Source organism: Caulobacter sp. GW821-FHT11E11, from assembly GCF_058808315.1.
In genome coordinates this window covers 1-220012 of the sequence record NZ_JBXARO010000002.1, presented here as the reverse complement: position 1 = coordinate 220012, position 220012 = coordinate 1, and the positions used below count along the sequence as shown (strand labels likewise).

Below are 220012 nucleotides of genomic sequence, written 5' to 3'. Positions count from 1 at the left end.
ACCATCAAGATCCTCAAGGGCCTGAAGACCTACTACGAGGACTTCCACAAGTTGAAGTACACGGCCGACGCCCTGAAGGTCGCGGTCGAGCTGTCGGCCAAGTACATCACCGACCGCAAGCTGCCCGACAAGGCGATCGACGTGATCGACGAAGCGGGCGCTGGCCAGATGCTGCTGCCGGAAGGCCGTCGCAAGAAGGTCCTGGGCGTCAAGGAGATCGAGGCCGTCGTGGCCAAGATCGCCCGCATCCCGCCGAAGTCGGTTTCGAAGTCGGACACCGAGGCGCTGAAGGAGCTGGAAACGGACCTGAAGCGCGCCGTGTTCGGTCAGGACGACGCGATCATGCAGCTGTCCTCGGCCATGAAGCTGGCCCGCGCCGGTCTTCGCGACGCGGACAAGCCGATCGGCTCGTTCCTGTTCAGCGGCCCCACCGGCGTCGGCAAGACCGAAGCCGCCAAGCAGCTGGCCTCGACGCTGGGCATCGAGATGATCCGCTTCGACATGTCGGAGTACATGGAGCGCCATACCGTGAGCCGCCTGATCGGCGCTCCTCCCGGCTATGTCGGCTTCGACCAGGGCGGCCAGCTGACCGACGCCGTCGACCAGCACCCGCACGCCGTGGTCCTGCTCGACGAAATCGAGAAGGCCCACCAGGACGTCTACAACATCCTGCTGCAGGTCATGGATCACGGGGTCCTCACCGACTCCAACGGCAAGAAGGTCGATTTCCGCAACGTGGTCCTGATCATGACCACCAATGCGGGCGCCTCTGACGCCCAACGCCAGTCCATCGGCTTTGGTCGCGACAAGGTGGTCGGCGAGGAAGAGGCCGCCCTCAAGCGTCTGTTCACGCCGGAATTCCGCAACCGCCTCGACGCGGTCGTGGCCTTCAAGCCGCTGACGCCGGAGATCATCCGCCAGGTCGTGCAGAAGTTCGTCATGCAGATGGAGGCCCAGCTGGCCGACCGGAACGTGACGATCTCGCTGAGCGACGACGCGGCCGACTGGCTGGCCAAGAACGGGTTCGACGAACTGTACGGCGCCCGCCCGCTGGGTCGCGTCATCCAGGAGCACATCAAGAAGCCCCTGGCCGACGACATCCTGTTCGGACGCCTGGTTCGCGGCGGCCACGTCAAGGTGGTGCTCGAGAACGGCAAGATCGCCTTCGAGATCGAGAGCACCCCCGATCCGAAAGCCAGCAAGACGACCGACGAGGCCGAACCGGCGATGGCCGAGTAGGCTTGAAGTCACAGACCTAGCGAAGGGCCCGGAGCGATCCGGGCCCTTTTCGTTTCAGCTGTCGTGAAGATTGTGGACATCACAAGAACAACGATTGGCGCGTGGTTCTGGCCGCTATTGCCTTCGACACGCTCGGCGCTGATGGAAAGCCTTCGCGCCGATCTCAGCGAGAAGATCCGCCTTCAAGGTTGGGCGATCCTGAGCGGTGTGGCGGTGCTGATGACCATCTCCACCGCCCTGATCAAACTGACGCCCTAACCGCCTCGCAGGTGTCGCTCGCCGGCGCGTAGCAGCAGGCGTTCGGCGCGTTCCGCGTCCAGGCCGGTGGGATTGAAGACTTCCAGCCCGACCTCCGACAGCAAAGCCTGATCTGCCACGCCCAGGCGGTGCTGACCCATGTTCCAGTCGCGGAACTTGCGGCGCTCGGCGGAACCATCGGCGATCGTGATGAGGTCGGCGTGGCGCTTGTCCTGCGCGATCCGCGCGTAGGTCTCCTCGACTGCCGTCGCCGGCCCCTCCAGCCACTGCAGGAAGAGGCGCTCGCCCGCCAGCAGGAAGCCGGTCACGTCGACCAGGCGATTGTTCTGGATCGAGGCGTTGACGATCGTCCGCACCAGCTCGCCGAAGTCCCCGTCGCCGGTGAAGCGGCTGGCGTAGATCAGGCGGCGCAGGCCTTTGCGGCCTTCCTCGAATTCAAGCATGGGGTCCCGGTCCGGCGCGATCGTCGGTTACCGCTAACGCGCTAGCCCGAAACGGGCTCCGCACCCTAGCCCAGGCGGTCCCGATCCGGGTTTCAGCGCTCGCGCGCCTTTCGCAGCAGCACGACTTCGCGCCAGATGCGCGCCAGGAACTCGACCATGGCGGCCGTGCCGAAGAAGGTCAGGGAATAGCCGAAAGCGCCCAGCCAGGCTGCCACCGTGTCCAGCGGGATGCTCGTCCAGTAGCCGGCCGGAGCGACCTTCGCGATCGCCGTGACGACATTGATGACGTCGCCCAGCAGATGGATGACCCCGGCCAGGACGATCAGCCTGGTGATCGGATGCCAGCCGCCCGACGCGGCCAGCAGCCGACCGGAGCTATCGGCGAGGCGATCGGAGGGCGAAGGGTCTGACATCGTCTATCGTTCCGTCGGCGCGAGGTTGCGGCGTTTCAGGTCGGCCAGGATCCGTGAGAGGATTTCGATGACAAAGGCCATCCCCAACGCCTCGAGGGCGTAGGCGATCATCTGCAGGGGCGGCGCGACCATCCAGCCCCAGAGACCGATCTGCGTGGTCATGGACACATCGAACGGCCGGGCGTCGCTCCCCTGGAGCGTCTTGACCAGGGCGATCAGCCACGCCGCGTCGCTGCCCACGATCAGCAAGGCGGACAGTAACATCAGTTGGGTGATCGGATGCAGACGCAAGACAGCCCCTCGACGCGCTCAACCTAACGTCGCTCGCCGAGGGACAGCAATGGAAACTTCGCCTAGAGCGCCGCCGAAATCCGCGTCGCCAGGGCCTTCAGTTCCTCGACATCGGCCATGCCGCCTTCGCCGTGACGACCCAGGGCCGCGCCCTCGTAGCGGGGGATGACGTGGAAATGCAGGTGGAAGATCGTCTGGCCGGCCGGGGCGCCGTTGAACTGGGTGACGACCACGCCATCGGGCTTCAGGGCGGCGACCACCGCGCGGGTCAGCTTCTGGGTCGCGGCGGCCAGGTCCGCCAGCACGTCGGCCTCGACCTCCAGCAGGTTACGCGCCTGGCTGACCTTGGAGATCACCAGGGCGTGGCCGCGCGACTGCGGGAAGACGTCCATGAAGGCCAGGACCTTGTCGTCCTCGAACACCTTCACGCAGGGGATCTCGCCCCGGATGATCTTGGCGAAGATGTTGCCGGTGTCGTAGCGTCCGTCGAGGCTCATGACCGTCTCCCTTTGACGGGACGGTGGTAGCAAACGGGAGGCGCAGCGCAAATGTCGACGAGACCGGATTGGTCCCGCCGCGCCGTCTTGGCGGCCGCCCCGGCGCTGCTGGCGACCGCCGCCCGCGCCGACGGCGTGACCCGCGCCGAACTGTTCACCATCACCGACGACGGCGTTCGCATCCATGTGCGAGAGGTCGCTCCGCGCGCCCCGCGTGGCGCGCCGCTGATCCTGGTCCACGGGGCCCGCGCGCCCGGGATCGCCTCGTTCGATCTGGCCGTCCCCGGCGGATCGCTGGCGGCGGATCTGGCGATGAAGCTGAACCGCCGCGTCTACCTGCCCGACGCGCGCGGCTATGGCGGCTCGCAGCGTCCGCCGGCCATGGACCTGCCACCCGAAAAGAGCCGTCCCCTCGCCCGCGCCCACGAGGTCGTCCGCGACCTCGACGCCGTCGTGAAGCTGGCCGCCAAGCGCAACGGTGGGCGGCGCCCCGCCATGCTCGGCTGGGCCACCGGCGGCCTGTGGGCTAGCTGGCATGCCGCGCTGAAGCCCGAGACCGTGTCGGGCCTCGTCACCCTGAACGCCCTCTATGGCGGCTCGGATGTCCACCCGATGCTGGGTCCCGGCTCGAACTTCGCCCAGCCCGGCCAGCCCCGTCGTTTCGATCCGGCGACCGGCGGTTACGCCCTCTATGCCGGGACCTCGCTGCTGGACCGCTGGAACAGCAACATCCCCGTAGCCGACAAGGACGCCTGGCGCGATCCCGCCGTCGCCACCGCGCTGGCCCAGGCCGCCCTGGCCAGCGATCCCCGATCGGCCGTCGGCAACCCATCCCGCTTCCGCGCGCCGCTGGGGGCGCTGGAGGACAGCTTCCACCAGGCCTGTGGGCGACGGCTCTATGACGCCGGCTCGATCACCGCGCCGGTGCTGCTGATCCGCTCGGGCAGCGACTTCTGGAGTCGCTCGGCCGATGTCGCCGCATTCGCCGCCGACGCCGAGCGCAGCGCCCGGGTCACTACGGTCGAGATCCCGGACGCCACCCACTTCGTCCACCTGGACCGGCCCGAGCGCGGCCGCGAGCGCCTGCTGGCCGAGCTGACCGCCTTCTTCCAAGGACTACCCGCATGAGCAGCCAAGGCCTCACCGAGCAGCAGCAGAAGTGGTTCGCCTCCGTCCGCGCCAACCTGGAGCGCGAGACCGGCAAGACGCTGGAGCAATGGGTCGAGATCGTGCGCGCCGAGTGCAAGGAGACCAAGCCCAAGGCCCGCAACGACTGGCTAAAGGCCACCTACGGCATCGGCCAGAACCGCGCCGCCACGATCTTTGGCGTCGCCTTTCCGTCGGAAATGGGCTGGGACGACGCCGACGGCCTGCGCGCGGCACTGTGGACCGACCCGGCCTCCACCGCGATCCTGGAGGCGGTCGAGGCGGCCGTCGCCGCTTTCCCGGGACTGGTGACCGGCCAGCGCAAGGCGGTGACCGCCTGGTCCCACAAGGCGCAGTTCGCGGCCCTGAAGCCGGTCAAGGGCGGCAAGGCGATGCTGGGGCTAGCCGTGACGCCCGACGCGTCCTCCCGCCTGCTGGAGCCCAAGAACGAGGCCTGGTCCGAACGCCTGAAGGCCAAGCTGCCCCTCGCCTCGCCTGCCGAGGTCGACGACGAGGTCAAGGCGCTGCTGAAGGCGGCTTGGGAGCGGTCCTAAAAGTCAGCCCGCCGTGTCGGTTTCGGGCGAGCGCGATCGTCTTCATGGAAAAGGGAGACCCTTGGCATGAGCGTACGCGAACAGATCGACCGATATATCGACGATCAATCTCCGACCAAGCGTCAGGAATTGCGGGATTTGCACCAGCGTTTCCTGGCGATTTCGCCTGACGCCCAGCTCTGGTTCCTGGATGGCAGGAACGAAGAGGGCAAGATCGTCACCAATCCGAACATCGGCTACGGAGCCGAAACGCTCAGCTATGCCGCCGGCGACTCCAGGGCATTCTACAAGGTCGGCCTGAGCGCCAACATGTCCGGGCTTTCGGTCTATGTCATGGGCCTCACGGACAAGACATTCCTGGCCCAGACCTATGGTGGACGGCTCGGGAAAGCCAACATCACGGGCTATTGCATCCGGTTAAGGTCCTTGAAGGACGTGGATCTCGGCGTGCTCGAAGAGGTCGTCGCGGACGCCCTGAAACCGGCCTAAGCTGCGCCCTAGGAACGCCCCTCCCCGGCCCCCCGTTGGTCTCCGCGAAACAAGGAGACCACGATGTCCAACGAAGCCGATCTGGCCGAGAAGTTCTGGAAAGCCCTCAAGTCGGACCGCACCGTGATGCTGGGCCTGCCTGACGTCGAACGTGGCCGCGCCCAGCCGATGACCGCCCAGATCGAGGACGACTCCGGTCCGATCTGGATCTTCACGTCGTCGGAGACCGACCTCGTCCAGTCGCTGAGCAGCCAGGGCCGCGAGGCCTTCATCCACTTCGCCGACAAGGGCCACCACCTGTTCGCGGCGGTCGACGGGTCCCTGCGGATCGACACCGACCGCGAGACGATCGATCGCCTTTGGAATCCCTTCGTCGCCGCCTGGTTCGAAGGCAAGGACGATCCCAAGATCCGCCTGCTGTGCTTCGAGCCCGGCAACGCCCAGATCTGGCTGAACGAACACAGCCTGTTCGCCGGCGTGAAGATGATGCTCGGGGTCGATCCGAAGACCGACTACAAGGACAAGGTCGCCGAGGTGCGGCTGGGCTAGCCGCCGCCGCGGCGCGGATCCGGGGTATGGCGGAAGGGTGAATACTCTTCCGTCAGCATCTCGATGTCGGCGTCGACCGCCTCGCGTTCGCGTTCGAGGTAGCGCGCCACCGGTTCGCGCAGGGCTGTGTCAGCGATCCAGTGGGCCGAATAGACGGCGCTGGGCAGATAGCCGCGGGCGATCTTGTGCTGGCCCTGCGCCCCGGCCTCGACACGCGGCAGGCCCAGCCGGATCGCGTGCGCGATGGCCTGATAGTAGCAGAGCTCGAAGTGCAGGAACGGCACGTCCTCGCTGCAGCCCCAGTGGCGGCCATAGAGGCAGTCCCGGCCTAGCAGGTTCAGCGCCCCGGCGATCCAATCCCCACCAGGACGACGCGCCAGGATCAGCAGCACCTTGTCGGCCATCCGCTCCTGCAGCAGCGAGAAGAAACGCCGGTTCAGATACGGCCGGCCCCACTTACGGCTGCCGGTGTCCATGTAGAAGCCGAAGAATGCGTCCCAGTGCTCTTCGGCCAGCTCGTCGCCGGTCAAGGCGACGATCTCGAGACCGTCCTGGGCGTCGCGGCGTTCGCGGCGGATGGTCTTGCGGCGGTTGGCCGACAAGGCCGCCAGGAAGTCGTCGAAGGTCGCGTAGTCGCGGTTTTCCCAGTGGAACTGCTGGTCCTGGCGCAGCAGCATGCCGCGCTCGCCCATCCAGGCCCACTCTTCCTCGACCGGGAAGGTCACGTGCAGCGACGAGGCTCCCATGCGTTCGCACAGGGTCAGGGCTCCGCCGAGCAAGGCGTTGCGGCCCTCGTCGGGATCGACATCCGGCCGCACGATCAGCCGCGAACCCGTGACCGGCGAGAACGGCGAGGAGCACTGGAGCTTGGGATAATACCGCCCGCCGGCCCGCTCATAGGCGTCGGCCCAGGCGTGGTCGAAGACGTATTCGCCCTGGCTGTGGGACTTCAGATAGAGCGGCATGACGCCGGCGACGACGTCATTGTCGTCCAGGACCGACAGGTGCTGCGGCGCCCAGCCGGTGCGGGGACCGACACAGCCGCTCTCCTCCAGGATCGACAGGAAGTCGTAGCTGACGAAGGGATCGCCCGTCGGCGCGGCGCAGGCGTCCCAGGCGTCCTTGCCGATCTCGGCGATGTCGCGATGGACGCGAACCGCCGACTGGACAGAACTCACGCCGTGAAGCCCTCGAAGATCAGATTGTCGCAATGGTCGCGCACGCCTTCCCACTGGTCGGGCGACCGGACCGTCCAGGCGATCACGGGCATGCCCCTGCCGCGATATAGGTCGGCGCGCGGGCTGGGCAACATGTCCAGGCCCAGGGCCAGGAAATCAGGGCGGGCGATCTCGACCTGCTCCAGCGCCGCCAGCGACTTGCGCATTTCAGGGGCAAGCTTGCGGGCGCCCTCGTCGTTCCAGCTGTAGCTGTCCAGGCCGCGCAGGATCTGCGGGTGATGGTCGGCGAACCAGGCGTGCGAATAGGGGTTGAAGCCGATCACGGCGGTCGGGCCGTTGTGGTCGACCAGCACCTCGGTGACCCGCTTCTCCAGTGGCCCTACGTCCCCGAACGGCGTCTTCAGCTCGATGAAGACCATGGCGCGATGGCCGATCATGGTCAGCGTATCGGCCAAGGTTGGGATGGTCTCGTCCGTGCCCTTCAGGGCCATGGCCCCGAGCTCGGCGGCGGTGTGATCGCGCAAGCGGCCTTCCTGGCCGGTCATGCGCTCCAGGCGGTCGTCATGGAAGACCACGGCCTCGCCGTCGGCGGTCAGTTGAACGTCCAGCTCGATGCCGTAGCCGCCGGCGCAAGCAGCTTGAAAGGCGGCCAGGCTGTTCTCCGGCGCGCCGTCGGGGGTCCAGAGGCCGCGATGGGCCACCGGCGGATCGAACAGGCGCTCCCACGCCTCGCCGAAGACATCGGTCGAGGGGCGTTCGCGCGAGCGCATCAGGCGATCTCCACCACCGCATCGACCTCGACCGCGAAGCCGAGGGGCAGCTTGTAGACGCCCACGGCCGAGCGGGCGTGGCGGCCGGCGTCGCCCAGGGCCTCGACCATCAGGTCCGAGCAACCGTTGATGACCTTGGGGATGTCGATGAAGTCGGGACCGGCCTGGACGAAGCCGCCCAGCTTCACGACGCGGACCACGCGGTCCAGGTCGCCGTCGCAGGCGGCCTTCATCTGGGCCAGCAGGTTGATCCCGCAGATGCGGGCGGCCTTCTGGGCCGTCTCCAGGTCGACGTCGACGCCGACCGTGCCCTTGATGCCGCCATCGGCCGCGATCGAGATCTGGCCGGAGATGGTCACGAGGTTGCCGGAGCGGACGTAGGGCACGTAGTTGGCCACCGGCGCCACCGGCTGGGGCAGCGCGATCCCGATCGCCTTCAGACGTTCCTCGACCTTCGACATGCACGCGCTCCACTCGGAAATTCAGTGGGGCCATGCTTAACGCGGCAGCTCAAGGCGCAAAAGAAAAAAGCCCGGACCGTGAGGCCCGGGCTTTCCGATCTTGTATCGAAGCGGCGCTTAGCGAGCGGCTTGGAACTTCTCAACGGCGGCGGTGGTGCGCTCGTTCAGCGGCTTCACCGAGTCCTTGATCGAGGCCGAGACGATCTCCGAAGCGCGGCTGACGTGCGCGATGTAGGCTTCCAGAGCCGACTTGGCCCAGGCGGTCTGCAGCTCGACGGCTTCCTGGACGCTCTTGGCCGAGGCCAGCGACTTGGCGGCGGCGACTTGGTCTTCGGCGGCCTTCTTGCCGTAGGCGAAGGTCTGGGCGCCCAGGGCTTCAGCGCCCTTGGTGGCGGCGGTCACCGAAGCGACGACGGCTTCCAGGTTCTTCTTCGAGTGGGTGTTGGCTTCGGCCAGAGCGGCCAGCGACTTCTCGACGCCGTCCTTGAACGCTTGGTTCGAGGCGGTGGCGTATTGTTCGACGGTGTTCTTGACGGTTTCGGCGGCGGCCATGGGAGTCTCCTGGGGAGGAAAAATCGAGCGGGGCGAATGGGACGAGCTGCAACTCGCCCATCTGCGCTTGGAACACCGCGGTTCTCTCATGTTGCAGTGCAGCAGTCAATGATTTTGTGCAGCGCACCATGACGCAGGGTCAACCGCCTCGAAGCTGCAGCATTGGAAGCACGCGCCTGATTTATTCACGCCTGCGGCAAGATCGCTCACCAGTTGTTTACTTTAGCGAAAGGCCGCTTCCATCATGTTACTGGTCACGCGTGTAGCGGTGCGGAACCGCTTCCCAGTTCAAATGACGGACGCTGCTCGATGTTCGCCAAGCTTACCTCCGCCCGTTCCCTGCTAGCCGCTGCCGGCCTGGCTCTGTCGTGCCTGTTCGGCGCCGCCGCGCCGACCACCGCTTCGGCCGCCATACCCTATCTGCAGCTGAACGCTCAGGAGCCGAAATACGCGGCGATCGTGATCGACGCCAATTCGGGTGAAGTCCTTTACGACAAACGGGCTGACAGCCCCCGCTACCCCGCCTCGGTCACCAAGGTGATGACCCTGTACCTGACCTTCGAGGCGCTGAGCGAAGGCCGCCTGAAGCTGACGGACCGAGTCGTCATGTCGCCCCGCGCGGCCGCCCAGGCCCCGACCAAGATCGGCATCGCCCCCGGCGACAGCATGAGCGTCGACGAGGCCATCAAGGCCATGACCGTGAAGTCGGCCAATGACGTCGCCGTGGCCATGGCCGAGCGACTCGCCGGCAGTGAGTCGCGCTTTTCGGCCCTGATGACCCTGCGCGGCCAGGAGCTGGGCATGCGCAATACCCGTTTTGTGAACGCCTCGGGCCTGCCCGACAGCCGCCAGATCTCGACCGCTCGCGACCTGGCCGTGCTGTCGCGCGCCACGATGCGCGACTTCCCGCAGTACTACAGCTACTTCGCCGTGAAGGGCTTCTACTTCCGGGGCAACTACGTCAAAGGCCACAACCGCCTGCTGGACAGCATGGAAGGGTTCGACGGCCTGAAGACCGGCTACACCAACGCTTCGGGCTTCAACCTCGCCGGCTCGGCCGTGCGTGATGGTCGCCGCCTCATCGCCGTGGTCCTGGGCGGCCCCTCGACCGCCTGGCGCGACAACAACATGGAAGACCTGCTGCTGACCGGCTTCGACGTGATGAAGCGTCGCTCGCGCGGCGAGCGCACCACTATCGCCGCCAACATCTTCGAAGAAGAGCCCTCGGGCCCCATCGAGCGTCCCTCGACCGAACAGGGCGACGGCGACCAGGCCGGCCTGCGGATCGTGCTGACCGAGAACCCGCGCAATCCGGGCCCGGTGAAGGTCTCCCCCACCCTGCGCGGCGCCCAGGAAGCCGCCAAGCCGAAGACCGCCGCTCCCAAGGCGATCAAAAAGCCGAAGGGCGAATGGGGCGTGCAGGTCGGCGCGTTCAAGTCCAAGTCGCTGGCCAACGACCAGCTGAAGCTGGTGCGCGGCCGCTTCGCCAAGATGGTCGCCGAAGCCGAGGGCGCCGTCGAAGGCGCTGGCGGCACCTTCCGCGCCCAGTTCCAGGGCATGACCTCGGACGCCGCCCGCAGCGCCTGCTCGGCCCTGAAGGCCAAGCGCGTGCCCTGCATGGTGCTGCAGCCGTAAGGCCCTGGGGCAATCCAGAGACAAGAAACCCCGGAAGGCCTGGCCTTCCGGGGTTTTGCTTTTCTAGCCCCCGGCGACGACCTTGCGGATCAGCCTGGCGATCCGCTCGACGCCCTCTTCGATCTGGGCGTCGGTCGGCAGGGAGTAGCTGAGGCGGATGGCGTTGGCCTTCTGGACCTCGGCATAGAACGGCGCGCCCGGCACGAAGGCCACGCGCTCTTCCTCGATGGCCCGGGCCAGCAGCGCCGCGCCGTCGATGCCTTCCGGCAAGTCGATCCAGACGAACATGCCGCCCTCGGGACGCGACCAGGTCACGCCTTCGGGCATTGTCCGTTCCAGGGCCGCCAGCATCGCCCGCCCCTTGGCGCCGTACGCGCCGCGCAGGCGGTGCAGGTGCTGGTCGTAGCCTTCCGAGACGGCGCGGTGGGCGACCATCTGGTTGATCGTTGAGACGTGCAGGTCGGCGCCTTGCTTGAGCAAGACCAGCTTCTCGATCACCGCCTTGGGGCCGCAGACCCAGCCGATGCGCAGGGCCGGCGACAGGGTCTTGGACAGGGTGCCCAGGAACATGGTGCGGGCGTTGTCGATGCTGCCCGCGCGGGCGATGTCGAGGGCCAGCAGGGTCGGGGTCGACTCGCCGATGAAGCGCAGCTCGCGATAGGCCGCGTCCTCGACCAGGGTCATGTCCAGGGCGTCGGCCAGGGCCAGCACGCCTTCGCGCTCTTCCAGGGTCAGGCTGACGCCGGTCGGGTTGGCGAAGTCGGGCACGAAATAGCCGAGCGCGCCGTGCGGCAGGTCGGTGCTCGTCGGATCCTGCAACGCGCCTTCCGGCAGGTCGCGATAGGCCGGCTGGTAGCCATTGAAGGCCTGCAGCGCGCCCAGATAGGTCGGGCGGGCCACCACGACGGTGTCGCCCGGGCTGACGAACAGCTTGCCGATCAGGTCCAGCGCCTGCTGCGAGCCGGCGGTCAGCATGATGTTGTGCGGCTCGCACGGCATGCCGTCACGGGTCATGCGCTCGGCGATCCACTGGCGCAGCGGCAGATAGCCCTCGCTGACCGAATATTGCAGCGCCTGCCGCGACAGGGCCGGATCGGCCAGGATGGCGTCATAGCCGGCCTGGATCTGCTCGGCCGGGAACAGGCCGGGATCGGGTATGCCGCCGGCGAACGACAGGATGTCGGGCTGATCCAACAGCTTGAGAAGCTCGCGGATCTCGCTCGCGCGGACACGGGCCATGCGCTCGCTGAAGCGCTCGGCCCAATCGATAGTTTGGGTGGTCATGGGGTGATCAAAAGTCCGAACTGAAATGACGTCTTGAGCCGCATACGGCGGCTCGCTCTGCACGAAGTCAGAGCGTCATACCGAGCAGGTCTGGCCGGAGGACCGGCGGCGCCAGAAGCGTTCGCGATTGATCATGTCCCTGTCCTAGCTCAGCTGCGGCGCTTGATCAAACGATCCCGCGCGGCATTCAGCTGGGCGGCCAGCCCCTCGGTGCCGCCCTTGTCGGGATGGGCCATCTGGATCAGGCGGGTATAGGCCGCCTTGACCTCGGCCAGGCTGGCGTCGGCGCTCACGCCCAGGATGGCGCGGGCTTCGGTGAGGCTGAGTTCGGCCTTGGGCGGCTGGACCATCTCGCGGCGGATGATGGGCCTGCGGCGGGCTTCGGTGACGCTCCACAGGCCGATGACGCCCAGCACGATCCCCGTACCCCACGAGCCCCGGATCGTGGCGTAGGCGGCCGCGGCGAAGGCGGCGATCGAGGCCGCGCCCGCGCCGACCCGCCAGCCGTCGCCGTTCAGGAACGCGCGACCCTTCGGCCACAGCAGGAAGACGAGGATGGCCGCGCCCAGCAGCAGGTACAGCATCGCAACTCCAAATACGAAAACGGGCGGCCAGTCGCCCCGGCCGCCCGCTCCTAGTCATGTAGCTGTTGGACTACTGCGCCGCCAGCAGGGTCTCGCCCGAATAGGCCGACAGACCCAGGCTGTGCATCAGGGCGCGCAGTTCCTGGCGGGCGGCCAGATGCTGCAGCGACACCGGCACCGGACGCACCTGCGGCGACAGGTCGGCGATGGTCAGGCCGAATGGGAACAGCTCGCGATAGATGACGCGGTCGCGCAGGCCGGGGCCGATGCGGAAGCCGACGCGCTTGGCCAGGGCCGTAAGACGGTCCTCCAGGCGCTTGCGGTTACGGGCTTCGGTCGTGGCCAGGCGGTTGCGCAGCACCACCCAGTCCATGGCCTGGCGCTGGCCCGACAGGGCGCGCTGCTTTCGGCCTTCCCAGACGGTCAGCGAATAGAGGCTGGGCTTGGTCAGCTCCAGCGTGACCGGATCGACGGTGCCCAGCATGTCGAAGTCGACGAAGCTGTCGTTCATCGGCGTGACGACCAGGTCCGCGCGGCCGTGGGCCAGGCGCGTGATGGCGCTGTCGCCGCCTGGGGTGTCGATCAGGATGAAGTCGCACGCTTCCGCCGCCTTGGCGAAGGCGGCCTCGAAACCGGCGACCTGCTCGTCTTCCGACTTCTCGGCCAGGGCGATGTCGTTGTCGCTGAGGGTCAGCGACAGCGGCATGGGCAGGTCCAGCTTCTTGCTGGCCGTCCAGGCGACGCGGTTCTCGAAGAACCGGCCCGAGGTGCGTTGACGAAGGTCCAGGTCGAGGACGGCGACCTTGGCGCCGCCGTACAGCAGCGCGGTGGCAAGGTGGACGGCGATGGTGGACTTGCCCGCACCACCTTTTTCGTTGCCGACGACGATGACGCGCGTTTCGGCCATGGCTCGATCCTCGATGCGTCGCGACTCGGCGCGACCTTGGACTGAAGGTTAACACGATGTTACCAGCGCCCTATCGGGTCAACCGGTTCAATCCACAGGCATAATTGTCGCACCCCCGACATTGAGTTCCCGCAAGGGATAGTGGACCTCTCAAGGCCGCGAGGTCATAAGCCGGGCCTGTCCGCGTGGAGCCCTTTCGCAATGAGCAGCCCGACCATCGTCCGCACCGTCGCCGAGATGCGCGAGCACGTGCGCGCCTGGAAGGCCGCCGGCCAGCGCGTGGCCCTGGTCCCGACCATGGGCGCCCTGCACGAAGGCCACCTCAGCCTGATCCGCCTGGCCCGCCAGAGCGCCGACCGGGTGATCGCCACCATCTTCGTCAATCCCAAGCAGTTTGCGCCGCACGAGGACTTCGACGCCTATCCGCGTGGCGAAGCCGCCGATGTCGCGCAGTTGGCCTCGGTCGGCTGTGACCTGCTGTTCGCCCCGAACGGCGCGGAGATGTACGCCCCCGGCTTCGCCACGGCGATCAGTGTCTCGGGCGTCTCCGAGCCGCTGGAAGGCGCGGCCCGGCCGCAGTTCTTCGGCGGCGTGGCGACGGTGGTGGCCAAGCTGTTCATCCAGAGCCAAGCCGATGTCGCGGTTTTCGGCCAGAAGGACTACCAGCAGCTGCAGGTGGTCAAGCGCATGACCCGCGACCTGGACATCCCCATCGAGATCATCGGCGCCCCGACGGCGCGGGCCAACGATGGCCTCGCCCTCTCCTCGCGCAACGCCTACCTGTCGGCGGACGAGCGCGCCGCCGCCGTGGCCCTGCCCGACGCCATGAAGGCCGCCGCCGCTGAAGTGGCCGCCGGTGGTCGCATCGACGCGGCCGAGCAAAAGGCGACGGCCGCCCTGAAGGCGGCCGGCTTTGGTCAGGTCGATTATGTGGAAGTGCGCGAGGCCGGCGACCTGTCGCGCCTGGGTCCCGGTCCGATCGGCAGCGCCGAAGGCCGGATCCTGGTCGCCGCGTGGCTGGGCAAGACGCGGCTCATCGACAACATGGCTGTCGGCTGATTAGATCGGCTTGAGAGCGATCAACAGGCCGGCGACCAGGCCTATGAACAGCATCCCGACGCCCAAGGCAGCGAAACCGGCTCTCATCGTCATCCCTCCGCAATCCCCTGCGGCAAGATGACACTCTCCACGGTTGCCAGAAAGCTAACAACTCGCGCGAAAGTTACAGCGCAGCTACCAGGCGCCCAGTTCGCGCAGTTGCCGGGCCAGGTCCGGCGGCAGGTCGGCGGCTTCACGTTCGCTCAGGTCCGGCGGGACATCCTCAGGCTTGAGATAGCGCCAGCCCTGAAAGGCCCGGCGCGGCTGCGGCGCGACCCGGATGATGGTCGGATCGATCGTCACCTCGCAGCGCGCCGCCGCCCCCTCGCCCACCGTGTCGATGGCCAGGATCGTCTGGCGGCACAGGATCTGGCCCTTGAACACCCGGTACAGCGAGCCGCCGTCCAGCACCTCGTCGATCCGCTTGGGCGTCATGCGGGTGTGCATGACCCACGGGCGGTCGCTCTCCTTGTGCCAGGCCAGGAGATCCTCGACGGTGTCGCAACCGACGACCAGCTTGATGATGTGCAGCGCCATAGGTCGCTAGATAGCGTGTAGGCGGAGCAACACAACCGCTCCCTTCGCCGCTTGTTCGCGCATGGGGGGAAAGCGATCGACGATCCGCATGACAGCGTTATCCCTTAGTCAATCGCGTTCTGTGGGGGCGCGGGGGGCGACAGCCCGACACCGCCGTTACGGATGCCTTGTGGGGGGCCGTCCGCAGCGGCGGTTCTGTTTTGGGGCCAAATGTTGGATCGCGGACGATCCAGCCCCATTATCCTTGAATGTCCCCAACCCGCGTCCGCGTCATCGATCTCGAGACCGCAGGCTCCGGCCCCAACGACGTCTGCGAGATCGGCTGGCAGGACGTCGTCCAGGATCCCGACGGCCGCTGGCGTCTCGATGAAGAGCGCGGCGCGCACCTGGTCAATCCGGGCCATCCGATCTCGCCGGAAACCATGGCGGTGCACCACATCCTCGACGCCGAGGTCGCCGGCGCGCCGTTCTGGCGCGAGATCGCGGCGGGCGTCCTGCGCCCCGAAGGCGGCGTCGAGGCCCTGGCCGCCCATCGCGCCGCCTTCGAGCAGCGCTACTGCACGCCCCGGTTCACGGGCGAGACGCCGTGGATCTGTACCTGGAAATGCGCCCTGCGGCTGTGGCCCCACCTGCAGAGCTTTTCCAACCAGATGCTGCGCTACCAGCGCATGCCCGAGGGCCTGGTCCATGAGCTGGGCCTGCCGGCCCACCGCGCCCTGCCCGACGCCTATGTCACGGCCCACCACCTGCGCGACATGCTGAACGAGGCCTCGCTGGAACAGCTATTGGCCTGGAGCCGCGAGCCGGGCCTGCTGCCCCGTGTGCCGACCGGTCCCGACCGGGGCAAGCCCTGGCAGCGCCTGGACGCCGAGACCCTGCGAGCCTTCGCCAGGGACCGCGACGCGGCCCTGCGCTTCAGCGCCGAGACCGAGCTGCGCCGTCGCGGCGAGACGCTGGATCCGCCCCCGCCCGAACCGGCCCAGCGCACCCTGCTCTAGGCCCGGAATGCAAAAAGCCCCCGCTGGCGAACCAGCGGGGGCGATTTCAGCGCAGACGCTAAGTCTAAGACTTACGCGCCGCCCGGGAAGCGGAAGGGAACCTTCACCGAACCGGTCTTGGCGCCCATCGGCAGCTTCTCGGCGATGCACATGGCGGCCTTGTCGAAGCCCTTGCCGGCGGCGCTGTTGTCGACGACCTTGCAGTCCGACAGCTTGCCGTCAGCGGCGCTGCATTCCAGCATCACCTGCGCGGCGTCGCGCGTGTTGGCGAACTGCTGCAGGCAGCGGCCCATCTGGTCTTCAAAACCACCGGCGGCCGAAGCGGCCTGAGCGACGAAGAAGCTGCCAGCGAGACCCGCGGCGAAAGCGATCGAGAGTTTCATACCCACCTAATTCCTTCTGGAACCGAACCAAACTTGTGAGGATGGTTATCGCGCCTAAGCCCTAAGGAACGGCCAAGGTTCGCGGTTAATCATTTCCAAAAATGGTGAACGCCGCCGTAGGCCTAACGTGCGTTATCCTGGTTGTGTCACGAAAGAAGGGAGATGCGATAATGAAGATGATCGTCCCGGCGCTCGCCGCCACGCTGGTCACGGGCTGCGCCACCGCCACGCCTGCCACGCCGCCTCAGGACGAGCACCGCGTCACCTATGGCTGTGATCGTGGGCCGGACCTGACGGTGGTCTATAGCGAAGGCCAGGCCAGCATCATCGGCTCGGATGGCACCGCCGCGATCGTGCTGCCGCAGAAGCCGGCGGCGTCCGGCGTCTGGTACGAAACGCCCACCCACTCGATCCGCGGCAAGGGCGACGAGGTCACCTACACCGTGGGGCGGATGGTCCCGATGACCTGCAAGGTGCGCTAGGCTTTCGCTTCCAGCCGCGCCAGCACCACGCCCTCGCTGACCTGGCCGCCGGCGACGACGGTCAGTTCGGCCACCACGCCATCGAACGGCGCGGCCAAGGCGTGTTCCATCTTCATGGCTTCCAGGGTCAGCAGGGTCTGACCCTTGGTGACCACTTGGCCGGCTTCGACGGCGACCGAGACGATCTTGCCCGGCATCGGCGACAGGATCGCGCCGTCCAAGGCCGCGCCCTCGCCCGCGCCGCCGACCTGGGCCTCGAAGTCGAAGGTCTGGACGTCGCCGCCCTCGAACACCTGGATCGGGCCCTTGCCGTGGGTGGTCGGAAGGCGGGTGACCTCGTCGAAGGTCGCGCCGTCCTGGTGGCGGATGTCCCACGACCAGTCCTCGCTGCCGCCGCCGATCAGGGCTACCTGCAGCGGCATGGCCTCGCCGTCGGCCGACATCGGCAGATGCATCGGCGCGCGCGGAGCGTTCATGCGGAAGCCCAGCAGCTTGGACGGCGCGCTTTCCCACGGGTCGCGGCGGGCCTCGGCCTCCAGGAAGCTGTCCAGCCGCCAGCCGATCGCGGCCATGGCCGGCTCGTCGCTGAAGCTGCGCTCGACCAGCTCGTCGAGGCGCGCTTCGATGAAGCCGGTGTCGACCGCGCCGTCGATGAAGTCCGGATGGCTGGCGCACTTGGCCAGGAAGGCGGCATTGGTCTTGACCGGCCAGACCTCGACCAGGGCGCAGGCCTCGGCGAGGCGCTGGGCAGCGTCTTCGCGGTCGGCGCCGTGGGCGATCAGCTTGGCGATCATCGGATCGTAGAAGGGCGTGACCTCGCCGCCCTCCTCCACCGCGCTGTCAACGCGGACATCGCCTTCCGGCAGGCGGAAGTGCTTCAGCTTGCCGGTCGAGGGCAGGAAGCCGGTGGCGGGGTTCTCGGCATAGAGGCGGGCCTCCATAGCCCAGCCGTCCAGGGTGATCTCGTCCTGCTCCAGCGGCAGCGGTTCGCCCGAAGCGACCAGCAGTTGCCACTCGACAAGGTCCTGGCCAGTGACCATCTCGGTGACCGGGTGCTCGACCTGCAGGCGGGTGTTCATTTCCATGAACCAGATGCGGTCGGCGCGCAGACCTTCGGAGGCGTCGGCGATGAACTCGACCGTGCCGGCCCCGACATAACCCACCGCCTGGGCGGCCTTCACGGCGGCGGCGCAGACGGCGGCGCGGGTGGCCTCGTCCATGCCAGGGGCCGGAGCCTCCTCGATGACCTTCTGGTGGCGGCGCTGCAGCGAGCAGTCGCGCTCGAACAGGTGGACGACATTGCCGTGGGTGTCGCCGAACACCTGCACCTCGATGTGGCGCGGGCGGGTGACGTACTTCTCCAGCAGCACGCGGTCGTCGCCGAAGCTGGCGGCGGCCTCGCGGCGGCACGAGCCCAAAGCGGCCTCGAAGTCCTCCGCGCGGTCGACTTTGCGCATGCCCTTGCCGCCGCCGCCGGCCACGGCCTTGATCAGCACCGGGAAGCCGATTTTGCCGGCTTCGGCCGTCAGGCGCTCGACCGACTGGTCCTCGCCCAGATAGCCCGGCGTGGTCGGCACGCCGGCCTCGATCATCACCTTCTTGGCCGCATCCTTCAGGCCCATGGCGCGGATCGCCGAGGGCGGCGGGCCGATCCAGACCAGGCCCGCGTCGGTGACGCTCTGGGCGAAGTCGGCATTCTCGGACAGGAAGCCGTAGCCGGGGTGGATGGCTTCCGCTCCCATCTGTTTCGCAGCCGCCAGGATCTTCTTGGGATCCAGGTAGCTCTCCTTGGCCGGCGCCGGACCGATGAGGATCGCTGCGTCGGCCTCCAGCACGAACGGGGCGTTCGCGTCGGCTTCCGAATAGACGGCGATCGTCCGCACGCCCAGCTCGCGGGCGGTGCGGATGATGCGTCGGGCGATCTCGCCGCGGTTGGCGATCAGGACGGAGGAGAGCAAGGCGGAACCTACATCTGGGAAAGGGTGAAGACCATCAGAGCGAGGAGCAGGGACGCGAACGCGACGACGGTCATGGACCAGACGACGAACGTCTTCAGCAGGGCGCCGACGATGCTGGAGCCGTAGCCCCCGCGCAGGGTCTGGAAGAGGTTGATCGGCGTCCACAGCAACACGATCGTCAGGGCCGGAGCCACCAGCGCGCCTGGCAGCACGAACACCAGCGCCCAGGTCAGGAACGAGAACGACAACAGGTTCGTGGCCACCAGCAGGTGGTCGTAGATGAAGTACTGGCGCTTGTTCAGATAGACGAAGGCCAGGCTGAGGCCGATGATCGGCAGCAGCAGCACCGCCAGGCGGTGGGCCCAGCCGAACAGCACCAGAAGGTAGTAGTCAGGGTTGGCCACGGCCTTGGCCAGGCCATCCTTGGGGAAGTACTTGGACGCTTCCTTGGCTTCGTGGCCGCCGGTGGCATGTTCCGGCGCGGTGTGGCCAGCGTTGGCCGGCACGACCACGTTGAACTGCTGGCCGCCGATCTGGGCCTCGGCGAGCTTGTTCGCGCCAGCCTCGAGCTTCTCGGGGCTCTGGAAATCCAGCCCGCGGATCTGCTCGGCGGCATTGGCGTTGCGGTTGTGCAGCCGGTCCAGCGCCTCCTTGCCGGCGTTGGGATTGTTCTGGATAGCCTCGGCCTTGGCGACCGCCTTGGCGTAGCGGTCCTCGGCCTTCTTGACGTCGTCGGCATATTCTTCGGCGATCGCGGCCTTGTCGGCGCCCGCTTCCTTGAGGTCGGCGTCGCGCTCCTCGACGGCGTCCTTCAGGCGCTCGGCGCGGTCGGTGGTCGCGTCCTTGCGGATCTCGTCGGCCTTGGCCTTGCGGCCCTGATGCGTCATCAGCGCCTGGGCTTCCTTCTCTTCCTTCAGCTCCTGCTCGTGGCGGATGCCGTGGATGGCGTGCTCGGCCGCGAAGATGAACAGCAGCAGGGCCACCAGGAAGGTGCGGAACGGCGGCACGTGCCGCACGATCCGGCCTTCCATGTAGTCCTTGGCCAGCTTGCCCGGCTTGAAGAACAGCAGCGGCAGGGTGTTGGCCAGGCGACCGTCGAGGTGGAACATCCCCTCGATGGCCTCCCAGATCAGATGCAGGATCGAGCGGTGATGGGTGTCGGCGTTCTGGCCGCAGTCGTGGCAGAACCAGCCCTCGAGCGAGGCCCCGCAGTTCTTGCAAGGCTCGCCCTGATGGGTGAACGGCTTCTTGCGACGCCCGACGAGCCCGGCGGCCGAGTCCGCCGCCGCCGCTTCCAGTTCAACACCTGTCACCACGCCCTACGCCCCCTGATTGAGTCTATTCAGCCCAGGACGGTTTACGACGAGCCAGGAACGCGCGCACGCCTTCTTGTCCCTCTTCCGACACGCGGCGGCGGGCGATGCGTTTGGCGCTCTCCTCGATCAGGCCCTTGTCGATTTTCTGGCCAGCGAAGTCGTTGACCAGGGCCTTGGCGTCGCCGATCGCGCCGGGGGCGCAGGGCAGCATCTCCTCGATCAGGGCGTCGCGGGCGACTTCCAGGCTGGCGACGTCGTCGAACACCTCGTCGACCAGGCCGTAGCCCCAGGCGTCGTCGGCGTCGAACACCCGGCCAGTGGCGAACAGCAGCTTGGCCGTTCGCGGGCCCAAGGCCTGGATCACATAGGGGCTGATGGTCGCCGGGGTCAGGCCCAGCTTCACTTCCGAGAACGAGAACTTGGCGTCGATCAGGGCGATGGCGTGGTCGCAGGCGGCCACCAGGCCGGCGCCGCCGCCGAAGGCCGGGCCTTCGACCAGGGCCACGGTCAGGGCCGGGATGTCGTGCAGGGCTTTCAGCATGTGCGCCAGGCCCAAGGCGTCGTCGCGGTTGTCGTCCTCGTCCCACTCGACGGCCGCGCCCATCCATTCCAGGTCGGCGCCGGCGCTGAACGCACCGCCCACGCCGCGCAGGAACACGATCCGCACGCCCTCGGCCCCGTGCAGGGTCTCGAAGGCCTCGCGCAGGCCGGCGATGGTCTCGGCGTCGAAGGCGTTCTTCTTGTCGGGCCGGTTGATCCACACGGTGACCGCGCCGTCGGGCGTGCTGTCGATGTGGACCAGCGGGGTCATCGCGTCGGTGTCGGTCACTTCGACGATGGGGTCGGCGATCGGGTTGGTCATGGCGTGCCCTCTTCTTCCTTGTCTGGAGCGTGATGGCCGCCGAAACCGGCTTCCACTTTCGGCTATCACGCTCTCGAAGCTACATTCGGAAAACGCCGAAGGTCGTCTCCGGGATCGGCGCATTCAGCGACGCCGAGATGGCCAGACCCAGGACGTCACGGGTTTGAGCCGGATCAATGATGCCGTCATCCCAGAGCCTTGCTGTGGCATGGTACGGATTGCCCTCATCCTCGTAGCGCTGGCGGATCGGCGTCTTGAAGGCTTCCGCCTCCTCCGGCGTCCACTTGGCAGCGTCGCGGTGGACGGTAGCCAGCACACTGGCGGCCTGCTCGCCGCCCATCACCGAGATCCGGCTGTTGGGCCAGGTGAACAGGAAGCGCGGGCTGTAGGCGCGGCCGCACATGCCGTAGTTGCCGGCGCCGAAGCTGCCGCCGATCAGGACGGTGAACTTGGGGACCTCCGCCGAGGCGACGGCCGTGACCAGCTTGGCGCCGTCCTTGGCGATGCCGCCGGCCTCGTACTTGCCGCCGACCATGAAGCCCGAGATGTTCTGCAGGAAGATCAGCGGGATCTTGCGCTTGCAGGCCAGCTCGATGAAGTGCGCGCCCTTCACGGCGCTCTCACTGAACAGCACGCCATTGTTGGCCAGGATCGCCACCGGCTGGCCCCAGATGCGGGCGAAGCCGCAGACCAGGGTCGTGCCGTACAGCGCCTTGAACTCGTCGAACTGGCTGCCGTCGACGATGCGGGCGATGACCTCGCGTACGTCGTAGGGAGCGCGGACGTCGGTCGGGACGATGCCGTAAATCTCTTCGGGATCGTAAAGCGGCGGCTCGGACTCGGTGATGACCAGCTGGTCGGGCTTGGTGGTGTTGAGATTGGCGACGATCGAGCGGACGATCTCCAGCGCGTGCTCGTCGTTCTCGGCCACGTGGTCGACGACGCCGGAGCGACGGCCGTGGGTCTCGGCCCCGCCCAGTTCCTCGGCGCTGATCACCTCGCCCGTGGCGGCCTTCACCAGTGGCGGGCCGGCCAGGAAGATGGTGCCCTGGTTGCGGACGATGACGGTCTCGTCGCTCATCGCGGGGACATAGGCCCCGCCGGCGGTGCACGAGCCCATGACGCAGGCGATCTGCGGGATGCCCACGGCGCTCATGCGAGCTTGATTGAAGAAGATGCGGCCGAAGTGGTCGCGGTCGGGGAAAACTTCGGCCTGATGCGGCAGGTTCGCGCCGCCGCTGTCGACCAGATAGACGCACGGCAGGCGGTTCTGGGCGGCGATCTCCTGGGCGCGCAGGTGCTTCTTCACCGTCATCGGGAAGTAGGCGCCGCCCTTCACCGTGGCGTCGTTGGCCACGATCATCACCTCGCGGCCGGACACCCGGCCGACGCCGCAGATCATGCCCGCGCCGGGGGCCTCGCCACCATAGAGGTCGCAGGCGGCCAGCTGGCCGATCTCCAGGAAGGGTGAGCCCGGATCCAGCAGGCGCTCGACGCGCTGGCGGGGCAGCAGCTTGCCGCGCGAGGCGTGGCGCTCGCGCGAGCTCTCGGGACCGCCCAGGGCCGCTTCCGCGACCTTTGCGCGCAGCTCGTCGGCCAGCGCGCGGTTATGGGCCGCATTACGGGCGAAAGCGTCACCGGACGCGTCGATAACGGAGTTCAACTTCGGCATGACCGACGCTTAGCCTCTTCCACCCTATCCCGGAAGTCGTAGTTTTTTGGACCCTGAAGAGAAAGATTCTGGGCCAAATCCGTTCTCGGACATTTCGGCTTCGTAGGCAACAGTTGCGCCCGAACGCGCCCCCGTGGTCAAGCCTTGCGCTCTGCGTTAGCGTCCGCGCCGTGGAAACGCCCTTGCCCGACGACTCGGCCCTGGCGCGTCTGTTCGCCCGCGAGCGGCGCACCGGCGTGGCCAGCTGGTTCTCCCTGCCTGGCGGGGCGACGCTGTTCGAGCCCGGCGAGGACGCCGACAACCTCTATTTCCTCAAGACCGGCCGCCTGGGCGCCTTCCGCCGGGAAGAAGGCCAGGAGCCGCAGTTCCTGGGCGTGATCCGTCCGGGCGAGCCGGCCGGCGAGATGGCCATGATCGGCGGCACGCCTCATTCGGCCAACATGGTGGCCCTGCGCGACAGCGAGGTCCTGGCCCTGCCCCGCGAGGACTTCTTCGAGGCCGCCGAGGAAGACCCCACCGTGATGCTGGAGCTGTCGCGGCTGATGATCCGTCGCGCCCGCCAGGCCCAGACCCATGCGGCGATCGGCGATCCGTCGGTGTTCGGCTTCATCGCCGTCGAGGCCGGAGCGGCGATCCGGCCGATCGTCGAGCGCCTCGCCCGCTGCATCGAGACACTGGGCTATTCGGTCACCGTCGAGGGCGGCGAGTCCCTGCTGGCCCCCACCGAGTGGTTCAGCAATGTCGAGCGCGAGCACGACTTCGTCCTCTATGTCGCCGAGGCCGACGAGACGGCGTGGAAGCACGTCGTCGGGCGTCAGGTGGACCGATTGTTCCGCATCGGACGCGGCGACCGCGCCCCGCCGGCCAGCATCCCCAGCTATGCCTCCGGTCCCCTGCAGGCCCAGCGGCTGGTCGACCTGATCCTGCTGCAGTCGGCTACGGTCGCGCGCCCGGTCGGTTCGGCCGCCTGGGTCGAGGCCACCCAGGCCGCGCGGCTGTTCCATCTGCGCGAGAACGGCGTGGCCGACATGCAGCGGCTGGCGCGGGTGCTGACCGGCCAGTCGGTGGGCCTCGTGCTCTCGGGCGGCGGCGCGCGGGCCTATGCCCATGTCGGCGCGATCCAGGCCATGCGCGAGCGCGGCATTCCAATCGACTTCGTCGGCGGCGCCTCGATGGGCGCGATCGTCGCGGCCGGCATCGCCATGGGCTGGGACGACGGCGAGATGGAGACCCGCATCCGCAAGGCCTTCGTCGACACCAGCCCTTTGGACGACATCGCCTTCCCCCTGATCGCCATGACCCGGGGCGAGAAGGTCAAGGCGCGGCTGGACGAGCATTTCGGCACGGTCGACATCAGCGACCTGTGGCTGCCGTTCTTCTGCGTCTCGTCGAACCTGACCTCGGGCGCCTATCACCTGCATCGCACGGGTGACCTGCAGACGGCGCTGAGGGCGACGATCTCGCTGCCGGGCGTGTTGCCGCCGGCCACCGAGAACGGCGCGGTGCTGGTCGACGGGGCGGTGATGAAGAACTTCCCGGCCGACGTCATGCGCTCGTTCCAGCTGGGGCCGATCGTCGGTGTCGACGTCACGCGTGGCCGCAGCATCACCGCTGAGGACGTCTATCGTCCGCCGTCGATCTGGAGCTGGATCCTCTCGGGCGAATGGCGCAAGGGCCCGCCGATCGTGGCCCTGCTGATGCGGGCCGCTACAGTGACGACCGGCCGGGATCTTGCCGCCGCCCGCGAGGCCACCGACGTCTTGATAACGCCCAAGCTGGAGGGCATCGACATCCGCGACTGGCGCGCCTTCGAACCCGCTGTCCGCGCCGGCTACGTCGCCGCCAGCTTCGCCCTGGAAGCCTTGCACCTGCCGGTCACCGAACTGCGCCGCCGGCCCAGCCTGGCCGAGAAGCGCGCGGGGCTCATCCCTTCCGCGCGACGATAAACAGCCGCTTGAACGGAAACAGCGTCACGCCGTCCTCGCGGCGCGGATAGTCCTGCGCTAACCGGGCCCGCCAGGCGTCCAGGAACGGCGCCTTGGCCTCGTCCGGCAGGGCGTCGAGATAGGGCCGCAAGGTGGTGCCCATGGTCCAGTCGACGATCGGATCCTGGCCATACAGGGCGTGCAGATAGGTCGTGGTCCAGATATCGACGTCCGGGCACAGCGGCGCCAGCCAGGCGTAATAGTCCTCCGCCGCATTGGCGTGGCGCACGCCCTCGACGCCGGTCAGGTGCTTTGCCCACGGCCCTTCGGCGGCGATCTCGCTCAGGGTCCCGCGCCAGCCCAGGCCGTCGGCTACCGGCATCTGGATGGCCAGCACGCCTCCGGGCGACAGGCTCTCGGCCAGGCGCGGGATCAGGATCTCATGGTCGTCGACCCACTGCAGGGCGGCGTTGCTGAAGATCAGGTCCGTCGGCGCGTCCGGAGCGAAGCTCTTGATATCGCTCATAATCCACTCGACCCGCGTTGGCAGCGCCTTGGCCCGCTCCAGCATCTCGGGACTGGAATCCAGCCCCCTCACCCGCGCCTGCGGATGCCGGGCGGCCAGCAGCGCCGCCTGCTCGCCCAGGCCACAGCCCAGGTCCCAGATGTCGCGAGGATCCAGGTCGCGCGGGATGGATGTCAGCAGGTCAAACGCCGGCCGCTCCCGGTATCGGCGATAAAGGGCGTAGGTATCCGGGTCCCAGCTGGCCATGCGAATCCCTTCCCGCCCGATCGTCCGGACCCATGCAACCTGCGCCTTTGTGAAGAATTCTTCCTATAGGCGAAGATTCATCATACGGTTCGAGTCAGGTCTCCGACAGAGGGACTACTAGGGAAGGATTCACGCGGTATGCCCACGCGCATTCACTTGGCGCCGAACGGTCCCTCGGACCCTTCGCCCAGCATTCGTCGTTTCAATTTCAACCGTCCCATCGCGGTCGGCGCGGCCCTCATTCTGTGGGCGGCCATCCTGGTGGGCCTCAAGCTGCTGTCGGTCTGATCATTCGACGCTGCGACCTCGCGTCGCGCGCGATACCCTCTTTTCAAGCGCGCGATCAGCCCCATATGCTGACTGTAGTGTTCAACCAACTGAAAGGAGGTGACCAGTGTCTCATTGTCTCCAACCGCGGTCGCAAGTCGTGACCTGGAGCCTTAAGAGTGAGGTCTCCGCCTAGGCGTTGAGCGCCCAAGGTTTCTAAGTCACGCGCTGCGAAAGCGGCCACGACGATGGAGGGCCGTCCCGAGCAATCGGGGCGGCCCTTTTTCATGCCCGCTATGCGCCGATCAGCTCTCGGCCGATCAGGAAGCGGCGGATCTCGTTGGTGCCGGCGCCGATGTCATAGAGCTTGGCGTCGCGCAGCAGGCGCTCGACCGGCCACTCCTTGGTGTAGCCGGCGCCGCCCAGGGCCTGGATAGCCTCCAGCGACACCTTCACCGCATTCTCGGACGCCATCAGGATCGCGCCGGCCGCGTCGAAGCGCGTGGTCTTGCCGGCGTCGCAGGCGCGGGCCACGGCATAGACGTAAGCCCGGGCCGAGTTCAGGGCCACGTACATGTCGGCGATCTTACCCTGCATCAACTGGAACGAGCCGATGGCCTGGCCGAACTGCTTGCGGTCGCGAACATAGGGCAGGACGATATCGAGGCAGGCCTGCATGATGCCCAGCGGACCGGCGCTGAGCACCGCGCGCTCATAGTCCAGGCCGCTCATCAGCACCCCGACGCCGCCGCCGACCGGGCCCATGATGTTCTCTTCCGGGATCTCGCAGTCCTCGAACACCAGCTCGGCGGTGTCGCTGCCGCGCATGCCCATCTTGTCCAGCTTCTTGGAGACGCTGAAGCCCTTCATGCCCTTCTCGACGATGAAGGCGGTGATGCCGCGGCTGCCTTCGCCCGTCTTGGCGTAGACCACCAGGGTGTCGGCGTGCGGGGCGTTGGTGATCCAGAACTTGGTGCCGTTCAGGACGTAGCGATCGCCGCGCCGCTCGGCGCGCAGCTTCATCGACACCACGTCCGAGCCCGAGCCGGCCTCGCTCATGGCCAGCGAGCCGACATGCTCGCCGCTGATCAGCTTGGGCAGGTAGCGTTGCTTCTGGTCGGGCGTGGCCCAGCGGCGGATCTGGTTGACGCACAGGTTCGAGTGCGCGCCGTACGACAGGCCCACCGAGGCCGAGGCGCGGGAGATCTCCTCCATGGCGATCACGTGCTCGAGATAGCCGAGGCCCAGGCCGCCGAACTCCTCCTCCACCGTGATGCCGTGCAGGCCCAGGTCGCCCATCGGGACCCACAGGTCGCGCGGAAATTCGTTGGTCTCATCGATCTTGGACGCGATCGGCGCGATCTTGTCGGCGGCGAAGCGGGCCGTGGTGTCGCGGATCGCGTCAGCCGTCTCGCCCAGCGCGAAATCCATCGAGGGTGCGAAATTCATCGTCATTAGTTTCCTCCCATAGCACGAACGCCCACGGATCACCGGGACCCGTGGGCGTTCTTGCTCAGTTTCCGCGAGGGAAGCAAAGAAAACTATTCTTCATCTTCACCCGTTTCCGGACCGGCAAGGCGGCGAAGCAGAAGATAGGCCGAAACCACGAAGCAGATCGCGCCAATCATGCTGGCGCCGTAGCCGAACATCTTCACGCCGCTGTCCGAGCCCGAGGCCACGGTCAGGATCCACAGCACGCCGCCGCCGAACAGGGCCAGGCCCAGGATGCCCAGGCTGATCAGCAGGCTGGTATTGCCGAAGCGCGGTTGCTCCGACTCGACCATCGGCACGTCCATCGGGTGCAGGTCGACCTCTTCGCTGGTCGAGAAGCCGCCCAGATTGAACACCGACGACGCCGAGGCCGGACCGCCGAACAGGCTCGGCTCGCTGGGCGCCGGCTTGGCGGCCGGGGCGAAGGCCTCGACCGGCGTCGGCTTGGCGACTTCTTCCACTTCGGCCGGTTGCGGCGTCAGGCGGAACGGCGTGAACTCGACCGGGGCCGGCGCCGCGATGGGCTCGATCGGGGTCGTGGTCGGCTCATTCTGGAACAGGACGGGCGCCGGCTCGGTGACGATCGGCTGAGCCGGAGCCGGCGGCTCGGGCAGGCCCAGGTCGTCCTGGCGGGCGACCGGCTTGGTCGTCGTGGTCGTCGCGCTTGGCGGGGAGTCCGAGAGGATGGCCTCCAGGCGCGCGCTGACGGCGGCGGCCGACTGCTCGGTCTGGGTCGGACCGTCCTCTTCCGGGACAACCACGTTCAGCGGCAGGCCTTCTTCCCGCTCAGCGACGACGCGGTCGCCTTCCGTGCGGGTGTTGACGGCCATCGGCGTCTGTTTCGGAATGGCGCAGCTGGCGTCGTAGTCGACCTTGGGACGCAGCACCGGGCTGGGCGCGGGCACCCATTCGCCGTTGGCCGGCGTCAGGAACAGGGTCTTCTCGGCCGAGCGGCGACGAACCAGGGCGTCGATGACGATCCGCTCGCCCTCGAAGTCGGCCTTGCGCCACATCTCCATCGCGCACGCGGCTTGCAGCAGCGAGCCCTCGTTGATCCGGCGCAGCACGCCCGAGCGGAGGAAGTTGTCGAGGCCGATATTGAAGGCGAAGCAGACCAGCGCGTCGAACTGGTTTTGATTCAGCGGCGCGTAGGTGTGTTCGTTGACCGAGTGCGCGACCGAGATCAGGTCGTACAGCAGCAGGGCCTCGGCGTCCTTTTCAGAGACGGAGGCGCCGGCGCGAGCGGTCAGGGTGTGGCCATAGCCGACCGTCCAGCGCCCGTCGGGGAGCTGCGCGGCCTTCTGACGGTAGCCTTCGAATCTCTTGATGAGATCGACGGCCGTCCGGGTGACCTGATGGCGCGGTTTCATCGCGGAGTTTGACCCAGTTTGAGACAGACGCGGATGCGTTCGTCTGTCCCGGCGCAAGGTCGGCGCCAGTTTTCCCTACTGGCGCGAGAAAAGCGTCAATGCAGCAGCAGCGCCGCGATCAGCAGCACCGCGAAGAAGCCGGTGAAGTCGGTCAGGAAGGTCACGAAGATCGACGACGACACCGCTGGGTCGCGGCCCATCTTCTCCAGCGCCAGGGGCATCAGAATGCCACCCAGGGCGGCGGTGAAGATGTTGGCGATCAAGGCCGAGCCGACGATGATCGCCAGCTTGCCATGATGGTCGGCGGGTCCGAAGAACAGATAGGTCGCCGCCCCCATGACCAGGGCCAGGCACACGCCGTTGACCAGCCCGACCAAAAGCTCGCGCAGAACGATCCGGCGGGCGTTGGCTGTGGTCAGTTCCTTGCTGGCCAGGGCGCGCACGGCCACGGCCAGGGTCTGGGTGCCGGCATTGCCGCCCAGGGACGAGACGATCGGCATCAGGATGGCCAGGGCCACCAGCTGGGCGATCTCGGCCTGGAAGATGGCGACGCCGCTGACCGCCAAGGTGGCGGTGGCCAGGTTCAGCATCAGCCACGGCAGGCGCGACTTGACGATTTCGACCACCGAGGCGTCGCGGCCGGCGTCGGACACACCGGCCAGGGCCAGGATGTCTTCCTCGGCTTCGTCGCGGATGACCTCGACGATGTCGTCGACGGTGATCTGGCCCACCAGACGCCCGCCCGCATCGATCACCGGGGCGCTGATCAGGTGGTATTTGTCGAAGATGTAGGCGACCTCTTCCTGGTCCATGCCGACATCGATTTCGGTCGCCGCCTCCATCAGCTCGGCCAGCGGCGTGTCGCGGCGGCTGCGCAGCAGGATGCTGATCGGGATCGCGCCCACCGGCTTGTAGGTGGGATCGACCACATAGACGTCGAAGAACAGCTCGGGCAGCTGGTCGCCCGCCTCGCGGACGTGATCGATCGTCTGGCCGACGGTCCAGAACTCCGGCGCGGCCAGGAACTCGCGCTGCATCAGACGGCCGGCGGTCTCGTCCTCGTACGACAGGGTCGTCTCGATGGCGGCGCGGTCCAGCTCGCCCATGGCGGCCAGCACCTGGAAGCGCTTGGTGTCGTCCAGGTCGTCGATGACGTCGGCGGCGTCGTCGGTGTCCAGTTCCTCCAGCGCCCGGGCCAGGGTCACCGACGGCGTGGCTTCCAGGATCTCCTCACGGAGATTCTCGTCCATCTCCGAGATGATCTCGCCCAGCGCCTCGGGGTCGAGCAGCGGGATCACGTCTTCGCGGTAGTCGGCGGTCAGGAAGCCCATCAGGTCGGCGACGTCGGCCGGCTCCAGCGCCGTCACCAGCTCGCGCAGACGCTTGAGGTCGCCGCTGTCGACGGCGTCGATCACCATCTCGACATATTCGGGATTGAGGGCGTAGTCGTCGCCTAGGGCGAGATCTTCCAGCTCCTCGGGGGTCTCGGATTTGGCCAGCGGGATGTCGTCCAACACGTCATCAGTCAGTTCGGCGATTTCCCGGGTCATGGGGGCCTCCTGAGCTCTTAGAGCGCGTGGGTTCGTTGGGCTGGGTCCGATGAAGCGCGCTTGGGGCGAAACCAAGGCTAGAAACGATTAGAGCGCCCCTAGCGAGTCGGAAACCGATTTCGCCGGGAGCGCTCTATTCTGTGTTCAACACTGGTGCGGTCGAGAAGACTCGAACTTCCACATCTTGCGATACAGCGACCTCAACGCTGCGCGTCTACCAATTCCGCCACGACCGCTCGTGGTGAGGGGCGGCAGGTAGCAAACTGAATCGGATTTGGGAAGCCGGAAGTTTCGCTATGAGCGAAACGAAGCCTGCGACGAATTAAGCGCCGCCGGCCATGTAGTCATAGACGTCGGCCGCGCGGGTCACCTGGATGGCGATGCGGTCGTCGCTGATCTGGATCTCACCGCGCGCGATCGGGTGGTTGTTGGCCAGGATCCACACTTCGTCATTGGTCTTGGCGTCCAGCGGGATCACCGCGCCGCGGCCCATGCGCAGCAATTGCTGCATGGGAAGGATCGACCGGCCCAGCAGGACGGAGATCTCGACATTGACGGCGTTGACCTGGCTCACGAAGTAAGACCCTTGAACTGACACACGCGACCGACCGGGTCGCCACCGTCTCGATCGCAAGATTAGGGCCACATGCTTGCTCTCCCGTTAAACGCTGAAAACACTGGGCTTCCGATGATGGCGCGCGAGGACGCGGCGCCCGTGGGGTGGGCAGTTTCGACCGACTACGTGCCCTACCCGGCAGCCGTGGCCGCCATGGAGGCGCGCGCGGCCGCCATTGCCGATGGCACGGCGGGCGAGCTAATCTGGCTGCTGGAGCATCCGCCGCTCTATACGGCTGGCGTTTCGGCCAAGCCGGGCGACCTGATCGAGCCGGACCGCTTCCCGGTGTTCGAGAGCGGCCGCGGCGGGCAGTTCACCTATCACGGCCCCGGCCAGCGGGTGGCCTATGTCATGCTGGACCTGACCAAGCGCGGCCGCGACGTGCGCGCCTTCGTCGCGGCGCTGGAGGCCTGGATCATCGATGCCCTGGCCGCCTTCAACGTCACCGGCGAGCTGCGCGACGGCCGCGTCGGCGTCTGGGTCGAGCGCAAGGGCGCCGGCTGGAGCCGCGAGGACAAGATCGCCGCCATCGGGGTCAAGCTGCGCAAGTGGGTTAGCTTCCACGGCATCAGCCTGAACGTGGAGCCGGACCTTGGCCACTTCTCCGGCATCGTGCCCTGCGGTCAGGTCGAACACGGGGTAACCAGCTTGGTGGACCTCGGCTTGCCCGTGACGCTGGACGAGGCCGACGCAGCGCTGAAGGCCAGCTTCCAGAAGATCTTCGGACCGGTCGAGGACGCCGGCGCGCCCGTCTAGACCTGGACGGCTTTCAGCGGATTGACGCCATAGCGGTTGGCGCCCTGCTCGCCGCCCATAACGCCCAGCTCGACGACCGACCAGACCAGGACCAGCGAGAACAGGAAGTCCAGGAAGTGCTCGGGCTGCGGCCAGACCGCGATCACAGCGATCAGGATCAGCAGCGACCACCAGCCCGACCGGCCGCGATCATGCAGGCGCTTGGACAGCAGGCAGGCCCCGGAAAACAGCAGGATCGGGTACACGAACCAGCCCGTCAGCCAGTGCAGGGTGTAGTTGGCCAGCGCCTCGTAGAAGGCCGCCAGGCCGATCACCACCGCCGCCGCGATCAGGAACGGCGTCCGCGCCAGCCTGCCGTTCGACGACAGGAACAGCTCCGCCCATTCGTTACGATCGCTCATTTCGCCTCAGCTCCGACTCGTGTCGGCAATCTAGGCCTTCGGCGGCTCGCTCGAAAGAGTGGGTTCTGATGGCGCTTCAGCCCCCAGCACCAGTGGGTTCTTGTGCGCGCCGTATCCCGACGGCGAGGGACCGTAGCGGTTCTCGCGCTTCTGTCCCGGCAGGATCGCGTAGTCGACCAGCACATACAGGACCAGCGCCACGACGATCAGGGACGCCCACCCGGGGCGGCCTGGCCCGATCGCGAAGAACCATAAGACGGACCGAACGATCAGGATCGCCAGCGAGAAGGCCGCCGGCCGCCCCCGGTCATGGCCCCGCTTCACCATCAGGCCTGCCGAGCCGAACAGAAACAGCCCGTACCAGATCACCAGCAGGCCTATCCTGATCGGGTCAGGCGTCCAGGCAAAGCCGAGACTCCCGAAGAACCAGATCATATTCAAGGCGACGCCGAACGCCCAGAACTCGGCGCGGCCGATCCGGCCTTTCCAGGAGAAGTAGACGTCGAGGACGCCGTTGAGCGTGAGCCGGTTCATGCCTTGGCATGACTCAACCGAAGATATCGCGCAAGAACTCTTACGCGAACTCCACCAGCACCTCGTCGGCCGCGACCGGATCGCCGCCCTTGGCGTTGACGGCCTTGACCACGCCGTCGCGCTCGGCGCGGATGATGTTCTGCATCTTCATCGCCTCGAGCACGCAGACGACCTCGCCCTCGCGGACCTGCTGGCCGGTGGTGACGTCCATCGAGACCACCAGGCCCGGCATCGGCGACAGCACCAGCTTGGAGGTGTCGGCGGCCTGCTTCTCGGGCAGCTTGTCGTGCAGTTCGGCGTTGCGCGGGGTCAGCACCAGCACCCGGGCCTTGGTCGCGCGGTGGCGGATGTCGAAGCCCTCGGCGGCCGGGGCGGCTTGGACCGTGAAGGCCTTGCCATCCAGGGTCGCCTTGAACACCGGCTTGCCCGGACGCCAGTCGATGTCGGTCAGGACCAGGGTGCGGCCCTTGTCCAGCATCTCGACGGCGATGTCGCCCTCCCCGCTGACCTTCACGGCGCGCTTGGTATGGCCGACGGCCACGATCCAGTCCGCGCGCGGCGGACCGGCCAGGCCCGAGGCGTATGAGCGAGCGCGGGCCGCATAGACCCGCTGCATGGCCGCGCCAACGGCGGTCAGGATGTCGAGCTGCTCAGGCGTCGGCTCGGTCCCGTGGAAGCCCTCCGGGAACTCGTCCTTGATGTAGTTGGTCGAGATCTTGCCCGACCGGTAGCGCTCCTGGTCCATCACCGCGGCCAGGAACGGGATGTTCTGACCCAGGCCCTCGATGTGGAAGTCCTCCAGCGCCCGGCCCATGCCGTCGATCGCCGCCAGACGGGTCGGGGCCCAGGTGCACAGCTTCGAGATCATCGGGTCGTAGTACATCGAGATCTCGTCGCCCTCACGGACGCCAGCGTCGTTGCGGACCTTGTAGCCGTCCTTCTCGCCTTCCGCCGGCGGGTCGTAGCGGACCAGGCGACCGATCGACGGCAGGAACTTGCGATAGGGATCCTCGGCGTAGATGCGGCTTTCGATGGCCCAGCCGTTGATCTTTAGGTCCGACTGGCCGAACGCCATCTTCTCCCCGTAGGCCGAGCGGATCATCTGCTCGACCAGGTCCAGGCCCGTGATCAGCTCGGTGACCGGGTGCTCGACCTGCAGGCGGGTGTTCATCTCCAGGAAGAAGAAGCTCTTGTCCTGGCCGGCGACGAACTCGACCGTGCCGGCGCTGTCGTAGTTGACGGCCTTGGCCAGGGCGACGGCCTGGGCGCCCATGGCGGCGCGGGTGGCCTCGTCCAGCAGCGGTGACGGAGCCTCCTCGATGACCTTCTGGTTGCGGCGCTGGATCGAGCACTCGCGCTCGAACAGGTGGACGACATTGCCGTGCTTGTCGCCCAGCACCTGGATCTCGATGTGGCGCGGGCTCTCGATGAACTTCTCGATGAAGATCCGATCGTCGCCGAAGCTGGCCTTGGCCTCGGCGCGCACGGCCGGGAAGCCCTCCTCGACGTCCTTGCGGTTCCAGGCGACGCGGATGCCCTTGCCGCCGCCGCCGGCCGACGCCTTGATCATCACCGGATAGCCGATCTGCTCGGAGATCGTCACGGCCTCAGCGGTGTCGGCAATCTCGCCGATGTGGCCGGGCACGCAGGATACGCCGGCGGCCTGCGCGAACTTCTTGCTCTCGATCTTGTCGCCCATGGCGCTGATGGCGCCGGGGTTGGGGCCGATGAACACGACACCCTCGTCGGCGCAGCGTTGGGCGAAGCCCGCGTTCTCGGACAGGAAACCAAAGCCCGGATGCACCGCTTCCGCGCCCGTCTGCTTGCAGGCGGCGATGATCTTGTCGGCGACGAGGTAGCTCTGGGCGGCCGGCGAAGCGCCGATATGCACCGTCTCGTCGGCCATCTCGACGGCCAGGCTGCCGGCGTCGGCGTCCGAATAAACCACCACTGTTTTGATGCCCAGACGGCGGCACGTCTTGATCACGCGGACAGCGATCTCGCCCCGGTTGGCGATCAGGATCTTCGAGAACATGGCAACTTCCGCCCGTATCTTTTGTGCTTTGCAGCACGGCCTATCAGGCCCTCCCGGGTTTGCAAGCATGCCCTTACGGCGCTACACCTTGGCCCAGGCATGACACCGGTTACCGAGAGTATGGTTCCGCGATGTCCGCCATCGGGAGGAGACGGTCCACATGAAGGCGATTTTCCTGGGCTCGGCGTGCGCGCTGATCCTGGCCAACGCGGCCATGGCTCATGCATCTGAGCCCGCTTTGCTGTTCAAGGTGTCGGGCGACAGGGGCCTGGTCGCCGATGTCGCCACCGGCGACCCCATCCCCAATTTCGCCGACAAGGTCACGCCGATCGACGGCAAGGCCGGCCAGGGCTTCCATGCCGAGGACGACGGCGTCGTCTCGTGGAACGCGCCCGGCAACATCCAGGCCCAGCGAGGGACCCTCTCCTTCTTCTGGCGCTCGGGCTATCCGGTCGGCGTCGCGCCGTTCGTAATCTTCCGCGTCGGCTATGCGGACCACTCGAGCTGGGACATGGCGTTCCTGCGCATCGACTGGAATGGCCACGGCTTCGACGCCTTCGTCACCGACAACGGCCTGGCCCGCACCCGCGTGTCGTTCAAGGTCGACAAGAACCCCGCCGCCGACGCCTGGACCCACCTGGCCTTCACTTGGGACGAGACCACCGGCGTCCAGCTCTATGTCGACGGCAAGCTGGCGGCCAAGAAGGAGACCAAAGCGGTCTATGACGCCGGTCTCGACCAGTTCGGCGTCGCCGGCCGCGTGATCGCCCCGCACCAGGTGCAGAGCCGCTACAACTTCACCCGCGGCGGCGACCTGGACGAGCTGCGCGTCTACGACCGCCCGCTGGCCGCCGACGCCATCGCCGCCCTGGCCCGCAACGAGGCTCCGGCGGCGCAGGCGCCCGTTCCCACCCTGGCCGATCCGGCCGTCCACGCCGCCTGGAAGCAGCGCTACGGCTGGAACGCGAACCTGCCGCCGCTCCTCACCGACGCCAAGACGACGATCCGCAAGGTCGAGTTCGCCGACGCCAAGGACATCAAGCAATGGATGTGGCGCGCCAACGACGGCATCCAGGAGACCACTTGGCCCGGCGTCTACAACCGCTCGCGCCTGCCCGGTCGTGACGACTACTTCCAGCTCCCGGACTGGAACGTCTATGTCGACGGCGGCAAGGCCCTGACCCTGGCGCTGCCCGACGAGCCGATCAACCGCATCGAGATCCAGGGCCCGGCCTATGGCGACCTCTCTTGGGCGGCCAAGACCGGTGACAAGGGCGCCAGTGTCGGCGTCCGCGCCAAGGACCAAGCCCGCACGGTAAACACCCTGGCCCAGCCGCTGACGGGCGGCGTCCTGACCTTCACCAACCTGGCGCAGGAGACCCCGATCCAGGAGATCTGGGCCTACAACGTCTCGGCAGGGGCCGAGCCGAAAGACGCCTTCAAGATGACCTACACGGTCCGCGCCGACGTGGCGCCGGACTATCTGAACCTGGCCGATCTCAACGCCTACATCGCCGGCCGTCACCCGGCAGGCGAGCGCGCCACGGTCGTGGCCGTTCCGGACGCCGCCCCGACCCGCCCGCGTCCGGCCGGCGACCTGACCGCGCCCGGCCTGCCGATCGTGCACGTGCTGATCCCGTCCGGCTTCGGCGACGCCCCGGCCGCCAAGCCGCTGGCCCGCAACTGGGCCTATGGCTGGGAGAATGCTCGCGACGGCCTGGACGGCGTGGCGATCGACATTCCTTCTCTGCCTGGCGCCGCTGGCGCCACAATTCCCCTGAACATCCAGGTGAAGGACCCGATCTGGCCGGGCCGCAACATGATCGACGTCAGCGTCTCGGTGAAGGCCGGCGAGGCCCGCACCGTCTGGCTCGACATGCGCGACCGCATCCTGACCGCCGACAGCCTGTACCTGACCATCGCCGCCGACAGCGCCGACTTCGGCCCCAAGGCCCTGGATGGCGCCAAGATCCGCCTCGTCCTCAAAGACCGCGACAAGGCCAAGGCCGAGCACATCCAGGACCGCCTGAACCAGGTGAAGGACAACTGGGCCTTCCTGGTCGAGGAGCACACCACCTCCAAGCGCCAGGGCCTGTATCGTCGCCTGTACGCCGACATCACCGACCTGCTGAAGGTCGATCCCGACAACCAGATCGGCCGCGAGTACTGGGGCGACATCACCTATGGCAGCCAGGGCTGGCCGGCCTTCGATCAGCCCAAGCCGACCGATGGCACGCCGCTGTGGGCCTTCCGCCAGACCGAAGACCTCAAGCAGGTCAGCAAGTTCATCGACTGGTGGATCGACGAGCGTCAGGCCGACTTCGGCGACTTCGGCGGCGGCCTGTCGGACGACAGCGACCTTCTGCAGCAGTGGCCGGGCGTGGCGCTGATGGGCGTCCAGCCCGACAAGATCACCCACTCGCTGAACCGCATGACCGACGCGGTCTACAAGAACGGCATGTTCACAGACGGTCTCTCGACCATCGTGACCGACGAGCTGCACGCCTATGAAGAGGGCATCAACTCCAACTCCGAGGCGATGTACGTCAACTACGGCGACCCGCTGGCCGTCGAGCGCCTGTTCACGACCGTGAAGGCCCTGCCCCGGGTGATCGACAAGAACCCGGCCGGCCACGTCCACTTCAACACCAACTGGTACAGCGGCAAGATCTCGTACCGCGAAGGCCCGTGGGAGTGGCAGAAGCCGTATTCGTTCGGCGTGGTCCACCCGTCGATCCTGATCAGCGACTACAACGGCGACCAGACCGCCCGCGACACCGTCATCGGCCTGGCCGACGGCTACCTGGCCCACGTCAGTCAGAAGGACGGCTCGTATCCCAACGAGATCAACTGGCGCACCGACGCCGAGCGCGGCGGCACGGTGCTGCAGGGCTCGGGCGCGGACGGTCCGTTCCAGGTGTTCTGGGCCGCCTATCGCCTGACCGGCGACGCCAAGTACCTGGCGCCGATCAAGTGGCGCATCGGCAAGGCCAGCATCCGCTCGCTGGGCAGCATCAACGACAACGCCCTGACCGAGCTGAAGCTGGGCGAGGCCAACAAGGATCTGATCGTCGCCTCGGCCAAGAAGGGCGGCGCGTTGGAGCGCTACAGCGCCTGGACCCTGACCGGCGACAAGAGCTTCCTTGAGGATCTCTACGCCGACGAGATCCAGTTCAACGCCCAGCACATGTACATGCACACCGAGGGCCACTGGTGGTCCGACCGTGTGGAGCTGCCGTCCGACATCCTGCAACGCACGCGTCTGGGCGGTATCGCCAACAAGCGTAGCCAGATGATCCCGGGCCACGTGGTGTCGTGGCGCTTCGACAATGCCGACGGCACGGACGTGGCGCTGCTGGTCAAGGACGCGTCCAAGAACAGCTTCAAGGTCATCGCCTACAACACCACCGACAAGGCGGTGACGGCGACCATGACCGGCTGGAACGTCGCGCCCGGCCAGTGGAGCTTGGCCGAAGGCCTCGACGCCAACGGTGACGACGCCATCGACGGCGCCGCCCAGACCCGCTCGGTCGCCTTCGAGCGCAGCCTGGGGACCAAGGTCACCTTGGCCCCGCGCCAGACCACGGTGATCGACATGAAGCTGGTCACGGCCGGCGACGATCCGGCCAAGCGCGCCGACCTCGGCATCGGCCGCGGCGACGTGGTGGTGAAGGGCTCGAGCATCACCGCCAAGGTCCACAGCCTGGGCGCCCAGGACGCGGCGGCCGCAAAGCTCGAACTGGTTGATCAAGCCGGCAAGGTGCTGGCCACCGTGCCGACCCCGGCCCTGAAGGCCCCGCGCGATCTGTTGCCGAAGGTCGCTACGGTGAAGCTGAAGATCCCCGCCGGCGTAAAGGCGCAAGGCCTGCGGGTCCGCATCGTCTCTGCCCAACCGCAAAACACCGCTCTGAACGACGAGGTCGTGCTGCCATGAAGAAGACGTTCGCCCTGATCGCCGCCGGCCTGACCCTGGCCGGCGGTTCGGCTCTCGCCCAGACCGCCCCCGCGCCCGCGCCGACTCCCGTGCCGGCGCCGGCCTATTCGGCCCGCGTGATCTCTCTGGCCGAGGCCAAGACCGTCGTCGCGGCCGCCGAGGCCGAGGCGCGCAAGAACGGCTGGAGCATGGTCATCGTGATCCTTGAGTCGAACGGCGCCCAGGTCCTGGCCGAGAAGATGGACGGCGCGCAGTACGGCTCGAACGGCGTGGCGCTGAAGAAGGCCCAGACCTCGGCCAACTTCCGCCGCCCGTCCTCCTACTTCCAGGAGCAGGTGAAGTCGGGGACGCTGAACCCGATCTTCAGCGGCGCGACGGCGGTCGAGGGCGGCGAGCTGATCCTGTCCGAAGGCAAGATCGTCGGCTCGATCGGCGTCTCGGGCGGCTCGGCCGTCCAGGACGGCGTGGTCGCCCGGGCCGGCGCGGCCGCGCTCAAATAGCTCTACGCCTCAGTGTGCTCGCGGGCGAACATCGCCAGATAACCCGCGATCATCTCTTCCTGCTCGGGCGCGATCAGGCGGGCGACGGCGGCGGCGAAGGTCACGGGCGCCAGGCCCGAGGCGCTGACCAGCTTGCCGTCGCTCACCGCCTTGGCGCTGTCGACGTAGCCATCGGCGCCGGCATAGCCAGGGACCTGCTCGGCCAGCCATTCGGCGCCGTTCGAGGTGTGCTTGCGGCCGTCGAACAGGCCCGCATGGGCCAGGGCCGTGGTGCCGGCGCAGATGCCCGCCACCGGCTTGCCGTCGGCGAAGGCCTGGCGGATCAGCGCCGAGATCGCCGGGTTCTCACCCTTGGCCCATTCGTCGCTGCCGATCAGGATGTAGACGTCCGCGTCGCTCAGCACCGGGTCGTCGAAGCGATAGTCCGCCGCCGCCAGCACGCCGCCGATCGAGGTCTCCGGATCGCCGGTCGGGGTGGCGACCTCGATCTGCACCTTCAGATATTCGCGCAGCAGGGCCAGCACGGCGCCGGCCTCCCAATCGGCCCAACCCGGCTGCAGGAATGCGACGGCGATGGTCATGGGAAGCTCCTAGGTCCTACCGGTTCAGCGTTCGAACGCTTACATTGTCGTTCATGACAGACGCAGCCACCCTTTCAACCGCCGGTTTCGACCTAACGCCGCCCACGGAGCCGGAACGCGAACGCCTGGAGGCCGACCTGACGGCCGAAGAGGCCCGAGTCCTCCTTCACCACGGCACCGAGGCCCCGTTCTGCGGCGGACTGCTGGGCGAGAAGAACCCCGGCGTCTACGCCTGCCGCCTGTGCGGCCTGCCGCTGTTCCGGCACGAGACCAAGTTCGAGAGCGGCACCGGCTGGCCCAGCTTCTATGCGCCGTTCGCTGAGGACCACGTGGTCGGCGTGCGCGACACCGCCTACGGCATGGTCCGCATCGAGACCCGCTGCGCCCGCTGCGACAGCCACCAGGGCCACGTCTTCCCGGACGGCCCGGCCCCAACGAAGCTGCGCTACTGCATCAACTCGGTGTCGCTGCAGTTCGTGAAGGCGGGCGAGTCCCTGCCTGATCCGCTGCATCGCGGCGACAAGATCGCGGCTTAGTTCCCGCCTGAAACAACGGTCTCGCCCCAGCTTTTCTGAATTCCTATCCAATGGATATGAATTGAGCCGAGGGGCGGACCGGGCCTATCTGCGGATCGACGGCCCAGCCTTCGAGTTTCGCATGATGATGCCCGCCACCTCCGCTTTCGAACCCGCCCAGCCCTATCGCGGCGACCGCGAGGACCCGCCGATCCTGATCGTGCCGGGCCTGTACAATTCCGGCCCCGACCACTGGCAAAGCCACTGGGAGCGCGAGCTGCCCGGCGCCGAGCGCGTCGACCAGCAGGACTGGGAGCGCCCGCTGCTGGGCGACTGGATGATCAGCCTGGCCGAGGCCGTCCGTCAGCGGCCGGGCGCGATCCTGGTGGCTCACAGCCTGGGCTGCGCCCTGGTCTCGCACTTCGCCCAGGTCACCGGCGGACGCGGCGTCGGCGGCGCCATGCTGGTCGCCCCGGCCGACGTCAATCGCGAGGGTCCCGCCGGCCGCCTGCTGGTCGGCTTCTCACCCATCCCTCGCCAACGCCTGCCCTTCCCCAGCCTGGTCGTCGCCAGCCGCAATGACCCCTATGTCGAACTCGAACGCGCCGAAGCGTTTGCGCGGGGGTGGGGTTCGGAATTCGTGGACCTGGGGCGTGCTGGGCACATCAATGTGGAGAGCGGCCACGGCGCCTGGATGAAGGGGCGTAGCCTGCTGCGGGGGTTGATCCAGCGGGTTGAGGCCGCCGAGCGGCTCTGATTCATAGAAGGAAAAGTTGGTGCGGGCAGATAGGGTCGCCTTGCGATCTCTTGCCCCCTTCCAAGTCCCTAGGCGTGGCCTCTGGAATCCCCCAGGATTGGCGACCACGTGGGAGGCGGCATGGCTTACGGTTTCGATGTGTTGGCGATCCTCGGAGCGACCACAGGTACGCTCGGACTCGGGCTTAGCGTGAAGAACTTCCTCCGAGACGGGGCGCGGGTCGAGGTATCCCTTGTCTGGGATTTGGAGCGATACGGCACGACAATGGTTTCAGCCCCCATGGGTATCGTCACTGTCGTAAACACCGGCAGGCGGGCCACCTTCGTGAGCCACGCGCATATCACCGCCGGCGTCGCCCTCTACCTCATCTCTAGCAGCATCGACGGAAAGACCCTCACAGAGGGCGCGGAACCGTACCGGCTCTCGGTCACCCAGGAGAAAGCCGAGGAGGACCTAGGGGCGCAATGGTGGCGAGCGCGGGCCGGGATCGAAGACATCCGAGGTCGCCGCTACTTCTCCCCCTGGCCCACCAAGCGGCCGTCATTCGCGACCGCCGACCCGCCGCCCCTGGCATTGCCCGTGGCCCGCTTCCTGAACTTCCTTCGTCGCCTCCGGCCGTAGACGAAGAAAGCTGGCACCCCAAGCACCCATGCTGGGCCTCGGCCCGACCAGGCCGGCGTGTTTTCGTTGCCAACTTGGCTAACATTGCGAGAACCGTTGTGCGCTCGAAGTTCCGCTAGAACCGGAAGAACCGTTGAAAATCAACAACAGCGGAGAAGCTTCGTAAAGCGCACAATCCCAGGCGGCTTACGCCGCCGGGACCGAGCTAAGCATTTGAAAAGAAGATATGGTGCGGGCGGTCGGGGTCGAACCGACACTCCTTTCGGAACCGGATTTTGAGTCCGGCGCGTCTACCAGTTTCACCACGCCCGCATGCTTCGCGTCACCGCGAAGGGCCGCCTTCCTAGCAGGGGCCGAACACGAATTCCAGCCCGTGCTTAGTCTTCCATGCCATGAGGCGGAGAGACCGTCTCGCCGCCGGTCAGCTGGATGGCGGCGGTCTCCAGGTGGTCCAGCAGGCGCTTGAACATCGCCACCTCGCTGGGGGCCAGGCCGGCGAGCAAAGTCGCCTCATAGGCCAGGGCCAGGGGGGCGATCTCGGCGAACAGGCGGCGGCCGGCGGCGGTCAGTTCCAGGGTGTGCGAGCGCCGGTCCGAGCGGACCGTGGTGCGCGCCACCAGACGGCGGACGACCAGTTCCTGGGCGGCGCGGCTGACCCGGACCTTGTCCATGGCCGTGCGGCTGACGGCGGTGTGCTGGGTCAGGGAGCCCTCGGCCAGCACCGACATCAGCCGCCATTGCGGGATGGTCAGGCCGAAGCGGTCCTCGTAGGCCCGGGCGATCAGGCGGCTGACCGCCGCCGAGGCCGTGGCCAGGCGATAGGGTACGTAGTCGACGAGGCTCACGCCAGGTTCGGGCGCTTCGGACGCGCCAGGGGTAATCGGAGAGACCGTCGCGGTCATGCCCTTCCTTTCGTCCTCCCAGGCGGCGCGGCCGCCTTATGGAGGAGCGGCCTTCGCCAGTCCGTTTCACGTCAGCGGCTCGTAACGTCGAGCCGCGCGCATAAGCTTGATGTGGCCGTCCCTCGCTGCGGGCTCAACGCCCCGACGAGTTCACTTGCACGAACAGGCACTTTCGCACGCCGCTTGGGCAGCGAATAGACATCTCGCCTTCCTGAATGGCGTTCTTGTACGTCCGGGCGGTCAATCGCGCTCCGACAGGCGCGTCTTCAGCCGGGGCAGCGGCTTGGTCTCGGTCAGGACCTTCTGGCAGTCCTCGATCTCGCGCAGGCAGTTGGGACGGTTCCAGAAGTCCGAGAACTCGGCCACGGCCAGGCGCAGCAGCTGCATGAATTCCTTGTGGTCCAGGACCTTGGGGGCCTCGTCCTTGTGGTCGTCGTGATGGCCGTGGTCGTCGTGCGGCTTGTCGGGCTTGGGCGCGTTGGCGATGACGACGGTCTGAGGCGCGACGATGGTGACGTTGCGGGTCAGCAGGCCGATGGCCGCCACGCCGTGGTCCTTCGAATCGCCGTGGCCGTGCGAATCATGGCCGTGGGCGTCGTGTCCCTTGCCGTGGCCATGGTCCCCATGGCCGTGCTTGTCGCCCTTGCCGTGGTCGTCCTTCTTCTTGTCCTCGGGCGGATCGCCCTTCATGGCCTTGCCCAGGTGCTCGAAGGCCTTGGCGCACGGACCGCCGAAGGCCAGCACCGGACCGATGCGCAGCTTCACTTCGTCGATCAGGTCCTGGGTCTTGACGATCAGTTCGCCGGAATGGGCGCTGCTGGCGGCCACGCACTTGGCCTTCACGGCCTCGTGGATGATCTTGGCGACGTCGGTCTGCTTCTCGCCCTTGTCGCCCCGCCCGGTCAGGCGGCCGGCGAAGAAGGCCAGGCCCGCGATGGCCAGGCCGGCCAGGATCAGCAGGAAGACCAGCGTCGGATCGAAGACCGGCACCGGCGTCTCGATCGGAAATTCTGACTGGTACACGGCGATCCCCCTCGACCCCACAGGACGCGCCGACGACAGGGCGCGCCATATGGTTAACGCAACAGCGTTATCGATGCACGGCCAAGGTGCTCAGGAGGGGCGATAAATAGTGCTGGAGACGCGTTCGCCCGCGTCATAGCGCGACGGGCCGCCAAAGACGGTCACCTCGCAGAGGATGTCGCCACCCTCCTCCGAGGCCCAGATATAGCTGCGTTCGACCTCGACATAACGGCCCGCGGGCGAGATGCCTTCGAAGGTGTCGCCCCAGGGCACGATCCCGCGCAGGTCCTGCCAGCGCAGGGTCACGGCGCGCGAAAGCTCGTCGCGCGCCATCGCCTCGAGGTCAGCGTCGGCCACCCTTAGCCTTCGGCGTCGTCGCGGAAATAGGCTTCGACCTCGCCCTGCAGCTTGATCGTCATCGGGTTGCCCTTGCGGTCCATGGTCTTGCCGGCCGCGACCCGCACCCACTTCTCGCTGATGCAGTACTCTTCGACATTGGTCTTCTCGACGCCCTTGAAACGGATGCCGATGCCGCGTTCCAGCAGGTCCGCATTGTAGTGCGGGCTGTCGGGATTGACGGAGAGGCGGTCGGGAGGCGTGTCGCTCATGGTCTTCAAGCTTTCGGTCTGGGCCGCGGGCCCGTGTATTAGCGGGCGGTCATAGCCACGAAACGCTCAAAAGTCCAAGTTGGGCGACACGCCGCCCTCCCCCACCCAGCTTAGTCCTGCTGGTCTTCCTTCACCGGGTCGGCCGCCGAGACCGTCCCGTCGTTGTTGGTGTCGTGGTGGTTGAACATCCGCCAGCCCGAATAGTCGAACTCCGCGCGGGTGATGGCGCCGCTCTTGTCGCTGTCGAGAACGCCGAAGCGGACGTCGGCCTGGCGCACCTGGCGCTCACGCTCTTCCTGCTTCTTCTCGGGGGTGCGGTCCGAGGCGGCCAGCTTCTTCTCGAGGCGCGCCTTGAACTCGCCGACATATTCGGCCTGCGACAGCGAGCCGTTCTTGTCGGCGTCGGTGGCGGCGAACTGCTGGGCGCGCGTGGCAGCGAACTCGTCCTTGGAGACGACGCCGTCATTGTTCTGGTCCTGCTCCTTGATGAAGGTGTCGCGAGCGTGCGAGGCGGCGTGAGCCGAACCGGCGGCCAGCGAGGCCGCGATCGCGGCGGCGAGGATGATGCGGGTCTTCATGGAATGTCGTCCTAGCGGAGGGATTCGAAGGTCAGGGCGTAGGTGAAGCTCTGACCGGGCTGGCCGGCGGCGGCCGGGGCCACGCGGTGACGGGTCTGGATCTGGTAGACGCCCGACTTGTCGACCTTGACGGCGAAGCGGCCCTTGGCGTCGCTGGTCACGGTCTTGGCGGCGGCCTTGGTGTCGGCGTAGCGGTCGTCGGCGCCCTGCACGGCGATCGCCTGGTTGGCCAGCGGCTTGCCGTCGAACAGCACTTCGAACACGGCGTCCTGGCCGGTGATGATCTTGCTGGGATGGGTGACGGCCTTGAACTCCAGGCCCTTGCCGATCGGCGCCAGGGCGGTGTCGTTCGGCGCGCCGCGCGTCACATAGACCTCGGCCATGGTCATGCTCTGCATGTCGATGGCGTCGGCCGGGGCCTTCTCGCCCTCGAAGAACTTCCATTCGCCGTTGACCAGCGCCGCCTTGGCGGTGCGGCCGCCGCGCTGGCCGGTGGTGATGCGATAGGTGCCGGGCTTGTCGACCGTGGCTTCGACCAGGGCCAGCTCGCGCAGGTAGGTCGGGGTCAGCGGCGTGCGCACGCCATCCGGACCGACCACGGCATAGGCGTCGGACTTCATCACGACTTCGGGCGTGAAGAAGCTCTCAGTGAACGAGCCCTGCACGGTGACGATCTTGCGGTCGGACGCGTCGAACACGGTGGGCAGCAGATAGGGCGAGTGGGCCTGGGCGGCCGGAGCAGCCAGAGCCAGCAGGAGCGCGCCGCCCAGCAGGCCAGCGCGGAGAGAACGGATCATCGGGAACACCCCAGGCGCCGCTCCAGTCGCGGCGACCTCGGAGTATTGCGATTAGTTCTAAGAATCAATTGCAAATAGCTTGACCAGAAACCTTACGAGCCTTAGGGCCATCGCCATAAGATGCGATTAACTCGCATAAGCATCATCGAGGGGATATCGATGTCTCGCCTGAAGTTGGCCGCCTTCGCGGCCGCCTCCGCCACCGTCCTGCTGACTGCCACTGCCTACGCCGCCGACGCCAATCCGGCCGCTGACTCGGCCGAGGTCGACAAGCTCACCGTCACCGCCACCCGCTCGGAAAAGACCGTCTCGCAGGCCCCGGTGACCGTCAGCGTCATCTCGTCGGAAGAGATCGAGGACGGCCTGGTCCGCGACATCAAGGACCTTGTCCGCGAAGAGCCGGGCGTGTCGGTGCGCAACGCCCCCGCCCGCTTCACCGCCGCCGGCGCCTCGACGGGCCGAGACGGCAATGCCGGCTTCAACATCCGCGGCCTGGAAGGCAACCGCGTCCTGATCGTCGTCGACGGCGTGCGCGTGCCCGACGGCTTCGCCTTCGGCGCCCAGTCGACCGGTCGCGGCGACTATGTCGACCTGGATATCCTGAAGTCGGTCGAGATCGTACGTGGTCCCGCCTCGGCCCTGTACGGCGCCGACGGCCTGGCCGGCTCGGTCACCTTCATCACCAAGGACCCGTCCGACATTCTGAAGGACGGCAAGACCTTCGCCATCCGCGCCCGCGTCGGCTACGCCTCGGCCGACGAAAGCTGGACCGAGAGCCTGGTGCTGGCCGGCAAGTCCGACCGCTGGGAAGCCCTGGTCGCCTACACCCGCCGCGACGGCGAGGGCCAGGAGACGGCCGGCACGAACAATTCGGCCAACACCGACCGCACCACCGCCAACCCCGAGGACAACCAGTCCAACTCGGTGCTGGGCAAGCTGGTCTACAGCCCTGACGATCGGAATCGCTTCCGCCTGACCGTCGACCACATGGATCGCGACGTCGACTGGAACGTGCTGTCGGCCATCGCCAAGCCGCCGCTGGCCGCGACCAGCGTCATCGGCCTGACCGCGTTCGACCGCGTCAAGCGCGACCGCGTCGCCCTGGACCACCGCTTCGACAACGGCCAGGGCCTGATCAACGCCGCCCGCACCTCGCTGTACTGGCAGAAGAGCACGACCCGCCAGTTCTCGGCCGAGGATCGCTCGACCGCCGCCGACCGCACTCGTGACGCCACCTTCGACAACCGCGTGCTGGGCGCGGCTGTTGAGCTGCACAGCGTGTTCGACCAGGGCGCGTTCAAGCATGAAGTCGTCTGGGGTGGCGACGCCTCGATCACCCGCCAGCAGGGCACCCGCGACGGCACGGTGCCGCCGGCCGGCGAGACCTTCCCCGCCAAGGCCTTCCCGACCACGGACTTCACCCTGGCCGGCCTGTACGTGCAGGACGAGATCACCGCCGGTCCGGTGACGATCTACCCGGCCGTGCGCCTGGACTACTACAAGCTGGACCCGAAGTCGGATCCGCTGTTCACCATCGCCTCGTCGGGCCAGAGCGACACGCACATCTCGCCCAAGCTGGGCCTGGTCTGGGACGCCACCGACCTGGTGACCCTGTTCGCCAACGCGGCCGCCGGCTTCAAGGCCCCCTCCCCGTCGCAGGTCAACACGGGCTTCGCCAACCCGATCTCGAACTATCGCTCGATCTCGAACCCGGACCTGAAGCCCGAGACCAGCAAGACCCTGGAAGCCGGCTTCCGCCTGCACCGCAACGGCTGGCGCGTGGCCGTCACCGGCTTCACCGGCGAGTATGACGACTTCATCGAGCAGGTGCAGGTCAGCGGGACCTTCACCCCGACCAATCCGGCCGTCTACCAGTACATCAACCTGTCGGGCGTGAAGATCAGCGGCGCCGAGGCCAAGGCCTCGTTCGACCTGGGCGCCGGCTTCACCGCTCGCGCGACCGCCTCGTATGCTCGCGGCGCCTCGCGCACCAACGGCGTCAGCACCCCGCTGACCTCGATCGACCCGGTCAAGCTGACGGGCGGCGTCGCCTATCGCGCGTCCTCGGGCAAGTTTGGCGGCGACCTCAGCGTCATCCACTCGGACCGCAAGTCGGCCGGCCGCGCCGGCGTGTCGTGCACCGGGGCCGTCCCCGGCAGCTCGCCGCTCAACTGTTTCACCCCGCCCTCGTTCACCGTCGGCGACCTGACGGCCTGGTGGGCGGTCACGCAGAACGTCACCCTGCGCGGCGGCGTCTTCAACCTGACCGACGAGAAGTACTGGTGGTGGGCCGACGCCCGCGGCCTCGCCGACAACTCGACCGTCAAGGACGGCTACAGCCAGCCCGGCCGTAACTACAGCGTTTCCCTTGCGCTGAAGTTCTAGGCTGCTGGATCGGCGCGCGTGGGCCGGGAAGCCGCGCGCGCCGACATCCTTCTTGCGGACAAGCGCCGCCGGCCCTGCTAGCTACGGCGCATCACGTTTCTTCGGAGTCCGCATGTTGCGCCGTATGTACGACTGGGTCATGGGCCTGGCCGCTTCCAAACACGCTTCGAAGAGCCTCTTCGCCGTCTCGTTCGCGGAAAGCTCGTTCTTCCCGATCCCACCGGACGTGATGCTGGCGCCGATGTGCCTGGCTAAGCCGGAAAAAGCCTGGAACTACGCCCTGATCTGCACGATCGCCTCGGTGCTGGGCGGCTGCCTGGGCTACGCGATCGGCTTCTTCTTCACCGCCGCGGCCCAGCAGCTGCTGGCCATGCTGGGAAAGCCCCACGCCCTGGCCGACGCCGAGTGCTGGTACCGCCAGTGGGGCTCGTGGGTGATCATCGCCAAGGGCTTCACCCCGATCCCGTTCAAGTTGGTGACCATCACCTCGGGCCTGCTGCACTTCAGCTTCCCGATCTTCGTGGCCGCCTGCACCGTGACCCGCGCCGGTCGCTTCTTCCTCGTGGCCTTCATCATCAAGAAGTTCGGCCCGACCCTGCTGCCGATCGTCGAGCGTCGCCTGGCCCTGTTCGCCGGTCTTTTCATCGCCCTCATTGTCATCGGCCTCACGGCTAGCCATTTCCTGGGCGGGGGCGGACATGGTGGAGCTTGCGCCGCATGACGAACGAAGAGCCTAAGATCCCGACCGACAACGGGACGCCAACCGCTACGCCCGTGCGCGGACCCGCGCCGGCGGTGGAAACCACGACGCCGACCTTCATCGCCACGGTCTATGACCTGGTCACGCGCCACTGGTCGCTGATCGCTTTCCTGTCCAGCGCCCTGATGCTGGCCATCGCCCATTCGTTCGAGACCTTCGGCCACCTCGCGCCCTGCCACCTGTGCCTGAAGGCGCGGGAGGTCTACTGGGTCGCCGGGACGGTCGGCCTGATCGGCGCCGTCCTGCAGCGCACGCCGCTGTGGGCGCGCTTGCGCCAGCCGGTGAACCTGCTGCTGGGCGCGATCTTCCTGTACGGCGCGGGCCTGGCGGTGTTCCACGCCGGCGTCGAGTGGAAGTGGTGGCCGGGCCCGACCACCTGCACCGGCAGCGGCGCGGCCAGCGCGGCCAACCTCTCGGCCATGCTGAACGGCACGATGAAGGTCAAGCCGCCGATGTGCGACAAGGCCGCCTGGGTCTTCCTGGGCCTGTCGATGGCCGGCTGGAATGCCCTGGCCTCGCTGAAGCTGGCCGTCTGGTCGGCCCTGGCGGGCCTGCGCAAGGCGGAGACGCTCTAGATGACCCGTCCGGTCCCGCAGCGCCCCGGCCAAGGCGCCCTGGCCTCGCGCCTGGCCGAGATCCTGCGCGTCGACCAGGCCGGCGAGCTGGCGGCCGTGCACATCTATCGCGGTCAGGCGGCGGTCATGCGCAATGCGCCGGGCCGCGAGCGCATCGCCGAACAGCTGAAGGAAATGGAGGGCCACGAACAGGTCCACCTCTCGCGCTTCAACGAGCTGCTGACCGAGCGCAATGTGCGCCCGACCCTGATGTCGCCGGTCTGGCGCGCGGCCGCCTTCGCGCTCGGCGCGGGCACAGCCCTGCTGGGCGACAAGGCCGCCCACGCCTGCACCGAGGCGGTCGAGAACGTCATCGAGCAGCACTATGCCGGCCAGATCGAGGAGCTGAAGGACCGCGATCCGGCCCTGGCCGCCGAGCTGACCCAGTTCCGCGACGACGAGCTGGCCCACCGCGACCTGGCCATCGAGGAAGGCGCTCACGAGGCCGCTGCCTATCCGCTGCTCACCGCCGTGATCCAGGCGGGTTGCCGCGCGGCCATCAAGATCAGCGAGAAGATCTGAAGCTTGGCGTTTGGGCCCCACGGGCCTACCGATGCCCCAACACGTCATTCGCGTTGGGGAGTCGCCCACTTGTCCTTCCGTAACCTCGCCGCCTGCGCGGCGTCGCTGCTCGCGCTATCCACGGCCCACGCCGCCGAGTCGCTCAAGACCAGCGAACTGTCGCTCGAGACCGGCGGCGCCATGCCCGTCGAGCAGCAGGCCCTGGCCTTCGACCACGCCGACCTGAAGTTCAAGATCCTGCCCGACAAGAAGGCGATCGAGGGCGAAGCCACCCTGACCTTCACGGCCAAGTCGGCACTTAAGACCCTGGTCCTCGACTTCGACCGCGTGTTCACGATCAGCAAGCTGACCGTGGACGGCAAGGCCGCGACCTGGACCAATCCCGAAGGCCGGATGACCATCAAGCTCCCCAAGGCCGTGGCCAAGGGCAAGTCGGTCACGGTGGTCGTCGCCTACGCCGGCGTGCCGCTGGAGGCCAAGCGCGCCCCGTGGGACGGCGGCTTCGTCTGGAGCAAGACCGAGAGCGGCGAGCCCTGGATCGCCACCGCCGTGCAAGGCGACGGCTGCGACATCTTCTGGCCCTGTATCGACTATCCGACCGGCGAGCCCAAGCTCGTGGACCTGCACATCAGCGTCCCCGCCCCGCTGGTCGCCCCGGCCAACGGCGTCTTCAAGGGCATGACCGAGAAGGACGGCTGGCGGACCTACAACTGGCAGGCCAAGAACCCCAACACCTACGCCATCGCCCTGGACGTCGGTCCCTATGAGGAACTGTCGGGCACCTACAAGAGCCGCTTCGGCGACACCGTGCCGATGGCGTTCTGGTACCTGAAAGGCAATGCCGAGAAGGCCAAGGGCCTGTTCGCCGAGTTCACGCCGATGCTGGACTTCTACGAGCAGATGATCGGCCCCTACCCGTTCCGTGACGAGAAGATGGGCGTGGTCGAGACCCCGCACCTGGGCATGGAGCACCAGACGATCAACGCCTACGGCAACAAGTACAAGAAAGAGATCTACGGCTTCGACTGGCTGCTGCAGCACGAGTTCGCGCACGAGTGGTTCGGCAACCAGCTGACCAACACCGACAACGACGACATGTGGCTGCACGAGGGCTATGGCAGCTACATGCAGCCGCTGATGTCGCAATGGCTGCACGGCGACATGGAATACATGACGCGCCTGAACAAGATGCGCGTCGACACCAAGAACCGGTTCCCGATCGTCTCGGGCAAGGCGCTGAAGGAAGACGACGTCTATAACGGCGACCGCGGTCCCGGGAACGACATCTACTTCAAGGCCGCCAACATGCTGCACACGCTGCGGCAACTGCTGGGCGACGAGCAGTTCTTCCAGATCACCCGCATCGCCGTCTACGGCACGCCCGATCCCAAGCCGGGCAACTTCACGCCGCGCTATCTGGGCACCAAGGACTACATCAAGATCGTCAACCAGGTGACCGGTAAGGACTACGGCTGGTTCTTCGACGTCTATCTGTACGAGGCCCAGCTGCCCGACCTGATCCAGACCCGCGAGGGTGGCGACTTGGTGCTGAAATGGAAGGCCCCCAAGGACAAGCCCTTCCCTCTGCCTGTCGAGGTCAAGGTCGGCGACAAGCTGGTCACCGTCCCGATGGCCGACGGAACGGGCCGCGTGGCCGTGGGTGACACCGTGCCAGTGATCGTCGACCCCGCCTCGAAGGTCCTGCGCCGCCAGGTCTATCTGGAAGAGTATCAGGCCTGGGCCAAGGTTCAGGAAGACGCCGCCAAGGCCGAAGCCGAGGCCAAGAAAAAGGCGGAAGCCGAGAAGAAGTAGGGTCTCGCTAACCCTGCCCATTTACCGAATGGCGCGACCTTCGCTGCTAGGACCTTGCGTGTCCTTCCGGAGGTCGCGTTCCATGTTCAAGCCCGTCCATTTCGTCACCGCCGCCCGCGTCACGCTGGTGGTCGGCTCCCTGGCGGTGGCCGTGCTGACCCTGGGTCCGTTCCAGGGCGCCGAGCGCTACTTCGGCCTCAATGACAAGGCCGCCCACGCGATCGCGTTTGGCGGCCTGCTGGCGGTCTCGTTCCTGGCGTTTCCGCGCATGCGCCGCAACGACCTGATGATCGCGGCCCTGGTGCTGGGCGCGGGCGTCGAGGTCGCGCAGGTCATCGCCCATCGCGACGGCAACATCCCAGACTGGCTGGCAGACGCCGCCGGTATCCTGACCATCTACGGCGCCAGCATGATCGAGACGGTTCGCAAGATGGCCCGCGAGCAAGGCGACCTGACCTTTGACGAGATCGCCGCCTTGGACCGTCGACAGTCGCGCCGCCGTCCGGTCGTGGCCTTCGAGCCGGCTGTTATCGAGCCGGTGGCCGAGACGGGCGTCGTGCTCAGCTTCGCCAAGCGCGCCGCCCGCCGGTTTCCCGCGCGCTAGTTAGGTGATGCGCTTGACGCTGACCGGGTCGCTGCCCGGGAAGCTTTCTTCCAGCCCCTCGTCCAGCAGCGCCTCCTGACGGCTTTCGGACTGGGCGACCTTGCCGGCCAGCTGGTCATGCTTTTCGCCATCGGCCAGCGGACGCTTGGCCTCGCGCGCATGCGGCGCGTCGATATGGCGATCTTCCGGACGGACAGTACCTTCCGAAGCCATGTCAGCGGTGGACGCGGCGGTGCCGTGGGTGAAATGGCGCTTGTCGCCGTCTTCGGTGGTGTTGCGGTTCATGGGTAGACCTCCCGTGGCTTTTGCCTCGGATGTAAAAACCCATTGGTCGAGGTTCGGGTTGCATTGTTCAGCCCTCGACACTTTCCGTGTTGCGGCGCTGAAACATTTTTCGCCGGTGCCCGGAACCTTCGCTGTAAGCCAGCATTTATAGCTCAGCTCGGGTGGTCTGATCCCCTTCCGCCCCACAGCTACGGCCCGGGACGCCTCTCCTCAAAAGATAGCCCGGGCCGTTTTGCTGTCTGGGGCCTTAGGCTTCCAGCTCGATGTCCCAATACAGATAGTCCAGCCAGCTGACGTGCAGTCGGCCCGGCGGGAAACGCCGTCCGCGCTCCTGCAGCTCGTGCATCGACGGGCGGCGGGCGTGGTGGAAGGGCTGCATGCCGGCTTCGCGCGGCGTGCGGCCGCCCTTGGCCAGGTTGCAGGGCGCGCAGGCCGTGATGATGTTCTCCCAGGTGGTCCGCCCGCCGCGAGAGCGCGGGATCACGTGGTCGAAGGTCAGGTCCTCGGGCGAGCCGCAGTACTGGCAGCTGAAGCCGTCGCGCAGGAACAGGTTGAAGCGGGTGAAGGCCGGCGGACGCTCTTGCGGGACGTACTGCTTCAGCGCCACGACGCTGGGCAGCCGCATCTCGAACGACGGCGAATGAACCACCTGGTCGTAGCTGGCCACGACGTCGACCCGATCCAGGAACACCGCCTTGATCACCTCCTGCCAGGGCCAGAGGGACAGCGGATAATAGCTCAGAGGCCGGAAGTCAGCGTTGAGCACCAGGGCCGGCATGCCCGAGGGTGGACGCGTGAGGACCTGCATTAGAGCCCCCCTTCAAGGCGAACGTCGAAACGTTCAGCGCCTCGGCTGATGTGGTACGCGACAGGACTGAAGACGGGCCTCCTTCCTACGCTATTCAGGGAATCGCCATTCATTCCCGAACGCATGGAAAGGATGGGCCATGTCAGCGACAGAACCAAGACATCCTGACGATCGCTCTTAGAAAGGCGCGATCTCGCGGCGTTTGACGGCGCCGTAGCAGGCCCACAGCAGATGGGCGGCCACGCCGCGATAGGGCCGCCAGAGTTCGGCCCGCTTGTAGGCCTGTTTCTCGTTCGGACGGACCTCGGCCTTATCGGCCCAGCGCATGGCTTCCTGCAGGGCGATGTCGCCGCCAGGGAACATGTCGAGCCGCCCTTGGGTGAACATCAGATAGACCTCGGCGGTCCAGCGGCCGATGCCGGTGATGGCGGTGAGGGCGGCGATGGCCTCCTCGTCGGGCAAGCCCGGCAAGGCGTCGAAGTCGCAGGCGCCGGTGACGTGAGCTTCGGCCAGCGCGCGGGCGTAGCGGGCTTTGGGGCGCGACAGGCCCAGGGTCAGCAGATAGGCGTCCTCGTGACCGATCACCGCCTCGGGCGTCATCTCCGGCAGCCCTGCCTCGACCCGCGCCCAGATGGCGGCGGCCGAGGCCAGGCTGACCTGCTGCTGCACGACCATCTTCAAGAGGCCCGGAAAGCCGCCCAGACTGACGCGCCATTCGAACGCGGGGGTGACGGCCTCCATCGCGGCCAGGGCCGGATCGACGGCAGCCAGGTGCTTGCGGGCGTCGAGGAGGGCTTGGGCGGTCGGCGGGACGAACATCCCTCGCAGGTGGCGCGTCGCTCGCCGAATGACAATCCGGTTCTTGCTGAACTATTCGATCTGCGTGATCTCGATCTCGCCGCCCGGCGCGGGCGAGCTGTCGCCGACGGCCTTGCCAAGCAAGGCTCTGGCGATCGGCGCGACATAGGACACCGAGCCCTGGGCGGGATCGGCCTCGTCCTCGCCGACGATGCGGAAGGTCTGCACGCGGCCGTCCTCGCGCTCGAAGGTCACGCGGTCGCCGAACTGCACGACGGTCTTGGCCGGATCGCGCTCCAACAGCTGGGCGGTGGCGCGGCGCGCCGACCAGTAGCGCAGGTCGCGGGTGGCGCGGGCCATGGCCGTGCGGTCGCCGTCGGCCGCGCCGCCGGCGCTCTGGGCCGTCGAATAGGCCGCGCGCGCCGAGGCCAGCTCGGCCTCGATCTGGGCCAGGCCTTGAGGCGTCACCAGGTTGGGCTGTGTGGAGATGGGGCGATCGGGCAGGTCCGCCGCGAAAGCTTCGCTGTCGCCCTCTTTGGTGAAGGCGACGCTCATCGGAAGAAGTCTTGGATCATGGAAATGCCTGCGACGCGTACGGAAGATCCGGCGTCGGAGGCCTAACGCGTCCTGGCTTGGTTAGCTCCCTCTCGCGGAGGGTTCAAGCCGAACACGGCGGCGGGCGGTTCTGGGGGATCAGAACGCGCGCCCGCCGTTCGCGAGCAATCGAACTTAGATGGCCACGCCGACCAGAGCGACGGCGACGCCCAGGGCGATCACGAGGAAATAGCCACCGGCCAGACGGTCGAAGGTGGTTTCAAAGGCGTTGAGCGTGCGTTGCATGACGATAGTCCCTCTCTTTGTGTCCTAGCCCCCAGCGGGCCATTGGCTGAACCAATCTGAACGATGCTTAAATAGCACCGATCTAAACGCCGTCAAGATGATCTTTACAGCGTTTGGATGAAATTTTAGAAAGGTGGGGTTAGAGTGAGGCCGATGAGCACCGCGACCGCCGAATCCCGCCCGTACCACCACGGTGACCTGAGCCGCGCTCTGGTCGACGCCGCGCGCAAGATCCTCGAGACGGATGGCCCCGCCGCCCTCTCGCTGCGGGCCGTGGCGCGCGAGGCCGGGGTCAGCCCCGCCGCGCCCTATCACCACTTCAAGGACAAGGCTGAGCTCCTGGAAGCCGTGGCCCACGAGGGCTGGCACGAGCTGGACGTGGCCTTGTCGACGGCCCGCGCCTCGACCCACGACCCTCGCGCGCGAATGACCAATCTGGGCGTGGCCTATGTCTGCTTCGCCCGCGACAACCCGGCCCTGTACCGCGTGATGTACGACCGCTCGCGCGACAAGGACGCCCTGCCCGACCAGCTGAAGGACGACGGCGCCTATTGCCAGGTGCGCAACACCATCGACGAGAACGCCGGCGGCGGCGTCAGCGAGATCGACCTGGAGCTGGCGACCATCGCCGCCTGGTGCGCCGGCCACGGCCTGGCCGAGATGATCGGCTTCAAGCAGTTCGCCCCGCTGAAGGAACTGCTGGGCGGCGAGGAAGCCTTCCTGCGCGCCGTGTTCGAGCACCTGGGCATGTTCGCGAAGTTCACCGATCCGGCCTGAGGCCCCGCGTGAGCTTCGTCACCCGGTTCGCGCCCTCGCCGACGGGCTACCTGCATCGTGGCCACGGCTTCTCCGCATTGACGGCCTTTCAGGCTGCGCGCGAAGCCGGCGGTCGTTTCCTGCTGCGCATCGAGGATATCGACGCCACCCGCTGCCGGCCGGAGTACGACGCGGCGATCTTCGAGGACCTGGCCTGGCTGGGTCTTGAGTGGGAGACGCCGATCCGCCGGCAATCCGAGCACCTGGCCGACTACCACGCCGCCATCGAGACCCTGCGCCAGCGCGGCCTGGTCTATCGCTGCTTCAAGACCCGCAAGGAAATCGACATCGGCCGCGCCCCACACGAGCCGGCGGTTCCGTATATCGGCGCGCCCCTGCCCGCCGACGAGGAGGCCGAACGCCTAGCGCGCGGCGAGGCCTTCGCCTGGCGGCTGTCACTGGCAGCGGCGCGCGAGGCGCTGGGCGGGTTCGAAACCCTGACCTTCGTCGAGCAAGGCGTGGGCCCCGACGGCGAGACCGGCGTCATCCAGGCGCGCCCCGAGACCGCCGGCGACATCGTCCTGGCCCGCAAGGACGTCGGCGTCGCCTACCACCTGGCCGTGGTCCACGACGACGCGCTGCAAGGCGTCACTCAGGTCATCCGCGGCCTCGATTTGTTCGAGGCCGCCCACATTCAGCGCCTGCTGCAGGCCCTGCTGGACCTGCCGACGCCGACCTACCATCACCACGGGCTGCTGATGGGTCCGGACGGCAAGCGCTACGCCAAGCGGGACAAGGCCGAGACTTTGCGGGAGCTGCGGGCAGCGGGCATGTCGCCCGAGGTCCTGCGCGCGGAGCTGGGCTTCTAGCTCCCGCCGCCCGCCTGTTCGACCAGCTGGCTCATAGCCTTCAGATAGCTGGCGAAGGCCGCTCTGCCCGGCTCGGTCAGGCGCACGCGGGTCAGGGGCTTGCGGCCGACAAAGCTCTTCTCGATGAGCACGTAGCCGGCCTCCTCCAGCTTGCGCAGGTGGACCGACAGGTTGCCTTGCGTGACCTCCAGCAGGTCCTTCAGCTCGGTGAAGTCGGCCACCTCGGCGCTGGCCAGATAGGCGACGATCCCTAGCCGCACCCGGCCATGGATGACGTCGTCCAGCCCGCTGATGTCGAACCTGTCGGCCACGATCGTCTCAGGCGGCCGGCCGCAGGGCCTGGCGCATCATGAAGAAGCCGGGAGCTCCCATCAGCGCGAACAAGCCGAAGGTCGCGATCGCCAGATAGAGGTCCGCGCGATGGATCAACATCCCCATGGCCACGCCCGACACCAGCCAGCCGATCGCCACCAACGCCATCCAGGCCCGTTTGCGCAGCACGAAGATCACGTACCAGACCGCGCCCTGGAGGATGAACACCACCGCCGGGTGGAACAGCCAGTAGCGGAAGTCGTGGTTGCGCGTGGCGGCCGAGGCGAAGACCAGCACCAGCGCCAGATTGGCGATGCCCGTCCCCGAAAAGGCCGCATTGACGGCGCGGTTGGTGACGCCGCGCTGAGGGTTCTTGCGATCGATGATGATGACGATAGTCATCAGGATCAGGAAGATCGCCGTCGGCGCCCAGGCCATGACGATGTTCCCGGTCGTCCCCAGGCTGATCAGGCCCTTCTCCTGGACGAAATAGCTCAGGGTCTGGACGCCGTAGAGCACGCCGGCCGAGCCGTAGAGCGCGCCGCCGGCCACGCCCAGCCCGCCCCGCTCGTTGCTGCCCTCGGCCAGGCCGCGCAGGAAGGCCAGGTCGTCCTGGGCGGTCTTCAGCTTGTCGTTCATGGGCCCGGCCCCCTTCAGCGCTGCATCATGGACGGTCACAGGATTCGACCCAACAGCGGCATGCGGCGCAGGACCATGGTCGTCAGCCAGCTCAGCGCCACCGCGCCGGCGAACACCGCACAGCCCTTGGCCAGGCCGCCCCAGCTCTGCGGCAGCAGCATCCAGGCCAGCCACGAGGTGAAGACGTAGTGGACCAGGTACATGCCGTAGGCGTTGGCCTGCAGGCTGGCGCCCACCGGACCGGTCTTGCGGACGAAGCGCAGGAAGGACGCCAGGGCCGCGAAGGACAGCGTCGCGCAGGCCAGGGCGAAGCTTGTTCCACCGACCACGTCCAGAAGGGCCCGAGGCGGCGGGTTGGGCGAGAAGGCCACAACCATGGTCGCCACACCGCCGATGACAGGCAGGATCGGCGCGGCCAGCCACAGCCACCAGCGCTTGGCCAGCTTGCCGTCCGGATCGGTCAGGCCGTAGCCGACGCCGGCCGCGCCGACGGCGATCCCGGCCAGGAAATAGACGAAGTAGTGGCCGATGCGGGCGGTCTGGACCAGGAACGGCCCGACCATGGTCCAGTGGCCGAACGGCGTGGTCATGGCCAGCGGCAGGTAGAACAGCAGGCTGACGGCGACGAGGCCCCAGAAGAACCGGGCCGGCTTGCGCTCCGCCCCCTTGGCCAAGCCGCCCAGGGCGTCGATCACGCCGGGCGCGACCAGGTGCAGGGCGGTGACGATCGCGCCGAACGCCAGCAGCACCCACAGGAACCAGGCTGGGCCGCTGGGCCAGAACGGCAGGTGGATCCAGGCGTCCGCGAAGGCCGGGAGCGAACTGGCCCCGCCCGCCTGCAGCCATGCCGGAAAATAGCCCAGCGGCGCCAGCAGCCCCGCGCCCAGCACGAACGGGATGCCCAGGCGAAGAGCTCTCCCTCTCAGGAATCCGCCGTCACCCTTGGCCCGCAGGCCATCGGCGACGAACAGGCCGGAGATGAAGAACATCAGCGACATGAAGAACATGTCGTTGACCAAGGTGAGGATGCCAAAGCCCCCGAACTTCTGCGGGTCGACCACCGGGAACGCCGTCCACAGGATCGGCTGGGCGTCGAACGCCTTCGGCGGCGGCGCGTACGGGTGATAGGCCAGCGCCGTATGGTGGGCGATCACCAGCAGGGTGACGAAGGCGCGCAAGGCGCCGATCGGGGCGTTGCGACCGCCGAGCTGGGCGACAGTCGATCGGTCGGTGGCGCTGAGTGGCGCGTGCATGGCTTGGCTCCCCTCTCAAGGTCGGCCACACCATGGATCAACAAGTTTGCTTTGTAAACTGGTCTATCGAACGACGATCTTTCGTGCCCCTTCTTCACGGCCTCCCTAGGCCTTGTGCCTAGGGCCCATGGTTCAGCTGGCGGGGATTTGCAGGGAGTGCGCCCACGCTGGCGGCGCTCGCTAACCAAGGCCCCAAGCCAAGCGGCGCGATGGGTCTTGGGCACAAGGCCCAGGAAGGCGGCGGTGAGGTTGGGATGGTTGGTAGGTTTTGAGGCCCGCTCAGCGCGTCCAGTATCGATACCGATAAGCCGGCTCGAACCCCTCGTCGGCATAGAGCCCGATCGCCGGCGCGTTGTCCGCCTCGACCTGCAACCACGCCCGCTCGGCGCCTTGCTCCCTGGCCTCGGCCAGCAAACCACGCAGCACCCGGCGCGCCAGACCCTTGCGGCGATGATCCGGCGCGGTCCGCATGCCGAAGATCCCGGCGAAGCCGCTGCCGATCGCCGTAGCCCCGATCGCCGCCGGGGCGCCGTCGATGTCCAACCGGACGAACCGCGCCGGCGCGGGGATGCGGCCAAGGGCCTCCAGCCGCTCACGGCCGTCCTCGGGATCGCCAGCCGTGGCCGTGAACACGGCCTCGAAGGTCGCATCTGGCGCGGACGAGATGCGGAGATCGCGATCGCCCTCCCCGCCCGTCGGGCCCAGCATGACTACAGTCTCCTTGCAGGCGCCATAGCCGCGCGCGGCCAGCCGTTCAGCCAGGTCGGCCGGCGCGACGACCCCGTCGGTCAGCTTGAAGCGCGGCGGCAGGCCGCGCGCTGTGAACCAGGCCTCGGCAGCGTCCAGCGCGTCTTCCGGATCGCGGTCCGGCTCACCCAAGGGCCAGCAAGCGTTGATCCGCATCGAGTGACCCGACGAGGCGTTCAGCCGCCAGCCGCCCAGCCGCTCACGCTCGCGCGCCGGCCAGGCGTCGTCGGCCAGCGGTTCCAGGATGGCGGGATCGATCATTTCTCGGCGAGCAGCTTCTCGACGATGCCGCGCGCCTCCGGACCCGACCAGTCGGCGGGCCCCGCCATGCGGGCGCGCTCGCGGCCCTGGCGGTCATAGATCACCGTGGTCGGATAGCCGGCCGCGCGCGGGTCCATGGCGAACGACAGCTTGTAGCCCGGATCGCGATAGGTCTTCAGCGGCGGGTTGGCGGCCATCTCTTCGTTGATCAGGTTCAGGTCGCTGTCGCGGTCGACGCTGATCGGCAGCACGGTGACCGGCTGAGTCGCATAGACGGCCTGCAGCTTGGCCAGGGTCGGCATCTCGGCCTTGCACGGCGCGCACCAGGTGGCCCACAGGTTCATGACCACCACGCGGCCCTTAAAGTCGGCCAAGGTCGCCGGCTTGCCGTCCAGGCTGGTAAAGACAGTGGTCGGCGCGGCGCGCGGCGTGGCGGGCACCTCCAGCTTTACCAGCGTCCCTTTCTTGAATTCTGTGAGGTCGGCGGGACCAGAGGGTTTGAACGAAGCGGTGGCGATGACGTATAGAACCGCCGCCACGCCGACGAGGATGACGCCACCCAGCGCCAACCTCACAGGGTTGCGCTTCTTGGCCGCCGCCTCCGATTGGACTTCGCTCATATGACCGACAACGCCTCCGATACGCCCAAGGCCAACAGCCAGGGCCAAGCCATGTGGGGCGGTCGGTTCACGGCCAAGCCGGCGGAACTGATGCAGGCGATCAACGTCAGCATCGGCTTCGACAAGCGCCTTTGGGCGCAAGACCTGGCGGGTTCCCGCGCCCACGCGCGGATGTTGATGAACCAGGGCGTGATTTCAAGCAGCGATGGCGAGGAAATCCTCGGCGGCCTGGCAAAGATCCAGGACGAGATCGCCACCGGGACCTTCCCGTTCCGTGACGAGTACGAAGACATCCACATGAACATCGAGGCGCGGCTGCGCGAGTTGATCGGCGCGACCGCCGGCCGGCTGCACACCGCCCGCTCGCGCAACGACCAGGTGGCCGTCGACTTCCGCCTGTGGGTGCGCGACGCCGCTGACCGCTCGGCCGCCCAGCTGGAAGCGCTCCAGAAGGCCCTGCTGGCTCAAGCGGAAGTCTATGCCGACGCCCTGATGCCGGGCTTCACCCACCTGCAGCCGGCCCAGCCGGTGACCTTCGGCCACCACCTGATGGCCTATGTCGAGATGTTCGGCCGCGACGCTTCGCGCTTCCGCGACGCCCGCGCCCGTATGAACGAGTGCCCGCTGGGCGCTGCGGCCCTGGCTGGCTCGCCCTTCCCGATCGACCGTCAGCAGACGGCCACGGCCCTGGGCTTCGATCGCCCGACCGCCAACTCGCTGGACAGCGTCTCGGCCCGCGATTTCGCCCTGGAAGCCCTGTCTGCCGCCTCGATCACCGCCACGCACCTGTCGCGCCTGGCGGAAGAGATCGTGCTGTGGACGACGCCGATGTTCGGCTTCATCAAGCTGACCGACGCCTTCACGACCGGCAGCTCGATCATGCCGCAGAAGAAGAACCCCGACGCCGCCGAGCTGATCCGCGCCAAGGTCGGCCGCATCCTGGGCTCGCTGACCACCCTGACCGTGGTCATGAAGGGCCTGCCGCTGGCCTATTCCAAGGACATGCAGGAAGACAAGGTCCCGACCTTCGAGGCCTTCGACGCCCTGGAACTGAGCCTGCTGGCCATGGCCGGCATGGTCGCCGACCTGACCCCGAACACCGAAAACATGGCCAAGGCGGCCGGCGCGGGCTTCTCGACCGCCACCGACCTGGCCGACTGGCTGGTGCGGACGCTGAACATGCCTTTCCGCGACGCGCACCACGTGACAGGCTCGGCCGTGAAGGCGGCCGAAGGTCTTGGCGTCGATCTGGCCGATCTTACCTTGGAACAGTTCCAGGCGATCGAGGCCCGGATCACCCAGGACGTCTATGCCGTTCTGACTCCGGCTGCTTCGGCGGCCAGCCGCATGAGCTACGGTGGGACCGCCCCCGCCCAGGTCCGCGCCCAGATCGCGCGTTGGAAGGAAGTCCTCGCATGAAACTGCGCACCATTCTCGCGCTGACCGCCCTGGCCGTCACGGCCGCCGCCTGCGGCAAGCAAGGCGGCCTGGACCGTCCGGCCCCGATGTGGGACCCGGCCAAGAAGGCCGCCTGGGAAGCCGAGCGCCGCGCGGCCTCTGCCCAGGCCAACCAGCCTGCCCGCGCCGGCGGCGCCCAGGAGGTCCGTGACCCGGCCTCCAGCAACCGCACCATCCGCGCCGCCCCGCTGCCGGGCACCAAGGACCCGTTCGGCGGCCCGTCCGCCGCTGGCTTCCCTGGCGCCACGCCTAACTAAGAGACTGAGTTGAACCACTTCGAGTACGGCCCTGAGGGCCTGGCCTGCGAGGGCGTGCCCCTGGCCAAGATCGCGGCAGACGTCGGCACGCCCGTCTACGTCTACAGCCGCGCCACGCTGGAGCGGCACTTCACCGTGTTCCGCGACGCCCTGGTGGCGGCCGGCGTGGTCGACCCGCTGGTTGCCTACGCCGTGAAGGCCAATTCCAACGTCGCGGTGCTGAAGGTGCTGGGCGACCTGGGCGCCGGGGCCGACACGGTCTCGGAGGGCGAGGTTCGCCGCGCCCTCGCCGCCGGCATCCCGCCCGAGCGCATCGTCTTCTCGGGCGTCGGCAAGGCCCGCCGCGAGATCGAATTCGCCCTGAAGACCGGCGTCGCCGAGATCAATGTCGAGTCCGAGCCGGAGATGAACCTGATCGCTCAGGTCGCCGCCGAGCTGGGCGTCCGCGCCAAGATCGCCTTCCGGGTCAATCCGGACGTCGCGGCCGGCGGTCACGCCAAGATCGCCACCGGCAAGTCCGAGAACAAGTTCGGCGTCTCGTTCGCCGAGGCCGCGCGCCTGTACGCCAACGCCAGCAACAACGCCGCGCTCGAGCCCATCGGCGTGGCCTGCCACATCGGCAGCCAGATCACCGATCTGTCGCCCATGCGCGAGGCCTTCAGCAAGATGCGGGGCCTGGTCGAGCAACTGCTGGGCGAAGGCCTGTCGGTCGAGCGCCTGGACCTGGGCGGCGGCCTGGGCGTGCCCTATTTCAACAACCCCGAACCGCCCTCGCCCGCCGACTTCGCCGCCATGGTCGGGGAGGTCACGCGAGGTTTGCCCGTCAAGCTGGCCTTCGAGCCGGGTCGGGTGATCGCCGCCAACGCCGGCGTCATGGTGTCTGAAGTGATCCACGTCCACGAGCGTCCGGAAGGCCGCAAGTTCCTGGTTATCGACGCGGCCATGAACGACCTGGTCCGCCCGGCAATGTATGACGCCTTCCACGACATCCGCCCGGTGATGCAGCGGGCGGGCGAGACGGTCTATGACGTGGTCGGTCCGGTCTGCGAGACCGGCGACACCTTCACCCGCGATCGCGCTTTGCCGCCGCTGGCGGCAGGCGATCTGGTCGCCTTCATGTCGGCCGGCGCCTACGGCTCGGCCATGGCCAGCGAGTACAACACTCGGCCGTTGGTGCCCGAGGTGCTGGTCGACGGCGACCGCTACGCGGTGATCCGCAAGCGGCCTACGTACGAAGAGATGCTGGCGCGGGACCTGGTCCCGGACTGGGTCTAGGCTCAAAGAGAAAAGGCCCTCTCCATCGGAGAGGGCCTTTTGCTTATCAGTCCAGAGCGCCAATGTAGGGGAGCCCTCGGCTCTTGCCCTCGTCGTCCAGGCCGTAGCCGACCAGGTAGCGCGCGGGCGCTTCCCAGGCGACGAAGTCGGGCTCCATGCCGCGATCCTTGGGCCAGGGCTTGCGGGCGAAGACGGCGGTCAGCACTTCGCTGGCGCCGGCGTCCTTGACCAGGCGGGCGGCTTCCGACAGCGACAGGCCGGTGTCGAAGACATCGTCGACGACCAGGGCGCGGCGGCCGATCAACGGGCGCTGCAGGTCGGCGCGCACTTCGCAGCGGCCCGTGCTCTTGCGCTCGTCGTGATAGGAGGCCAACCACAGGGCGTCGAACCGCACGTCGCGGCCGGCCTTGTAGAGGGCGCGGGTCAGGTCGGCGGCGAACCACAGGCCGCCCGTCAGCAGGCAGACCACGACGGTGTCGTTGTCGATGCGCGGCGCGATGGCTTCGGCCAGCTTCTGGACCCGCTCGGCGATCTCGGCTTCCGAGATCAGGACTTCGGGTTTCTTGGTGTCATTCATGATGTGCGGGTTCGTGAGAGTCTGCGGGGGGAGGAGCTTCCTCCCCGCTCTCATGTCCCGAGGGTTCCTGTCCAGCCGCTTCGTGCTCGGCGGGGGCTTCTTGTGCGCCACGCAGCGACAATTCGGGCTCGGCGCCGTGCGCATCAGGCTTCTTCAGGGCGGTTTTAACCGCCTTGGCGGCGCCCGGTTCGGTGGCGAAGCCGATCTGCAGGTCCTTGGCCGAACGCGGCGGGTCCAGGAAGGTGATCGAGAAGTGGCGAACCTCGCCCGGCGGGATCTTGGCGTCGGCCGCGGCGGCCAGCTGGCCGGCGACGCGCTTGTCGTCCTTGCTGAGCAGCTCGACGCGCAGCGGCGGCGACAGGACCGCGTGTTCGGTGATGTTGCGGATCGAGCCGGTGACGATCACGACCGCATGGCCATCCTGCATCGAGGGCTGGGCCTTGATGCTGGCGCGGTCGATGACCAGGCCGACGGTATTCACGGGCAGACCGACCGCGGCATAGGCGCCCGCCGAGCCCGGCAGGATCTTGACCACGTCGATGCGGAAGATCAGCGCGGCGACCACGACCACCGCCATGGCGGCGGCCATGCCGGCCCAGATGACGCCCGTGGCGGTGGCTTCGCGCAGGCGACGCTCGGCGTCGGCGCGGGCCCGGAAGACCTTGGGCAGTTCCTCGCCCGGCAGGGCGCTGACCGGCGGTTCCTCGCCCTCGGTGGCGACGGGCTCGGGAAGCTGCTCCTGATCTTGGACCTGGCTGGCGAGGGTCGGGGCCTCAGGCGCGTCGAAGAGATCGTCGTCGGCAGCCTCGTTACGCGCGTTCCAGCGGTGACCGCACGAGGCGCAGCGCACGACGCGACCCGTCGCGCCGACCTTGGAGTCGTCGACGAAATAGCGGCTGGCGCACTCCGGACAGGTCAGTATCATGGCCGCGAATCGAACGCTCCCCGCACACCTAAAGGGGGTCGCTGATTTTAACCCTGATGTCCAGAAACCCAAGTGACGCGCCTTGCGGATCGACACAGAACAGGGCGATGACGCCCTTCCGGTGGTCCGCTTCGAAGGCGTGTCGATGCGGTACGGGCGAGCGCCCGAAACCCTAAGGGACATAAGCTTTTCCCTGGACCAGGGCTCGTTCCATTTCCTGACCGGCGCCTCGGGCGCGGGCAAGAGTTCGCTGCTCAAGCTGATCTATCTGGCCCACCGTGCGTCACGGGGTCGCGTCGAGCTTTTCGGGCGTGATGTCAGCCTGACCCACACCTCGGACCTGCCGTTCCTGCGTCGCCGGATCGGGGTGGTGTTCCAGGAATTCCGGCTGCTGGAGCACCTGTCGGTGTTCGACAACGCCGCCCTGCCGCTGCGCATCCTCAAGCGCAAGCCCGCCACCTATCGCGAGGACGTCGCCGAGCTCTTGAGCTGGGTTGGCCTGGGCGACCGCATGCACGCCCTGCCCGCCACACTGTCGGGCGGTGAGAAGCAGCGCCTGGCCATCGCGCGCGCCGTGGTCGACCGTCCCGATGTGCTGCTGGCCGACGAGCCGACGGGCAATGTCGATCCGGCCATGTCGCTGCGCCTGCTGCGCCTGTTCGTCGAGCTGAACCGCCTGGGCACCACCGTCCTGATCGCCACCCACGACGAGGACCTGGTGGCGCGCGCCGCCCGTCCGACCCTGCACCTGGACCAAGGCCGGCTGGTCGATGTGGGAGGCCGCCCATGAGCGAGTTCTTCCAGGTCGCCCGCTGGAAGCCCGGTCCGCTGCTGCCGCCGCGCGACAGCCGCGACGGGGCGCTGGTGTTCGTGGTCGCCGTGCTGTGCTTCCTGGCCTGCCTGACCGGGTTCGCCGCCCTGGCCGCCAACCGCGCCGCCCACGGCTGGACCAGCCAGCTGACCGGCTCGGCCACTGTGGTGGTCCGCGCCCGCGCCAACGAGACGCCCGACAGCGCCGCCGCCCGCGCCGCCGAGACCCTGGCCGGCATCAAGGGCGTGGTCGAGGCCCAGGCCCTGACCCGCGAGAAGGCCGAGGCCCTGCTGGAGCCCTGGATCGGCAAGGAGGCCCTGGTCGACGACCTGCCCACGCCGCGCCTGGTCACCCTGAACCTGGATCCCAAGGCCCCGCCGACCGCCGACACCCTGGACCGCGCCCTGAAGATCGCCGGGGTCGACGCCACGGTCGACGACCACAGCCGCTGGATCGCCGACATCGAGCGCGCCGCCAACCTGGCGCGGCTGGCGGCCCTGGGCGTCTTCGCCCTGATCGCCGCGGCGACGGCGGCCGTCATCGCCTTCGCCACCCGGGCAGGCCTGGCCGCCCGCCGTGACGTTATCGAGGTGCTGCACTTCTCCGGGGCCGAGCAGGGCTTCATCACGGGCCTGTTCCAGAACCGCTTCGCGACCATGGGCGCGCTGGCGGGCTTGCTGGGGGGCGCGAGCGCGGCCATCATCGGCGCCGTTGCACGCTATTTCGGCGGCGGCGCGGGGGTTGCGCCGGTTCTGCCCTTGGCCTGGATCGATCTGTTGGCCGCCCTGCCCGCGCCGGTGGTGGCGGCCCTGATCGCCGGCCTCTCGGCCCGTCTGGCGGCGTCGCGCATCGTGGGGGAGATGCCGTGAAGACTCGAACGCTATGAAAACGCTGGCCGCGCTGTTTATCGCGCTGATGATCTGGGGCCTTGGGCTCCTGGCCTTCACCGGCCGCGTGGACCAGTCGACTCCAGCGCCCGAGCCGCCCACCGCCGACGGCGTCGTCGTGCTGACCGGCGCCTCGAACGTGCGCCTGGAAGCCGCCACCCGCCTCCTGGAAGAGGGCAAGGGCAAGCGTCTGCTGATCTCCGGCGTCAATCGCGAGGCTACCCGCGCCGACGTCCAGACGGTGACCAAGGCCGTCAAGCCGATCTACGACTGCTGCGTGGACCTAGGCTTCACCGCCGCCAACACCGTGGGCAACGCGCTGGAGACCGCCGAATGGGCCAAGTCCAAGGGCTATAAGAGCCTGATCGTGGTGACGGCCGACTACCACATGCCGCGCTCGATGCTGGAGCTCAGCGCCGCCATGCCGGGCGTCAAACTCTCGCCCTACCCGGTCAAGACCGACCTGAACGCCCATCGCTGGTGGAAGACCAGCATCAGCGCCCGGCGGATGATCGTGGAATACTGCAAGTACCTGGCGATCCTGGGCCGTGAGGCGTTTCTAGGACTCGGCCCGAAGGAGAAGGCCGCCCCGGCGGCGAAGGAAGCGTCTTGATCTATCTGCGTTCGTTCCTGTTCCAGCTGTTCTTCTGGCTGTGGTCCATCGGGACGGCGATCCTGATGATCGCCACCTATCCCCTGCCGCGACGCGTCAATACCTGGTCGCTGACCACCTGGGCCAAGGGCCTGATCTGGGGCCTGCGCTGGCTGGCCGACGTCAAGGTCGAGGTGCGCGGCGTCCGACCGACCGGAAACGCCCTGGTCGCGCCCAAGCACCAGTCGATGTTCGACGTCTTCAGCCAGTTCGCCCTGCTGCCCGACGCCTGCTTCGTGATGAAGAAGGAGCTGCTGATGGTGCCGCTGTTCGGCTGGCATGGTCTGAAGGCCGGCATGCTGGTCGTCGATCGCGGCGGCCACTCGACCGCGCTGAAGAAGCTGGTCCGCGACGCCGTCGAACGCATGAAGGAGACGCGCCAGATCGTGATCTTCCCGGAAGGCACCCGCGGCGCCGTCGGCCAGCCCGGCGAGTACAAGCCGGGCATCGCCGCGCTTTACCGCGAGCTGAACATGCCCGTCACGCCGCTGGCGCTGAACTGCGGCAGCCACTGGAACAAGGGCTTCGTCGTCAAGCCGGGCACGATCGTCTTCGACTATCTCGAGCCCATCCCCGCCGGCCTGAAGCGCGGCGAGTTCATGCGCGAGCTGCAGACCCGGATCGACACGGCCACCAAGGCGCTGGAAGACTCCGGCGTCTAGGTCGGCTCGATCGCCTCGACCATCTTGAGCAGCTTCTCCATCGCGTGATCACGCACGCCGTCCTCGCGCAGGTGCAGGACGAGGTCGGTGAGGTACTCGATGTTGCGGCCCGATAGGCCTTTGGCGCCGGCGATCAGCTGCGCCTGCTGCTCCAGGGTTAGCGCCCCGGCCCACTGGCTGTGTTTCATGTCGGATAGGAAGACCAGCGCCGGGACCTTGCCGTTCCCGTCGATCTTCACGTCGCGCCAGGTCTCGAAATAGGTCTCGGTCGGCTGTTCGCGTTCACGCAAGTAAGCGTAGACCTCTTCCCACTCGGCCGCCGCCACGCGGTAGGCCATGCCACGCACCGCGCCGCCGGGGGCCAGACCCAGCACCAGGCCAGGGCGCTCGTAGGTGCCCCGGTGATGCACCGAATAGATGCAGAAGGCGCGCCGCCGGCCGTGGAGCACGGCCGTTCTTCGGTCTATGAACGGGAACCCGGGCCGCCACATGAGCGATCCGTATCCGAACACCCAGCGATCTTCGCTGTCGCCTGCCAAACCCATTCTCGATCCCGACTGGACGCGCCCTATACATGACCCATAACGACGCCCGCCCGTCCCGCAAAGCCCGCCGCAGCCGCCTCTTCACACCTTTCATCCTCGCTGCCCTCGTGGCGGGCGGCTGGAGCTATGGCTGGTTCTGGCTGCGCGGCCAGGCCGAGCAGCGGATGGACGCCCAGGCGGCCGACCTGAAGTCGCGCGGCTATGACCTGTCGTGGAGCGCCCGCACCTTCCACGGCTTCCCGTTCCGCATGAATGTCGACCTGGCCAACGCCCGCGTCGCCGAGCCCACCGGCTGGGCTGTCCGCGCCCCGGTGCTGAAGGGCGAAGCCGAGATCTTCGACCTGACCCACTGGGTGCTGGTCGCGCCGCAGGGTGTGGTCATGACCCGGCCCGAGGCGGGCGACGTCACCATCACCGGCGACGCCCTGCGGGCCAGCATCTCGCACGTCACCGAATATCCGCCCCGCGTCTCGGTCGAGGGCGCCAAGCTGATCTTCGCCCCCGCACCGGGCGCCAAGCCGTTCCAGCTGATCTCGGCCGACAAGATGCAGCTGCACCTGCGCGGCGGCCCCGAGGACCAGGGCGCGATCTTCTTCAAGGCCGACGGCGCCAAGACCGCGTTCACCGGCCTGCTGGGCCGCCTGGCCCAGGACAAGACCGCCTCGCTGCTGCTGGAGACCCGCCTGTCGCACGTCTCGTATCTGCGCGGCCGCAACTGGGAAGCCGCCGTCAAGCGCTGGAGCGAGGCCGGCGGCCAGATCAGCGTGCAGCAGAGCCAGCTGCTGGCCGGCGACGCCGAGGGCAAGGCCAAGTCGGGCGTGCTGTCGGTCGACGACAAGGGCCGCGTGACCGGCTCGCTGAACGTGGCGCTCAAGGAACGCGCCGATCTTTCGCAGCCGATCCGGACGCCCGAACAGGCCCTGGCGGCCGCCGCCCAGGCCGTCGGCCAGGAGCCGGTGATCGAGGCCGACCTCAAGTTCGAGAACGGCCGGACCTATCTGGGCGTCATCGATACGGGGCCGGCGCCGACCGTTTATTGATCGAGCAATGATCGCCAGGCACGCAATTTTCTTCCCGTGAAGGCTGGCTATTGCGTGTTTGGCGGCAAAGACTATGGTCCCGCCTCCAATTTCGGGGAAGAACATGGGCAGCGACGCGACGGTGGCCACGCCGTCTCTCGAAGAGGTTCGATGGCGGCTCGACGCCATCGACACTGAACTCCTGAAGCTGCTGGACGAGCGCGCCGGCCTGGCCAGCGCCGTCGCGGCCGCCAAGCGCGCTTCCGGCGACACCGGCTTTGGCCTGCGCCCCGGCCGCGAGGCCCAGATCATTCGCAAGATGCTGGCCGCGCCGCGCACGGGCGCCGGCGACGCCCTGGTTATCCGCATCTGGCGCGAGATCATGGCAGACAACCTGGCGCGCCAGGGTCCCTATCAACTGGGCGTCTTCGGTGGCCGCGAGGCCGCTCGCACCGTCGAGCTGACCCGCCTGCGCTTCGGCACGGCGCCACGCCTGTCGATCGTGCCCACCGCCCAGGACGCCCTGGCCATCGCCCGCGCGCCCTGGGGCGTCGCCGTCCTGCCGCTGGCCGCCGACACGCCGTGGTGGGGCCGCCTGCTGGCCGAGCCCAAGCTGAAGGTGTTCGCCGCCCTGCCGTGCCTGGCCACCTGGGGTCCGCAAGCCGCCCTGGCCGTGGCGGAGGTCGAGGTCGAGCCCACCGGCGGCGACCAGACCTTCTGGGTCACCGACTCGGCCAAGAGCGCCGAGGCCATCGTCGAGGCCCTGAGCCAGACCGACGTCGCCGCCGAACTGATCGCCGACGCCGGCGGCCTGAAGCTGTTCTCGCTGTCGGGCTTCTTCCAGCCCCAGGACGAACGCCTGGCCCGCGCCCCCGGCGACCTTACGGGCGTCATCGGGGCTGCGCCCGAACAGTTCGACGTGTAAGAGACGCCTTCCGTAAGACCGAGTAGTTCGATGACCACCGATCGCTTCGCCGCGCCCCGTCCTGTCCCGAAACCCGGCATCATGGACATCCATGCCTATGTCGGCGGCAAGTCGAAGGTCGAAGGCATCGCCCATCCGGTGAAGCTGTCGAGCAACGAGAACATCCTGGGCAGCAGCGACAAGGCCAAGGACGCCTATCGCAACGCCGTCGACCGGATGCACATCTATCCGGACGGCAAGGCCGGCATCCTGCGCGCCGCCGTGGCTGAACGCTTCAAGCTGGAGCCCGAGCGCCTGACCTTCGGCGACGGCAGCGACGAGATATTCGCCCTGCTTTGCCAGGTGTATCTGGAGCCCGGCGACAACATCGTCCAGGGCGAGCACGGCTTCGCCGCGTACGCCATCGGGGCCCGCGCCTGCCAGGCCGAGGTGCGGATGGCCAAGGAGATCAACCACCGCATCGACATCGAAGAGACGGTCAAGTGCGTCGACGAGCGCACGCGTCTGGTGTTCATCGCCAACCCCGCCAACCCGACCGGCACCTGGCTGACGGGTGAGGAGATCCGCGCCCTGCACGCGGCGCTGCCGCCATCGGTGATCCTGGTGCTGGACGGCGCCTATTCGGAATTCTGCAGCGATCCGCGCTTCGAGGACGGCCTGGACCTGGCCCGCACCGCCGAGAACGTGATCGTCACCCGCACCTTCTCGAAGCTGCACGGCCTGGCCGCGCTTCGGGTGGGCTGGGGTTATGCCCCGACGCACATCATCGAGCCGATCGAGCGCATCCGTCCGCCGTTCAACACCTCGATCCCCGGCCAGGAAGCCGCCGTCGCGGCCCTGTTCGACGACGAGTTCCAGGCCCGCTCGCTGGCGCTGGTCGAGCAGTGGCGGCCGTGGCTGGCCCAGCAGTTGGGCGGCCTGGGCCTTGAGGTGACGCCGTCGGCGGCCAATTTCGTGCTGGCCACCTTCCCGACCACGCCCGGCAAGACCGCCCGCGAGGCCGAGGCCTTCCTGGCGTCGAAGGGCTACCTGGTCCGCGCCGTCGGCAACTACAATCTGCCCGACGCGATCCGGATCACCATCGGCCTGGAAGAGCAGAACCGCGCCGTCGTGGATCTGCTCGCCGAGTTCATGGGGCGCTAGATGTCGGTCCCGGGCATCCTCTACCCCAAGCTCACCGTCATCGGCTGCGGCCTGATCGGCGGGTCGGTGATCCGCGCGGCGCGTGAGCATGGCGTCGTCGGCGAGGTCACCGTGGCCGACGCCAGCGAGGCCAATCGCGCCCGCGTCGTCGAACTGGGCATCGCCGAGCACGTCACCGGCGATATCGCACAAGCGGTGAAGGACGCCGACCTGGTGGTCATCGCCACGCCGGTGCTGTCGATCCCTGAGCTGGCCGCCGTGGTGATCCCGGCCATGAAGGCCGGCGCCACCCTGACCGACGTCGGCTCGACCAAGGCCAATGTCGCGGAAGCCTTCCGCGCCCAGGACCTGTCGAAGATCTACGCCATCCCCGGCCACCCGATCGCCGGCACCGAGCAGTCGGGTCCGGACTCCGGTTTCGCCGAGCTGTTCGAGAACCGCTGGACGATCCTGACGCCCTTCGAGAGCGACGACGAGCACTATGCCGCCGCCGTCGCCCAGCTGTCGGCCTTCTGGCGCGCCTTCGGGGCCCAGGTCGAGCTGATGGAGGAAAAGCATCACGACCTGGTGCTGGCCGTCGTCAGCCACCTGCCCCACCTGATCGCCTACACGATCGTCGGCAGCGCGGCCGACCTTGAGAACGTCACCGAGAACGAGGTCATCAAGTACTCGGCCTCGGGCTTCCGCGACTTCACCCGCATCGCCGCCAGCGACCCGACCATGTGGCGCGACATCTTCGTGGCCAACAAGGACGCGGTGCTGGAGATGCTGGGCCGCTTCACCGAAGACCTGCAGGCCATGAGCCGCGCGATCCGCTGGGGCGACGCCGACACCCTGCACGCCCACTTCACGAGAACCCGCGCTATCCGCCGGGGCATCGTCGCGGCGGGCCAGGAAAGCGCCCTGCCGAACTTCGGGCGCGATCGCGGCAAGAGCTGACAGGCCGTGCGCCCTGTGCCCTCCTAGCCACACCAGCTCAACTTCCGCGTCATCCCCACTAGCTCTCATCCGGAGAACGCTGTAATCGCCCGCCTCCCGAAGGATGAGGACCATGGCGCACAAAGCCCCAGTCAATTCGCAACTGTTCATCATGCTCGACCGCCAGGTCGAGTACGCGAACACGTGCGCGTTGGAGGGGATCACGGTCTAGGGTTCGACTGAACTCGGGAAGTCCGAAAAAGCCCCTCCTGGCCGTGAGCCGGAGGGGTTTTTCGTTTGTGCGGAAACACTTGCCGGCCCTGACGCCAGGAGGGGAAGCAAGAGGAGAGAAGCCGATGAGCGGCTTCATGCATATCGAAAGCGAGGGTGCGCCGATCAAGGCGTGGACCCAAGGCGTCCCGATCGAGGACTCCGCCCTGAAGCAGCTGCGCAACGTCGCCAGCCTGCCGTTCATCCACAAGCACGTGGCGGTGATGCCGGACGTGCACTGGGGCATGGGCGCGACCGTGGGCTCGGTGATCCCGACCTACAAGGCGATCATCCCGGCGGCGGTGGGTGTCGACATCGGCTGCGGCATGATGGCGGTGCGCACCTCGATCCGGGCCGAGCACCTGCCCGACAACCTGTTCGGCATCCGCTCGGACATCGAAGCCGCCGTGCCGCACGGCCGGACCGACAACGGCGGGCGCAACGACAAGGGCGCCTGGCAGGTCGAGCCGCCGACCATCGCGGCCGAGAAGTGGGCAGGCCTGAAGGACGGCTACGACGACATCGTCGCCCGCAACCCGAAGGCGGCGCACCAACGCGGCTATGGTCACCTGGGCACGCTGGGCACGGGCAACCACTTCGTGGAGCTGTGCCTGGACGAGGCGGGCGATGTCTGGGTGATGCTGCACTCGGGTTCGCGGGGCGTGGGCAACCGGTTCGGGACGTTCTTCATCGAACGGGCCAAGCACGAGATGCGCCGGTGGTTCATCAACCTGCCTGACGAGGACCTGGCCTACTTCGCCGAAGGCAGCGACGGCTTCAACGACTACGTGCGGGCCGTGGCCTGGGCGCAGAAGTACGCGCTGGCCAACCGTGAAGTGATGATGGACCAGGTGCTGGGCGTGCTGAAGCGCACGTTCCCGGACCTGGCCGTGACCGAGCATGCGGTGAACTGCCACCACAACTACGTGTCGCGGGAAAAGCACTTCGGCAAGGACGTCTACCTGACCCGGAAGGGCGCGGTGTCGGCCAAGGCCGGTGAGCTGGGCATCATCCCGGGCTCGATGGGCGCCAAGTCGTTCATCGTGCGCGGCAAGGGTGAGCCGGACTCGTTCTGCACGTGCTCGCACGGCGCCGGGCGGGCGATGAGCCGGAACGAAGCCAAGCGCCGGTTCACCCTCGAAGACCACGTGGCGGCCACCGCCGGCGTCGAATGCCGGAAGGACGCCGACGTGATCGACGAAACGCCGATGGCCTACAAGGACATCGACGCGGTGATGGCCGCCCAGGCCGACCTGGTCGATATCGTGCACACCCTGCGTCAGGTGGTGTGCGTGAAGGGATAGATCTCGCCGGACGTCATCGGGCGTCCGGCGAGCATTTTGACCGGACATGAGCTCTCAGCCTCACGCGGCCAGCGCCGCTGAAGGTGTGTGGGGAGGCGACGGAGCGGCCGGGCGAACCCGGAGACCGTGATGGTTTGTGTGTTTCGGCTCGCTTACCGCTCCGCCAGGTTGTTCTTGCCCGTGAGGATGGGAGGCGTGAGCGTATTTCAGCTCGGGTCCCCACTAGCCCCCGGACGGGCGCGGACCAAGTCGATCGGCTACATCCGTCTCGACCCCGACGATCCACGATAGGCGGCTTGTACGATCACCGCCCTGTCGCTCCGCTTGCGGCTTTGACCCCAGAGACTGCCCGTTCGCCAACCGATCCGCCTAAAGAGTACGGATGGAGCGACTTTCGAGCCTCCAGGAACCGCCAGCGGCCCCGCTCAACCTAGCCCCGCCGCCGTTTTGGGCCGGATCCAAACGCCCTCCCCCGCGACGGGGATGGCTATGATTGTGCGGCGGGTTTGAGCGCGGATCATTCAGCGAGGTCTAAAATCGACAAGCGCTTGATTTCGTTGCGTTCGATCTCGCGAATTCCGAGGATAGAGGCGGCCCAATCCCCATAGCCAGCCCGGCGGAGCCCCTAAATCTCCTTAGCCTTCCGCCTTGGAAGAGCATGAGCACCGACCAAGGTCGGCCTTCGACCCAAGTCGGACTTTGACCTCAATGCAGCAACGGCTCCGCGCTCGTCTCCCATTTACGCCCGGCAGGGTGCATGGTCTGGGTGGCTGAGGCCAATAAGCGACCGGCACGGTCGTAGAGGTGCGAACAGCGCGCGATCTCTTCCTCAAGCATCTCATTTAGGCCAGGCCACCGAGCCGCGACGTCGCGGCCGTTGCGATGATGCACTAGGAGCACCTCCCCGGTCGGCTCTATGATCAGGGTTCCACTAGACGACCACCCAACCATTCCACCGATGGCGAGCGCGTCTTCGTCCAAACCGTCGGGTCGTTCGATGGTGTTGCCGTAATCCAGGCTGATAGGCTGCCCGAGAGGATCGGTCGAGTCGCGGCAAAGTTGGCCGACAAAACCGTAGAGGCTGATTTCAAAGAGGCGCGCGCCATTACCCACCAAGCAGAGAAAGTCGCTGTAGCTCCTAGGCACCTTTCGGCCCAGATCACGCTCGAGAGTTCTAACCTGTTGGGGTGCGAGGGCAGGATAAATCCTGTGCAGGTAAGCCATCGGGGCTTCGAAAGGCTTGTGGCAGAGCAATACGCCGCCGTTGAGCGTCACCGGACGTGCGTCGATCCCTTCCGACAGCAAAGCCAGTAACTGGTCACGGGTCATCTCATCTACCTTGGCGCTAGCACCAGAGCCTTAGCAGCTTTGCGGCTGCTCACCACCCCGAACAGACCTGCGCCGCCTCGGCTTTCCGGCATGACGCCCAAGGTCAGGTTTGAGGCGCGGGCTTCATTTCCACACCCGACCAAGTCGGACCTGGTTCCCCCGCGCCCCGTAGTTGCTCTGGTCGGGGTACCATTTTATCTCAGCATGATGGCGCGAGCGGTATTCAACCCAACTAGACGAAATCGAAACATCGGCACCTCAAAACAGGGGCTCGGTCAGGACAATCGCCTCGTCATTCCAGACCCACTGACCTCGTCTCGGACGTGGAAGGAACGGCTGAACCGCCACCAGCAGATCCAGAGGGTCGTTGGCGGCAGGGAGGTCATCTTTATCGTCGAAGAAACCAGTGGTGGTTGCGTTCACGCCTGCTCAGTCGATGACGTCAGGCACATGCTCGCCAATATACCAATGATGGACTGGGAGGGCTTGGAGACCTTCGTGCTTCGTCAGTCCACGCGGAAGCAGAGGACTCTCAGTCCGGCTTGGGGACGCCTCCTGTATTACGCGGATCTAGGTCTTCCAGCGCGCGCCAGCAAACGGATCGGTCCCGCCCTTCTGCTAGAGGCGGTCGATTGTGACGCTCCGCTCAAATGGTCAAGCTCGCTAGATCCTGACGATCAGGCTGAGCTGGAACGCCTCAGGCAGGATGGCCATGCCATAGAGCGCGTCGGGCGCCGACATGTGTTCTCGATAAGCGCGAAGGCAACAAGGGCGACACAGCTTTACCGCACGCTGCTCCATGAGATCGGACACTGGGTGGATTGGCTCGAAAAGGTGGAACGTCCCGCCGCAAGTGGCGGCGATTTCGATAGCCTATATGACGCCTACTTCCAGCGCCCCAAGGATGAACGTGAAGCCTTCGCCCACCGATATGCGGATGAGGCACGTGAACGCCTACAGCGGTGCGGCGTGATCCCCTTCGATCGGATCGAGCTTCAGCCGAGCGTGTAGCTGATGTCCGTGCAGCGCTGGAGGCTGACAAGCCTATACGGGCCAAGATGCTCGCGTATTGGAACGAGGGCTTCAGCGAGCACGAGAACGTCGTGAGGGCAGTGCTGTCCTGACGTCCGCTAGCTACCCATGGCGGACATTCCAAGCAGCCGCTCTTCAAACCCTCTCTCCCAGGGAGAGGGTTTCAGGTGGAGTCCGCTCGCGAGACCGGGCGGCGTTTCACATTCCGCCCCAGCTTCTCACCAAGCATTGTTACAGCATCTTGCGACTCCGTCATTTGTCGGACATATATTATCTACGTTGTGAGATTTGATCCCGAGATATGGGACTACATGACGTGGAGAGCTGAACCGGGAAAACCGGGAGCCTCGGGTTGGAAACATCAGGGGCGCGGCTGGACCGGCCCTGTCTGGAGGTCCTCATGTCGCCGTCCAAATCGGGCTGGAAATCGGGCTGTTCGCTGCTGGCCCTGGCAATTGTAGGCGCAATGGCCGCCACGAGCGCGCAGGCTCAAACACAAGACAACACCGTCGACGAAGTGGTCGTCACGGGCTTTCGCGAGAGCCTGAAGAGCGCCCTGAACGTCAAGCGCCAGTCCTCGGGCGTGGTCGACGCCATCAAGGCCGAGGACATCGCCGACTTCCCCGACGCCAACCTGGCCGAGTCCATCCAACGGGTGCCGGGCGTGTCGATCACCCGAGTCGCCGGCGAGGGCCGCACGATCACCGTGCGCGGCCTGCCGCCGAACTTCACCCGCGTGCGCATCAACGGCATGGAGGCCCAGTCGACCAGCGGCGCCACCACCAGCGACCGCGGCGCCAACCTGGGCCGGGGCTTCGACTTCAACACCTTCGCCTCGGAGCTGTTCAGCGGCATCACGGTGCGCAAGAGCGCCCAGGCCGAGGTGATCGAGGGCTCGCTGGGCGCCACGGTCGACCTGGAGACCGCTCGCCCGCTGGACCAGAAGGGCCTGACCTTCGTGCTGGGCGCGGCCGGCAGCTATACCGACTTGGCCAAGAAGGTCGATCCGCGCTTCACCGCCGTGCTGGGCAACCGCTGGAGCGGCGCGTTCGGCGAGTTCGGGGCCCAGGCCTCGGTGGCCTACAGCAAGCGTCGCTACCTGGAAGACCAGTGGGGCTCGGGCGGCTGGAACCCGGCCACGGTCGACGGCGGCTTCTGCACGCCCGTCGGTCGCCCCGTGCAGAACCCGGTCGACAACGCCGCCAACGGCACCGACGCCGCCAACTGCGCGACCGGCGTGCCGCGCCCGGCCGCCAATGACACCGTCTTCGACCAGGCCAACCGCTCGACCGTCTTCTTCCCCCGCCTGCCCCGCTATGGCCGCTTCCACCACAATCAGGAGCGCACCGGCGCGACCCTGGCCCTGCAATGGAAGCCGACCTCGCGCACCTCGCTGAGCTTCGACGCCCTGTATTCGAACTACGACGTCAAGCGTGAGGAGAACTGGCTGGAGGGCTTCTCGTTCGCCCGCGCCATCAGCCAGAACGGCAAGCCACAGACGGCGGTGCGCGAGCTGATCCTGCGCAACGCCGGGACCAGCCACACCGCGGGCGTCAATCTGGGCCAGACCGTCTATGACGTCGACTTCGCCCGCTTCGACGGCGTCGACGTGCGCTCCGACACCCAGCACGACGAGTTCCAGAACGTCTTCCAGCAGTACACGCTGGCGGGCACGCACGAGCTGACCGACAAGATCACGGTCAAGGGCCTGATCGGCTACTCGAAGTCGGACTACGACCAGCCGATGACGACGACGATCATGTTCCAGCGTCCCAACACCAGCATGACGATCGACTTCCGCAAGGATCGCGACCAGCCGACCATCACCCACGGCTTCGACGTCACCGACGCGGCCCAGTACAGCTTCGCCGCCCCCAATGCCGAGGTGCGGCTGTCGCAGATCTTCACGACCAACATCTACAAGACCATCGACCTGAACCTGGCCTGGGCCGTCGACGACGCCCTGACCGTCAAGGTCGGCGGCCACTATGACGAGTTCTCGTTCGACACCTCGGCCTTCCAGCGGCCGAACAACTTCCTGGTGCCCAGCTTCACCTCGGCCGAGCTGAAGAACCTGACCAAGGTGGTCAGCGGCTTCGGCGGCCACGGCATCAATTCGGGCGTCTTCCCGTCCGCCTGGGCGACGATCGACTACGACAAGTTCGTCGGCAACCAGAACCTCTACAGCCAGTCGGGCCTGTACAACCTGGTCAACAACTACGGCGGCATCCGCCGGGTGGACGAGAAGGTCACCTCGGCCTTCATCCAGGCCGACCTGCGCACCGAGATCGCCGGCGTGCCCGTGCGCGGCGACGTCGGCTTCCGCTTCGCCCGCACCGAGCTGGAGTCGCGCGGCTACCAGATCGGCCTGACCCCGCAGCAGGTCACCGCCGAGCACAGCTACAACGACGTCCTGCCCTCGGTGAACGTCGCGGTCGACGTCACGCCCGACATCGTCCTGCGCCTCTCGGGCGCCAAGACCGTGTCACGGCCCGAGCTGGGCTTCCTGACGCCCGGCGGCAGCCTGAACCTGACGGGCACGCCGTCGATCACCTCGGGCAACCCGACCCTGGACCCGATCCGCGCCTGGACGGCCGATGTCGGCGCCGAATGGTACTTCGCCCCCGGCGCCATCCTCAGCGTCGGCCTGTTCTACAAGGACATCGAGACCTACGTTCAGAACCAGTCCCAGCAGCTGACCTTCCGCCAGACCGGCCTGCCGCTGGCCCTGCTGGGCGCGTCGGGCGTCGATCCGGACAACACCCCGATCACCGTCACCCGCCCGCTGAACACCCCGGGCGGCCCGCTGAAGGGCTTCGAGGTCAACTACCAGCAGGCCTTCACCTTCCTGCCGGGACCGCTCAGCCACACTGGCGCGCTGTTCAACTACACCTATGTCGACAGCCAGATCGACTACTTCCTGGCGGCTGGCGGCATCACCACCAACGACCTGATCGGCCTGTCCAAGAACGCCTACAACGCCACGCTCTACTACGAAGACAGCAAGTTCAGCGCCCGCGTCTCGGCCTCGTACCGCGACAAGTCGATCGTCGCCTTGCCGGCCAATAACCCGCTGCAGGACCTGGAGGGCTACTCGCCCAACCTGACCTTCGACATGGCCGCCTCGTACCAGATCGGCGAGCACCTCAAGCTGTCACTGGAAGGCCTGAACATCCTGGACCGCTTCAACCGGCAGTTCATCGACTCCGACCGCGACAGCACCTTCGTCTACACCCACACCGGGCGGCAGTTCAGCCTGGGCCTGCAGTACAAGTTCTAGGCTGCCGGGGACGGGCTTTCGGGCCCGTCCTTTCCTGCCCCAATCGGGAAATAAGCCCGCAACAATCTGGGGCCATTCCAGCGATCCAGGGACTTAACCCCGGAAGGAAACACCCTCTATGCGCCGCACGCTTCTCGTCGCGCTCGCTTCGCTCACCACGGTCGCCGCCGCCGGCGTCGCCATGGCCCAGGACGGCGGCCCGCCTTCCGGTCCGCGCCAGATGCCGGCTCCGGAAGACGTCTTCAAGCGCTGGGACACCAACAGCGACGGCGTCGTCGACAAGGCCGAATGGACCGGCGCCGGCCGGCCGGAAGACCGCTTCGCCATGATCGACGCCGACAAGGACGGCAAGGTCACCCTGGCCGAGCTGAAGACCGCCTTCGAACAGATGCGCGCCCGCCGCGCCCAGCAGGGCGAAGGCCCGCCTCCCGGCCCGCCGCCGGAAGGCGCTCCGCCGCAGAACTAGGCGCGCTTCCAAGAGCCGCTGCGAACGCCGCCCGATACCCTCGGGCGGCGTTTTGCATTTCCGGGCAATACCGGTAACAAAGCTTGTGACAACGCTGTCGTTCATGCAGTAGCTTCACCATCAAGGCGCACGGTCGATGCGCCATGGAGGAAGCGTTGATGATCCGTATGGCCGCCCTGTCGTTCGCCTCGTTGCTTGTGCTGGCCAGCGCCGCCAATGCCGAGGACGCGCCCCGCCCTATCCGCCTGAACCAGACCGGCCTCGAGGCCAACGGCCCCAAGCGCGCCGTGCTGGCCGATGCTTCCAAGACCCCGCTGGACTGGACCCTGCTGGACGCGTCAGGCGCCGTGGTCGTCCAGGGCAAGACCAAGGTGTTCGGCGACGACGCCGCGTCCGGCGAGCATGTCCACCAGATCGACTTCTCGGCCTTCCGCAAGACCGGCGACGGTTACCGCCTGAGGGTCGGCGCCGCCGAGAGCCGCCCCTTCGCCCTGCGCGCCAGGCCCGACGGCAAGCTGACCCGCGCCGCCCTGTCGTTCTTCTACCAGCAGCGCGCCAGCGTCCCGATCGAGGCCCGCTTCGTCGAGCGTCCGGACCTGGCTCGCCCCGCCGGCCACGCGCCGGACAAGGCCACCTGCTTCGACCTCGCCGACGAGCGCGGCCAGGTCTGGCCGGGCTGCGACTACACCCTGGACGCCAGCGACGGCTGGTATGACGCCGGCGACCACGGCAAATACGTCGTCAACGGCGGCATCTCGGTCTGGACCCTGGTCAATGCCTATGAGCGCGCGGCCGTGCTCAAGCGCCCCGGCGCGCTGAAGGCCCTGGGCGACGGCTCGCAGGCCTTGCCGGAGAACGCCAACGGCGTGCCCGACATCCTGGACGAGGCCCGCTTCGAACTGAGCTTCCTGCTGGCCATGCAGGTCCCGGACGGCAAGACCCTGCAGGTCCCGGTCGGCCGGCAGAAGTCCGACGGCAAGCTGAAGCTGACCGCCGTCGACGCCTCGGGCATGGCTCACCAGAAGATCGCCGACCGCTACTGGACCGGCCTGCCGACCGCGCCAGCCGACGATAAGCAGGTGCGCTATCTCTACTTCCCGACCACGGGCGCGACCCTGAACCTGGCCGCTGTCGCCGCCCAGGCCGCACGGGTGTGGAAGACCATCGACCCGGCCTTCTCGGCCCGGTGCCTGGACGCCGCCCGCCGCGCCTTCGCCGCTGCTCGCCGCAATCCCGAGATCTATCAGCTGGGTTCGTTCACCGGCTCTGGCGGCTATGGCGACGGTGATTTGACCGACGAGTTCTACTGGGCCGCCGCCGAGCTCTATGCCGCCAGCGGGGACGCCGACGCCGAGAAGGTGCTGCGCGCCTCGCCGCTGTTCCTGGCCTCTCCGACCGCCGGCGCGCGGCCGACCGGCGACCTGGGCTGGAGCTCGGTCGGCGCGCTAGGCACGATCACCCTGGCGCTGGCGCCCAATGGCCTCAAGCCCGCCGAGATCGCCCAGGCCCGCGCCAACCTGGTCGCCACCGGCGGTAGGTATCTGTCCGACGATATCAGCCAGGGCTACGCCCTGCCCTATGCCGCGCCGGGCTATCCGTGGGGCTCGAACAGCTCGGTGCTGAACCGCGCCGTGGTGCTGGGCCTGGCCTACGACTTCACGGGCGAGATCGCCTATCGCTTCGGCGCGGTCGACGCGATGGACTATGTCCTCGGCCGCAACCCGCTGGACCGCTCGTACGTCACCGGCTTCGGCGCGCGGGCGATGCAGAACCCGCACCACCGCTTCTGGGCCAAGCAGGCCAACGCGGCCTATCCCGCCCCGCCGGCCGGCGTGGTCTCGGGCGGGCCCAACTCGACGAACATGGGCGACGACGTGGCCAAGGACATGAAGGGCCAGTGCAAGCCGCAGACCTGCTGGACCGACGACTACCGCGCCTTCACCCAGAACGAGGTGGCGATCAACTGGAACGCCCCACTGGTCTGGGCCTCGGCGTTCCTGGACGATACCGCCCGCTAGCGCTGGACGAAGGACCGCGGCTCAGGGTCCCGATCCTGCGCCCAGGCATAGGCGCCGACGCTGGCGACGCCGCCCACGGCGATGGCCAGGGCCGCGCCGGCCGCCAGCCAGTTGGGTCCCAGGCTCCAGCGCTGGGCAGGTGGCGCGTGGCCGGGCGCCGCCTCGAAGATCCAGCGATAGCCGATCGCCGGCACCGTCTCGATGAAGCGCGGCGCGCGGTCATCGTCGCCCAGCGCCTTGCGCAGATCGGCCACCGCCTGGTTCAGCGCGACGTGCGAGCCTTCGTCCCGGTCCCAGACCGTCTCGATCAGGTGATCGCGCGAGGCCGTCAGGCCGGGCCGCTCAGCCAAGGTCATCAGCAGGTCGAAGGTCCGGGGCTCCAGATGGCTGGCCCCGCCGGGCGCGCGCACGCGGCGGCTCTCGACGTCGATGGTGACGTCGCCAAACGCCATGCGAGGGGTTTCCGTCAGAACTTGCACGCGACGATCGACTCCCTTGGGTTTCGGGCCGGCATGTAGGGAACAATCTGAGGCGCAATTAGGTCCGAACCTTTCGCCGAGTTTCCCGGACTTGAGTACGCAGGCGAGCCGGGCTAAACGAAGCGTCCCTTTGGCGGGCGTAGTTCAGAGGTAGAACGCAAGCTTCCCAAGCTTGATGTCGGGGGTTCGATTCCCCCCGCCCGCTCCAAGGCCTCCCACATCGCGTTGACGACCTCCCGCTTCGGGCGCACGATCACTTCAAACAGACGTTTGGGGAGAAACGTGATGGCCGACGGCGAAGATCATCCGCGCGCTAAATTCCACGCGATGACCGACGGCACGCCCGAGGACTGGGGCATCATCGCTGGCGCGTCGGTGGAGTTCGGCCGCGAGTTGCCCACCCGACTGATCACGCACCTGAACCTCTTGAAGGGCGACTGCGGCGGCTTCGCCATCGATCGGCTGGACCACAGCCTGCAGACCGCCACCCGCGCCCACCAGGCCGGCGAGGACGAGGAATATGTCGTCTGCGCCCTGCTGCACGACATCGGCGACATCCTGGGCCCGCGCAATCACGCCGACATCGCCGCCGCCATCCTCCAGCCCTTCGTGTCGGAGCGGAACCACTGGATGGTGGCCCACCACGCGATCTTCCAGGGCTACTACTTCTTCCACCACCTGGGCCTGGACCGCGACATGCGCGACCAGTTCCGGGGCCATCCCGACTTCGAGCACACGGCCAAGTTCTGCCACGTGTACGACCAGGAGGCCTTCGACCCGAACTTCGAGTCGATGCCCCTGGAAGCCTTCGAACCCATGCTGCAGCGGGTGATGAGCGTGCCGAAACGCTCGATCTACCTCCGGGCGGCGGCAGCGGCAGAGTAGGCTTTTAAGCCTACTCCACCCGCTCGGCCTTGATGCCCAGCTTGGCCAGTTGCGCCTGCACGCTCTCCGGCCCCACCAGGTGACCCGAGCCGACGGCGACGAAGCTGACGCCCGAACCGGCCAGCTTGGTCTTCAGCTGCTTGGCCCAGTCCTGGTTGCGCTTGACGATCAGCAGTTCGTAGAGCTCGGGATAGTCGGCCTTCATCTCCGAGACGAACTCGCTCTCCAGGCTGGCCAGGTCGCCGGCGGCCCAGGCGGTGACCATCTTGTCGATCTTGGCGACGCCCTCGTCGACGTCGTCCAGCGTGGCGCTGAGGAAGTCGGCTTCGCTCTTGGCCGGCATGTCGGCGAAGAAGCGGATCTGCTGCTCGGGCGTCTCGAAGGCCTTCTGGGCCTTGCCCGCCGCCTTGGTTTCGCCAGCCAGCACGAACTCGACGCCGCTCTTGGGGTCGTAGCCGGCCTTGATCACCGGGATCATCGACAGCGACACCGCCGCCAGCCACGGGCGCATCATGTTCAGCGCCTGGGGCGGCACGCCGCCGCCCTGGGCGACGTCGGTGGCGTGCTTGAACTTCTCGGCCGAGATCTTGGACGACAGCGGATTGGCCGGGTCCAGGCCGTACTTAAGCACCAGCGGCTGCATCACCGCCGGATCGTCGGCGCCGATAATTTCCAGGGTCAGGTCGCCGCTGGAGGTCAGGGCCTGGTCGATCTTGGCCGAGCGCCACTTGGTGTCGGGCTTCAGCACGTGGACGGTGCCGAACAGGTAGATGGTCGAGTCCTTGTCCTTGATCGCCCACAGGGCGGGTTCGGCCAGGGCCGAGCCGGCGAAGCCCAGGGCCAGGACCGAAACGAGACCTGCCGCGGCGCGGCGCATTTGACGAAGCATGGAATTCCCCGAATGACTTGAGGTTGAGAATTGTAGCGCCTGCGCGGATGCGCAAGGCCGGATGGCTATTTGAGGAAGGTCTCGACCGCCGCCGCGAAGGCTTGGGGCTGGTCCAGCATGATGAAGTGGCGCGTGTCGTCGACCCGCTTCAGCACTACGCCCGGCAGGGCCGCGTAGGCGTCGGCATAGGTCTTGTCGACCATCGCCGCCGGAAAGCCCAAGGACCCGTCGAAGGCGTAGAGCAGCGTGACCGGCGTCTTGATCGCGACCAGCTCGCCCCGGGCGTCGGTGGTCAGCAGGTCGTACATGGCGCGGGCCACGACCGGTTGCGACGAGGTCTTCGACCAGTCCAGGACCAGCTTCTGGCCTTCCGGCGACTTGACGAAGCGCGGCGCGGTCGCGGCCTGCTGGGTGGCGAAGGCCTCGGGGCTCAGGGCGATGATCCCGTCGCGCATCATGGCGGCCTGCGGCTTGATGGCCTCGGCGGTGGCGTTGGGCGAGAACAGCACCGCGAAGAACGGCAGGCTGTCGACGATCATCAGGCGGCTGATGTCCTCAGGGTGACGGCGCGCCAGCAGCAGGCCGGTGAAGCCGCCCATCGAGTGGCCGATCACGGCCGGCGCCTTCAGGTGGTTGGCCTTGATATAGGCGTCGACCGCCTCGACCAGCGGCTCGACCACCGGGCCCTCGGCATTGCCGGCGACCGGCGCGCCGGCGAAGCCCGCCACCTGGACGACGTGGACGCGGTGCGTGGTCGACAGCTGCTTGACGGTGGCGTCCCAGACCGCGCCGGACGAGGCCAGGCCGGGGATCAGCACGACGTCGGGACCCTTGCCCGTGACGGTGACGGTGATGCGGTCGGCGGCGTGGGCGTGATTGCCGCCGAACACGCCCAGGGCGGCCAGGATGGCGAAGGCGATGACGAACAGGTGGAAGCGTTTGCGCATGGATCTTTCTCCCCCGTAGGGACGTGCGGAAGGCTTCGGCGTCTGATGACGCCGACGGGATGGGACGCTGGGCAGGAACTGGAAGGGTCTAGGCCAGGCCGCGGCGCCAGGTGATCAGCACCGCGATCATCAGATAGGCGGCCATCATCACGCTGACGGCGTCCCACAGGGTCAGGACCGGCAGCAGGTCCAGCTTCTCGCCGGCCGCCCACAGGAACAAAGCGCTCTGCAGAATGACGAAGGTCAGGGCGCAGATCTCGGCCGTGGCCTTGCGCATCAGCTCGTCGCTACGCAGCCACAGCGTTATGTTGCTGGCGGTCTGGACCAGGAGCAGGGCGATCAGGCCGATCATGGTGGCCGAGGCGATCTCGGGCGGCACGGGATCGAAGACGACACGGACGACGACCGGCGCGGCCATCATCACCGCCGCCAGCACCAGCACCCAACCGCTGAGAGCGTAGAACCCGGCCTGCTCGCGGTTGGCCGGCGCGCCGCGTTCGGGATCGACCTGCCGGCCCAGCGCCTTGCGGCTGGCGCTGACGCCGACGGTGACCAAGCCGACCGCCAGCATCAGCAGGCCCAGGAACAGCGCCAGGGCGTCGGACCAGCCGAGATCCGGCGCGGTCCAGAGGCCCAGCTTCTCGGCCGAGGCCAGCTGCTTGCCGACCAGATAGCCCAGCGGCGCGGCGATCACGGCCCAGAGCAGCATGCGCCGGCCGGGGGTCATGCGGGACTTCGAAGCGACGGTCATGATGATCAAGCCTCGTCCTGGAAGATGGTTTCGATGGGTTGCCCGAACAGCCGGGCGATCTTGAAGGCCAGCGGCAGGCTGGGATCGTACTTGCCGGTCTCCAGCGCATTGATCGTCTGGCGCGAGACTTCCAGCCGCTCGGCCAGATCCGCCTGACTCCAGTCGCGCTCGGCCCGCAGCACCTTGAGGCGGTTCTTCACTGATACCGCCTCCGGACGAAGGGCTGGGACAGGCCGAACGCGCCGCAGAACACCGGGAAGACCAGGAACAACGGGAAGCGCGCGACCACGCCGACGTTCTCCAGAAAGCCCCAGGCGGTGCAGAACGCCATAGTGACGCCCATGCCCCACAGCAGCGACTGGACCAGAACGGTGCGCAGGAACTCGTCGGTCTCCTCCATCAAGTAGAAGCCCATGGCCGCGATCACGCCGATGATCGGGATCGCGGGGGCCACGCCCAGCAACCACAGCAGCGGCCCCTTGGGATGATGGGCTTCGATCAGCCACAGCGAGCCCATCAGCACGACGACGTAGCCGGTCATGGCCGGAATGAAGCGGCGCAGATAGTTGCGGGCGGCGGGGGTCTGGAAGTTGTTGCTCATGATCGCCTCCCCTAGCGCTGACGGACCAGCCACCAGCCGGCCCAAGCCAGCAGGTAGCCGATGGCCTGAGCCACGAGCAGCGCAGCCATGTCGATGACCAGCCAGGCCGCCGGATGCAGAGCGCCGTACATCGCCGTGAGCCAGGCCGAGTCGGTCAGCGTGCCGATCATCAGCGCCACCACCGTTCCGGCCATGCCGCCCCAGAACCAGGCGAACTTGTGGGCCTCGCGGGCGGCCTCGTCGATCATCCGCCAATAGACCAGCGTCACTGCCGACAGCGCCACCACCATGATCGCCGTTCCGCCCACCATCACGGGCAGTGGAATCTCGATGCTCAGACGGTTCACCAGCGCGACGCCGGCGCCGATCAGCGCACCAAAGACGCCGCAACCGACCATGATCCGCTGAGCGATTTCCTCTCGGCTGACCTTACGCGCTTCGATCTTTTCCATGACAAGCCACCCCGTCTAAATGACAAGGACATTTGTCATTCACGAGCACACCATGTCAAGCGTGGTTGTCATTTTGTCATGGAGTAGCGACTAAAGGACGGAGAAGCTTGACGTTTTAGGCGGCCTTGCGGCCGAGGAACGGATCGACCGACAGCGACTCGCCGGTGACGCCGCGCCAATGGACGGCCTCCAGGCGCTTGAGGGCGCGCCCCAGCATGCCGGGGCGCGGGCGGCTGACGGCTTCCCAGCCGTAGCGCGAGAAACGGTCGCCGAAATCGGACCAGCGGATGACCCGCCCTTCCGAATCCTGGCGCCAGACGGCCTTGTCGCAGCCGGGGATACGCGCACACCGCTCCCAGGCCTCGACGCGGCCTTGCAGGATCAGGAACGGGTCTTGAGCAGTACGGGCCAAGGGGGCCTCCGTAGACTTTCCGCATCCTCCGCGGCGAAGCGTGACTGAGTCGCGCCCCGGAGAGGACAAGGGCTAGGATTTGTGTAATCGCACCGACTGTCCACCAGATGTGGTGCGGCGGGTTGCCGCGCGACACGCGCTGCGACAGCTCATTGGATCCTTCGGACGGCGTAACCGCGGGCCTTCATCAACGCCGGCAGCCCTTCGCCGCCCGCCATGTGCAGGGCGCCGACGACGACCAGATCGGTCCCCCGGCCCTGCCGCATCTCGGCGTCCAGCCGGTCGGCCCAGGCCAGGTTGCGGCGCTTGAGCAGCGCCTCGTACAGCGCCGGGCGGCCGGTCTTCATGCGGTCGACCAGACGCGCGCCCAGCCGGCCCATGTCGCCCTGCAGCCAGGCGCGCTCCAGCATCACGCCATCGCGCGGCGGGGTGAGCTGCTCGCGGGCGACGTCGTCGAGGTAGTCCAGCTCGGCTTGCTCTGGCAGGTCGGCGAAGATGCGCAGCTGCTGCTCGAAGGTTTCGAAGGTGGCGATCGGCTTGTCGGCCGTCTTGGCGCGTTGGGTGGTGGCCGAGTCGACGCCGCTGGCGACCGCCCCGCCCTCGCGGGTCATCGGCGCGACTGACAGCATCATCGCCGCCGCCCAGGGCCGCAGGCGCTCGAGGCGTTCCAGCGGCACGCCATCGCGATCCAGCACCGGCCGCAGGGTGGCCAGGGCCGTCGGCGACAGCTTCTGGGTCAGGGACCGGTCGGTGTCGACGCCGTAGCGGTCGAACAGGACCTTCACCTCGCTGGGCGGCAGATCGGCGCGAGTCTCGAACCATACGCGGTCGGCGACGGCATAGGCGTGGTCGAAGGCCCGGGTGCGCCAGCGCACGTCCGGACGCAGCACGTGCATCGAGCCGAACAGGTAAATGACGGAGTCCTTGTCGCGGACTTCCCACATCGCCGGCGCGGCGCTGGCTGCGCCAACACCCATCATCCAGACGAGACCCGCCGCGATCGCCCCACGCGACAGACGCTTCAAAACGCTACGCAACATCCTTCAAGGCCCGACCGAATACTGGACCTCAAGGTAAGCGCGGGTTGGTTAAGCCGTTAGTGAACGCCCGCCGCGACATAACGACTCATACTGTCGCTTGATCAGCGCCAGGCCTTGAAGTGCTTGGACAATTTCAGCCCCTGGCGCTGGTAGTGCGAGCCGCCTTCGCCGTACAGCCGCACCGGTCGCGAGGTCAGGGGTTCATAGACCAGCCGCGCGACGGTCTGGCCGTCCTCGAGCAGGAACGGCGTCTCGTGGCTGCGCACTTCCAGCACGCCCTTGGAGCCGACGGCGGCGGCCTCCTCGGTGCCGAAGCCCGGGTCGAAGAAGCCGGCATAGTGGACGCGGAACTCGCCGACCGACGGATCGATCGGGGTCATCTCGGCGGCTTCCAGCACCGGGATCTCGATGTCGTCCTTGGAGGCCAGGATGTAGAACTCGCCCGGATCCAGCAGCAGCTCGCCATGGCGGGCCTCCAGCGGTTCCCAGAAGTCGCGCGGGTCGTGGCCGTCCTCGTGGTCCAGGTCGACGACGCCGGCGTGACGACGTCCGCGGAAGCCGACGACGCCGTTGTCGCTGGCGGTCAGGTCGACGCCGACGCTGCGGGTCGCCAGCTTGGCCGGCTCGCCGCGCTTCAGGCGCAGCTGGTTCAGGCGGGTGCCGGCGCGGACCAGCACTGAGAAGGTCTGCGGCGCGATCTCGATATACAGCGGACCGGTATAGCCGGCGTCGACGTCGTCGAAGGCGCGGGAGTGGTCGGTCAGCAGGCGCACGAACACATCCACCCGGCCGGTCGAGCTCTTGGGATTGCCCCGCGCCGAGATGGTCATCGGCAGCGCCAGGCGCTCCTGGATCTCGGCGATATAGACGCAACCCTTCTCCAGCACCGCGCCCTTGGTCAGGTCCAGCTCGTGCATGGCCACGTCACGCAGGCGGTCAGGCACCTTGCGATGCAGGCCCGGCAGGAACGAGGCGCGGATCCGCCAGGCGCGCGCGCCCAGGCGCAGGTCCAGGCTGGCGGGCTGCACCTGGTCGACGTCGAACGGCGTGGCCGAGGTGATGGCCTCTTCGGCGATCAGGTCTTCGATGTTCTGGCAGGGCAGAATCCCTGCGGCGTGGGCGTCGGTCATCGGCGCGACACTCGCGAAACCTCGCCTTAAAGGCAAGGCGGGAGCGACAGGAGTTCGCCTGTGACAATGTGATTTTCGCCCGTGACAATTCTCCGGTTGCGGATGAGGCCTTCACGCTTGACCAAGACCCCCTGCCCGCTCCTTATGCCGGCGGTTTTTACGCGTAAGAGAGGCAAGGCCCGTGGCCGAGGATCCAAAAGACTGGGACGTCGCGACGAAGCTCATTCGTGGGGGGATCGCGCGCTCGCAGTTCATGGAAACCGCCGAGGCGCTCTACCTGACGCAAGGCTTCACCTACGACAGCGCCGAGGGCGCCGATCGCCGGTTCTCGGGTGAAGACCCCGGGTTCGTCTATTCGCGGTTCAACAATCCGACCGTGAAGATGTTCGAAGACCGCCTGGCCCTGCTTGAAGGCGCCGAGGTGTGCCGCGCCCAGGCGACCGGCATGGCCTCGATCCACTCGGCCCTGATGGGCCTGGTCCGCGCCGGCGATCACGTGGTGGCCGGCCGCGCGCTGTTCGGCTCGTGCCGCTGGATCGTCAGCGAGTGGCTGCCGCGCTTCGGCGTGGAGACCACCTTCGTCGACGCCACCGACATCCGCGAATGGGAAGCGGCGATCCGTCCGGGCACCAAGGCGGTGCTGATCGAGACGCCCTCGAACCCGGTGCTGGAAATCACCGACATCCGCGCGGTATCGGAGCTGGCCCACGCCGTCGGCGCCAAGGTCATCGTCGACAACGTCTTCGCGACCCCGATCTTCCAGAAGCCGCTGGAGCTGGGCGCCGACGTCGTCGTCTACTCGGCCACCAAGCACATCGACGGCCAGGGCCGCGTGCTGGGCGGGGCCATCCTGACCAGCGAGGCGATCAACGAGGAATTCTACCGCGACAGCCTGCGCCACACCGGCCCGTCGCTGTCGCCGTTCAACGCCTGGGTCATGGTCAAGGGCCTCGAGACCCTGGACCTGCGCGTGCGTCGCCAGACCGACAGCGCCTTTGCCCTGGCCAACACCATGGCCGAGCACAAGAAGGTCCAGAAGGTGCTCTACCCCTTCCGCCACGACCATCCGGGCCACAACGTCGCCAAGTCGCAGATGACCGGCGGCGGCACCGTGATCGCCCTGGACCTGGGCTCGCGCGCGGCGGCCTTCAAGTTCCTGAACGCCCTGGAGATCGTCGACATCTCCAACAACCTGGGCGACGCGAAATCCATGGCGACCCATCCGCCCACCACCACGCACCGCTCGGTGCCCGAGGAGCAACGCCCGATGCTGGGCGTTACCGAAGGCGGCGTGCGCCTGTCGGTGGGCCTGGAAAGCGTCGAAGACCTCAAACGGGATGTGATCCGTGCGCTCGATCAGGCGTGAAACCTCTCCCCCGATGCAGCGCATGCGTCGTCGTCGCGGCCAGGATGGCGCGGCCTACGAAGCGCGCACGCGCGACATCGTCGTGCGCGTCTTCCCGACCTATGCGGCCGAGGAATCCTCGCCCGAGCAGGGCCTGTATCTCTGGTCCTACACGGTCGAGATCGAGAACCACGGCCAGGAAACCGTGACCCTGATCTCGCGCCGCTGGACCATCGTCGACGCCTTTAACCGCGTGAACGACGTCGAGGGCTCGGGCGTGGTCGGCGAGCAGCCGGAGCTGAATCCCCGCGAGGCCTTCCGCTACGTCTCCAACTGCCCCCTGCCCACGCCCTCGGGCGCGATGAAGGGCAGCTACGCGATGGTCACCGAAGACGGCGAAGTGTTCGACGTCGAGATCCCGGAGTTCTCGCTGCACATGCCCGGCGCGGCGGCGAAGCTGAACTAGGCTCCACGCGTTCCAGGCAACAAAAAAGCCGGCGCTCCTGCGAGCGCCGGCTTTCTTCGTTTCAGAGCCTGGCGATCAGGCCGCTGCCGGCGGGTCCAGCTTGTAGACGCGCGAGCAGTACTCGCAGGTCACGTGGATCTTGCCGTCGGGCTCGACCATGTCGGCCACTTCCTCGGCCGAGAACGAGTCCATCACCACGCCGATCCGCTCGTCCGAGCAGCGGCAGAAGGCCCGCAGCGGCTTTTCCTCCAGCAGGCGCACGCCGTCCTCGTTGAACAGCCGCCACAGCAGGGTGGCCGTCGTCAGGGTCGGGTCGAGCAGCTCGTCCTCGCCGGTGGTCTCGAACAGGGCCTGCACGTGGGTCCAGGCGTCCTGGGTGTCGCCGCGCGCCTGATCGCCCGCGATGACCTGGATCAGGATGCCGCCGGCGCGCCACTTGGGGCCCTCGCCCGTATCCACCTGGCCGACGGCCAGGCGCACGCGGGTCGGGGTCTGCTCCGACTGGGCGAAGTACTGTTCGGCGCACAGGGCCAGGGTCTCGCCTTCGATCGGCGTGACGCCTTGGTAGCGGTCCATGTCCGCGCCCTGGTCCAGGGTCATGATGAACACGCCGCCGCCCAGCAGGGTCTTGGCGCCCGGACGCGTGAAGCCTTCCGAGGCCTTGGCGACCTCTTCCGGATCGAACCGGCAATAGCCGCGCAGGCCGCCGCTGGTGTCGTAGTCGACCACGACGTAGCGCACCGGGCCGTCGCCCTGGGCCTGGATGATCAGGCGGCCTTCGAACTTCAGGCTCGAGCCGACCAGGGCCGCCAGCGCGCACGCTTCGCCCAGCAGATTGGCCACCGGCTCGGGATAGTCGTGACGGGTCAGCACCTGGTCGACCGCGTCGCCGAGACGGACCATGCGGCCGCGCACGGGCAGGCCTTCGATCTGGAATGCGGAAACGACGTCGTCGAGGACGCCGGGATTGGGGGCGATGTCGGTCATGGGGAGGCTAGATAGGGCGTCTTTTCAAAAAAGCGAGAGGAACCGCTATTTGACCCCGAACAGTCGCAGGTCGACCGCCGCCGCCATGGCCTTGTAGCCGGCGTCGCCAGGGTGCAGCCAGTCGCCGCTCTGATAGCCTGCGACCATCGTATCGGGCTTGGCCGGATCGCGCACGGCGGCGTCGAAATCGATCACGCCATCGAACGCGCCCGAGGTGCGGATCCAGGCGTTGACCGCCTGGCGGATGGCCTCGGTCTGCGGCGAGAAGCTGCGATAACCGCCCTGCGGCGTCAGGGTCGCGCCGTAGATCCGCAGGCCCTTGGCGTGGGCGCGCAGGATGATCTGCTTATAGGCGCCGATCAGGTCGTCGGCATTGGCTCGCTCGCCATACTGCGGATTGAAGGCGCGGTTGATGTCGTTGATGCCTTCCAGCAGCACCACGTCGGTCGCGCCGGGCACCGACAGCACGTCGCGGTCGAAACGCGCCAGGGCGCTCTGGCCAGAGCGCTCGCGCAGCACGCGGTTGCCGCTGATGCCGACATTGACCACCGCCGCGCGGCCAGCCAGGCGCACGGCCATCTGGTCGGGCCACGACTGGTAGGCCCCCGGCGTCGAGCCCGCGCCCTCGGTGATCGAGTCGCCCAGGGTGACGATCACCCGGCGCGGCTGGGCCGACGCCACCTCGACCCCGCTGACGATCGCGCCCAGACGCAGCGGCTTGTCGCCGAAGCGGGCGGCGGTCGTGAAGTCGCCCTTGTCCGACAGAGTCTGCCGCAGGCTGTGGCTCGGAAGCCTGGTCTCCTCGGGCAGGTAGATGCTGACGGCCAGTTCCTGCAGCGCCGTCACCGGCAGGTCGACGGGATCGCTGTACAGCGGCGCGCCCGGATAGATCATCGCCTGGGCCTGGCCGCCGAAGGTCAGGGCCTTGCCCTCGCCTGCCGAGCCGTCGGCCTTGGCCGGCGCGACCACCGCCTTGCCGATGACCAGCGGCGCGGTCCCGAACTCGTTGGAGAGGCGCACCCGCACCTTGGTCCCGGCGGCCGAGACGCGGACCAGCTGGCGCAGGGTGACGTCGGTGACGGTCGACGGACCCACGGTCAGCGGCGGCGGGGTTGCTTGCGTGGCCGGCGGCGCAGGAGCCGGGGCCGGCGCGGGATTGGGCGCGGAGGCCGGCGGCGGCGCGGCGGGCGGCGTGGGCGCGAAACCCCAGGCGCCCAGCCAGCGGTCGGCGGCCAGCGCCTGGCTCGCCACGAGGCAGGCCGCCACGCAGACGGCGGTGAAATGACGAGCTTTCATGAGGTCCCCTCCCGATCTTGTTGGGAAGGAGCCTAGCGGAGGCGCGCCTTACGACACCCCACTTTTTTGGTCTTAGCCGATGGCCCCGAAGACCCAGGCCAGCACCGACTTCTGGGCATGGATGCGGTTCTCGGCCTCGTCCCAGACCAGCGAGCGCGGGCCGTCCAGGACGGCGTCGGTGACTTCCTCGCCGCGGTGCGCCGGCAGGCAGTGCAGGAAGACGCCGTTGCCGGCCGCCAGGTCCATCAGCTTGTCGTCGACCTGATAGGGCTCCAGCGCGGCCAGGCGCTCGTCATGGTCGGTGTCGCCCATCGAGACCCAGGTGTCGGCCACGACGACGTCGGCGCCCTTCACGGCTTCCTTGGCGTCGGTGGTCATGCTGACCCTGCCCTGCAGGCCCTCGGCCCGGGCCAGGTCGTGCAGGTCGGCGTGATAGACCGCCGGGCAGGCGATCTTCAGCTCGAAGCCCAGCAGCGGGGCGGCGTGGATGAAGCTGGAGCACACATTGTTGCCGTCACCGACCCACGCGATGGTCTTGCCGGCGATCGGGCCGCGATGCTCCTCGATGGTGAGGATGTCGGCCATGATCTGGCACGGGTGGCTCTTGTCGGTCAGGCCGTTGATCACCGGCACGGTCGAGACCTGGGCGAAGCGCTCGACGTCGGCGTGGCTGTTGGCGCGGATCATCACCGCGTCGACCATGCGCGACAGCACCTTGGCGGTGTCCTCGATGGTCTCGCCCCGGCCCAGTTGCATGTCCGACGAGGTCGAGATGATGGCGCTGCCGCCCAGCTGGCGCATGGCCGCGTCGAACGAGAAGCGGGTGCGGGTCGAGTTCTTCTGGAAGATCATCGACAGCACGCGATCCTTGGCCGGCGCGTCGGCGTCGACCTTGCCCTGCGGCCAGCCCTTGCGGGCGGCCTTGCGGGCGTGGGCGTCGTCGAGCAGCAGGCGCAGCGTCGCGCCGTCCAGCTTCCACAGGTCGATGAAGTGCCGGGGGGTGGTCATCTTGGCCATATCCCTAACGGTTCCGCCCGCCCCGTGGTCCGGAGCGGGCGGCTAGTGCTTGGTGTTGTCTTAAGCCGAGGCCTTGGCGCGCGCGGTTTCGCAGGCCTTTTCCAGCTTGGCGATCGCTTCGCTGGCTTCCTCGACGGTCAGGTTCAGCGGCGGCAGCAGGCGCACGCAGTTGTCGCCGCCCCCGGCGATCAGCAGGTTCTGATCGCGGGCCATGACCATGAATTCACGGTTGTTCGGCACGACCTTGATGCCGACCAGCAGGCCCTTGCCGCGGATGTCGACGATGACGTCCGGGAAGCGATCCTTCAGGCCGTTCAGCTGCTGGGTGAAGAAGCCGCCGACGGTCTTGACGTTGTCCAGCAGCGCTTCGCTGTTGATCGCGTCGAAGGCCGCGTTGCCGACCGCCATGGCCAGCGGGTTGCCGCCGTAGGTCGAGCCGTGGGTGCCGGGGGTCATGCCCTTGGCGCCTTCGGTGGTGGCGAGGCACGCGCCGACCGGGAAGCCACCGCCCAGGGCCTTGGCCACGCACATGATGTCCGGCTCGCTGCCCGGGGCCCATTCGTGGGCGAACAGCTTGCCGGTCCGGCCCATGCCGCTCTGCACTTCGTCGTAGATCAGCAGGATGCCGGCGTCGCGGGTGATCTGGCGCAGTTCCAGCAGCTGGGCTTCGGTCAGCGACCGCGCGCCGCCCTCGCCCTGCACGGGCTCGATGATGATCGCGGCCGTGGTCGGGCCGATGGCGGCCTTCAGGGCCTCCATGTCGCCGAACGGCAGTTGGATGAAGCCCGGCAGGCGCGGGCCGAAGCCGTCCAGATAGCCGGCATTGCCCGAGGCGTTGACGGCGGCGTACGAGCGGCCGTGGAACGAGCCGTCGAAGCCGATGACGTCGATGCGCTCGGCGTTGCCGTTCATCACGTGATAGCGGCGAGCCGCCTTCAGCGCGCACTCGATCGCCTCGGTGCCCGAGTTGGTGAAGAACACCACGTCGGCGAAGGTGGCCGCGCACAGCTTGTCGGCCAGCACTTCCTGCTCGGGGATCGTGTAGATGTTGGAGACATGCCAGAGCTTCTCGCCCTGGGTCTTCAGCGCGTCGACCAGCACGGGGTGGGCGTGACCCAGGCCGCAGGTGGCGATGCCGGCCACGCAGTCCAGGTACTCTTCGCCCGTGGTCGAGAACAGTCGCGCGCCTCGGCCTCGCTCAAACGCCAGCGGGGCGCGGTTGTAGACGCCCATGATGTGGTGTTGCGAGGAGTTGGACGCGTTCGCGGTGCTCAAGACCGGCCCTCCTAAAAGGAAAGAAGCCCCCGCACTGTTCGTGCGGGGACCGGAAGGCCGCAGGTTGTCGCCGTGGAACGACGTCCTGTCAATCAACGGACTGTGAAAAGGCCCTGATAAACCGGCGAAAATCGCGGGTCTCAGCGTTGAGGTCACACCGCGCCGGGCGGCGGCCCCGCGAACATCTTGCCGGCGACTTCCGGGGTGTAGAACGCATGGTACCGCTCGCTCCCCTTGGGCGGCAGGACTTCGACCAGGAAGCGGTTGTCGATCCACAGCTCCACCAGGTCGAAGACGCCGCCGCGATCGCAGTGCACGGCGCGCCAGCGCTTCTTGGCGCCGATGGCCAGCAGTTCGTCGACCGACAGCCTGGTGGTGATGGCCACGTGGAAGCCGCTGGCGTCCTGCGGCGCGCCGTCCTGGCGGATCTGGGTCTCCCACGGCATCACGAACGGACCGTCCGAGACGCGGCCGTCGGGCAGGCCATCGCCGGGATGGTGGGCGCTGGCGTCGGGCACGACCTCGACGCCCAGGCCCGAGCCGTCCCGGGCGATGGCGACCCAGGCGCCCTCCACGACCGGGAACGGCATGACCTCGCCGTCGATGATCCGGCCGAAGACCTCGGCCGTGGCCTGCGGATCGTGGGCGGGAATGGAGATGTGGGCGATCATCGGGTCAGCTCTTCTTGCTGGAATTGGGCGAAGGGATCGGGCGCGATCGCGCCTCGGGATTTCAGGTCGTTGAGCAGCACTTCCGTGGCCCAGCCCAGGGCGTCGGCGGCGGGCTTTCCGGAGAGGTCCCACTGCTCGCGCAGGGACAGCCATCCGTACGCCGAATAGAGCAGCTGCAGCACGGCGGCGGCCTTGGCCTGCTCGCCTTCTGGCAAGCTCGGCGCGGCCTGGGCGACGACGCCGAGGAAAGCCTCGCGGCGTTCGGGATCCAGGCTGGAACGCGCCGCCCTACCCTGCTGGGTGGTGATGCGGGCGACGATCTGGGCCGGGCTGGCGTCGAAGCTGGCCAGCAGCGGCTTGATCTTGGCCAAGAGGTCGGCGGGGCTCTCGGGCATGCCGACGCGCACGCCGTCCTTGCGGTTCAGGTGCTCCCACAGACCTTTGAGCAGCAGCTCGCGGCTGGGGAAGTGGCGATAGACGGTGACCTCGGTGACCTGGGCGCGCTCGGCGACCGCGCGGTTGGTCGGCTCCTGGCCAGCGCCCGCCTCCATCAGCGCCGCCATGGCCGCCAGGATCCGCTCCCGGGTGGCCTCGGCCTGATCGCGCCGCAGCGCGGAGTTATATGTTCGAACCGACGACATGATGTAAGTATGTATTACATCAATTAGATCGTCACAACACGAAAAAGCCCCGGACCTTGCGGGCCGGGGCTTGGGAAGTCGCTAAGCTGTTGTTCGGTATCAGCTCTTCAGGCGATAACCGGTGACGAACAGGCGCCAGCACCACAGGAACAGCGCCACCGTCAGCGCGCCCGTGGCGACGACGCCGATCGCGATCGAGCCGTCGGCGTGGCCGATGAAGCCGTAGCGGAAGCCGTCGATCAGATAGAAGAACGGGTTGAAGTGGCTGGCCGTGCGGAACGGCTCGGGCAGCTTGTCGACCAGGTAGAAGGTGCCCGACAGGAAGGTCATGGGCATGATCAGGAAGTTGGTCACAGCTGCCAGCTGGTCGAACTTCTCGGCCCACAGGCCCGCCAGCACGCCGGCCAGACCCAGGATCAGCGAAGCGGTGACGGCGAAATAGACGATCGCCCAGGGGTGGGCCAGCTGCAGGCCCGCGCCCGGCAGCACGCCGATGACGATGGCCGTGACCGCGCCGACCACGATGCCGCGCGTCGCCGCCCCCAGGGCAAAACCCAGGATCTGCTCCAGCGCCGACAGCGGCGGCGTCAGGAAGTCGGGCGTCAGGCCCATCATCTTGGCCTGGATCAGCGACGAGGACGAATTGGCGAAGGCGTTGTTCAGGATCGCCATCATGATCAGGCCGGGGGCCACGAAATGGCCGAAGGTCACCCCGCCCACGGCCGGGCGGCTGTCACCCACGGCGACCACGAAGACCAGCATATAGAGCAGCGTGGTGACCACCGGCGCGGCCACCGTCTGAGTCCCGACCTTCCAGAACCGGCGGATTTCGCGCTGATACAGGGTGACGAACCCGGACCAGTTCCAGCCGTGGTAGTCGCGCGGCTGCGGCGGAATGACGCTGCTGGTCATGTCTCTCATAGGCTCAACCCGTTGTGTTGCTTGGCCATGTGCGCCCTGAGGCGCCTTTCCGCAAGCTTGGGCTTGCCTGAATCAACATCTTGTTTCTGTGGACAGAGTCGTTACCGCCTATTGTGCGCTTTAACACATTCTTTACGATATCTAGTAGGACAGCCGCCGGCGGGGCGGTTTGATCACCACATGTAGGGGCGATGGGCGTGGGGACGCTCGTCTCTCCTAGGTAAACGGCGGAGACGGGTTATGAGCTGGACCGACGAACGAGTCTCGACCTTGAAGAAGCTTTGGCTGGACGGCCTGTCGGCCAGTCAGATCGCCAAGCAGCTGGGCGGCGTGACGCGCAACGCCGTCATCGGCAAGGTGCACCGCCTGGGCCTTTCGGGCCGCGCGGCCCCCTCGCAACCGGCGCGTCCGGCCTTCAAGGCTCCGCGCCCCGCGCGTCCGGCCGCCCAGGCCATGCCGTCGGCCCCGCGTCGCGTGACGCCGGTCGAGGCTCCGACCTCGTCGGTTCCGGTCGCCTCGGCCCCGCCGTCGCTGCCGGCTTTCCGTCACGAAGAGCCGGGCTCGGCCACCGTGCTGACCCTGGGCGCGCACATGTGCAAGTGGCCGATCGGCGACCCGTCGGCGGACGGCTTCACCTTCTGCGGCCGTCGCTCGTCGGAAGGCCCCTACTGCGTCGAGCACGCTCGCGTGGCCTACCAGCCGCAGCAGACCAAGAAAAAGGGCGGCGCCACCGAGCTCGCCCGCTCGCTTCGCCGCTACATCTAATAAGAACAAAAGTCTCTCAGGCGGCGGATCCCGGATGGCCCAAAAGGCCGTCCGGGATTTTCCATTTCTGGGAGAGGCTCTAGATAGGGCCCATGACGGACCTCGCGCCGAACGATTCCAACGCGCCGCCCTATTCGGTTTCCGAGCTGGCCTTCGCCCTGAAGCGCACGCTGGAGGACCGCTACGGCTTCGTGCGGCTGCGCGGTGAGCTGTCCAAGGTTACCCACCACAGCAACGGCCACGTCTATCTGACCATCAAGGACGACAAGTCCGCGATCGACGGCGTCGTCTGGAAAGGCAATGTCCGGGGCCTGGGCGTGCGACCCGAGCATGGCCTCGAGGTCATCGTCACCGGCAAGATCACCACCTATCCGGCCGGCTCGCGCTATCAGATCGTCATCGACAGCATGGAGGCCGCCGGCGTCGGCGCGCTTCTGGCGCAGCTGGAACGCCTGAAGGCGAAGCTCGCTGACGAGGGCCTGTTCGCGCCCGACCGCAAGAAGCCCCTGCCCTCGATGCCGGCCGTGGTCGGCGTCATCACCAGCCCGACCGGCGCGGTCATTCGCGACATCCTGCACCGTATCCGCGACCGCTGGCCCTGCCACGTGCTGGTCTGGCCGTGCGTGGTGCAAGGCGACGCCGCCGCCGGCCAGGTCAGCGCGGCCATCCGCGGCTTCAACGCGATCCAAGCCGGCGGCCCCGTGCCGCGTCCCGACATCCTGATCGTCGCGCGCGGCGGCGGCTCAGTCGAGGACCTGTGGGCCTTCAACGACGAGGGCCTGGCCCGCACCGTAGCCGAGGGGACCATCCCGCTGATTTCGGCCGTCGGCCACGAGACCGACACCACCCTGATCGACTTCGTCTCGGACCGCCGCGCCCCGACCCCGACGGCCGCCGCCGAGATGGCGACGCCGGTGCTAGCCGAACTGCGGGCCCTGATCTCGGACTTCGACCGCCGCCTGAACCGTTCGGGCGCGCGCCTGATCGAGGACCGCCGCACCCGCCTGCTCGGCGCCGCGCGCGGCCTGCCACGTCCCGACGACATCCTGGCCCTGGCCCAGCAGAGGTTCGACATCGTCTCGGGACGCCTGGACGCGGCCTTGCACCGCAACACCACCGTCCACGCCCAGGAACTGCTGAAGGTCACCGCGCGCCTGACGCCGGAGGTGCTGACCCGGCAGCGCGCCATCAAGGCCGATCGCCTGGGCGACCTTGGCCGCCGCCTGGACCTGGCCGCTCGCCGCGCCCCCGACCGCGTCGCCCAGCACGCCCGCCTGCCCGCCCTGTGGCAGCGGCTGAACGCGGCGGGCGACCGCCGCCTGCAGCGTGACACGGACCGCCTGGCCAACCTGGAAAAGCTGCGCCAGTCGCTGAATCCGGAACGGCCGCTGGAACTGGGCTTTGCTTTGGTTCGCAAGGGCGACGGGACGCTGGCCCGTTCGGCGGCCGACCTGGTCTCCGGCGAGCGCGTGAACCTGAAGTTCAAGAGCGGCGACCGCGATGCGGTGATCGACGGCGAAGGCGGGTTCGTCCCGCCACCGGCTCCCGCCACGCCAGCGCCCAAGCCCCGTCCCAAGCCGGCCACGCCGCCGGCCGGCCAGGGCGATCTGTTCTGAGACGCCCATTTGGCGTAGAGTGAGCCTATGAACGCTTTCGATCGTGATCTCGGTAAGGACGGCCTGGCCGTCCTGCACTATGGCGACGGCGAATACGCCGTGCTCAGCCCCGGCCGCTTCGTGCTGTGCGCCATCACCAACAAGCAGATCCCGCTGGAAGCCCTGCGCTACTGGAGCCCCGAGCACCAGGAAGCCTATGCCGGCCCGACCGAAGCGCTGAAGCGTTGGCAAGGGGCCTGAGCCGCCGCGCGGTTCTCGCCGCGCTTCCGGCCTCCGTAGCTTTTGCATCTACAGCCCGCGCCGCCGCGCCAGGCCTCACCCTGTCGGGCAAGTTCGTCCAGGGCGGCTATGCCGTCGGCCGCACCACGCCCCGCGCGCTGATCGATGTCGACGGGCTGGTGCAGACCACCGCCTCGGCCAATGGCTGGTTCGTGATCGGCTTCGACCGCGACGCCCCGCCGGCCAGCAGGCTGACCGTCACCACACCCGACGGCTCGGCCGTCGACGAGCGTACGATCGCGCCGGGCGACTTCGACATCCAGCGCATCGACGGCCTGCCGCCCGAGCAGGTCACCCCGACGGATCCCGTTCTGCTGGAACGCATCACCGCAGAGAACATCCGCAAGGTCGCCGGCTTTGCCAGCCAGGCCGACCTAGAGGGGTTTCGCGACGGCTTCATACTACCGGTTGTAGGCGCACGACGCTCGGCCCGGTTCGGCGGCCAGCGTATCCTCAATGGCGAACCCAAGCGTCCCCATTATGGGGTTGATCTGGCGACCCCGGTCGGCACGCCGGTGCGCGCTCCGGCGGGCGGCGTGATCGCCTTCGCCGAGACCGGATTGCATTTTGAAGGCGGTCTCGTCCTGGTGGATCACGGCCAAGGCCTGGTGACGGCCTATCTACACCTGTCTAAAATCCTCGTACCCACGGGCACTTACGTCAAACAGGGCCAGCTGATCGCCGAAACCGGCAAGGAAGGCCGCGCGACCGGCCCGCACCTGTGCTGGCGCATGAAATGGCGCGGCCGCAACCTTGATCCGTCCCTGCTGGTCGGCGCGGGCCCCTTCACGGCCTAGTTCCCCCCTGGCGCGAGTTACAATCATTCGCTAGCTATGCCGCCGTATCGGGATAGGGGTCCGTCGGGGGAACGGACACCATGGTCTCGATCTTTCCGCAAGATCCTTGAGGAGGCGGCTCGCGCATGTCGGCGGCGCTGGAAAAGCTGCGCTTTTTGCTGGTTGACGATAACCAGCACATTCGCGCGATCGTCTCGGCCATCCTCAAGGGTGTTGGCGTCCGGCACATTCGTGAGGCCATGGACGGCGCCGAGGGGCTGCAGATCCTGCGTGACTGGCAGACCGATATCGCCATCGTCGACTTCAAGATGAGTCCGCTGGACGGGGTGCAGTTCACCCAGCTGGTCCGCAACTCGCCCGACAGCGTCGATCCGTTCCTGCCGATCATCATGCTGACGGGCTTTGCCGAGCGTCACCGCGTGTTCGAGGCCCGCGACGCTGGCGTGACCGAGGTGGTCGTGAAGCCTGTGACCGCCCGCTCGCTGCTGGATCGGATCAATACGGTGATCTACCACCCGCGGCCGTTCATCCGGTCGGCCGACTATTTTGGCCCTTGCCGCCGTCGCCGCGTCGACCCGCACCATCCCGGCCCCTTCCGCCGCCCGGGCGAGAAGGACGCACCCGGCAGCGCCGTCGAGATCTAGGCGCTCTCTCCCGTCTTTTCTTCTCGGGCCGCCGCGCGCTCGCGTTCGGCCAGTTCCGCATAGACCTCGCTCGGCCAGCGCCGGTGGACCCAGAACCACTCGGCCGGCCGCTCGCGGATGCGATCTTCCAGGAAAGCGTTGATCATCCGCACCCCGGCCTCGATGTCGGCCGTGCGGTTGCCCGTGTTCGGCGGGACGATCGGCTCATGCACCACCGCCCGGAAATAGGCGCCCTTCACGCGCTGCACCGACATCGTCTGCAGCACCGTGCCAAAACGGATCGCCATCCGCGTCGGGGCCGGCGCGGTGCGGGCGTCATGGCCGAAGAACGGGGCCGCCACGCCGCTGTTGAACTTCTGGTCGTTCATCAGCGCGACCGACCGGCCCTCGTTCATGCCGCGCAGCAGTTCGCGGGATCCGTCGCCGCCCTTGGGCGCGAACAGGCGCACGCCATAGCGGAAGCGGCTGTCACGGATGCGCTTGTCGACATAGGGATTGTTGGCCGCGCGGTAGGTCATTTCGCAGGCCACGCCGCTGTCAACGATGGCGGCGGGCATGATCTCCCAGTTCGACAGGTGGCCCGAGACGAACACGACTGGGACCTTGTCGGCGGCGATCTGCGCCAGGCGTTCCTTGTTGACCACCTCGACCCGGCCGGTGGACGGCAACAGCTTGTCCATCAACGGGAATTCGGCGAACGAGCGGCCCAGCCCCTCCCACTGCTCGTCCAGGATCCGCGCGTGCCAGGCGGCGTCCTTTTCCGGAAAGGCCAGCTTCAGATTGCGCGTGGCGACCTTGTGCGCCCCGCTCATCGGCCCGAACGTGCGGCCCAGCCAGCCGCCGAAATCCGAAGCGCGGTCCACGCCCATCAGACGCACCGCGCCGATGAAGAGGTCGAAGCCCAGGGCCTCCAACCGCCAAAGAAGGTCCTGAACCCAAGGCTGACGCTTATCCGACATGCCCCTTTACTAGGTTAGCTCACACGTATCGCGCAACGGCGTCTCGCCCGGCACGCGACTTGCGGCTGTCGAACCAGGCCGTTCCGTTTCGGGACGGGTCCGGAAAAGCTAGGGGGCATGGCTTCCATGGGTAACGACATCGATACGCATCTGGGCAAGCGCCTGCGTCGCCGCCGTCGTCTGCTGGGTCTGACCCAGCAACAACTGGCCGCCGCCGTGGGCGTGCGTTTCCAACAGATCCAAAAGTACGAGTGCGGCGCCAACCGCATCTCCGCCGCACGGCTGTGGCAGCTGTCCGAGGCTCTGGAAGTGCCGGTTGGCTACTTCTACGACGGCCTGTCGGACGTCCGCCGCGAGGCCGCCAGCGAGTCGGCCGAGGGTGGCGAAATGTTCGCCCGCAAGGAGACGCTGGACCTGATCCGCGCCTACTACCTGCTGGGCGAGCGTCCGCGCCGTCGCCTGCTGGATCTGGCCAAGTCGCTGAACGGCGGTGGTCCCGAGCACGCCGACGCGTAACATCGGTTGTAGCGTACGTGAGGCGGGGACGTTAAACCCCCGCCCATGACGCTCTCCGCTGACACGCTCGCGACGCTCGACGCCTTCATCATCGATCTCAACCGGGCTTCGGCGCAGGTCATCCTGCCGCTGTTCCGGGCCGACCACGGCCTCGAGGACAAGGGGGCGGGCAAGAACCTGCCGCGTGACACCCACGCGGCGTTCGACCCGGTGACCGAAGCCGACCGCGGCGCGGAAGCGGCGATCCGAAAGCTGATTTCGGAGCGCTATCCCGAACACGGCGTGATCGGTGAAGAGTACGGCGAGGATCGTCCGGACGCCGAGTTCGTCTGGGTCCTGGACCCGATCGACGGCACGCGCGCCTTCATCTCCGGCCTGCCGCTGTGGACCACCCTGATCGGCCTGCGCCATCAGGGCCGCCCGGTGATGGGCTCCATCGGCCAGCCCTATATGGACGAGGTCTTCCTCGGCCATGCCGGCGGCTCGCGCCTGCTGGCCCGCGGCCAGGAGACGCCGATCCGCGTGCGCGAATGCACCGACCTGACCGACGCCGTCATCGCCACCACCGACGCCGACGCCTGCTTCGACGGGGCCGAGCGCGCCGCCTGGCTGCAGGTGCGCGCGGCCGCCAAGCTGGCTCGCATGGGCTGCGACGCCTATGCCTACGCCATGGTCGCCATGGGCAAGATGGACATGGTCATCGAGGCCGGCCTGAAATCCTGGGACATCGAGGCCGCCATCCCCCTGATCGAAGGCGCCGGCGGCATCGTCACCAACTGGCGCGGCGAGCCCGTCGGCCCGAACGGCGGCCAGATGGTCATCTCCGGCGACCGCCGCCCCCTGGACGAGGCGCTGGTCAGTCTGAAGCGTTCGGCGAAATAATCGGGTCGCGCGGCGCGACGGGATCGACCGTCTCGTCGAAGGCCTGCCAGAAGATCGCGCGGCGGGCGTCGGTCTCGATCAGGATCTCGTGGAACGCCCCCGGGACCTCGACATAGCGGCCCTTGGGCATGCGGCGCGCGATCGATTCCGCGTCGGCATTCAGAACCCGGTTGTCGAGCTCGGCCCCGACGATTGTCGCGGGGATCCGGATCTTCTCGACGCCCCTGCTGGTCCGCAGCCAGGCGCAGGCGGCGATGGCGAAATCGGCCCAGCCCCAGGTCATGCCGCCCAGGGCGATCTCGGGATCGGCCCTCAGCTGGGCCTGGTAGCGGTCGTAGCGTGTCTCGTCATGGGTCAGGCCGTCGCCCAGGAAGGTCTGGACCAGCGGATCATAGGCGGCCGACACATATTCTCCGGCCAAGCCGACCCGCGACATCGTCCAGGCCAGCGGCTTGGCCAGCCACGGCGGCACGCCGGCGGTGTTCAGGCCCAGCATCGGCGCGGACAGCACGGCGGCGGAGAACCGCGCCTCGCCGTGGGCCAGGGCCAGCATGGTCAGGCAGCCGCCCATCGAGTGGGCCACGGCGATCCACGGCTTGGGCATCCGCGCCTCGAACGTATCGAGCAGCGCGGTGTAATCGGAAACGAAGGTCTTGAAGCCCTGGGCATGGCCCTTGAGGCGGTCCGGCAGGCCGCGGGCCGACAGCCCCTGCCCTCGCCAGTCGTGCAGCAGCACGGCGAAGCCCCGCGTCAGGAGATCGTCGACGACCTCGAAATACTTCTCGATCGGCTCGCTGCGGCCGGGGCTGAGCACCACCGTCCCCCGCGCGGGCCCTTGCGGGAAAAAGGTCGCGGCGCGGAGGGTCGCCCCATCCGCGCCGCTAAACCATTCGGCCTTGCCGCTGTCGGGAACCGGAGCCTCGGGAATCGAGACCAGACGCGCCGGTTCTTCCGTCATCGTCGGCTTAGCGCATCTTGGCGAACAGAGCGCCCATCTTGGGCTGCAGGGCCATGGCGGTGCCCATGTCCGACAGCTTCAGCTTGCCGGTCATGACGGCCATGGTCGGGTCCAGCGAGCCGGCGCCGATGGCCAGCAGGTCGTCCAGGCTGAGCGTCATGGTCAGGTCGGCCGGCTTGTCTTCGTTGGTCACCGAACCACCGTCGATGTGGATGACGCCGGTGTCCTTCAGGTCGAACTTGAGGCTCTTGCCGAGACCGCTGTCGTCGCCCACGGCGCCCTTGATGCGATCGGTGATTTCCTGAAGCGTGGCCATAAGCGCGATCTCCCTCTGCGCGATGTGTTTCAAATAGCTAGACCGGGCCGCCCGGTTAAGTAAACACCGTTCAGACGACCCAGGGTCTTATTTCTTACCCTGATAGAAGGCGACCCTAGTCGGGGTTTTTGTCAACTTTACCCGTACGGCGCCCTGATGATCGGCGACCAGGAAATAAGGCATCTCCCTGGCCTTCGGCAGCGGCGCGGTGCGACCGTCGGGGAAGACGACCACGCCGTTCTGGGCGTTCAGGAAGGCGATACCCGACATCTTAGGAACCATGAAGCTGGCGACGCCGGCGGCCTTGCCGATCACGGTGTTGGCCTCGGCCACCGTCGCTGTCAGTTCTCGGACGTCGTACTCGGTCGCCGGCTTCAGCTGGGTCTGGAAGTCCATGATCGTGCCCATCTTCCAGTCGGCCGGCACGTCGAACACCAGGGTCGGATCGCCCTCCAGCTGGGCCAGGGTCGGCAGGCGCTCGAAAAAGCCGTCGGCGGTCAGCGGCATCGGCGTCCGGGTCCCGTTCTTCTCGACCAGGGTCACCTTCAGGTTCGGGACGGGCTTGTCCTCGTGGCGGATGCCATAGATCACCCTGACCCGCGAACGCTCGGCCAGCGGGATCTTCAGGTACTTGTCGAGGTAGGACAGCACCTTGTTGGCCGGCGCGCTCTTCTCGGCCAGGGCCGGCGTGGCGGCGACCGCCAGGACGGCGGCCAGGATCAGCGCCGCCGCTCTCATTTGGGCTTCACGAACTTGAGGGTCATGCGGTCGCTCTCGCCGATCGCGTCGTACTTGGCGTGGTCGAAGCCCGGCTCGGCCGGCTCGCCGCGCGGCGACGACAGGCGGGTGGGCGGCAAGGTCCAGACCCCGAACGGATGGTCCTTGGTGTCCTTGGGATTGGCGTTGATCTCGCTGGCCGCGGCCAGGACGAACCCCGCCTCCTTGGCCATCTGGATCACGTAGTCCTGCTGGACATAGCCGTCGGCGGCCAGCACGTCCTGCACCCGACCCGGCTCGCCGCGATGTTCCTCGATGCCCAGGATGCCGCCGGGCTTCAGGGCCGCCAGCGCGTCCTTGAAGGCCTTCTCGGCGATGCCGCCGGCCATCCAGTTGTGCAGGTTGCGCAGGAAGAGGACGAGGTCGGCCGTCCCCGCCGGCGCGACGGGACCGCTGGTGGGTCCGAAGGCCGTGAACTCCACCGCGCCATAGACCTTCTTCTTTTCGGTCAGCTTGCGGCGATAGCCCTCGACGATCTCGGCCGCGGCCGGGTCGGAGGGGTCGTTGGTCTGCAGCACCGCCTCGTACAGCTTGCCGTTCGTGTCGGCCAGGTACGGCGCCAGGATGTCGGTGTACCAGCCCGCGCCGGGCCAGAACTCGACGACCGTCTGGCCGGGCTTCAGCTCCCAGAACTTCAGGGTCTCGACCGGGTGGCGCCAGACGTCGCGGGCGCGGTCGGCGGGCAGGCGCCAGTCGCCGGCCACCACGGCCTCGATCGTCTTGGGCCCGGCCTTCTCGGCCGCCTTGGCCTCGACCTTGGCCGGATCGGCCTTCTTGCCGCAGGCGGTGAGAGCCAGCGCGCTAACGCCCGCCAGGATCCCACGCCGCGACCAATACTGAGCTGGAACCATCATCCCCCCGACAACGTCCCCAGCCTGCCCCTCGACCTTGGCCAAACTCAGGCCGGCTTTTTGAAGCGCAGGGTCATGCGGTCGCTCTCGCCGATCGCATCGTACTTGGTGCGATCGAAGTTGGGATTCGCCGGCTGACCGCCCGGCGCGGTGCGCTTGACCGGCGGCAGGGTCCAGACGCCAAACGGGTGGTCCTTGGTGTCCTTGGGGTTGGCGTTGATCTCGGACTTGGCGTCCAGCTTGAAGCCGGCCTTCTCGGCCAGGGCGATCACGGTGGCGGTGTTCAGATAGCCGTCAGCGCCGGCGTCCTTTTCCGAGCGCGGGTCGGCGCGGTGATCCTCGATGGCCAGCACGCCGCCCGGCTTCAGCACGGCGAAGAAGTCGGCGAACACCTTGTCGGCCAGGCCCGGCGCCTGGGTCCAGTTGTGGACGTTGCGAGCGGTCAGGACGAGGTCGGCCGAACCCGGCGCGCCCAGCGGACCCGACACGGCCCCGAAGTTGGCGAACTGCGGCTTACCGTACTTGGCGGCGTCCGAGAACCGGGCCTCGAAATCGGCGCGGCCCTTCTTGGCGCCTTCCGAGATCTTGGGGTTCGACAGATCGGCGACGCCGGCAATGTAGGTCCCGCCAGTGGCCTTGGCGTACGGGGCCAGGATCTCGGTCCAGTAGCCGCCGCCGGGCGAGATCTCGATCACGGTCTGCTTGGGCTTGAGGCCCCAGAAGTCCAGACTCTCGACCGGATGACGCGCGCCGTCGCGGGCGACGTCGCCGGCGGGGCGGGTCGGCGAGGCGACGGCGGCCTTCAGGGCCTGGTCGGTCGAGGCGAAGGCGGCGGGCGCGACCAGGGTGATGGCGGCGGCGAGCAACAGCATGTGGCGGCGAAGCGGCATGGGGGACGTGTCCTTCGGCGTAACGGAGGCCGCGACCTTAGCCGGGGCAAACGGTGCGTCAAACGATTCACGTTCTTTGACGAGACGGCCCCTTGAACCCGAAAATCCGCTCACCAACTACTTTCACGAAGGCGCTGGAAACCCGGGCCTTCCGGACCACCTGGCGATGCCGAATTCGGGTCGCCGACGGGACGAACATCAAAGACCTTGCTTGATAAGAAGGATCTAGACCTATGCGTACGATCGACCTTTCGCCCCTGTACCGCTCGCTCGTCGGCTTCGACCGCCTCGCCGACCAGCTGGACGCCGCCGCCCGCACCGAAGCGGCCTCGGGCTATCCCCCCTACAACATCGAACGCACCGGCGAGAACGACTACCGCATCGAAATCGCGGTGGCCGGGTTCAAGCCGGAAGAACTGACCGTCGAGGTGAAGGAAAACCTGCTGACCGTCACCGGTCGCAAGGCCGCCAACGATGGCGACGCCAAGCAGTACCTGCACCGCGGCCTGGCCGAGCGTAACTTCGAGCGCAAGTTCCAGCTGACCGACTACCTGATCGTCGAAGACGCCGATCTGTCGAACGGCCTGCTGTCGATCGCGCTGAAGCGTGAACTGCCGGAAGCCCTCAAGCCCCGCACGGTGGAGATCAAGACGACCGCCGCTTCGACCCTGATCGAAGGCGAAAAGGCCGCCTAACCGGCGGCCCTGTTCCTAGTCTCCCCAATCCCCTCTGAACTTGGGCGGCGCAGCGATGCGCCGCCTTTTTCCATGTTCCCAAGCGTGGCAGCCGAAGGTGTAGGCGGTTTCGGCGACCGCCACGCGCCAAGCAAAAAGAGGGCGTTAGCCCGGCAGTGAGAAGTCCAGGCCCTGGACCTGGTTCAGGTCCACGTCGCGGAAGCTGGCCTTGGCCACGCGAGCCCCGGTGAAGTCCGAGCCGCGCAGGTCCGCGCCGTCCAGCACCGCCTCGCTGAGGTCGGCCGTCTGGAGCATGGCGTAGCGCATGCGGGCCGATTGCAGGTTGGCTTGCGTCTGGCGCGTCGGACCCAGCGGCAGCGGCGACAGGAAGGCCTGGCGCAGGTCGGCCTTGGTCAGGTTGGCGCCGGTCAGCTTGGCCCCGCGCAGGTCGGCGCCGCGCAGATTGGCCGCACGCAGGTCGGCGTTCTGCAGGTTGGCGCCCTGCAGCTGGGCGCCGGACAGGTCCAGACCCACCATACAGGCGCCCTTGGCGCTCATGGCCGTCAGACGCAGGCCCTTCAGCTTGTTGCCCAGCGGACGCAGGTCCTCGCCATCGAGGCGGGCCGCCTGCCCTTCCTTGCCGCCGGTCTGGCACCAGCGCTGGTTGCCCAGGCACCGGTTGTAGAGTTCCTCGGCCTTGCTCAGCGCTTCACGGGTCACCGTAACGACAGCGCCGTTCATGCTGGCGCCGCTCGTGCGGGCGGTAGAGGTGTCGACGCCGGCCATGACCGCGCCCGACAGGTTGGCGCCTTCGAGGTTGCAGCCCTTGACGTCGGCGCCGTCCAGGATGGCCCCGACCAGGTTGGCTTCCTTGAGGTTGGCGCCCGACAGCTTGGCGCCGCGCAGCGAGCAGTCGCTGAAGTCGGCCTTGAACGCCGAGACGCCTTCGAACTGCGAACCGTCCAGGGTGGCGCCCGAGAAGTTGACCTCGTCGACCTCACCCTGGCGGGTCTCGTGGCGCATGGTCTCGAGACCCTTGCGCGGGTGCGGAATGGCGATCTGGCCTTCGCGGAAGTCGGCCTGGGTCAGGTCGGCCTGGGCCAGGTTGGCGCCGCGCAGGCAGGCGCCGCGCAGATCGGCGCGGACCAGGGACGCCTGGCGCATGTCGCTCTTGCGCAGGTCGCAGCCGAACAGGCTGGCGCGATCCAGCTTGGTGCGGACCATGCGGCAATCTTCAAGGATCGAGGCGGTGAGGTCCGCGTCGGTCAAGTTCCGGAACGACAGATCTAGGCCCGACAGCTGCATGAAGCGTAGGGAAGCGCGTTTGCCCCCCTGCTTGCCGGTAACGAATTTCTCGTGCGCCGTTACGATCATGTCGAGCTCGGCTTGGCTCAGGCGGCGACGCCCGGCCACGCTTTGCGCGGCGTTCATAACGTTGTTCCCCGTTAGTCTCTTTTTGTGTGTTACGCGCACTGTAGCGAGAAAGGGACGAGCGAACCGTTAAGCCTGCGTCCGTTTGTCGCGAAAATTTCTCAGATCACGTCGTCCAGTCCGCGGGCCGCCAAGCGGATCGCGCCCGTCAGATCGACGTCCTTGAGCTGGGCTCCGGTAAAGTTGGCGCGCGACACGTCGGCCCCCGTCATGCGGGCCTGGCGCAGGTCTGCTCGAGCGAAATCGGCATTAGCCAAAATAGCGCCTGTCATATCGCAGGGCAGCGTGCGGTCGGCGGCGATCAGCAAGGGACCCAGTTGCGCGTCGCGCAGGTCCGAGCCCGTCAGCTTGGCGCCCTTGAGCCGCGCGCCGCGCAGGTCGGCTCGGCGCAGGTTGCAGGCCCGCAGGTCCGCCCCTTCCAGCTGGGCGCCCTGCATCTGCACGCCTTCCATGTCGAGGCCGTAGAACACCGCCGCCTTGGCCGAGAGGGCCGTCAGGTTGTAGCCGCGGATCGAACGCAGGTTGCGCAGATCGGCCTTGTCGAACACCGACGGCTTGCCCTCGCCGCCCCCAGTCTCGATCCACTTGGCGTGGTCGGCGATCATCTGCTCGTACGGCAGGTCGGAGACGCTGGTGCCCGACGGCTTGTCGGTCAGGGCGCCTTCCATGTTGGTGTCGTTGACGTTCCAAGACATGGTCTTGGCGCCGACCAGCACCGTGTTGCGCAGGTCCGCCCCGGCCAAGTTGGCGCCCGACAGGTCGGCGCCGGCCAGGTTGGCCCCATTGAAATTGGCTTGCTTCAGGTTGGCGCGGACCAGCTTGGCGTCCTTCAGGATCGCGTCGCTGAAGTCGGCCTTGGTCGCCACGATGCCCGACAGGCGCGAGCGCTCCAGATTGGCGCCCGACAGGTTGGCCCCGCTGGCATAGGCCTCGCGCTGGGTCAGCTCGATGACCTTGTAGCCTTCCTTGCGGTCGGCGGCGGCGATCGTGCCTTCGCGCAGGTCGGCCTCGAACATGTCGGCGCCGGTCAGGTTGGCGCCGCGCAGGCTGGAGCCGCGCAGGTCGGCGCGGCGCAGGGAAGCGTCGGTCAGGTCCGCGCCCTGCATGTCGGCGCCGTAGCAGTTGGCGTTGTCGAGCTTGGTCTTGCGCAGGTCGCAACCAACCATGATCGCGCCGGTGAAGTCGGCGTCGCACAGGTTCCGGCCGGTCATCGACAGGCCCGACAGATCGCAGAAGGCGAACACGGCGCGCGCGCCGCCCATCCGCGCCGACCACAGGCGGTCGTGCTTGGCGCAGATGACGTCAACGTCATACTGCGTCAGGCGCTTGTATTCCTGTGTTGTCGGCGCGGGGGCGCTCATGGCTCGCATGGAATCCCAGAATGAGGGAGCACCTTGCGCAGACCAAAATTAACGCCGGATTTCCAACGACTTCGAATGAAGCCGATTGGAATTAACCGACCTGCGGCAGGGCCTCCGCGCGGCTCTCGTCCAGATAACGCGCACCGGTGGGCTTAAGGTTGCCGTCCAGCTCGATGACCAGCGGATTGCCCGTCGGAATCTCGACGCCGACGATCTTGTCGTCCGGCACGTTGAACAGGTGCTTGACGATGGCGCGCAGCGAGTTGCCGTGGGCGGCGATCAGCAGGGTCTCGCCGGCCTTCAGGTGCGGCGCGATGTCGCTCTCCCAGTACGGCAGCACGCGGACCAGGGTGGTGGCCAGGCTCTCGGTCGACGGCAGGTCCGCGCCCTTGTAGCGGCGGTCCTTGCTGAAATCGTACTCGCCGCCCGGGGCCAGTTCCGGCGGCGGCACGTCGTACGAGCGACGCCAGATGGTGACCTGGGCCTCGCCGTGCTTCTCGGCCGTCTCGGCTTTGTTCAGGCCCGTCAGCCCGCCGTAGTGGCGCTCGTTCAGGCGCCAGTCCTTGGTCACCGGCACGAAGCTCTGCTTGGCGGCGTCCAGGGCCAGGTTGCCCGTGCGGATGGCGCGGGTCTGCACCGAGGTGAAGGCGTGGTCGATCTGGATGCCGGCCGCCGCGATCAGCTCGCCGCCCTTCTTGGCCTGGGCCTCGCCCTCGGCGGTCAGGTCGACGTCGACCCAGCCCGTGAAGCGGTTTTCCAGGTTCCACTGGCTCTGGCCATGGCGGAGCAGGACAAGCGTCGGCATCGGGCTTCCTTGTAGATGGGGGAGGTATGGGCGCGGGCTAAGGCCAGGCGGGCGCAGCGTCAAGCACGGATGCCGCGATCGCCTCTCCCCCGCCTCAAAGGCCGTGCTATAGGCGGACCATGCCTGATCGCATCTTCATGCCGCTGATGGGGCTTATCGCCCTGGCCCTCATCACCTTTTCGCTCGTCTGGCCACAAGGCCAGGGCGACCGCTCCTGGGGCCCGTTCGGCCACACGCCGGTTCAGCAGACGCCCGAGATGAAGGCCAAGATCCAGCGCGAGAAGGACGCCGCCCAGCGTCGCGACGAGGCCGCCAAGAAGGCCGTCGAGGCCGCCAGCCAGTTCCCGGACCAGGCCCCGCAATGAGCAGCTTCGACGCCGTCGCCGTCGGCCGTCGCGTGCTGAGCACCGAGGCCGAGGCCCTCAACACCCTGGCCGAGTCGCTGGACGAGACCTTCGTCCGCGCGATCGAGACCGTGTTCGACGCCAAGGGCCGGGTCGTCTGCACCGGCATGGGCAAGTCCGGCCACGTGGCCCGCAAGATCGCCGCCACCCTGGCCTCGACCGGAACGTCGGCCATGTTCGTTCACCCCGCCGAGGCCAGCCATGGCGACCTCGGCATGATCGGCCCGGACGACGTGATCCTGGCGTTGTCGAAGTCTGGCGCGGGACGCGAGCTCTCCGACACCCTGGCCTACGCCAAGCGCTTCTCAATTCCGCTGGTCGCCATGACCGCGGTGGCCGACAGCCCGCTGGGCAAGGCCGCCGACATCCTGCTGCTGCTGCCGGACGCGCCGGAAGCCACGGCCGAGGTCAACGCCCCGACCACCTCCACCACCCTGCAGATCGCCCTGGGCGACGCGCTGGCGGTGGCCCTGCTGGAGCGGCGCGGCTTCACGGCCAGCGACTTCCGCGTCTTCCACCCCGGCGGCAAGCTGGGCGCCATGCTGCGCACGGTCGGCGACCTGATGCATGACGACGGCGAGCTGCCGCTGATCGGCCTGGACGCGCCGATGCCCGACGCCCTGCTGGTCATGAGCGAGAAGCGTTTCGGCGCGGTCGGCGTGGTCGATGGCGACGGCGCCCTGGCCGGCATGATCACCGACGGCGACCTGCGCCGGCATATGGACGGCCTGCTGACCCACACGGCTGGCGAGGTCATGACCAAGGCCCCGCAGACCATCACGCCGGGCGCCCTTGCGGCCGAGGCCCTGAAGATCATGAACGACCGCCGGATCACCGTGCTGTTCGTGGTCGAGGCTGGCAAGCCGGTCGGCATACTGCATGTTCACGACCTGCTTCGCGCCGGCGTGATCTAAGTCACATTCGATTTTACCGAACTTTGTCATGCGAACGCGCTAGTCGCGCGGTCCTCGCACGGCTAAAGCCACACCGTCTCAACTGAAGCGAGCTTTCGATGTTCTCCGCGCCCCGCGCCGATCTCGTTGCGAATACCGCCGCGTATGAAAACGAACCGCTGGTCAAGGCGACCGGGTTCCGCGAGTACGACGCGCGCTGGCTGTTTGGCCCTGAGATCAACCTGCTGGGCGTGCAGGCCCTGGGCCTGGGCCTGGGCACCTACATCCACGAGCTGGGCCAGTCGAAGATCGTGGTTGGCCACGACTTCCGCTCCTATTCGACCTCGATCAAGAACGCCCTGATCCTGGGCCTTATCAGCGCCGGCTGCGAAGTCCACGACATCGGCCTGGCCTTGTCGCCGACCGCCTATTTCGCCCAGTTCGACCTCGACATACCGTGCGTGGCCATGGTCACCGCCAGCCACAACGAGAACGGCTGGACCGGCGTGAAGATGGGCGCCCAGAAGCCCCTGACCTTCGGCCCCGACGAGATGAGCCGCCTGAAGGCGATCGTGCTCGGCGCCGAATTTGTCGAGCGCGACGGCGGCAAGCTGATCCGCGTCCAGGGCGAGGCCCAGCGCTATATCGACGACGTCGCCAAGCGCGCCAGCATCACTCGTCCCCTGAAGGTCGTCGCCGCCTGCGGCAACGGCACGGCCGGCGCCTTCGTGGTCGAGGCCCTGCAGAAGATGGGCGTGGCCGAGGTGGTGCCGATGGACACCGATCTCGACTTCACCTTCCCCAAGTACAATCCCAATCCCGAAGACGCCGAGATGCTGCACGCCATGGCGCACACCGTGCGTGAGACCGGCGCGGACCTGGCCTTCGGCTTCGACGGCGACGGCGACCGCTGCGGCGTGGTGGACGACGAGGGCGAGGAGATCTTCGCCGACAAGATCGGCCTGATGCTGGCCCGCGACCTGGCACCGCTGAACCCCGGCGCGACCTTCGTCGTGGACGTCAAGTCGACGGGTCTCTACGCCACCGACCCGATCCTGCAGCAGCATGGCTGCAAGGTGATCTACTGGAAGACCGGCCACAGCTACATCAAGCGCAAGAGCGCCGAGCTGGGCGCCCTGGCCGGCTTCGAGAAGAGCGGCCACTTTTTCATGAACGGCGAGCTGGGCTACGGCTACGACTGTGGCCTGACCGCCGCCGCCGCCATCCTGGCCATGCTGGACCGCAATCCGGGCGTGAAGCTGTCGGACATGCGCAAGGCCCTGCCGGTGGCTTTCACCTCGCTGACTATGAGCCCCAAGTGCGGCGACGAGGTGAAGTACGGCGTCGTCGATGACGTTGTGAAGGAATACCAGGACCTGTTCGCCGCCGGCGGTTCGATCCTGGGCCGCAAGATCACCGAGGTGATCACCGTCAACGGCGTGCGCGTCCACCTGGAAGACGGCTCGTGGGTCCTGGTCCGCGCCTCGTCCAACAAGCCCGAGGTCGTGGTCGTCGTCGAGAGCACCCAGTCCGAGGACGACATGCGCGCCCTCTTCCGCCAGGAAGTGAAGCCGCGCCTGGGCGACCGCGTCGGCAAGTACAACCAGGAAATCTAGGCGATCGCCTGGACCGGCTGGCGGAGCAGCGTCCTCAGCTTCTCCGCCGGGGTCTTGCGAGGGTCGTTGAAATAGATCTCGTGGTGCCGCCCGGCTGGGACCAGGCCGTTGTCGGGCAGGAACCGCTTGTGCAGGGCCTCCAGCGCCGGGCCCTCCTCGTCGTATGAACCGACATGCAGGGCCTGGACCGACCGGCCTTCATCGAGGCGCTCGAAGGCTATGCCCTCCAGCGCCTTGCCCTTGGCCCGGGCTTTCTCCACCGCCCGCATGGCGACCGGCTCGTCGACGAAGTCCGGCGTGGCGATCATCATGCGCCACCGCCAGCGATCCTTCCGTCGCACGACGAAGTCGTCCATGTCGTCGGCCCACCACAGCCCTTCCAGCGGCGGCACGACGTAGTCGCGGCCCATCGCGGCCTTGGCCATGAACTTCAGGGTGTAGGACGCCGCGTATAGGGTCTCGACGGCGGCGGCATAGGCAGGCGCGGTATTGGGATCTCCCTCGCCCTCGACGGCCAGATAGTTCATCGGCGGCACGTCGACGATCACGAACCGCCCGCGCGGGGCGTTGTAGAGGGCGGGAAGCGCCGTCTTGAGGTCGATCTTTTCCAAGCGCACGCTCCGTCTCCTGTCGCGAGATTGGAAGGTGTCGAGCCCGTACATGTCAGCAGCGACCGATCCACCCATTTGCGACGACTAGCGCTCTCAGCGCGACAAGATCACCATGACCTCCGGGGTCATGGTTCCGTCGGCGAACGACGGCTAGGGAGCGCGCATGAAGTCCAGCCAGGCCCGGAAGTCCCATCCGCCAGTCGGGGTGCTGTTGCGCGAGTGGCGCGCGGCGCGGCGGCTCAGCCAGCTGGACCTGTCGTTGGACACCGGCGTCTCGACCCGCCACCTGTCGTGCGTCGAGACCGGCAAGGCCCAACCCAGCCGCGAGACCCTGGCCCGCCTGGCCGATGCCCTGGACATGCCGCTGCGCGAGCGCAACGCCCTGCTGCTGGCCGCCGGCTACGCCCCGCAGTTCTCGGAAAACACCCTGGTCACCCCGGCCCTGGAACGGATGCGCGAGGCGATCGAGTTGATTATCGCCCACCAGGAGCCCTACCCGGCCTTCGTCATCAATCGCCACTTCGACGTGCTGATGGCCAACACCGCCGCCCAGCGGATCAACGCCCTGCTGATGCGCGGCAAGCAGAGCCCGCATACCAACCTGCTGCGCCAGGTGTTCGACCCCGACGACTTTCGCGCCGTCATCGTCAACTGGCCCGAGGTCGCCCAGAAATTCCTGCGCCACCTGCACGCCGACATCGCCGCCGCGCCGCTCGACACGACCGCCCAGGCCTTGCTGGACGAGGTTTTGGCCTATCCCGACGTGCCCGCCCGCTGGCGTTTCCGTGACGTGGAGGAAGAGCCCGCGCCGGTGCTGAACCTGGTTTTCCGCAGCGATCTCGGCGAGCTGCGGTTCTTCGAGACCATCACCACCTTCGCCGCGCCGCGCGACGTGACGCTGGACGAGCTGCGGATCGAGTGCGCCTTCCCGGCCGACGCCCACACCGCCGAGGTCTGCGCCCGGCTGGCGCGGGACGCTGCGGCGGGCTAGATCCCGCCGATGATCAGGCTTCGCCCTTCCCGCCCCGAAGACGGCCCGCGTGTCGTCGAGATCTGGGCCGCCGCCGTCGATGCGACCCATGACTTTCTGACACAAGAGGACCGCGCCGCGATCGGCGCCGAGGTCGAAAACTTCCTGCCGTACGCGTCCCTGACTCTGGCGGTTGACGACCGCGACCGCGCTCTGGGCTTCATGCTGATCGAGGCCGGTCACATGGAGGCGTTGTTCATCGATCCCGAGCATCGCGGCGCCGGCGTCGGCGCGATCATGATCGACTACGCCCTGGCCGTTCATCCGATGCTGACCACCGACGTCAACGAGCAGAACGCGCAGGCTGTCGGCTTCTACGAACACATGGGCTTTGAGCGCACCGGCTGGTCGGCGACCGACGGCCAGGGCCGGCCCTATCCGCTGATCCATCTGCGCTTTGGTGGTTGAGGCCTTTTCGGCTTAGCTGGGCGTCCAACCGTCGAGTCGATCATGCGCCGCCTGCTTACCGCCCTCACCCTGATCCTGAGCCCTGGCCTTGCCACGGCCGCGCAGCCGATCCTGCTGAAGCCGGCTCGCGTCTGGACCGCCGAGAACGCGGGCCCGGCCCGCGAAGGCTGGGCGGTGCTGGTCAAGGACGGCAAGATCGCCGCCGTGGGTCCGGTCGCCCAAGTGGCGTCACAAGCCGACGCGACGGGCGCGGAGGTCGTCGACCTGCCTGGCGCGACCGTGATCCCGGGTCTGATGGACCTACACAGCCACCTCTTCCTGCATCCCTACAACGAGACCCTGTGGGACGATCAGGTGCTGAAGGAGACGCCGATCTACCGCACGCTACGGGCGGCGGTGCAGGCCAAGGCGACGCTGGCGGCGGGCTTCACCACCCTGCGCGATCTCGGCACCGAAGGCGTCGGCGCGGCCGACGTGCCGCTGCGCAAGGCGATCAATGACGGCCTGATCCCCGGCCCGCGCCTGTTCGTGGCGACCAATGCGATCGTGGCCACCGGCTCGTATGGCCCGGCGCGCAAGAACTACAATCCCGAGGCCGAGCTGCCCCAAGGCGCCCAGGAGGCGAGCGGCGTCGCCGAAGTGGTCAAGGCCGTGCGCGAACAGGCCGGCGCCGGGGCCGACTGGATCAAGGTCTATGCCGACTATCGCATCGGCCCCGACGGCTCGACCCAGCCGACCTTCTCGACCGAGGAGCTCAAGGCCCTGGTCGATGCGGCCCATTCCAGCGGCCGGCCGGTCGCCGCCCACGCCTCCAGCGACGAGGGCATGCGCCGGGCGGTGCTGGCCGGCGTCGACACCATCGAGCATGGCTATGGCGGCAGCGACGCGACCTTCAAGCTGATGGCCGAGAAGGGCGTGGTGTTCTTCCCCACCCTGACGGCGGTCGAGAGCACCTCGACCTATTTCGGCGGCTATGTCGCCGGCAAGACGCCGCCGACGGCCGCCATGGCCAATGCCGACCGCGCCTTCAAGCTGGCCGTGAAGAACGGCGTCATCATCGGCATGGGCAGCGATGTCGGGGTCTTCAAGCACGGCGACAACGCCCGCGAGCTGGTCTGGCTGGTCAAGGAGGGCATGACGCCCGCCCAGGCCCTGCTGGCCGCCACCGCCGTCGACGCCAAGGTGCTGGGCCGCGCCAACGACCTGGGCCAGTTGAAGCCCGGCTACCTGGCCGACATCGTCGCCGTCCAGGGCGACCCGACCCAGGCGATCGAGGCGACCCGCGACGTCGTCTTCGTCATGAAGGGCGGCCAGGTGGTGCGGAGGCCGTGATGCGCGTGATCCCTGCCCTCCTGATCGTCGCCCTCGCCAGCCCGGCCGTCGCCCAGACCGATCCGGGCACGATGCAGCAGCACGACACCTTCCGGGACGCCGCCACCGCGCCGCTGGAGGACCTGAACCTCAAGCAGAAGAGCATCCCGGCGGTGCTGCAGCGCGCGGTCGCCGATCCCTACGACATGACGGGCCTGGACCGCTGCGAGCCGATCGCCGCCGAGGTCGGGCGGCTGGACGCGGCGCTGGGCCCCGATCTGGACGAAGCCCCGCCGCCTGATAGCCGCTCGAAGGGCAAGAAGGTCGCCGACGCCGCCTACAGCGTGGGCGTCTCGGGCGTGCGCGACACGACCCGGGATGTGCTGCCGTTCCGCAGCTGGATCCGCAAGCTGACCGGCGCGGCCAAACACGACAAGGCGATCGCCAAGGCCATCGCATCCGGCGGCGTGCGGCGCGGCTATCTCAAGGGCGTCGGCATGCGGATGAACTGCGCCCCGCCGGCCGCGCCTAGCTGGTTCGTACCGGTCGTGATCAAGCCGCCAGAGCCGCCGAAACCAGTCAGCTTGTTCGAGAACTTCCTGGCCTGGTGCAACGAGGTCGTGGCCTGGTTCAGGGGCCTGGTCGGCTAGCTACTTCAGCATCGCGCGGACTTCGCTGACCAGCTTGGGGCCATCGAACGGCTTCATCACATAACCCTTGGCGCCCAGCTGCATGGCCTGGACGATGCGGTCGAAACGCCCGTCGCCGGTCAGCATCAGCACCGGGATGTCGGCATGGGCCGATTCCTTGATGGACTTCAGCGCGTCCAGGCCGCTCAGGCCCGGGATCCTCACGTCCAGCAGGATGGCGTCTGGCCGCCGGGTCGCGAGGGCCGCGATCAGCCGGCCGGCGTCGGGAAAGCTGACCACTTCCAGCCCGTCGCGGGCCAGGAACGTCTCGATCAGCTCCAGCGTCGGCTCGTCGTCATCGGCGACGTAGATCAACGGTACGCTCTTGGACATCGATGGCCTGGACTCGTGTTCGACTCTGCACGCCGTTCGAGCGGTTGAAGCTCAAGATGGTTAAGGCGTCAAACCACGTTCTGCGGTTTCGGCGCTTTCCGCCCAAGGTGCTTGGGTCCGCGCCACGGTCCCGCTAATCAGGCGTGGCCTCTGAAGGAGTCGTCATGCGCCTGCCCGCCCTCGTCCTGGCCTGCCTGTTCCTGATCGCCTCGCCTGCGATGGCCCAGCGCCTGGACGACACTCCGCGCGTGGCCGTGATCTCGGCCTTCCCGCCCGAGATCGGCGCCCTGAACGCGGCGACCAGCCAGCAGAAGGCCTATGACGTGAACGGCGTGCAGTTCACCACCGGCCAGCTGGAAGGCAAGCCGGTCGTGGTGTTCCTGAGCGGCGTGTCGATGGTCAACGCGGCCATGACCACCCAGATGGCGCTGGACCGCTTCAACATCACCCGCATCGTCTTCTCGGGCATCGCCGGCGGCGTCGACGAGAGCCTGGACATCGGCGACGTCGTGGTCGCCGACCAGTGGGCCCAGAACCTGGAAAGCGCCTTCGCCCGCGAGACCGACAAGGGCTTCGAGGTCCAGTCGTTCATCCGCAACAGCGACCTGGCCAACTACGGCATGATCTATCCGCGCGGGATCGTCCTGCCCGGCGATGCGCTAGGCGCGCCTGCCCGCGTCTGGTTCCCGGCCGATCCGATGCTGCTGGACACCGCCCGCAAGGTCGCCGCCCAGGTCGCTCTGCAGCGTTGCGCCGCCGACAAGTGCCTGGTTCATCCGCCCAAGGTCGTCGTGGGCGGCAAGGGCGTCTCGGCCCCGGTCTTCCTCGACAACGCCGCCTACCGCAAATATCTGCGCGCGACCTTCGAGGCCCGCGTGGTCGACATGGAGAGCGCCGCCGTCGCGCACGTGGCCCTGGTCAACAAGACCCCGTTCATCGCCTTCCGCAGCCTGTCGGACCTGGCCGGCGGCGGCGCGGGCGCCAACGAGATGGGGACCTTCATGGCGCTGGCCTCGGACAACTCCGCGACCGTGGTGAAGGCGTTCGTGAAGGCGCTGCCGAACTAGGCCAGCCGCTTCTCGTCGTCGATCAGGGTCAGGCGCGCCGGCGGCCCTCCGCCCCAGGCGAACAAGACCAGGTTCAGGTCGTCGGCCCTGGCGCCGCGCGCGAAGCTCCTGACCAGCAGGCCGTGATATCCGGCTTCGACCAGACGTCGCGCGAAGGCCTGGGTTCCGGCCTCCCCGTGCGTCTTCATCTGATCGCGCCAGCCGGCATCGGCCAAACTGTCATCATCCATGCCCTCGGAAGCCAAGGCCGTCGCATCGCGGGTGTCGAACACCCGCTCGATCTCGGCGTCGTAGGAAACCAGCGTCGTCGGCTGCAACGACCCGACCTGATTGGCCTCACGCAGCGCCGTCATGACGCTCAGGGACGCGTAGAGCGCCGGCGTGCCCTTGGCGTTGAACCGGCCGCCGTAGAGCTGCGCGCCGCGACCGGACAACGGCTCACGGGCATAGATCGGGTTCAAGGCGCGATAGAGCAGCCCGCGATACATCTAGGGTCAGGCGTGGACGCCGGCGTCGACGGCGTCGACATAGTCCAGCACCTCGTCGATGCGTCCCTCACGGACCAGCTGCATCGCCGTCTGCCCGGAGAAGCCAGTCAGCGGCTCGGACCGATACCAGGCGTAGGCGATCAGCTCCGAGCCAAAGCGCGGCTCGACTTTGTTAATGACCTCGACCATCTCGCGCAGGCGGCGCTGGGTCTTGGCCGAGCGCGAGCGCTCCTGGCGCTGGACCGCGTCCCGGCCCAGCCCCGCCGTGCGCGCCACTTCCTCGCTGGTCGTGCGAAAGACGTCCGCGATCTTGCGCGGGGCGAAGAAGCCGTCGTCGGCGTATTTGGCCAAGCCCATGGCGATGCCCTTTTGTCATTGCCACTCAGAATGACGAATATGGCGTCATTTCATGCGGCAATCAAGGTCAGCGCGTGCCGAACGTCCGATCGCCCGCGTCGCCCAGGCCCGGCACGATGTAGCCGTGCTCGTTCAGCTTGGCGTCCACCGCCGCCGTCCAGATCGGCACGTCGGGGTGAGCGGCTTGCAGGGCGTCGACGCCGGGCTGGGCGGCCAGCAGGCAGACGAAGCGCAGGTTGGTGACGCCGGCGGCCTTCAGGCGGGCGATGGCGGCGATGGCCGAGTGGCCGGTGGCCAGCATCGGGTCGACCACGATGACCAGGCGGCCGGCGATGTCCTCCGGAGCCTTGAAGTAGTATTCGACCGCCTCCAGCGTCTCGTGGTCGCGATAGAGGCCGATGTGGGCCACGCGGGCCGACGGGACCAGGTCCAGCATGCCGTCGCACATCCCCAGACCCGCGCGCAGGATCGGGGCGAAGACCAGCTTCTTGCCGGCGATCTCATAGGCCGTGGTCGGGGCGACCGGGGTCTCGATCTCAACGGGATCCATCGGCAGGTCGCGGGTGATCTCGTAGCAGATCAGGGTCGCGACCTCGCGCATCAGGGCGCGGAAGGTCTTCGTCGAGGTCTGCTTGTCGCGCATCTTGGTCAGCTTGTGCTGGACGAGCGGGTGGCTGACGACGGTGACCTGCGACATGGAAGAGCCCTGCTAGAGAATACCCTCCGGTCCTAGGCCAGTTGGTCCCCCACCGGCAAGGACCGGATGCGCTTGCCCGTGGCCGCGAAGATGGCGTTGCACAGCGCCGCCGGGGCCGGCGGATAGGCTGGCTCGCCCAGGCCCGTCGGGTTGTTGTCCGACAGGCTGTAGTGGACCTCGACGTCGAAGGCGTCGGCCATGCGCAGCAGCGGGAAGTCGCCGAAGTTGCTCTGGGTCGTCGCCCCGCCCTCGAAGGTGATCTCCTGGGCCAGGGCCGCGCCGACCGCGTCCAGGATCGAGCCCTGCACCTGCTGCTCGGCGCCCTTGGGGTTGATGATCTGGCGGCCGCAGTCGACGGCGGTCCAGGCCTTGTCGATCTTCAGCGAGCCGTCCTTGACCGTCACCTGGAGCACCACCGCCACATAGCCCATGTGGCTGTAGTGGCAGGCCACGCCCATCCCCGTCCCGGCCGGCAGCTTGCGCCCCCAACCGGACTTCTCTGCGACGAGGTCGAGCACGCCGCGCATGCGGCCGGTGTGGAAGCTGTCACGCTCGGTCGCGGCGCCCAGCAGGCGCGGCTCGCCCAGCAGTTCGCGGCGGAAGGCGATCGGATCCTTGCCGGCGGCCAGGGCCACCTCGTCGGTGAAACTCTGCAGCACGAAGCCGAAGGCGTTGTTGCCCGGCGCGCGCAGCGGCCCGGTCGGCGCGCCCAGCGGCATCACCGAGACCTGGATGCGGTAGTTGTCGAGCGCCCGGCACGGAAACTGGGTGGCGTTGAAACCGCAGCTGGGCGCGAACTTGTCGCCCTCGCCGAAGCTGACGAAGTGGTCGTTCCAGGCCACGACCTTGCCCGCGGCGTCCAGGCCGGCGGTCAGGTTGTGCCAGCCGCCGGGACGGTAGAAGTCGTGCTGGATGTCGTCCTCGCGGGTCCAGATCAGCTGGACCGGGACGCCGGCCTTGGCGGCGATGGCGGCGGCCTCGACCATGTAGTCGTTGTTCAGCCGCCGGCCGAAACCGCCGCCGCCACGGACCAGGTGGATGGTGATGGCGTCTTCCGGCACGTTCAGGGCCGCCGCAACCAACTTGCGGCCAGGCTCGGGGTTCTGGGTCGGGGCCCAGATCTCGACCTTCCCGTCCTTGACCGACGCGGTGCAGTTCTGCGGCTCCAGCGGCGCGTGGGCGATGAACGGGTAGCTGTAGGCGGCGCTGACCGTCTTGGCCGCGCCCTTGAGGGCCGCATCGACATCGCCGTCGGCGCGGTCGACGCGCTGCGGCGGGGCCTTGGCCAGCTCGGCGGCCTTGGCGGCGAAGGCGGCGCTGCTCTGGGTCGAGGTCGGGTGGTCGGCCCACTTGATCTCGAGCGCCTCGCGGCCCTTGCGCGCCGCCCACCAGCTGGTGGCGACCACCGCCACGCCGGGCAGCAGGCCTTGCAGATTGGTCCCGCCCTCGATCACGAAGGCGTCCTTGACGCCCTTGACCGCCTTGGCCGGCGCGAGGTCCACCGATGCGACCTTGGCCCCGAACACCGGCGCCTTGGCGAAGGTGGCGAACAGCATGCCCGGCACGCGGGTGTCGATGCCATACAGCGGCTTGCCCGTGATGATGGCGTCGAGGTTCTGGCTCTTGTGGCTCTGGCCGATGATCCGGAAGGCCTTGGGGTCCTTCAGGGTTAGGGTCTTGGGATCGGGGGCCGGCAGCTTGGCGGCGGCCTCGACCAGTTCGCCATAGGCCGCGCGGCGGCTGCCGGAGACAACGAAGCCCGGTTCGGTCTTGCAGCTGTCGACCGGCACATTCCAGCGTGTCGCGGCCGCCTGGATCAGCAGCGCGCGGACCGTGGCCCCGACCCGCCGCAGGCCGTCATACTCCAGCGTCGTGGCCATGCTGCCACCGGCGACCTGGCGGCCATAGATCTTGGTGTCGGCGATGGCCTGCTCGACCATCACGGCAGACCACTCGACGTCCAGTTCCTCGGCGATCAGCATCGGCAGCGAGGTCTTGATGCCCTGCCCCACCTCCGGGACCTTCGAGGCGATGGTCACCTTGCTGTCGGGCCCGATACGGACATAGGCGTTGACCTGGGTCGCGCCGGCGGCGCTGCCCTCGGTCGCCATGGTGAAGCTGAGCAGCAGGCCGCCGCCGGTGGCCGCGCCGCTCGTGAGCACGAAGCGGCGGGTCGGGTCGCGCAGGATCTCGCCGTCCATCACGCCTGCTCCTGGCCGGCGGCGACCTTGATCGCCTTCTTGATGCGGATGTAGGTCGCGCAGCGGCACAGGTTGCCGTTCATCGCCGCGTCGATGTCCTCGTCGGTCGGCTTGGGCTTCTCGGTCAGCAGGGCCGTGGCCGACATGATCTGGCCGGCCTGGCAGTAGCCGCACTGCGGCACGTCGATGGCCTTCCAGGCCTCCTGCACCCGCTTGCCCACCGGCGACTTGCCGACGCCCTCGATGGTGGTGACCTTTTTCTTGCCCACGCTCTCGACCGGCGTGATGCAGGCCCGGACCGGCGCGCCGTCCAGGTGCACCGTGCAAGCCCCGCACAGAGCCGCGCCGCAGCCGAACTTGGCGCCGACGAGGCCCAGCGTGTCGCGCAGCACCCACAGCAGCGGCGTGTCGCCGTCGACATCCGCTGACTTGGTCTCGCCATTGATGCTGAGCGTGAAGGCCATGACGTACTCCGGTCCTCAAGGTTGCAGCGATCCTGCCCTAACGGCGCCGTTCGCGCGAGGACTGTCACATAAGTTTCACAGATAGGATTTGACGGGCAAATCCTTCCGTGGTTCCGGTGCGCCGCGCGCGATCCGTCCACGGACGACCGCCATTTCGCAGCAAGGAAAGACGCTGATGCTGGGCTTGTTCAAGGCCGTCATGCCGAAGGAAGACGCCTTCTTCGACCTGTTCTCCGCCCATGCGCGGACCCTGGTCGCCGGGGCGCAGGCTCTGCACGACATGACCGCCGGCGGCGACGCCGTCGAGGCCGCCAGCGCGCGGGTCTACCAATACGAAGACGAGGCCGACGAGGTCACCCGCCAGGTGATGGTCGCCGTGCGCCGCAGCTTCATCACCCCGTTCGACCGCAGCGACATCCAGAGCCTGACCACCTCGCTGGACGACGCCATCGACCAGATGCGCAAGACCGCCAAGGTCGTGAACCTGTTCGAGGTGAAGAGCTTCGAGCCGCAGATGCGCGAGATGACCCGCATCATCGTCGAGGCCGCCAAGCTGACGGAAGAAGCCGTCGCCCTGCTGCCCAAGATGCGTCTGAACGCGCAGAAGCTCAGCGAGATCGCGGTGCGCATCACCGAGATCGAGGAACAGTCGGACGTCATGTACGACGAAGGCCGCAAGGCGCTGTTCCTGGCCAACCGCCAGGGCGACCCGATGGCCTTCATCGTCGGCGTCGACATCTACAGCCACCTGGAAAAGGTCATGGACCGCTTCGAGGATGTGGCCAACCGCATCAGCGGCATCGTCGTCGAACAGGTCTGATCGCCGTGGATCCCACGTTCATCATCCTGGTCTTCCTGGTCGTCGTCGCCCTGGCGTTCGACTTCCTGAACGGCCTGCACGACGCCGCCAACTCGATCGCCACCATCGTCTCTACAAGAGTGCTGTCGGCCAAGTGGGCGGTGATCTGGGCGGCGTTCTTCAACTTCATCGCCTTCCTGTTCTTTGGCCTGCACGTGGCCAAGATGGTCGGCTCGGGCATCGTCGACCCGCACGTGATCAGCGACCGCCTGATCTTCGCGGCGCTGATGGGCGCGATCAGCTGGAACCTGCTGACCTGGTGGGCGGGCATCCCGTCGTCCAGTTCGCACGCCCTGATCGGCGGCTTGGTCGGCGCGTCCATCGCCAAGGTCGGCGGCATCGGCGCCATCCAGTGGGCGGGCCTGGGCAAGACCGCCGCTGGCATCATCGTCTCGCCGACCCTGGGCTTCCTGCTGGCGCTCGTCCTGGTGCTGGTCGTGTCGTGGACCTTCGTGAAGAGCTCGCCGTTCTTCGCCGACCGCATCTTCCGCAAGCTGCAGTTCGTCTCGGCCGCGATGTACAGCCTGGGTCACGGCGGCAATGATGCGCAGAAGACCATGGGCATCATCGCCGCCCTGCTGTTCGCCCACGGCGCCACCGACCAGCCGGGCCACATCCCGTTCTGGGTGGTGCTGGCCTGCCAGACGGCGATGGGTCTGGGCACGCTGTTCGGCGGCTGGCGCATCGTCCATACCATGGGCAGCAAGATCACCCGCCTGACCCCGATGCAGGGCTTCTGCGCGGAGACCGGCGGCGCGATCACGCTGTTTTTGGCGACCCATGTGGGTGTTCCGGTCTCGACGACTCACACGATCACAGGCGCTATTGTCGGCGTCGGCGCCTCGCGCCGAGTCTCGGCGGTTCGCTGGGGCGTCGCCAAGGACATCGTCACGGCCTGGATCGTCACCCTTCCGGCGGCGGCTCTCACAGCGGCGCTGTTCTACTACCTAGGGTTCTGGATGAAGTGACCGACGTTGGGGGGAAGCAGGAGGGACGCAAGTCCGGAGGCGGCGGCGGCAAGCGCCGCCAGGTCGCCGCCCTGCCCTGGCGCGGCGAGGGCGACGCCTTGCGCATCCTGCTGGTCTCCTCCCGCGAGACCCGCCGCTGGGTGATCCCCAAGGGCTGGCCGATGAAGGACAAGACCGACTTCCAGGCCGCCGCCACCGAGGCCTATGAGGAAGCCGGGCTGGTCGGCGTGATCGCCGAGCAAGCGATCGGCGAATACGAGTATCTCAAGAAGCTGAAGAGCGGCGCGGCGCGGCTGGTGAAGGTCGACGTCTTCCCGCTGCACATCACCAGCCAGCTCGACGCCTGGCCCGAGAAGGGCCAGCGCACCCTGGAATGGATGACCCCGGTCGAGGCCGCCCTCGCCGTCCAGGAGCCGCAGCTGCGCGACCTGATCGCCCGCTTCGCCGGCGTCGCGCTGCCCGAGGAAGAGCGTCCTGACCCGCATCCAGCCCCGACGCCCGTGCGCGTGGCCTTCCAGCGCCTGCGCCGCCGGGTGACGGCGCTCTGGGGTCGCTACCGGCGTTAACCCACACGCTGTGGACAAGTCGATCCGCGCGGCATAATGTTCTCATTATGTTCTTGCGCGGCGAGTTCCCATGCAGCTGTCCCTAGGCCTGGCCCGATCCCCGCTGGAAAGCGTGCGTGACGCCCTGCTCTGCGAGTTCGGCGCCCAGCGGCCGGTCGCGCGGATGGACCCGATCTCGCAACTGGTGAAGGCCTCGATCAGCGGCCGCACCCAGGACGCGGTCTCGTGGGCCGCCTTCCTGCGCCTGCGGGCCGAGTTCAAGTGCTGGGAGGACTTGGCCCGCGCGCCGGTCGCCGCCGTGGCCCGGATCATCGACGACGTCACCTTCCCCGGCGACAAGGCCCGGCACTTGACCACCGCCCTGAAGATGATCGAGGCCAAGGTCGGCTGGCTGTCCCTGAGCTACCTCAAGACCCTCGAGGTCGATCAGGCGCGCTGGGAACTGCAGGCCCTGCCCGGCGTGGGCGTCAAGGTCGCCGCCTGCGTGCTGAACTTAAGCGACCTGGCGATGCGGGCCCTGGTGGTCGACACCCATATCGACCGCGTCGCCAAGCGCATAGGTCTGGTGGGCGCCGGCGATACGACCCACACCTATCACACGCTCATGGGCCTGGCGCCGGATACGTGGACGGCCGACGACCTGTTCGAGCTGCATTGGCTGATGAAACGCGGCCTGGGCCAGATGCTGTGCCCGCACGAAGGCCCCAAGTGCGGGGCGTGTCCGGTCAAGGCGATGTGCGCCAAGGTCGGGGTGGGCCACAGCGCGGAAGTCCTGACTTGGAAGCCGCGAGGCTGAACTTGACACGAACTCATGCGCTAATCGGTGCATGACCATCCGCATCGGCACGGCCGGTTGGAGCTTCCCCCGCGACCTCGACTTCCCGGTCGAGGGCACGGGGCTGGAGCGCTACGCGGCGCGGTTCGACTGCGTGGAGATCAACAGCTCCTTCTATCGGCCGCATCAGCGGAAGACTTATGAGCGCTGGGCGGCCAGCACGCCGGCGGACTTCCGGTTCGCGGTGAAGGTCCCGCAGGCGATCACCCACGAGCGGCGGCTGGTCGGGGTCGATGACCTGCTGGCGCGGTTCCTGGACGAGACCGACGGGCTGGGCGGCAAGCGTGGGCCACTGCTGGTGCAACTGCCGCCGAGCCTGAGGTTCGAGGCCGAGCGGGTCGGGGCGTTCCTCGCGACCTGGCGGCGGTTCACCAACGCGCCGACGGTGCTGGAGCCGAGGCATGCCAGCTGGTTCGCGGCCGAGCCTGAGCGGATGCTGACCGACTTCCGGGTCGCGAGAGTCGCCGCTGATCCGGCCGTGGTCCCGCAGGCGGCCGAGCCCGGCGGCTGGAGCGGCCTCGTCTATCGCCGCTGGCATGGCTCACCGGTGATCTACGAGAGCGCCTATCCGCCCGAGGTGCTGGAAGCGCTGGCGGTGCGGCTGGTCGAGGAGCCCGAAACCTGGTGCGTCTTCGACAACACCAAGTTCGGCGCGGCAACGCGGGGTGCGTTGGCCATGCTGAACCGCCTGCGGGACCGCCCTCGCCCTTCGACGGGCTCAGGGTGAGGACTACTTTTAGCGCCGTGTTCGAGTAGAAACCTCACCCTGAGCCTGTCGAAGGGCGAGGTTTCGGCCCCACGGAGTTCCCCCATGTCCGCATTCGACCCCGCCATGATGGCCGGCCCCGAGGCCCTCGCCCGGTTCCTCGAAACCGGCGACGAGGCTCTGCTGGACGGCGTGTTCTGCGACGGCGACGTCACCATCCTCGAGAACTTCCCGCCGCACGTCTTCAACGGCCAGACTGGCCTGGCCCAATGGAAAGCCCTGATGGCCAAGCACGTCGGCGCGATCGGCGACCTGCACCACACCTTCGAGCGGCCGAACGACTTCGGGGTCACCGGCGACACCGTCCACTTCACCCTGCCCACCCGCTGGGTCGGCGTCCGTGACGGCGCGCCGTTCAAGGAGCTGGGCGGCTGGACCTTCGTGCAGGTGCGTGACGGCGACCGCTGGCGGATCCGCTCCTACGGCTGGGCGGTCGTCGAGTTCGCCTGGGAGACCTAGCCGCACCCGACCAGGTCGAAGAACTGCCGGGGAAGGCTGTCGCGTGGGCGATCGCCATGCGGATGCCGCAGGGCGTCGTCCAGATGCGGCAGCAGGAAGTGCGCGGGCGCTGGCTCGCCGCGCTTCGGAGCGGCCTCCAGCAAGCGGTAGGTCGCATCCAGGCCGATATATTCGAAATCGCCCAGCGGCCTTGGCCCGCCGTCGGGGCTGGGCGGCGTCCAGCCGGGCTGGGTCGGATCCAGGGTCGACGACACGTTCTGCCGGCCATCCGCGCCGCCATTCCAGGGCAGGAACCACTCGTGGCCACCGTGGAAGTCGACGCGCAGCGCCAAGCCCTGTGGCCAGCCCGCGCCGCTTTCCACCTTCATGAACCGCGCGACCACCGTCGGTTCGGTGCGCAAGACGTATCGCGCCTGCTCGACCGGACAGTTGGCGACGACGGCGGACATCAGCAGCGCGGCGAGCATCGGCTAGGCCCCGCCCGCCAACTCCGTGAACGTCTTCGTCCCGATCGGATAGCGCCGGTAGTCCCGGTAGTCGAAGTGCCACCACTCCTCGGGATAGACATCGAAGGCCTCGGCCTCCATCGCCTGGCGCAGGATCGCGCGGCGGTGTCGCTGCGCCGTCGTGCCGCCCACGAAGTCGGCATAGGACCGGGTCGAGAACTCGTCGTAACGGCCGGGCATCTCGACGGCCTTGCCGGTCCTGAGATCGTACAGCGTCAGGTCCACCGCGCAGCCGCGGTTGTGGCGCGAGCCCTGGGCCGGGTCGGCGACGAAGACATGGTCCTCGGGCGGGGTGGCGTCCCAGAACATCCAGGTCACGTACCAGGGGCGATAGGCGTCGTGGATCAACAGGCCATAGCCCTTGGCCGCCAGCGCCTTGTGGATCCGCCCCAGCGCCTCGGCGGCGGGGCGCTGCATGTAGGCCGCCGGCTTCTCGTACAGCGGGATGCCCATGAAGTTGTCGGGCGTGGCGTACCAGATGTCGAGCTTGATGCCCGGATCGATGGTCGTGACGTCGACGAGGTCGGACGGCAGGCGATCGGTCTCGACCGGCGGCGTCGCGGCCAGGGCGCGCTTGCGCAGCGCCACAGGATCCGCGCGGACAGCCTTGTGGATGCGGTCGCGGGTCTCGGCCCCGAAGTCGTGGAAGGCCAGGGCCTTGCCGTTCAGGCGCACCGCGCCCTTCTCCAGCACCAGCTCACCGCCGCCCGCGATGGCGTAGCGACCACCGCCCGAGGGCGTCAGCCGCGCGGACTTGAAGCCCTCGCCATCGATGTACAGCGCGCTGTCCTGCTCGAAGACGGTGAACGGCGCGGCCTTGTCGCCGTACTGGCCGATGGCCGCCCACTCGGCTTTTGTCTGCGCCCACGCAGTCGGGGCCAGAAGCCCGGCGGCGGCGATGGACAGGAAGGATCGTCGAACCAGACTGCTCATCACCGCCCCCTGAAGGCTATTTCATCGTCGGGATGACGAAGCTCGAGTCACCCACGTCGCCTTCCGGCCAGCGGGCGGTCACCGTCTTGACCTTGGTGTAGAACTTCACGCCCTCGACGCCGTGCTGGTTGGTGTCGCCGAACGCGCTGCGCTTCCAGCCGCCGAAGGTGTGATAGGCCACCGGCACCGGGATCGGCACGTTGATGCCAACCATGCCGACGTTCACCCGGGCGGCGAACTCGCGGGCCGCGCGGCCGTTGCGGGTGAAGATGGCGACGCCGTTGCCGTACTGATGCTCGGACGGCAGGGCCATGGCTTCCTCGAAGCTCTCGGCGCGGACGATCTGCAGCACCGGGCCGAAGATCTCCTCCTGATAGGTCTTCATGCCCTTCTTGACGCCGTCGAACAGCGACGGGCCGATGAAGAAGCCCTTCTCGTAGCCCTGCAGGCTGAAGTCGCGGCCGTCGACGACCAGCTCGGCGCCCTCTTCCTGGCCGATGCGGATGTAGTCGGCGATCTTGGCGCGGTGCTGGCTGGAGACGACCGGGCCGTAGTGGGCGTCGGTGTCGGTGGAGATGCCGACCTTCAGCGTGCCGATCTCGGCGATCATGCGCTCGCGCAGTTCGTCGGCAGTGTTCTTGCCCACGGGCACGACGACCGGCAGGGCCATGCAGCGCTCGCCGGCCGAACCGAAGGCCGCGCCCGACAGGTCCTTCACGACCTGGTCGAGGTCGGCGTCGGGCAGGACGATGCCGTGGTTCTTGGCGCCGCCCATGGCCTGGACGCGTTTCCCGTGCGCCGTGCCCGTCTGGTAGACATAGTGAGCGATGTCGGAGCTGCCGACGAAGCTGACGGCCTTGATGTCCGGATGGGTCAGAATGGCGTCGACGGCGCTCTTGTCGCCGTGGATCACGTTCAGCACGCCGGCTGGCGCGCCGGCTTCCATCATCAGCTCGGCCAGTTTCACCGGCACGGTCGGATCCTTCTCCGACGGCTTGAGGATGAAGGTATTGCCCACCGCGATGCTGATGCCGAACATCCACATCGGGATCATGGCCGGGAAGTTGAACGGGGTGATGCCCGCGCAGACGCCTAGCGGCTGGCGCATCGAATAGACGTCGATGCCGGGACCAGCGCCTTCCGTGTACTCGCCCTTGAGAATGTGGGGAATGCCGCAGGCGAACTCGATGACTTCCAGGCCGCGCTGGATGTCGCCCTTGCTGTCGGCGATGACCTTGCCGTGCTCGGACGACAGGATTTCGGCCAAGCTGTTCATGTCGCGCTCGATCAGGCGCTTGAACTCGAACATCACCCGGGCGCGGCGCTGCGGGTTGGTGGCGGCCCAACCAATTTGAGCGGCGGCGGCGGCCCGGACGGCGGCGTCCAGCTCGGCGTCGGTCGCCAGCTGCATGCGGGCCTGGACCTCGCCGGTGTTGGGATTGAAGACGTCGCCGAAGCGGCCGGAGGAACCAGTCAGGGCCTGACCGTTCACGAAATGGGCGATGTCTCGCATGATACGCTCCCTAACGCTGTTTTTTGGCGTCAATAGCATCCAAGGTTCACGCAGTATCGCGCGAAATTCTACTCAGCGTCGACGTGGACGCGTCGGAACCTGCCCTGCAGGTAGACCAGCGGTTCGTGGTCCGGGTCGTAGCGCAGTTTCACGACCCGTCCGACATAGACCCGGTGGTCGCCGGCGTCGAAGACGTGGTGCGTCTCGCACTCGAAATTGGCCATGCAGCCGGGCAGGATCGGCACGCCCGTCCGCCAGATCTCGGTATCGATGCCGGCGAAGCGGTCGGTGTCCTTCTGGACGAACTGGCGGGCCAGGGCCTGGTGCTCGGCGTGCAGCACATTGACCGCCCAGCGGCCGGCCGCGTCCAGGGCCGGCAGGCTGGAGGACTTCAGGTCGACGCAGACCAGCGCCAGCGGCGGGTCCAGCGACACCGAGGTGAAGGAATTGGCCGTCAGCCCGACCTTGCGCCCGTCCTCGCAGACGGTCGTGACCACGGTCACCCCGGTCGTGAAGCATCCGAACGCGTTGCGCAGGGCCCGGGCGTCGTGCTCGGCGCCCTCTCCCAGTTCGATCGTAACCGCTTTACTCATCACCTAAGCAGTGGGGCAAAGCGCGGCGCCCTTCAAGATCAGCCGTGCGCTTGGTCGATCAAAACGCCCGGTCGCGCGGCATCCAGGCCGAAGGTGACCGGCAGGTGGCGCACATGCGGCGTCTGCAGGCCCAGGGCCTTGGCGCCGCGGGCGACGGCCAGCTTGCCCAGCGCCGTGGGGCCAAAGCCGTTCTGCACGCGCGGGCTCATGCCCATGCGCCGGCGCAGCACGCCGTTGGCATAGATGACATTGGCCCGCATCAGGGCCGGCGGGGTCATGAATTCGATCGAGATCGAGACGTTCAGCATCGGGCCGTTCTCGATCCGGTGCGGGGCGTTCTGCTTCCAGGTGACCATGTTGCCCGGCGTCAGGTCGACGGCCTGGGCGCCCTTGTCCCATTCGGGCTCGAAGGCGAACTGCTCGGCGGTCTCGCGCAGCACGATCTTCTCTAGCGCCAGGTCGCCCACGTACGGGTCGGCCACCGGATAGACCCAGACCTTCTTCTCGCCGCGGATCTGCCACAGCGACACCAGCGGCACGTCGAGGTGATAGAAGACCTGGGCGTTGGCGCTGGAGATCAGCATGCCGACGTCGCGCTTGAAGGTCTTCAGGCCGGGGACGTGGGTCTCCTTATCGGCGAAGATCTCATCGCTCAGCGCGGCGTATTCCGGCACGTGGTCGTTGGTCTGGCGCAGGTTCAGCCAGATCCGGCCGGTCTTGGCCCCCTCCAGCAGCTGGTCGCCGGTCAGATTGCCGGCCGAGCCCTTGCGCCACGACGTCCAGGCCTTGGGGTCCTCGCCCATGGTGAAGACGCCCAGCTTGTCGCGCGGATAGAGGTCCAGCAGGCGCGCCAAGCCCTCGTCGTCGAACATCGGACGCTCATGCAGGGCGTGCTTGAACATCAGGTTCTCACGGCCGAAGGCTTTCGCCTTGTCCGCCGTCCAGTCGGTGATCACGCTCATGCGGTCCTCCCGTAGAATTGGATCTTGAAGGGGCCCCACCAGAAGGTCTTGCCCAGACCCCGCGCGGCGCGGTCCAGCCATTCGGCGCGGTCCTTGGCGCGGGTCAGCCACTTGAAGCCAGCCACCACGCCGAACACGGCGGCCTGGCCCAGGCCGATGACCATCCAGCGGGCGACGCCGGCATTGTCGCGCGGGATGGCGGCGGCGCAGTGCGAAGTCGGGCCCTGGCCATAGGCGAAGGCGCGGGCGATCGTGTAGCGCAGGTTCAGGCGCGACAGCACGGGCTCTTCCCAGACCCAGGCCGCCGGCTCCCAGGCGAACCGCGCCCCGGCCGCGCCCATGTGGCCGAACAGCAGGTCGTCCTCGCCGCCGATGTGGTTGCGCTCGACACTGAACGGCGAAACGGGATCCGGCAAAGCCGCGCGGCGGATCAGGCTGTCGCCGCAGCCGTAGTGATGATCGAGCAGCCCCGCCTCGGCCGGGCCGACGCGCGAGAAGAAGCGCTCGAGATAGTCGCGATGGTCGACGACGTGGTCCGGCGCCCGCGTCCGCACGGGGCCGAACACCACGTCGGCGTCGAAGCGCGCCTGGGCGGCCAGCAGCGCGGCCAGCCAGCCGGCCGGGGCTTCCTCGTCGTCGTCCAGGAAGGCGATCAGCTCGCCCGAGGCGCGGGCCATGCCGGCGTTGCGGGCGAAGGCGACGCCAGGGCGCTTTTCGTTGACATAGATCACCGGGAACGGCGCGGCCTTGGCCAGGTCGTCGGCGACCGGCTTGGCCGACGGGACCTGGTCGTTGTCGACGATCACCAGCTCCAGCTCGGCGCGGTCGACGCCGGTCTGGCCGAACACCGAACGCGCCGCGACGGCCAGGCCGTCGAGACGTCGTTGGGTTGGGATCATGATCGTGATGCGCGCCATCAGGCCTCCGGATGCTCTCCGCCACGGCGCTGCGCCTTCGAGGCCACGGCCTCGACGAAGTCGCGCACGCGGCCGGACATGGTCAGCTCGCTGCTGGCGATAGCGTCCATCCGCCGGCGCAGCTGGCCGACCGGCCCCGCGCCGTGCGCGCCGGCCATGCTCCAGACGCTCTCCATCGACGACGCCACGCGCCCGCCGATGCTGGAGGCCGTCGCGGCCCCCTCACCGATCGTGACGCTCTTCAGGGCATAGGAGCGCTTGTAGTGGTCGTGGCCGGGACCGAGGTCATAGCGGGTCAGGCCCAGCCCCGGCATGGCGGCGATGGCGCGCAGGAAGAAGATCTGCCCCGGCGACCAGGCGGCGTGCTCGGGGTTCATCGAAGCCAGCCACGGGTGATAGGTCGCGCCCTGGCGGATGCCGAAGTGACCGCCGACCAGCGTGTCGCCGGCATAGAGGTTGATCATCAGGCCGCGGAAGTCGCTGTCTCGGGCCGAGAACAGGTCGGCCATCAGCTCACGCGTCCAGTCGGCGCGCAGGAAATCGTGCATGCCGGTACGCAGCAGCTGCTCGCGCTTCCAGTCGATTAGTTGGTTGAACGCCTCACGGCTGACGTCGCCGGCCACCAGGCGCACCGGTCCGACCTCGCGGTCCAGCTTGTTGTCCAGGCGCCGGTAGTTCTTGATCTTCTTGGGGCTCGCGGCCCGGACGGCCTCGAGATAGTCCTCGGCGGACGTCTCGGCCAGGTCGATGACATAGGCGGTGCGGTCGGTCTCGGGCGAGGCCGGGAAGACGCCGTTCGGATCGATCAGGCCGGTGTAGCGGAACACCGAGACGTCGGCGGCGCGCAGCACCTGTGCCAGATCAAGTCCCGCATCGGGACGGGCCACCAGGCCGTGATAGTCCGACAGCGGCGAGCCGATCGGCCGCGCCAGGCCACCGGGGCGACGGTGATAGGCCAGGAAGCCTTGGGTCTGGCCGTCGCGCCGCACCAGCGCGATCCGTGCATCTTCACGAACCTTTCCAACGGCTTGCGCGAAATCGGGGCCCAGCAGGGGGTTGCCAAAACCCGCCTGATCGGTGGCGAGGCTCCGCCACAGCGCCACGTCGGCGGCGCTCAGCAGGCTCGGGTGAAGGGTCTCGACGTCCAGCATATCCACCTGTCCTACTCCGGCTCGGGTTAGGGAAAGATGGACCTCTCGCTGCAATCAGCGGGCCATGTGTGGGGAATCCGACGAAGCGGATACCCATTTATGCAATCGTCGTCTCGAACGTCGCCTTGAGGATCTTTTCCAGCCAGTGCTGGTCGGTCTCGTCGAACGAAGCGAGCTGGTCGGAATCGACGTCGAACACCGCGATCAGCTGGCCATCGGGGCCGAAGACCGGCACGACGATCTCGCTTTGCGAGCGGCCGTCACAGGCGATGTGGCCCGGGAAGGCGTGGACATCCGGCACAAGCTGGGTCTGGCCGGTCGCCGCCGCCGCGCCGCAGACGCCGCGCCCATAGGCGATGCGCAGGCAACCCAGCGTGCCCTGGTAAGGCCCGACCACCAGCTCGCGCTCCTTGGTGGGATCCACGACGTAGAAGCCGGTCCAGAAATAACTGTCGAAGCTGTTGGCCAGCATCGAGGTCACCGTCGCCATGCGGGCGGTGACATTGGGCTCGCCGTCCAGCACGGACGCGATCTCCTCGGCGACCTCGGCATAGCGGGTCGCCTTGTCGGCGGAGAGGGTGAGGTCGTTGAACGCTTCGGCCATGGCTGCGGATATAGCGCAGGCGGCGGCGGATGCGAGGGGGTTGTTCGCCTATGGACGCGCGAGGCCATCCGGGTCACCGTCGGGCAACCTCCAGTGGATCGAACGATGCGCCTCTTGCTCGCCAGCGCCGCCGCAGCGCTCGCTCTTCCCATCCTGGCGCAGGCCCAGGTCGCCTTGCCCGCCACGCCGGCCAGTGAGGCGACCACAGCCTATCTGGAGGCGCTGAACTCAGGCGACCGAGCCAAGGTGGCGGCGTTCATCAAGGACCGCTTCCCGACGTCGCCGATCGACGCCGACGGCGTGGTGGGCTTCGAGCGCCAGACCGGCGGGTTTGATCTGGTCCGCATCGAGACCCAGACGTCCACCGCCCTGACGGCCCTGGTCCGCGAACGCTACGGCGACACCTATGCCCGGCTCCAGGTCGAGACCGAGGCGGCGGCGCCCAACCACATCAAGACCCTGGGCGCGCGGGTCACGCCGCGTCCCGCCGACCTGCCCGCCCCTCCCCGGCTCGACGACAATGCTCTGGCCAAGGCTGTCGCCGGCAAGCTCTCCCTGATGGGCGAGGACTATTCCGGCGTGGTGCTGATCGCCCGCAAGGGCCAGCCGTTCGCGACCTTCGCCCAGAGCTGGGCCGACCGCGACCGCAAGATCCCGATCAGCGCCTCGACCAAGTTCCGGGTCGGCTCGATGAACAAGATGCACACCGCCGTCGCCGTGCTGCAACTGGCCCAGGCCGGCAAGCTCGATCTCAGGGCGCCGCTAATCACCTACCTGAAGGACTATCCGAACGCCGACTGGGCTAGGAAGGTCACCCTGCATCAGCTGCTGACCCACACCGGCGGGGCGGGCGATATCTTCGGGCCGGAGTACGACGCCAAACGCAATCAGTTGCGGACCTTGCAGGACTACGTCGCCCTCTACGGCGCCCGCGCGCCGGCGTTCGAACCGGGCGCGAAGGACGAGTATTCCAACTACGGCTTTATCCTGCTGGGTCGCGTGGTCGAGGTCGTGTCGGGCCAGAGCTATTACGACTATGTGGCCGAGCACATCCTCAAGCCGGCGGGCATGACGGGCAGCGGCTTCGAGCCGGAGACCGCGGCGGTACCCGACCGTGCGATGGCCTACGAGCACGTCGGCGACGCCTACAAGCCGGCGGAGGGCCTCCCCTGGCGCGGCACGTCGGCGGGCGGCGGTTATTCGACGGCCGAGGACTTCCTGAAGTTCGCGACGGCGCTCCATGACGGCCGCCTGCTGGACAAGGCCCACCTGGCGCTGATGACCAAGCCCTGGATCGATCTGGGCGATGGCATGTCCTATGGCTACGGCATGGCCATCTATCCGGCGCCCTTCGCGCTGGTCGGACACAACGGCGCGGCGCAGGGGATGAGTGGCGAACTGCGCGTCATCGACGGCGGCGAAGGCGTGATCGTCACGCTGACCAATGTCGCGCCGCCGTACCTGGCGGGACTCCTGGGCAAGTTCATCTCGGACCGGTTCTCGGCGCCCTAGTCCACTTTTGTCAGACAATATTCTCAGGCTGCCGCCATCCATGCTAGGCATCCACCAACGGCGCGAGCACAGCGCTTCAAGGGAGTGAAGTCATGCGCAATGGCGTTGGTCTCGGCTTGCTGGCCGCCCTGTCACTGACGAGCGCGACGGCCTTCGCTCAGACAACAGCGCCCCTTCCCGTCGCCATCACCGTCGACGCCGGCAAACCGCAGGAAGAACTCCGCCCGATCTGGCGGTTCTTCGGGGCCGACGAGCCCAACTACGCGACCATGAAGGACGGCCGGAAGCTGCTCGGCCACCTGGGCGCGCTGAAGCCCAAGAGCGTCTATTTCCGCACCCACAATCTACTGAACACCGGCGACGGGACGCCCGCCCTGAAGTGGGGCAGCACCAATGTCTACACCGAGGACGCCCAAGGCCGGCCGGTCTACAACTGGACGATCCTGGACCACCTGTTCGACACCTATCTGGCCGCCGGCGTTCGGCCCTATGTCCAGATCGGCTTCATGCCCAAGGCGCTGTCGACCAATCCCGAGCCCTACCAGCACGCCTGGCGGCCGGGCTTCGACTACAACCTGATCAGCGGCGGCTGGGGCTATCCGCCCAAGGACTACGACAAGTGGTCCGAGCTGGCCTACCAGTGGACGCGCCACTGCATCGAGCGCTATGGCCGGGCCGAGGTCGAGACCTGGTATTTCGAGGTCTGGAACGAACCGAACGGCCCCGCCTACTGGAAGGGCACGCCGCAGGAGTTCCACAAGCTGCACGACTACGCCATCGCCGGGGTGCGCCGCGCCCTGCCGACGGCGCGGGTGGGCGGTCCGGACGTGGCCGGCAGCGGCGGCCAGTTCATGGAGGACTTCCTCACCCACGTCACCGACGGGACCAACTACGCCACCGGGCAGAAGGGCACGCCGACCGACTTTTTGGCCTTCCACGCCAAGGGCTCGCCGAAGTTCGTCGACGGCCATGTCCAGATGGGGATCGCCAACCAGCTGGCCGGCATCGACAAGGGCTTCTCGATGATCGCCGCCCGCCCCGCCCTGAAGGACAAGCCGATCGTCATCGGCGAGTCCGATCCGGAAGGCTGCGCGGCCTGCCAGGGACCCAGCCTCAGCTACCGGAACGGCACGGTCTATTCCAGCTACACGGCCGCCAGCTTTGCCCGGAAACATGACCTGGCCAAGCGGCGTGGGGTCACCCTGGACGGCGCCCTGACCTGGGCGTTCGAATTCGAGGACCAGCCCTATTTCGCGGGCTTCCGGCAGCTGTCCAGCAACGGCCTGGACCTGGCCGTGGTCAATGTCTTCCGGATGTTCAGCCTGATGGGGCCACGACGCATCGAGGCGGTCAGTTCAGGCCAGATCCCGCTGGACGAGATCATCGCCAAGGGCGTGCGCGAACGGCCCGACGTCGGCGCCCTGGCCAGCCTGGACAAGGACCGCGTGGCGATCATGGTCTGGAACTATCACGACGATGACGTGCCCGGCCCGGTCGCCGACATCAGCCTGGACCTGAAGAACCTGCCCAAGGGCTTCGCTGGCGGGAAGCTGGCCCACTACCGGGTCGATCAGGACCACGGCAATGTCTACGGCGCCTGGCAGCGGATGGGCTCGCCGATGGCCCCAACCAAGCCGCAGTACGACGCCTTGGAAGCCGCCAGCGGCCTGGCCGTCATCGACGGTCCGCCGCCGACCTGGGCCAAGACCGGCGCGACCGTGACCTTCCAGCTACCGCGTCAGGGCGTGTCGCTGCTGGTGTTTGAGAGAAAGCCCTAGAACTCTTCCCACTCGCCCGGACGATTGGCCGGCGCGACCTTCAAGGCGCTGGAGCCCTGGACGTAGCGCTGGCGGAAGCTTTCACGGGTCGGCGCGGCGGCCGGACGCGCCGCCGGAGCCGCAGGGCGACGCTCGGCGCGAGCCGGCATTTCGTGGACCACCGCCCCGACCTGGAAGCGGCCGATCAGGCGTTCCAGCTCGGCGGCCTCGGTCGAGAGCGCGTGGCTGGCGGCGGTCGATTGCTCGACCATCGCGGCGTTCTGCTGGGTGACCTGATCCATCTGGTTCACCGCCTGGTTCACCTCGGCCAGGCCGACGGCCTGCTCCTTGGACGAGGCGGCGATCTCGCCGACCAGCTCGTTGATCTCGGCCACCTGGGTGAGGATCTGCTCCAGGGTCTCGCCGGTTTCGCCGACCAGCTTGACGCCCTTGCCGACCTGCTGGGTCGAGGCGCTGATCAGGCCCTTGATCTCCTTGGCGGCGTCGGCCGAGCGCTGGGCCAGGGCCCGCACTTCTTGAGCGACCACCGCGAAACCACGACCGGCCTCACCGGCGCGGGCGGCTTCGACACCGGCGTTCAGGGCCAGCAGGTTGGTCTGGAAAGCGATCTCGTCGATGACGCCGATGATCTGGGTGATCGACTGCGAGGATTTCTCGATGCCGCCCATGGCCACGACGGCTTCTTTCACCACCACGCCACTCCGTTCGGCGGCGGCCTTGGCGCTGATCGTGACTTGGCGAGCACGCTCGGCGCCTTCCGAGCTGCGCTTCACAGTGGCGGTGATCTGGTCGAGGGCGGCGGCGGTCTGCTCCAGGCCGGCGGCCTGACGCTCGGTGCGCTGCGAGAGATCGTCGGCGGCGCCGCTGATCTCGGCGCAGCCGGTGCGGATGCTGCGGGCCGCGTTGAGGATGCCCGACATCGTCGCCTGCAAGCTCTCGACGGCGGCGTTGAAGTCGCGCGGCATCTTGGCGGAGTCACCGCTGAAGTCGTCCTCGCGCATGCGCCAGATCAGGTCGCCGTCGGCCAGGCGCTCCATGCCCTCGCCCAGGCTGGAGACGGCCTTGGCTTGGGCGGCGGCGAAGGCTTGCGCCTCCTGCTCGTGGCGCTGGCGCTGGACCTCGGCGGCGGCCCGTTCGGCCTCCTGCTCGGCTCGGCGGCGCTGGCCATCGGCCAGGTCGTGGCGGAAGCCGTCCAGGGCGCGGGCGATGGCGCCGATCTCGTCGCCGCCGTCGACGCCGGGAACGGCCTCGTCATAGCGTCCGGCCGAGAGTTTATCGACCGAGCGGGTCAGGCCCGTCAGCGGCTTCTTGACCAGGGCCGCGCTGGCGAAAAACAGCGACGCCAGCACGGCGGCGGTGATCAGCAGGCCGCCGATGAACAGGATCTTGGCCAGGCGGTCGGCGGGACCGGTGATGGCGGCCACGGGCACGTCCATCACGAGAGCCCAGGTGGTGTTCAGGGCCGGGATCGGCACGGGCCGGATGATGCGCGCCATCGGCACGCCGTCCTCGACCACGCCCTTGATCTCGACGGCCGCGCCCCCGGCCAGCACGCCCTGCACCTGGTCGGCGCCGGCGTCGGCATAGGGTTTGGTGCGCTTGGAGGCATCGGGGTGGGCGATCCACTTGCCGCTCGGCGACAGCATCATCACCCGGCCGCCCCCCAGGGGCTTCAGCTCGCCCAGGGTCTTGGAGACGCTGTCCAGGGCCATGTCCAGGCCGGCCGCGCCGATGAACTGGCCATGCGAGAACACCGGATAGACGACCGAGGTCATCAGCACCGACTTGCCGGCGACGTCGTAGGAATAGGGCTCGACGACCGTCGACTTCCCGGTCTGCTTAGGGACAGCGTAGTACGGCTCGGCGTATTCGTTGCCCTGGTCCAGCGGCTGGAAGATCACCTTGTCGCCGTCGTGCACCCAGTAGGGCGAGAAGTTGCCGGCCTTGTTCGAGCCCGAGGCGGTGTTGCCCGCGAACTCGGCGTCCTTGCCGTCGAAGGCGTTGGGCTCGGCCATGTACCAGCTGCCCAGCACCATGTCCGAGGACTCGGCGTTCGGCTTAAGCATCTGGACGACCGTGGCCCGGTCATGCAGGCCCGCCTCGTGCGCCGCGCCGATCGACACCGCCATGGAGCGCGCCGTCGACTGCACCTTGCCGATGTCGGCCTGGACGCTCTGGATCGCATCGTCGGCGACCGCGCCGGCGTAGCGGTTGGTGAGACCCGAAACGATGGCGCTGGTGTGCGACGACACCGCCACCGCCGCCGCGATCAGCAGGAAGCCAATCGCCAGACCGGCCACCAGGATCAATTTCCAGGCGATGGTCAACCGACGGAACGCTGTCATTTCAATAGTCTCCGGCCGCGAGGATGGCTGTTAACCAACTCTTCGCGGCCGAATCCTAAAGCGGCCGTTAACTATGCCGTGGAGAGGCGAAACTGCGACAATCCGCGCGCCTGAACCGCTTACCCTAGCGCGAGAAGCGGCTCTTCACTGGCGCGTAGGTGTCCCACACCTGGCCGTCGCTGACCGAGCGCAGCAGCTTGACGTATTCAGCGTGGCTCCAGGCCAGCGGGGTGGCGCTGTCGGTGCCCTCGCCACGCGCGTAGTCGTGCTTGCTGTCGGTCCCGACGCCGTCCCAGACCTGTTCGGGGATCAGCAGGCCCTCGTTGGCGAACAGCTCCATGGCCTTGACGTAGGTGTCGCGGATCCTCTTCACCGCCGCCGCGTCGGGCTTGCCCGCGACGCTGGCTAAAGCCAGTTCGTAGTGGCCACGCTCGCCGGTGAAGATCGGCCACACCCGGCCGCGCTGGCCCGGACGCATCTGATTGTCGGCCCCATAGTTGGCGCCGGTCTTCGCATCCTCGCCATAGCCGTCGACGCCGTAGCGGCGGTAACCCGGGAAGGTCCCGTCCACGCCCGGGAACTTGAAGTCGTAGCGGACGCGGTACAGATCCTCGAGCGCCTGGTCGTCGATCTTGGGCAGGCTGGCGACGATGGCCGGATCGTCGGCGCGGCGCACGCCATAGCGGACCAGCTCCAGGAAGCCGGCGTCCAGCATCTTGTCCTCGGGGACCGCCGCCTGGCCGTTACGCTCCTCGACCGGGCTCTTGTTGTTGGCGTCCTGGTCGCTGTTGAGGCGCAGGTAGTAGTGGCCGTCGCCGAACGATCCCTTGGTCGTGACCATGCGGGCCTCGACCTTGGACGAGTAGTCGTCGGCGGTCTTGCGGTAGGTCTCGGCGGAAGCCTTGTCGCCGGCGGCCTCGGCGATGTCGCCGGCCACGACCAGGCCCGCGATCACGGCGGCGGTCGTCGAGGGCGAGTAGCCGCCCTGCTCTTCCCAGCGCTCCTGCTGGGTGAACGGCGGGGTGATGGTGCTGTGGTTCCAGCCCAGGTCGACCTTGCCGCCCTTGACCAGGAAGTCGGCGGCCGGCTTCAGCATCTTGCCGTAGAAGGTCTTGAGGTCGGCGTCGGACAGCCAGCCCAGCTTCCACAGCTTCCAACCCAGCATGATCGGCATGGCCGTCTGATCGAGCTGGACGCCAACCCATTCGGGCGTGCCGTCCACGTGCGACTTCTGCAGGAACCAGCCGCCGTCGCCTTTGTTGCCCGGCGTCTTGGCCCCGACCTGCACCGTGGGCAGATAGTGGAAGGCCGCCAGCGGCGTGTCCTTGTCGCCTAGCGCCGCCAGGGCCATGGCGCACTGGTAGAAGTCGCGCGGCCAGACGGCCTTGTAGCCGGTCGACGACTGGGTCGCGTCGACCGTGTCGCCCCACGGGTTCGACAGCGAGGCGATCAGGGCGCCGGCGTGGGTGCGGTCCTCCTGGACCTTCAGCATCAGGGCCGAGGCCTGCAGCAGCTTGCCCCCGTCCTCCGACGCCTCACGCAAGCGCGGCAGTTCGGTCAGCGAGGCCAGATAGTCTTCCCAGCCCACCCGCGCGCCCTCGCCGTTATAGCGGGCCAGCACCTCCGCATAGCCGGTCTTCAGCGTGGCGGCGGCGCTGGCGTCGGCGGTCTTGGCGTCGGGGCCAAGGCCCATGGCGAAGTCGAAGGTCGCTTCCTTGGCCACGGCCGGCAGCTGGCCGGCCAGGACGATCGCGCCCTTAGCCGAGGTCGTCGTGGCTTTCAGGCCGAGCAGCGCGTCATTGTCCTTCAGCACGCTGGCCGAGGCCTTGGCGAAGGGCTTGGTCCCCTTCAGGCTCAAGAACGCCTTGCCTTCGAACGCCGTCAGCGCCGAGGCCGAGGCCGCGCCCACATCCCCGCCGCCCGTGTTGGCCATGTGCGGCTCCAGCACCAGGGTCGGGGTCACCGGGCCCTTCAGCGCCTTGACCGTCACCCGCACGAACAAGCTGTTGCGGTCGGGATCGGTGAAGATCCGCTTCTCGATGACGAAGCGACCCTGCTTATCGGTCGTGGTGATCTTATAGGCCGGCGACAGCGGACGGCCGGCGGCGTCGACGTGTAGATATTCGGTCTTGGACGTCGTATCCGCGCCCTCCACCGCCAGGCCGGTCGCGGTCTGGACCGCGATGCGCATCTGCTTGATCTGGGCCTCGTGGATCAGGCCGTACATGGCCTCGGTCAGCACGCCATCGGCGATCGAGAACCAGACCTTGGACACCGTCCCGGTCTTGCCGCCGGCCTTGTAGGCGCCGTCGACATAGGCCTCGTACGACGCGCCGACGCCGGTCTTGGCGGAATAGGCCCAGGTGGTCGGCGCGGCATGCGCGACGCCGGCGGTGAAGACAGCGGCCGAGGCCAGGGCGATGGATTTCAGGCTTCGCATGGCGAGGACCTCGTCAGGCTTGAAGGGAAGAAGTGGAGCGGTCCTGAACCAGGAAGGTCGCCGCCGCCGCGATCGCGAACGAGGCGGCGCCCAGCACCAGGGCCCAGATCGCCTCGCCGCCGAAGAAGCTCTTCAGCAGCAGGCCCAGCACCGTCGCCGCCAGCAACTGCGGGATGACGATGAAGAAATTGAAGATGCCCATATAGACGCCCATCTTCCGGGCAGGCAGGGCTCCGGCCAGGATCGAATAGGGGGCCGACAGGATCGAGCTCCAGGCGAAGCCGACGCCGATCATGCCGATCCACAGCATACCGGGCTCGCGGATCAGCAGGAACGACAGCAGGCCCAGGGCGCCCAGCACCAGGCACACCGCGTGGCTGACCCGGCGGCTGGTGGCCTGGACCATCAGCGGGATGAGCAAGGCCGCCAGGGCCGCGACGCCGTTGTAGACGGCGAACAAGACGCCCACCCAGTCGGCGCCTTCGTTATAGGCCTTGGACGTCGCATCGACGGCGTTGAAGTGGACCGCCGCCACGGCGGGCGTCGTGTAGATCCACATGGCGAACAGGCCAAACCACGAGAAGAACTGCACCACCGCCAGCTGGCGCATGGTCTTGGGCATGCGGAAGAAGTCCTCCAGCACCTCGGAGAAGCCGTTACGGGTCTTGCCCATGCGCTTGAGCCGCACGCCGACGATGCCCGCCACGCCGAACACGGCCAGCAGGGCGGCCAGGACATAGAGCTCCTTCTCCAGCCGGGCGGTCCAGACGATCAGGGCCAGGGCCGCGCCGCCCAGCAGGCCCAGCGCGGCCAGGCCGATATAGGCGTTGACCGAGGGCTCGGGGTTCTCGTGGACGCCGTGGTCGAACTCGGCGGTCTCGAAGGCTTCCAGCTGCTGGGGCGTGTATTCCTTGGTCGTGAACACCGTCCACAGCACCGCCAGCAGCAGGCCCGCCCCGCCGGTGTAGAAGGCGATCCGCACCGCGTCGGGGATCTGGCCCGCCGGGGCGGTGTTGGCGACGTGGAACCAGTTGGTCAGCATCCACGGCAGAGCCGAGGCCAGCACCGCGCCCAGGCCGATGAAGAAGCTCTGCATGGCGTAGCCAGTGGCGCGCTGCTCGTCGGGCAGGTTGTCGCCGACGAAGGCCCGGAACGGCTCCATGGTGATGTTGATCGAGGCGTCCATGATCCACAGCGCCGCGGCGGCCACCCACAGGGTCGGCGAGTTGGGCATGACCACCAGGGCCAGGGAGGTCAGGATCGCGCCCCAGAAGAAGTAGGGCCGACGACGGCCAAGGCGGCCCCAGGTCTTGTCGGAGAGGTGGCCGATGATCGGCTGGACCAGCAGACCCGTGGCCGGCGCGGCGATCCACAGGATCGCCAGGTGGTTCACATCCACGCCCAGGGTCTGGAAGATGCGGCTGGTGTTGGCGTTCTGCAGGCCGAAACCGATCTGGATTCCGAAGAAGCCAAAGCACATGTTCCAGATCTGCAGGAAGTTCAGCCTTTGCTTGGCCATGGATCCTCCGCCCCGCTCCGACCGCCGGTTGCCCCGGCTGGTTCGCAAGTTTTTTCATAAAACTTCGTGGCGGGCATTTGCGCATGCGCCGCCGTGAGGCGCAACGGAAAATCCAATCTTGATTGAGGTTACAGGTGGATCATCCAGCGCTATCCCGCGCTACTACGATCCGTGAAATAGCAAAGCTTGCGGAACGATTTGCAGGAGTTTTCAAGCCAGTTTTCAGCCCGCCCGACTTGCAAACCCGATCGAACGGCGCCTTATGGGCCTCTGAAAAAGTTTGCAGAAATCTTTGCATTAGGGGGGTTCGGAGTGAGCAAGGGGGCGACGCGACTGGAGGACCTGGCCAAGCTGGCGGGCGTCTCGATCTCGACCGCCTCGCGGGCCCTCAATGACAGCCCGGCCGTCAACAAGCGCACCAAGCAGCTGATCTGGAAGCTGGCGCGCGAAATGGACTACCCCTTCCGCCGCTACATGCCCGCCGGTCCGATCGGGGCCGAGGCGACGATCGCCATCGTCACACCGCGCGTGCAGAGCCGCGACAGCGGGATGTCCGACCCGTTCTTCCAGGAACTGCTGGCCGGCGTCGGCGAGGCCGCCCGCGAGCGCGGCTGCGACGTCATCCTCAGCCACATCGCCCCGGCCAATTTCGAAGACCTGTCGGCGGCCATGACCACCAGCCGGGCCGAGGGGGTGATCTTCCTGGGCCAGAGCTCACTGCACGCGGCCTTCAACCGCCTGGCCGAGACCGAGAACCGTTTCGTGGTCTGGGGCGCGCAGTTCCCGGACCAGAACTACTGCTCGATCGGCTCGGACAACGTCATGGGCGGCCGCCGCGCCACGCTCCACCTGCAGCGCCTGGGCCGCAAGCGCATCGTCTTCCTCGGCGACACCGAAGCGCCGGAAGCCATGCAGCGCCATCGCGGCTACTTGGACGCTCTGGAGCACGCCAAGCTGGGCGTCGATCCGGACCTGATCGTCCCGGCCCACTTCGAGGTCGAGTCGGCCGAGGCCGCCCTCGACAGCCTGATCCACCACGGCGTGACGTTCGACGGCGTCGTCGCCGCCTCCGACCTGATCGCCCTGGGCGCCATGCGGGCGCTGAAGCACGCGGGCCTGTCGGTGCCGGGCGACGTCTCGGTCATGGGCTTCGACAACGTGCCCTTCAGCCGCTACGCCAGCCCGGCGCTCAGCACCATCGCCCAGGACACCACCAAGGCCGGGCGCCTGATGGTCTCCAAGCTGCTCGACAGCGGCGAACGGGCCAGCCGGTCGGAACGGGTGCCCACCGACCTGATCATCCGGGAAAGCTGCGGCGGCTAGGCCCGCCGCGCGATCAGTCCCGCGCACCGCGGCATCTCGCCCTCGCCGCCCAGGTTGACCCCGTCGACCATCGCCCAGCCTTCCGGCAGCGACCAGGTCGCCGGCTCGAAGCCCAGATTGAAGGCCAGCAGCAGCGCCTCCGCACCTTCGCCGCGCTGGAAGATCAGCAGCGGGCTGTTGGTCTCGACGAAGCTGATCGCGCCGGTGCGCAGGGCCGGATAGGCCTTGCGCAGGGCGATCAGGCGGCGAGCGACATGCAGGGTCGAGGCCGGGTCGGCTTCCTGGGCGTCCACCGCCAGCGGCAGATGCTCGGGATCGACCGGCAGCCACGGCTCGACGCCGGAGAAGCCGGCATTCACCGCCCCCGACACCCACGGCATCGGCGTGCGGGCGCCATCACGGCCCAGGGTCTGGGGCCAGTTGGCGATGGCTTCGGGATCGACCAGGCGCTCGAACGGCACATTGGCCTGGGGCAGGCCCAGCTCCTCACCCTGATAGACGAAGACATTGCCGCGCAGGCCCATCAGCAGCAGCAGGCACATCTCGGCGAAGGCCTTGCGGTCGCGACCCTCGGCCCAGCGCGACACCGCGCGCGGGGCGTCATGGTTCGAGAAGGTCCAGGACGGCCAGCCCTCTCCGTCCGCGCCGGGCCACATGGCCGCGCCGCGTGGGATCATCTCGCCAGTCAGCTTGTCGGCATAGAGGTAGAGGAAGCCGTAGGCGCTGTTCAGGCGATCGTTCCCGGCCGTGAACAGCTTCATCTCGCGGTCGGCATGGTCGCCGCCGACCTCGGCCACCGAGAACCGCCCGCCCGCCGCGTCGGTCAGCGCCCGCAGGCGGCTGAGGAACTTCGGGATATCGGCATGGCTCTGGTTGTGGATCTTGTCCTGGAAGTCGAACGGCCGCGTGCGCTTGCCGCCCGGCGGCAGCGGCGGGTTGTCCGTGAACTTCGGGTCGTGCATCGAGAAGTTGATGGCGTCGAAGCGGAAGCCGTCCACGCCCTTGTCGACCCAGAACTGGGTGACGGCCAGCAGGGCTTCCTGCACCGCCGGATTGTGCAGGTTCAGCTGCGGCTGGCTGCTGAGGAAGTTGTGCATGTAGTACTGGCCGCGGCGCGCATCCCAAGTCCAGGCCGGACCGCCGAACACAGACTGCCAGTTGCTGGGCGGGCTGCCGTCGACCTTCGCGTCGGCCCAGACGAACCAATCGGCCTTGGCGTTGGCGCGATCCTGGCGGCTCTCGGTGAACCAAGGGTGCTCGTCGGAGGTGTGCGAAAACACCAGGTCGATGATGATCTTCAGGTCCAGGTCGTGGGCCTTGGCGATCAGGGCGTCGAAATCGGCCAGGTTGCCGAAGATCGGATCCACGTCGCGATAGTCCGAGACGTCGTAGCCGAAGTCCTTCATCGGCGAGGTGAAGAACGGCGACAGCCACACCCCGTCCACGCCCAGCGAGGCGATATGCTCGAGGCGGGCCGTGATCCCTGGCAGGTCACCGACGCCATCGCCGTTCGAGTCGGCATAGCTGCGCGGATAGACCTGATAGATGACCGCGCCGCGCCACCATTCGGCGTTCATCGACGTCTCCGCACCGGGGCGAACCAGAACCTGCACTGTCACTATCGTCCCTCGGAAACGCAAATCATGTAGTCGAGCGGCGCAAGCTCGATGGAATAGCTGCCCGGCGCGACGGCCGTCGCGGCGCATGCGCCGTGTAGCGCGCGCCACGCGACGGAACCGGCCTCGACCGTGAGGTTAGCCTTGATCGGCTTGTCGCCTGTATTGAAGACGGCCAGCACCTCGGTCTTGTTCATAAGACGCGAGAACGCGAAGAGACCGGGCTTGTCGCCGGCGTAACGGACCAATTGCCGCCCGTCGCGCAGGGCCAGCGTGGCCACCCGCAACTTCGAAAGCTCGGCGATGCGCTGGTAGAGCACGCTGTCGGTCTTGAACGCCGACATCGGCCCCTTGGCGCTCGAGCCGACCAGGCGGTTGTCGTTGTAGCTGGCCACCTGGCTCGGGAACATGTCTTCCCGCGAGTCCGAATAGTCGCCGTCACCGGTGAAGCCCTGCTCGTCGCCGTAATAGACAGTCGGCACGCCGCGCGCGGTCAGCATCAGGGCGTTGGCCAGGGTGACGCGGGCCAGCAGCTCGTCGTCACTGATCGCCGGCTTGGCCTTGAGCATGAACCAGCCGATGCGGCCCATGTCGTGGTTGCCCAGGAAGGTCGGCAGTTGGTGCGCGGTCGCCTCGCCGCCTTCGTAGACGGGATCGGCGGCGAACACCGTGGCCAGGCGGTCCGTGCCCGTCCGGCCGATGGCGACGTCGGTGGCGGCCGACTGGAACGCGAAGTCCAGCACCGCCGGCAGCTTGTCGACCTTCACGTGGCGCGCCAGGGCCGCGACGTCGGGATCGAACACCTCGCCGAAGATGTGGAAGTTCGGGATGCCCTTGGCCTTGGCGCGGGCCAGCATTGCCGGAACGAAGGCCTGCCAGAAGGCCGGCTCGACGTGGCGGGCGGTGTCGATGCGGAAACCGTCGACGCCGAAGTCGTCGATCCACTGGCCGTAGACCTCGATGAAGCCCGCCACCACGCGCGGGTTCTCGGTGAACACGTCGTCCAGGGTCGCGAAGTCGCCCAGCAGCGAGCTCTCGCCGGTGAACGTGCTGTCACCCCGGTTGTGATAGTAGATCGGGTCGTTCAGCCACTCGGGCTTCTTGGCGTGCTCCTGGCCCGCCGGGACGTAGGGCGTATAAGCCCAGTCGGTGCGCTTGAGCTTGCTGAAGTCCTTGCCGTCGAATCCGTCATTGATCGACGCGCCGTTCACGCCGCCCTGGCGGACGTATGGATAGTCGGCGACACCGCGATAGGCGCAGCGGCCCTCGGGACACTCGCGGTACTGGATGACATCGGCCGTGTGGTTCACGACGATGTCCATATAGACCTTCATGCCCCGGGCATGGGCCGCGTCGACCAGGGCCTTGAAGTCGGCCTTGGTCCCCAGATGCGGATCGACGTCGGTGAAGTCGGTGATCCAGTAGCCGTGGTGCGCGGCCGACTCGTGACCGGGCGGGCCCTGCACCGCGCGGTTCTTGAAGATCGGCGCGAGCCACACCGCCGTCGCGCCCAGGCCCTGGATGTAGTCCAGCCGCCGGGTCACGCCCCGGATGTCGCCGCCGTGATAGAAACCGGCCCGCGCCGGATCGAAGCCGTCGACCAGGGGACCCAGCTTGGGTCCGCCGTGGTCATTGGTCGCGTCGCCATTCTCGAAACGATCGGGCAGGACGAAGTAGATCACCTCGTCCTGCGGCTTGCGCAGCCGGTAGGACGACTCGGGAGCAGCCCACGCGGCCGTCGCCAGCGCGCCCACTCCAAGCGAGGTCAGGGCCGTCACGGCCAGCAGGGTCTTACGCCAAGGCGTCAAGGCCGACATCGCTCCCCTCCCGTTGGCGGCGACCTCGGGGATCGCCATTGCAACTCTTTGCAAGAATTTGCAGAGCCGATCGCAAGCTGTCAATCCGTCTCATTGAAGGGATTTGCGGCATTTTCCCTACGGAAAGCTCACACGTAGTGGCGCAAAGAAGCCACAGGCGGCGCGATTCCGCTGAAAATGCAGAGCCAGCGACCGGCGGTTTGCGATTTTTTGGGTTGATTACAGCCCGTTAATTTGCAGTAGTTTGCACCAACGGCCCGCCGCACGACGTAAAACGCGCAGAGCCGGACAGGGAGGGAGACTCGATGAACACCCAATTCTCGCGCCGCCGCGCGTGGCTGATGGCCGGCAGCGCCACGAGCCTGGCGTTGGCCTTCGCCATGGCCGGCTCGGCCCAGGCGCAAACCGCCGCCCCCGCCGCTCAGGATGACTCGAAGGTCGAAGAGATCGTCGTCACCGGCATCCGCCGCGGCATCGAAGGCGCCATCTCGCTGAAGAAGAGCTCGACCTCGATCGTCGAAGCCGTCTCGGCCGAAGACATCGGCAAGCTGCCGGACGTGTCGATCGCCGAGTCGATCGCACGTCTTCCTGGGTTGACTGCACAGCGCCTGGACGGCCGCGGGCAGGTCATCTCGATCCGGGGCCTGGCGCCGGACTTCACCACCGCCCTGCTGAACGGCCGCGAGCAGGTCTCGACCGGCGACAACCGCGGCGTCGAGTTCGACCAGTATCCGTCGGAATTGCTGAGCGCCGTCGTGGTCTACAAGACCCCGGACGCCGGCCTGATCGGCCAGGGCCTGGCCGGCACCGCCGACATGCGCACCGTGCGCCCGCTGGCCTATGGCAAGCGGGCCCTGGCCATCGGCGCCCGCTACGAGTGGAACGACATCGGCGCCCTGAACGCCGGCACCAAGGCCCACGGCAACCGCCTGTCGATCTCGTACATCGACCAGTTCATGGACGGTAAGCTGGGCATCGCCCTCGGCTACGCCCACATGGAGTCGCCCTACCAGGCCGAGCGCTGGAATTCGTGGGGCTACCCCACCGCCGATGCGGCCGGCAATCTGGTGATCGGCGGCGCCAAACCGTACGTGCAGTCCAGCATGCTGAAGCGCGACGGAGTCATCGGCGTCCTGGAGTTCAAGCCGACCGACAATTTCAGCTCGTCGCTGGACGTCTTCTACTCGGAATTCAAGAACCACCAGATCCAGCGCGGCATCGAACTGCCGCTGGTCTGGGGCGGCGTGCCGCTGACCAATGCCAAGGTCGAGAACGGCATGGTCACCAGCGGCGCCTTCAACGGCGTCAAGGGCGTGGTCCGCAACGACGGCAACGATCGTGACGCCACGATCAAGTCGGTCGGCTGGAACAACAAGCTGAACGTCGGCGACGCCTGGACCCTGGTCAGCGACCTCTCCTATTCGAAGGTCGAACGCACCGACCAGATCGTCGAGAGCTATGCCGGCACCGGCCGTTCGGGCACGGGCGCGACCGACAACATGACCTTCGCGATGAACGACGACGGCGTCGCCATCTTCAAGTCGACCTTGAACTACGCCGATCCCAATCTGATCAAGCTGACCAGCTCGCAGGGCTGGGGCAGCGACGTCATCGCCGGCGGCCAGGACGGCTACCTGAACCAGCCGACCATCGAGGACGAACTGAAGGCGGTGCGCCTGTCGGCAACCCGCGCCCTGGACGACGGCCTGTCGTCGTTCGAGGTCGGCTTCAACTACAGCGAACGCTCCAAGGCGCTGGTGAACGACGAGTGGTTCCTGCGCGTGAAGGGCTCGCCCGCCAGCGTCTCGATCCCGCAATCGGCGATCGTCGGCACCACCTCGCTGTCGTTCATCGGCATCGCCGGCATGGTCAGCTACGACCCGTTCGCCCTGATCAAGAACGGCACGTACGACCTGGTCCGCAACCCGAACGCCGACGTGCTGGTCAAGAGCTGGGACGTCGAGGAGAAGGTCACGGTCGGCTATGTGAAGGCCAATATCGACGCCGCCGTCGGCAGTGTGCCGGTCACCGGCAACTTCGGCTTCCAGGTCGTCCATACCGACCAGAGCTCGACCGCCCTGGGCGCCTCGGGCACCGGCGCGGGCGTCACCCGCGCCAACCTGGCCGGCGGCAAGACGTATGTCGACTTCCTGCCCAGCGTGAACCTGCAGTTCGCCCTGCCCAACGAGCAGAGCCTGCGCTTCGCCGTAGCCCGCACCCTGGCCCGTCCGCGGATGGACCAGATGCGCGCCAGCAAGACCTTCAGCTACGACCCGGCCAAGGCCGGCAACACCAACATCAACTTCTCGCCGTGGAGCGGCACGGGCGGCAATCCCGAGCTCGAGCCCTGGCGCGCCGACGCCTATGACGTGTCGTACGAGAAGTACTTCGGCCGTCAGGCCTACATCTCGCTGGCCGCGTTCTACAAGGACCTGAAGACCTATGTTTACGACCAGAGCGTGATCTTCGACTTCACCGGCTTCCCGACCGGCGGCGGCCCCGCCCCGGCCACCCGCTTTGGCCTGGTGACCACCCCGCAGAACGGCAAGGGCGGCGCCCTGAAGGGCGTCGAATTCGCCGCCTCGATGCCGGGCTCGCTGCTGACTCCGATCCTGGACGGCTTCGGCGCCACCTTCAGCGCCTCGTACACCGAGAGCTCGATCCACCCGAACCCCGCCGACAAGGCCACCCCGATCCCGGGCCTGTCGAAGACCGTGGCCAACCTGACCGTCTACTATGAGAAGAACGGCTTCTCGTTCCGGATCAGCGACCGCTATCGCTCCAAGTTCCTGGGCGAGGTCTCCGGCTTCGGCAACGGCCGCAACTACCGGATGGTCAAGGGCGAGTCCCTGGTCGACAGCCAGATCGGCTACACCTTCAGCGACGGCCCGATGGACGGCCTGTCGGTGCTGGCCCAGGTCAACAACCTGACCAACGAGCCCTTCGTCACCTATCAGAACAACGATCCGCGCCAGGTCATCGACTACCAGAACTACGGCCGCACCTTCCTGGTGGGCCTGAACTACAAGTTCTAAGCGCGCCAGCCTTCCCCAAAGCCTTTGACGCCCCTGTCGGTCCTGCCCGACAGGGGCTTCTTTTTGAGGAAAGCTCGACCTTTAAAAGCTCTCTTTAGGATTGAGCGGGATAGTGCCCGCCAATTGTTGGGGGAGCGCATCATGCCGACCAAGTCCATTCGCCTGGCAGTCCTGCTGGCCGGCGCCAGCCTGCTGACCGCCTGCGCCAGCCGCGACGAAGTCGCCGCCCTGCGCCAGCCGGCCCTGCCGCCTCTGGCCGTGGCCAAGGCCTCCCCCGCCCGTCCCTTCTATCGCAACGTCGCCGTCCAGGCGGTCGAGGGCGCGCCCGAGTTCCGCTGGTTCGACGGCGGTGGCGTGATCACCACCCGCCCGACCCGCGCCGAGGTCACCGCCGGGCTGAATCGCCACCTGCTGGGCGCGGAGATGCTGCCCCCCACGCGTCTCGACGCCGAATACATGCTCTACACGACCTTCGAAGAGCTGCGCGGCCCCAACGTCTGGTGGGGCGCCGACAAGCTCGCGACGGCCCGCGTGACCTTCCGCCTGGTGCGCTGGCGCACGGGCGAGACCGTGCGCGAGAAGACCGTCGAGGCCGGCTACAGCGTCCACTGGACCGGCGCCACGCCCGAGGCCGCCCGCGCGGCCATCGGCGGCGCCGTACTGGGCATCGGCCTGGGCTACTACATCAACCAGAACCACATCGTGGACATCTCCGACGCGCCGATCGCCGGCGCGATCGGCGGCCTGGAAGCCGCCAGCATCGGCGGTCCGCGCCAGTGGGGCCCGGGCTTCGCCAGCGCCTTCACGGCCGCCGTCGCCACCGGCGCGGCGTCCGGCCGCTTCACGGACCTGGAGGCCATGCTAGCCGGCGGCGTGATCGGCGCGGCCGGCGCGGCGGCGGGCCCCGCCCCCGTCCAGCGGCAGGTCGCCTCGAACGGCGAGATCACCACCACCTTCAACGGCGTGACGCGCCGGGCCGCCGCCACGCGCGGCCTGATGGCCCTGGCGTTCGACATGTTCATGAACGATCTCAGCCGCGACGGCTCGGTGGTCTACAAGACCGCCGTCTCGTGCCGCGCCCTGAACGGCGACGCCGGCCGCGGCCCCTACCTGGCCGAGACCGCCAACGCCTACGCCGTCGACTGCCCGGGCGCGCGCTACAACGACGCCAAGACGGCCAAGGCGTATCCGAGCCGGTTCTAGGGTTTCGGTTCAGCCGGTTCGGCCGGGGCGCAGACGCGGGTCACCTTCAGCGACCCGCCGCCCGGCTGGCTCTTGTCGAGGCTCAGGTCGACGGTGCGTTCGCAGCCTTCGTTCAGCACCTTGACCGCCTGGGCCAGGGTGACCGGATCGACGGCCAGGCCGGCGCAGCCCGACAGGGCCACGGACAGCACAAGGCCCGCCATCGGGCCGATGAGGTGTTTCATCGTTAGCTCCTTGGGTTGTTAAGCGGTCAGGCCGCGCGGCCCAGGAAGACCGCGCGCTCGGCTTCACGCCGGTTGACCAGGCCCGGCAGCTCGCGGCCGCCGGCGTAGCGCCACATCCGGAAGGCCTCGGCCGCGCCGGCGACGTCGCCGGCGATCAGCCGCCGACGCACGCTGCTGCCTTCGAACGCCCCGACGCCGATGTTGTAGGCCAGACTCGTCAGCGCCCCGAGCTGGGCGTCACTGAGCGGGGTCTTCGGAAACAGCGCCGCGACCTTGTCGCAGACGGCCTGCGCGTCGGTCTTCAGCAACGCATCGGCGTCGGCCCGGATCATCCCGGCCGGCCACCGCGCGCGCCACAGGCGGTAGGCGGTCTCGCGATCCTTCACCGGCCGCCCATCGACGAACAGGGCATGGCCCCAGCCGACCGTGTAAATGCCGACGGGATCGGCCTGGGGCTCCAGGATGGCGGTCTTCTTGTCGCCGTCGTGCAGGCCTTCGAAGCGCCGGATCAGCGCGAGCGCGCAGGCGGGAACGTCCCGCGCCGAGGGCGTGGGCATGGGGTGTCCTTTCTGGTTGGAGTTTCAGACGGTCAGGCGACCGCGGGGGCGGCCGGCTCGTCGGCCAGGCCGTGGGCGGCCAGGATCCGGCGATAGACGTCGACCCTGGCTTCCAGCTGGCGCTTCTCGCTCTCCAGCTGGGCGATGCGGGCGTCCTTGTCGGAGATCATGCGGCTGTGCTCGCGGCGCAGGTCGCCCAGCTCGGCCTCGACCTGTTCGAGGCGCTGGGCCAGGCGATCGGCCTCCTCGCGCAGGGTGTGGATCACCCCCGAGGCGGCGTCCTGCGCCATCTGCATCAGATCCGCCTCGGCCTTGCGGGCCATCGCCCGCTGGCCGAGGAGATCCTTGATCACCGCATAGATCCCCGGCGAGGCCACCATCACATAAGGCCACGCCTTGGCGATGATGGTGGGGATGTCCATGGGGCTAGTCGGCCTCCCCCGGCTGTTCATCGTCCGACGCCGGAATGGCCAGTGCGGGATCGATCCAGTCCCGCAGATGCCAGCTACTCGACGCCCAGACCGCCGCCTGGTCTTCGTACGGCGCCGGCGGCTCGGGCGCGAGCGTCCAGGTCACGTCCCAGCCTTCCATCTCGCCGATCTCGCGCGAAGCGCCGGTCCACTGCCCCAAGTCGTCAATTTGATAAATCGTCAGCATGTCAGATCCCCTTGATGTAGGCCACGAAACCGCTGGGCGAACCCGCAATGGTCGGGACGAGGAACTGTGTGGTGGAGATGTCGAGGCCGGAGTAAAGGCCGGAACCATCCGCCGAAACTACGTACGGCGTGGTCGCGCTGTTGCCTGCTCGCGCGATGCCGATGATGTAAGGGCTTCCAGAAATCGTAGCGAAATTGGTCCAGCTGACGCCATCACTTGAACGCCAAAGCGTTCCGTTCTGGCCACCAACGAGATACTGAGTCCCGTCGCAAAAAAACGACTGAGGGTTCGCGCCCATATTCGTCGACGAGTACGAATCCCCCGTCATAGAATAATACACGCTTGAGCTCGCAATAATGATGAATTTGTTGGAGGCCCAAAAAGCTTCGTCTGGATAGAACCCTGGAGTAGCCTTAGGGGACCAACTCGTACCATTATTATCAGAATACCAAGCCATGCTTTCATTGGTAAAAATTAGCCAACGCGTTAGCGTCGGGCTGTACGCAATGGAAAGCATCGCGGTTTCGGCCCCCACTGGCGGTGTCTTGGAAGTCCAAGTGACGCCATCAGGTGACGTCGCCATCACATACACACTATCCTTGTAGCCAACCGCCATCCACAGCGTGGCGCTTTTAGCGATGCCATATACGGTCGCAAACGCTCCACCGAAGGGATGGGTGCGTGTCGTCCAGTTGATCCCATCCGTCGAAGTGTAGAGCGCGGCGGTTCCAAGGACGACGAAGATGCCGTCCATGAACATGAGTTTGTTCGGAACCCCGTTACTCGGAATCGGGTTGGCTCTTTGAGTCCAATTCACGCCATCCACTGAAGTATACGGCCAGAAACTTCCTGCCCCCACCTTCGCCCACACCAAGAAAATGCCGGCGCCGTACACCATCCTGTGCCCCTGACCGGCCAAACGCACGGTCATGGGATTGGTGTACGTCGGCATCATGGCCGCCAGAGATGGATAGCTGGCGGTCGAGTAGAGCAGGCCCGTACAGGGCAGCCATCGAGCGCCGGGGTTGGCGGCGAACTGCATCACGCCGCCGACCGGCACACCGAACGCCAGCGCCGACTGCGCTGCACGTTGAGGCGTCATCCAGCTTGCGGCATCCGTCCCGGCCTCGGCCTGCGCCTGGGTCGCCACGGGGATCGGTCGCCCCGCCGACAGACCGCAATTCCAGGCCGCGTAGGTCCCCGAGCCGCCGATCGTGTCGACCTCCACGGTCGCCGCGCCGGTGGCAGAATTGTAGGCCGTCAGGATGCCGGTCATCCAGTTCACCGGCGAGGCCGAACTGGCCAGGAAGAACCCCTGGCCCGCACTCCAGGCCTTGCCGGTCTGGGTGGTGAAGGTCTTCGTGCCGGTCCCGATGGTCAGCGACGTCGTGGAAGAGCCATTCGTCCCAGGCGCGCCCAAGGCGCTGGCGGCGCTTGCGGCGGCGGCGGTGCGGTCCGCACCCGTCTGGACGCGCTCCGCCGCGACCTGGTTGGCGTTGGCGTTCACCTCCGTCGCCAGCGCGTTGGCCTGCGTCACAAACGTCGGCATCTGCCCCAGGAACGCGTCGGCGCGGGTGTTGAAGTTGGCGGGATCGTTGGTGGAAGGCGGCGTCGGAAGCGCCGTGATCTGTGCGGGCACGGGTTAGACCTCTTCGAGTTCGAGGGAAATCAGGGCGTCGTCGGGCTGGTCCATCGTGATCGTGAACCGCTTGTAGACACCCAGGATGAGGAGCGGGTCGAAGTAGCCGGAAGCGGCGTCGTCCAGGCCTGACCACAGGGCCGGCTGGGCGTTGAGGTCGATGCGGGCCTTCAGGGCGCGATTGACCGCCGCCTTCTTGATCCGGGTCTGCTGCGAGGTCTTCGGCACCGTGCGGCGTTGCTGCAGGACAGCGGTGCCGAAGTCGTCGCGTTCGATCTTGGAGAAGTTGAGCGCGTCGTTCTCGGCGCCGTGGATCGTGCGGCCCAGGTCAACCGCCTGGCCAATCACCACCCCGCCGCAGGCGACGGAGCCCGAGACCCGCGTCAGGGTGATCGTGATCTCGCCATTGACGTAAGGCGGCACGTCGAAAACGGCCGTGGTTTCCTTCTGGTCGTAAGCGCCGAAGAAGTAGTCGTACCAGTTGATGGTCTGTCGGGTCCGCAAGGCGTCTTCGTACGCATAGACGACCGAACCACCGACGCTGACCGAGATCGAGGCGGTGTCCGCCGTCACGCCGACCAGGGCGATCGAGTCGATCCGCATGCCCGGCGCGACCTTCACCGTCAGGGGGGACGCCGAAATCGTGCCGGTGTTGCGCAGCAGATCGAACATCGCCCAGCGATTGGTGGGGCCGATGTCCAGCCAGTATGCACCTTGCACGTCGGTCGCCGGGTCACGGCTCGAATGGGCTTGGACGCAGGCATAGACGCGATGCGTTGTCGTCCGCACGACCTTGGCGCCGACCGCATAGGCGGTCGAACTGTTCCAGTTGACCTCGCCCTGCGCTGTGTCCGGCTCCGCCGCCGTCGTGCTGGTCAGCATGGCCTGCGTGATCGTCAGGGGTGGAACCACCTTCACGACACGGCCTCCGTCAGCATGACCCGGCCGCCTTCGGTGACATTGGTCAAGGTGCTCTCCATCTTGCTGGTGTTTCGATCGATGCTGCCGGCGGTCCGGCGCAGCTCCGCCACCTCCTCGCGAAGCGCGCGGATCTCGGCGACGAGGCCTCCGGAACCATTGTCGTTGGCCGCGCCGGGGCGGCGGACGTTGACCATCTCGCCGGGCGACAGGGCCAGGTTGAACAGCTTGGAGTCCGGCGCCCCCGAGCCGCCGACCTCGAAGCTGCCGCCCGTGGCGAAGCCGGTGGTGTTGATGAAGCGCCAGAAGTTGGCGAGCGCCTCGGGACGAGCGGCCTGTCGGTCCGCCTCGGCCAAGGCCAGGCCTCGCGCCCAGGCCACATCGGCCCGATAGGCGCCCGTGCTCGTCGACGCCCGCTTCGAGACGTCGAGGAACGCCCGGATCAGGCCTTCCAGCTTCTCGCCGTCCTGAGCGCCCGCCACCAGGTTCGCCTTGGCCGCGCCATAGCTCAGCGCCTCGCCGCTGGCTCCGAGCTGGCCCAGCAACTCGTCCGCCAGCGACCGCAGGCTGGCGGCGAGCTCCTCCGCGCGCTTCATCGCCTCGACGATCGAGTTGCCCAGGGACTGCATCGCCGCGGCGTGGGCTTCCTGAGCCTTGGCGGTTTCCTCGGCAACCTTCGTGGCCTGTTCGGCCGCCCGCGTCGCCGCCTCGTCGGCGGCGGCCCGGGCGGTCTGAGCGTCCTCGAGGGCGTATTGCTTCTTGAGCAAGTCGGCGACCGATTCACCCAAGGCCTGCGCCGCTTCCATCTCCTTGGCGCGTTGCTTTTCGGTCAGCTCGGCCGGAGACAGGGTCAGCTCATCGATCCGATCCTGGATCGAGCCCATTCTGCCCTGGACCGCCGCCTTCGCGGTTTCGGCCGCCGTGGCGACCTTGTCGAAGGCTGGGGCCAAGGCCATCATCGCCGCGTAGAGCTCAGCGCCCTCCTTGGTCGAGACGTCCAGATCCAGGACCGTCTCCTTGAAGCCCTCCCGCGTCAGGTCCGTCGGCAGCTTCAGCCTGGTCAGCTCTTTCGCGACCGAGTCCTGCACCGGCTTCAGCCGCTCGTCCTCGCTCAGGAAGTTCTCGGCGAAGAACGAGGCCTGGTCCGTCAGGTTGTCGAGGCCGCCGACCAGGTCGACCAGCCGCTCACGCGCCTCCAGCGACGACACGCCGACGGTCTTGAAGACCATGCCGACCGACTTCAGCGTGGTGTCGATCACCTCGTACTGGCGGGCGACGCGGACCAGGGTCTCGAAAGCCCCCTCACCCACCTTCTGGAACTGGGCGATGGCCGGCACGGCGGCCTTGGCCATGTCGTCGCCCAGCTTGCCGAAGATAGCGTTCAGCGCCTCCTCGATCTGCGTGCCGGTCATGTCCTTGAACGACAGCTTGCCCAGGTCGACCTTGAAGCCGGCCAGCAGGGCCTCGAAGTCGGTCGAGCCGATCGCCTTCGCAGCCTTGCCGACCCCCTCGCCCAGCAGCGCGATCAGGCCGGTGACCTGGACCAGGAAGTCCGGATCCAGCGCGCCGGTCTCGGTGATCACCCTGCTCTTGCTGGACGAGAGGACGAAGAGCTTCTTCTTATTCGTGGTCTCGAGCACCTGCTGATAGGTCGAGCCCGAAAGCCCGCTATTGGCGATCGCCCCCAGAGTTGTGGCGTCAAATTGGATGCCCTGGTCCTGCAGCGTGCGCGTGGTGGACTTGGAGAAGCCGAAGTTCGACAGCGACGCCATCGTGCCGGTCTTGCCCAGGTTCAGGCCTTCGGTGCTGAGCATCCCGCCAGCCCCGAACGACCTGGCCAGGGCCGAGGCCACCGCGCCGATCTGGTCGTCGATCGACTTCAGCGACCGCACCATGGCGTTGCCGTATTCCAGGTCCTTGTTCTCGTAGGCCTGGGCGTGGGTCAGAGCCTTTTCCAGGCTCTCGGACTTGGCCTTGGAGTCGCCGAGGACGGAGCCTCTGCCTTGAGCCTCCTGACGCGTCTTCATGTCGTTGGCGCCGGGGACAGCCCCACCGCTGGGCTTGCCCTTGATCGCCACGCCGACCTGGACGAGCGCCGCCAGCACGGCGGCGCCCGCCAGCAGGTTGAACGGGAACGGCAGGTCGGCCAGCGCGTGGGCGTAAGCCGTGACGCCGTACGAGGCCTGCTTGGTTCCCTGGGTCGCCGTCGTATGCGCGGCCGACGTCGTCTCCAGCGCCATCGCCTTGATGGTGTTCAGGGTATGAAGCGTGTTGAACGCGATCTCGGCGACTTGCAGCGCCTTGTAGCCGGCGGAGTTCTCGTCGAAGAACCCCTTGGCCGCGCCGGCCATTGCGGCATAGCCCTTGATCTGGGCTTGGGTGCTCCGTTCCCGTTGCTCAGGCGAAGGATCCGCGCCTGCCGCTTCCTTCTTGATCTTGGCGACTTCCAGCGAATAGGCGGAGAAGCTCGTCAGCAGCCCGCCCATTGCCTTGCCCTGCTTGCCGAAGGCGGCCTCGAACTGCTTGCCGAGCTCCGGCGCCAATGCGTTGATGTTGGTCATCTTGTCGACCATGGCGTCGAGCGGTCCGAGCACGGCTTCGATGGCTTTGGCGGCCTCATCGAGGCCCGTATTGATCAAGGGCTCGAAGTTCCCCTCGACGGGGCGAGCCACCAGGGGCTCTTGGACAGAGACCGGGTTGTAGGTGACGGGGCCCCGCGTGTAGGCGTCCGTCGTGGAACCGGCTTGCGCGGAGACGTTGCTCACCGAGCCGCCGTGGGCGCTGCTGGCGGCCTCGTAGTTGGTCGTGTTGTTGGTGACGTTGCTCGTCGAATTGTTGGTGACGTTGTTGATAACGTCACCGTCGTCGCCGGACGCCGGCTTGGCCTTCGGCGCGGGTCCAGCCTGACCGATGACGCGCGTGTCGCGCGCGGCCGCCACAGCCTTGGTCGCGCCGGCCACCATCTGGTCGTAGGCCTTGCCACCGTCGGCGATGCCCTGAGCGGTCCCCTTGGCCAGGGCCTTTCCCAGGTTCGCCGCGGCGCCGGCGTACTTGTTCTCCAGCTTCGCGATCGAAACCGTGTCGAGTTCCGGCAGCTGGATCGGAATGCCCAGCTTGGCGGCCACTTCATTGGCCATATGGATAAGCTTGTTGACGACGCCGATCGCGTTGTTCGCCAACGCTTCCAGCCCACTGGCCGCGGCGTTCACGCCCGAGATCACGAGATCGCCGATGGCCGCCGGCAGGGCCGCGAAGGCCGCTCGCATTCCGCCGATGAAGCCGCCCACCACCTGGAAGGCCGCCTTCACGACCGCCATGATGCCGTCAATGATGCCCTGGTAGAGACCGCCGAAGAAGTCTCCGACCGCTTTCAGCGCGGGACCGATGAACCCGACGATCGCGTCGGCGACGCTCTTCCAGATACCCGACAAGGTGTCCGCGACGCCTTTCCAGGCCGCCGACAGGACGTCACCCATCGTGACGCCCTTGTTCTCGACGCGGGCCAACTGCTCTTCGGTCAGATGCAGGTGGTCCAGGTTCTCGCCGACGGTCTTGCCGATCTGTTGCGCCGTGACGGCCACCGCCCCGGCGGCGACGCCCGCAGCCACGGCAATGCCCGCGAGCGGCGCGGCTAGCGGCGCAGCGAGCGGCGCCAGGCCCGCGAGTGAAGACTCGATCACGCCGACGATCGGCGCGACCTCTCCCGCGGCCGCGTTCAAGATGCCGCGAAAGCCGCCGCAGGCCTTCTGCGCATTCGAAAAGACCCCCCAGAGCGCCGGTCCCTTGTCGATCAGGACCTCGAGTGGATCCGTGCCTTTGCGAAGCTCCATGAAGACGTCGAGCAACGACTTACCCAGCTTCCGAACTTCGGATGATTGCGTAGCCGCCGCCGTGGCGCTGGCGCTCCGCGCCTTGGCGGCGCTCTCTTCCGTCTTGGTGGCCGCTGTGGCGGCCTGCTCGACGCCCTTCTGAGCCTTGGCGTATTCGTTGATCCCAGCGGCGCTCAGCGCGGAAAGCGCCGTTGTTGCGATGAGTGTCTTGTTCACACCGGAGAGCGCGGCCTCCAAGGCGCCGACCGACTTCGTCAGCGCGGAGATCTTCTCTTCCAGAGCGGTGATGCCGGCGAGAGCCGTCGTCGCGCGGCCGGCCAAGCCGCCCATCGCGCCGCTGGTCTTGTCGATCGCGCCTTGCAGCGACTTCTGCGCGCCCTCGAATTTCGCCGCCGCGTCGGCGGCTGCTTTGTAGCCTTTGGTGAGGTCGTCCAAATCAGCCACAGCGGCTCTCCCAAAAAGTTCGGGCCGCGCCTCCTTGCGAAGGCGCAGCCCGGTTGGTGGTCAGCCGCCCTTGGCGGGGGCCGTCATCGTCAGAAGGTGTTCGGCGTCCAGGGCGATCAAGGCCCGGCGTTCCCACGGTTCCAGCCGCACGTCCTCGTCGCGCTCCCAGGCCTGGATCTCCAGGCGCGAGAGGCGCGAGGGGCCAAAGCCACCGCTCTGGCGGGTCTGGCAGAGGTCGGCGTACCAGCCCCACAGGTGGGCGACGTACGGCGACAGCGGCGGCGGGTTGGCGAGCCGCCAGACGGCCTCCGGATCCCCCTGGCGGGCCAGGCTCTCCAGGTGGATCCGCAGCGGCTCGCCGTCGTCCTGCCGGCCCGCGAGCTCAAACTGCTCGCGGGCGTAGGCGATCAGGCCGCGGACTTGGCCGGCATAAAATTTCCGAGGGTGTTCGAGGCCGTAGTGACCTGTTCGGCGATCTCGGAATTGCGGCTGACCAGGCGGAAGGCGTTCTCGGCCGACCACTCCTGCTTGATGCCGCGCCAGCCGACCAGGCGGACGGCGGTCAGGCGGTGGCCGAAGGCGATGTCGTCCTCGATCGGCGTGAAGTCGGCCTTCTCGGGGTTCGAGCGGCCCGTCATGGCGGCGGCCACGGCCTGCTTCTTGCGACGATCGTTGACGAGGCGGTTCACCTCGCCCTGCACCTTCTCGGACTGGCCGCCCAGCACCAGCAGGAAGACGCCGGAGCCGCTGCCATCGGCGCGGATATATTGGACCTCGAACGGCGTATCGCCAGCGGCGACGGCGTCCAGGTCGGTGAGGTCGAACAGGGTTTCGGTCGAGAACTTGGTCATGGGTCTGTCCTTGGAAAAGGACGGCCGGGCGCGACCCGGCCGCTAAGTTGAGGGGGACTTCGAGAGGGAGAGAAAGAAGGACCGCGCCGGTTAGGCGGCGCTGTCCTGGATGGCGACGATGGTCTGGTCGGTGGCCAGGGTCGCGCCGCCGGCGCTGTTGATCTGGGCCGTGAACGGATAGGTCCGGATCACCGCCTTCTCGCCGTCGTCGGGGGTATCGCCGGTCAGCTTGATCATCGGCAGGTTGATGACCACGAAATCGGCATTGGCCGTGGCGTCCTCGGTCACTGCCAGCACCAGCGAGGTGGTCGAGCGGCCGTCGAAGATCGTCTGCAGGGCCACGCTGTCGAACTTGGCGGTGAACGAGCCCGACACGGCGATACGGCCGCGCTGGATGTCGTCGACCACGTTCGAGCCCACCACGGCGTCGCTGTGGGCGGCGTTGCCGTTGATGGTCACCTGGGCGCCGGTGACATTGGCCACCGGCGCGCCGTTGACCAGGATCACCCCGTTGACGGCCGTCAGGATGTCGGTGCCCGTCTCGGGCGTCGGCGAGGTCAGCACTTGGGCGGCGCCCAGGGTGCGGGTGCGGCCGACGGTGTCGAGGCTGATGGTAGCGTTGCCGGTGGCCGGAAGGTTCAGCGCGGCCTGGCCCACCTGCTGGTCGGCATAGGTTTCCGAGCGGCCCAGGTCCGGATACCACTCCTCGAAGGTGAAGTAGTCGTTGGTGTGGGCGGTCAGCGGGACCAGCGACTTCTTGCCCGAGACGGCGACCGTGGCGCTGGGAATGCTGGCCTCGGCGAACATCGCCGAGCCGTTGACAACACGCACCGTGGCGATGGTGGCGGTCAGGGTGATGATCAGCAGGTTCTTCTGGGTGTTCAGAGCGTTGAAGGCGCCGGCGGTCAGGCGGACAACGTCGCCGATCTTGAAGCCGTCGGTCAGGTACGAACCGGCGGCGCGGGTCAGGGTCCAGTTCTGGCCCGAAGCGGCGACGCTGATCGTGGCGCCGGTGGCCGAGACGCCGGCGGTCATGTCCTTGCGCAGCAGCGAGGCCAGCAGGGCGGCATAGGTGCCCGGCGACAGCAGGCCGTCGATCTTGCCGGCCGGCTTGACCACGCCCAGACCGACGCCCGTCGACTGCTGGTGGCTGACGATCTCGTTGCTTTCGAAGGTGTCCGGCGGGGCCTGGAACACCGAGGTCGTGCGGCGGACGATCTGGCCGCCCGAGCCGGTCGCGCCGGCGCCGAGGCCGGTCTGCTTCTTGTAGACGGTCTTCTTGTTGATGCCCTGGGCGACTGCCATGGGATCTGCTCCTGCGTAGTTATCGGGGTGGGTGGAGATCGGGCCGGGCCCAGGGCCGGCCCCTTCGGGCGGAGACCGCCGTCAGCTGGTGATCGTGGCCAGGAACGGCACCTGGACGGGCACGACGTAGCGGTCGCCCTCCAGGATCGCGGCCAGGATGAGAGGGGTGCGGGCGACCTGGGTGGTCAGGCCGTCGGCGGTGAAGGCCGCGCCGCGGGCGAAGGCCGCGCGCAGCAGCTCGATGCGGGCGGCGAGGTCGGCTATGCCGGCGCCTTGCGGCCAGCACAGGGCGACGACGAACATGCCGCCTTGCTGGAAGCTTCGGCCGTACTCGGTGTTGACCGGCGGCTCGAACAGCATCGACACGCGCTGGTAGGGTACGCCCGCCGTCGGCGTATAGGCGGTGTTCTCCCAGGCCGTGGCCAGGGCGGGGCTCATCACAGCCAGCGCCGTCTCCAGCGCCGCGCGGATCTTCAGCACGCTCATCGGCGGACCGCCGGAGCGGAGACGAGCGGAAGGGTCGCGAGAGCCGCGAGGCTCCCGACGCTGGGGGCGAGGATCATGTCGGTGGTCCCTGGATGGGCGAGACGGGAAACCCGTCCCTCGGTAGAAGGACGGGTTCACGAGCAACCGGTCCGGCAACTCAAGTCGAGCGCTGGATCCGGAAGAGATTGAAGGTTGGGATTTCAGTCTTCGGAGGTCGAAAGCGCCGTAAGGGGCACATCTCCGAGAATGATCAGATTAAACCCTTTACCTTCCTGGCGGTCAATCAATTTGTTCACTAAATGTTCTTGCTTTTGCGGTCGCGTGCGATCTGCTTGGCCAGGGTTACGACGAGATCCAAAGTCTCGACCAGGACTTCGCGATTACGGGTGAAGGCGCGACCCGCGCCCCAGACCGACAGACTGGTCCCCTCGCCCGCCACCGAGCGCAGCAGGCGCAAGGCCATGGGTTTATCGGCCATGGCCACGGCGCGGTCGGCGCGGGCCACGAAGTCCAGCATGCGCGCGCGGCGCAGCCGGGCGGCGACGAAGCGGTCGTTGTCGTGGCCGCCGCCATGGCTAGGCTCCAGGCTGGCGGCGCGCAGGTCGCGGCCCCGCGCCTCGAAGCCGGCGCGGTACAGCAGGGCGACGGCGTAGTGGGCGTCGGTGATATGGCCGCCCTGGCGCAGGCTGCGCAGGCCGTCACGGCTGGAGATCCGCAAGGCCCCGTTGTCGGCCTCGACCTGCTCGCCGCGCGCACGCGCCAGGGCCACGGTCTCGACCAAGCCGGCGGCGATCTCGACCTGCTCGCCGCGCGCCAGCTGGGCGCCGGCGATGCGCAGCATGGCCTCGCGCGCGGCCTGGCGGCCGGCGGGACTGATCGCCAGGCTGGCGGCGCGATCGGCGCGGGCCAGGTCGGTAAGCTCGGTCGAGGTTAGCCCCTCGGGACGGATGACTTGAACGCTAATGATGAGTCCCCTTCTCGGATCGATGTGTTCAGCGCCCGAACCGGACGCCGCGTCGGTTTTCGGCCAGGGCGTGACGACGGGCCTCGCCGGCGCAGACCTGGGCGACGAAGTCATGGCCTTCGCTCTCGGCCAGCATCCGGCCGGCGGCGCGGATGATCGCGCACAGCATCGGCTTGCGCGGCCCGCAGGCCCGGACGGCATGGTCGATGGCGCCCTCGGCGACCTCGTCCTGCAGGCCGCTCACCCGCCCTGCTCCTCCAGGATAGCGCGACCGGCGGCCGTCAGGCTGATCCGGCACGGCCGGCCGCCCAGGCGCTCGACCACACCCATCAGGCGTGCGGCCTGGGCGCGATCGCTGCCGGCCGACAGGCTGACGGCCATCTCGTCGGCGAGGTCGGCCAGGGTCAGCGGGCCGTCGGCCAGGGCCTCCAGAACGGCCAGCACCTTGGCTGGGACGACGGGCTCGTCCGGGACCGCGCCGCACAGGCGGGTGCGGATCGCCTCGGACACGGCGTAGCGGTCGGGGCGCGGATCCCCCATCAGCAGGCCCGTGAGAATGGCGCGCGGCGGCCGGCGATCGGCCTCGGTGCGGCGTGCGGTATAGACATGGAAAGGCGCATGACCGGCCGGACCGGTCCCGTGAATCGGAATCATCTGGAGCTTCCTGCGGCTGAGCCGATGGATGGGAATTTCAGGGAGAACCGCCCGGCTCGCGTCGCCAGGGCGGAGTTCTCGGAATATCCAATTTGTACCAAATACAAATTTGCATGGCAAGCAAATTTTGTGTTTAATGGCTGGACATTCTCCCTTTCGCTCCTCCGTGGGATTTGCATGACACCCGACCGGCAGGCCAAGGCGCAGCGACGCGGCAAGACCTTCATCCGCGCCTGGCGCAAGCATCGCGACATGAACCTGGAACAGGCGGTCGAACGCCTGGAGCTCGAGGTCGGCTATCCCTATTCGGTGGCCCAGCTGTCGCGCGTCGAGCGCGGCGAGACCGGCTATTCGCAGGACGTGCTGGAAGCCCTGGCGACCATCTATCGCTGCGAGCCAGCCGACCTGATCATGCGTGACCCGCAAGCCTCGGAAGGCATCTGGTCGATCTGGGACCAGCTCCAGCCCGTTCAGCGGCAGCAACTGGTCGAGATCGGTCAAACCCTGAAAAAGGTGGGATAATCCTCCGCTATTCCAGCGCCAGGATCTCGCCCCAGCGCGCGATCAGCGCCGGCTTGCCCCAGAGGCCCGACAGTGGTTCTCCGCGCACGCGATACAGCGCCACGCCGGACGATCGCCGCCCCAGGACCTCCATTTCACGCCGCGCATCCTCCTCGAAATAGCACTCCCGCACCTCGGTCGGCATCAGGGCTCCGCCCCGCCGCCCGAAGGCCTGTACGCAGAACCGCGTCACCGCGAACACGACAACCTCCGCCCTCAACACCCCTACTCTGCACGCGTCCTTCGCGTGAGTCGACGGGCCGCGACAGCGCGTACGTCCGAGTCTGACGCATATTAACTTTTGCACTGAATGCAAAACTCACCCAAGCCGTCGGATTTGCACTGAAAGCAAATCACGAGCAGTGCGCTTTACGCGTGAAGGCTCATGCAATACAACTATGGAGAGTTAAATTTATCGATGCAGCCATAAGGCGCTCGACCGTAACAGCCCTTGGAGGACGTGATGAGCAACTGGCATCCGGTGGTCCTGAAACTGCAGGCGCTGATCAAGGATCACGGTTGGGAGGCGCGGTTCGAGAAGGCCGTCGCCCAGGCCCGCGCGTGGAACATCCCGCAGCTGGCCGACCTGAACGACCTCGAGAGCTACTACGTCTACATCAACGACTTCCTGCGCTGGGTCCCCAGTGAGAACGAGCCCGGCCGCGAGGTCTACAACAAGCTCTGCAAGTTCTACTTCGTGCTGGATCAGGATGCGGTGATCGAGCTGCAGAACAAGGTCGTGCCGCTGGACAAGGCCGCGCCGCTGACGCCGCTATCGGCCTGGCTGGTCGAATATGCCGACGCGATGGGCGCCTTCCTCGACACGCCGGAGTCCCTGACCCCGGCCTCGCTGGAGAGCTTCCGCAAGTCGCCGAGCTATAATCTGGGCGACTACATCGAGCCGCACGGCGGCTGGAAGACCTTCAACCAGTTCTTCGCTCGCAACTTCAAGCCGGGTTATCGGCCGGTGGCGGCGATCGCCGACCAGAGCGTGATCGTCTCGCCCGCCGACTCCACCTTCGCCGGCCAGTGGGAGATCCGCACCGACAGCCACGTGACGGTCAAGAACCTGCACTGGAAGATCGAGGAGCTGATGGAGGGCAGCCCCTACAAGGACCGCTTCAAGAACGGCCTCTTCATGCACGCCTTCCTGGGCCCCAACGACTACCACCGCCAGCACGCGCCGGTGGGCGGCACGGTGCTGGAGGCCCGCGTCATCCCCGGCCAGGTCTATCTGGAGGTCGTGGCCGAGCCCGTCGCCGGCGACGAGAACGGCGCCCACAAGCTCAAACCCCTGCGCGCCTTCGACGCCCCGGACGCCGCCGGCTACCAGTTCGCCCAGGCCCGCGGCCTGATCGTGCTCGACACCCCCATCGGCCTGGTCGCGGTGCTGCCCATAGGCATGTGCCAGGTCTCGTCGGTGATCGTCACCGCCGAGGTCGGCGTCACCCTGCGCAAGGGCGAGGAACTGGCCTACTTCCAGTTCGGCGGCTCGGACATCATCGTGCTGTTCGAGGCCAAGAGTAACGTCAGCTTCGTGGCGCAGCCGGGGGTTCACTACAAGACGGGAGTGAAGATCGCGGATGCTTATCCGGTGGTGTGAGGAGACATCCGGCACACCAACTCTGAGGGTCGGCGCGCACCTTCCTGAGGATAGCGTTGGAGGCTCGATACTGAACTCATGCGCAATTGGCGCGTGAACAGAGAAAGGCGCCCCACATGCACACTCCCGAGATCCCCTCTTCCCCTCTGGTTGCTACGCAGTCTGGCGGAACAGATATGGACAGATCGAACAAGTCGCCGAGATCCCACCTTCGATAGGAGGTGAAAGTGAGCGTCAGCTTGTTTCGGACCAGCGACTTTGGAACCGCCTTGTCCCCCTCAACGAATTCGTTGCAAATTCAACGGGGGATAGCCAGCCACTAGTGTGCAAGCCGCCGCCTCCCATCAGGCGGCGGCCTTTTTTAACTCGACTACAAAAGTCAGCACGCTTGGAAATTGGTAGGCCTGGAGGGACTCGAACCCCCAACCAGACCGTTATGAGCGGTCGGCTCTAACCATTGAGCTACAGGCCCGCGCGGATACGGATGAGCGTACGCGAGAGCCGGCGAATAACATGAGCCGAACGCGGCTTAAAGCTCCGGTTCAGGTTGGGGCTGTCACCAAGGAACCATAGCGGTTCGGCGACGCTTCCCTGCGCTGGCCCGCCCTGGAGAAAGAACGATGACCAACACCGCTCGCCGCCTGCCCGCTTTCGCCCTGCCTGCCCTGATCGGCGGCGCTCTGCTGCTGGGCGCGGCCGCTCCCGCCATGGCCCAGACCTCGACGGATGCGGCCTTCAAGGCCACGACCTTCAGCCTGTCGGCCTTCGGCGAGACCCGCGTGGCGCCGGACATGGCCACCATCAATCTGGGCGTCCAGACCGAAGCCCTGACCGCCGGCGAGGCCCTGAAGGCCAACGGCGTGCGCATGAACCAGGTGATCGCCGCCTTGAAGAAGGCCGGCATCGCCGAGCGCGACATCCAGACCTCGAACCTGAACCTGAACGCCCAGTACGCCTATGAGCAGAACCAGCCGCCGAAACTGACCGGTTACCAGGCCTCGAACCAGGTGACGATCACGGTTCGCGACCTGGCCAAGCTGGGCGCGGCCGTGGACGCCACGGTCAATGCCGGCGCCAACACCGTCAACGGCATCAGCTTTGGCCTGATCAACCCTCAAGCGGCCGAGGACGCCGCCCGCCTGGAGGCCGTGAAGGCCCTGCAGGCCAAGGCCGAGCTGTACGGCCGCGCCACGGGCTACAAGACCGTGCGCCTGGTCAATCTGAGCGAAGGCGGCGGCTACATGCCCGCCCCGCCGCCGGTGCCGATGATGGCCTTCGCCGCCAAGCGCGAGATGGCCGACTCGACCAGCATCGCCGGCGGCGAACTGAAGGTCCGCATCGACGTCAGCGCGGTCTACGAAGTCACGAAGTAAGCCCGACCTAGCGGGCGCGAAAAAGCCGCCGTCGGGACACCCCGGCGGCGGCTTTGATGTTTCCAGAGCTTAGAAACCGGCCTTCTTGAAGGCCCGCTCGACCCGGTCCTTGATCTCGAGCCCCGGCAGGGCCCGCTCGCCCTCCATGACCGCGACATAGGTCAGATTGCGGGCCGGCTTGCCCTCGCCGGTCGGCACCGGGCCGATGGACCAGCCGACGGTGTTGGCAGCCGCGGCCGGGCTGGGGCAGCTGATGAAGCGGGCGGGCTTGCCGATGCTGGCCTTCAGCAGGCTCTCGGCCGTGACCTGGTTGCCTTCGCAATCCGGCAAATTGCGCGAGCAGGTGACATAGCCACCGCCGCGCCAGACCAGCTTGCCGTCGGCGTCAGCCACCACCACGCAGGTCGAGGGCGAGCCGATCGACTTGCCGACCGCCTGGGTCAGGATGGCTTCGTCCACGCCCTCCGGCAGCTTCGCGGAGCAGGCCGACAGGCCCGCGACGGCCAGGATCGCCAGCGCGATGCGACGCATCAGGCGGCCTTCTTGATCAGGTTGCCTTCGTCCAGCAGCACGACGGTCGGGGCGTAGTTGCGCGCCTCTTCCGCGGCCATCTGGCAGTAGGTGACCACGATCACCAGGTCGTTCTTCTGCACCAGGCGGGCGGCGGCGCCGTTGACGCCGATGACCTTCGAGCCGCGCGGGGCCTCGATGGCGTAGGTGGTGAAGCGCGCGCCGTTGGTGATGTTCAGAACGTCGACCTGCTCGTTCGGCAGGATGCCCGAGGCGTCCAGCAGGTCGCGGTCGATGGCGATCGAACCTTCGTAGTCGAGGTCGGCCTGGGTCACGGTGGCGCGGTGAAGCTTGGCCTTGAGCATGGTGAGCAGCATGGCGGGGAAGTCTATCCCTTTGAATGGTTTGGGGTCTTCCGGGCCGCCACACACAAGGCCCGTAAAAAGCAGGTCACGTCCTATAGCACGAAGCCTTCGGCGTTCAATCGCACTGCAACATGACGACAAAGGTTAACACCGGCGTCCTTTCGCGCTAGGGTTTCGCCGAACGCGGTTCGGTGGGGGAAACCATGCGTCACGGAAAATGGCTGGCGGCGGCGGGAGCCGTCGCCGTGACCCTGGTCGCGGGGGCGACCTGGATCACCACGAGTAACGCCCAGACACGGGATGCGACCGGCGCGCCGATACCGGGCGCGGCGGCTCCGGCCGCACGGCCGGTCTTCCGCCCGAACGCCGCCGCCTTCGTCGCCGCGCCGCGCAGCCGGGTGGACTGGCAGGGCGCCGTCGGCGGCCTGCGGCAGTCGGGCGGCGTCGCTGAGAACCTGGGCGGCAATCTCAACCGCGAGCAGGTCGACATCACCGCCGTGCCGATCCTGCTGCCGACAGACGCTAAGCTGACCGCCAATGCGCGGATCTACAGCTTCGGCGACTACTACACGATCACGGCCGACACGGCCGGCGGCGGGGTGTCGTTCAGCGGCACCACGACCACCGTCCCCCTGCCCGCGACCAAGCCGCTGAAGATCGAGACCGGGCCCGAACAGCTGACGGTGCAGCGCACGGTCGACGGCCAGCTGGCCAGCTTCGTGCGCTACGGCGTGCTCTACACGGTGGAAATCCGCTGCGACGCGCCCAGCGATCCGCGCTGCATCGACGACAACTACGTGCTGGGCCTGGTCGGCAAGACCACGGCCGTGGTGATGGGCAAGGCCGCGCGGCAAGCCGCCGGGCTGGGAGGTTGATCATGCGAGTCTCCCCGCTCCTTCTGGTCGCCGCCCTGGCGCTGGCGCCCCTGACCGCCTGCGACGACACCACCAAGACCCCGGCGACCGGCGGCGAGACGCCCAAGCCGCCCTCGCCCGAGCCCGGTCCGCCCACGCCCGATGACTCGCCCATCGACGGCGGGGCCGAGCAGCCGTCCAGCGAGCCGGTCCCGCCCAGCCCTGATCCCGCGCCGCAGCCGGCCGAGCCGCCCGCGCCGTCGCCGGCGACCTTCGACCATGCGCCGGCCGGAGCAATCCCGGCCGGCCAGGGTCCGGGCTATCTGGACCGCACGGTTTGGTCGCCCAAGATGTGCTGGCCAATGATGGAAGCCGGCTTCCCCAACTCGCAGGTCTACGGACCCGGCGGCGGCATGGGTCCGCCCGGCAAGCCCAGCCAGTGCGATACGCTGAACTACACCCTGCCCTGGCACGACACCTTCTGCGAGGCGCGCTCGCGCGCGAACCCGCTGTGCGCGGGGGCCGGCACGGGCCACCAGGGCCAGGACATCCGTCCGGCCACCTGCAAGAAGAACGAGCACTGGGCCGTGGCCGCCGAGGCCGGCACGATCACCGATATCGGCTCGTACAGCGTGACCCTCGTGGCCAAGGCCGCGCCGCACTACACCTACCGCTACCTGCACATGCAGGTGTCGACCCTGGCGGTGAAGGAAGGCGACAAGGTCGCGATCGGCCAGAAGCTGGGCAAGGTCTCCAACGACTTCGGCGGCACGCCCACGACCATCCACCTGCACTTCGAGCTGCGGGCGGGGGTGACGGGCACGACGTCCGACGGCAAGCCCGTGGCGCTGCTGACCTTCCTGCCGCCGTATCTGAGCCTAGCGGAAGCCTATCAGCGCAAGCTGGATGGCAAGGCTTGCGGCGCGCCCTAGGGCGCTCGCATCGCTGACCGATAGGCCCGGGGCGTCGTTCCGACCTCGTCCCGGAAGGCGCGGTTGAACGGCCCCAGGGAGGCGAAACCGCAGGCGAAGGCGATCTCCAGGATCGAGCGCCGCTCGTCCGGCTGGGCCAGCAGCGCCTTGGCGCGCGCGATCCGGTGGTGGTTGATCCAGCGGTTGAAGTTGGCGAAGCCCAGCGCGGCGCTGATGCTTTGCGAGACCCGGTATTCGGGCTCGCCCAGGCGGGCGGCGACATCGCCGATCTTCAGCTCGGGCCGGCTGTCGATGGCCTCGTCGACCAGCAGACGCTGGAGGCGTTCGGCCAGGCGGGCGTCATCCTCGGTCGGGGCGCGACGCTGCGCCTTCGCCGCCAGTGGGTGACGCAGCCGGAACCAGACCGCGACCAGCACGGCGGCGAGGCCGACTACGGCGCAGGCGCTCTTGACCAGGTCGTCCTGCGCCGCGCCGGCCGACGCGCGCAGGCCCAGCACCGAGACCCCGACCAGCACGGCGTAGAGCCCAACGAAAGCAAACCGGAACCGCTTCTCGACGGTCGGCAGCTCAGGCGCATAACGCTGGAAGGGCTCGACGAAGGTCAGCAGCAGGGCCGCCGAGCCGCTCAGGGCGTAGACATTGTCGGCGACCCGCTCGACGACGCCCGCCGGGGCCAGGACCGAGAGACCTCCGCTCGTCGCCACCACCAGCGCGACGACACGCGGCCATCGCGCATCGTGCTCGGCGGGATCGAACAGGGCGCGGGCCACCAGCCAGGCCCAGCCGCAGGCGCCGAGGCCGATGACCGAGAGCGCCGTCGCGGCGCGGCCGTCGATGAAGTGGCTCAGGGCGTAGCAGACGAAGGACACGGTCGCGATCGCCGCCTGCACCTGCAGCCGCCCACGCGGCCGCCACAGCCGCAGGCCTGCGATCGAAGCGTCGGATGTCGTGGCCGAGGTCATGCGTGTGAAACTGCCTCGGCGTGAAAATTATCTCTAGCCGAATTCCAAATCGGCGAGACCGCGCGTCCGCGTCGCTCCCATCCCTGCCGTCGGCCTCAGTTCCGAGGTCGTGTCAGGAGCTTCCATGTCGACCCCGTCCCCATCGTTTCCCAACAAGGCCCTGCGCGGGGCTAGCGTGCTCTGGTTCGTCGTCGCGGCCATCGGCCAGATCGCCTTCATCGGCTTCATCCTGGCCTTCTACGGCGTGCGCACGGCGACCGGGAACTTCGCCGGCTGGAACGACAAGCCGCTGATCGACGGCTACATCAAGGGCGACGACCTGGGCAATGTGGTCTTCGCCGCCCACGTCCTGCTGGCCTCGGTGGTGACGCTGTGCGGCCTGATGCAGCTGGTCCCCGCCCTGCGCCGCAAGTGGCCCAACCTGCATCGCTGGAGCGGCCGGACCTTCATGGTCATCGCCCTCTTCATGGCGCTGAGCGGGGTCTGGCTGGCGGTGGTGCGGGGCACCTACCTGTCGGTGATCTCGGCGGTGGCCATCCTGATCAACGCCGTCCTGATTCTGGTCTTCGCCGGCCTTGCCTGGCGGCACGCGATCAAGCGGCGGTTCGAGCAGCACCGGCGCTGGGCCATGCGGACCTTCATGGTGGTCAGCGGCGTCTGGTTCCTGCGGATCGGCATCATGGGCTGGGTCCTCATCAACAAGGGCCCGGTGGGCATGACCAAGGACATGTCCGGCCCCGCAGACATCGTCATGACCTTCGGCAGCTACCTGATCCCGCTGGCGATCCTGGAGCTCTACGAAGCGGCCCAACGCAGCGCCAACAGCGCCCTGAAGACCCTGACGGCGGCCGTGCTCGCCGTGGCCGCCGTCTACACGGCGGCGGGCGTTTTCGGCACGATCGCCTTCATGTGGGGGCCCTATCTCTAGGAGACCACCGCGCCCTTCAGAAACGCCGTCATGTCGGCCAGCAGCGTCGCCTTGCGCCGGAACGGGCGGGACAGCGCCAGCACGGTCCCGGCGTGGTCGAGGCCGGCATAGTGCCGCTCGTCGACCCTCGCGCCCGCCTCGCGCAGAGCCTTAGCCAGCTTGCGGGTGTTGCGCGGGTAGACGGTGGTGTCCTTGTCGCCCGTGGCCAGGAACGCCGGCGGCGCATCGGCGCGGGCGAACTTCGTTGGCTGCGTGGCTTCGAGGTCGGACGCTTCGCCGAACGTGCGGCGGGTGATCGGCCCATCCAACGGCAGAAAAGCGTAAGGCCCCGACAGCCCAGCGAACGCCTTGACCGCGCCGGGCGCGACACCGGCCGCCGCCAGGTAGCGCGGGTCCAGGGCCAGCATGGCGGCGTTGTAGGCGCCCGCCGAGTGGCCGACCAGGACCAGCCGCGAGGGATCGCCGCCCAGCTCGGCTGCATGGTCGATCGCCCAGCGCACGGCCTGGGCGCAGTCGTCCAGGAAGCTCGGAAAGCGCACCTCCGGATACAGCCGGTAGTCCGGCACGATCGTCAGGAAGCCTTGGGCCGCCAGGGCGCGCGCGGCCCAGCCATAGTCCTGACGCCGGCCGCTGTCCCAGGATCCGCCGTAGAAGAACACCGCCACCGGCGCGGGACCGTGCGCGATCGGCGGCGCGTAGACGTCGAGGCCGCCCCGGGCGCCCGGCGCATAGCGCGAGCCTCGCCCCTCGACCTTGGCGGCGTCCTTGGGCGTGAGCGTGGCGAAGAGCGACAGCGGTGAGCAGGCCGACGTCATCAGCGCCGCCAGCGCGGCAAGGCCCGCGCGCCGCGTGGTCACAGCTTGAAGCCGCCGCTTTCGATCTTGGCGTGGATGGCCTTGGTGATCTTCACATAGCCCTTGGCCGGATCGCGGAAGTACAGCGGGTCCTTGGTCTTGGACGGGTCGAAGCCCTCATTGACCAAGTCCATCTTGCGGTACTTGAAGGTGCCGGTGGTCTCGATCGCCTTCTGCAGGCGCACGAAGATCGGGCGGGCGTAGCTGGGCAGCTGCTCGTCCACATGCTTGGCGAAGGCGACCATGTCGAAGTCGCCCTCGACCACCAGCGAGGCCATGCCGGCCTTGCCGTCCAGGTCGCCGACCTGAACGCCGTAGACGTTGACCTCTTGCACGCCCTCGAAGCCGGCGATGCGTTCGGACACCTCGCTGGTGGCGACGTTCTCGCCCTTCCAGCGGAAGGTGTCGCCGATGCGGTCGACGAAATAGATATAGCCGTCGCTGTCGACCTTCATCAGGTCGCCGGTGCGGAACCAGTTGTCGCCCTTGGCGAAGACGTCGTGCAGCACCTTCTTCTCGGTGGCGGCCTTGTCGGCGTATCCGGTGTAGTTCGAGCGGGCGTCGCTGCCGATATGGCCGATGCATTCGCCGACCTCGCCGGGCGCGACCTCGATGCAGCAGCCGTTGGCGCTGCGCACAGGCGTCTCGCTCTCGACGTCGAACTTGACGATCCGGATGTTGAACTTCTTCTTCAGATAGCCCGGGATCCGGCCGATCGCGCCGCGGCGGCCGTCGAAGTTGAACAGCGAGACATTGCCTTCGGTCGCGCCGTAGAACTCCAGCACCTCGCCGACCTTGAAGCGGTCCAGCATCTCGTTCCAGACGTCGGGACGCAGGCCGTTGCCGAAGATCATGCGGATCTTGTGGGCGCGCTCCAGCTCGTGCTCGGGCTGGTTGGCCAGGTAGCGGCACAGCTCGCCGATATAGACGAACATCGTGCAGTTCTCATTCACGACATCCGGCCAGAAGTGGGTGGCCGAGAACTTCTTGCGCAGCACGATCGAGCCGCCGTTCAGCAGGCCCGCGCCCAGGGCGCAGAGGCCGCCGGTGGCGTGGTACAGCGGCAGGGTCACATAGATGCGGTCGTTCTGGTTGGCCCCGGTCGAGCCGGCGAAGCCGCGCATGTAGAGCTGGGCGCGCATGTGGGTGATGCGCGCGGCCTTGGGCAGGCCCGTGGTGCCGCTGGTGAAGATGTAGAGCGCGGTGTCCTTGGCCACGATGCCGTCGCGGGCCGTCTCGCGGTCGGGGCGCAGCTGGCTGCAGCTCTTCAGCGCCTTGACGAGGTCGCGCTGCTCGCCGGTCACCGGACCCAGCACCCACTGGTGCATGTGGCGCTGCAGCTGGCCCTTCACGTCCTCGAAGCACGGCGAGGTCTCGGGATCGACGATGCAGTGCAGGGCCTGGGAGATGTTCAGGCAGTGCGCCAGCGCCGCGCCGGTCAGCTGGTTGTTGATCAGGGCCGTGGCCACGCCGACCTTCAACAGGCCGTACCAGATGGCCATGTACTCCAGCCGGTTGGGCATGAAGAGCGCCACGGTCTGGCCGCGCGTCAGCCCCTGCCCCTTGGCCCAGTGGGCGTAGCGGTTGGCGATGGCGTCCAGCTCGGCGTATGTGACGGTCTTGCCTTCGAACGTGATCGCCTGGCGGTCACGCCACTTGTCGACCGCGGCCTCGAGGTCGTCGCAGATCAGATTCGGACTGTCGGGAGCGATGGACTTCACGCGCTTCAGCGTCCGGGACAGACCCTTCAGGAATTTGATTTCCCGCTTAATCTTCTGACGCAAACGCATTCGGCTCTCCCTTCAAACAACCATTGGAGAGCGCCGCGCGGCCGGTCAAGACGCCGCGTGTTGCATCGCAAACCTTTCAGCGTTCTCGTAAATGGCGGCGCTAGCCGGGAACGCGGAAGCGCACCTCGCCGCGCTTGGAGTCGATCGCCACTGATTGGAATTTCTTCAGGATATCAATGCCGATGACGATGGCGGGTTCATCACGAAAGCCCCAGTAGTCGAAGGTGTGAACCTGGCCGATCAACAGTGGAATGTTCCGTAACGTCAGCTTTCCCAGCATCAGACGCGACACGATGGTGGCCTGCGCGGGCAGCACCTGACCGGTCACGCTGCGCAGTTCGGTGTCGGAAAGTTCGCCCACGATCGCCTTGGATTCGCGCGCCGCTTCCAGCAGCGGAAAGTTGCCGACCGTGGTGGTCGAGCCGGTGTCGACGAAGGCGATCAGGCGCTGGTCGGGGATGAAGGCGTCGATCAGCATCAGGCCACTGCGGGTCAGGCGCGACTTCACGGCCACGGTGCGATCGTCGGACAGCGGCAGCCCCTCGCCCACCACCATCTTGTGCCGCAGGAAGTCGAGCAGCACGCTGGCCCGGCCCAGCCACTCCAGGCCCAGCACCCCGTCCATGCGCAACAGCGAGCGCGGCAGGACCGACACCGTCATGTTGGCGCGCGAGCGCTTGCCGACGGTGAGGCTCTCCACCCGCGCCGTCGCGACCGACTGGGCGCCGGCGATGCTGTGCAGCTTGTTCGAGCCCGTGCGGACCAGGCCCAGCCGGTCGGCGAGCTCGGCGGAAATCACCGAGCTGCTGGCGCCGGTGTCGACCAGGAAGTCGAACGGCCCCTGGCCGTTGACGAACGCCTTCACCGTCAGGCGCTGGGCCGTGTCGAGGAACTTCAGGGGATCGGGCGCGTCCGTCGCCTGACCAAACGCCGCCTCCGGCGCGATGGCCCCGGCGGCGATCAGCCCCATCAATGCGCGACGCTCGATGTCGTCCATACGCGTCCTCCCCGGGGAGGACGCTATAGGGCCGCGCGGAACGGCGCCAGAGAGCGCCGTTCACGGAGCGACAAAGTTAGCCGGCGGCGAGACGACGCTGGTCGTCGCGAGCGGACTTCAGCTTCTCGGCCACCAGGAAGGCCAGTTCCAGCGCCTGCTCGCCGTTCAGGCGCGGGTCGCAGTGCGTGTGGTAGCGGTCGGCGAGGTCCGTCTCCGAGACCGCGCGGGCGCCGCCCAGACATTCGGTGACGTTCTGGCCGGTCATCTCCAGGTGGACGCCGCCCGGATGGACGCCCTCGGCCTGGGCGATCTCCACGAAGCTCTTCACTTCGCCCAGGATGCGGTCGAACGGACGGGTCTTGTAACCGGTCGAGGCCTTGAGCGTGTTGCCGTGCATCGGGTCGGTGGCCCAGACCACCGAACGGCCAGCGGCCTTGGTCGCCTTCATCAGGCGCGGCAGGCGGTCGGCGATCTTGTCCGAGCCGAAGCGGCCGTACAGGGTCAGGCGCCCCGGCTCGTTGTTGGGGTTCAGCACATCGATCAGGCGCAGGAGGTCGTCGCCCTCCATGGTCGGACCGCACTTCAGGCCGATCGGGTTCTTCACGCCGCGCATGAATTCGATGTGGGCGCCGTCCAGCTGGCGGGTGCGTTCGCCGATCCACAGCAGGTGGGCGCTGGTGTCGTACCAGTCGCCCGAGGTGCTATCGACGCGGGTCATGGCTTCCTCGAAGCCCAGCAGCAGGGCCTCGTGGCTGGTGAAGAACTCCACCTGATGCATGCCCGGATGGCTCTGGGGCGTCACGCCGATGGCGGCCATGAAGGCCAGGCTCTCGGTGATCTTGTCCGACAGCTCGCGATAGCGCGCGCCCTGCGGGCTGTCGCCCACGAAGCCCAGGGTCCAGCGGTGGATGTTGTGCAGGTCGGCATAGCCGCCATTGGCGAAGGCGCGCAGCAGGTTCAGGGTCGAGGCCGACTGGCCATAGGCCTTCAGCAGGCGATCCGGATCCGGCACGCGCTCCTCGGCCGTGAAGTCCATGCCGTTGATGATGTCGCCGCGATACGACGGCAGGGTCTCGTCGCCGATCGTCTCGATGGGCTCGGAGCGCGGCTTGGCGAACTGGCCGGCGATGCGGCCCACCTTCACCACCGGCTTGCCGCCGGCGAAGGTCAGCACCACCGCCATCTGCAGGATCAGGCGGAACGTGTCGCGGATGTTGTCCGCGTGGAATTCCTTGAAGCTCTCGGCGCAGTCGCCGCCCTGCAGCAGGAAGGCCCGGCCTTCCGCGACATCGCCCAGCAGGCTCTTCAGCCGACGCGCTTCACCGGCGAAGACCAGCGGCGGCATCTGGCGCAGCGTCTGCTCGACCCGTTCCACCGCGCCCATGTCCGGATAGTCCGTGGGCATGTGCTTGGCGGGTTTGGCTCTCCAGGTCGCGGGCGTCCAGCGGGTGGTCATGACAGGCTCGATAACTGTAAGGGGCGGCGTAGATACCGCGAAAGGGACGAAAAGGCAAAATCGTGCGGCATCATACCGTCGACCCGCCCAACGGGGAAATTCGTTGCGGCGCTATTTGGAAGCGGCGCTGGATTTTTGCGCGATCCCGCAGGCGATGGCGGCGATGACGCCCAGCGCCACCCACCATTCCTGCCAGACGCCGAAGCTGACGCCGCCGATCACCAGGAAAGCCGTGAGCGTGGCCGCCGCCATGGCGCCGTCGCGGCGGTTCACGCCCGTCCAGCCGACGATGCGGTACAGGATCCAGGCGAAGAACGCCGCCGCCAGGGCCGCGCCCACCGAGCCCAGCTCCAGCCACAGCTGCAGGGCGGCGTTGTGGGTGTGCAGCGGGATGCCGGCGAAGGTGCGGGCGGAATCGAAGCCCCAGCCGCGCAGGGCGTGGTCGACGGTCAGGTTGGCGGCATGCGCCCAGATGTTCAGGCGCGCGTCCCACGACGGCGGCGCCAGCACGTGCAGCCAGGCGAAGACGCCCGAGCGCACGGCCCACAGAATGGCCATCGGCGCGAAGATGAAGACCGCCGAGACCATCGGGATCATGGCCCGCACGAACGGCTTGCCGATCAGCCGCACGCCCAGCCAGGCCACGGCGGCCAGTCCCAGCGCAGCGATGGGAGCGTCGGCGCCGGTCAGGTGCGCGCCGGCCGCGATCATGACGGCGGTCAGGGCGATCAGGATGTTGCGCCCCGGGAATTTCCAGGCGTCCAGCAGCCGCACGACGGGCCAGAACAGCAGGACCATGGTGTAGGTCCCCATCGAGACCTTCACCACGGCGATGTCGGGCCTGACGGGATCGCCGCTCAGCCGGCGCAAGGCCTGGTAGACCACGCCCTGCGACAGGCCATCCAGGAAGGTCACCAGGGCCAGCAGGATCACGCCGACCACCATTACCCGGCTGGCCAGCCGGGCCGAGCGCGCCGACAGGTCGGTGAGCGCGGCATAGGCCGCGCCGTAGACTCCCAGCTCGACGACCAGCTTCAGGATCGTCAGGTCCTCGAGGTCCTTGCTGCGCTTGAAGTCGGCCCAGTGCGGCGCGGCCGGGCTCCAGGCCAGGCTGACCACCGCCCATAACACCAGAAGCAGCAGGGCGAACATCGGCAGCACCGGCGACCGCGAGCGCGCCAGGCCCGGCGTGGCCAGCAGGCCGACCAGGCTCAGCACCGTCGCCGACCCCAGCGGGGCCAGGTAACCGACCAGCGGCGTCATCGCCATCAGGAAGACGGCGAGCCCTCCCAGCCAGCGCGTGCGCCGTTCGGTAACCAGGACGCTAGAAGGCGTCATCCAACCCCGCCGACTTCGACCGGGACGTACTTCTCACGCATGGTGACCAGTTCCTCGGCCAGCGTCGGGTGCACCGCGCAGGTCGAGTCCCACTGCTGCTTGGTCACGCCCATCTTCACGGCGATGGCGGCCATCTGGATGATTTCGGGCGAGTCCGGGCCCACCACGTGGACGCCGACCACCTTCTGGTCGTCCTGCTTGACCACGATCTTCATCAGGCAACGGTCCTGGCCGCCGTAGAAGGTGACCTTCATCGGGCGGAACACGGCGCGATAGACGTCGACCGCGCCGAACGCATGGCGGGCCTCGGCCTCGCTCATGCCCACCGCGCCGACCGGCGGCTGCGAGAATACCGCCGAGGCGACGTGCTCGTGATCGAAGGTGGTCGGGTTGTTGTAGAACTCGGTCTGGGCGAAGGCCGCGCCTTCGCGGATCGCCACTGGCGTCAGGTTGATCCGGTCGGTGACGTCGCCGACGGCCCAGATGCTGGCGACATTGGTCTTGGAGTACTCATCGACGGCGATCGCGCCCTTGTCGTTCAGCTTCACGCCGGCCTTCTCCAGGCCCAGGCCCTGAACGTAGGGCTCGCGGCCCGTGGCGAACATCACCGCTTCGGTCTCGAAGGTCAGGTCGCTGGTCAGGGTGCTGAGCAGCGTGCCGTCCTCCTGCTTCTCGATCGAGGTGTGCGAGCAGCCCAGCACCACCTTGATGCCCTTCTTGCCCAGCTCGTCGGCCAGGTGCGAACGGACGTCGTCGTCGAAGCCGCGCAGGATGTTGGCTCCGCGATAGAGCAGCGTCGTCTGCACGCCTAAGCCTGCGAAGATGCCGGCGAACTCGACGGCGATATAACCGCCGCCGACGACCATGATGCTCTTGGGAAGCTTCGGCAGGTGGAACGCCTCGTCCGAGGTGATGCCGAACTCTGCGCCTGGGAAGTCCGGCTTCACCGGACGGCCGCCCGTGGCGACCAGGATCTTCTTGGCCGTATAGGTCCCCGCGTCCTTGCTGCCCTCCTTGGGCAGCACCTCGACGGTGTGGGCGTCGACGACCTGGGCCCGGCCATGCAGCAGGTTGGCGCCGGCCTTCTGCAGGTTGGTGACGTAGATCCCCGACAGGCGGGCGATCTCGACGTCCTTGTCGTGGATGAAGCCCTTCCAGTCGAACTTGGCCTCGCCGATCGTCCAGCCATAGCCCTTGGCCGTCTTCAGCTGGCCGGTGACCTCGCTGGCATAGACCATGAACTTCTTGGGCACGCAGCCGCGGATCACGCAGGTGCCGCCGACCCGATACTCCTCGGCCACGCCGACCTTTGCGCCGCTCATGGCCGCCAGCCGCGCCGCCCGCACGCCGCCCGAGCCGGCGCCGATGACGAAGAGATCATAGTCGTAGTCAGCCATCACCGGCCTCCGGAACCTTAACTGGTCGGCTTATGTAGGACGTCAGGGAACGAGGCGCACCACACCCTGGTCGGTGCCGATCAATGCTTCATCGGCCAGGTCCAGGAACAGGCCGTGGTCGACCACGCCCGTCACGCTCTTCAAGGCCGTGGCCAGGGCCGCCGGCTCGTCGATCTGGCCCGAGGCCATGTCGTAGATCAGGTTGCCGCCGTCGGTGACCACCATGCCCCGGTCGGCCTGGCGCAGGCGCGGCGGCGGCAGGTCGAACTCGGCGGCGATGTCGGCCAGGCGCCAGCTGGTGTGGACGTGGCCAAAGCGCACCACCTCGATCGGCAGCGGGAACTTGCCCAGGGCGTCGACCTTCTTGGCGGCGTCCGCGATGACCACGCAGCGGGTCGAGGCTTCCCAGACCAGCTTCTCGCGCAGCAGGGCCGCGCCGCCGCCCTTGATCAGGGACAGGCCGGGACCAACCTCGTCGGCGCCGTCCACGGTCAGGTCGATGGTCTTGACGTCGTCCAGCTGCGCCAGCGGGATGCCCAGCTCGCGCGCCAGGTTGGCGGTGGCTTCGGAGGTCGGCACGCCCCGGATGTCCTTCAGGCCGCGGGCGGCCAGCGCCTTGACGAACCAGGCGGCCGTCGAGCCGGTGCCCAGGCCCACCGTCATGCCGCTCTCGACGAGCTGCGCGGCGGCTTCGCCCGAAAGGCGCTTCTGGTCGTCGGCGCTCATGCCTTCTTGTCCTTCTTGGCTTGCTTCAGGGCGCGGAACTTGGTCGCCCATCCGGCCTTCGCTGTCTGTTCGGCGCGCGACAGAGCCAGGGCTCCGTCCTCGACATCCTTGGTGATCACCGAGCCCGAGCCGGTCATCGCCCCGTCGCCCACCCGCACGGGCGCGACCAGGGCGCTGTTGGAGCCGATGAAGGCGCCCTTGCCGACATGGGTCTCGAACTTCTCGAAGCCGTCGTAATTGCAGAAGATCGTGCCGGCCCCGATGTTGGCCTTCTCGCCGATCGAGCCGTCGCCCAGATAGCTGAGGTGGTTGGCCTTGGCGCCGGCCCCGACCTTGACCTTCTTCACTTCCACGAAGTTGCCGATATGGGCCTCGGGACCGATCTCCGCGCCCGGACGCAGACGGGCATAGGGGCCGATCAGGGCGCCCTCGCCCACCACCGCGCCTTCCAGGTGGCTGAAGGCCTTGATCACCGCCTGCGCCGCGACGCTGACGCCAGGGCCGAAGACCACGAACTGCTCGATCACCGCGCCGCCGGCGACCTTGGTGTCCCACGACAGATGGACGGTCTCGGGCGCGGACATGGTCACCCCGTCGACCATCAGGGCGTTGCGGCGGGCCTTCTGCCAGACAGCCTCGGCGGCGGCGAGTTCGGCCTGGGAGTTGACGCCCTGCACCGAAGCCTCCGGCGCGAAGGCCGCGCGGGTCGAGAGCTTGCGGTCGTGGGCCAGCCCGACGACGTCGGTCAGATAGTACTCGCCCTTGGCGTTGTCGTTGCGGACATCAGCCAGCAGGCTGAACAGCGCCGAACGATCGGCGGCCAGCACGCCCGAATTGCAGTGCTTGACCTGCTTGGTGGCGAGGTCGGCTTCCTTCTCTTCGACGATGCGCAGCAGCACGTGGCCCGGCGCCAGGATCAGGCGGCCATAGCCGGTCGGGTTGTGGGCCTCGAAGCCCAGCACCGCGACGTCCGTGCCGCTTCCCAGCAGGTCGAACAGCGGCGCGATCACCGGGGCGGTGGTCAGCGGGCAGTCGGCATAGGTGACGACCACGTCGCCGTCGAAATCGGCTAGGGCGTCCTTGGCCGCCAGCACGGCGTGGCCGGTGCCCAGCGGCGGATCCTGGATCACGGTGGCGTTCGGCCCCAGGCGCTTGCGGGCGTGCTCGCCGACCTGCGGGCTGTGCGCGCCCACGACGACCACGATCCGGTCGCAGCCCAGCCCCTCGGCGGCGTCGATGGCCAGGTCCAGCAGGGTCCGGCCGGCGACCTTGTGCAGCACCTTGGGGGTCGGAGACTTCATCCGCGTGCCCTGGCCGGCGGCCAGGATCACGGCGGCGCGCGGGCGGGTCGGCGTAGAAGCGGAATCAGTCATGGGTGCGGGCGACTCCCTGAAGAGCGTTCAGCGTTGCATTAGCCGCGCAATTGGCGGAAACGCCAGACCCATGAGCGAGCTTCATGACCTGAACGGGGCGACCATCGCCTTCGACCTCGACGGCACCCTGGTGGACACCGCCCCCGACCTCGTGGGCGCGCTGAACGCCATCCTGGTCCAGGAAGCCTTGCCGCCCCTGCCCTTCGACGAAGTGCGGCTGATGGTCGGTCGCGGCGCCCGCGCCCTGCTGGAGCGCGGCTTCGCCGCCGCCGGCTCACCGCTGGACGCCGAGCGCGCCCCGCCGCTGGTCGAGCGCTTCATCGCCCACTACCTGACCCGCATCGCCCAGGAGAGCGCGCCCTTCCCCGGCGTGGTCGAGGTCCTCACCGAGCTGAAGGCCGCCGGCGCCAGGCTGGTGGTCTGCACCAACAAGCTGACCAACCTGTCGGACGCCCTGCTGGAGGCCGTGGGCTTGCTGCCGTTCTTCGACGCGGTGATCGGCGCCGACAGCGCCCCCGCCGCCAAGCCCGACGGCCGCCACGTCGCCGCGGCCATCGCGGCCGTGGGCGGCGACATCGGCCGCGCCGTGATGATCGGCGACAGCATCAACGACGCTCTGGGGGCCAAGAACGCCGGGGTCCCCAGCGTGCTGGTCTCGTTCGGCTACACCGAGGAACCGGTCGAGACCCTGGGCGCGGATCTGGTCATCCACAGCTTTTTGGACGTGCCTCAGGCCTGTAAGTCGCTTTTGGCCTCTTGCCCCGCGCCGAACACCAGATTATAGACCCCCTCCTCTCGCGGATCGGTCCTTCACGGCCCGAACCGACACGGCGGATGCTTAGCTCAGCGGGAGAGCACCTCGTTCACACCGAGGGGGTCGCAGGTTCAATCCCTGCAGCATCCACCATTCCTTCCTTCTAGACATCGTTGACCGCCAGGGCTCACACAGGCCCTGGAAATCCCTTCGCGCGTTCCCACTTCAACGAAGCCGGGAAGCCGGGATCAGAAAGGGTTGAACCGATGAGCACCGAAGTCGAAACCGCCATCCTCGCCGGCGGCTGCTTCTGGGGCGTGCAGGACCTGCTGCGCCGCTATCCGGGCGTGCTGGACACCCGCGTCGGCTATTCCGGCGGCGACGTGCCCAACGCCACCTATCGCAATCATGGCGACCATGCCGAGGCGATCGAGATCAAGTTCGATCCGGCGGTGATCAGCTATCGCCAGATCCTGGAATACTTCTTCCAGATCCATGATCCGAGCACCCGCAACCGCCAAGGCAACGACATCGGCCGCAGCTATCGCTCGGCGATCTTCTACACCTCGGAAGCCCAGCGTGAGACGGCCGAGGACACCATCGCCGACGTCGACGCCTCGGGCCTGTGGCCCGGCAAGGTCGTGACCGAGATCGCGCCGGCCAGCGACTTCTGGGAAGCCGAGCCGGAGCACCAGGATTACCTGGAGCGGATCCCGAACGGCTACACCTGCCACTTCATCCGTCCGGGCTGGCGGCTGCCCCAGCGCGAGGCCGCCGCCACCGCGGGTTAGGCCTCGCAGGGCGCCTGGGCTGGCGCCCGCGCCGCACGACGACGCAGCGCCAGCACCAGGGCCACCGCCGCCAGCGCCGAGACGGCCGCATAGCCGGGCGCGCTGAGCGGACCCATCTGGTCGACCAGCACGCCGCCGAATACCGCCCCCGCGGCGATCGCCACCTGGAAGGTCGAGGTCAGCAGGCCGCCGGCCAGCTCGGCCTGGTCCGGCGCGGCCGAGGTCGCCCAGGACTGGAAGCCGACCGGCAGCATGGCGAAGGCGAAGCCCCAGACCGCCAGAGCAACGGCGGTTAGCAGACCGAACTGCCCCAGAGTCACGATCGCCAGGGCCGAGACGCCCACCAGGGCCGCCCCCGTCAGCACCGCCAGGCGCGGATCACGGCCAACGAGCGCCGCGCCGACGAGGTTGCCGAAGAAGCCGGCGACACCGAAGGCCAGCAGCGTCAGCGAGATCGCCTTCAGGTCCAGGTGAGCGACCTGCTCCAGCACCGGCCGCACATAGGTGAAGCCGGCGAAGTGGCCCGAGATTACCAGCAGCACGCCGACGAGCGCCGTCGCCACGGCGGGCCGACGCGCGACCTCGACAAGGCCCGCCAGGCGCGGGACCGAGGTCGGGGCCAGTCGCGGCAGGGTCACCAGTTGGGCCAGTAGAGCGATCGCGCCCACCACGCCGGAAATGATGAAGGCCGCCCGCCATCCCAGGGTGTCGCTGACATAAGCCCCGATCGGCGCGGCCGAGACGGTGGCCACAGAGACACCGGTGAAGATCAAAGACATGGCGCGCGGCATGGCGGCCGGCGGAACCAGCCGCATGGCCAGGGCCGCGGCCATCGACCAGAAGCCGCCCAGGCTGGCGCCCAGCAGCACGCGGGCCACCAAGAGGGTCGGCAGGTCCTTGGCGAATACGGTCAAAACGTTCGAGACGCTGAGCAGCGCCATCAGGCCCCACATCACCAGGCGGCGGTCGAAGCGGCCGGTCAGCACCGGCGTCAGCGGCGCGGCGAAGGCTCCGACCACCGCCGTGGCGGTCACCGCTTGGCCGGCCGCGCCGACGCTGACCCCCAGGTCACGGGCCAGCGGCGTGAGCACGCTGGCCGGCAGGAACTCGGACGTGACAAGCGCGAAGACGCCCAGGGTCAGGGCGCTTACGGCGGCCCAGGCGGCGGGACGACTATCGTCCTGCTCGACGGCGACTGATGACATGAAAAAACCCTCCGGATACTCGACCCCTTAAGTAGGATTGCAAGGGCGCGGCGCTCGGTCGCTTCGGCGCAGTTTTTCCAGGCGGCGGTCCAGAAGTTCTGGCTGGTCGCGAGTCGACTGTGTCGGCGCTGACGCCGATTGATACATTCGCAATACGAACGCGCCCGACTGCCCCCACAATCGCAGGGTCTAATGCTGCCGCCGACTTCCGAAGGGGCGGTGCGGAGACCAGGCAGTGAGCAACGGCGGCCAGCAGGCCATCAGCACGACATGGGCGCGACGTTCGGTCTCGCGCGAGGCGGCAAACGATGCGTCCGCGCGCCCACGCTCATGGTCTATGGTCGAGGTCATGACTCCGCAGACCGACATGTCCCCTGTCGCCGAAATCCTGCTGGTCGAGGACGACCTCGAACTGCGCCGGGAAATGACCGCCTACCTCGTCGACAACGGCCATGTCGTGCACGAGGCCGGCGACGTGCCGACCGCCCGCAAGATCCTGGCCGAGCGCGCGATCCAGGTTGCGGTGCTGGATGTCAACCTGCCGGGCGAGGACGGCCTGTCCCTGTGCCGCACCCTGGCCGGCGGCGACGGCCCGGCCATCCTGATGCTGACGGCGCAAGGCGATCCCATCGACCGCATCCTGGGCCTGGAGCTTGGCGCCGACGACTATGTGGTCAAGCCGATCATGCCGCGCGAGCTCTTGGCCCGCGTGAAGGCCCTGCTGCGTCGCCGCCCCGCCGGCCCCGCGACCCGCAAGACCAGCGTCTACCGCTTCGCCGACTTCCGCCTGGATCTCGCCGCCCGCCAGCTGCGCGCGCCGAACGGGGCCATCCTGCTGCTGACCCGCAGCGAGCTGGCCATCCTGGGCGCCCTGCTGGACCGCGCCCGCCAGGTGGTCCCGCGCGAGGACCTGATCGCCCTGCTGCGCGCCGACGAGGCCGATGAGATGGGCCGCGCGGTCGACCTGCACATCAGCCGCCTGCGTCGCAAGATCCAGGACCAGACGGATCGTGAACTGATCCGAACCTATCGGGGCGTCGGCTACATGCTGGACGCCGGAGTGGGCCGCGAATGACCTGGAGCAAGCGCCTCAGCCCGCCGATGTGGGCCCGCATCCTGGCCATCGTGGTCGGGGCCCTGGCCGCTGCCCAGGTGGTGACCCTGGTGCTGACGGTGTTCTTCCCGCCGGCCCCGCCCAGCCAGTACAGCCTGACCGACATCAGCGCGGCGCTGCGCGGCGGCGAGGCCTCGGACGATCACGACCGTCCGCTGGTGCTGTCGTTCGAGGACACCGCCCCCAGCCTGGCCAGTCCCGGCTGGATGGTCTCGCCGCCCGCCACCAAGGACCTGGCCCGCATGATCGGCGTGGCCGAGACCGACGTGCGCCTGCTGTTCTATGCCCCGCCGCCTCTGGCCGGCGCGCCGATGCCGCCGCCCCCGGGACGCGCCGAGCCAGCCCGCCCCCAGATGATCAATGTCGGACAGGCCGGCGGCGCCGGCGGCCCGCCGTCGATGCCGATGGGCGGTCCCGGCCGCATGCCGGGCGGCGCGCCCATGATGCGGCCTGGCGCCATGGGCCAACCGGGCGGTCCGTTCCCGTCCTCGCAGCGCGTCTTCCAGCGGCCGTCGATGCCGCAACAACAGCAGATGCCTCGGCCCATGATGCGTCCGTCGGGCGCATTCCCGGACGGCGGCGCGGCGGCGATCCGAGGCCCTAGCGCTTCGCCCGCGATGGGCGATCAAATGTCCGGCCGACCGGATGTCTTGAACGGTCCAATGCGGGGCCCGATCATCCGCTCACCCCTAGACGCCGCAGTCTTCGCCCGCCCCGCGCCGCGCTTCGTCTTCACCAGCACGAGCACCGCTGAGGCCCCCACGCGAACATCGGCGCCCGTCGTGACCACGCCCGCGCCGGCTCCGGTGGTCATCGCGCCGGCCGCCGCTCCGCCGGTGGCCACGCCCGAACCACTCGAGCCCGTCCGTCCCGCCGTCGAGGCCGAGGTCGCCCGCGCGCCGCAGGCTCGCCTGCCCCAGGCCGCCGCGCCGGTCGTCGTCGCCGTGGCCGAGCACACCCTGCCGCCCCCCGCCGTCGCCAACGCTTTCAGCCTTGGCCGCGCGCCCTATGTCGAAGGCGAGTTCGTCGCCGCCATGAAGATGGACGACGGCCGCTGGGCCACCGTGCGGCCGCGCCCCGAGGGCTTCCCCAACAGCTGGCAGCGCCGGGTGCTGCTATGGTTTGGCCTGTCGATCGCCCTGATCGCCCCGCTGGCCTTCTTCGTCGCGTGGCGCCTGGCCGCGCCGCTGAAGGTGTTCGCCGAGTCCGCGGACCGCCTGGGCCGCGAGCCTTCGGCCGACCTGCCGCCGCTTTCGGGGCCGGCCGAGATCGGCAAGGCCGCCGATGCCTTCAACCTGATGCAGCAGCGGCTGAAGCGCTACGTGGACGACCGCACCGGCATGATCCGGGCGATCTCGCACGACCTGCGCACGCCCCTGACCCGCATGCGCTTCAAGCTGGAGCGCGCTTCCCCTGCCCTGCGCCAAGCCATCGGCCGCGACATGGACCAGATGGAGGAGATGATCGCCTCGGTCCTGGCCTTCATGCGCGACGAGACCCACGTGGCCTCGCGCCAGATCGTCGATCTGCGCTCGCTGCTGGAGGTGGTGGTCGACGACGCCCCTGGCCCCGCCAAGCTGGAACCCGGCCCGGCGGTGCTGGCCGAGATCGACGTGGTCGGCGTCCAACGCGTGGTCGAGAACCTGATCGACAACGCCCTGAAATACGGCGAGCAGGCCACCGTCAGCCTGGACGTCCGCGACGGCGAGGCCTTCATCGAGGTCGCAGACAAGGGACCCGGCCTGTCGCCCGACGACCTTGAGCGGGTGTTCCAGCCATTCTATCGCAGCGAAGCCGCGCGGGCTTCGGGCAAGTCCGGCGTTGGGCTTGGCCTATCGGTGTCGCGTTCGACCATCCGCGCCCACGGCGGCGAGCTGCGCCTGCGCGCGGCCGAGCAGGGTCTGGTCGCCGAGCTGCGCCTGCCGCAGGCCCGGCCGATGCGGGTGGCGGCCTAAGAGACCGTTTCAAAAGTGCCTAGTAAAAGATGGGCGGCATTGTTGCCGCCCATCTTTCCGTCAATTCGCTGGAGTGGGTTCGCTAGCAGCGGTATTGGCAACAGCCTCGGGCGAGCTGAGTTGGCCCGCAAGAGCATCACGCATCGCTACCGCCGCGATGGAGTCACCATCGAGCGGCAATGCAGCGTCTTGAATGAGCGTGGTTCCCATACCTTGGCGACGATACAGGCGAACTATCTGCGATCCAGCGCCAATAGCCGCCATCGCCCGCCCGTCCAACGTAAGGACACGGTCGCCCTCCTTGATTAGAGGAAATGGGCTCTCTCCAGCTTTGACAACGCCAGTGTCCACAACGGCTACTAACTGACCAGATTGGTCTTCGTAATAGTAGACGTTGCCTTCGTGTGACTTGTAGCTCGCAGCCTGTTCATCAGGCTCTGGGTCGGCCCTTACCGCCCCGCCCGGTGGTATCTCGTCTGCTATCCCGGCGACCTGCTCTGCTTTGGGCGCGCTAGGTTTGTTAGCAACCGCATTTGGGCTGCGATCGCAGCCACCAAGACACAATGCCAACGTCGCAAGCGACGCGGCCATCAATCGGTAACTCATAACGCCCTCCAGTTATGCAGACCAAATATCCCGAACTGGGATATTCGAAAGCGGGTTTTAACGCGGTTGCCTCAGCTAGTGGGGCCGCCAGGAACATGCCTAGTTCGGTATTCAGCGAGGCGTATGAAACGCTAACCGCGACCCTGACTAATGCGCGACGCGAAGCAGGACTAACTCAGGTGGATGTCGCCAACCGCCTTGGTAAGCCGCAGTCGTATGTATCGAAGTACGAGAACGGCGAACGCCGTTTAGACGTGATCGAGTTCTGCTCGATCTCTCGTGCGCTAGAGCGCTCACCAACGGAATTGCTCGAACAGTTTTTAGCAAGCTAGGCGCTTCAAGCTGAACGCCATCATTGCTAACCGGATCATCGACAGGCTGCGCGAACGTAAGCGCTCATGATCCTTGTCGAGACGGCGATAGTCCCCGAACCACGCGAACGTACGCTCGATAACCCAGCGCTTGGGTACGGGTACGAAAGCCTTGGTTACCTTGGCGAGGTTCTTGGCCACCTCGACGGTCGCGCCGATAAATTCACTAACCCAGCGTCGGAAAGGGCCACCGCCATAGGCGCTATCGGCATAGATCGCTTTAGGGCGCGTCTTCAGCCAACGAGTAGCACGGGTTAGTGCCTCTCTAGCGCCATGCGTATCGTGAACATTCGCTGTGGTTACCTTGGCATCCACGAACAGACCCGTTGAATCCGTAACAACGTGGCGCTTGCGGCCTTTAACTCGCTTGCCACCGTCGTAACCGCGTTCGCCACCGGCTTTGCTGGTCTTCACTGACTGGGAGTCGATGCAAAGAACCGTGGGCTCATCTTCCCGCCCTTCTTTGACGCGCACGAGCTTGTACAGCTTGCGTTGGATTTTGCGGACAACTCCGTCCTTCGTCAACGGGCGAAGTAGCGATAGACGGTCTGCCACGGAGGGAAGTCCGCTGGGAGTTGTCGCCACTGACAACCGGAACGCACGACATAAAGGACAGCGTTCATCGCATCCCGCTCATTAGTATAACGCGGGCGTCCGCCAAATAGCGGCGGCGGTATTATGGATTTTACTAACTCGCACTGATCGTCGGTTAGATCACTGGGGTATGTATATTGCCGCATTACGCCGCCCCGCACCGATGAGCACCACAAGGGATGTTCGGATGGTCAAAATATCCCGAAATAGGATATTTGGCAATGATTTTAATATTTACAAATACTTGTAGTTGCGCTCGCAGAACCGTGAATTGACGGAAGGGCTCTTCTACTGAGCAAAATGGGAGAGCCGGGGCGTTGCCGCGCCCCGGCTCATTTCAACCCACAATTATTACCCGGACGGAATTATAATTATGAGCCGAACTGAATTGCGTACTGAACTGACGCGCCTATTGCGGCGGTACGATCGCGGAGGGGCTACCGCTTTGCGCTGCGTAGGTCGGATCGTGGAGCTGCAACGCGCCCTGAACGGGCGGTAGCATCACGCATAGACTACATGTATAAATTATTGACCAGCCGAGACACAGTCTCGGCTGGTCACTTCAAACGTCATTTTGGACGGCCGCTAGGCCTTCAAGGGCTGTGGACTTTTGAAACGGTCTCTAAGGCGGCGAGACGCGCTCGACGGGGACGGTGAACAGGTAGCCGGAGTGACGGACGGTGCGGATCAGTCGCGCCCCGCCCTCGGCCCGCGCCAGCTTGCGGCGCAGGCGGCTCATGGCGACGTTGATCTGGAAGTCTCGCGCCTGGTCTTCGACGGGCGAGCGGCCGGGGATCAGCTCGCGGCGCGGCACGACCTCCAGCGGCTTGGCGACCAGCACACGCAGCAGGTTGAACTCGGCCGGCGACAGGTCCACCGGCTTGTCGCGCGGATCGAACAACTGGTGGGTGGCCGCGTTGAGCCTCCAGCCTTCGAAGCGGTAGCTGTCGGAGAGCGCGAGGTCACGGACCAGCCGTGCGGTCTCCCCGCGTCGGCGCAGCACGGCCCGCAGGCGAGCCAGCAGTTCGCGCGGCCGGCAGGGCTTGGCGACATAGTCGTCGGCGCCGAGCTCCAGGCCCACGACGATGTCGGCCTCGTCGGCCACGGCGCTGACCACGATGACGGCCGGCGCGGGCGTGCGCTCACGTAGCTTGCCGCAGATCGCCAGGCCGTTCTCGCCGGGCCGCATCAGGTCAAGGACCACCGCGTCGACCTCGGTCTTGCCCAGCACCTGCTCCATCTCGCGCGCCGAGCTGGCCTGGAGCACCTCCAGGTCATGGCGCGCCAGGAACGCGGCCAGGTCGGCCAGCACTTCGGGGTTGGAGTCGACGAGCAGGATCCTGGAGCGCATCGGCTAGGCTTAGCCGGCGCCTCGGGCGGAAAACTTGGCCCGTCTGTATCGGCCCGGCGCCGATTGTGGCGCGATTGCGGCTAGAGCGCCGAGGCGGCTTCCAGGCACAGGCGCAGCAGCCAGGCGTTGGGCGAGTCCGGCCCGTCGGTGGCCCGCAGCACCGCGCCGAACGGCGTCGGCGGCGGGGCGTTCGGCGGCTCGATCATCGCCACCTTGCCGCGCTCGGCCGCCATCTGGGCCAGGCGTCGGGGCAGGATGCAGGTCATGTCCGAACGGCTGACCATGTTCATGGCGCTGAACGAGTCCTGCACCGAGAACGGCTGGTAGGGATTGTCGCCAAGGGCATAGGTCTCGCCCCACGAGGTGATGCGGCGCAAACCCAGATGCCCGGCAGAGGTGCGGTCGGGATCGTCATTGCCGCCCTTCACCCCCAGGCGCGGCAGGCGGGCCAGGGTCTCGTAATCGACGCCGTCGGCCAGGGCCGGGTGGCCGTTGCGCAGCACCCAGACGCCGGACTCCTCGAAGAGCTGGGTGTGGGTGAACCGCCCCGGGATCGCCTCGAAGCAGCCGATGACCATGTCCAGGCTGCCGGTGTCGAGATCCTCGGTCATGCCAGCATAGACGCCGCGGAAGTGGATCTGGATGTTCGGGGCCGTGGACAGCACCCGCTCGGCGATCAGCGGGCCCAGGACGTAGGAGATGTAGGTCCCCGTCGCGATGTGGAAGGCGTGGTGGTCGACGGCGGGATCGAACTTCTGCGCGGTGACCGCCGTCTCCAGCAGCTTCAGGGCCGTGCGGGCGGTGTCGGCGATCTCAAGCGCACGGGGCGTCGGACGCAGACCGGTCTGGCCCCGGATGAAGAGGTCGTCGCCGACCATCTCGCGCAGGCGGCGCAGCGAATGGCTGACCGCCGACTGGGACAGGCCCAGGCGCTCGCCGGCGCGCGTGGCGTTCTTCTCTTCCAGCAGGGTGACGAACACCCGGAAGAGATTGAGGTCGGCGGTTCTGAAATTCACGGCATTCATGGCTGTCGTGAAGACATATCATTTCCCTCATGACAGGCGGAGTCCTATTTGACCGGCGAAGGTTCGCGGCCCGAACGAACCTCGAGGATTCCCCAAAACCTATCTGTATGTGGAGCAGCGCGTGAGCGACGCTGAAGGTTACGAAGCTATCGCGGACGCCGAGGTCAACGCGGCCAACCGGCGGCGGACCAAGACCCTGGGCCAGCGGCTGCGCTGGCCGCTGATGATCGGCGTGCCCGCGATCATCCTGATCGGGGCCGGCGTCGTGATGCTGAGCGGCGGCAAGTCCGAGACCACCGACAACGCCTACGTCCAGACCAGCCGCACGGCGATCAGCACCAGCATCGACGGCCGCGTCGTCGAGATCGCCGTCCACGAGAACCAGCCCGTCAAGAAGGGCCAGGTGCTGTTCCGCCTGGATCCGGCCGACTATCAGGTCGCGGTGGCGGAAGCCGAGGCCGCCCTCGCCCAGGCCCGCTTCGACGTCCAGGGCAAGCGCGCGGTCTACGCCCAGCGCCTGGCCGACCTGGCCGCCATCCAGGAAACCGCCGCTTATGCGCAGCGCGAGGCCGCTCGCCAGCGCGACCTGGCCGCCGCCGGTGTCGCCACCAAGGCGCAGGCTGACGAAGCCCGCCACGCCGCCGACCAGGCTCAGCGCCAGATCGCGGTGGTCAAGCAGCAGGTCGTCACCGCCCTGGCCGATCTGGGCGGCGACGCCAATGCCGCCACCGAACGCCAGCCGGCCGTGCTGGAAGCCGCCGCCAAGCTGGAGCGCGCCAAGCTCGATAGCTCCTATTCCGCCGTGGTCGCGCCCGCCGATGGCGTGGTGGCCAAGGTCGAGCAGTTGCAGGTCGGGGCCCGCGTCACGGCCTCGCAGCCGGTGTTCTGGCTGATCTCGGGCCAACCCTGGATCGAGGCCAACTTCAAGGAAGACCAGCTGGCCCACATGCGCGTCGGCCAGGCCGCGACCATCAAGGTCGACGCCTATGACAAGCCGCTGAAGGCCCATGTCGCCAGCTTCAGCCCCGGCACCGGCGCCAGCTTCGCCCTGCTGCCGGCCGAGAACGCCACCGGCAACTGGGTCAAGGTCGTCCAGCGCCTGCCCGTCCGCCTGACGCTCGACCAGGCCCCGCCGGCCAATCTGTCCGCCGGCCTCAGCGCCAAGGCCAAGGTGGACGTGCGGTCGGGCCGCCACGGATGACCCCCAAGGCGCTCCAGGAGGGCCAGGCCCGGGACGTCGCCAATCGCACGCCCATCACCATCTCGGTGATGCTGGCGACGATCATGATCTCGCTGGACACCACCATCGCCAATGTCGCCCTGCCCCACATCCAGGGCAGCGTCTCGGCGTCGGCGGACCAGATCACCTGGGTGCTGACCTCCTACATCGTGGCCTCGACCATCATGACGCCGCTGACCGGCTTCCTGACCGAGCGGATGGGCCGCAAGATGGTGCTCATCGTCTCGATCATCGGCTTCACCATCGCGTCCATGCTTTGCGGCGCGGCCCAGAACCTGGTCGAGATCGTCCTCTTCCGCCTGCTGCAAGGCCTGTTCGGCGCGGCGCTGATCCCGCTGTCGCAAGCCGTGCTGCTGGACATCAATCCGCCCGAACGCCATGGCCAGGCCATGGCCGTCTGGGGCGCCGGGGCGGTGCTGGGTCCGCTGCTGGGCCCTGGCCTGGGCGGCTGGCTGACCGACAATCTCGATTGGCGGTGGGTGTTCTTCATCAATCTGCCGATCGGCATTCTGGCCTTCTGCGGCGTGTTTTTCTTCCTGTCCGAGAAGAAGAGCAGCGAGAAACGCAAGTTCGACACCCTGGGCTTTCTTGCCCTGGCCATCGCCATCGGCGCCTTCCAGCTGATGCTGGACCGCGGCCCCAGTCAGGACTGGTTCGGCTCGCGCGAGATCTGGATCGAGCTGATCATCGCCGTCATCGCCGTCTGGGTGTTTGGCGTGCAGCTGGCCACCGCCGAGAAGCCGTTCGTGGCCCGCGAGCTGCTGGCCGACGGCAACTTCATCACCTGCTGCCTGTTCGGCTTCTTCATCGGCATCCTGCTGTACAGCACCCTGGCCCTGCTGCCGCCGCTGATGCAGACCCTGCTGGGCTATCCGGTCGCCTTCACGGGCCTGGTCTCCATGCCCCGGGGCCTGGGCTCGTTCATCGCCATGTTCGCGGTGGGCCAGCTGATGGGGCGGATGAACATCAAGCTGCTGCTCAGCATCGGCCTGGCCATCAGCGCGCTCTCGCTCTGGCAGATGAGCCACTACAATCTGCAAATGGACACCACCCTGCTGGTGACCTCGGGCTTCCTGTCGGGTGTCGGCACCGGCCTGATCTTCGTGCCCCTCAGCACCATCGCCTTCGCCAAGGTCATGCCGCAGCACCGGGCCGAGGGCGCGGGCCTGTTCACCCTGATCCGCAACATCGGCTCGGCGGCGGGCATCTCGATCATGCAGGCCCTGTTCGTCAGCGGCATCGAGAAGCACCACGCGGTGCTGGTCGAGCACGCCCGGCCCGACAACCCGCTGTACCAGGCCTACATGCCGCACCTGTTCTCCAGCCAGGCCGCCATCGCCGCGTTCAACGGCCTGATCGGCCGGCAGGCGGCAATGCTGTCCTATCTCGACGACTTCCGGCTGATGCTGGTGATCACCATCGCCTGCGCGCCGCTCATCCTTCTCATGCGTACCCCCAAGCCCGGGGCGAAGGCCGCCAATGTCTCCGACCACTAAGCTCATCGCCACGCTGCTGGCCGCGTCCAGCCTGACCGCCTGCACGACGGTCGGCCCGAACTTCCAGGCTCCCGAGGCGCCCAAGACCGCCTCGGCTCTGGGCGCGGGCGAGACCGCTCCGGCCGCCGCGCGTCTCGACGCCGACGCGGCGAATGCCGGCCCGTGGTGGACGGCCCTGAACTCGCCCGAGCTGGACGCCGTCATCCGCCAGGCGCTGAAGGACAGCCCCACCCTGGCCGAGGCCGACGCCACCCTGGCCCAGGCCTCATCAGCGCTCTCGGAGGCGCGCGGCGTCACGGGGCCGCAGGTCACCGGCAATGCCGGCATCGCCCGCCAGCGCGCCAACCTGCAGGCCTTCGGCTTCACAGGCTTCGGTGACATCAAGCTGACCAACCCGACCTTCAGCCTCTACTCGGTCGGCGGAGCGGTCAGCTACGACCTTGATCTCTGGGGCGGGAACAAGCGACGCATCGAGAGCGCCACCGCGCGCACCGAGGCCCAGGGTCGTCGGGCCGAGGCGGCCTATCTCAGCCTCACCGCCAATGTCGCCCTGCAAGCCGCGACCATCGCCACGCTGCGCAGCCAGATCGCCAGCGTTGAGCAGATGATCACCGACGACCAAGCCAATATCGATCTGATCCACAAGGCCAACGCCCTGGGCGGCTCGACCAGCCTGGCCAAGGTCTCGGCCGCCAGCCAGCTGGAAGAGGACCGCGCCCAGCTGCCCGCCTTGCAAGGCGAACTGGCCGCCGCTCGCCACGCCCTGGCCGTGCTGGTCGGCAAGGCCCCGGCCGACTGGGCCGCGCCGGCCTTCGACCTGCAGACCATGGTCCTGAGCGTGCCGGTCCCGGTCGCCCTGCCCTCGCAGCTGGTGCGCAAGCGCCCGGACATCCTGGCCGCCGAGGCCGAGCTGCACGCGGCCACCGCCGATATCGGCGTGGCGACGGCCGATCTCTATCCGAACCTGAAGCTCAGCGCGTCCCTGACCCAGGGCGCGTTGAAGCCGGGCGATCTCTTCTCATACGACGCCAGCGGCTGGGACATCGGCGCGGGTCTCACCGCTCCGTTGTTCGACGGTGGCGCGTTGAAGGCCCGCCGGCAGCAGGCGCGCGAAGCCGCCCGTGCGGCCTCGGCCCGCTATCAGCAGACCGTGTTGATGGCCTTCGGCCAGGTGGCGGACGCGCTCTCGGCCCTGTCAGCCGATGAAACGGCCCTGGCCGCCCACGGCCGCACCGAGCAGCAGGCAACCGAACGCCTGCGCCTGGCCAAGGTCGCCTTCGACAAGGGCGGCGGCACGATGCTAGAAGTGATCGACGCCCAGCGCACGCTCAACAGCGCTCGCTCGGCCCGCGCGCGGGCCGAGGGTCAGCGGCTTGTGGACGCTATCCGCCTCTTCGCCGCGACGGGCGCGGACTGGCGGACCAGCTAGTTACTCGGGAGCGATCGACGAGCGCAGACGCTGGGCGACGTCGCCCAGCGTGATGGCGTTCAGGGAGTCGTTGACCTCCAGGACGCCTTGGCCGTGCTGCTGCGACAGGTTGCCGGTGAAGTCCGTCAGGGCCGTGATGTGCTGGGCCAGCAGGTCGACCGTGTGCAGCTCCTGCATCACCGACAGGCGGTGCTCGTCTGGCACGACTTCCAGGATCTTGCCCAGCGCCACGTCCAGATGCCCGCAGGCGACGGCGGCCAGCGACATCTCCGACGAGATCGCCTTCAGCACCGTTTCCACGCTCGCAGGCGCCAACTTATCCGACATCATTACCCCCTGATTCCTGGGAGGGAGGTCAGCACGCGTCGCCCCACGGCCGCAAGGCCTTGATTTGTGCGGCGAATTATCGCGCCCCAGACAACTTCAGATGGCGGTCCGGCGCAAGAGTTCGTCGCGGCGCTCGGCCATCTCTTGGCGGGTGCGCTCCAGGGCGTCGCGCTCGGCCATCGACAGCAGGGCCTCGACCGTGCGGTTCAGGTGCTCGTGGATCACCCGGCGCGCTTCCTTGGGATCGCGGTCGCGCAGCGCGGCGACGACGCGGCGGTGGTCCTCGGCGAAGACCTCCGGATCGGCCAGACGCACCCGGCGCAGATGATTGCCGCAGTCGGGGAACTGGCGGCGCAATGTCCAGATCTCCTCGACCGCCGCGACGATGGCGGCGTTGCGGGTGGCGTGGGCGACGGCCAGGTGGAAGTCGTGCTCCAGCCGCTCACCGTCCTCGGCGCCGGCCAGGCTGGAGAGGTCGCGGGCGATGCGCTCCAGGGCCATGATCTGCTCGTCGCTGACGGCGGCGGCGGCCAGGGCGCAAGCCTCGCCCTCGAACAGACGGCGGGCTTCGGTCAGCTCCAGGGCGCTGACCTCGGCCTCGGTCGCATCGTCCTCGGGCTTGGCCCGCGCGGTGACATAGACGCCGGAGCCCTGGCGGGCCTCGACTAGGCCCTGGAACTCCAGGGCGATCATGGCGTCGCGGATGGTCGGGCGACTGACGCCGAACGAGTCGGCCAGCCCCCGCTCGGACGGCAGGCGGTCGCCAGGGGCGTAGCGCCCCTCGGCGATCGACGCCGCGATGGACCGGGCCACCTGCTGATAGAGCTTCTGGGGGTCCGGCGCGCCGCGCATCGATCCTCGCTGTGGATTCTACAGGGCTATTCTACTGCTTGGCCGGACCTTGGGAAGCCGAGCCTAGTTTGCGGACTTCGCTGGCCGCCAGCAGGAAGGCGCCGACGCCGTACAGCTGGGTGTCGTCGCGACCGACCTGGTCGGGCGCCACGCCCACGCGCTGCACCCAGCCCAGGCGGCCGTCCGGTTCGATCGCCGCGTCCAGCGCCTTCCAGCCCTTGTCGATGACCGGGCCATATTTGGCGCGCGACAACAGGCCGTGGTTCACGCCCCAGGCCAGGCCGTAGACGAAGAAGCCGGTGCCGCTGGTCTCTGGCGTCTTCTGCGGCTCCAGCAGCGAGACGGGCCAGTAGCCCTCGGCGCCCTGCAGGGTCGCGATCTTGGCGGCCATCTGCTTGAAGGCCAGCTCGTACTTGGGACGGCTGGGGTGGTTGGCCGGCAGGTCCTGCAGGATCCGCGCGAGGCCGGCGAAGGCCCAGCCGTTGCCTCGGCCCCAGAAGATCTTCTGGCCGGCGTCGCTGCGCCGCGTGATGAAGCGGCTGTCGCGGAAATAGAGGTGCTCGGTCTTGTCGAACAGATAGTTGTGGGTCGCCCAGAACTCGCTGTCGGCATGGGCCAGGTAGCGCTTGTCGCCGCTGACCTTGGTCAGGGAGACCCAGGCCGGCGGGGCCATGAAGATGGCGTCGCTCCAGCACCAGCGGGCCTGGCAGTAGGGGTCGCCTTTCGCCGGCTTGGGCGTGAAGTCCAGCGAGACCTTGGACGGATCGGCCAGCACCGCGTCGAAGCGGGCGCGGATCGGGGTCAGCTTGGCAGGATCCTTGGTGCGGCCGGCGGCCCAGACCCAGACCGCGCCGGTGGCGTCGGCGTCGGCATGGCGCGGGCGGTGGTCGAAGTCCCACTGCTCGGCCTCGCCGTGCTTGAGGACGGCATTGGCCAGGTACGGGTCCTGGGTCTCGTCGGCGAAGGTGTAGAGGCCGATGTAGAACGCCGCCTGGATCCAGTCGCGCGGCGCCTCGGTGTCCTTGCGGAACGAGGTCACCGGCACGTAGTCGAAATTGTCCATGTGGGCCAGTTGCCAGGCGGCGACCTTGCGGCCGGCGGCGTCGATGGCCGAGACGGGCGTGCTGACGAGGGCGGGCTTGGGCGCGGCCATGGCAGGCGCGGCGGTTCCAGCCAGGATGGCGACCGCGGCGGCCGCCTTCAGGAGCGTCTTGAAGGTCATGTGAGCGTTTCTTCCCGTACTTTTTCTTATGCGCCTGGGCCGAGGTCATGGACCGCGAGCATGTCCATGTCGTCAAACTCCAGGTTCTCGCCGCCCATGCTCCAGACGAAGCTGTAGCTGGCGGTGCCGACCCCGCTGTGGATCGACCAGCTCGGCGAGAACACCGCCTCGCCCTCGTCCATGAACACCGCGCGCGGCTCGGCCGGCTCGCCCATCAGGTGCATGACCCGGCCCGGCGCGGCGTCGAAATACATGTAGATCTCGCTGCGCCGGCGGTGGGTGTGCGGCGGCATCGTGTTCCACACGTTGCCGTCCTCCAGCTCGGTGAACCCCATCACCAGCTGGCAGGTCTCGACGATGCCGGGGCGGATGGCCTGGCGGATCACCCGGCGGTTGGCGGTCCCCGCCTCCCCGGCCTGGATCGTCTTGGCCTCGTCGCGGCGCACCCGCTTGCTGGGATAGCTGGCGTGGGCCGGATAGCTGACGAAGTAGAACTTGGCCGGGTCGGCCGCGGCGTCGCTCTCGAAGCTGACGGCCTGGACGCCGCGCCCGATGTACAGGCTGTCGTGGCGGGTCATCTCGAAGCGCTGACCGTCCAGGGTGATCGACCCTGAACCGCCGATATTGATCACCCCCACCTCACGGCGCTCGCAGAAGAACCGCGAGGCCAGTTCCTTGTGGGTCGGCAGGCTCAGAGCCGCCGTCGTCGGCGTGGCCGAGCCGACCACCGCCCGCTCGATTTCCAGATAGGAGAGACCCAGCTCGCCCGCGCGAAACAGACTGTCGATGACGAAGGTGTCGCGCAGCTCGCGCACCGTCATGCGGCTCATGCCCGCCCGGTCGGTGCTTTCACGGTAGTCCATCTGGACGCTCATTGGCGGAACACGGCCTCGCATCGGGACGATCGACAGCGCCGCCCGCCGACCCCATCGGCGGTCGTTCGGCAGCGCATCCATCCCCCGTCTTCGTTTGTGGTTGCTAAACTGACCTTACCAATTTGGACATACCGCCGTAAAGCCCCATGGGCGTTAGGTTTTTTTGTCCAACGTTGTCATTGAGTCCCTTGAGCATTTTCTGTTGCTCGATAAGGCAATGATTTCAATCGTCCAGGCCATTCGCTGCGCAAAAACGAGTCCACTTGACAACTGGCCTGACCAGGCGCCATCAGTTGGGCATACCAATTAGCCGCCGGACAAAGAGCTGGCGGCAGGCGCAGGAACACCAGGACCATGACCAGCATCCGATTGCTGCTGCTTGCCTCCACGGCTGCCACCGTGGTCGCCGCCCCTGCTGCGGCCTTCGCCCAGCAGGCCAACAACGACACCGCCCAGCTCGAAGAAATCATCGTCACCTCGACCAAGCGGGCCGAGCGCCTGCAGGACGTGCCGGTGTCGGTAACCGCGGTCACCGCCGACGTGCTGGAACGCAACAACGTCCGCGAGCTGGGCGATCTGGTGAAGCTGTCGCCGGGCCTGGTGATCAACTACGGCAGCCAGCCGGGCAATTTCAGCATCAACATGCGCGGCATCGGCACCTTCTCCAACGGCATCGCCGTCGAGTCGGACGTCGCGGTCGTGATCGATGACGTGCCCGTCGGCTTCCAGGCCGCCGCCTTCAAGGACCTGATCGACGTCGAGCGCGTGGAAGTCCTGCGTGGTCCGCAGAGCACCCTGTTCGGCAAGAGCGCCATCGCCGGCGTGCTGAACATCGTCACCGCCGCCCCGACCAAGACCTTCTCCGGCAAGGGCATGGTCCTGGTCACCGACGACGCCGAGAAGCGGATCGGCTTCACCGTCTCGGGCCCGGTCCACGGCGAAAACCTGCTAATGCGCCTGACGGTCGCCAAGAGCGACTACGACGGCAACGTCAAGAACCTGACCACCGGCAAGAACGTCAACGGCAGCTCGGGCTTCACCGCCACCGCCAAGCTGGTCTGGACGCCAACCGAGAACCTGACCCTCAGCTTCGCGCCGCGCTACAATCACAATGTCTCGAGCTGCTGCACCAGCCCGATCACCGAGCTGACGCCGGGCCTGTTCTACCAGGGCATTGCGGCCTTCCCGGCCAGCCAGACCCTGCGCGGCATCACGATCGACAAGAACAACCACTTCGTTCGCGCCGACGACCGCGTCGGCGGCGGCAATTCGGACGTCTTCGGCACCACCGCCCGCCTCGACTACGACTTCGGCGACGGCTCGGTCCTGAAGGGCCACACCTTCTCGTCGATCACCTCGCACGATCGCTGGAAGATGGTCGACTTCCAGGACATCGACGGCACCGACGTGCCGTTCCTGCTGGGCTTCCCGGTCGCCAGCCCGTCGGGCGTCAACAGCGGCGCCCATATCGACGGCTACTTCCACGCCGACAGCTGGACGCACGAGTTCCGCCTGACCTCGCCGGGCGATACGCGGCTGCGCTACGTGGCCGGCCTCTGGTACGCCAAGAACGAGCTGGACCGCTTCCTGAACCGCGGCCCAGTGCTGCAGCTGGCCCGCTATCTGGCCGAAAGCACCAACGAGAACTACTCGGTCTACGCCAACGCCACCTGGGACATCACCGACAAGCTCAGCCTGACCGGCGGTGGTCGCATCAATCGCCAGAAGATCAGCTACAAGTTCGACAAGACCATCTTCGCCAGCACCGCCATCGGCGCGGCGACCACGCACCAGCTGTTCGGCAAGGCCGACGAGGACGACGCCTTCACCGGCAAGATCGGCGCGCAGTACAAGATCACGCCCGACATCATGACGTTCGCGACCTTCTCGACGGGCTACAAGGGTCAGGCCTACGACTTGGTCAGCACCTTCGACGCGCGGATCGCCGCCCAGATGCCGGTGCCGCCCGAGACGGCCAAGAACTACGAACTGGGCTTCAAGAGCAGCCTGCTGAACCGCCGCGTCTACTTCAACGCCACCGTCTTCCGGGCTAACTACAAGGGCTTCCAGACCTCGGTGACGTCGTTCCTGCCGGACGGCACCTTCCTGACCTTCCTCAACAGCGTGGGCCAGCTGCGCACGCAGGGCGTCGAGGTGGACGCCGTGGCGCGGGTGACCAGCAACTTCCGCATCAACGGCGCCTTCGCCTACACCGACGCGACGGTCATCGATTTCCCCAACGGCCCCTGCAACAACGCCCAGCCGGCCACGGGCGACCTGCCGCTGCAGCCGGCCGGCTATGTCGGCAAGCCGGGCGAGTGCTACCGCACCGCCACCACCAACGGCCGCGTGCAGAACCTGCATGGCAAGCGGCTGAACAACACGCCGAAGTTCAAGTTCAACATCGGCGGCCAGTACGACATCGAGCTGCCCGGCATGCCGTTCAAGGGCTTCGTCGGCGCGACCTATCGCTGGCAGGACGACGTCAACTTCTCGCTCAGCCAGGATCCGCGCACGGTCCAGAAGGCCTACGGCATCGTCGACCTGAAGGTCGGCATCACCGATCGCGAGGGCCGCTACACGATCTCGGCCTTCGCCAACAACCTGTTCGACAAGCGCTACGCCCAGGGCCTGGGCAACGGCACGTCGGGCTACAGCAACCCCGCCATCCCGACGGCGTTGGGCCGCACCTGGTTCCCCGGCCGCGACGCGTTCCGCTACTTCGGCGCGCGCCTGGACGTGAACTTCTAGGGCGCGAGCCCCTCCCCTTTTTTCATTCGGTCCCCTCCTGCGCGGCCGGGTCCCTTCGGGGATCCGGCCCTCTTTTTATTTGGCCGCGCTCGCAGCCCGGAGGGCGATCTCTTCGCGCTTGGCCGCAAGGCTCTCGCGGGTGCGCTCGATGGCCTCGAGCTCGGCGGTCAGCAGCAGGTTCTCGATCAAGCCGCCCAAGTGCGCCTGCATGGCGGCGCGGGCGGCCTTGGGATCGCGGGTGCGCAGGGCCTCGACGATCTCCTGGTGCTCGTCCTTCAGCGGCCGCTTGCGCACGTGCCGGGCCTTTTCCAGCATCTGCATGCACAGGCGCGAGCGGTAGCGCAGGTCCCAGGTGTTCTCGACGATCCGCGCCACGGCGACGTTGCGCGTGGCCGAGGCGATGGAGATGTGGAACTGGCGGTCGGCCAGTTCGGACTGCTCCTTGGTCGCCGCGTCGCTGTTCATCTCGACGACCAGGGTCTCCAGATAGGCCAGTTCCTCGTCGGTGATCAGGGTGGCGGCCAAAGCGGCGGCTTCGCCTTCGAACAGGCGGCGCGCCTCGGCCTGCTCGAAAGCGCCGATGTCCAAATCCTTGGCGGGCGGCGGCGGCTGGTCCAGGCGGACATAGACGCCCGAGCCCTGGCGGGCCTCCAGCAGGCCGCGCATCTCCAGAGCGATGACGGCGCGGCGAACGGTAGGACGGCTGACGCCGAACTCGTCGGCTAGGTCGCGCTCGGACGGCAGGCGCTGACCGGGCTGGAAGTCGCCCCCGGCGATGGACGCGCTGATCGAGGCCGCGACCTGCTGGTAGAGCCGCGTGGAATCCGTGGACGGAGGGGTCGACATCGTAAGCGGCCGCAGACGCGCGCCAAGACCGGCGCGTCACACAGGACTAGCGCCGGTTCGGTCGCCTCACAAGCGCCCGCGAGCAAGTGGCCTTACCAGGGGTCGGCGAGCGGCCGGAGGGTAGGACTCCGGCCGCTATCGTCGTCCGCCCCGGGAGGAGGTTCGGCGCAAGTTACGCAGCGCCTGTGGTCGACGAGCAAACGACCGAACGGAGCCAAGGCCCCATCCGGTCGCGCCCGATCACCTTAGCGAAATTGGCTAACCCTGCAATGAAAAATGGCCTGACCAATTTAGTGAGATTTGTACGACCAATTTGGTAGCGGTCTCACATCAGGCCGCCTGGCGCAGGTTCCACGGATGGGCCGGATAGAACTGCGCCATCATCCGGCTGACATAGTCGACGAGGCGCGGATAGCTTTCGGCCTCGCGGCGCAGGGGCGACTCGAAGAAGGGCGTCATGATCGCCGCCAGCATGGCGAAGGCCGTCGCGTCGACCCCGACCGGATGGCTGTCACGCATCAGATAGGCCTTGTCCTCCAGCAGTTCGTCCAGCGAACGCAGCGACAGGCTGCCCAGCCAGACCACCTCTTCCCGCAGATGGCGACCGACGCCGGCGGCGCGGACATTGGTCGCCACTGCTTCCAGCAGGCCCTTGCGCAGGTCGTCCCGGACATGTTCGGACGCCTGGTCGAACCAGCGGCCCGGCCCCTTGGCGAAGTTGGCCGGGTCCAGGAAGCGGAAGTAGCTCGACACCCAGCCCAGCTGGTTCTCGATCATCCGCTCGATCGCCCAGGCCTGGGCCCGCTCCTTGCCCGACAACCCCATGTCCAGGTCGATGTCGTACTTCCGCTCGATATGGGCGCGGATGAAGGTGGAGTCGCCGATCGCCTGGGCGGCGTCCTCGATCCACGGCAGCTGACCCTTGGGCGCGGTCTCGCGGCTGCCCTTGGTCTTCTTGTAGACGAGACCGGCCATCATCAGCTGGACCTCGGTCTTGGTCACATAGGGGCTGATCTCGGGCAGCCCGAACCCGGCTCCGGCGGCGAACAGCGTGATCATCGTCCCTCTCCGATCTCGAATGTCGTGGTAACGACTTGCTACCGCCAGGCTACTGCCAGCATGCTGTCAGTAGTGATCGCCGATATTCGAACTCATGAGACGCGCCGAACGCCTTTTCCAGATTATCCAGATCCTGCGCCGCAACCGCGCGCCGGTGACCGCCGACGCCATCGCCGCCGAGCTGGAGACCTCCAAGCGCAGCGTCTATCGCGACATTGCCGCCCTGGTGGGCCAACGCGCGCCGATCCGTGGCGAGGCCGGGGTCGGCTATGTGCTGGAGGCTGGCTTCGACATGCCGCCCCTGATGCTGACCCCCGACGAGATCGAGGCGGCGGTGCTGGGCGCGCAATGGGTGGCCGGACGCGGCGATCCTGTCCTGGCCAAGGCCGCCAGCGACCTGATCAGCAAGATCGCCGCCGCCGTGCCCGATCGCCTGCGGCCCTATGTGCTGGAGCCGGCGGCGGCGGCCTCCCCCGCCTGGAAGCCGCAGACCGACCGCATCGACGTCGCCCAGGTCCGCGCCTGGATCCACGCCGGCCGCAAGATCCGCCTCGACTATAGCGACGAGGCCGGGGCCATCAGCGCCCGGGTGATCTGGCCGGTCACGGTAGGCTATCGCGAGACGGTTCGGATGATCATCGCCTGGTGCGAGCTGCGTGAGGCGTTCCGCACCTTCCGCACCGACCGCGTGGTCGGCGCGCAGTTCCTGGACGAACGCCACGGCAAGCGCCCGGCGGTGCTGCGCGGCGAATGGGTCAAGTTCCGCGACGCCGAGATCGCCGCCTGGAAACTCAGGGAAAAGACCGCGTGCTGACCGGCTTGCGCGACGACCGCGCTCGGGAGCACTGTCCCCTCGGGAATTAGGGGACATCCATGACATCGAAGATCTTCGCCACGGCGGCGACCACCGCCCTGTTGGCCTGCGCGACTGCCCACGCCGCCGAACCCGAGTTCAGCGCCGAGCGCTTCCGCGCCCACGTCGCCTATCTGGCCGACGACCTGCTGGAAGGCCGCGAGGCCGGCACGCGCGGCCACGAACTGGCCGCCAAGTACATCGCCACCCAGTTCGACCTGCTGGGCCTCAAGCCAGCCGGCGAGAACGGCGGCTGGTACCAGAGCGTGGGCCTGGTCGACACCTCGCTGGCCGGGGCGACGCCGACCCTGACGATCACCACCGCCAAGGGCGCCAAGACCTACGAGAACGCCACCCTGGCGGTGCTGCGCGGCCCGGCCGCCGGCGGCTCGGCCCAGGTCTCGGCGGACACAGTGTTCGCCGGCTACGGCATGACCGACGCGGTCGTGGGCATCGACGACTACAAGGGCCTGGACGTCAAAGGCAAGGTCGTGGTCGTGCTGCGCGGCGTGCCCAAGGGCATGAACAGCGAGATCGCCGCCCACCTCTCGACCCTGCAGGCGCGCTTCGCCGCCGAGCACGGCGCGGTCGGCATGATCCAGATCTATGACGCCGCCGCGTACAAGGCTTTCCCGTGGAAGGCCGTGCTGCAATACGCCAAGGAGCCGCGCACCACCTGGGCCGACAAGGACGGCAAGCCGTTCGACGACACCTATGGCCTGAAGGCCCGCGCCAGCGTCGACCGCGAACCGGCCTACCAGCTGTTCGAGGGCGCCAAGGGAACCTTGGACAAGGCCCTGGCCGACGCCGACAAGGGCGTCCGCCCCAAGGGCTTCCCGCTGAAGGCCAAGGTCGAGCTGAAGGTCACGACCCAGCTGCGGCGCTACGCCAGCCCCGAGGTGATCGGCCTGATCGAAGGCTCCGATCCCAAGCTGAAGGACGAGTACGTGGTCCTGATGGGCCACGCCGACCACCTGGGCATCCGCCCAGACAAGCCCGGCGACAACATCTACAATGGCGCGCTCGACAACGCGGCCGGCACCGCGACCCTGATCGAGGTGGCCCACGCCTTCGCGACCTCTGCCCCGCCGCGCCGTTCGGTCCTGATCATCGCGAACACCGCCGAGGAGAAGGGCCTGCTGGGCGCGGAGTTCTTCGCTCACCACCCGACCGTGCCGGCCGGCAAGATCATCGCGGGCGTCGACCTGGACGAGCCGATGATCACCTACGACTTCACCGACGTGGTGGCATTCGGGGCCGATCACTCGACGCTGAGCGACTCGATCAAGCGGGCCGGCGCGACCATGGGCGTGACCCTGTCACCCGATCCCGCGCCCGAGCAGGCCACCTTCGTACGCTCGGACCACTACGCCCTGGTCAAGGTCGGCATTCCGGCGGTGATGATGGTCACGGGCGGCCAGAACGGCGGCGAGAAGGCCTGGGCCGAGTACGAGGAAAAGCACTACCACCAGCCGTCCGACGACCTGTCGCAGACCATCCTGTGGAGCGCCGGCGCCAAGTTCGCCAAGCTGAACTACCTGATCTCGCGCGACCTGGCCGACGGCGACCAGGCTCCGCGCTGGTACGCCAAGGACTATTTCGGCGACGCCTTCGCGCCGAACGCGCCCAGAGCTCCGGCTCCGGCGAAGAAGTAAAGGCTCTAGAGTCCGTGGCGCTTGGCGAAGGTCTCGAAGAGGCTGGGCCAAGCCGCCACGGGCTTGCCGGGCGTGCCGCGCAGGCCAAAGCCGTGGCCGCCTTCCTCGAAGACATGCATCTCGGTCGGGATCGCCTTGGCCTTCAGCGCCGTGAACATGGCCAGGGTGTTCTCGACCGGCACGGTCTTGTCGTCGACGGCGTGCAGCAGGAACACCGGAGACAGCCCGTCCCGCACCTGCTTTTCAGGCGATAGCTGCAAGGCGCGCTCGGGCGAGGCGTCTTTGGTCAGCAGGTTGGTGCGCGAGCCGGCGTGGGCGATGGCCGGGTCCATGCTGATCACCGGATAGACCAGGGCCGACAGGCTGGGCTTGGTCGGCAGCTGGTCGGAGGCGTCGATCGGCGCGTAGGTTTGGGCGTCGTAGCGAACCGTCAGATTGGCCGCCAGGTGACCGCCGGCCGAGAAGCCCATGATCGCCACGCGGTCGGGCGAGAAGCCCATCTCGGCGGCCTTGGCGCGCACCAGGCGTATGCCGCGCTGGGCGTCCTGCAGCGGCGCGTCGCCGCCCGCCGCCCAGCCGTCGGCGGGCATGCGGTAGAACAGCACGAAGCAGGTGTAGCCACGATCGGACAGCCACCGGCCCATCTCGTAGCCTTCCTTGTCCAGCACCACGCGCTGATAGCCGCCGCCCGGGATCAGCATGACCGCCGCGCCATTGGCCTTCTTGGGCCGGAAAACGACCAGGGTCGGCTTGCGGGTGTGGGCCATGGCCCGGTCGCGAATGCCCTTGGGGTCGCCGCGCTCGATGATCTCCTCAGCGACCGTGACGGCCTCTCCGCCCGGCGCGCCGTTCGGCCACAGGGTGATGACTTCGGTCGGGTCGACCAATGGAGTTGCTGGCACGGGAGCGGCCTCCGCCTTACGCGCCGCCAGGGATCCCAGGACACCGGTGACGAAGGCCGCAAGGGCGCCGCGACGGTTCAGCATGGGATCAAAGCCTTCTGACGGGTTGTTGTCGGCGGGACCCTAGAGGCTAGGAAACCGGTTTCCTAGCCCTGAGCGAAGCGAAGATGGTGCAGGACGATGCCGCTTGTCGTGGCGACGTTCAGGGAGTCGAAGCCGTTCGCCATCGGGATGCCGATCGTCCGCGCCCGGGCCATCACCTCGGGCGTCAGCCCGGGGCCTTCGGCGCCCAGCAGCACGGCGGTGCGCGCCGCGGGCTTCAGGTGGGCCAGGATCTCGGCCGCCGAAGGACTGAGCGCCAGGCCTTCGAAGCCGGTCGTCGCGAGCAGCTCAGCAATGTCCTCGCCTCGCCCTAACTGCGCCGTGGGGACCGACAACACCGCGCCGACCGAGACGCGGATGGCCTTGCGGTACAGCGGGTCGCAGCAGTCGGCGTCCAGCACCACCGCGTCTGCCCCGAAGGCGGCGGCGTTGCGATAGATGCCGCCGATGTTGTCGTGATTGGCGATGCCGCACAGCACCAGCACGACGGCGCGCTCGGGTAGGCTGGCCAGCAAGTCACGGGCGGAAACGGGCTCGGGTTTCTTCCCTACCGCCAGCACGCCGCGATGCAGGTGGAAGCCGGCGATGGCGTCCAAAACGGCCTGGTCGGCGAAATGCACGGGCGTCTCGTCCAGCAGACCGGCGAACACCTCGGCCAGCTTGTCCCGGCGCTTGGGATCGATCAGCAGCGACACCACCCGCTCGGGCGCGTCACGAACGAAGGCCCGCAGCACCGTCTCGCCCTCGGCGATGAACAAGCCCTCGCGGCCGACCAGGTCGCGCTCCTTGATCGCCCGGAACGGAGCGACGGCGGGATCGTCGGGATCGGTGACGACGCGGAACTGGGGCAAGGCGACCTCGGGGCTAACGCACCCCTCGTATCGGCAGGATCGCCAGACCGCCAGCCAAGGCGAGACCCGCCGCCATCAGGAAGAACAGCTGAAAGTTCACATGGGTCGGCCCCAGGCTCCACACGGCGAGGGCCGGGGCCAAGGCCTGAGGCAGAGTGTTGGCCAGATTGATCACGCCCAAGTCCTTGCCGGCGTCGCGCTGCGACGGCAGCACCTGGGTGACCAGGGCGATGTCGACGGCGCAGTAACAGCCCGCTCCGCAGCCATAGACGACATAGGCGGCCAGCAGCACGGTCCAGTCCGAGGTCAGCGAGAACACGACCATCGACGCGGCGATGGTCAGGGCCGCGCCGAAGGCGAACAGCTTGCGGCGCTGCATCCGGTCGGACAACACCCCGCCCACCATGGCGCAGATGACGTTGAAGACCGTCGAGACCGTCACCAGGATCGCCAGGCCCTCTTCCGAACGATGACCCGGGAAGAGACGCGGATAGTCCACCACGTCCTGCAAGAAGTAGAGCATGTAGCTCTGCACCAGGCTCAGGGCGACCAGCACCATGAACCGGCCCGCCCAGGCGAAGGCGAAGTCGGGATGCTTGCGCGGGCTGACCCACAGGCCGGCGATGAACTCCCGCAGTCGAAACGGCGGCACGTCCTCCTTGGCCAGTGGCGGGTCCTTCAGACGCAACACGAAGGGCGCCAGGCCCAGCAGCAGCGCGGCCGAGATCGCCGCGTAGCGCTGCCACTCGACGACCAGCAGGCCGCCGATGATCACCGCGCCGGCGGCCGTGCCGATCGGATTTCCCAGGCTGAGGAAGGCCGCGACCATGCCCTTCTGGGTGTCTGGCACCCGATCGGGCATCACCGCCACCAGGGCCGAGAAACACAGGTTGAAGGTCAGCTGGAACAGGATCACGCCGCCGATCAGAGCCAGCGGCGTCTTGGCGTTCATGATCGCCAGATAGGCCAGTGACGCGCCGATCGCGCCGACCACCATCCAGGGCCGCCGACGGCCAAAGCGCGAGGTCGTGCGGTCGCTGATCGCCCCGGCCAGCAGGTTGGTGATGCTGGCGGCGATGGCCCCGTAGAAGGCGACCTGGCTGAGGACGAGGGCCTTCGACGCATGATCGATCGAGGCGGCCTTCAGAGGCAGCAGCACCTGCAACAGGGGTTGGAAGGATACGAAAGCCCCGATCTGCGCCAGGGTGTAGGCGGCGATGAAATTCGCGCGCACCGGCGTCTTTGGCCGCGCTTCGTCGTCAGGCCGCATCTCACCTCCCCTGCGCGGTCTTGCGCCGCGTCCGGGGCACACTGACCGTCCGTCCCTTGCCGCACAAGGGGTCGCGTACGGTAAAGCAGGGAGTTTCCTTCTGCCGCCGAGACGCTCTAGTCTGAGGCAATGGGCGTGAATCTCAATGTAGTCGGGGCGAGCTGATGGCTTCGGTGACGATCTACGACGTCGCCGCGAAGGCGGGCGTCTCGATCAAGACCGTTTCGCGGGTGATGAACAAGGAGCCGAACGTTCGGCCCGCCATGCGCGATCGTGTGCTCGAGGCGGCCGGCGAGCTCGGCTACAGCCCGAATCTGTCGGCGCGCAGCCTGGCCGGGTCACGTTCGTTCGTGATCGCCGTCTTCGTCGACGCGGCCTTGACCATCGACCACTGGCAGAGCGAGCGCGGCGCCGACTACCTGTCGCGCATCCAGCTGGGCGCGACGCTGGTCTGCCGCGAACAAGGCTATCACCTGCTGATCGAGCTGATCGACAACGATGGCCCTAACGTCCGCCAGGACGTGGCCGCCTTCCTGGCCGCCTTGAAGCCCGATGGCGTGATCCTGACCCCGCCCTCCTCGGACAAGTCTGGCGTTCTAGAGACACTGGACAAGGCCGGCACCCCTTACGTCCGCGTCGGTCCCGAACGCGCCGAGGGCCTGGGCCCGCGCGTGCACATGGACGATGTCGCCGCCGCCCGCGAGATGACCCAGCATCTGGCCGACCTCGGCCACAAGCGTATCGGCTTCATCGTCGGCGAGCCGCGCTACGGCGCCAGCCAGGCGCGGCGCGAAGGTTATCTGGCCGCCATGAAGGCGCGCGGCCTGCCGGTGGTCGAAGGCTGGGTGCGCCAGGGCGACTTCACGTTCCAGTCGGGTCTGGAACAGGCCAAGGCCCTATTGGCCCTGCCCGACCGCCCGACAGCGATCTTCGCCTCCAACGACGACATGGCCCTGGGCTGCATCGCCGCGATCGCGGAAGCCGGGCTGATGATCCCCGGCGATATCTCGGTGGCGGGCTTCGACGACAGCCCCAGCTCGCGCTTCAGCCGGCCGCAGCTGACCACGGTGCGTCAGCCGGTGGCCGAGATGTCCTCGACGGCGGCCAAGCTGCTGATCGGCCGGGCCAAGAGCAGCGAACCGCCCGAACGGCCGGTCGACGTGCTCCTGCCCTTCGAACTGATCCACCGCGCCTCGACGGCTCCGCCGCCGAAGTAGGCCTTCTTAGCGACCCGGACGGGCGAAGGCGGCGACGCGGGCGCGGGCGGCGTGGACCGGGTTCTCGGCCGGACGCTCCTGATAGGTCGACTGGAAGGTCGAGGTCACCGGCGCACGCCCGCCCAGGCGGAAGGCGCCGACGCGGTTCGACAGGTCGGCGGCCTCGACGCGCAGGGCGTGGGTGGCTTCGGTCGACTGCGAGACCATGGCGGCGTTGCGCTGGGTCACCTGGTCCAGCTGGTTCACGGCCGAATTGACCTGGCCCAGGGCCGTTGCCTGCTCGCTGGCCGAGGCGGCGATGGCGTTGACCAGCTCGTCGATGCCGCCGACCTTCTCGTGGATGCCGCGCAGGGCCTCGCCCGTCTGGCCGACCAGGTCGACGCCTTCGCTGACCTGACGGCTGCTCTCGGTGATCAGCGACTTGATCTCGCTGGCGGCCTGCGACGAGCGCTGGGCCAGGGCCCGCACTTCCTGCGCCACGACGGCGAAACCCTTGCCGGAGTCACCTGCACGGGCAGCTTCGACGCCGGCGTTCAGGGCCAGCAGATTGGTCTGGAAGGCGATCTCGTCGATCATGCCCAGGATCTGGTTCACCTGCTGCGACTGGGCCTCGATCTTGGTCATGGCCTCGGCGGCGCGGGTGACGATCTGGCCCGAGCGCTCGGCTTCGGTCGACGCCTCGGCGACGCGCGAGGAGACCTCGCGGGCGCTCTTGGCGGTCTTGCCGACGGCGCCGGTCAGTTCCTCGACGGCGGCGGCCGTCTGCTCCAGCGTGGCGGCCTGCTGTTCGGTGCGCTGCGACAGATCCTCGGCGCTGCGGGCGATCTCGTCCGCGCCCGAGCGGATACCGCCGGCCGAGTGCTCGACCGAGCGCATGGCTTCCGCCAGGGCGCCGGCGGCTTGTTCGAAGTCGATCTTCAGGCTCTGGAATTCGGGAGCCAGGTCGCCCTCGACGCGGGCGGTCAGGTCGCCGGCGGCCAGGCGCGACAGGGCCTCGCCCACCGCCTTCACGGCCTGGGCCTGGCGGGCCTCGGCGGCTTCACGCTCGGTTTCCAGGGCGTCGCGCTCTTCCTGCAGCAGGGAGAGGTAGCTGGAGATCGCCAGTTCCATGTCCAGGAACACGGCCTTGTTCAGGGCGGCCAGGCTGTCGGCCAGATCGCCGTCCGACTTGGCGGCGTTGCTGAACAGGCCCTTGGCGCGCTTGGCGATGACGGCGCGGATCAGCTCTTCGGCCACCAGGGCGTAGCCGCCGATGTACCATTGCGGCTGCAGGTCGGCGTCGACGTGGGCGCGGCCGATGCGCTCGACGTCACGGACATAGGTTTCGCTGTAGTCGGCCTGGGCGATCCGGCGCCAGTGGGCGGCCTGGGCGTTCTCGGCGCGCGCCATGTGGGCGTCGTCGCGGAACTTGCCGCGGGTCTCGGGGAAGACGCGAACCTGATTGTAGAACTTGCCCAGGGCGCCCGCGATCTCGGCGTCGATCACCGGCTTGATCGCGCGCAAAGCCGTCTTCGACCGTTCGTCGAAGCGCATGAAGGCCATCCGCTGATCAAGCTTGTGCGCGCTCATGCCTTGGAACTCCGACTCGAAAGTAAGGATTGGTTGACCATGTCAGTGACCGGAATCCGTTAACCAACATTGAAGTTCGGCGTTGTGCGCGCCCTGGCCGCACCCCCCTGGGGACGGATGGGGGGGACGCGGCCGAAACCGGTCATCGTCCGCGTCGCGCCATGATATCGCCTTAACCAGCAACAAGCTGCGCCTTGGCGCGTTTTGGACTTGTCAGGTCCATGGCGGGGCTTGGATATAACCAGGAAACGAGCCCCAAGGACTTCATGGCGCTTCCCGCGGACTTCACCTTGACCGAACAGGACGGCCGGACCACGGCAGTGCTGTCGGGGGACTGGACCGCGCGGGGTCTGTTCGACGCCGGGCTGCGGCTGTCCGACGCCCTGGCGGCTCCGCGCGCGCTGGATTTCGATCTGACCGGCATCAATCGCTGCGACACGGCCGGCGCCTACGCCATCCTTCGCTCGGCCGGCGAGAGCTTCAAGCCCGAGCAGGTCCAGGCGCGCCGCGAAGTGCTGCGCCTGCTGGAGCTGGTCGGGGCCGCCATCCAGGTCGAGCCCGAGCCCACCGTCCGCCCCGGCGGCTTCCACGCCCTGCTGGAACGGATCGGCAAGGGCGTGTTCGGCCTGTTTGCCGACGCCTACGGGACCATGATTTTCCTGGGCCACCTACTGGTCGCCCTGGGTCGCAGCGTCGCCGACCCGCGCCGCATCCGCTGGGCGCCGATCGTGTCCCTGTGCGAGCGCGCGGGCCTGGACGCCCTGCCGATCGTGGCGACCACGACCTTCTTCATCGGCGCGGTGGTGGCCCTGCTGGGCGCCAACATGCTCACCGAATTCGGGGCCCAGGTTTACTCCGTCGAGCTGATCGGCATCTCGGTCATGCGCGAGTTCAACATCCTGATCACCGCCATCCTGCTGGCCGGCCGCTCGGCCTCCAGCTTCGCGGCCGAGATCGGTTCGATGAAGATGAACCAGGAGATCGACGCCATGCAGGTCATGGGCGTGGATCCCTACGAGGCGCTGGTGCTGCCGCGCTTCGCCGCCCTGCTCTTCACCATTCCGCTGCTGGTCTTCGTGGCGACGATCGCGGGCCTGGCCGGCGGCATGCTGGTGGTCTGGGTCGTGCTGGACCTGTCGCCGACCTTCTTCCTGCAGCGGGTCATCGACTTCGTCGGGGCCACCCACTTCTGGATCGGCATGTCCAAGGCGCCGGTGATGGCCACGGTGATCGCCGCGATCGGCTGCCGCCAGGGCATGGAGGTCGGCAACGACATCGAGTCCCTGGGCCGGCGCGTGACGGCGGCGGTGGTGCACGCCATCTTCGCCATCATCCTGATCGATGCCGTCTTCGCCCTGGTCTATATGGAGCTGGACATATGACCGGCCCCGCTGCGCTGCCGCCGGCCATCGACACAGTCGACGCCGAGAAGCATCCGATCGACGTGCGGGGCCTGGTCTCGTGCTTCGGCGACAACCTCATCCACGATGGCCTGGACCTGAAGGTCGAGCGCGGCGAGGTGCTGGGCGTCGTCGGCGGCTCGGGCACCGGCAAGTCGGTGCTGCTGAACACCATCATCGGCCTCAAGGAACCGGACGGCGGCCAGGTCCGCCTGTTCGGCGGCGACATGCGTGTGGCCTCGCGCCGCCGCTGGTCGTCGGTCGAGCGCCGCTGGGGCGTGCTGTTCCAGGCGGGCGCGCTGTTCTCGAACCTGACCGTGCGCGAGAACGTCGCCGCGCCGCTGCACGAGCACACCAAGCTGCCCCGTCGCGAGATCGAGGAGATCGCCGACCTGAAGATCGCCATGGTCGGCCTGCCGGCCCGCGCAGCCCTGCTCAAGCCCGCCGAGCTGTCGGGCGGCATGCGCAAGCGCGCCGGCCTCGCCCGCGCCCTGGCCATGGACCCCGAGCTGCTGTTCCTGGACGAGCCGACGGCGGGCCTGGACCCGATCGGCGCCGAGGCCTTCGACGCCCTGATCAAGGATCTGTCCGACAGCCTGGACCTGACCGTCTTCATGATCACCCACGACCTGGACAGCCTTTACGCCATCACCGACCGCGTCGCCGTCCTGGCCGACAAGAAGGTCGTCGCGGTGGCGCCCGTTCGCGAACTCGAGCGTTCGGATCATCCCTGGATCAAGCAATACTTCCTGGGCCCCCGGGGTCGCGCCGCCGCGACCGCCGAGGATCCGGCCGAGGCAAGGACGGACTTCTGATGGAAAGAAACGCCAACTACGCCCTGGTGGGGGCCATATCCCTGGCCCTGTTCATGGGGCTGGTGATCTTCGTGGTCTGGCTGGCCAAGGTCAGCTTCAGCAAGGACTACGACCTCTACGACATCCTGTTCATCGGTCCCGTGCGGGGCCTGTCGCAGGGTGGCGAGGTGCACTTCAACGGCATCAAGGTCGGCGAGGTCAGCCGCATCGAGCTGGACAAGACCGACCCCAACCGCGTCATCGCCCGCGTGCGCATGACCTCGGACGTGCCGGTCAAGGTCGACAGCTACGCCACGCTGGAGCCGCAGGGCATCACCGGCGTCAACTACGTCCAGATCACCGCCGGCTCGCCCAACAAGGAGCTGCTGAAGGACACCGTCAAGAACGGCAAGGTGCCGGTCCTGCGCAGCCAGCGCAGCGCGCTCTCCGACCTGCTGGAAGGCGGCGGCACGGTGCTGACCCGCACCATCGAGGCCCTGGACCGCGTCAACCGCGTCCTCAGCGACCAGAACATCAAGACCTTCAGCGCCTCGCTCAGCGACGTCCAGGCGGTTACCGCCGAACTGCGCGAGCGCAAGGAGATCATCGCCGACGCCCAGAAGGCGCTGCAGAGCATCGATGCGACCGCCCAGTCGATCACCAACCTGACCAACAACGCCAATGGCCTGGTCGAGGGCGACGCCAAGCGCACCCTGAAGGAACTGGGCGACGCCGCCGGTGAGCTGAAGGCCGCCGCCAAGGACGCCCGTGGCATGGTCGGCAAGCTGGAAGGCCCGACCACGGACTTCGCCAGCACGGGCCTGCCGCAGCTGTCGGCGGCCATCGTCACCCTGCAGTCGGCCGCCGAGTCCCTGGACCGCCTGGTCGCCGACGTCGAACAGAACCCGCGAGGCTTGGTCAGCAAGGCGCCCGCCAAGGAAGTGGAGGTCAAGCCGTGAACCCGATGATCCGCAACGCCGCACGCGGCCTGGCCGCCGCCGCGCTCGTCGTCAGCCTCTCCGGCTGCATCAGCCTCTTCCCCAAGGCCAAGCCGGCCAGCCTCTACCGCTTCGGCGAGGCCGAGGTCAGCGTGCCCAAGGGTCCGCCGGGCGCGATGTTCGGGGTGCTGAAGACGCCCTCGTCCTTCACCCGCGCCGCCGCCGGCGACCGCATCTTGACCAGCACCAATGGCGAGGTGGCCTATATCGCCGACGCCCGCTGGGTCTCGCCGGCCTTCGTGCTGTTCGAGGAAGCCACCGCCCGCGCCTTCGAGAACGACCCCGGCCGCGCCCGACTGATCGGCCGCGGCGAGGTGGCCAAGGCCGAGATGATGCTGCGGCTGGAAGTGCGGACCTTCGAGGCCGATTACGTCAACGGTCCCAAGGCCGCGCCGGAAGTCGTCGTGCGGGTGCGCGGCGTGCTGACCCGCAGTCAGGACCGCGCCCTGGTCGGCGACCAGATCTTCGAGGCCCGCGTCAAGGCCGCCGACAACCGCGTCGGGGCCATCGTGCCGGCCTACGACCAAGCCGTGGCTAAGGTGCTGGGCGACGTCGTGGCCTGGGTGAATGCCTCCGGAACCGGCCTGAAGGGCTAGGGCCAATCGACATTCAGGATTCTCAGGCGCCGAGATGTCTGATTCATAGGGCTCCGTTCGATTGACGGAGCCTTGTTGATGTCGGCCAAGCGTTACGAGTTGAACCAGACGCAGTGGGAGCGGATCGCGCCGTTGTTGCCGGGCAAGGCGAG

General features: G+C 67.6%; 226 protein-coding genes, 5 tRNA genes and 4 pseudogenes (1 of these 235 cut by a window edge). 97 read left to right on the top strand and 138 right to left on the bottom strand.

Annotation, left to right across the window (positions count from 1 at the left end):
- Both clpA and AC1RR5_RS05125 read left to right on the top strand, forming a co-directional pair.
- A protein-coding gene (clpA, locus tag AC1RR5_RS05130; RefSeq protein WP_492920019.1) for an ATP-dependent Clp protease ATP-binding subunit ClpA crosses the window boundary here: on the top strand, positions 1-1239 show its 3' portion. The gene continues 1095 nt to the left of window position 1, outside the view; 1239 of the gene's 2334 nt are visible here — the last part of the coding sequence; the start codon falls outside the window, past its left edge; its stop codon occupies positions 1237-1239.
- 135 nt (positions 1240-1374) lie between these two features.
- Positions 1375-1497: pseudogene (locus AC1RR5_RS05125) on the top strand (hypothetical protein); the annotation flags it as partial.
- Here the strand turns inward: AC1RR5_RS05125 and AC1RR5_RS05120 are convergent.
- From AC1RR5_RS05120 to AC1RR5_RS05105, 4 genes are all read right to left on the bottom strand, one after another.
- Positions 1494-1940 carry a BLUF domain-containing protein gene (locus tag AC1RR5_RS05120; protein ID WP_492920018.1) on the bottom strand — a complete coding sequence of 149 codons (447 nt, stop codon included), beginning with the start codon at positions 1938-1940 and terminating at the stop codon, positions 1494-1496. The pseudogene AC1RR5_RS05125 and the gene AC1RR5_RS05120 sit on opposite strands and share 4 nt — an antisense overlap.
- Before the next feature lie 92 nt (positions 1941-2032).
- Positions 2033-2353, bottom strand: a complete 321-nt coding sequence (locus AC1RR5_RS05115) for a hypothetical protein (protein WP_492920017.1) — start codon at positions 2351-2353, stop codon at positions 2033-2035.
- Positions 2354-2356: 3 nt separating this feature from the next.
- A complete protein-coding gene (locus AC1RR5_RS05110) occupies positions 2357-2644 on the bottom strand; it encodes a hotdog family protein (protein ID WP_492920016.1) in 288 nt (95 codons plus the stop codon).
- A gap of 62 nt (positions 2645-2706) precedes the next feature.
- A complete protein-coding gene (locus AC1RR5_RS05105; protein ID WP_492920015.1) occupies positions 2707-3141 on the bottom strand; it encodes an HIT family protein in 435 nt (144 codons plus the stop codon).
- Between the two features lie 51 nt (positions 3142-3192).
- Between AC1RR5_RS05105 and AC1RR5_RS05100 the strand changes: the two genes are divergently transcribed.
- From AC1RR5_RS05100 to AC1RR5_RS05085, 4 genes are all read left to right on the top strand, one after another.
- A complete protein-coding gene (locus AC1RR5_RS05100; RefSeq protein ID WP_492920014.1) occupies positions 3193-4269 on the top strand; it encodes an alpha/beta hydrolase in 1077 nt (358 codons plus the stop codon).
- A complete protein-coding gene (locus AC1RR5_RS05095) occupies positions 4266-4841 on the top strand; it encodes a DUF4287 domain-containing protein (protein ID WP_492920013.1) in 576 nt (191 codons plus the stop codon). The genes AC1RR5_RS05100 and AC1RR5_RS05095 overlap by 4 nt, the downstream gene beginning before the upstream one ends.
- Positions 4842-4907: 66 nt before the next feature.
- Complete coding sequence (locus AC1RR5_RS05090; RefSeq protein WP_492920012.1) at positions 4908-5330, top strand: hypothetical protein; 423 nt, start codon at positions 4908-4910, stop codon at positions 5328-5330.
- A gap of 63 nt (positions 5331-5393) precedes the next feature.
- Positions 5394-5879, top strand: a complete 486-nt coding sequence (locus AC1RR5_RS05085; protein ID WP_492920011.1) for a pyridoxamine 5'-phosphate oxidase family protein — start codon at positions 5394-5396, stop codon at positions 5877-5879.
- On the opposite strand, the gene AC1RR5_RS05080 is transcribed toward AC1RR5_RS05085, so the two are convergent.
- The 4 genes from AC1RR5_RS05080 to AC1RR5_RS05065 all read right to left on the bottom strand — a co-directional run bounded on the left by AC1RR5_RS05080 (position 5876) and on the right by AC1RR5_RS05065 (position 8840).
- The gene (locus AC1RR5_RS05080; protein WP_492920010.1) at positions 5876-7090 is read right to left on the bottom strand and encodes a GNAT family N-acetyltransferase; all 1215 of its coding nucleotides are present in this window, start codon (positions 7088-7090) and stop codon (positions 5876-5878) included. The genes AC1RR5_RS05085 and AC1RR5_RS05080 overlap by 4 nt on opposite strands.
- On the bottom strand, positions 7054-7827 hold the full coding sequence (locus tag AC1RR5_RS05075; protein WP_492920009.1) for a glycerophosphodiester phosphodiesterase: 774 nt from the start codon (positions 7825-7827) through the stop codon (positions 7054-7056). The genes AC1RR5_RS05080 and AC1RR5_RS05075 overlap by 37 nt, the downstream gene beginning before the upstream one ends.
- Positions 7827-8288, bottom strand: a complete 462-nt coding sequence (locus AC1RR5_RS05070) for a RidA family protein (RefSeq protein WP_492920008.1) — start codon at positions 8286-8288, stop codon at positions 7827-7829. Before AC1RR5_RS05070 ends, AC1RR5_RS05075 begins: the two co-directional genes overlap by 1 nt.
- Before the next feature lie 117 nt (positions 8289-8405).
- Positions 8406-8840: a phasin family protein gene (locus AC1RR5_RS05065; RefSeq protein ID WP_492920007.1), complete on the bottom strand. Its 435-nt coding sequence runs from the start codon at positions 8838-8840 to the stop codon at positions 8406-8408.
- A gap of 309 nt (positions 8841-9149) precedes the next feature.
- Between AC1RR5_RS05065 and AC1RR5_RS05060 the strand changes: the two genes are divergently transcribed.
- The gene (locus tag AC1RR5_RS05060) at positions 9150-10475 is read left to right on the top strand and encodes a serine hydrolase (RefSeq protein WP_492920006.1); all 1326 of its coding nucleotides are present in this window, start codon (positions 9150-9152) and stop codon (positions 10473-10475) included.
- A gap of 63 nt (positions 10476-10538) precedes the next feature.
- On the opposite strand, the gene AC1RR5_RS05055 is transcribed toward AC1RR5_RS05060, so the two are convergent.
- From AC1RR5_RS05055 to mipZ, 4 genes are all read right to left on the bottom strand, one after another.
- Positions 10539-11759 carry an aminotransferase-like domain-containing protein gene (locus AC1RR5_RS05055; RefSeq protein WP_492920005.1) on the bottom strand — a complete coding sequence of 407 codons (1221 nt, stop codon included), beginning with the start codon at positions 11757-11759 and terminating at the stop codon, positions 10539-10541.
- 75 nt (positions 11760-11834) lie between these two features.
- Positions 11835-11894, bottom strand: coding sequence for a hypothetical protein (locus tag AC1RR5_RS05050; protein WP_024265769.1), 60 nt, complete (start codon positions 11892-11894; stop codon positions 11835-11837).
- 14 nt (positions 11895-11908) lie between these two features.
- Positions 11909-12343 carry a J domain-containing protein gene (locus AC1RR5_RS05045; RefSeq protein ID WP_492920004.1) on the bottom strand — a complete coding sequence of 145 codons (435 nt, stop codon included), beginning with the start codon at positions 12341-12343 and terminating at the stop codon, positions 11909-11911.
- Positions 12344-12413: 70 nt separating this feature from the next.
- Positions 12414-13250: a division plane-positioning ATPase MipZ gene (mipZ, locus tag AC1RR5_RS05040; RefSeq protein ID WP_492920003.1), complete on the bottom strand. Its 837-nt coding sequence runs from the start codon at positions 13248-13250 to the stop codon at positions 12414-12416.
- A gap of 201 nt (positions 13251-13451) precedes the next feature.
- Between mipZ and panC the strand changes: the two genes are divergently transcribed.
- Positions 13452-14309 carry a pantoate--beta-alanine ligase gene (gene panC / locus AC1RR5_RS05035; protein WP_492920002.1) on the top strand — a complete coding sequence of 286 codons (858 nt, stop codon included), beginning with the start codon at positions 13452-13454 and terminating at the stop codon, positions 14307-14309.
- A gap of 174 nt (positions 14310-14483) precedes the next feature.
- Here the strand turns inward: panC and AC1RR5_RS05030 are convergent, their stop codons facing one another.
- Entirely contained in the window at positions 14484-14885 is a 402-nt protein-coding gene (locus AC1RR5_RS05030) for a DUF1489 family protein (protein WP_492920001.1), read from the bottom strand.
- Between the two features lie 248 nt (positions 14886-15133).
- Here AC1RR5_RS05030 and AC1RR5_RS05025 point away from each other — a divergent pair, with 248 nt between their 5' ends.
- Positions 15134-15883, top strand: coding sequence for a DNA polymerase III subunit epsilon (locus tag AC1RR5_RS05025; RefSeq protein ID WP_492920000.1), 750 nt, complete (start codon positions 15134-15136; stop codon positions 15881-15883).
- A 71-nt stretch (positions 15884-15954) separates the two neighbouring features.
- Here the strand turns inward: AC1RR5_RS05025 and AC1RR5_RS05020 are convergent, their stop codons facing one another.
- Positions 15955-16266: a hypothetical protein gene (locus AC1RR5_RS05020; RefSeq protein WP_492082516.1), complete on the bottom strand. Its 312-nt coding sequence runs from the start codon at positions 16264-16266 to the stop codon at positions 15955-15957.
- Between the two features lie 170 nt (positions 16267-16436).
- Between AC1RR5_RS05020 and AC1RR5_RS05015 the strand changes: the two genes are divergently transcribed.
- Positions 16437-16748 carry an MliC family protein gene (locus AC1RR5_RS05015; protein ID WP_492919999.1) on the top strand — a complete coding sequence of 104 codons (312 nt, stop codon included), beginning with the start codon at positions 16437-16439 and terminating at the stop codon, positions 16746-16748.
- On the opposite strand, the gene AC1RR5_RS05010 is transcribed toward AC1RR5_RS05015, so the two are convergent.
- From AC1RR5_RS05010 to AC1RR5_RS04995, 4 genes are all read right to left on the bottom strand, one after another.
- Complete coding sequence (locus tag AC1RR5_RS05010) at positions 16745-18706, bottom strand: acetyl/propionyl/methylcrotonyl-CoA carboxylase subunit alpha (RefSeq protein WP_492919998.1); 1962 nt, start codon at positions 18704-18706, stop codon at positions 16745-16747. The genes AC1RR5_RS05015 and AC1RR5_RS05010 overlap by 4 nt on opposite strands.
- Before the next feature lie 8 nt (positions 18707-18714).
- The gene (locus tag AC1RR5_RS05005) at positions 18715-20022 is read right to left on the bottom strand and encodes a DUF3667 domain-containing protein (protein ID WP_492919997.1); all 1308 of its coding nucleotides are present in this window, start codon (positions 20020-20022) and stop codon (positions 18715-18717) included.
- A 22-nt stretch (positions 20023-20044) separates the two neighbouring features.
- Positions 20045-20884, bottom strand: coding sequence for an enoyl-CoA hydratase-related protein (locus AC1RR5_RS05000; protein WP_492919996.1), 840 nt, complete (start codon positions 20882-20884; stop codon positions 20045-20047).
- Between the two features lie 79 nt (positions 20885-20963).
- A complete protein-coding gene (locus tag AC1RR5_RS04995) occupies positions 20964-22556 on the bottom strand; it encodes a carboxyl transferase domain-containing protein (protein WP_492919995.1) in 1593 nt (530 codons plus the stop codon).
- Positions 22557-22726: 170 nt separating this feature from the next.
- Here AC1RR5_RS04995 and AC1RR5_RS04990 point away from each other — a divergent pair, with 170 nt between their 5' ends.
- On the top strand, positions 22727-24502 hold the full coding sequence (locus tag AC1RR5_RS04990; RefSeq protein WP_492919994.1) for a patatin-like phospholipase family protein: 1776 nt from the start codon (positions 22727-22729) through the stop codon (positions 24500-24502).
- Here the strand turns inward: AC1RR5_RS04990 and AC1RR5_RS04985 are convergent.
- Positions 24480-25253, bottom strand: coding sequence for a methyltransferase domain-containing protein (locus tag AC1RR5_RS04985; protein ID WP_492919993.1), 774 nt, complete (start codon positions 25251-25253; stop codon positions 24480-24482). The genes AC1RR5_RS04990 and AC1RR5_RS04985 overlap by 23 nt on opposite strands.
- A gap of 138 nt (positions 25254-25391) precedes the next feature.
- On the opposite strand from AC1RR5_RS04985, the gene AC1RR5_RS04980 reads away from it, so the two are divergent.
- Both AC1RR5_RS04980 and AC1RR5_RS04975 read left to right on the top strand, forming a co-directional pair.
- The gene (locus AC1RR5_RS04980) at positions 25392-25541 is read left to right on the top strand and encodes a hypothetical protein (RefSeq protein ID WP_492919992.1); all 150 of its coding nucleotides are present in this window, start codon (positions 25392-25394) and stop codon (positions 25539-25541) included.
- An 89-nt stretch (positions 25542-25630) separates the two neighbouring features.
- A pseudogene (locus AC1RR5_RS04975) lies at positions 25631-25716 on the top strand (hypothetical protein).
- Positions 25717-25814: 98 nt separating this feature from the next.
- On the opposite strand, the gene AC1RR5_RS04970 reads toward AC1RR5_RS04975, so the two are convergent.
- From AC1RR5_RS04970 to AC1RR5_RS04950, 5 genes are all read right to left on the bottom strand, one after another.
- Positions 25815-26975: an isovaleryl-CoA dehydrogenase gene (locus AC1RR5_RS04970; RefSeq protein WP_492919991.1), complete on the bottom strand. Its 1161-nt coding sequence runs from the start codon at positions 26973-26975 to the stop codon at positions 25815-25817.
- A gap of 86 nt (positions 26976-27061) precedes the next feature.
- Positions 27062-28381: a lysozyme-family localization factor SpmX gene (gene spmX / locus AC1RR5_RS04965; RefSeq protein ID WP_492919990.1), complete on the bottom strand. Its 1320-nt coding sequence runs from the start codon at positions 28379-28381 to the stop codon at positions 27062-27064.
- Between the two features lie 95 nt (positions 28382-28476).
- The gene (mgtE, locus tag AC1RR5_RS04960; protein WP_492919989.1) at positions 28477-29931 is read right to left on the bottom strand and encodes a magnesium transporter; all 1455 of its coding nucleotides are present in this window, start codon (positions 29929-29931) and stop codon (positions 28477-28479) included.
- A 151-nt stretch (positions 29932-30082) separates the two neighbouring features.
- Positions 30083-30167: transfer RNA gene (locus tag AC1RR5_RS04955), tRNA-Leu, on the bottom strand.
- 86 nt (positions 30168-30253) lie between these two features.
- The gene (locus AC1RR5_RS04950; protein WP_492919988.1) at positions 30254-30565 is read right to left on the bottom strand and encodes a FliM/FliN family flagellar motor switch protein; all 312 of its coding nucleotides are present in this window, start codon (positions 30563-30565) and stop codon (positions 30254-30256) included.
- A 12-nt stretch (positions 30566-30577) separates the two neighbouring features.
- Here AC1RR5_RS04950 and lipB point away from each other — a divergent pair, with 12 nt between their 5' ends.
- Positions 30578-31303 (top strand): lipoyl(octanoyl) transferase LipB, encoded by a 726-nt coding sequence (gene lipB / locus AC1RR5_RS04945; RefSeq protein WP_492919987.1) that lies wholly within the window; start codon positions 30578-30580, stop codon positions 31301-31303.
- Here the strand turns inward: lipB and AC1RR5_RS04940 are convergent.
- Genes AC1RR5_RS04940 through AC1RR5_RS04930 form a run of 3 tightly spaced genes read right to left on the bottom strand, consistent with a single transcriptional unit; the run spans position 31300 to position 34273 of the window.
- Entirely contained in the window at positions 31300-31704 is a 405-nt protein-coding gene (locus tag AC1RR5_RS04940; protein ID WP_492919986.1) for a DUF805 domain-containing protein, read from the bottom strand. The two genes, lipB and AC1RR5_RS04940, sit on opposite strands and share 4 nt — an antisense overlap.
- A gap of 30 nt (positions 31705-31734) precedes the next feature.
- Positions 31735-32238, bottom strand: a complete 504-nt coding sequence (locus AC1RR5_RS04935) for a DUF805 domain-containing protein (protein ID WP_492919985.1) — start codon at positions 32236-32238, stop codon at positions 31735-31737.
- Positions 32239-32278: 40 nt separating this feature from the next.
- Positions 32279-34273 carry an acetyl-CoA carboxylase biotin carboxylase subunit gene (locus AC1RR5_RS04930; RefSeq protein ID WP_492919984.1) on the bottom strand — a complete coding sequence of 665 codons (1995 nt, stop codon included), beginning with the start codon at positions 34271-34273 and terminating at the stop codon, positions 32279-32281.
- A gap of 21 nt (positions 34274-34294) precedes the next feature.
- Here AC1RR5_RS04930 and AC1RR5_RS04925 point away from each other — a divergent pair.
- A pseudogene (locus tag AC1RR5_RS04925) lies at positions 34295-38207 on the top strand (LamG-like jellyroll fold domain-containing protein).
- Positions 38204-38707, top strand: coding sequence for a GlcG/HbpS family heme-binding protein (locus AC1RR5_RS04920; RefSeq protein WP_492919983.1), 504 nt, complete (start codon positions 38204-38206; stop codon positions 38705-38707). The pseudogene AC1RR5_RS04925 and the gene AC1RR5_RS04920 overlap by 4 nt, the downstream one beginning before the upstream one ends.
- A gap of 2 nt (positions 38708-38709) precedes the next feature.
- Here AC1RR5_RS04920 and AC1RR5_RS04915 read toward each other — a convergent pair whose 3' ends face one another.
- Positions 38710-39288 carry a type 1 glutamine amidotransferase family protein gene (locus AC1RR5_RS04915; protein ID WP_492919982.1) on the bottom strand — a complete coding sequence of 193 codons (579 nt, stop codon included), beginning with the start codon at positions 39286-39288 and terminating at the stop codon, positions 38710-38712.
- A 53-nt stretch (positions 39289-39341) separates the two neighbouring features.
- Between AC1RR5_RS04915 and msrB the strand changes: the two genes are divergently transcribed.
- The 3 genes from msrB to AC1RR5_RS04900 all read left to right on the top strand — a co-directional run bounded on the left by msrB (position 39342) and on the right by AC1RR5_RS04900 (position 41181).
- Positions 39342-39824, top strand: coding sequence for a peptide-methionine (R)-S-oxide reductase MsrB (msrB, locus tag AC1RR5_RS04910; protein WP_492919981.1), 483 nt, complete (start codon positions 39342-39344; stop codon positions 39822-39824).
- A gap of 127 nt (positions 39825-39951) precedes the next feature.
- A complete protein-coding gene (locus AC1RR5_RS04905; RefSeq protein WP_492920566.1) occupies positions 39952-40560 on the top strand; it encodes an alpha/beta hydrolase in 609 nt (202 codons plus the stop codon).
- 120 nt (positions 40561-40680) lie between these two features.
- Positions 40681-41181, top strand: a complete 501-nt coding sequence (locus AC1RR5_RS04900) for a hypothetical protein (protein ID WP_492919980.1) — start codon at positions 40681-40683, stop codon at positions 41179-41181.
- 227 nt (positions 41182-41408) lie between these two features.
- Here the strand turns inward: AC1RR5_RS04900 and AC1RR5_RS04895 are convergent.
- From AC1RR5_RS04895 to AC1RR5_RS04865, 7 genes are all read right to left on the bottom strand, one after another.
- A tRNA-Leu gene (locus AC1RR5_RS04895) sits at positions 41409-41493 on the bottom strand.
- A gap of 65 nt (positions 41494-41558) precedes the next feature.
- The gene (locus AC1RR5_RS04890; RefSeq protein WP_492812280.1) at positions 41559-42083 is read right to left on the bottom strand and encodes a MarR family winged helix-turn-helix transcriptional regulator; all 525 of its coding nucleotides are present in this window, start codon (positions 42081-42083) and stop codon (positions 41559-41561) included.
- A gap of 240 nt (positions 42084-42323) precedes the next feature.
- Positions 42324-43106: a hypothetical protein gene (locus AC1RR5_RS04885; protein WP_492919979.1), complete on the bottom strand. Its 783-nt coding sequence runs from the start codon at positions 43104-43106 to the stop codon at positions 42324-42326.
- Between the two features lie 90 nt (positions 43107-43196).
- Positions 43197-43439, bottom strand: a complete 243-nt coding sequence (locus AC1RR5_RS04880) for a hypothetical protein (RefSeq protein ID WP_492920564.1) — start codon at positions 43437-43439, stop codon at positions 43197-43199.
- A 26-nt stretch (positions 43440-43465) separates the two neighbouring features.
- On the bottom strand, positions 43466-43714 hold the full coding sequence (locus AC1RR5_RS04875) for a DUF3297 family protein (RefSeq protein WP_492919978.1): 249 nt from the start codon (positions 43712-43714) through the stop codon (positions 43466-43468).
- Positions 43715-43824: 110 nt separating this feature from the next.
- Entirely contained in the window at positions 43825-44292 is a 468-nt protein-coding gene (locus AC1RR5_RS04870; protein WP_492919977.1) for an EF-hand domain-containing protein, read from the bottom strand.
- An 11-nt stretch (positions 44293-44303) separates the two neighbouring features.
- Complete coding sequence (locus AC1RR5_RS04865) at positions 44304-45089, bottom strand: DUF4198 domain-containing protein (RefSeq protein WP_492919976.1); 786 nt, start codon at positions 45087-45089, stop codon at positions 44304-44306.
- A 159-nt stretch (positions 45090-45248) separates the two neighbouring features.
- On the opposite strand from AC1RR5_RS04865, the gene AC1RR5_RS04860 reads away from it, so the two are divergent.
- The 6 genes from AC1RR5_RS04860 (at position 45249) to AC1RR5_RS04835 (ending at position 51786) form a co-directional block, all read left to right on the top strand.
- Positions 45249-47474, top strand: a complete 2226-nt coding sequence (locus AC1RR5_RS04860; protein ID WP_492919975.1) for a TonB-dependent hemoglobin/transferrin/lactoferrin family receptor — start codon at positions 45249-45251, stop codon at positions 47472-47474.
- A gap of 112 nt (positions 47475-47586) precedes the next feature.
- Positions 47587-48195, top strand: coding sequence for a YqaA family protein (locus AC1RR5_RS04855; protein WP_492919974.1), 609 nt, complete (start codon positions 47587-47589; stop codon positions 48193-48195).
- The gene (locus AC1RR5_RS04850) at positions 48192-48809 is read left to right on the top strand and encodes a disulfide bond formation protein B (protein WP_492919973.1); all 618 of its coding nucleotides are present in this window, start codon (positions 48192-48194) and stop codon (positions 48807-48809) included. The genes AC1RR5_RS04855 and AC1RR5_RS04850 overlap by 4 nt, the downstream gene beginning before the upstream one ends.
- The gene (locus AC1RR5_RS04845) at positions 48810-49370 is read left to right on the top strand and encodes a demethoxyubiquinone hydroxylase family protein (RefSeq protein ID WP_492919972.1); all 561 of its coding nucleotides are present in this window, start codon (positions 48810-48812) and stop codon (positions 49368-49370) included.
- 69 nt (positions 49371-49439) lie between these two features.
- Positions 49440-51182, top strand: coding sequence for a M1 family metallopeptidase (locus AC1RR5_RS04840; protein ID WP_492919971.1), 1743 nt, complete (start codon positions 49440-49442; stop codon positions 51180-51182).
- 82 nt (positions 51183-51264) lie between these two features.
- Entirely contained in the window at positions 51265-51786 is a 522-nt protein-coding gene (locus tag AC1RR5_RS04835) for a VanZ family protein (protein WP_492919970.1), read from the top strand.
- Here the strand turns inward: AC1RR5_RS04835 and AC1RR5_RS04830 are convergent, their stop codons facing one another.
- The 5 genes from AC1RR5_RS04830 to AC1RR5_RS04810 all read right to left on the bottom strand — a co-directional run bounded on the left by AC1RR5_RS04830 (position 51787) and on the right by AC1RR5_RS04810 (position 54517).
- Positions 51787-52071 carry a hypothetical protein gene (locus AC1RR5_RS04830; RefSeq protein ID WP_492919969.1) on the bottom strand — a complete coding sequence of 95 codons (285 nt, stop codon included), beginning with the start codon at positions 52069-52071 and terminating at the stop codon, positions 51787-51789.
- Between the two features lie 247 nt (positions 52072-52318).
- Positions 52319-52879: an HNH endonuclease gene (locus tag AC1RR5_RS04825; RefSeq protein WP_492919968.1), complete on the bottom strand. Its 561-nt coding sequence runs from the start codon at positions 52877-52879 to the stop codon at positions 52319-52321.
- A gap of 177 nt (positions 52880-53056) precedes the next feature.
- Complete coding sequence (locus tag AC1RR5_RS04820; RefSeq protein WP_492919967.1) at positions 53057-53698, bottom strand: DNA-3-methyladenine glycosylase family protein; 642 nt, start codon at positions 53696-53698, stop codon at positions 53057-53059.
- Positions 53699-53749: 51 nt separating this feature from the next.
- Positions 53750-54232 (bottom strand): transcription elongation factor GreA, encoded by a 483-nt coding sequence (gene greA / locus AC1RR5_RS04815; protein WP_492919966.1) that lies wholly within the window; start codon positions 54230-54232, stop codon positions 53750-53752.
- Between the two features lie 174 nt (positions 54233-54406).
- A complete protein-coding gene (locus tag AC1RR5_RS04810) occupies positions 54407-54517 on the bottom strand; it encodes a hypothetical protein (RefSeq protein WP_492919965.1) in 111 nt (36 codons plus the stop codon).
- Positions 54518-54670: 153 nt separating this feature from the next.
- Here AC1RR5_RS04810 and AC1RR5_RS04805 point away from each other — a divergent pair, with 153 nt between their 5' ends.
- A complete protein-coding gene (locus AC1RR5_RS04805; protein WP_492919964.1) occupies positions 54671-55294 on the top strand; it encodes a TetR/AcrR family transcriptional regulator in 624 nt (207 codons plus the stop codon).
- A gap of 8 nt (positions 55295-55302) precedes the next feature.
- Positions 55303-56142 carry a tRNA glutamyl-Q(34) synthetase GluQRS gene (gluQRS, locus tag AC1RR5_RS04800; protein WP_492919963.1) on the top strand — a complete coding sequence of 280 codons (840 nt, stop codon included), beginning with the start codon at positions 55303-55305 and terminating at the stop codon, positions 56140-56142.
- On the opposite strand, the gene AC1RR5_RS04795 is transcribed toward gluQRS, so the two are convergent.
- The 5 genes from AC1RR5_RS04795 to AC1RR5_RS04775 form a co-directional block, all read right to left on the bottom strand.
- Positions 56139-56453 carry a winged helix-turn-helix domain-containing protein gene (locus AC1RR5_RS04795; protein WP_492919962.1) on the bottom strand — a complete coding sequence of 105 codons (315 nt, stop codon included), beginning with the start codon at positions 56451-56453 and terminating at the stop codon, positions 56139-56141. The two genes, gluQRS and AC1RR5_RS04795, sit on opposite strands and share 4 nt — an antisense overlap.
- Before the next feature lie 7 nt (positions 56454-56460).
- Positions 56461-57093 carry a hypothetical protein gene (locus AC1RR5_RS04790; protein ID WP_492919961.1) on the bottom strand — a complete coding sequence of 211 codons (633 nt, stop codon included), beginning with the start codon at positions 57091-57093 and terminating at the stop codon, positions 56461-56463.
- Between the two features lie 35 nt (positions 57094-57128).
- On the bottom strand, positions 57129-58346 hold the full coding sequence (locus AC1RR5_RS04785; RefSeq protein ID WP_492919960.1) for an acyltransferase family protein: 1218 nt from the start codon (positions 58344-58346) through the stop codon (positions 57129-57131).
- A gap of 279 nt (positions 58347-58625) precedes the next feature.
- Entirely contained in the window at positions 58626-59354 is a 729-nt protein-coding gene (locus AC1RR5_RS04780; RefSeq protein ID WP_492919959.1) for a GNAT family N-acetyltransferase, read from the bottom strand.
- Complete coding sequence (locus AC1RR5_RS04775) at positions 59351-59974, bottom strand: TlpA family protein disulfide reductase (RefSeq protein ID WP_492919958.1); 624 nt, start codon at positions 59972-59974, stop codon at positions 59351-59353. The genes AC1RR5_RS04780 and AC1RR5_RS04775 overlap by 4 nt, the downstream gene beginning before the upstream one ends.
- On the opposite strand from AC1RR5_RS04775, the gene argH reads away from it, so the two are divergent.
- Genes argH through lysA form a run of 3 tightly spaced genes read left to right on the top strand, consistent with a single transcriptional unit; the run spans position 59975 to position 62964 of the window.
- Entirely contained in the window at positions 59975-61393 is a 1419-nt protein-coding gene (gene argH, locus AC1RR5_RS04770; RefSeq protein WP_492919957.1) for an argininosuccinate lyase, read from the top strand. It begins immediately after the preceding gene.
- A complete protein-coding gene (locus AC1RR5_RS04765) occupies positions 61390-61689 on the top strand; it encodes a hypothetical protein (RefSeq protein WP_492919956.1) in 300 nt (99 codons plus the stop codon). The genes argH and AC1RR5_RS04765 overlap by 4 nt, the downstream gene beginning before the upstream one ends.
- A gap of 9 nt (positions 61690-61698) precedes the next feature.
- Positions 61699-62964, top strand: a complete 1266-nt coding sequence (gene lysA / locus AC1RR5_RS04760; RefSeq protein WP_492919955.1) for a diaminopimelate decarboxylase — start codon at positions 61699-61701, stop codon at positions 62962-62964.
- A 46-nt stretch (positions 62965-63010) separates the two neighbouring features.
- On the opposite strand, the gene AC1RR5_RS04755 is transcribed toward lysA, so the two are convergent.
- Together AC1RR5_RS04755 and AC1RR5_RS04750 are read right to left on the bottom strand one after the other, a co-directional pair.
- On the bottom strand, positions 63011-63595 hold the full coding sequence (locus AC1RR5_RS04755) for a phosphoribosyltransferase (RefSeq protein WP_492919954.1): 585 nt from the start codon (positions 63593-63595) through the stop codon (positions 63011-63013).
- On the bottom strand, positions 63534-64466 hold the full coding sequence (locus tag AC1RR5_RS04750; RefSeq protein ID WP_492919953.1) for an MJ0042-type zinc finger domain-containing protein: 933 nt from the start codon (positions 64464-64466) through the stop codon (positions 63534-63536). The genes AC1RR5_RS04755 and AC1RR5_RS04750 overlap by 62 nt, the downstream gene beginning before the upstream one ends.
- Positions 64467-64548: 82 nt before the next feature.
- On the opposite strand from AC1RR5_RS04750, the gene ftsE reads away from it, so the two are divergent.
- From ftsE to AC1RR5_RS04730, 4 genes are read left to right on the top strand one after another with little or no spacing between them, the layout of a single operon-like run.
- Complete coding sequence (gene ftsE / locus AC1RR5_RS04745; protein ID WP_492919952.1) at positions 64549-65256, top strand: cell division ATP-binding protein FtsE; 708 nt, start codon at positions 64549-64551, stop codon at positions 65254-65256.
- Positions 65253-66146, top strand: coding sequence for a cell division protein FtsX (locus AC1RR5_RS04740; protein WP_492919951.1), 894 nt, complete (start codon positions 65253-65255; stop codon positions 66144-66146). The genes ftsE and AC1RR5_RS04740 overlap by 4 nt, the downstream gene beginning before the upstream one ends.
- Positions 66147-66159: 13 nt before the next feature.
- Positions 66160-66777 carry a YdcF family protein gene (locus AC1RR5_RS04735; protein WP_492919950.1) on the top strand — a complete coding sequence of 206 codons (618 nt, stop codon included), beginning with the start codon at positions 66160-66162 and terminating at the stop codon, positions 66775-66777.
- On the top strand, positions 66774-67478 hold the full coding sequence (locus AC1RR5_RS04730; RefSeq protein ID WP_492919949.1) for a lysophospholipid acyltransferase family protein: 705 nt from the start codon (positions 66774-66776) through the stop codon (positions 67476-67478). The genes AC1RR5_RS04735 and AC1RR5_RS04730 overlap by 4 nt, the downstream gene beginning before the upstream one ends.
- Here the strand turns inward: AC1RR5_RS04730 and AC1RR5_RS04725 are convergent.
- Positions 67475-68023 (bottom strand): gamma-glutamylcyclotransferase, encoded by a 549-nt coding sequence (locus AC1RR5_RS04725; protein WP_492919948.1) that lies wholly within the window; start codon positions 68021-68023, stop codon positions 67475-67477. The genes AC1RR5_RS04730 and AC1RR5_RS04725 overlap by 4 nt on opposite strands.
- 29 nt (positions 68024-68052) lie before the next feature.
- Here AC1RR5_RS04725 and AC1RR5_RS04720 point away from each other — a divergent pair, with 29 nt between their 5' ends.
- From AC1RR5_RS04720 to AC1RR5_RS04700, 5 genes are all read left to right on the top strand, one after another.
- On the top strand, positions 68053-69063 hold the full coding sequence (locus tag AC1RR5_RS04720) for a DUF2125 domain-containing protein (protein WP_492919947.1): 1011 nt from the start codon (positions 68053-68055) through the stop codon (positions 69061-69063).
- Positions 69064-69166: 103 nt separating this feature from the next.
- Positions 69167-69967: a chorismate mutase gene (locus AC1RR5_RS04715; protein ID WP_492919946.1), complete on the top strand. Its 801-nt coding sequence runs from the start codon at positions 69167-69169 to the stop codon at positions 69965-69967.
- Between the two features lie 30 nt (positions 69968-69997).
- Positions 69998-71110, top strand: a complete 1113-nt coding sequence (hisC, locus tag AC1RR5_RS04710; protein ID WP_492919945.1) for a histidinol-phosphate transaminase — start codon at positions 69998-70000, stop codon at positions 71108-71110.
- Entirely contained in the window at positions 71111-72049 is a 939-nt protein-coding gene (locus tag AC1RR5_RS04705; protein WP_492919944.1) for a prephenate/arogenate dehydrogenase family protein, read from the top strand.
- Positions 72050-72384: 335 nt separating this feature from the next.
- Positions 72385-73602: an RtcB family protein gene (locus tag AC1RR5_RS04700; RefSeq protein WP_492919943.1), complete on the top strand. Its 1218-nt coding sequence runs from the start codon at positions 72385-72387 to the stop codon at positions 73600-73602.
- 705 nt (positions 73603-74307) lie between these two features.
- Here AC1RR5_RS04700 and AC1RR5_RS04695 read toward each other — a convergent pair.
- Positions 74308-74931: an SMI1/KNR4 family protein gene (locus AC1RR5_RS04695; protein ID WP_492919942.1), complete on the bottom strand. Its 624-nt coding sequence runs from the start codon at positions 74929-74931 to the stop codon at positions 74308-74310.
- A 90-nt stretch (positions 74932-75021) separates the two neighbouring features.
- Here AC1RR5_RS04695 and AC1RR5_RS04690 point away from each other — a divergent pair, with 90 nt between their 5' ends.
- The 4 genes from AC1RR5_RS04690 (at position 75022) to AC1RR5_RS04675 (ending at position 81727) form a co-directional block, all read left to right on the top strand.
- Positions 75022-75942 (top strand): hypothetical protein, encoded by a 921-nt coding sequence (locus AC1RR5_RS04690; protein WP_492919941.1) that lies wholly within the window; start codon positions 75022-75024, stop codon positions 75940-75942.
- A 421-nt stretch (positions 75943-76363) separates the two neighbouring features.
- Positions 76364-79243, top strand: a complete 2880-nt coding sequence (locus tag AC1RR5_RS04685) for a TonB-dependent receptor (protein ID WP_492919940.1) — start codon at positions 76364-76366, stop codon at positions 79241-79243.
- A gap of 118 nt (positions 79244-79361) precedes the next feature.
- Positions 79362-79709, top strand: coding sequence for an EF-hand domain-containing protein (locus AC1RR5_RS04680; RefSeq protein ID WP_492919939.1), 348 nt, complete (start codon positions 79362-79364; stop codon positions 79707-79709).
- Between the two features lie 143 nt (positions 79710-79852).
- Positions 79853-81727: a glycoside hydrolase family 9 protein gene (locus tag AC1RR5_RS04675; protein WP_492919938.1), complete on the top strand. Its 1875-nt coding sequence runs from the start codon at positions 79853-79855 to the stop codon at positions 81725-81727.
- Here AC1RR5_RS04675 and AC1RR5_RS04670 read toward each other — a convergent pair.
- Positions 81724-82206 carry a winged helix-turn-helix domain-containing protein gene (locus AC1RR5_RS04670; RefSeq protein ID WP_492919937.1) on the bottom strand — a complete coding sequence of 161 codons (483 nt, stop codon included), beginning with the start codon at positions 82204-82206 and terminating at the stop codon, positions 81724-81726. The genes AC1RR5_RS04675 and AC1RR5_RS04670 overlap by 4 nt on opposite strands.
- A gap of 133 nt (positions 82207-82339) precedes the next feature.
- On the opposite strand from AC1RR5_RS04670, the gene AC1RR5_RS04665 reads away from it, so the two are divergent.
- Both AC1RR5_RS04665 and AC1RR5_RS04660 read left to right on the top strand, forming a co-directional pair.
- A tRNA-Gly gene (locus AC1RR5_RS04665) sits at positions 82340-82414 on the top strand.
- A 77-nt stretch (positions 82415-82491) separates the two neighbouring features.
- The gene (locus AC1RR5_RS04660; protein WP_492919936.1) at positions 82492-83091 is read left to right on the top strand and encodes an HD domain-containing protein; all 600 of its coding nucleotides are present in this window, start codon (positions 82492-82494) and stop codon (positions 83089-83091) included.
- Positions 83092-83101: 10 nt separating this feature from the next.
- On the opposite strand, the gene AC1RR5_RS04655 is transcribed toward AC1RR5_RS04660, so the two are convergent.
- From AC1RR5_RS04655 to AC1RR5_RS04615, 9 genes are all read right to left on the bottom strand, one after another.
- On the bottom strand, positions 83102-83980 hold the full coding sequence (locus AC1RR5_RS04655; RefSeq protein ID WP_492919935.1) for a TraB/GumN family protein: 879 nt from the start codon (positions 83978-83980) through the stop codon (positions 83102-83104).
- 65 nt (positions 83981-84045) lie between these two features.
- Complete coding sequence (locus AC1RR5_RS04650; RefSeq protein WP_492919934.1) at positions 84046-84927, bottom strand: alpha/beta fold hydrolase; 882 nt, start codon at positions 84925-84927, stop codon at positions 84046-84048.
- An 88-nt stretch (positions 84928-85015) separates the two neighbouring features.
- Complete coding sequence (locus AC1RR5_RS04645; RefSeq protein WP_492919933.1) at positions 85016-85678, bottom strand: hypothetical protein; 663 nt, start codon at positions 85676-85678, stop codon at positions 85016-85018.
- 5 nt (positions 85679-85683) lie between these two features.
- On the bottom strand, positions 85684-85878 hold the full coding sequence (locus AC1RR5_RS04640; protein ID WP_492919932.1) for a helix-turn-helix transcriptional regulator: 195 nt from the start codon (positions 85876-85878) through the stop codon (positions 85684-85686).
- Positions 85875-86279 (bottom strand): hypothetical protein, encoded by a 405-nt coding sequence (locus AC1RR5_RS04635; protein WP_492919931.1) that lies wholly within the window; start codon positions 86277-86279, stop codon positions 85875-85877. Before AC1RR5_RS04635 ends, AC1RR5_RS04640 begins: the two co-directional genes overlap by 4 nt.
- A gap of 11 nt (positions 86280-86290) precedes the next feature.
- A complete protein-coding gene (locus AC1RR5_RS04630) occupies positions 86291-86731 on the bottom strand; it encodes a hypothetical protein (protein ID WP_492919930.1) in 441 nt (146 codons plus the stop codon).
- Positions 86732-86846: 115 nt separating this feature from the next.
- The gene (locus AC1RR5_RS04625) at positions 86847-87143 is read right to left on the bottom strand and encodes a hypothetical protein (protein WP_492919929.1); all 297 of its coding nucleotides are present in this window, start codon (positions 87141-87143) and stop codon (positions 86847-86849) included.
- Between the two features lie 149 nt (positions 87144-87292).
- Complete coding sequence (locus AC1RR5_RS04620; protein WP_492919928.1) at positions 87293-88168, bottom strand: TraB/GumN family protein; 876 nt, start codon at positions 88166-88168, stop codon at positions 87293-87295.
- A 116-nt stretch (positions 88169-88284) separates the two neighbouring features.
- Positions 88285-89313, bottom strand: coding sequence for a 2'-deoxycytidine 5'-triphosphate deaminase (locus tag AC1RR5_RS04615; protein WP_492919927.1), 1029 nt, complete (start codon positions 89311-89313; stop codon positions 88285-88287).
- Between the two features lie 181 nt (positions 89314-89494).
- Between AC1RR5_RS04615 and metZ the strand changes: the two genes are divergently transcribed.
- Together metZ and apaG are read left to right on the top strand one after the other, a co-directional pair.
- A complete protein-coding gene (metZ, locus tag AC1RR5_RS04610) occupies positions 89495-90679 on the top strand; it encodes an O-succinylhomoserine sulfhydrylase (protein ID WP_492919926.1) in 1185 nt (394 codons plus the stop codon).
- Complete coding sequence (gene apaG, locus AC1RR5_RS04605) at positions 90660-91124, top strand: Co2+/Mg2+ efflux protein ApaG (RefSeq protein ID WP_492919925.1); 465 nt, start codon at positions 90660-90662, stop codon at positions 91122-91124. Before metZ ends, apaG begins: the two co-directional genes overlap by 20 nt.
- Positions 91125-91199: 75 nt before the next feature.
- Here the strand turns inward: apaG and AC1RR5_RS04600 are convergent, their stop codons facing one another.
- From AC1RR5_RS04600 to AC1RR5_RS04570, 7 genes are all read right to left on the bottom strand, one after another.
- Positions 91200-92111 carry an Hsp33 family molecular chaperone gene (locus tag AC1RR5_RS04600; RefSeq protein ID WP_492919924.1) on the bottom strand — a complete coding sequence of 304 codons (912 nt, stop codon included), beginning with the start codon at positions 92109-92111 and terminating at the stop codon, positions 91200-91202.
- Between the two features lie 45 nt (positions 92112-92156).
- The gene (locus AC1RR5_RS04595; RefSeq protein ID WP_492919923.1) at positions 92157-93407 is read right to left on the bottom strand and encodes an SGNH/GDSL hydrolase family protein; all 1251 of its coding nucleotides are present in this window, start codon (positions 93405-93407) and stop codon (positions 92157-92159) included.
- A gap of 72 nt (positions 93408-93479) precedes the next feature.
- Entirely contained in the window at positions 93480-94415 is a 936-nt protein-coding gene (gene argF / locus AC1RR5_RS04590) for an ornithine carbamoyltransferase (RefSeq protein WP_492919922.1), read from the bottom strand.
- 69 nt (positions 94416-94484) lie between these two features.
- Positions 94485-95699 (bottom strand): aspartate aminotransferase family protein, encoded by a 1215-nt coding sequence (locus AC1RR5_RS04585; protein WP_492919921.1) that lies wholly within the window; start codon positions 95697-95699, stop codon positions 94485-94487.
- Between the two features lie 152 nt (positions 95700-95851).
- Positions 95852-96370, bottom strand: coding sequence for a hypothetical protein (locus tag AC1RR5_RS04580; protein ID WP_492919920.1), 519 nt, complete (start codon positions 96368-96370; stop codon positions 95852-95854).
- The gene (locus AC1RR5_RS04575) at positions 96367-96933 is read right to left on the bottom strand and encodes a TetR family transcriptional regulator (RefSeq protein ID WP_492919919.1); all 567 of its coding nucleotides are present in this window, start codon (positions 96931-96933) and stop codon (positions 96367-96369) included. Before AC1RR5_RS04575 ends, AC1RR5_RS04580 begins: the two co-directional genes overlap by 4 nt.
- 177 nt (positions 96934-97110) lie before the next feature.
- The gene (locus AC1RR5_RS04570) at positions 97111-97932 is read right to left on the bottom strand and encodes an ABC transporter permease (RefSeq protein WP_492919918.1); all 822 of its coding nucleotides are present in this window, start codon (positions 97930-97932) and stop codon (positions 97111-97113) included.
- A gap of 240 nt (positions 97933-98172) precedes the next feature.
- Here AC1RR5_RS04570 and gcrA point away from each other — a divergent pair, with 240 nt between their 5' ends.
- The 5 genes from gcrA to AC1RR5_RS04545 all read left to right on the top strand — a co-directional run bounded on the left by gcrA (position 98173) and on the right by AC1RR5_RS04545 (position 102033).
- Positions 98173-98697 carry a cell cycle sigma 70 cofactor GcrA gene (gcrA, locus tag AC1RR5_RS04565; protein ID WP_492919917.1) on the top strand — a complete coding sequence of 175 codons (525 nt, stop codon included), beginning with the start codon at positions 98173-98175 and terminating at the stop codon, positions 98695-98697.
- A 92-nt stretch (positions 98698-98789) separates the two neighbouring features.
- The gene (xseA, locus tag AC1RR5_RS04560) at positions 98790-100313 is read left to right on the top strand and encodes an exodeoxyribonuclease VII large subunit (protein ID WP_492919916.1); all 1524 of its coding nucleotides are present in this window, start codon (positions 98790-98792) and stop codon (positions 100311-100313) included.
- 27 nt (positions 100314-100340) lie between these two features.
- Positions 100341-100553 (top strand): DUF2093 domain-containing protein, encoded by a 213-nt coding sequence (locus AC1RR5_RS04555; RefSeq protein ID WP_454717076.1) that lies wholly within the window; start codon positions 100341-100343, stop codon positions 100551-100553.
- Positions 100538-101389, top strand: coding sequence for a M23 family metallopeptidase (locus AC1RR5_RS04550; RefSeq protein WP_492919915.1), 852 nt, complete (start codon positions 100538-100540; stop codon positions 101387-101389). Before AC1RR5_RS04555 ends, AC1RR5_RS04550 begins: the two co-directional genes overlap by 16 nt.
- Positions 101390-101514: 125 nt before the next feature.
- Complete coding sequence (locus AC1RR5_RS04545) at positions 101515-102033, top strand: response regulator (protein WP_492919914.1); 519 nt, start codon at positions 101515-101517, stop codon at positions 102031-102033.
- Here AC1RR5_RS04545 and AC1RR5_RS04540 read toward each other — a convergent pair.
- On the bottom strand, positions 102030-102992 hold the full coding sequence (locus tag AC1RR5_RS04540; protein ID WP_492919913.1) for a lysophospholipid acyltransferase family protein: 963 nt from the start codon (positions 102990-102992) through the stop codon (positions 102030-102032). The two genes, AC1RR5_RS04545 and AC1RR5_RS04540, sit on opposite strands and share 4 nt — an antisense overlap.
- 117 nt (positions 102993-103109) lie before the next feature.
- On the opposite strand from AC1RR5_RS04540, the gene AC1RR5_RS04535 reads away from it, so the two are divergent.
- Positions 103110-103508: a helix-turn-helix domain-containing protein gene (locus AC1RR5_RS04535; protein ID WP_492919912.1), complete on the top strand. Its 399-nt coding sequence runs from the start codon at positions 103110-103112 to the stop codon at positions 103506-103508.
- 45 nt (positions 103509-103553) lie between these two features.
- The gene (gene hisN, locus AC1RR5_RS04530) at positions 103554-104390 is read left to right on the top strand and encodes a histidinol-phosphatase (RefSeq protein WP_492919911.1); all 837 of its coding nucleotides are present in this window, start codon (positions 103554-103556) and stop codon (positions 104388-104390) included.
- On the opposite strand, the gene AC1RR5_RS04525 is transcribed toward hisN, so the two are convergent.
- From AC1RR5_RS04525 to AC1RR5_RS04505, 5 genes are all read right to left on the bottom strand, one after another.
- Positions 104365-105348: an alpha/beta fold hydrolase gene (locus tag AC1RR5_RS04525; protein WP_492919910.1), complete on the bottom strand. Its 984-nt coding sequence runs from the start codon at positions 105346-105348 to the stop codon at positions 104365-104367. The two genes, hisN and AC1RR5_RS04525, sit on opposite strands and share 26 nt — an antisense overlap.
- A 7-nt stretch (positions 105349-105355) precedes the next feature.
- A complete protein-coding gene (locus AC1RR5_RS04520; RefSeq protein ID WP_492919909.1) occupies positions 105356-105664 on the bottom strand; it encodes an SCP2 sterol-binding domain-containing protein in 309 nt (102 codons plus the stop codon).
- Between the two features lie 87 nt (positions 105665-105751).
- Positions 105752-106402, bottom strand: coding sequence for a hypothetical protein (locus tag AC1RR5_RS04515; RefSeq protein WP_492919908.1), 651 nt, complete (start codon positions 106400-106402; stop codon positions 105752-105754).
- The gene (locus tag AC1RR5_RS04510; protein WP_492919907.1) at positions 106399-107295 is read right to left on the bottom strand and encodes a class I SAM-dependent methyltransferase; all 897 of its coding nucleotides are present in this window, start codon (positions 107293-107295) and stop codon (positions 106399-106401) included. The genes AC1RR5_RS04515 and AC1RR5_RS04510 overlap by 4 nt, the downstream gene beginning before the upstream one ends.
- 44 nt (positions 107296-107339) lie before the next feature.
- Complete coding sequence (locus tag AC1RR5_RS04505; protein WP_492919906.1) at positions 107340-108182, bottom strand: class I SAM-dependent methyltransferase; 843 nt, start codon at positions 108180-108182, stop codon at positions 107340-107342.
- Between the two features lie 233 nt (positions 108183-108415).
- Here AC1RR5_RS04505 and AC1RR5_RS04500 point away from each other — a divergent pair, with 233 nt between their 5' ends.
- Complete coding sequence (locus AC1RR5_RS04500; protein ID WP_492919905.1) at positions 108416-108877, top strand: Hsp20 family protein; 462 nt, start codon at positions 108416-108418, stop codon at positions 108875-108877.
- 144 nt (positions 108878-109021) lie between these two features.
- Here the strand turns inward: AC1RR5_RS04500 and AC1RR5_RS04495 are convergent, their stop codons facing one another.
- From AC1RR5_RS04495 to gpmA, 3 genes are all read right to left on the bottom strand, one after another.
- Positions 109022-110287, bottom strand: coding sequence for a pentapeptide repeat-containing protein (locus AC1RR5_RS04495; RefSeq protein ID WP_492919904.1), 1266 nt, complete (start codon positions 110285-110287; stop codon positions 109022-109024).
- 101 nt (positions 110288-110388) lie between these two features.
- Positions 110389-111648, bottom strand: a complete 1260-nt coding sequence (locus tag AC1RR5_RS04490; protein ID WP_492919903.1) for a pentapeptide repeat-containing protein — start codon at positions 111646-111648, stop codon at positions 110389-110391.
- 91 nt (positions 111649-111739) lie between these two features.
- The gene (gene gpmA / locus AC1RR5_RS04485; protein WP_492919902.1) at positions 111740-112453 is read right to left on the bottom strand and encodes a 2,3-diphosphoglycerate-dependent phosphoglycerate mutase; all 714 of its coding nucleotides are present in this window, start codon (positions 112451-112453) and stop codon (positions 111740-111742) included.
- 137 nt (positions 112454-112590) lie between these two features.
- On the opposite strand from gpmA, the gene AC1RR5_RS04480 reads away from it, so the two are divergent.
- The 3 genes from AC1RR5_RS04480 (at position 112591) to AC1RR5_RS04470 (ending at position 115366) form a co-directional block, all read left to right on the top strand.
- On the top strand, positions 112591-112818 hold the full coding sequence (locus AC1RR5_RS04480) for a hypothetical protein (RefSeq protein ID WP_492920562.1): 228 nt from the start codon (positions 112591-112593) through the stop codon (positions 112816-112818).
- A complete protein-coding gene (locus AC1RR5_RS04475; protein WP_492919901.1) occupies positions 112815-113771 on the top strand; it encodes a KpsF/GutQ family sugar-phosphate isomerase in 957 nt (318 codons plus the stop codon). Before AC1RR5_RS04480 ends, AC1RR5_RS04475 begins: the two co-directional genes overlap by 4 nt.
- Positions 113772-113869: 98 nt before the next feature.
- Complete coding sequence (locus tag AC1RR5_RS04470; RefSeq protein ID WP_492919900.1) at positions 113870-115366, top strand: phosphomannomutase/phosphoglucomutase; 1497 nt, start codon at positions 113870-113872, stop codon at positions 115364-115366.
- On the opposite strand, the gene AC1RR5_RS04465 is transcribed toward AC1RR5_RS04470, so the two are convergent.
- Complete coding sequence (locus tag AC1RR5_RS04465; protein WP_492919899.1) at positions 115363-115983, bottom strand: GyrI-like domain-containing protein; 621 nt, start codon at positions 115981-115983, stop codon at positions 115363-115365. The two genes, AC1RR5_RS04470 and AC1RR5_RS04465, sit on opposite strands and share 4 nt — an antisense overlap.
- Positions 115984-116140: 157 nt before the next feature.
- Here AC1RR5_RS04465 and AC1RR5_RS04460 point away from each other — a divergent pair, with 157 nt between their 5' ends.
- The 4 genes from AC1RR5_RS04460 to AC1RR5_RS04445 are packed head-to-tail and all read left to right on the top strand — an operon-like array spanning position 116141 to position 119376.
- Positions 116141-116968, top strand: coding sequence for a helix-turn-helix domain-containing protein (locus AC1RR5_RS04460; RefSeq protein WP_492919898.1), 828 nt, complete (start codon positions 116141-116143; stop codon positions 116966-116968).
- Positions 116969-116977: 9 nt separating this feature from the next.
- Positions 116978-117415 carry an acetyltransferase gene (locus tag AC1RR5_RS04455; RefSeq protein ID WP_492919897.1) on the top strand — a complete coding sequence of 146 codons (438 nt, stop codon included), beginning with the start codon at positions 116978-116980 and terminating at the stop codon, positions 117413-117415.
- Between the two features lie 42 nt (positions 117416-117457).
- Entirely contained in the window at positions 117458-118747 is a 1290-nt protein-coding gene (locus AC1RR5_RS04450) for a metal-dependent hydrolase family protein (protein ID WP_492919896.1), read from the top strand.
- On the top strand, positions 118747-119376 hold the full coding sequence (locus tag AC1RR5_RS04445) for a hypothetical protein (RefSeq protein ID WP_492919895.1): 630 nt from the start codon (positions 118747-118749) through the stop codon (positions 119374-119376). The genes AC1RR5_RS04450 and AC1RR5_RS04445 overlap by 1 nt, the downstream gene beginning before the upstream one ends.
- Here AC1RR5_RS04445 and AC1RR5_RS04440 read toward each other — a convergent pair whose 3' ends face one another.
- The gene (locus tag AC1RR5_RS04440; protein ID WP_492919894.1) at positions 119377-119748 is read right to left on the bottom strand and encodes a response regulator; all 372 of its coding nucleotides are present in this window, start codon (positions 119746-119748) and stop codon (positions 119377-119379) included.
- Between the two features lie 164 nt (positions 119749-119912).
- Here AC1RR5_RS04440 and AC1RR5_RS04435 point away from each other — a divergent pair, with 164 nt between their 5' ends.
- Positions 119913-120815, top strand: a complete 903-nt coding sequence (locus AC1RR5_RS04435; protein WP_492919893.1) for a 5'-methylthioadenosine/S-adenosylhomocysteine nucleosidase — start codon at positions 119913-119915, stop codon at positions 120813-120815.
- On the opposite strand, the gene AC1RR5_RS04430 is transcribed toward AC1RR5_RS04435, so the two are convergent.
- The 5 genes from AC1RR5_RS04430 to AC1RR5_RS04410 all read right to left on the bottom strand — a co-directional run bounded on the left by AC1RR5_RS04430 (position 120812) and on the right by AC1RR5_RS04410 (position 125022).
- Complete coding sequence (locus AC1RR5_RS04430; RefSeq protein ID WP_492919892.1) at positions 120812-121303, bottom strand: RES family NAD+ phosphorylase; 492 nt, start codon at positions 121301-121303, stop codon at positions 120812-120814. The two genes, AC1RR5_RS04435 and AC1RR5_RS04430, sit on opposite strands and share 4 nt — an antisense overlap.
- 6 nt (positions 121304-121309) lie before the next feature.
- Positions 121310-121660, bottom strand: a complete 351-nt coding sequence (locus tag AC1RR5_RS04425; RefSeq protein ID WP_492919891.1) for an MbcA/ParS/Xre antitoxin family protein — start codon at positions 121658-121660, stop codon at positions 121310-121312.
- 67 nt (positions 121661-121727) lie between these two features.
- On the bottom strand, positions 121728-122357 hold the full coding sequence (gene upp / locus AC1RR5_RS04420) for a uracil phosphoribosyltransferase (protein ID WP_492919890.1): 630 nt from the start codon (positions 122355-122357) through the stop codon (positions 121728-121730).
- A gap of 32 nt (positions 122358-122389) precedes the next feature.
- Complete coding sequence (locus AC1RR5_RS04415; RefSeq protein WP_492919889.1) at positions 122390-124558, bottom strand: xanthine dehydrogenase family protein molybdopterin-binding subunit; 2169 nt, start codon at positions 124556-124558, stop codon at positions 122390-122392.
- Positions 124558-125022, bottom strand: a complete 465-nt coding sequence (locus AC1RR5_RS04410; RefSeq protein ID WP_492919888.1) for a (2Fe-2S)-binding protein — start codon at positions 125020-125022, stop codon at positions 124558-124560. Before AC1RR5_RS04410 ends, AC1RR5_RS04415 begins: the two co-directional genes overlap by 1 nt.
- Positions 125023-125197: 175 nt before the next feature.
- Between AC1RR5_RS04410 and AC1RR5_RS04405 the strand changes: the two genes are divergently transcribed.
- The 6 genes from AC1RR5_RS04405 (at position 125198) to AC1RR5_RS04380 (ending at position 129475) form a co-directional block, all read left to right on the top strand.
- The gene (locus AC1RR5_RS04405) at positions 125198-125842 is read left to right on the top strand and encodes a DUF47 domain-containing protein (RefSeq protein ID WP_492919887.1); all 645 of its coding nucleotides are present in this window, start codon (positions 125198-125200) and stop codon (positions 125840-125842) included.
- A 5-nt stretch (positions 125843-125847) separates the two neighbouring features.
- Positions 125848-126849: an inorganic phosphate transporter gene (locus AC1RR5_RS04400; RefSeq protein WP_492919886.1), complete on the top strand. Its 1002-nt coding sequence runs from the start codon at positions 125848-125850 to the stop codon at positions 126847-126849.
- On the top strand, positions 126846-127415 hold the full coding sequence (locus AC1RR5_RS04395) for an NUDIX hydrolase (RefSeq protein WP_492919885.1): 570 nt from the start codon (positions 126846-126848) through the stop codon (positions 127413-127415). The genes AC1RR5_RS04400 and AC1RR5_RS04395 overlap by 4 nt, the downstream gene beginning before the upstream one ends.
- Before the next feature lie 70 nt (positions 127416-127485).
- The gene (locus AC1RR5_RS04390; protein WP_492919884.1) at positions 127486-128211 is read left to right on the top strand and encodes an endonuclease III domain-containing protein; all 726 of its coding nucleotides are present in this window, start codon (positions 127486-127488) and stop codon (positions 128209-128211) included.
- Between the two features lie 31 nt (positions 128212-128242).
- Positions 128243-128977, top strand: coding sequence for a DUF72 domain-containing protein (locus AC1RR5_RS04385; protein WP_492919883.1), 735 nt, complete (start codon positions 128243-128245; stop codon positions 128975-128977).
- Positions 128978-129061: 84 nt separating this feature from the next.
- The gene (locus AC1RR5_RS04380) at positions 129062-129475 is read left to right on the top strand and encodes a hypothetical protein (RefSeq protein WP_492919882.1); all 414 of its coding nucleotides are present in this window, start codon (positions 129062-129064) and stop codon (positions 129473-129475) included.
- Here AC1RR5_RS04380 and AC1RR5_RS04375 read toward each other — a convergent pair.
- From AC1RR5_RS04375 to AC1RR5_RS04340, 8 genes are all read right to left on the bottom strand, one after another.
- Positions 129472-129942 carry a hypothetical protein gene (locus AC1RR5_RS04375; RefSeq protein WP_492919881.1) on the bottom strand — a complete coding sequence of 157 codons (471 nt, stop codon included), beginning with the start codon at positions 129940-129942 and terminating at the stop codon, positions 129472-129474. The genes AC1RR5_RS04380 and AC1RR5_RS04375 overlap by 4 nt on opposite strands.
- 3 nt (positions 129943-129945) lie before the next feature.
- Positions 129946-130914 carry a M15 family metallopeptidase gene (locus AC1RR5_RS04370; RefSeq protein ID WP_492919880.1) on the bottom strand — a complete coding sequence of 323 codons (969 nt, stop codon included), beginning with the start codon at positions 130912-130914 and terminating at the stop codon, positions 129946-129948.
- Between the two features lie 16 nt (positions 130915-130930).
- Entirely contained in the window at positions 130931-132427 is a 1497-nt protein-coding gene (locus tag AC1RR5_RS04365; RefSeq protein WP_492919879.1) for a CoA-acylating methylmalonate-semialdehyde dehydrogenase, read from the bottom strand.
- 68 nt (positions 132428-132495) lie between these two features.
- Positions 132496-133020, bottom strand: coding sequence for a flavin reductase family protein (locus tag AC1RR5_RS04360; protein ID WP_492919878.1), 525 nt, complete (start codon positions 133018-133020; stop codon positions 132496-132498).
- A 38-nt stretch (positions 133021-133058) separates the two neighbouring features.
- Positions 133059-134063 (bottom strand): hypothetical protein, encoded by a 1005-nt coding sequence (locus AC1RR5_RS04355; protein ID WP_492919877.1) that lies wholly within the window; start codon positions 134061-134063, stop codon positions 133059-133061.
- The gene (locus AC1RR5_RS04350; RefSeq protein ID WP_492919876.1) at positions 133979-134899 is read right to left on the bottom strand and encodes a glycosyltransferase family 2 protein; all 921 of its coding nucleotides are present in this window, start codon (positions 134897-134899) and stop codon (positions 133979-133981) included. The genes AC1RR5_RS04355 and AC1RR5_RS04350 overlap by 85 nt, the downstream gene beginning before the upstream one ends.
- On the bottom strand, positions 134899-136050 hold the full coding sequence (locus AC1RR5_RS04345; protein ID WP_492920560.1) for a GNAT family N-acetyltransferase: 1152 nt from the start codon (positions 136048-136050) through the stop codon (positions 134899-134901). Before AC1RR5_RS04345 ends, AC1RR5_RS04350 begins: the two co-directional genes overlap by 1 nt.
- A 97-nt stretch (positions 136051-136147) precedes the next feature.
- A complete protein-coding gene (locus AC1RR5_RS04340) occupies positions 136148-136654 on the bottom strand; it encodes a GAF domain-containing protein (protein ID WP_492919875.1) in 507 nt (168 codons plus the stop codon).
- A 105-nt stretch (positions 136655-136759) separates the two neighbouring features.
- Between AC1RR5_RS04340 and AC1RR5_RS04335 the strand changes: the two genes are divergently transcribed.
- Both AC1RR5_RS04335 and AC1RR5_RS04330 read left to right on the top strand, forming a co-directional pair.
- Positions 136760-138166, top strand: a complete 1407-nt coding sequence (locus AC1RR5_RS04335; protein WP_492919874.1) for a serine hydrolase domain-containing protein — start codon at positions 136760-136762, stop codon at positions 138164-138166.
- Positions 138167-138258: 92 nt separating this feature from the next.
- Complete coding sequence (locus AC1RR5_RS04330; protein ID WP_492919873.1) at positions 138259-139944, top strand: GH39 family glycosyl hydrolase; 1686 nt, start codon at positions 138259-138261, stop codon at positions 139942-139944.
- On the opposite strand, the gene AC1RR5_RS04325 is transcribed toward AC1RR5_RS04330, so the two are convergent.
- The 3 genes from AC1RR5_RS04325 to AC1RR5_RS04315 all read right to left on the bottom strand — a co-directional run bounded on the left by AC1RR5_RS04325 (position 139941) and on the right by AC1RR5_RS04315 (position 146248).
- Positions 139941-142289, bottom strand: a complete 2349-nt coding sequence (locus tag AC1RR5_RS04325; RefSeq protein WP_492919872.1) for a methyl-accepting chemotaxis protein — start codon at positions 142287-142289, stop codon at positions 139941-139943. The genes AC1RR5_RS04330 and AC1RR5_RS04325 overlap by 4 nt on opposite strands.
- A 124-nt stretch (positions 142290-142413) precedes the next feature.
- Positions 142414-144729 carry a glucan 1,4-alpha-glucosidase gene (locus AC1RR5_RS04320; protein ID WP_492919871.1) on the bottom strand — a complete coding sequence of 772 codons (2316 nt, stop codon included), beginning with the start codon at positions 144727-144729 and terminating at the stop codon, positions 142414-142416.
- Positions 144730-144742: 13 nt separating this feature from the next.
- Positions 144743-146248 (bottom strand): MFS transporter, encoded by a 1506-nt coding sequence (locus AC1RR5_RS04315; protein WP_492919870.1) that lies wholly within the window; start codon positions 146246-146248, stop codon positions 144743-144745.
- 236 nt (positions 146249-146484) lie between these two features.
- On the opposite strand from AC1RR5_RS04315, the pseudogene AC1RR5_RS04310 reads away from it, so the two are divergent.
- Positions 146485-147571, top strand: a pseudogene (locus AC1RR5_RS04310) (LacI family DNA-binding transcriptional regulator).
- Here the strand turns inward: AC1RR5_RS04310 and AC1RR5_RS04305 are convergent.
- The gene (locus AC1RR5_RS04305; protein WP_492919869.1) at positions 147568-149211 is read right to left on the bottom strand and encodes an alpha-glucosidase; all 1644 of its coding nucleotides are present in this window, start codon (positions 149209-149211) and stop codon (positions 147568-147570) included. The pseudogene AC1RR5_RS04310 and the gene AC1RR5_RS04305 sit on opposite strands and share 4 nt — an antisense overlap.
- Positions 149190-151004: an alpha-amylase family glycosyl hydrolase gene (locus AC1RR5_RS04300; protein ID WP_492919868.1), complete on the bottom strand. Its 1815-nt coding sequence runs from the start codon at positions 151002-151004 to the stop codon at positions 149190-149192. The genes AC1RR5_RS04305 and AC1RR5_RS04300 overlap by 22 nt, the downstream gene beginning before the upstream one ends.
- Before the next feature lie 305 nt (positions 151005-151309).
- Between AC1RR5_RS04300 and AC1RR5_RS04295 the strand changes: the two genes are divergently transcribed.
- Both AC1RR5_RS04295 and AC1RR5_RS04290 read left to right on the top strand, forming a co-directional pair.
- Positions 151310-154039, top strand: coding sequence for a TonB-dependent receptor (locus AC1RR5_RS04295; RefSeq protein WP_492919867.1), 2730 nt, complete (start codon positions 151310-151312; stop codon positions 154037-154039).
- Positions 154040-154180: 141 nt separating this feature from the next.
- Entirely contained in the window at positions 154181-155242 is a 1062-nt protein-coding gene (locus AC1RR5_RS04290; RefSeq protein WP_492919866.1) for a hypothetical protein, read from the top strand.
- Here the strand turns inward: AC1RR5_RS04290 and AC1RR5_RS04285 are convergent.
- The 14 genes from AC1RR5_RS04285 to AC1RR5_RS04220 all read right to left on the bottom strand — a co-directional run bounded on the left by AC1RR5_RS04285 (position 155239) and on the right by AC1RR5_RS04220 (position 167771).
- The gene (locus AC1RR5_RS04285) at positions 155239-155466 is read right to left on the bottom strand and encodes a hypothetical protein (protein ID WP_492919865.1); all 228 of its coding nucleotides are present in this window, start codon (positions 155464-155466) and stop codon (positions 155239-155241) included. The genes AC1RR5_RS04290 and AC1RR5_RS04285 overlap by 4 nt on opposite strands.
- Positions 155467-155492: 26 nt before the next feature.
- Positions 155493-156023, bottom strand: a complete 531-nt coding sequence (locus AC1RR5_RS04280; protein ID WP_492919864.1) for a lysozyme — start codon at positions 156021-156023, stop codon at positions 155493-155495.
- A gap of 32 nt (positions 156024-156055) precedes the next feature.
- Entirely contained in the window at positions 156056-156445 is a 390-nt protein-coding gene (locus AC1RR5_RS04275; protein ID WP_492919863.1) for a hypothetical protein, read from the bottom strand.
- A gap of 4 nt (positions 156446-156449) precedes the next feature.
- A complete protein-coding gene (locus AC1RR5_RS04270) occupies positions 156450-156680 on the bottom strand; it encodes a hypothetical protein (protein ID WP_492919862.1) in 231 nt (76 codons plus the stop codon).
- Position 156681: 1 nt separating this feature from the next.
- Positions 156682-158319: a DUF6242 domain-containing protein gene (locus tag AC1RR5_RS04265; protein WP_492919861.1), complete on the bottom strand. Its 1638-nt coding sequence runs from the start codon at positions 158317-158319 to the stop codon at positions 156682-156684.
- A 3-nt stretch (positions 158320-158322) separates the two neighbouring features.
- The gene (locus tag AC1RR5_RS04260; protein WP_492919860.1) at positions 158323-159237 is read right to left on the bottom strand and encodes a hypothetical protein; all 915 of its coding nucleotides are present in this window, start codon (positions 159235-159237) and stop codon (positions 158323-158325) included.
- Positions 159234-163511 carry a hypothetical protein gene (locus AC1RR5_RS04255; RefSeq protein WP_492919859.1) on the bottom strand — a complete coding sequence of 1426 codons (4278 nt, stop codon included), beginning with the start codon at positions 163509-163511 and terminating at the stop codon, positions 159234-159236. The genes AC1RR5_RS04260 and AC1RR5_RS04255 overlap by 4 nt, the downstream gene beginning before the upstream one ends.
- Positions 163512-163571: 60 nt before the next feature.
- A complete protein-coding gene (locus tag AC1RR5_RS04250) occupies positions 163572-164033 on the bottom strand; it encodes a phage tail assembly chaperone (protein ID WP_492919858.1) in 462 nt (153 codons plus the stop codon).
- Positions 163919-164362 carry a hypothetical protein gene (locus tag AC1RR5_RS04245; RefSeq protein ID WP_492919857.1) on the bottom strand — a complete coding sequence of 148 codons (444 nt, stop codon included), beginning with the start codon at positions 164360-164362 and terminating at the stop codon, positions 163919-163921. Before AC1RR5_RS04245 ends, AC1RR5_RS04250 begins: the two co-directional genes overlap by 115 nt.
- 90 nt (positions 164363-164452) lie before the next feature.
- Positions 164453-165667, bottom strand: coding sequence for a phage tail tube protein (locus tag AC1RR5_RS04240; RefSeq protein WP_492919856.1), 1215 nt, complete (start codon positions 165665-165667; stop codon positions 164453-164455).
- Positions 165668-165748: 81 nt separating this feature from the next.
- Positions 165749-166153 carry a phage tail terminator-like protein gene (locus AC1RR5_RS04235; RefSeq protein WP_492919855.1) on the bottom strand — a complete coding sequence of 135 codons (405 nt, stop codon included), beginning with the start codon at positions 166151-166153 and terminating at the stop codon, positions 165749-165751.
- A 295-nt stretch (positions 166154-166448) separates the two neighbouring features.
- On the bottom strand, positions 166449-167231 hold the full coding sequence (locus AC1RR5_RS04230; protein WP_492919854.1) for a hypothetical protein: 783 nt from the start codon (positions 167229-167231) through the stop codon (positions 166449-166451).
- Positions 167146-167361: a hypothetical protein gene (locus tag AC1RR5_RS04225; protein ID WP_492919853.1), complete on the bottom strand. Its 216-nt coding sequence runs from the start codon at positions 167359-167361 to the stop codon at positions 167146-167148. Before AC1RR5_RS04225 ends, AC1RR5_RS04230 begins: the two co-directional genes overlap by 86 nt.
- Complete coding sequence (locus AC1RR5_RS04220; protein ID WP_492919852.1) at positions 167358-167771, bottom strand: hypothetical protein; 414 nt, start codon at positions 167769-167771, stop codon at positions 167358-167360. The genes AC1RR5_RS04225 and AC1RR5_RS04220 overlap by 4 nt, the downstream gene beginning before the upstream one ends.
- 177 nt (positions 167772-167948) lie before the next feature.
- Here AC1RR5_RS04220 and AC1RR5_RS04215 point away from each other — a divergent pair, with 177 nt between their 5' ends.
- Positions 167949-168293 (top strand): helix-turn-helix domain-containing protein, encoded by a 345-nt coding sequence (locus AC1RR5_RS04215; RefSeq protein WP_492919851.1) that lies wholly within the window; start codon positions 167949-167951, stop codon positions 168291-168293.
- Between the two features lie 7 nt (positions 168294-168300).
- On the opposite strand, the gene AC1RR5_RS04210 is transcribed toward AC1RR5_RS04215, so the two are convergent.
- Positions 168301-168534 (bottom strand): hypothetical protein, encoded by a 234-nt coding sequence (locus tag AC1RR5_RS04210; protein ID WP_492919850.1) that lies wholly within the window; start codon positions 168532-168534, stop codon positions 168301-168303.
- A 261-nt stretch (positions 168535-168795) separates the two neighbouring features.
- On the opposite strand from AC1RR5_RS04210, the gene AC1RR5_RS04205 reads away from it, so the two are divergent.
- Positions 168796-169935 carry a phosphatidylserine decarboxylase gene (locus AC1RR5_RS04205; protein WP_492919849.1) on the top strand — a complete coding sequence of 380 codons (1140 nt, stop codon included), beginning with the start codon at positions 168796-168798 and terminating at the stop codon, positions 169933-169935.
- A 396-nt stretch (positions 169936-170331) separates the two neighbouring features.
- Here the strand turns inward: AC1RR5_RS04205 and AC1RR5_RS04200 are convergent.
- Positions 170332-170407 (bottom strand) — tRNA-Ile (locus AC1RR5_RS04200).
- Between the two features lie 148 nt (positions 170408-170555).
- Here AC1RR5_RS04200 and AC1RR5_RS04195 point away from each other — a divergent pair.
- Positions 170556-171308, top strand: a complete 753-nt coding sequence (locus AC1RR5_RS04195) for an SIMPL domain-containing protein (RefSeq protein ID WP_492919848.1) — start codon at positions 170556-170558, stop codon at positions 171306-171308.
- Positions 171309-171377: 69 nt separating this feature from the next.
- On the opposite strand, the gene AC1RR5_RS04190 is transcribed toward AC1RR5_RS04195, so the two are convergent.
- Positions 171378-171839, bottom strand: a complete 462-nt coding sequence (locus AC1RR5_RS04190; protein WP_492919847.1) for a hypothetical protein — start codon at positions 171837-171839, stop codon at positions 171378-171380.
- Positions 171839-172195, bottom strand: coding sequence for an aspartate 1-decarboxylase (gene panD, locus AC1RR5_RS04185; protein WP_099576484.1), 357 nt, complete (start codon positions 172193-172195; stop codon positions 171839-171841). Before panD ends, AC1RR5_RS04190 begins: the two co-directional genes overlap by 1 nt.
- 179 nt (positions 172196-172374) lie before the next feature.
- On the opposite strand from panD, the gene AC1RR5_RS04180 reads away from it, so the two are divergent.
- Together AC1RR5_RS04180 and AC1RR5_RS04175 are read left to right on the top strand one after the other, a co-directional pair.
- Positions 172375-173058, top strand: coding sequence for a hypothetical protein (locus AC1RR5_RS04180; protein ID WP_492919846.1), 684 nt, complete (start codon positions 172375-172377; stop codon positions 173056-173058).
- A gap of 2 nt (positions 173059-173060) precedes the next feature.
- Complete coding sequence (locus AC1RR5_RS04175) at positions 173061-173969, top strand: M23 family metallopeptidase (protein WP_492919845.1); 909 nt, start codon at positions 173061-173063, stop codon at positions 173967-173969.
- Here AC1RR5_RS04175 and AC1RR5_RS04170 read toward each other — a convergent pair.
- A complete protein-coding gene (locus AC1RR5_RS04170) occupies positions 173966-174931 on the bottom strand; it encodes a helix-turn-helix transcriptional regulator (protein ID WP_492919844.1) in 966 nt (321 codons plus the stop codon). The genes AC1RR5_RS04175 and AC1RR5_RS04170 overlap by 4 nt on opposite strands.
- A 124-nt stretch (positions 174932-175055) precedes the next feature.
- On the opposite strand from AC1RR5_RS04170, the gene AC1RR5_RS04165 reads away from it, so the two are divergent.
- Positions 175056-175859 carry a DUF2306 domain-containing protein gene (locus tag AC1RR5_RS04165; protein WP_492919843.1) on the top strand — a complete coding sequence of 268 codons (804 nt, stop codon included), beginning with the start codon at positions 175056-175058 and terminating at the stop codon, positions 175857-175859.
- Here AC1RR5_RS04165 and AC1RR5_RS04160 read toward each other — a convergent pair.
- From AC1RR5_RS04160 to glmU, 8 genes are all read right to left on the bottom strand, one after another.
- The gene (locus AC1RR5_RS04160; protein WP_492919842.1) at positions 175856-176674 is read right to left on the bottom strand and encodes an alpha/beta hydrolase; all 819 of its coding nucleotides are present in this window, start codon (positions 176672-176674) and stop codon (positions 175856-175858) included. The two genes, AC1RR5_RS04165 and AC1RR5_RS04160, sit on opposite strands and share 4 nt — an antisense overlap.
- Positions 176675-176712: 38 nt before the next feature.
- A complete protein-coding gene (locus tag AC1RR5_RS04155; protein WP_492919841.1) occupies positions 176713-178503 on the bottom strand; it encodes a long-chain-acyl-CoA synthetase in 1791 nt (596 codons plus the stop codon).
- 100 nt (positions 178504-178603) lie between these two features.
- The gene (locus AC1RR5_RS04150; protein ID WP_492919840.1) at positions 178604-179500 is read right to left on the bottom strand and encodes an aspartyl protease family protein; all 897 of its coding nucleotides are present in this window, start codon (positions 179498-179500) and stop codon (positions 178604-178606) included.
- Between the two features lie 76 nt (positions 179501-179576).
- Positions 179577-180956: a class II 3-deoxy-7-phosphoheptulonate synthase gene (locus AC1RR5_RS04145; RefSeq protein ID WP_492919839.1), complete on the bottom strand. Its 1380-nt coding sequence runs from the start codon at positions 180954-180956 to the stop codon at positions 179577-179579.
- 111 nt (positions 180957-181067) lie between these two features.
- Complete coding sequence (locus AC1RR5_RS04140; RefSeq protein ID WP_492919838.1) at positions 181068-182294, bottom strand: O-antigen ligase family protein; 1227 nt, start codon at positions 182292-182294, stop codon at positions 181068-181070.
- Positions 182291-183691 carry a glutathione-disulfide reductase gene (gene gor, locus AC1RR5_RS04135; protein WP_492919837.1) on the bottom strand — a complete coding sequence of 467 codons (1401 nt, stop codon included), beginning with the start codon at positions 183689-183691 and terminating at the stop codon, positions 182291-182293. Before gor ends, AC1RR5_RS04140 begins: the two co-directional genes overlap by 4 nt.
- Before the next feature lie 42 nt (positions 183692-183733).
- Positions 183734-184417 (bottom strand): ribose-5-phosphate isomerase RpiA, encoded by a 684-nt coding sequence (gene rpiA / locus AC1RR5_RS04130; protein ID WP_492919836.1) that lies wholly within the window; start codon positions 184415-184417, stop codon positions 183734-183736.
- The gene (gene glmU / locus AC1RR5_RS04125; RefSeq protein ID WP_492919835.1) at positions 184414-185790 is read right to left on the bottom strand and encodes a bifunctional UDP-N-acetylglucosamine diphosphorylase/glucosamine-1-phosphate N-acetyltransferase GlmU; all 1377 of its coding nucleotides are present in this window, start codon (positions 185788-185790) and stop codon (positions 184414-184416) included. Before glmU ends, rpiA begins: the two co-directional genes overlap by 4 nt.
- Positions 185791-185860: 70 nt before the next feature.
- Between glmU and AC1RR5_RS04120 the strand changes: the two genes are divergently transcribed.
- The 3 genes from AC1RR5_RS04120 (at position 185861) to msrA (ending at position 187335) form a co-directional block, all read left to right on the top strand.
- Complete coding sequence (locus AC1RR5_RS04120) at positions 185861-186574, top strand: phosphoglycolate phosphatase (protein ID WP_492919834.1); 714 nt, start codon at positions 185861-185863, stop codon at positions 186572-186574.
- Between the two features lie 48 nt (positions 186575-186622).
- A tRNA-Val gene (locus AC1RR5_RS04115) sits at positions 186623-186697 on the top strand.
- Positions 186698-186810: 113 nt separating this feature from the next.
- Entirely contained in the window at positions 186811-187335 is a 525-nt protein-coding gene (msrA, locus tag AC1RR5_RS04110; protein ID WP_492919833.1) for a peptide-methionine (S)-S-oxide reductase MsrA, read from the top strand.
- Here the strand turns inward: msrA and AC1RR5_RS04105 are convergent.
- A complete protein-coding gene (locus AC1RR5_RS04105) occupies positions 187332-188540 on the bottom strand; it encodes an MFS transporter (protein ID WP_492919832.1) in 1209 nt (402 codons plus the stop codon). The two genes, msrA and AC1RR5_RS04105, sit on opposite strands and share 4 nt — an antisense overlap.
- A 367-nt stretch (positions 188541-188907) precedes the next feature.
- Here AC1RR5_RS04105 and AC1RR5_RS04100 point away from each other — a divergent pair, with 367 nt between their 5' ends.
- Together AC1RR5_RS04100 and AC1RR5_RS04095 are read left to right on the top strand one after the other, a co-directional pair.
- Complete coding sequence (locus tag AC1RR5_RS04100) at positions 188908-189615, top strand: response regulator (RefSeq protein WP_492919831.1); 708 nt, start codon at positions 188908-188910, stop codon at positions 189613-189615.
- Positions 189612-191609, top strand: coding sequence for a sensor histidine kinase (locus AC1RR5_RS04095; protein ID WP_492919830.1), 1998 nt, complete (start codon positions 189612-189614; stop codon positions 191607-191609). Before AC1RR5_RS04100 ends, AC1RR5_RS04095 begins: the two co-directional genes overlap by 4 nt.
- Positions 191610-191669: 60 nt before the next feature.
- Here the strand turns inward: AC1RR5_RS04095 and AC1RR5_RS04090 are convergent, their stop codons facing one another.
- Positions 191670-192215 (bottom strand): hypothetical protein, encoded by a 546-nt coding sequence (locus AC1RR5_RS04090; protein ID WP_492919829.1) that lies wholly within the window; start codon positions 192213-192215, stop codon positions 191670-191672.
- A gap of 14 nt (positions 192216-192229) precedes the next feature.
- Here AC1RR5_RS04090 and AC1RR5_RS04085 point away from each other — a divergent pair, with 14 nt between their 5' ends.
- Positions 192230-192547, top strand: coding sequence for a helix-turn-helix domain-containing protein (locus AC1RR5_RS04085; RefSeq protein WP_492919828.1), 318 nt, complete (start codon positions 192230-192232; stop codon positions 192545-192547).
- Here AC1RR5_RS04085 and AC1RR5_RS04080 read toward each other — a convergent pair.
- The 4 genes from AC1RR5_RS04080 to AC1RR5_RS04065 form a co-directional block, all read right to left on the bottom strand.
- Positions 192536-193141 carry an IS5 family transposase gene (locus AC1RR5_RS04080; protein ID WP_492919827.1) on the bottom strand — a complete coding sequence of 202 codons (606 nt, stop codon included), beginning with the start codon at positions 193139-193141 and terminating at the stop codon, positions 192536-192538. The genes AC1RR5_RS04085 and AC1RR5_RS04080 overlap by 12 nt on opposite strands.
- Complete coding sequence (locus tag AC1RR5_RS04075; RefSeq protein ID WP_492919826.1) at positions 193108-193326, bottom strand: transposase; 219 nt, start codon at positions 193324-193326, stop codon at positions 193108-193110. Before AC1RR5_RS04075 ends, AC1RR5_RS04080 begins: the two co-directional genes overlap by 34 nt.
- Positions 193327-193802: 476 nt before the next feature.
- Entirely contained in the window at positions 193803-194531 is a 729-nt protein-coding gene (locus tag AC1RR5_RS04070) for a response regulator transcription factor (protein ID WP_492919825.1), read from the bottom strand.
- An 80-nt stretch (positions 194532-194611) separates the two neighbouring features.
- Positions 194612-195556: a LysR family transcriptional regulator gene (locus tag AC1RR5_RS04065; RefSeq protein ID WP_492919824.1), complete on the bottom strand. Its 945-nt coding sequence runs from the start codon at positions 195554-195556 to the stop codon at positions 194612-194614.
- 121 nt (positions 195557-195677) lie between these two features.
- On the opposite strand from AC1RR5_RS04065, the gene AC1RR5_RS04060 reads away from it, so the two are divergent.
- Genes AC1RR5_RS04060 through AC1RR5_RS04050 form a run of 3 tightly spaced genes read left to right on the top strand, consistent with a single transcriptional unit; the run spans position 195678 to position 199721 of the window.
- Positions 195678-196757, top strand: coding sequence for an HlyD family secretion protein (locus AC1RR5_RS04060; RefSeq protein ID WP_492919823.1), 1080 nt, complete (start codon positions 195678-195680; stop codon positions 196755-196757).
- The gene (locus AC1RR5_RS04055; RefSeq protein WP_492919822.1) at positions 196754-198292 is read left to right on the top strand and encodes a DHA2 family efflux MFS transporter permease subunit; all 1539 of its coding nucleotides are present in this window, start codon (positions 196754-196756) and stop codon (positions 198290-198292) included. The genes AC1RR5_RS04060 and AC1RR5_RS04055 overlap by 4 nt, the downstream gene beginning before the upstream one ends.
- Positions 198276-199721 carry an efflux transporter outer membrane subunit gene (locus AC1RR5_RS04050; RefSeq protein ID WP_492919821.1) on the top strand — a complete coding sequence of 482 codons (1446 nt, stop codon included), beginning with the start codon at positions 198276-198278 and terminating at the stop codon, positions 199719-199721. Before AC1RR5_RS04055 ends, AC1RR5_RS04050 begins: the two co-directional genes overlap by 17 nt.
- Here AC1RR5_RS04050 and AC1RR5_RS04045 read toward each other — a convergent pair whose 3' ends face one another.
- The 4 genes from AC1RR5_RS04045 to kduI form a co-directional block, all read right to left on the bottom strand.
- Complete coding sequence (locus AC1RR5_RS04045) at positions 199722-200048, bottom strand: DUF8776 family protein (protein ID WP_492812515.1); 327 nt, start codon at positions 200046-200048, stop codon at positions 199722-199724.
- Between the two features lie 96 nt (positions 200049-200144).
- Positions 200145-200900: a FadR/GntR family transcriptional regulator gene (locus AC1RR5_RS04040; RefSeq protein ID WP_492919820.1), complete on the bottom strand. Its 756-nt coding sequence runs from the start codon at positions 200898-200900 to the stop codon at positions 200145-200147.
- 31 nt (positions 200901-200931) lie between these two features.
- Positions 200932-202122, bottom strand: coding sequence for a glycoside hydrolase family 88/105 protein (locus tag AC1RR5_RS04035; protein WP_492919819.1), 1191 nt, complete (start codon positions 202120-202122; stop codon positions 200932-200934).
- Between the two features lie 26 nt (positions 202123-202148).
- Positions 202149-202985, bottom strand: a complete 837-nt coding sequence (gene kduI, locus AC1RR5_RS04030; protein ID WP_492919818.1) for a 5-dehydro-4-deoxy-D-glucuronate isomerase — start codon at positions 202983-202985, stop codon at positions 202149-202151.
- A 366-nt stretch (positions 202986-203351) separates the two neighbouring features.
- Between kduI and AC1RR5_RS04025 the strand changes: the two genes are divergently transcribed.
- Entirely contained in the window at positions 203352-205748 is a 2397-nt protein-coding gene (locus AC1RR5_RS04025) for a TonB-dependent receptor (protein WP_492919817.1), read from the top strand.
- Positions 205749-205823: 75 nt separating this feature from the next.
- Here AC1RR5_RS04025 and AC1RR5_RS04020 read toward each other — a convergent pair whose 3' ends face one another.
- Positions 205824-206594: a FadR/GntR family transcriptional regulator gene (locus tag AC1RR5_RS04020; RefSeq protein WP_492919816.1), complete on the bottom strand. Its 771-nt coding sequence runs from the start codon at positions 206592-206594 to the stop codon at positions 205824-205826.
- A 330-nt stretch (positions 206595-206924) separates the two neighbouring features.
- Positions 206925-207653, bottom strand: coding sequence for a glutathione S-transferase family protein (locus tag AC1RR5_RS04015; RefSeq protein WP_492919815.1), 729 nt, complete (start codon positions 207651-207653; stop codon positions 206925-206927).
- 94 nt (positions 207654-207747) lie between these two features.
- Between AC1RR5_RS04015 and AC1RR5_RS04010 the strand changes: the two genes are divergently transcribed.
- Positions 207748-208467, top strand: coding sequence for a helix-turn-helix transcriptional regulator (locus AC1RR5_RS04010; protein WP_492919814.1), 720 nt, complete (start codon positions 207748-207750; stop codon positions 208465-208467).
- A 59-nt stretch (positions 208468-208526) separates the two neighbouring features.
- Complete coding sequence (locus AC1RR5_RS04005) at positions 208527-210161, top strand: M28 family metallopeptidase (protein ID WP_492919813.1); 1635 nt, start codon at positions 208527-208529, stop codon at positions 210159-210161.
- Positions 210162-210166: 5 nt separating this feature from the next.
- On the opposite strand, the gene AC1RR5_RS04000 is transcribed toward AC1RR5_RS04005, so the two are convergent.
- From AC1RR5_RS04000 to AC1RR5_RS03990, 3 genes are all read right to left on the bottom strand, one after another.
- Entirely contained in the window at positions 210167-211147 is a 981-nt protein-coding gene (locus tag AC1RR5_RS04000; protein WP_492919812.1) for an alpha/beta hydrolase, read from the bottom strand.
- Positions 211148-211209: 62 nt separating this feature from the next.
- Entirely contained in the window at positions 211210-212016 is an 807-nt protein-coding gene (locus AC1RR5_RS03995) for a TrmH family RNA methyltransferase (RefSeq protein ID WP_492919811.1), read from the bottom strand.
- A gap of 13 nt (positions 212017-212029) precedes the next feature.
- On the bottom strand, positions 212030-213286 hold the full coding sequence (locus tag AC1RR5_RS03990) for an MFS transporter (protein WP_492919810.1): 1257 nt from the start codon (positions 213284-213286) through the stop codon (positions 212030-212032).
- 164 nt (positions 213287-213450) lie between these two features.
- On the opposite strand from AC1RR5_RS03990, the gene AC1RR5_RS03985 reads away from it, so the two are divergent.
- Positions 213451-214503 carry a LacI family DNA-binding transcriptional regulator gene (locus AC1RR5_RS03985; protein WP_492919809.1) on the top strand — a complete coding sequence of 351 codons (1053 nt, stop codon included), beginning with the start codon at positions 213451-213453 and terminating at the stop codon, positions 214501-214503.
- 6 nt (positions 214504-214509) lie between these two features.
- Here AC1RR5_RS03985 and AC1RR5_RS03980 read toward each other — a convergent pair whose 3' ends face one another.
- Entirely contained in the window at positions 214510-216072 is a 1563-nt protein-coding gene (locus AC1RR5_RS03980; protein WP_492919808.1) for a methyl-accepting chemotaxis protein, read from the bottom strand.
- Positions 216073-216338: 266 nt separating this feature from the next.
- On the opposite strand from AC1RR5_RS03980, the gene AC1RR5_RS03975 reads away from it, so the two are divergent.
- The 4 genes from AC1RR5_RS03975 to AC1RR5_RS03960 are packed head-to-tail and all read left to right on the top strand — an operon-like array spanning position 216339 to position 219860.
- Positions 216339-217454, top strand: a complete 1116-nt coding sequence (locus AC1RR5_RS03975; protein ID WP_492919807.1) for an ABC transporter permease — start codon at positions 216339-216341, stop codon at positions 217452-217454.
- A complete protein-coding gene (locus AC1RR5_RS03970) occupies positions 217451-218287 on the top strand; it encodes an ABC transporter ATP-binding protein (protein WP_492919806.1) in 837 nt (278 codons plus the stop codon). Before AC1RR5_RS03975 ends, AC1RR5_RS03970 begins: the two co-directional genes overlap by 4 nt.
- Complete coding sequence (locus tag AC1RR5_RS03965; protein ID WP_492919805.1) at positions 218287-219225, top strand: MlaD family protein; 939 nt, start codon at positions 218287-218289, stop codon at positions 219223-219225. The genes AC1RR5_RS03970 and AC1RR5_RS03965 overlap by 1 nt, the downstream gene beginning before the upstream one ends.
- Positions 219222-219860 (top strand): ABC-type transport auxiliary lipoprotein family protein, encoded by a 639-nt coding sequence (locus tag AC1RR5_RS03960; RefSeq protein ID WP_492919804.1) that lies wholly within the window; start codon positions 219222-219224, stop codon positions 219858-219860. The genes AC1RR5_RS03965 and AC1RR5_RS03960 overlap by 4 nt, the downstream gene beginning before the upstream one ends.
- Positions 219861-220012: the final 152 nt, after the last annotated feature.

Bases quoted from the DNA above. Each gene is read 5' to 3' on its own strand.
- AC1RR5_RS04190 (WP_492919847.1), bottom strand. From the start codon at position 171,839: ATGCGTCGCATCGCGCTGGCGATCCTGGCCGTCGCGGGCCTGTCGGCC.
- AC1RR5_RS04450 (WP_492919896.1), top strand. From the start codon at position 117,458: ATGCGCCGCCTGCTTACCGCCCTCACCCTGATCCTGAGCCCTGGCCTT.
- AC1RR5_RS04360 (WP_492919878.1), bottom strand. From the start codon at position 133,020: ATGAGTAAAGCGGTTACGATCGAACTGGGAGAGGGCGCCGAGCACGAC.
- AC1RR5_RS04985 (WP_492919993.1), bottom strand. From the start codon at position 25,253: ATGGCCAGCTGGGACCCGGATACCTACGCCCTTTATCGCCGATACCGG.
- AC1RR5_RS04755 (WP_492919954.1), bottom strand. From the start codon at position 63,595: ATGAGAGCGGGGAGGAAGCTCCTCCCCCCGCAGACTCTCACGAACCCG.
- AC1RR5_RS04035 (WP_492919819.1), bottom strand. From the start codon at position 202,122: ATGACCTTCAAGACGCTCCTGAAGGCGGCCGCCGCGGTCGCCATCCTG.
- AC1RR5_RS04150 (WP_492919840.1), bottom strand. From the start codon at position 179,500: ATGGACGACATCGAGCGTCGCGCATTGATGGGGCTGATCGCCGCCGGG.
- AC1RR5_RS05060 (WP_492920006.1), top strand. From the start codon at position 9,150: ATGTTCGCCAAGCTTACCTCCGCCCGTTCCCTGCTAGCCGCTGCCGGC.
- AC1RR5_RS04705 (WP_492919944.1), top strand. From the start codon at position 71,111: ATGTCGGTCCCGGGCATCCTCTACCCCAAGCTCACCGTCATCGGCTGC.
- AC1RR5_RS04155 (WP_492919841.1), bottom strand. From the start codon at position 178,503: ATGCGTTTGCGTCAGAAGATTAAGCGGGAAATCAAATTCCTGAAGGGT.
- AC1RR5_RS04765 (WP_492919956.1), top strand. From the start codon at position 61,390: ATGAAACTGCGCACCATTCTCGCGCTGACCGCCCTGGCCGTCACGGCC.
- AC1RR5_RS04900 (WP_492919980.1), top strand. From the start codon at position 40,681: ATGGCTTACGGTTTCGATGTGTTGGCGATCCTCGGAGCGACCACAGGT.
- AC1RR5_RS04055 (WP_492919822.1), top strand. From the start codon at position 196,754: ATGACCCCCAAGGCGCTCCAGGAGGGCCAGGCCCGGGACGTCGCCAAT.
- AC1RR5_RS04720 (WP_492919947.1), top strand. From the start codon at position 68,053: ATGACCCATAACGACGCCCGCCCGTCCCGCAAAGCCCGCCGCAGCCGC.
- AC1RR5_RS04690 (WP_492919941.1), top strand. From the start codon at position 75,022: ATGACGCCCAAGGTCAGGTTTGAGGCGCGGGCTTCATTTCCACACCCG.
- AC1RR5_RS04475 (WP_492919901.1), top strand. From the start codon at position 112,815: ATGAGCAGCTTCGACGCCGTCGCCGTCGGCCGTCGCGTGCTGAGCACC.
- AC1RR5_RS05025 (WP_492920000.1), top strand. From the start codon at position 15,134: ATGTCCCCAACCCGCGTCCGCGTCATCGATCTCGAGACCGCAGGCTCC.
- AC1RR5_RS04175 (WP_492919845.1), top strand. From the start codon at position 173,061: ATGCGAGTCTCCCCGCTCCTTCTGGTCGCCGCCCTGGCGCTGGCGCCC.
- AC1RR5_RS04455 (WP_492919897.1), top strand. From the start codon at position 116,978: ATGATCAGGCTTCGCCCTTCCCGCCCCGAAGACGGCCCGCGTGTCGTC.
- AC1RR5_RS04825 (WP_492919968.1), bottom strand. From the start codon at position 52,879: ATGCAGGTCCTCACGCGTCCACCCTCGGGCATGCCGGCCCTGGTGCTC.
- AC1RR5_RS04410 (WP_492919888.1), bottom strand. From the start codon at position 125,022: ATGGCCTTCACGCTCAGCATCAATGGCGAGACCAAGTCAGCGGATGTC.
- AC1RR5_RS04090 (WP_492919829.1), bottom strand. From the start codon at position 192,215: ATGAGTTACCGATTGATGGCCGCGTCGCTTGCGACGTTGGCATTGTGT.
- AC1RR5_RS03980 (WP_492919808.1), bottom strand. From the start codon at position 216,072: ATGAGCGCGCACAAGCTTGATCAGCGGATGGCCTTCATGCGCTTCGAC.
- AC1RR5_RS04375 (WP_492919881.1), bottom strand. From the start codon at position 129,942: ATGCTCGCCGCGCTGCTGATGTCCGCCGTCGTCGCCAACTGTCCGGTC.
- AC1RR5_RS04675 (WP_492919938.1), top strand. From the start codon at position 79,853: ATGGAGGAAGCGTTGATGATCCGTATGGCCGCCCTGTCGTTCGCCTCG.
- AC1RR5_RS04830 (WP_492919969.1), bottom strand. From the start codon at position 52,071: ATGAACCGCAACACCACCGAAGACGGCGACAAGCGCCATTTCACCCAC.
- AC1RR5_RS04855 (WP_492919974.1), top strand. From the start codon at position 47,587: ATGTTGCGCCGTATGTACGACTGGGTCATGGGCCTGGCCGCTTCCAAA.
- AC1RR5_RS04445 (WP_492919895.1), top strand. From the start codon at position 118,747: ATGCGCGTGATCCCTGCCCTCCTGATCGTCGCCCTCGCCAGCCCGGCC.
- AC1RR5_RS03975 (WP_492919807.1), top strand. From the start codon at position 216,339: ATGGCGCTTCCCGCGGACTTCACCTTGACCGAACAGGACGGCCGGACC.
- AC1RR5_RS04510 (WP_492919907.1), bottom strand. From the start codon at position 107,295: ATGATGGTTCCAGCTCAGTATTGGTCGCGGCGTGGGATCCTGGCGGGC.
- AC1RR5_RS04440 (WP_492919894.1), bottom strand. From the start codon at position 119,748: ATGTCCAAGAGCGTACCGTTGATCTACGTCGCCGATGACGACGAGCCG.
- AC1RR5_RS04270 (WP_492919862.1), bottom strand. From the start codon at position 156,680: ATGCTGACGATTTATCAAATTGACGACTTGGGGCAGTGGACCGGCGCT.
- AC1RR5_RS04810 (WP_492919965.1), bottom strand. From the start codon at position 54,517: ATGCAACGCACGCTCAACGCCTTTGAAACCACCTTCGACCGTCTGGCC.
- AC1RR5_RS04100 (WP_492919831.1), top strand. From the start codon at position 188,908: ATGTCCCCTGTCGCCGAAATCCTGCTGGTCGAGGACGACCTCGAACTG.
- AC1RR5_RS04430 (WP_492919892.1), bottom strand. From the start codon at position 121,303: ATGTATCGCGGGCTGCTCTATCGCGCCTTGAACCCGATCTATGCCCGT.
- AC1RR5_RS04015 (WP_492919815.1), bottom strand. From the start codon at position 207,653: ATGATCACGCTGTTCGCCGCCGGAGCCGGGTTCGGGCTGCCCGAGATC.
- AC1RR5_RS04490 (WP_492919903.1), bottom strand. From the start codon at position 111,648: ATGAGCGCCCCCGCGCCGACAACACAGGAATACAAGCGCCTGACGCAG.
- AC1RR5_RS04470 (WP_492919900.1), top strand. From the start codon at position 113,870: ATGTTCTCCGCGCCCCGCGCCGATCTCGTTGCGAATACCGCCGCGTAT.
- AC1RR5_RS04140 (WP_492919838.1), bottom strand. From the start codon at position 182,294: ATGACGCCTTCTAGCGTCCTGGTTACCGAACGGCGCACGCGCTGGCTG.
- AC1RR5_RS04350 (WP_492919876.1), bottom strand. From the start codon at position 134,899: ATGGCGCGCATCACGATCATGATCCCAACCCAACGACGTCTCGACGGC.
- msrB (WP_492919981.1), top strand. From the start codon at position 39,342: ATGACAGACGCAGCCACCCTTTCAACCGCCGGTTTCGACCTAACGCCG.
- AC1RR5_RS04245 (WP_492919857.1), bottom strand. From the start codon at position 164,362: ATGACCAAGTTCTCGACCGAAACCCTGTTCGACCTCACCGACCTGGAC.
- AC1RR5_RS04170 (WP_492919844.1), bottom strand. From the start codon at position 174,931: ATGACCTCGGCCACGACATCCGACGCTTCGATCGCAGGCCTGCGGCTG.
- AC1RR5_RS04325 (WP_492919872.1), bottom strand. From the start codon at position 142,289: ATGACAGCGTTCCGTCGGTTGACCATCGCCTGGAAATTGATCCTGGTG.
- AC1RR5_RS04320 (WP_492919871.1), bottom strand. From the start codon at position 144,729: ATGCGAAGCCTGAAATCCATCGCCCTGGCCTCGGCCGCTGTCTTCACC.
- AC1RR5_RS04740 (WP_492919951.1), top strand. From the start codon at position 65,253: ATGAGCGAGTTCTTCCAGGTCGCCCGCTGGAAGCCCGGTCCGCTGCTG.
- AC1RR5_RS04370 (WP_492919880.1), bottom strand. From the start codon at position 130,914: ATGAGCAGTCTGGTTCGACGATCCTTCCTGTCCATCGCCGCCGCCGGG.
- AC1RR5_RS04435 (WP_492919893.1), top strand. From the start codon at position 119,913: ATGCGCCTGCCCGCCCTCGTCCTGGCCTGCCTGTTCCTGATCGCCTCG.
- AC1RR5_RS04505 (WP_492919906.1), bottom strand. From the start codon at position 108,182: ATGCCGCTTCGCCGCCACATGCTGTTGCTCGCCGCCGCCATCACCCTG.
- upp (WP_492919890.1), bottom strand. From the start codon at position 122,357: ATGTCGCAGGTCACCGTCGTCAGCCACCCGCTCGTCCAGCACAAGCTG.
- AC1RR5_RS04715 (WP_492919946.1), top strand. From the start codon at position 69,167: ATGGGCAGCGACGCGACGGTGGCCACGCCGTCTCTCGAAGAGGTTCGA.
- AC1RR5_RS04780 (WP_492919959.1), bottom strand. From the start codon at position 59,354: ATGATCGATCCCGCCATCCTGGAACCGCTGGCCGACGACGCCTGGCCG.
- AC1RR5_RS05115 (WP_492920017.1), bottom strand. From the start codon at position 2,353: ATGTCAGACCCTTCGCCCTCCGATCGCCTCGCCGATAGCTCCGGTCGG.
- AC1RR5_RS04655 (WP_492919935.1), bottom strand. From the start codon at position 83,980: ATGCTTCGTCAAATGCGCCGCGCCGCGGCAGGTCTCGTTTCGGTCCTG.
- AC1RR5_RS04725 (WP_492919948.1), bottom strand. From the start codon at position 68,023: ATGGGTTTGGCAGGCGACAGCGAAGATCGCTGGGTGTTCGGATACGGA.
- AC1RR5_RS05085 (WP_492920011.1), top strand. From the start codon at position 5,394: ATGTCCAACGAAGCCGATCTGGCCGAGAAGTTCTGGAAAGCCCTCAAG.
- greA (WP_492919966.1), bottom strand. From the start codon at position 54,232: ATGAGCGTCGCCTTCACCAAAGAGGGCGACAGCGAAGCTTTCGCGGCG.
- AC1RR5_RS04940 (WP_492919986.1), bottom strand. From the start codon at position 31,704: ATGAGCGATCGTAACGAATGGGCGGAGCTGTTCCTGTCGTCGAACGGC.
- hisN (WP_492919911.1), top strand. From the start codon at position 103,554: ATGACGCTCTCCGCTGACACGCTCGCGACGCTCGACGCCTTCATCATC.
- AC1RR5_RS04930 (WP_492919984.1), bottom strand. From the start codon at position 34,273: ATGTTCTCGAAGATCCTGATCGCCAACCGGGGCGAGATCGCTGTCCGC.
- AC1RR5_RS05120 (WP_492920018.1), bottom strand. From the start codon at position 1,940: ATGCTTGAATTCGAGGAAGGCCGCAAAGGCCTGCGCCGCCTGATCTAC.
- AC1RR5_RS04280 (WP_492919864.1), bottom strand. From the start codon at position 156,023: ATGCCCACGCCCTCGGCGCGGGACGTTCCCGCCTGCGCGCTCGCGCTG.
- AC1RR5_RS04005 (WP_492919813.1), top strand. From the start codon at position 208,527: ATGACATCGAAGATCTTCGCCACGGCGGCGACCACCGCCCTGTTGGCC.
- AC1RR5_RS05105 (WP_492920015.1), bottom strand. From the start codon at position 3,141: ATGAGCCTCGACGGACGCTACGACACCGGCAACATCTTCGCCAAGATC.
- AC1RR5_RS05030 (WP_492920001.1), bottom strand. From the start codon at position 14,885: ATGGCGCTGCACATCATCAAGCTGGTCGTCGGTTGCGACACCGTCGAG.
- AC1RR5_RS04635 (WP_492919931.1), bottom strand. From the start codon at position 86,279: ATGAGCAACAACTTCCAGACCCCCGCCGCCCGCAACTATCTGCGCCGC.
- AC1RR5_RS04735 (WP_492919950.1), top strand. From the start codon at position 66,160: ATGAAAACGCTGGCCGCGCTGTTTATCGCGCTGATGATCTGGGGCCTT.
- AC1RR5_RS04010 (WP_492919814.1), top strand. From the start codon at position 207,748: ATGAGACGCGCCGAACGCCTTTTCCAGATTATCCAGATCCTGCGCCGC.
- AC1RR5_RS04700 (WP_492919943.1), top strand. From the start codon at position 72,385: ATGAGCGGCTTCATGCATATCGAAAGCGAGGGTGCGCCGATCAAGGCG.
- AC1RR5_RS04240 (WP_492919856.1), bottom strand. From the start codon at position 165,667: ATGGCAGTCGCCCAGGGCATCAACAAGAAGACCGTCTACAAGAAGCAG.
- spmX (WP_492919990.1), bottom strand. From the start codon at position 28,381: ATGAAACCGCGCCATCAGGTCACCCGGACGGCCGTCGATCTCATCAAG.
- AC1RR5_RS04785 (WP_492919960.1), bottom strand. From the start codon at position 58,346: ATGCACGCGCCACTCAGCGCCACCGACCGATCGACTGTCGCCCAGCTC.
- AC1RR5_RS04390 (WP_492919884.1), top strand. From the start codon at position 127,486: ATGCAGCTGTCCCTAGGCCTGGCCCGATCCCCGCTGGAAAGCGTGCGT.
- AC1RR5_RS04335 (WP_492919874.1), top strand. From the start codon at position 136,760: ATGCGCCTCTTGCTCGCCAGCGCCGCCGCAGCGCTCGCTCTTCCCATC.
- AC1RR5_RS04290 (WP_492919866.1), top strand. From the start codon at position 154,181: ATGCCGACCAAGTCCATTCGCCTGGCAGTCCTGCTGGCCGGCGCCAGC.
- AC1RR5_RS04120 (WP_492919834.1), top strand. From the start codon at position 185,861: ATGAGCGAGCTTCATGACCTGAACGGGGCGACCATCGCCTTCGACCTC.
- AC1RR5_RS04520 (WP_492919909.1), bottom strand. From the start codon at position 105,664: ATGGCCACGCTTCAGGAAATCACCGATCGCATCAAGGGCGCCGTGGGC.
- AC1RR5_RS04870 (WP_492919977.1), bottom strand. From the start codon at position 44,292: ATGAAGACCCGCATCATCCTCGCCGCCGCGATCGCGGCCTCGCTGGCC.
- AC1RR5_RS04750 (WP_492919953.1), bottom strand. From the start codon at position 64,466: ATGATACTGACCTGTCCGGAGTGCGCCAGCCGCTATTTCGTCGACGAC.
- AC1RR5_RS03990 (WP_492919810.1), bottom strand. From the start codon at position 213,286: ATGCGGCCTGACGACGAAGCGCGGCCAAAGACGCCGGTGCGCGCGAAT.
- AC1RR5_RS04805 (WP_492919964.1), top strand. From the start codon at position 54,671: ATGAGCACCGCGACCGCCGAATCCCGCCCGTACCACCACGGTGACCTG.
- AC1RR5_RS05075 (WP_492920009.1), bottom strand. From the start codon at position 7,827: ATGCGCTCGCGCGAACGCCCCTCGACCGATGTCTTCGGCGAGGCGTGG.
- AC1RR5_RS04195 (WP_492919848.1), top strand. From the start codon at position 170,556: ATGACCAACACCGCTCGCCGCCTGCCCGCTTTCGCCCTGCCTGCCCTG.
- AC1RR5_RS04545 (WP_492919914.1), top strand. From the start codon at position 101,515: ATGTCGGCGGCGCTGGAAAAGCTGCGCTTTTTGCTGGTTGACGATAAC.
- AC1RR5_RS04500 (WP_492919905.1), top strand. From the start codon at position 108,416: ATGCGTACGATCGACCTTTCGCCCCTGTACCGCTCGCTCGTCGGCTTC.
- AC1RR5_RS04580 (WP_492919920.1), bottom strand. From the start codon at position 96,370: ATGATCGCCCACATCTCCATTCCCGCCCACGATCCGCAGGCCACGGCC.
- AC1RR5_RS04890 (WP_492812280.1), bottom strand. From the start codon at position 42,083: ATGACCGCGACGGTCTCTCCGATTACCCCTGGCGCGTCCGAAGCGCCC.
- AC1RR5_RS04525 (WP_492919910.1), bottom strand. From the start codon at position 105,348: ATGACGGAAGAACCGGCGCGTCTGGTCTCGATTCCCGAGGCTCCGGTT.
- AC1RR5_RS05070 (WP_492920008.1), bottom strand. From the start codon at position 8,288: ATGTCGAAGGTCGAGGAACGTCTGAAGGCGATCGGGATCGCGCTGCCC.
- AC1RR5_RS04355 (WP_492919877.1), bottom strand. From the start codon at position 134,063: ATGGCTGGACCGCGCCGCGCGGGGTCTGGGCAAGACCTTCTGGTGGGG.
- AC1RR5_RS04275 (WP_492919863.1), bottom strand. From the start codon at position 156,445: ATGGACATCCCCACCATCATCGCCAAGGCGTGGCCTTATGTGATGGTG.
- AC1RR5_RS04695 (WP_492919942.1), bottom strand. From the start codon at position 74,931: ATGACCCGTGACCAGTTACTGGCTTTGCTGTCGGAAGGGATCGACGCA.
- AC1RR5_RS04685 (WP_492919940.1), top strand. From the start codon at position 76,364: ATGTCGCCGTCCAAATCGGGCTGGAAATCGGGCTGTTCGCTGCTGGCC.
- AC1RR5_RS04935 (WP_492919985.1), bottom strand. From the start codon at position 32,238: ATGAACCGGCTCACGCTCAACGGCGTCCTCGACGTCTACTTCTCCTGG.
- panC (WP_492920002.1), top strand. From the start codon at position 13,452: ATGAGCAGCCCGACCATCGTCCGCACCGTCGCCGAGATGCGCGAGCAC.
- panD (WP_099576484.1), bottom strand. From the start codon at position 172,195: ATGCTGCTCACCATGCTCAAGGCCAAGCTTCACCGCGCCACCGTGACC.
- AC1RR5_RS04235 (WP_492919855.1), bottom strand. From the start codon at position 166,153: ATGAGCGTGCTGAAGATCCGCGCGGCGCTGGAGACGGCGCTGGCTGTG.
- AC1RR5_RS05015 (WP_492919999.1), top strand. From the start codon at position 16,437: ATGAAGATGATCGTCCCGGCGCTCGCCGCCACGCTGGTCACGGGCTGC.
- AC1RR5_RS04600 (WP_492919924.1), bottom strand. From the start codon at position 92,111: ATGACCGACATCGCCCCCAATCCCGGCGTCCTCGACGACGTCGTTTCC.
- hisC (WP_492919945.1), top strand. From the start codon at position 69,998: ATGACCACCGATCGCTTCGCCGCGCCCCGTCCTGTCCCGAAACCCGGC.
- AC1RR5_RS04680 (WP_492919939.1), top strand. From the start codon at position 79,362: ATGCGCCGCACGCTTCTCGTCGCGCTCGCTTCGCTCACCACGGTCGCC.
- AC1RR5_RS04875 (WP_492919978.1), bottom strand. From the start codon at position 43,714: ATGAGCGACACGCCTCCCGACCGCCTCTCCGTCAATCCCGACAGCCCG.
- AC1RR5_RS04065 (WP_492919824.1), bottom strand. From the start codon at position 195,556: ATGAATGCCGTGAATTTCAGAACCGCCGACCTCAATCTCTTCCGGGTG.
- glmU (WP_492919835.1), bottom strand. From the start codon at position 185,790: ATGACTGATTCCGCTTCTACGCCGACCCGCCCGCGCGCCGCCGTGATC.
- AC1RR5_RS04040 (WP_492919820.1), bottom strand. From the start codon at position 200,900: ATGCGCGGCGCGCCGGACCCCCAGAAGCTCTATCAGCAGGTGGCCCGG.
- AC1RR5_RS04295 (WP_492919867.1), top strand. From the start codon at position 151,310: ATGAACACCCAATTCTCGCGCCGCCGCGCGTGGCTGATGGCCGGCAGC.
- AC1RR5_RS04425 (WP_492919891.1), bottom strand. From the start codon at position 121,660: ATGGGCTTGGCCAAATACGCCGACGACGGCTTCTTCGCCCCGCGCAAG.
- AC1RR5_RS04285 (WP_492919865.1), bottom strand. From the start codon at position 155,466: ATGAAACACCTCATCGGCCCGATGGCGGGCCTTGTGCTGTCCGTGGCC.
- AC1RR5_RS05000 (WP_492919996.1), bottom strand. From the start codon at position 20,884: ATGACCAACCCGATCGCCGACCCCATCGTCGAAGTGACCGACACCGAC.
- AC1RR5_RS04645 (WP_492919933.1), bottom strand. From the start codon at position 85,678: ATGACCGTCGCTTCGAAGTCCCGCATGACCCCCGGCCGGCGCATGCTG.
- mipZ (WP_492920003.1), bottom strand. From the start codon at position 13,250: ATGGCCGAAACGCGCGTCATCGTCGTCGGCAACGAAAAAGGTGGTGCG.
- AC1RR5_RS04775 (WP_492919958.1), bottom strand. From the start codon at position 59,974: ATGAGCGAAGTCCAATCGGAGGCGGCGGCCAAGAAGCGCAACCCTGTG.
- AC1RR5_RS04340 (WP_492919875.1), bottom strand. From the start codon at position 136,654: ATGGCCGAAGCGTTCAACGACCTCACCCTCTCCGCCGACAAGGCGACC.
- AC1RR5_RS03965 (WP_492919805.1), top strand. From the start codon at position 218,287: ATGGAAAGAAACGCCAACTACGCCCTGGTGGGGGCCATATCCCTGGCC.
- AC1RR5_RS04865 (WP_492919976.1), bottom strand. From the start codon at position 45,089: ATGATCCGTTCTCTCCGCGCTGGCCTGCTGGGCGGCGCGCTCCTGCTG.
- AC1RR5_RS04555 (WP_454717076.1), top strand. From the start codon at position 100,341: ATGAACGCTTTCGATCGTGATCTCGGTAAGGACGGCCTGGCCGTCCTG.
- lipB (WP_492919987.1), top strand. From the start codon at position 30,578: ATGCTTGCTCTCCCGTTAAACGCTGAAAACACTGGGCTTCCGATGATG.
- AC1RR5_RS04460 (WP_492919898.1), top strand. From the start codon at position 116,141: ATGAAGTCCAGCCAGGCCCGGAAGTCCCATCCGCCAGTCGGGGTGCTG.
- AC1RR5_RS04380 (WP_492919882.1), top strand. From the start codon at position 129,062: ATGTCCGCATTCGACCCCGCCATGATGGCCGGCCCCGAGGCCCTCGCC.
- AC1RR5_RS04615 (WP_492919927.1), bottom strand. From the start codon at position 89,313: ATGACCGACGCCCACGCCGCAGGGATTCTGCCCTGCCAGAACATCGAA.
- AC1RR5_RS04345 (WP_492920560.1), bottom strand. From the start codon at position 136,050: ATGCTGGACGTCGAGACCCTTCACCCGAGCCTGCTGAGCGCCGCCGAC.
- AC1RR5_RS04850 (WP_492919973.1), top strand. From the start codon at position 48,192: ATGACGAACGAAGAGCCTAAGATCCCGACCGACAACGGGACGCCAACC.
- AC1RR5_RS05045 (WP_492920004.1), bottom strand. From the start codon at position 12,343: ATGCTGTACCTGCTGCTGGGCGCGGCCATCCTCGTCTTCCTGCTGTGG.
- AC1RR5_RS05065 (WP_492920007.1), bottom strand. From the start codon at position 8,840: ATGGCCGCCGCCGAAACCGTCAAGAACACCGTCGAACAATACGCCACC.
- msrA (WP_492919833.1), top strand. From the start codon at position 186,811: ATGAGCACCGAAGTCGAAACCGCCATCCTCGCCGGCGGCTGCTTCTGG.
- AC1RR5_RS05095 (WP_492920013.1), top strand. From the start codon at position 4,266: ATGAGCAGCCAAGGCCTCACCGAGCAGCAGCAGAAGTGGTTCGCCTCC.
- AC1RR5_RS04000 (WP_492919812.1), bottom strand. From the start codon at position 211,147: ATGCTGAACCGTCGCGGCGCCCTTGCGGCCTTCGTCACCGGTGTCCTG.
- AC1RR5_RS04050 (WP_492919821.1), top strand. From the start codon at position 198,276: ATGTCTCCGACCACTAAGCTCATCGCCACGCTGCTGGCCGCGTCCAGC.
- AC1RR5_RS04220 (WP_492919852.1), bottom strand. From the start codon at position 167,771: ATGATTCCGATTCACGGGACCGGTCCGGCCGGTCATGCGCCTTTCCAT.
- AC1RR5_RS04540 (WP_492919913.1), bottom strand. From the start codon at position 102,992: ATGTCGGATAAGCGTCAGCCTTGGGTTCAGGACCTTCTTTGGCGGTTG.
- AC1RR5_RS04330 (WP_492919873.1), top strand. From the start codon at position 138,259: ATGCGCAATGGCGTTGGTCTCGGCTTGCTGGCCGCCCTGTCACTGACG.
- AC1RR5_RS04315 (WP_492919870.1), bottom strand. From the start codon at position 146,248: ATGGCCAAGCAAAGGCTGAACTTCCTGCAGATCTGGAACATGTGCTTT.
- AC1RR5_RS05090 (WP_492920012.1), top strand. From the start codon at position 4,908: ATGAGCGTACGCGAACAGATCGACCGATATATCGACGATCAATCTCCG.
- AC1RR5_RS04835 (WP_492919970.1), top strand. From the start codon at position 51,265: ATGTTCAAGCCCGTCCATTTCGTCACCGCCGCCCGCGTCACGCTGGTG.
- AC1RR5_RS04495 (WP_492919904.1), bottom strand. From the start codon at position 110,287: ATGAACGCCGCGCAAAGCGTGGCCGGGCGTCGCCGCCTGAGCCAAGCC.
- AC1RR5_RS04660 (WP_492919936.1), top strand. From the start codon at position 82,492: ATGGCCGACGGCGAAGATCATCCGCGCGCTAAATTCCACGCGATGACC.
- AC1RR5_RS04095 (WP_492919830.1), top strand. From the start codon at position 189,612: ATGACCTGGAGCAAGCGCCTCAGCCCGCCGATGTGGGCCCGCATCCTG.
- AC1RR5_RS04880 (WP_492920564.1), bottom strand. From the start codon at position 43,439: ATGGCGCGCGACGAGCTTTCGCGCGCCGTGACCCTGCGCTGGCAGGAC.
- gpmA (WP_492919902.1), bottom strand. From the start codon at position 112,453: ATGCCGACGCTTGTCCTGCTCCGCCATGGCCAGAGCCAGTGGAACCTG.
- AC1RR5_RS04105 (WP_492919832.1), bottom strand. From the start codon at position 188,540: ATGTCATCAGTCGCCGTCGAGCAGGACGATAGTCGTCCCGCCGCCTGG.
- AC1RR5_RS05100 (WP_492920014.1), top strand. From the start codon at position 3,193: ATGTCGACGAGACCGGATTGGTCCCGCCGCGCCGTCTTGGCGGCCGCC.
- AC1RR5_RS04415 (WP_492919889.1), bottom strand. From the start codon at position 124,558: ATGGACGGCGAGATCCTGCGCGACCCGACCCGCCGCTTCGTGCTCACG.
- AC1RR5_RS03985 (WP_492919809.1), top strand. From the start codon at position 213,451: ATGGCTTCGGTGACGATCTACGACGTCGCCGCGAAGGCGGGCGTCTCG.
- AC1RR5_RS04995 (WP_492919995.1), bottom strand. From the start codon at position 22,556: ATGCCGAAGTTGAACTCCGTTATCGACGCGTCCGGTGACGCTTTCGCC.
- AC1RR5_RS04045 (WP_492812515.1), bottom strand. From the start codon at position 200,048: ATGTCGGATAAGTTGGCGCCTGCGAGCGTGGAAACGGTGCTGAAGGCG.
- AC1RR5_RS04595 (WP_492919923.1), bottom strand. From the start codon at position 93,407: ATGAAAGCTCGTCATTTCACCGCCGTCTGCGTGGCGGCCTGCCTCGTG.
- AC1RR5_RS04165 (WP_492919843.1), top strand. From the start codon at position 175,056: ATGTCGACCCCGTCCCCATCGTTTCCCAACAAGGCCCTGCGCGGGGCT.
- AC1RR5_RS04570 (WP_492919918.1), bottom strand. From the start codon at position 97,932: ATGAGAGACATGACCAGCAGCGTCATTCCGCCGCAGCCGCGCGACTAC.
- AC1RR5_RS05020 (WP_492082516.1), bottom strand. From the start codon at position 16,266: ATGAAACTCTCGATCGCTTTCGCCGCGGGTCTCGCTGGCAGCTTCTTC.
- AC1RR5_RS04920 (WP_492919983.1), top strand. From the start codon at position 38,204: ATGAAGAAGACGTTCGCCCTGATCGCCGCCGGCCTGACCCTGGCCGGC.
- AC1RR5_RS04300 (WP_492919868.1), bottom strand. From the start codon at position 151,004: ATGTCGGCCTTGACGCCTTGGCGTAAGACCCTGCTGGCCGTGACGGCC.
- AC1RR5_RS04085 (WP_492919828.1), top strand. From the start codon at position 192,230: ATGCAGACCAAATATCCCGAACTGGGATATTCGAAAGCGGGTTTTAAC.
- AC1RR5_RS04215 (WP_492919851.1), top strand. From the start codon at position 167,949: ATGACACCCGACCGGCAGGCCAAGGCGCAGCGACGCGGCAAGACCTTC.
- AC1RR5_RS04205 (WP_492919849.1), top strand. From the start codon at position 168,796: ATGAGCAACTGGCATCCGGTGGTCCTGAAACTGCAGGCGCTGATCAAG.
- AC1RR5_RS04025 (WP_492919817.1), top strand. From the start codon at position 203,352: ATGACCAGCATCCGATTGCTGCTGCTTGCCTCCACGGCTGCCACCGTG.
- rpiA (WP_492919836.1), bottom strand. From the start codon at position 184,417: ATGAGCGCCGACGACCAGAAGCGCCTTTCGGGCGAAGCCGCCGCGCAG.
- AC1RR5_RS04160 (WP_492919842.1), bottom strand. From the start codon at position 176,674: ATGACGTCGGCCTGCTCACCGCTGTCGCTCTTCGCCACGCTCACGCCC.
- AC1RR5_RS03970 (WP_492919806.1), top strand. From the start codon at position 217,451: ATGACCGGCCCCGCTGCGCTGCCGCCGGCCATCGACACAGTCGACGCC.
- AC1RR5_RS04230 (WP_492919854.1), bottom strand. From the start codon at position 167,231: ATGACTTCGTCGCCCAGGTCTGCGCCGGCGAGGCCCGTCGTCACGCCC.
- AC1RR5_RS04575 (WP_492919919.1), bottom strand. From the start codon at position 96,933: ATGGCGGCGCTGATGGAGGCGGGCGCTGGCCAGGAGCCGACCAACCGC.
- xseA (WP_492919916.1), top strand. From the start codon at position 98,790: ATGACGGACCTCGCGCCGAACGATTCCAACGCGCCGCCCTATTCGGTT.
- AC1RR5_RS05055 (WP_492920005.1), bottom strand. From the start codon at position 11,759: ATGACCACCCAAACTATCGATTGGGCCGAGCGCTTCAGCGAGCGCATG.
- AC1RR5_RS04020 (WP_492919816.1), bottom strand. From the start codon at position 206,594: ATGTCGACCCCTCCGTCCACGGATTCCACGCGGCTCTACCAGCAGGTC.
- AC1RR5_RS04820 (WP_492919967.1), bottom strand. From the start codon at position 53,698: ATGTTCGTCCCGCCGACCGCCCAAGCCCTCCTCGACGCCCGCAAGCAC.
- AC1RR5_RS04905 (WP_492920566.1), top strand. From the start codon at position 39,952: ATGCCCGCCACCTCCGCTTTCGAACCCGCCCAGCCCTATCGCGGCGAC.
- gcrA (WP_492919917.1), top strand. From the start codon at position 98,173: ATGAGCTGGACCGACGAACGAGTCTCGACCTTGAAGAAGCTTTGGCTG.
- AC1RR5_RS04075 (WP_492919826.1), bottom strand. From the start codon at position 193,326: ATGCGGCAATATACATACCCCAGTGATCTAACCGACGATCAGTGCGAG.
- AC1RR5_RS04070 (WP_492919825.1), bottom strand. From the start codon at position 194,531: ATGCGCTCCAGGATCCTGCTCGTCGACTCCAACCCCGAAGTGCTGGCC.
- AC1RR5_RS04480 (WP_492920562.1), top strand. From the start codon at position 112,591: ATGCCGCTGATGGGGCTTATCGCCCTGGCCCTCATCACCTTTTCGCTC.
- AC1RR5_RS04650 (WP_492919934.1), bottom strand. From the start codon at position 84,927: ATGCGCAAACGCTTCCACCTGTTCGTCATCGCCTTCGCCATCCTGGCC.
- AC1RR5_RS04915 (WP_492919982.1), bottom strand. From the start codon at position 39,288: ATGACCATCGCCGTCGCATTCCTGCAGCCGGGTTGGGCCGATTGGGAG.
- AC1RR5_RS04405 (WP_492919887.1), top strand. From the start codon at position 125,198: ATGCTGGGCTTGTTCAAGGCCGTCATGCCGAAGGAAGACGCCTTCTTC.
- gor (WP_492919837.1), bottom strand. From the start codon at position 183,691: ATGGCTGACTACGACTATGATCTCTTCGTCATCGGCGCCGGCTCGGGC.
- AC1RR5_RS04860 (WP_492919975.1), top strand. From the start codon at position 45,249: ATGTCTCGCCTGAAGTTGGCCGCCTTCGCGGCCGCCTCCGCCACCGTC.
- kduI (WP_492919818.1), bottom strand. From the start codon at position 202,985: ATGGACTACCGTGAAAGCACCGACCGGGCGGGCATGAGCCGCATGACG.
- AC1RR5_RS04385 (WP_492919883.1), top strand. From the start codon at position 128,243: ATGACCATCCGCATCGGCACGGCCGGTTGGAGCTTCCCCCGCGACCTC.
- AC1RR5_RS04145 (WP_492919839.1), bottom strand. From the start codon at position 180,956: ATGACCACCCGCTGGACGCCCGCGACCTGGAGAGCCAAACCCGCCAAG.
- AC1RR5_RS04980 (WP_492919992.1), top strand. From the start codon at position 25,392: ATGCCCACGCGCATTCACTTGGCGCCGAACGGTCCCTCGGACCCTTCG.
- AC1RR5_RS04970 (WP_492919991.1), bottom strand. From the start codon at position 26,975: ATGACGATGAATTTCGCACCCTCGATGGATTTCGCGCTGGGCGAGACG.
- AC1RR5_RS04845 (WP_492919972.1), top strand. From the start codon at position 48,810: ATGACCCGTCCGGTCCCGCAGCGCCCCGGCCAAGGCGCCCTGGCCTCG.
- AC1RR5_RS04790 (WP_492919961.1), bottom strand. From the start codon at position 57,093: ATGAACGACAAGCTGAAGACCGCCCAGGACGACCTGGCCTTCCTGCGC.
- argF (WP_492919922.1), bottom strand. From the start codon at position 94,415: ATGACCACCCCCCGGCACTTCATCGACCTGTGGAAGCTGGACGGCGCG.
- AC1RR5_RS04365 (WP_492919879.1), bottom strand. From the start codon at position 132,427: ATGCGAGACATCGCCCATTTCGTGAACGGTCAGGCCCTGACTGGTTCC.
- argH (WP_492919957.1), top strand. From the start codon at position 59,975: ATGACCGACAACGCCTCCGATACGCCCAAGGCCAACAGCCAGGGCCAA.
- AC1RR5_RS04535 (WP_492919912.1), top strand. From the start codon at position 103,110: ATGGCTTCCATGGGTAACGACATCGATACGCATCTGGGCAAGCGCCTG.
- AC1RR5_RS04630 (WP_492919930.1), bottom strand. From the start codon at position 86,731: ATGGAAAAGATCGAAGCGCGTAAGGTCAGCCGAGAGGAAATCGCTCAG.
- AC1RR5_RS04515 (WP_492919908.1), bottom strand. From the start codon at position 106,402: ATGAGAGCGGCGGCGCTGATCCTGGCCGCCGTCCTGGCGGTCGCCGCC.
- mgtE (WP_492919989.1), bottom strand. From the start codon at position 29,931: ATGACCCGGGAAATCGCCGAACTGACTGATGACGTGTTGGACGACATC.